The sequence below is a fragment of the Roseivirga sp. genome (assembly GCF_049099775.1).
Classification (GTDB): domain Bacteria; phylum Bacteroidota; class Bacteroidia; order Cytophagales; family Cyclobacteriaceae; genus Roseivirga.
On sequence record NZ_JAGDZM010000004.1, the window covers coordinates 807,399 to 1,038,084 of the forward strand.

Here is a 230,686-nt window from a genome sequence, read left to right on the forward strand (position 1 = left end):
AAAAGCTCAAATCCACGCAGGTGGACGCGGAAAGGGTCAAGTACAAGAAACAGGATCTAATGGTGTTGTTTTGGCCAAGAGTCTGGATGAAGTTGCACCAAAAGCAGATGCCATTCTAGGTGGAACACTTGTAACTCACCAAACTGGTCCAGAAGGTAAAAAAGTAAACAAAATCCTTATTGCTCAGGATGTTTACTATCCCGGTGATTCAGAACCTAAAGAATATTACCTCTCTATCTTACTAGACAGAGCCAAAGGTTGCAATGTTATCATGGCGTCTACTGAAGGTGGAATGGACATTGAAACTGTGGCAGAAGAAACGCCAGAGAAAATCATAAAAGAGTGGATTGATCCAACGGTAGGGTTGCAAGGATTTCAAGCTAGGAAGGTTGCTTTCAAACTCGGTCTTGAAGGGCAAGCCATGAAGGAAATGGTTAAATTCATTTTCTCTCTTTATAAAGCATACGACAACAGTGACGCTTCTCAATTCGAGATCAACCCAGTTCTAAAAACTTCAGATAATCAGATTTTAGCAGTAGATGCGAAAGTAAACCTTGATGACAATGGTCTTTTCAGGCACAAAGATCTTTTAGAATTAAGAGACGTGACAGAAGAAGATCCGTCAGAGGTTGAAGCGGGTGAATTTGGTTTGAGCTATGTAAAGCTAGATGGCAATGTTGGCTGCATGGTAAATGGAGCAGGTTTAGCTATGGCTACAATGGATATTATTAAGCTCTCTGGGGGTGAACCAGCTAACTTTTTAGATGTTGGGGGTACCGCAAACGCCGAGACAGTAGAAGCTGGGTTTAGAATTATCATGAAAGACCCTAACGTTAAAGCAATCTTGATCAACATCTTTGGTGGTATCGTAAGATGTGATAGAGTTGCCAATGGTGTGGTAGAAGCATTCAAGAAGATTGGTAACATAGAAATACCAATTATTGTACGCCTTCAAGGAACAAATGCTGAGGAAGCTGCTAAGATTATAAACGAAAGTGGTCTAGCTGTAGAATCTGCCATAGTACTTAAAGATGCAGCCTTAAAAGTTCAAGCCGCCTTAAACTAATACTTTGCATTCGTAGCTCAACTGGATAGAGCACCAGATTTCGGCTCTGGGGGTTGAGGGTTCGACTCCTTCCGAGTGCGCAAAAACTTCTGAGATTTCTCAGGAGTTTTTTTTTGGTGTAAATAATGTTAAATTTGTTCACCTCTTCTGAGAATTATTTGCTCACAACCTCCTTTTAATTAGATTTGTATTAATTGAGTTTATCTCGATGAGAAAAATTACTTTCATCTTATGCCTGGTTATAGCGTTTGCAGATATTGCAGATGCCCAAAGTTTCTACTCTAGACGCCGTGACCGTCTATGGATGGGTTCGTATGGCGTAGGCTTTTCGACATATCATGGCGATATGCACGATGTCTTTTATGACGGTTTGTCTAGTGCCCTAGGAGGAACTCTTACCGGAGGAATTCGCAGAAAATTTGGCTCCCAACTCTCTTTACGTTTAGACCTTAGTTATTACCAGATTGGCGGAGATGATGCTGAAGGTGGTGCTAATGCTATTATAAATAGACCAGCAGGACGAGCCTCGGGAGAGGATGATACTCGATTTGTAAGGAACCTCAATTTCCGATCTAGGAATTTAGAGCTTTCTTTAATGGCAGTTCTTAATCTAATACCAGTTGATGGAAGTTATACAAGACGCCCAATTGTTAATCCATATTTACTATTTGGAATAGGTCGCTCACAAAATCGACCAAAAACTTACCTCCCTGGAGATGAAGGAAATTACTCTATCAATTTATGGGAAATTCAAACTGAAGCTGCCGCGCCAGTTTCCTCCTACCCTAAATCTGTAACCGTGATTCCTTTTGGCATTGGTTTACGCATTAAAGCCAGTAGACAAATTGACATCTTATTAGAGGGTGCGCGCCGTTTTACCTTTACTGATTACTTAGATGATATAGCGACTGAATATCCGAGCTTACAACAAGTTATAGATTGGAATGGTGGACCAGGGTCTGAATCAGCCAACATTGCGGTTCAAGTTTACGACCGATCTGTGGAAGGTGGATTTGAGGCTAGGCAACTAGGGAATACAAGAGGGAGAGAAAACAACGATGCTTATTACATTTTCTCTATTAAACTGGAATTTTACTTACCAGATAATTTCTTGACAGAATTACTTTCTCCTTCAAGAAGGAAACCAAAATTCAGGTAACCTCTTTAATATTCTTACAAGTTCAACTATCTAAAGTCTCGAATTTTGAAGCCTTGCTTTTATATTCGACTATGAAGGATTTTAATTGAGCCACCAAATTGTAATCGAGATCGTCCTTGGGCTCGTTCAGCAGGTTATTTAGTTTGTCAAAATCAGATTTAACTTCAGAAAAGTCTAATTTTCTAGTATTCGCTATCATAATCTTTGGGTGATGAGTGGCCATATTATTCTCATCGTTCCCAAGAAGCTCTTCATAAAGCTTTTCCCCTGGCCTTAATCCGGTAAAAGAAATTTCAATATCTTTTCCTTCTACCAACCCTGAAAGCTGAATCATCCTTTTCGCTAAATCAACAATCTTAACCGATTTGCCCATATCAAAGACGAAAATTTCTCCACCTTCTCCCATAGAAGCTGCTTCAAGTACAAGGCTGCACGCTTCGGGAATTGTCATGAAAAACCTTGTTATATCAGGATGTGTAACTGTTATAGGTCCTCCTTGACGGATTTGTTTCTTGAAAATAGGAATAACAGACCCATTAGAGCCTAAAACATTACCGAATCTAGTAGTAATAAATCGAACATTTGTTTTACCCATAGTCTGCAGAAGATCGTTCAACGACTGGACATAGATTTCAGCAGCACGCTTAGTAGCTCCCATAACACTCGTAGGGTTTACTGCTTTATCCGTTGAAATCATTACGAACTTTTCAACTTCAAACTCAACTGATACGTCGGCAAGGTTTTTTGTACCCATTATATTACAGGAGATTGCCTCCGAAACATTAATTTCCATCATTGGCACGTGCTTATAGGCAGCAGCATGAAAGACTATATCTGGCTTGTGTATCTTAAAACATTCTTTTACTCTAGATATATTAGTTACATCGGCAACAAAACATATTAGCCTTTCCTCGAGATTAATAATACTTCGTATTTCATTTTCTATTTCAAAAAGGCCTGTTTCTGATTGATCTAACAATACTATACTAGCAGGATTATACCTTACAACCTGTCGAACAATTTCCGCTCCGATGGAGCCCGCAGCACCTGTTACAAGTATTGACTTGCCTTTTACTTCCTTTGAAACATATTGGTTATTCAACACAATCATATTTCGGCCCAGAAGATCTTCAATTCTTACTTCTTTGATTTGAGAAATATCAAATTCTCCACCAATCCATTGGTCGGCAGATGGCACAGTTGAAACTTTGATTCCAAATTCTAAGCATTTATCAACCAATTCGTTTTTTCGATCTAGAGAAATGCTGGAGGCTGCTATAATTAGTTCAGTTGGGCCATATTTCATCACGACCTTTTCAAATTCTTCAATCGCTGAGAATATCTTTACGCCTGCTATAATGTTACCAATCTTGCGTTGATTGTCTTCCAAAAAGCCAACTACCTTAATATTCGAGCTCGTGTCATTGTCAAGAAGCTGCTTAGTTAACATGCCAGATTGACCTGCACCCATAATCAAAATTTTGCGCTGAGCTTTTGGAACAGTTCTATAAAATGCAAAAAGTTCTTTAACTAATAACCGGTAACTAATGGTCGCCACTAATGAAGCTAGGAACGCAATTACAGCAACCGAATTAGGAACAGAATTCTTAGAGATATAGTTAACAGCCAGTACTATTAGAAGGGTAAGTAGGTTTGCATAAAACACCCTAACTGTATCCTGAGTTCCAGTATATCTAATTATGCCCGCGAAACTCCTTGTTAATAACGAACTGATCAAGCCTGCCGCGGTAAAAATCACAATCCCTCTTATGAAATCATATTCATAAAGCTGATCGAGTTGGAAATTTAGCCTAAGAAGATATGCTGTTAACGCTGCGAATGAAAACACCATTAGGTCGATGAAAATTATAATCCATCGAGGTAAAACGTTAAGGGTTTTTATTCTACTTATCATCTATTGTCAAGTGCCGATTCAACACTATGCTTAATTCTAGATACTTCTTTTTCTTCCAAATTAGAACCTGATGGTAGGCAAAGACCATTTTTGAATAACAATTCCGATACCCCAGTTCTATAAAAAGGATATTTTTCAAAAACAGGTTGCTTATGCATTGGTTTCCACAATGGCCTTGATTCTATATTGTCCTTAAGCATGGCTAGCCTTAGCACTTCTCGGTTAATGTGAGCTTTCTCAGGATCGATAGTAATCGCTGATAGCCAGTGATTAGAAAAATAGTCCTTATCAGGTTCTGACAATACTTCTATACCTTCTACACCTTCAAATAATTCTCTATAAAAATGATTTAACCTTCTTCTCTTCTTGACCCATTGATCCAAAACTAACATTTGGCCTCTTCCGATCCCCGCTACAACATTAGACATCCTATAGTTATATCCTATTTCACTATGTTGGTAATGAACTTCATTATCTCTTGCCTGTGTTGCTAAATAGCGAGCTTTTTGAACCCATTCTTTATTATTTGATAAAAGGGCGCCTCCTCCAGAAGTGGTTATTATTTTATTTCCGTTAAATGAAAAAATACCGAAATCACCAAATGAGCCTAGTTTTTTACCTTTATAAGATGAGCCCAATGCCTCGGCAGCATCTTCAATTATTGGTATCTCAAATTCCTTACAAATAGACAGTATCTCATCTAGTTTGGCCGGCATACCATATAGATGTACTAAAATTAAAGCTTTCGGTTTACTACCCTTCGAAACCCTATCTTGTATTGCAATTCTAAGTGATTTCGGATCTATATTCCACGTATCTGGTTCACTATCGATCATAATCGGAATTGCTCCTTGATAGACCACAGGGTTTATAGAACCAGAAAAGGTAAAACTCGAAACAAGGACTTCATCTTTTGGTTTTACTCCTAATATTATGAGTGCTAGATGAATTGCAGCGGTTCCGCTGGTTAAAACTGCTGCATGGTCAACACCAGAATATTCTTGCAAATCAACTTCAAAACCATCTACATTGGGACCTAATGGAGCAATCCAATTTGAGGTAAACGCTGAGTCAATAAAACTCTGCTCTTTCCCACCCATATGTGGTGATGAAAGCCAGATTCTGGGGTTTTCACTCATTATATTTGATTATTCTTCCAGGGTTACCTACTACAACAGCATTATCCGGGATATCTGAAGTCACTATCGTTCCTGCTCCAATCGTAGCCCATTTTCCAATATTCAAATTAGGGAGTATTGTAGCTCCTGCTCCTATGTGACTCCCCTTACCAATAGTAATGGTACCACAAAGTGTTGCATTAGGAGAAATATGAACAAAATCTTCTAATGTACAGTCGTGATCAATGGATGAAGAGGTATTGATAATGCAATGACTACCAATATTAGTTGAACTATTAACTATAGCTCCTGCCATGATTGCTGTACCTTGACCAATTGTAACATCATCTCCTAATACCGAATTAGGATGGATTGCCCAGCCAAAAACAACGTTTAATGAATCAGCAACTTTCTTTCTTATTTTATTAGATCCAATCGACACTATTACTTGGTCAGAGTCCTTTGACTCATAATTCGATTCATGAATTACACTATACGATTGCAATGTTTTGATGCTACTGTTTGCATCAACTAAAAATTCAACTTCAACATCCTGCTTCTCAAGAATATCAATAATTACCTTCGCATGACCCGATGCTCCAAATAAAATCATTCTGGTTTTCCTGTAAATTTCTCCATTGTTACCGATGTACTTGAACTAATATCTTTAGGTCTAAATACTTTTAGTATTGTTAAAAATAAGATTTTAAGATCTAAGCCAAAAGACTGGTACTCGACATACCAAACATCCAATTCAAACTTCCTTTTCCAGCTTATGGAATTTCTACCATTTACTTGTGCCCAACCTGTAATTCCAGGACGAACATTGTGCCTTTTAGATTGCTCTGAATTGTATAGTTCAAGGTACTCAACCAATAAAGGGCGGGGACCGACAAGGGACATATCACCTAGAACCACATTCAGTAATTGCGGTATTTCATCAATAGACAACTTTCTTACTAATTTTCCGATCCCGGTAAGCCGTTGCTCATCTGGAAGTAGAACACCATTAGAATCAGTCGTACTAGTCATTGTTTTGAATTTGAATATCTTAAAAACATGACCATTAAGCCCAGGACGAGATTGAAAAAAAAACGGATTCCCTTTATTATTTATTAGCAATAAAATAGCGGTTATTAAAAACACTGGAAAAAGAACTAAAAAAGCAACTAGACTAAAGCAGAAATCAAGTAATCTTTTCCCCCCTGCTTTATACATTATTCAGATTCATAAAGTTAAAAATGCGTTCATTTATCTTATTGACATCGAACTTTTCTTGAGCCATCATCAAGCTTTTGGCGCCCATCTTTGCTATATGACCTGGATTTTGAATGAAATATTCAATTGCCTTTTCCAAAGCTAAGCTGTCTTTTGTTGGAATCAAAAATCCGTTTTTATCATGGTCAACTGTTTCTCTACATCCAGGATGATCAGTCGTTATAATAGGTTTAGACATTGCCATAGCTTCTTGAATAGTCCTAGGTAATCCTTCATTGTAATATGTTGGTAAAACAAAAACATCAGCATTATCCATAAATGGGCGGATATCATCTGTTGTTCCCATGTAATTAATTATACCCGTAGCATGCATAGATTCTATCTCCTGACTTGAGATTCCTCCAGGGTTTGGATCTACCCACCCTAAAAGTTGTACTTCAAAATTTGAATGTTTTTGCTTTAACCTTTTTGCTGCTTCAAACAGCTCCGGAATACCTTTCTCCTTTATTAATCTGGCTATAAATAAGAACTTAACTACGTCAGATTTAGACTCTTTGGAACTAGACCTATAGTACTCTAAATCTACACCTGTACCTTCAATAACGGTCCTTTTAGATGTTTTTTTTCAGAATGCCTTCGTTTAAAAATAGCTCTTGATCAGTGGAGTTCTGAAAAATGGTGCCATTCGCTGTAGATAATGCTCGTGTGTAAAGCTTTTTTACAATACTTCTTATTATTTTTTCTTTAAAACTAGATGAATCAAAGCCTGAACCTCTACCAGTTATCAGAGCGTATCTTTTGTTTTTTTTCGAATCCGAGGCCAATAAACCAAACACTACTGGCTTGATTGTATAGGCTAATGTATAATCAGGGTCGAGTAATCTAATTTGTTTCCTAAGTTTAAAAAATGCCAACAGATCTTTTATTGGGTTGAGCCCAGTTCTCTCGAAGGTATTCGAAATAGATGTAACCCCTAGAGCTTCGACTGATCTCTTTGTTTTCTCATCTATATAGGGTGCGGTAGCATAAACATCAAATTTTTCAGTTAATGCCTTTAAAAGTGGCCCTCTAAAGTTTATTAAAGATGAAGCAAAACCACCTATCAGTAAGAATTTAGGTTTTCTGGAGCGCTGCAATTTTCTTTAGCTTTTGTGCCCTTTGCTTTTTCCTTTTTAAAGAAAGGAAAGCAACTCTTTTATCCGAATAAGCATAAATTATCATAAACATAAACGGGTATAAGATTATCCTTTGCCTTGCAATTAGTCCTAAGTTAACCAATGCTAGACCCGCCCCTAAAGCAAAAAGGGCAACGAAAACAAAGCAAAAAGCAATTAATCTATCTTTTCTGAGCATACGCAAGGATCTAATAACGCTCTTGCGGTTTTTGAATATTAAGAACCAAATGATGTAAATATCTAGAAAACTTATAATCTGTAAAAAGCCACCAACCTCCCAAGGGAATGGTCTTAAAAGGATATTCATTGGTGCCTGTATAAAAGCTAATGGACCACCACCGATTGTTATTTCACTACCTCCATAGGATGATTTCCTTCTTTGATCAACTGCAAAATCAGTAACCTCAGTAACATCTTGAACACCAAGTACCGAGAGGAAATATACAGCACCTATGACGGCCACAGAAAGTATAAATACATTCTTTACTGTTAGCTTTTTTAAAGAAACTAAGAAATAAGAACCTGCCAAAGCAAAAGCAAGCATGGCTGCCAACTGAGGCCTAACTAAAAAGCACCAGAACAAACCTAAGCCCATGATAGGAAGGCTTTGTTTTTGGTTACGATCAACCATACCGGTTAGGAATAGGCCTGCACCGAAAACAATCCATGCATCTTTACTAATATTGGCCGTCCAAAACCAAAGTGATGGATAAAGTAGCAACCAAAGCAAATAAGTCCGATAGTCTGAACCGCCGTAAGCCCTGAAAAACACCTTGGCAAAATACATCAACCCTATCATGCATAAACCAGAATATAACAACCAAGTACCTCTGAAACTTTCTCCAACAATTAAAATAAGTATAGCTGCTGGATAGCCTACGAAATTGGTGCCTTGAAAAGCAGGACCTCTCCATAGTTCACGATCATATAAAGGAGACAAGTCGAAACGGCCAAAATATGATGAAAAGCGCCTTCCCCAAGTAAAATAAGTAACTGGATCTGCCGAACCATTATAAATGGCAAAGGCAACATAGGAATAAGCTAACACTCCTACTATTCTCGCTATTGACCCATAAAAAATTACTTGCTGAAACCGGCTTGGAATATTTCTCTGGCCAACCAAATAGATTACTATCAGAAAAATGACAATAGCAATTAAGAAGCCTGGTATCTCGAAAGGAGCCACAGATTATTTTAGTTAAGTTTTGTCTTTAATATGAAAGTCAGACACATTAATCAAGCTGTTTATAGAATTGGTGAGTCTCATCTACCATACGAGGCAAGTTATAGTAAGACTTTAGCCTTTCTTGAGCATTTTCCACAACCTGACGCTGCTCACATGGATTTTCAAGAACCTTAATTACTTGATCTGCGAATTGATCGATCTGGTACGGAGGTACTAAATAGCCACTTTTTTTGTTTTCTATTAATTCATTGCTAGCAGGCACATCCCAAGCCACTACTGGTGTCATCGCAGAAAATGCCTCTAAAAACACTACACCAAAACCTTCTGAAACAGAAGGAACTACCACAACATCTGAGTTTGCCATGTAGTGACCAACCTCTTTTGTATACCCTAGAAATTCAATGACATTTTCTAGGCCTTGACCCTTAACTATACTTCTTAATTCTTCTTCCAGTCTACCAGACCCTGCAATTAACAGTTTAACATCATCGAATTTGGTTGCTATTGTCTGCATCGCTTCAATAATGAACTTATGTCCTTTAAAAGCGACCAATCTTCCTGCAATAAGAATTTGCTTGTCCGCTTTTCTGTAATCGGGATTGTCTTTTTCTCTAGATAAATCGGGGATATCAAAGCCTAAATGAATCCGCTTTAGCTTGCCCTTCTTGCTCATTTTTATGGCTTCGAAAAAATTTCGAAGTCCATCCGAAACAGTGAAAGATGCATCTGTCCAAAGCTCTACCCACCGACTAATAAGATAGAATGGCTTCAACTCATGCTTACTAGAATCATACCCATGCTTCGCCGTAAAGTCATTGTCATAGCCATGTTTAGTAGAAACGAATTTCGGTATTAGTCCAAAGGTGAGTTTTACTAGGGAAAGATAGAAATCTGCATGGATCAAATGCGTATGAACGATATCATAATCTCCGCTTTTAACTACCCTATGAATCTTCCGTAGAATACCTAAAGTCGGAACCTTACCGATATTCACCTCATAAGTTTTTACACCGATTTGATTGAGCCTCCTAATGAACTCTCCGCCTTGACCACCTTGATGATTGGTGTATAATCGTAAAAATTCAATGTCAATTCCCTTGGCGATGAGCGCTGGAATTATGGCAAGTTGATAGTTCTCTGCTCCGAAAATTCCACCCTCTTTTTGAACAAATAATACTTTCATTTCGAAAGAACGAGATTGTGAACGTCATCAGCCATACTTGGTCCATTGTAATCTGCAAGTGCCTTAGCCATACTTTGATCACCTAATTTTTGCCTTAGCGATTCATCTAACAAAACTTTTCTCATCACTTGACTAATAGCTTCAGCATTATTGTTAAATAAAAGACCATCAGTCATTTCAGTGACACCCTCTTTAATTCCAGCTACGTCTGATGCTATGATTGGCAAACCACAAGATCTTGCCTCCATTATACTATAACAAATCGTTTCACCCTCTGAAGCATGAATGTAAACATCAAGTTCATGATAAAATTCTGGCAAATCAGTATAGGCTACCTGACCGAGAAATTTTACAACATTCTCTAACCTTTTATCCTTGACAATACTTTTTAAGTGCTCTGCATTTGGTCCGTCACCCGCTATTCTGAGTGAAACTCTTTGCTCACCAGCTTTCTTAAGTATTTCCAAAGCATCAAAAACCAAATCAAAGCGTTTTCCATCGACCAATCGACTGCACATGCCGAAGGTTACATTTTCATTCGGCTCCCTAATTACATGTGACTGAAACTTCTTGGGGTTTATTTTTTTCTGGACAAAATGAGTCTTAGTCTTAAAAGCACTAGGTACGCCATGGTTTCTAAAAAAGACGATAATACCATCCGTAATAAACCAATTGATCACTGAATAGAACTTCCCTTGCAAGCCCTTAAATGCAGAACTTGTATGTTCGAAGCAGAAAAGCCTAATCGACTTACGATTTCTGAAGTAGCAAAAGGGACTTAAGCTATAGGTATGCAGAAATACAGTTGAAGCTTTCAGCTCTTTTATTAATGACCATACCTTCTTGTACGAGCGAATATCGACAACACTATTTCTCTTGAAATAATAGAAATCTATACTTTTTGATAAACAATATTCTTCTAGCTCCCAGTTTAAAGGTTCTATACCGTAGAAAACCACAATATGTTCGAACTTATTTTTTGAGTCGCTTTCTACAAAATCTCTTAAAAAGCTACCCAAGCCACCTGCTCCAGAATATGTAAGATGAACTGCCCTCAAAACTTACTTAAAGTGTTAACCAAAGCCGTTAATCAGTTTCTGTGTTTTTACCATGAGTAGCCTTCTATATTTGATGATCATATTCTTAAAATTTCGATCGATGGGTTCATAATCTCGAAAGCTGGTTCTCTTTAGATATTTCCAATAGAGCTTCCTATATGGATGAATATCCAAATAATTCCAAGGATTCATAGACCCTGTGTAGTGTATAATAACTGGGTTTTTAGTGGCTACTTTAACTTCTTCTAAGCTATAGGGTAAATCTTTGATCTTAAATGGGAACAACAGGTAAAAGTGATGCAAATTATATTTAGGAGAGGCAATTTTCCAGTTGTTGTAATAAAGCGGGTTAAGTGTATCTTGTGTCGGAGCGCCTAGTATTTTCTCATTCTTTATAATATGGGCTGTCGTTTTTTCTGAAACGCCCCATTCTCTCCATTTTTTCAAATCAATCAATAGTACACCACAATTGAAGTTTGTTTCTGAATTCCGATGTTCTGGGTGAATGCCAAACTTAGAAAATTCACTTTTTCGCACTTCAGCTACACCAGCAAAAAGCTGATCTTCATTTAATTCTGTATTATAGAACTCCTCGATACTTCCATTAACTATTATATCAACATCAATAGACAAGACTCTATCTAAATCTGGAAGCAGCTCGCCTATGTGCAGGCGAGTATAAATTATTTTATAGTAGTTTTCGTTATAATACCGATTCGTCAATTTAGGCAACGACTCATATTTATAATCAATAAAACTTAGACCAAAATTCTCTCCATGGAACTCCTTTTTTAATAGCCTTTCAATCTCATCTTGATCTTCAGAGTAGATAAAAAGGTCAAAACGCTGTCCTGAATGATTGTCGAACAACGAGCGTAACATCACAACGGCATGTTGTGTATAATTTCTGTCAAAAGTTAGAAAAAGGTTCATAATTGATATTCTGGATTCCTCAAAACATCTACTAAACTCTCTTCATTTACACTTTTAGGTAAAATGAATGTTTCTTTAATCATTTCTTTGTCGGAGGTGCTCTTAAACTCTATATCACTGGTTTCAAATGTTCGAAAGTCAAGTATTTGAATCTCTCCTACTTTAGCTAAAGCCTCTTGTAACCCTGAATAAAAGATACTAAACAAGATTGTCGGCTTCCAATAGACAGCTGGAACCACGAGTGTAGAATAGAAGCCGAAACAACCATTTGCGCTCTGTATGACTGCGTTAAAGTTATCTACTTTCCTCAAGTACGTGATATTATCATCTTCCGGGAGCCAATCAGAAAAATAAGATTCAGGGTGAAGCTTTATGTAGAGCCTAGCATCTTTGCTTTTTACAAACTCATTTAATTTCAAATAAAAACTAATCATCTCCTCACGACTCAATGTCTCTTCACCCATAGAATTTTGAGCCATTGCTTGATCAATATGCAAATAGAAGCTATCGTTAATTAAATCTTCTTCTTTCTTGAGGTAACCAATTAACTCTGAACTTCCAATATACCTGATATGATGATCCGAAATTCTATCTGTCTCTCGATGAATAGTAGAATTGTAAGGACTTAAGCATAGATAATAATCCACCTTTTTAACTCTCAAAGGCAGGTATTTAGCAGCCCAATATTCTCCTTTATTCTTTTGAAAAAATGTAAATACTGCAATCCAAAGCAGTTTGAACTTGTCAAATCCCTTGAGTGAATTACGGGCGAAATTTAAAGTACTGAACCCTTCTCCTTTCTTCTGAACTGCGACTGCAGCAGCTTTTTCTTGCTTATTCCAGAAACGCTCCCGTGTTCTGTAGTCTTTATAGTTCGTATAAATACCATGCTGGAGAATAAAAGTCGGAATATTTCTTAATTGAGTAACATGGTTAAGAATCATAGAAAGGCCAGAGTCGACTGACATAAAAATCACTCCGTCTGGTTCAATTTCATCTAGAATGGAGTCGGCATCTTGGAACTCATGCCAATATTTACAAGGAAAATCTTCTGCATGATTAGACTCGGAGGGAAAAGCAGAGGGTAAAAAAGTGAAATCGAACTCCTTCTTTAAATCATAAAACACAGCGACCCAATCCTTTCTATGTGTGGGCCAAACTAACAGGTAGTGCTTTTTCAAAGATTAGTCAATCAAATCCTCGATATCCATTTCTTGAGCTACGATCCACTCCACGAATTCTCTAAATGCCCCATCTCCACCTGATTTCTTGGTAGTAAAATGCACGTACTTCTTAATATAATCTGGGGCGTTTGCCGGGGCCGCTGAAATGCCAACCGCTTTTAGTAAAGTTAAATCACCGAGATCATCTCCAATATAAGCCACGTCTGAGAGCTCCAAGTTTAAACGACTACACTCATTTTGAGCAACCGTCAGTTTATCAGAAATTCCTTGATGAAGGATATCAATATTCAACTTTTCAGCCCTTCTATTGACTATTTCGGTATTTTCACCTGTAATTATTCCAACAGGTATGCCCAGCTTTCTGGCAAAGATGATACCTGCACTGTCAGATGTATTGAATTTCTTCCACTCGTTGCCAGTTTGGTCATAGAACATACCTCCATCTGTCCAAACGCCATCAATATCAGTAAGTATTAGTTTAGGTAAGGCCATTATTCAACTGCTTCTTTATAGATGACTTCATTAGCAGATAGATCATTAATTAATTTCTTCCCGATAATAGCATCACGGTCAGCCCATTGAAAACCGTCTCCGGGGCTTAAAAGGTGGATATCATCTAAACCAACAACATCTCCTGCCCTCATATTTCGTTTAGTAGCGACGCTTCGTTCTAGTTTCACTTTAGCAGCTAAAACGGCCTCGCTTCTTTCTTTCTTTACTTCACCAAAAGCTAATTCTAGATTTCTAATATCTCTAACCATTCTATGCATACCATCCGGTGCAAGGGAACCTGCTTGATCGGTACCTTTCATCTTTCGATCTAGCGTAATGTGTTTTTCAATAGTAGAGGCACCCATAGCAACCGCCGCTAAGGGGATGGCAATACCAATACTATGATCGGAATAGCCTATTTCGAAATCGCTATATTTTTGCTTCAAATAATGTATGCTGTTCAAATTGATGTTCTTGTATTCGCTTGGGTACTGAGATAAACAGTGCAAAATCGTCACCTGACTGTGATGTTTTGTGATGATATCCAATGCGTCATCTATCTCTTTCTCTCCGCCCATGCCTGTCGAGAAAATAATTGGAATATTTGTCTCAGCCATGGCATTTAACAATGGTAGGTTTGTCAAATCTCGACTAGCCACTTTTAGACGGTCTGGGGTGAATAGTTTAAGCATGCTTAAACAACCAATTGCACAAAGTGTCTCGACAAAATCTAGCCCTTTATCTTTTGCATAGCGATAAAGTTCATAGTGCTGCGCATCATTCAATTCCAGCTTTGCTCTATGTTCCCCATAGGTTTTACCGAAGCTATGAGGAGAATTATAAGGGTTATTCATAGCCGAAGCAGAGAGTTCCTCATTTAAATCCCTTTTGGTAAGCTTTACAGCATCCCATGGCTGAAGTTCGTTATCGAATAAGTTATCCTTGACCGGTTGAGCGGCATTATCAATCAATAGCTTAGCTAGGTCGACTGATCCATTATGATTCTGCCCAATTTCACCGATTAAATATGTTTTTGCCATGTCGTTAACTTAAGAAATTGTATGATTAAACTCTAATGTCTACTTGGATAGAATAGCGTAATTCTTCGGTGAGATTAAGTTTGCTTCATAAAGCTTATCTATACACCAATAGTCGTTTTTGAAGGCCAATTTTAAGTTTTTAACTGCTCTCTCACTCAGTTTCTCTTTTGTTTTATTTTTGTTCTTTTTTAAGTGGGTTTTAACATCGATACCAAAATTCTCCTTCATATCTGAATTCAGGTTCTCAGTAGTCAGAACAGCTTTCACATTTTCCTTATCAAACTCCTTTAAAAAAGTTCCGATATAAAAGTAAATATCTTCCTTGATATGATGAATGTAATATTCTGGTTGTGAAAGATCTATTTGAATTTCTCCAGATTCATCGAAAAGGCTTTCTGCAAAATGATTGAAAGACTCAAATTGCTTCAAAAGCTCATACTCTCCAGGAAATCTAAATTGCTGCTCTTTAGTTTCACAAACCAATTTGTAGCGCCAATTAAATGCTGACATGCACCTAGAAATTGGATTTCTAATGACAATAATGTATTGCTTTGATTTATCATAATCTACTTCACCTATGTGCTTTTCAAAAAATTTGTAATCGTTTGAAAGGAGCTCTTCACGAACGGTAGAACCTCCACACTTACCCACGTGAATAAGTACTAATGGGGTAGTAATTTCTTTGAATTTCCTATATGCATTTTTTAGCATCATATGGATCTTTTATATAGGTTCAGGAATAATAAAAAGCCTCCAATTATATTTGGTTGCTTAGTCTATTTTGTAAAACTATTTATGCCTATTAGCATAGATTCATGTAATTTTTTGTTTGCATCTACTTCTTTAACCAAATCCAATATTGAAATATCGTGAGCCCTACCAAGGCGATTTAATAGATACTGGGCATTTAGAAGGTCTTCTTCCGTGTCAATGGTAAAGCGAAGGTCATCCCTCCTACTAATTACAGATGGAGCTGTTCGTAGTGCAACGTTAAAGACTTCCGGGTGAGCGTAAATGTAGTTTGTCACATGTTCGGAGTAGAACATGGCTTCATCCGTATTAATTAAGATATTTGCCGTTCTTTTCAATGCTTCCAAAGACACTCCTTCAACGAATAACCCCCAGTGTGTTTTAATTGCTGCAGTACCTGCTGCATTGCAATAACTGATATAATCTATGCCATTCGACAGTTCATCGAAGTAACTGACTACTTCATCAAGTTGTAAAAATGGATTATCAGAACAAATTCGTATTAAATGTTTGGCATCATACTCTTCCGCACAGTCAATAAAGCGCTGTAGAACATTGTCTTCAGCTCCTCTGAACACATTAACGTCATTCGCGTCTCCCCAACTCACCAAAGGGTCATCGGCCTCATTTGTAGTAGTGGCTAAGACAAATGGCAAATTGAGTCTCCTAACCTTCTCTATTTGAATATCAAGCAATGTCTTATCACCGTAGACGCGCTTAAGCACCTTACCTGGTAAACGTGTCGAGGACAATCGTGCTTGGATAATAATGAGATTACTCAAGGATTTTTTACTGTTCTAAATTTTGGAATGACTACTGTCCTTTGCTGAATTCAGTTTCTTTACTCCGTTGCTTTTTGATCATTCTCTTCGCTTTAACCCAGCCATGTATCCAGTGTGACATTTCTGAATATTTGCTGGTCCGATAATCGACTGAATGGTCTTGGTAACCTAAAATTTCGAGTAGGTAGCCTGCTCTACTTTGAAAAATCTTAATCTCTTTTGAAGAAAGCTTAGTTTTCCATGAATCTAACCTGTTCACAGAAACACCTTTCCCAACTAGACTGTGTTGTACTTGGGTGTAAGTAGGTAGGAAAGAATTATCACCTTTTATCATGTTGTCATCGAAACTGATGGCTAACCAGTCACAAATCCGTTTCAGTACGTCTTCTGGATTCCTGACCAATTCTTCATAAAAAACAGTATAAACATCTTCTCCCAAAGCCAAGGGAGCCATTCCTAGCGAAACCTTTTTCAGCCACCATTCAGAGGCTCTAATGGCATCTTTTGGTCCCCAAGTTAATGACCTAAAAGAGTTGTAAACTGCTCTCCCGTCTCTTATAATATGTAGGAATTTTGCTTGTGGGTAAAAAATCTTTAGTGAATGATAGTCGTAAAAATTGGTTGGGGTATGGTCAACAAAAAATCGATAGTCTTTATCATGAAACTTATAGTTAAGTAATTCTGGCAAAAACTGATATTTCTTAACTTGATTTAAGTCAATATGACTTAAGAACTCACCATCATTCCATAATCCAAATCGAAAATCAGACTTTAGGTATTCTAAATCTTTTTTTGATAGTAAATCATTACTTAACAGTCTCGACTTAAATTGAGACTCTGGTGCACTAACGCAGTCTCCAGAGCCACATAGCAACGAAGCCAACATGGTTGTACCACTTCTCTCACATCCTCCGATAAATAAAATATTCGACATTATTAGCTAAGCCTGCTTTGATAGATAGCGTTAATTTCATCAGCATACAATGAGACTACATATTCTGCGCTATATTTATTGGCTAATTTAATAGCACCGTCTGAAGTAACACTCAATTTTAAAGAGTCATCCAGCATGGATTTTATTACACTTTTCATTTCTTCAAGAGTCCGACAGACAAAACCGTTTTTACCTGTATCGATCCACTCTTCAGCTCCATAATCATGGTACACTAATGACGGTATGCCTGCCGCCGCACATTCAATAATACCTTTAGGGAAACCCTCTGACCTAGATGGTAAAACATGGAAGTCAATGTTACCCATTAATGACTTAAGTTCATCGTGATTAAGAAGACCGTGATATACAATATTCATTATCTTCTTGATCTCTAACTCTTTGAATAAGTGATCTTCTCCACCCTTGCCTACGATATGAAAGTTTAACTCTGGAAAATCTTTTGCTAATTCCACAAAATCACGCACTCTCTTTCTTTTCATTGCGTTACCTATAAAAAGCAAGTCTTTGAGCTTCTTTTTAACTGTTCTGATTTCAGAGAAACTTGTAGTATCAATTGGTGGTGGTAGAATTTTATCTTCCGTTTTCAGACCTACACTACTCAAGTTATAGGATTTCATAAAACTCGTTATTGAGTAAGACCTACTAGAGAAAGAATAATTCTCCAATACCCGTTTTCGTGTACCTAATACAGATAATGCTGTTGATAAAGATTCCTCATCGATTATATTCTCTACGGTCTTAAATGATTTCCTTTTAAACAAGCGTACTAAAAATCGTTGCAATTCATAATTATTCCCCCTAGGTAAATAGGCTACATCTGCTTTATAAATTCCCCAGAGGTAGCCCAAAGTTTGAAATAGTCTCACAGGCTTCTTGCAATGAAATACTTTTACTCCTGGTATTTTAACTTCACCAAGGTTACCATGATTTAATGAAAGGGTTAGCACATCAAACTGCTTTTTATTCAAGCATTCGGCGAGTACTCTACAATTTAAATTCTGGGCGTTAGTTTGATTGATATATGCTCCCAGAAACACTTTTATTTTATGACTATAGCCAGTTTTGCTCACCATAGTATTTCATGAATCGATAGGGGATAAACTGAAGGAAAGTCAAATGTCGCTTTCTCAAGGTATTTTGTAGTTTCAAGTAAGAGAGAATTAGCTTGGGCCGAGCAACGTAACGGTGAACTCCAGCATTCTTAAAGATTGATAGAAATTTCCTAAAGTTTTTCTGATCCAATTCCACCGCTGAAACCTCTAAAAAAGAATACCAAGGTGCCTTGAGATTCTCAATATAGTCGTGTTTTCCTTTAGCCTTCAGAAGCCGTTCTATTTTTTCAAAAAGCCTTAGAAGGCACTCTATTCTGATAGGACTTCGATTTGAACTAGAAATTCTTGCCGTTGGTGTTCTATCGATAAAAACATCTGGTTCACTTTTAGGATTTTTATCATAGTTCGTGTTGGCTAATAAAATCCTAATATGAAACTCCCAGTCTTGCCAACTACAAGCATTTTCATCCCATTCAAAATCTTTTACAAAATCTCGTTTAAAAAAGGACGAAGAAGTCTGCCAACCTCGAGCTAATAGGAAACTTTTCAGGTCATCTTTTAAGTTAAGATCATTCCAAACTTTTGTGGTTCCATCTTTAAAAACACTAAGAACATTCCAGATTGAATAATCCAGATGACTGTTTTTTTCCATGTATCTCACTCGTCGTTCGAGACAGTAGGGTTCCAAAGTATCATCCGAATCTAGATACATCAGGTAGTCACCTTTTGCCATTCCCATGCCAATATTCCTACATGTAGGTGCACCTTTTGGAAGTCTATCTCTAGACTTTATTATGATCCTATCATCTTTAGATGCATAACCTTTAATAACATTGACTGTATCATCCGTGGAACCGTCATCAACAATAATTAACTCCCACGCATCATAAGATTGATTCAAAACACTTTTAATGGTTTTAGGCAACAAATGCTCTCTATTAAAAGCTGGAACTACTATAGAAACTGTCCTATGTATTGACAAGAGAAGTATTATTTAAAAGCACTCGAGCTTATTTTAAAGCATTTAGGCAGTTCACTATCACAGTATCAAGGGTTGAGATATGCCTTTGCATGCTAAAATTTAAGGTAATATGTCTTTTACCCTCTGCTCCCATCTTTTTTGCCAAATTCAAATCTGACAACATTTTAATCATGGCCTCTGCCATTCCCATTACGTCGTGTTCCTCGACGAGAATGCCCGTTTTATCATTAATTATCACATCAGGAATACCCGCATGGATTGTCGATATCACAGGTAAACCTGCGGAAGAGGCCTCTAGAACGGCGAGAGGAGTACCTTCTTTATCACCATCTAGTGCTGTAATACTGTGCTGTACAAAGGCAGTCGATTTACTTAATAAATCTATGTAATCACTTGGAGTGATAACACCCTTAAATTCAATATTCTCTGAAATACCAAGGTAACCTGCTAAATTAACGCAGGTATTTTTCAAATGTCCATCTCCCGCAAGAATCAACTTAGACTCTGGATTCGCTTTTACTACCTCTTTAAAGGCCAGTAGTAAGTAATAAGGAGCTTTCTTATCGACAAATCTTCCAATCCCAACTAACCAAGGCTCAGAGAATTGAGGATTAACCAACTGAAAAGTATCATTCGGGCCGTAAGTATTAAGGACTATTTTTTCTATTGGGCAACCTAAACCTAACAGTTGACCCTTCATTTCCTCCGATACAACAATAATTTTGGTTGCAAATAAAAAAAGACCTTTATATGAGTTGTATTTTCTAATTACGTCAAATTTAGAAGCGTCATAACCATGAAAATGTACAATCAAAGGTAATCTTAATGACTTACAAACCTCCAATACCTCACATGCTGTTGGGCCATATTCCGCCAATACAGCTTGCACTTTTTCTTTCTTGAATGAGTCGTGCAAGCTGTACTCAATCCCTAATTTGAACTTCTTAGAAAAATATGTTCTAAACTTATTTATAATCCTTTTTTTGGAGCTTACGAGAGAATAACCTTTATCAAGGAACTTTGGAATTAAACCTCCATAGTAATAGAGAACCTCAGCGTTAAGATTGTTTTTGTGCGCCTGAATAAATGTCTCGCTATAAGCGTTTTTGGATGGGCTTAATATTGCAAGTTTTAGCTTCCGTTCCATAATTATCAAACCGTACAATTACCGTATAAACTAGGAACCATAGTAGTTTCCTTGAAAGACTCAGGAGGTGCATCTAATTTTAGAAGAAGTTTGTAAAGAGGTAAACTGACGACTTTTAAAACCCTTCTTATATTTACGGACATGTCAGACCTGATTAACCACAACCCTAGCATTTGTGCCATGGAGGCATGCCAACCTCCAGTTGCTCTAATATCCACCGAGTTAAAGCCAGCTTCATGCATTAACCTTTCAAGGGCAAAAGGTGTATATCGATACTCGTCATAAGGCACTTCATGAAGATTCCAAATGAATGGCACAGTAAAAAACAGTTTGCCACCTGGTTTTAAGACCCTTACTATTTCTTTTAAAACGATCGTAGGGTCGGGACAGTGCTCAAGTACTTCAGTCGCCATGACCGAATCAAAGGAATTATCCTCAAAAGGCATGACTCTGCCGTCCCATGTGAAATCCGGCTTGACTCTTTCATCATAAACTATAGCTCCATCAATATCAAGCCCTGTATAATTTTCGACTTTACTATTATCTAAAATAAAAGTCTTGTAAGGCATTTTACCACATCCAACATCTAAAAATTCACCTGAAAAATCATCAACAGAGGCATTCAACGCCTTAAAAATTGCATTTCTAATGAAAAACTTATCCATTGTATTCATGGAAAGTTTAATGTTTATAAAATCGCTCATTTCAAAAGTTAGCAGTAAACCTTATCTGTTTTTTTACAAACCGTACAAATCGTTTAAAAGAGGAAGGTTGGGGGATAGCATTGACCGAGTATTTATCAAAGAGTGACTCATCCAAACCATTTGCTAGAAGTCGTTCATTATACTTATCAAAATGAGGTCGCAGCATTGAATCATTTCCATTGATGATTCCTCTAATAGTACTTCCAGTAAAGTGAATAAATACAAGTGGATATTCTTTATTAATCAGTAGCTCATTTTCAACAAACGTTCGTTCACACTCTAGCAGGTTCCAATTGGCAACATTACAACCACGATGTTTGATAATATGAACGTCTTCAAAGAAAACAGGTAATAAATTCAAATGTGTTTGGTCATCAAATTGACCTTTACAAGGAGACTTTTCGCAAATGTAATCACAAGCCTTGGCCCACCAAATCATTGCCTCTTTGCCTCCTTTGTTAGCAGCTACAAATCCACCATTGAACAAACCGGCATTAAATTGCAAAAAAAAGTTACTCGAATCTTTTACTGGGTCACTCGACCGAAAATGTGGAGACAACAGAATATTATGTTTGTCTAACAGTTTAAAAAGGAAATCATGGTCATTAAAAAAGTGCACATCACAATCGACATAAATAACCTTTTCGTACTCATCTAATAAATAACCTATTAAAACAGGCTTCATAGACCATCGAAAGGCATCATGATATGATTCATAATATTTATCATGAATACTTTGGCCGACTGCATTTTTAATCAGGTCTTCATAACTTATTAAAGTCATTAGTCTTAGATGAGTCTCTTTCTTCAATAATGTGCTAGGCGAATCTGAAACCAGTACATACAAATTTATATCAGAACAATATTCTGTTAAACACTCCAATAAAGCATTGGCATAAGGCAAGTAATCTGAGGTAATAATAGTTGCAAAGCACTTATTCATTAATGATGTTTTTAAGAAAAAGGGTAATAAATAATTAGGATAAGATATCTATATATCTAGATCTTCAATATCCATCTTACGAAAGACACTCAATCCAGAATCTAAATTTAGGTTCACTATTTCTTTCCCCTCAGCATTAAAGACTTCATTGGCTAAAGAATAAGCTCTTTCCATGATATCTAGCTTTGGAACTCCTATTCTATCTCCTATCTTCCAATAATCCTTATCGAAATGGCATTGCTGAACTAAGTGATAGTTTTCCTTTGTAACCTCTAATCTCCCAGGAGGAAATAACTCACAAAGCTTGCCATAATTATGGTCTAGCCCTAACAAATAGACTTTTTCAAAACCTAAGTGATAAGCCCACTGAATCATTATATAGGTTACCGTAGATCCCAAATGAGCGACAGCTGCAAAATCCCGAGAGAATTGAGGGAATGAGTTAGAATAAAAGTAGTATTCACGATTTCTAGATCTGGGTGAATGAAAGAAAATCCAATCTGATGGTTTCTTTATTGCATAAGAATTATACAATGCTGTCATTTTGATGGTATCCTTTACTTGTTCTAACTCACTAGCTCTTATTTCGAATTGAGATGTATCTTCAATTATTAAGTAATTTGTTCTGAACCCAAGCCTGTCAAAACTCTTATATACGCCATTACAACCAATACTAATTTCATCTTTCAAAAAACTCAGATCGTAATTATTTAGACTTGGTCCATTTGCCACTAAAAAGCATCTTGATTTATCAGAATACTTATTTTTCATTTTAGCCAGTTTCCATTGATCTCCTCCAACCAAGCTCATTTTGGGCTTTATACCCCTGAAAGATAAACTCATTTGTTCAAAAAAATTTAAATGAGCTCGTCTATACCTATAATAGAATAGTAACTGCCTGAATTTATTGAATTTCCTATTATTCGTATTCCAAACTATCATTGCATTTTATTTATCAAAAGCTACTATACAGATTCAGTAAACAATTGCTGATAATTGGATATCAGTAATTCACTTATCGTAAACAAGTACCGTTAAACCTAACTTCTTAATAGAACAGCTCGAACAGGGGCACCTTCAAGCCCAGTCAATCTAAGTGGCAAACATATTAAATCATACCATCCTTTTTCAACACCATCAAGTTTCAAGCATTCAACTATAATAATACCTTTTTCTAACAAAACTTGATGAACTTCAGGACCGTGAGAGTATTTTTGAATGGACAAGTAATCAATGCCAACTAACTTGATGTTATTTTGAATCAACCAATTAGCCGCACTTTGATCTAAGGCACAAAAGTCTTCGTCAAAACTCTTGACTTTATTGTTCCAAAGTGCTTGATTATCTGTTTTTATCAATAGCCTTGTGCAATCATCATGGATGTCAACTGACTCCAAATGACTAGCGCTTATAACATTAGTGTTAAAAATTTCAATAACGTAGGCAGGGCCAATTAACTCATTGATGTCAATATTGGATACATCACTACCATTTTCTATAAAATGTAACGGAGAGTCTAAATGAGTCCCATAGTGACAACCAAGTTTTATGCTTGAAACATTAGCGATATCCTTTGGTATTGTTTTGTGCTTTTTGCTTTCAAAACCAATTCCACCAGGCCACAAAGGAAGGTCTTCAGTCAATTCAAAGGTAATATCAATAAATTTATTTGACATTTTTAGCGGTATTCTAGATATGAATCTTTCGAAATAAAGATATTTGATCCTTTGATTTAATTTCGATTTTAGCTTGTTCAGAGCTAATTTCAAATATCCCTAGCTGGCCTCCAGTTCTTCCAAATTTCCTAAAAGTAGATACGTGCGCTACACATCCTAAACTTGGTAACCCTACATGAATTGGTTCACGTTCACTTTTTGTGAGATGATAATCATCTAGCCTCTTAAAGTGTTCCTCTTCCTTAATCCAGGTAGGTCGTAATTCCGGAAAACCAGCAATGACCGTATCCATGCCAGTATCGAGCAGATATTCTATAAGGTTGTCAAACAGCCTTGTAGGCCTGAAAGGATAGGTGATTTCCACTGGAAGAACCAAATCGGCAAAGTAGCCCTCTCCTTCGAGACAATCGAGTGTGTATTTCACTACTTGGTCTGCTCGTACTCCTTCTTTTGAAAGATTGTCTGGTCTTATCAAGACATCAACCCCTAAGTCAGACAGAATCTGGTGTAACCCTTCACTATCTACTGAGAACATAAACCTATCTATGTACTGAGACTCATTCAAGCTATTTATCGTTTTTACAAGCAGCTCTTTAGTTGCTCCCAAGCTCTGGTAGGTTTCGTTTTTTAGAGGAATAATTGAAACTATCTCCAGCTCATTAGGGTCCAACGCCTTAGCGGTCAGCACATCGGGGTCAAGTTGCAACTCTTCCAGTATCCTTACAACATTGCTGTACCTGCTTTTGATGTTGTTCTGATGAATGCCATGGTAATGGTAAACCGGAGCATCCGGATCATAAATCAACACTTTCCCCTGCGAAATCATCTCTTTACCCCAAACGCGATCTTCAATATTGGTGACTTTCCCATCAAAAGGGGTTTCCTCCCAAATAGACCTTCTGATCATGCTATTGGCATTGTGAAAAAAGGTATCACGGTACTGGATTTTCTTATCTAAACCAAAGGTGATGAGCAAATCCCGCTTGTCTGTAGGGCTTGTGTATTTCATGGGCACTTGCCTACCATAAACACCGGCCACTTTTTCATCTTCAAAGTTCGAAATTAACTGCGATATCCAGTTTTCGCTTAGTGGTAAACAATGCGCTGAGAGAATGGCAATGAAATCTCCTGTCGACGCTTGTATTCCTTTGTTAATGGCGTCTCCAGGTAAATACTTATCGATAGATACCAACTTAAGGTCCGGAATCACATGCAAGGCTTTCTCTACCGTGCGGTCTTCACTTTTATTATCAACAAGGATAACCTCATAGTTCTTATGGATTTGACTCTGAATGATTTTCAGACATTGGCCAATCCATTTCTCCTCGTTTTTGGTTCTTATTATTATTGAAACCTTATCTCCCATCGCTTAAGCAATCTTCTAATTTAATCTCATCGGCAGAATCCATAGGTTCATAACCGAGTTTTTTTTTTGCATTATCTAGCTCAAACCAGCTGTGCTCATTTTGACTCACACCATAAAAACAGAGGTATTTCTCTGGGCCATCGTACTCAATACACTTTTGGGCCAGCTGTAGAAAATCTCTTCTCGATTGCCAAATGGCCTTCAGTCTGTTGTATTGTTTTACATACTCAGGGCTCCATCGCTCCCACTTCTTTTTGCGCACTCCATGCTCAGCATACGCAAAAGGGTGATTTTCTATCTCAGACCTGACTGAACCTACTCTGAGTGAGATGAACTTTGGCCCTCCATTATGTGCCATGTATTTGCCATACATTTCTCCAAACACCTTACTTACTCCGTAGAATGAGTCAGGGAAGAAATCTTTGTCTGTTACTTTATTCTTGCCACCGGCAGTATAAATATCAGGCGCATTCAAGAGCTCTTCCATACCTATAGCATGGTTGGAACTGAGAAAGACGATTTTGCTTAGACCCTTCTCCCAGGCCAGGTCAAACAGCAGTTTGGTAGCCGTGAAGTTGTTATCCATGATTTTAGTATCTATCTCCTCTCCTCTGGTTTGCGAATCGCTGATGCCCGCTGCGTGAATCACTATATCGGCTTCATCTAGCAGTCTACTCAGTGTTGTTTTATCAGAGACACTACCTTGGACAAAAGCCTCTCCGGCCAGAGAATAATGCCTTTCTGTTATATCCAGAAAGACCTTCTCATAAGGCAAATCGACAAGTGTGGTCCCAATGATGCCATTTCCACCTGTGATCAGTACTCTCACTTTTGGGCAATTATCAGTAAATGTGAGCCCACTCCCATTCGCTCTAGGTTGGACCTGAAACCTTTCTCCAAAAATTCATCTAAATGGCTCCCTGATCTGCCCGTAGGCTTTTCATCACGTGCCCAGGCTACCAGATTATTTACATCGTATTTATGTACGGAGGTAGACTTGACTATTGTAAAACCCGCCTCTTCGAGCAGGTTGTTCAAAACTTGCTTTTTAAAAAACCACAGGTGCGAGAGGTGATAGAAAAACTTGTGGTAGCCGTCTACAAAAGACTTAGTATAGTCATCGAAATTGGGAACTCCTATAATAAAGAGTCCGGAATCATTCAGACGTGAATAGATATCTTTAAGAAATGGCTTAGGCTTTTCGATATGCTCCAGAGTATCAAAACTCACCACTAAATCGAAGTAAGTGCTAGGGATTTGATCTAACTGATCATAAAAGCTGTGGCCATTTTCAAGAATGTAGTCTTTGAAATGAGCAGAAAGATCGAAACCATGCGTTTCAGAACTCACCCTGGCAAGAACATTGAGAAAGAGCCCCATGCCGCAACCGTAGTCCAGCACCTTTTTATTCACAAAGGGTTCTATGCCTATAGACTCAAGCCATATGAGTTGTTCAGGGTACCATTTCTTGATCAACTCCTCAAATTCTTCCGCTCCTTTGTGCTTGGTCCAATAGGTAGGTTGGATGTAATGTTGCTCATTCTGCTCAGGGAATGGGTCCATCCAAACTGCTCCGCAGTCCTGACATTCCATTACATTATAACCCATAACGTATTTTGAGCCAACACCAGAACTTCTGAATGGGCCAGAATAAATCACCTTTACATTACTTGATCCACAAAGTTTACATTTCATATTTTCCTCAATTATAACCCATATTGAATATGGTTATTCTCATTATCTCGGATAAGACAAATTTGGACGAAAGCCATCGTCAAGTACCAGTTCAGGAGCAATCATTGAATATCAATTATTTCAATCTTCTGGAATGAATGAGCTTCGCTATTTCCAGGTCATCGAGCCCGTCAATGTCTATGGACTCGAGCTTTGACATTTCTACAGAACCGATTTTACCACCTAACCTACATTTGGTGGACATCAACAAGTCTTTACGGAAAGCATATACAGCTTTATTTTCAGCCCATTGGTTCCAATCTTCTTTTTGCCTGGGGCCTCTGGTTTCAGGGTTGTAATTGGTAGGTTCTACTTCATCGCCCTTTAATCTCCAGAGATAGGTGCTGTCTTCATAAACTGACAGTACGGAGTCATACGCTTCATTCTGCACCATGCTGATGGCCTTATGCAGGGCATCTACATTGCGCAGAGGCGCTGTTGGGTACATTAGTACGATAATGTCATATTCCTCACCATTTTTTTCCAGCTCTCCTACGATCCAGTAGAGCATTCGGTCTACTTCCTGGATCGAATTGTCATGATGAAATTCATTGGGCCTGCTCATCACATCAGCACCATATTGCATTGCTACTTGCCTGATTTCCTTATCCTCTGAATTGACCAGCACCCGATCAATCAAGGCACACTCATGGGCCTGGTTAATGGTATAAGACAACAAGGGAGCACCATTAAAATCAATGATATTCTTTCTTGGAATGCCTTTGGAACCTCCTCGGGCAGGAATGATGGCCAAAACTCTAGACTCTTTATTCATCTCTTAGTAGCTCTACATTTAAACTTGTGGCAAGCTCATTAAATGACTCCAAGACATTGTCTGGTGTGGGGACACCCTCCTCAACTCTCTTTTCTGACATCAACTTCTCAGGGTCGCCAGGTGCATAAATAGGCACGTTCTCATTGGCCCTTGGTTCACTCCTCAGGTCTTTGATCATATTTTGAAGCCTACTTTTAAAAGAATCAACTTTCTCAAATGAGTCAATTCTGATGGCTCCGAAGAAATGCCCCAAGTACCTTTTTTCGCTGAATGGATCTTCGAACATGTTCGAGATGTTCTTTCCATAAGGCATATTGGTAAGCAGACTACAGAAAATATCTACCATCATAGAAAGGCCGAAACCTTTATAATCTCCTATGGGCAAAAGCTGTGTGGTCAAATGAGGATCCTGTGTCATTTCCCCCTCGTCATCGGCGCCTATGTACGGCGGCAGTTGCGTCCCTGATTCTCTGTGCTGCCTCACCTTGTTAAAAGAGAAAGGAGTCGGGGCACTATCATAGCACATGGGTGATTCGTCACTCAAGGGGGCCGCAAAGCATATGGGATTGGTACCAAAGAAAGCCCTTACGCCATTCGCAGATTTCATCTTGGGTGTGGCATGGGTCATGGCAATGCCTATCATGTCTTTTTTGGCAGCCTCAAGCGCAAAGTAAGAGAGTGCCCCACAGTGGCTTGAATTAGTACAGCTTACGAAGCCAATGCCGTTTTCATCAGCCAAATCGATGGCATGGTTCATGGCATTGATACCCGCATCGTGCCCTTGTGCATGGTCAGCATCAAACTGAGCAGCAGCTGGAAAGAGCTGTTTTAATTGGTAGTTGGGGTTCAAATTGAGTCTGCCCCCTTGAAAGCCTTTGATGTAGTGTGGCAACAGTCTCACACCGTGTGAATCTACCCCTCTTAATGAGGCATGAACCAGTCCTGTCGCTATATTCTTGGCATAAGACTCGCCGACACCTACCTTTTGCAAAGATCGATTCAGGAAGTCTAATAGAGCAGTATGTTTTATGTTTTTCATTATTCTATTTTAGACCATTGCGAAGGTATATAGATGAGGCTCTCACCCTTGTGTGGCAATGCACCTGATTTCGAAACCAAATTATCCACTATGGTGAATGAAAAGGCATTGTCAATGGCATCACCGGGGTCTTTTTCATCGTTGAGAAAGACAGAAACAAAGTACTCACCAGGCAATAGAGCCATTGTACTGACCTCACATTTTATATCATAATTATTAAAGTCACTCGTGAATTCATACAAATCAGAGTACTTATTGGATATGGTAGCGATCCGTTGTCCACCGGTATTTTCAATTGTAATCTTCAGGAACTTCTTTTCAAGCACCACGCCACCCAGTAGTTTGATTCTAAACTCAATGCTGTTGCCAATTTTGATCTGGTTCGTTAACTGACCTTGCGAGTGGGTTGAGATGCTATGAAAAAAGACCGGGCGACCGGCCCTTCTGTTCATATGATCTTCCAAGTACACATTGGCATCGTCAAGAGAATTGCGCGAGTCTGATAGGTAAAAATCTACAGCTGAGTTAGAATCAGATTGATAGGCTACCTGGCCATTCTTCAATACCAAACCTCGATTGCAAAGCTGTCTTACAGCAAGCATATTGTGACTTACAAAGAGAACAGTTCTCCCCTCTCCTTTGCTCACCTCTTGCATTTTCCCAATTGCCTTTTTCTGGAATTCAGCATCTCCAACCGCTAATACTTCGTCTACAATCAAAACCTCTGGTTCCAAGAATGCAGCAACGGCAAAAGCGAGTCTAACCTTCATTCCTGATGAATAACGCTTAACGGGAGTATCAACGTAACGTGCACAACCCGAAAACTCAACGATCTCATCAAGTTTTCCAGTTATCTCTTGTTTTTTCATGCCTAAGACAGCACCGTTCAAAAAGATATTTTCTCTCCCTGTCAATTCAGGGTGAAAACCAGTGCCAACTTCCAAAAGTGCCCCTATTCTGCCCTTGGCCATAACACGGCCAGTAGTAGGACCAGTTACTTTCGAAAGAATTTTAAGTAGAGTACTTTTTCCAGCACCATTTTTACCAATAATACCTAAAACCTCTCCCTGTTTTACTTCAAAGTTGATGTCTTTTAAAGACCATACATAATCTGAATTGCCAGCTTGTGACCTATCGTTGGTTTCACCAATTTTTAGAAAAGGATCTTCCTTACCTCTAATATTTGCCCACCATCGATTAAGATCATGACTTATTGTACCAGTACCTACAGTGCCCAAACGGTACTGTTTGGATAGATTTTCTACTCTAATTGATACATCCGACATTACTATTGATTTGTCATTTTGAGCTTATTAAACTGTATCCATGAAGTTCTTCTCTGTACGGTTAAATATAACCAAACCTATGATAAAAATTAGTATCCCAAAAGCCGCCGAATACCCTAACTGCCCATAGTCAATACTTCCCGCGCCGAGAAACATGTATCTAAATGTTTCAATGACAGATGACATAGGATTCGCCATTATAAATATCTTATACTTTTCCGGAATAGACGATAACGGGTAAATTACTGGGGTTCCGTACATCAGTAACTGCACCCCAAAAGTAATTAAGAATTTAAGATCTCTATACTTTGTTGTCAAAGCTGATAGTATAAACCCAAATCCTAAGCCTAATAACATCATAATAAAAACGAGCAATGGAAATAGATAAAGTTCATTCTGAATACTTAACTCAAAACCCTCAGCAAGGATAAAATAGGCATATACAGCAAAAAACAGCAGCAATTGAATACCATAGGTCACAAGGTTGGTTATAGTTACCGAAATTGGCATTATAGCTCTTGGGAAGTAAACCTTTCCAAATATCTGCGCATTTTTAGTGAAGGTTTCCGAAGTCTTTGTTAGTGAATCCGAAAAATATCGCCAAGATGTAACACCTGCCAAATAGAAGAGCATTTTCGGCAATCCATCCGTAGATAAACCGGCGACATTTCCGAAAATCAATACGTACGTAAGCGTTGTCAATATGGGCTGTACAAAATACCATATGGGGCCTAGAATAGTTTGTTTGTATTGAGCCACCAAATCCCTTCTTACAAATAAGAAAAGTAAGTCTTTATATTGCCTCAACTCCTTAATTTTCAAGTCGAAAAGAGCAGATTTCGGCTCAATAATCGTATCCCAGGTTTCCTCCTTCAATGCTTTAAATTTTTCTTACAACACGTTCTTCAAACATATACCTGTTTAGTTTATGTTCCGCTATCATTCGCTATTTCATAGATGAAAATCTGATCATCACTACTTTTTATGATTTCACTTAAAGACAGGGTCGTACTTTTGATTTTTACGGCGCTCAAAATAAAGTCAATACCATGCTTTTTCATGGCCGAGTAATCGTATAAACCATTAAAAGATTTAGTCTTATTCAGCTTAGTAAAGTCTCTACCTATATCGGCATTGTAAAAATAGCATCTACTCCCCCAATTGTTGAAATATGCTTTAAGACTTTGGTCTTTTTCTATTTCCTCACCTATGATAGAAGCCATAGCCTTCTTACTTTCAAGACTATAACTAGCCAAATAACCATCCGCCGAACGAATTTTGTTATAAACGGACACTGCTGGATGAAAACCGAGAGACACTACCCTCGAATAATCATTATCATCAAGATATTCTCTTATTTCACTAAATAAGGAACGACTGTAGAATTCATTAAATGAAATACTTGGTACTTTCATTCCTAACGCCGAACGGATTGACCCGTTCCAATTAGTATCGTTAATTAGGTTAAAGGCTAATATTACACTTACAATTAGCATTCCCACTATTCTTAACTTTTTTAATCTCCCCAAGTATGGTAATAATACCATGAATAGCATGCAGGTTGTAAATGGGATTAATACATAGAAACGGTCTAATTGAAGCGACCCTAGAATAGGAATTTCTGAAATAAAACGGTTTACATAACCATTACTGAAAACAAGCACTAATAATAAAACGGCGATGTGAAGCCTTGAAGTTTTAATGACATCTTTAGAAAAGTAGTCTCTTTTGAATAAGACATATAATAAACCCACTAAACTTAAAATGCTTAATAAAGGAAATATAGTTCCGGCATGCCATTGACCGAAAAAAACAAATCCAATAAATGCATTAATATTTAAACCACTTTGACCTGTTATGAAGTCTGTACGATGTGAAACAAAATTTGAAAATAGTATACTATCGAATAGACGGTAATTCACTATTAGATAAATCACAACCATTGTGAAAAAATTAATCAAATGGTGCTTGGTTTGTCCTTTACTAATTAACGCTTTTCGGTAGACAATCAGGCCAAACAAGTAAAGGAACCCTACAAATAGACCAGCAAATATCAATGATGAAAATAATGTATACAAAGTAGTCAACAGTAAAGCAGGGCCTAACTTGCCTTCATCTATAAATATTACTGACAAGAAAATTAAAGGTATCCCTGCTGAAGATAATCCGGCATGGATCCAAAAAGGTATCAAACCAAACAGCAAGCCACCGATAACAGCATAAATAGACACTTCATTTTTAAGTGAACTGTTTCTCTGAAGAAAATTCTTCAATACTAAGTACATGCCTGAGAACGCAATCAAATGTACTATTGTGAAAACAACAATCCAGCCCCATAAAGGACCTAGAAAATAGCTAATCCAAATCAAAGGATCGAATTCGGAACCATATACATGCCTTGGTTGAATACCTACCATTCCCTCTACTAATGCTTCATTAGACCAAAAATGGGCTCCTTGTTCATTAATCACCTTTGCCCAAACCACATTTGAATCGAGGTTATCAATAGGATTCATATAACTATCACCACCTTTTAGCCAATAAATGCCACAATAGATTAACATGATGGTTACACCTATAATCAATGGCCATTTACTCTTGAAATTATTGGTCATCGATAACCGTATCTATTAAAACTTTTACAACTCTTTCTACTTCCTCAAAAGATAACTCATAATAGAATGGGAGTCTTAAAAGACCATCAGAGTACTTTCTGCAATTCGGTAGCAATCGGCCATCGTGCTTATCCATATAATAGGAGCTTTCGTGTAAGCCTTGATAATGGAACACTGCACTTATGTTATTTTCCTCAAATTTATGTATAGCCCTAGACCGCAATGAGGTATCATCAAAGACTAAATAAAACATATGCGCATTATTTGTAGCATAGCTTGGTGCAATAGGAAACGACAGCGTATGTAATACCTCTGATTGAGATACCAATTGATTATACTTTTTCCAAATAGAGGTTCTTCTTTTCTGAATATCTTCCAAGTTTTCAAGTTGGGCATACAGAAAAGCAGAAACTAATTCGCTAGGTAAAAATGAGCTGCCAATGTCGACCCAGCCATATTTATCAACTTCTCCTCTAAAAAAAGCATTTCTATTAGTGCCCTTTTCCCAAATAATCTCCGATCGTTCGACAAACCGTTCATCGTTAATGACTAGCATTCCACCCTCTCCGGAAATAATATTCTTTGTTTCATGAAAAGAAAAAGTAGAAAGATGCCCTATACCACCTAGAGGCTGATCCTTATAATAACTATCAATGGCCTGTGCAGCATCTTCGACAACAAAAACGTTGTTTTTATTAGCAAGTTCCATCACTATATCCATATCAACTGCCACACCAGCATAGTGGACCACCACAATAGCCTTTGTTCTTGAATTGATGAGTTCTTCAATGGCATGTTCATCTATTCCAGGATGATCTTCTCTAGAATCAATGAATACAAGCTTGGCTCCCCTTAGGGCAAAGGCGTTAGCGGTAGAAACGAAAGTATACGAAGGCAAGATAACTTCATCTCCAGGTTGGATTTCTAAGAGTAATGCACACATCTCAAGCGCATCGGTACAAGAAGTAGTTAACAGACACTTTCTAAAACCATAGTTTTCTTCGAAAAACTGCTGACATCTATTTGTGAATAAACCGTTACCAGAAATCTTTCCTGATGCCACGGCTTCTTCAATATAAGCCGTTTCTTTACCAGAAAGATACGGTTTGTTAAAAGCAATAGGATTCATCCTTCCCATATCGCTAATCCAATACCCGTTTTACCATGTGCATTGCCATTGTATAACATATAGCGTTTGTTGTCATGTTCAAATACGAAAGGGTAACAGATCATCTCTGAGTCCCAGCCTGATTTAGATACAGTTATTCCAGCTTTTTCAAGATCTAATGACCAATTGACACTGTCATGACTATGGGCATAGCCAATCCGATAAAGTGTCCCATCACCGCTGCGATATGAAAACCACATATGGTAACCTTTTTTATCTTTTATGACAGTAGGACGAGAGAATGCCTGTGCTTTACCAATTTCATAAGGAATGGCCAAACCGTGTCGAACCCAATTAACTGCATCTTTTGATGTAGCATAATTGATTACATGAACCATCTCACCATTTGGAGAATCCCACGAGATAGTCGATCCATACCACATTTTATAGAGAGATCCTTCTTTTAAAATCCATGGGTACGAAAGAGAAACATGATCATGTGTATCATCATTTGTTAGAAAAGGAGTAGGTTCTGGTCCACCAGAAACCAAGTCTTTATTTAAGCTAACTTTTGCAATGTCACCTCTCCAATGATCCTCTCCTCTAATTTGCCAAGCCATACAGAGAAGACTTATTTCTTCCTCATTAACCAATAGACAACCATTACTCAAGCCGTGGGAATAATATCCATTGCTATCACCAAATGGAGCAACAAGTGTAGTTTCGTCGTCCTCTTGCTTCATCTTCTTCAAGTCAAAATCAAAAAAGAAAATAGACGACTTATTATTTATATTTCTCCCATTATAGTAAACCCTGAAAACATCCTCTTGCAACCAGAGTGCTGTTGGGTTGGATGCGTGTGAACATAGATACTCACCCTTAGGAACTGGTGAAAAAATCTTACCTAATTTTATCCAAGCCACCTAATTAAATTTTAATATCCCAACTTTTCTTTTCCATTTTAAAAGGCTTGGGAGGAAGCAGGATATCACCTTCACTAGTATTAGAATTCACCGTAACACCAGCCCCTATTAGGGTAAATGGTGCTATCTCGATATCGTCCCTGAAGGTAGAGTTTACTCCTAAGAATGAATGATGTCTAATTTTAGTAAAACCACTTATCACAACATGTGAGGTTATATAGCAGTGATCCTCGATCTGCACATCATGACCTATGTGATTACCAGACCATAGTACATTATTCGAACCGATTTTAACGAAGGGCTGGATTGTATTATCCTCCAAGATTAAGTTATTATCTCCAATCTTTTCGTCAGTCAAAAAACTACATTTCGATGAAATATAATTTGGCAAATGATATCCCATAGCCTTAACCTGATCATAAAGTTTCTCTCGCACTTTGTTCATTTGCGTATAACCAACCGCGACAAATGCATCATATTCTTCAGGAGGAAATCGGCTTTCCAAATCTTCTAAAGGGACCACTTCTAAACCACAGAATTCTGAAGACTGAATATACTCACGCTCCACAGAAAATGCTTCTACTGTATATGCGCTGTCACGAGTAAAAAAGTAATGTACTAAGTTAGCGTTACTTGTGTTTCCAATGATTATGATTCTTTTATCCATCTCTTCTCATGTCTTTTTATGGATTGTTTAACAGACTTAGGTATGCTTGTATTGTCACTTAATGTAGTCGAGATAAACCCCTCTTATTTATTCCGTATTGTTAAACAATCAGTCAATCATTACTGGAAGGCCAGTTCAGAATTGTTCTTTGGCAAGAGTATCAAATTACTAATGTTCAAGCTGTTATGGGTTAGGCTAAATCAATGTGGTCTGATTGGGTCATTAATCTTTTGATCTATAATAAAGATTGGCCTGTTTCTTACTTGCTCAGCTATACTTCCAATGTAAAGAGCGCTAATACCGACACATAACATTATCAGACCACTCATAAATAAAACCACTACAATAGTACTTGCCCAACCTGGAGCAGATGTAAAAAATAGTGCTTGAACGATAACATAAATACCAAAAAGCCCGGATAGAAAAGATATTGTTGCTCCGACCGAAACAGTCAACCTAAGCAAGCGGTTACTTTGATAAACTATTCCAACCAAAGCATGTGTTAATAACTTGTAAAGGTTATATGAACTATTGCCTTTAAATCTCTGATTATGCTGGATAACGATTTCAGAAGATTGAAACCCAAGAAACCTCAATACTAATAGATAGTGTCTTCTGTAGTCTCCCACACCTAAAAACGCGTTGGCTACTTTTCTCGATATTAAGCTATACGACCCAATATTCTCATTATAACTCATATGTTGCTGATCAGAAACCAGCCAATTGAAAACTTTATTGAAAAGGTATGAACCTAAGTTTTTCGACTTGCCGTGGTTACGGTATTCCTTTACTGTATAAACAATATCAAAGCCTTTCTCAGCCTGTTCTACCAAATCTTTTATGTATTTGGGGTCATCCTGTAAATCACAATCCATTACGATAATATATTCACCAGAAGCATTATCAATACCACATGTAATTGCAGCATGCTGACCGAAATTTCTACTTAATTTAATCCCTTTTACTTTTGGATTTTTCTCGCACTCTCGTTGTATTTCATGCCAACTCAAATCTGGACTACAATCTTCAACTAGAAGGATCTCATAATCGTAACCAAGCTCACTACAAACTGAATTTATTCGTTTTACAAGTTCTTCAATGATACCTTCTGCCTTAAATACAGGACTTACAATTGATAGCTTCACTTGATTGACTTCATATAGTTTTTACAATCAGGACCTAGATTAAAAATCATATCTAAGATTGAGACCCCATGCTCAAAATCGCCATGAAGCTGTTTATACTCTGGGTAACCTGAATAATCAAAATAATGAACGTTAATAGATTGCTTTTTAAAAAAATCTTCTTGCATGTAGGCTTTCGCGGCACTTCCAGTATAGTAGTCAGTTCCATTCAGTTCTTGACATATGGCAACTAGCCTTTCAGTTTTGTCGTCAACCAGATTAAAGTCTCTGGAAAACAAAAATTTGGCCTTGACTCCAAGAAACTCACCTATACCCTTTAAGAACACCATATTAACATCAGTGATGGTATCACAATGAAAAGCTTCTCTATACCATTCATTAACTAGAATCTTATAATCTTCAAAGTATGGTGCTTTTGAATAATTATGTACCAGACTTTTCCAATGTTTTTCCACCCAATTTTTATCAGCAATTTTAGTTTCATTTATTTTTTGGAAAAATTTGCCTTTTACATCAACCGGGACTGTTAACCATTGCAAACCATTGATGGTTTTGATTTTATTCCTATTCCTCCAATCTCTGCGAGTATATTGCATTTCATCAAAAACGACAAAGTAATCTGCAATACTAATAGAGTCAAAATATCCTTTCCATGGAATATAATTTGACTGGGTAATGACAACTTTCATTAGAACTTGAAGGTAATAAAGACACCTAGACCTATTAAAAATAGACCTAGCAACTTACCATGGGTATAACTCTCTCCAAAAAGCCAGATACTCAAGAAAAACACTAAGGCCGGCGCTAAACTCATGGCTGGGTATGCCTTCGACAATTCCAGTTTCTGAAGAGCCAGCATCCAACATAATGAAGCGGCAAACGCAGAGACAAAAGCGGACAAAACATAAACATCCGAAAACATCTGTATAAGGTAATCGACCATTCCCCTCAAGCCATTTGTATTGACTTTCGGTAGCTTGTTAATCCTATATTTAATCATTAATTGACCGTATAGGGTCAGAATCAATGTTAAAAGTATGTATAAATATGAACTCACTTTTTAGGTAATAACTTTTTCCACCAAGATTCTTTGTTAGCTCTTTCCACTTCATCTTCGTAATAACCTCCACCATAATTACCATAACCATAGCCGTAGCCGTAGCCATAGCCATAGCCATAACCATAACCATAGCCGTAACCATAGCCATTATTTACCTTAAAGTCGTTCAATAATAGTGTAGAATTTTTTACCAACCCTTTACTAGTAATGTCATTAAGGAATGGAAATACCTGCTTGACGGTATAATTCTGTCGCACAACAAATATATTGATGTCAGCTAGTTGAGTAAGGTTAAACGTATCAGCTACAATACCCACAGGTGGTGTATCTATCACAACATATTCATACTCTTTTTTTAGTTTAACTATTAAATTCTTGAGCTGGTCAGAAATTAATAATTCAGCCGGATTAGGAGGTACAGGACCAGCTGCAATAAGATCGAGGTTCTCATAAGGAGTTGCCTGAATAATTTGGTCGCTTCCAACAAAACCTGCCAAATAATTTGACACTCCATAATCGTTGCTTAAATCGAAATCTCCAAAAAGTTTTGGCTTTCTTAAATCTAAGCCGATTAAGACAGTTTTCTTACCTGAAACCGCCAACATAGACGCTATATTTAGAGAACAAAATGATTTACCTTCTCCAGAGGCGTTCGATGTAACCAATATTGTTTTAATCTCTTTATCTCTTCCAAAAAAAGCTAAATTGGAACGAATGGACCTGAAAGACTCGGACATTACCGATTTTGGATGTTCTAAAACGGCTAAATTACCTTCGTATTTATTATGGCCGATCATACCTATAATTGGTATTTGAGTTAGTTTTTCAATTTGCTTCCTAAATTCTATTTTATCGTTTAGTATTTCACGTAAAAAGAAGAACGCTAGAGGAATCGCTAAACCAAAACCAGCTCCAACGATGTAATTAAACTGTTTCCTTGGAAAAACAGCTTTAACATCAGAAACAGCTATGTCAACAACTTGAGAATTTGCAGAATTACCTGACTTCGCAATACCAACTTCAGCACGTTTCTGCTGAAGAAATTGGAACATAGATACATATACGTTATAAATTCGTTGTATATCACTCAATTTTCGCTGTTTCTCAGGGTAATTTTCAAACTCTTTTTCTGCCCGATCTATATCAGCATTAACAGTAACAAGTTCCTCTTGTAAATTAGTTATTTGTAGCTCAGCCGAGTTTCTAATAAGATCCACCAAACCTTTTATTTCTGCATCTTTCTGCCTAACAAGATTGTTTTTTGATCCTAAGCTCTCCAAAAGCTTCTCTTTCTCAACTAACAAATTTTGAAAGCGATCTATAAATGCCCCTATCGAATTATCGTCATTGATTGTAATAGGAATGAATGCTTTTTGATATTGACTCGTATCATTAAGAAAGTCCAAATTTTGTTGTAATGAACTGATGGAGGCCAGCGCAATTGCTCTTTGCCCCTCTAAACTAGTTAACTTGTTTAAAACACTATTTCCTAATTCATCCAAACGCAAAGTGCGCTCTTCAACCTTTACGTAATCTAATTGACCCTCGTAAATCGCTAAAGTATCGTCAAGAACTCTTAGTTCTCGATCTATATATTTAATTGTCTTATCTGCTAAGTCATTCTTCCTTCTTAACTCCTGTCCGCTATAGACATTCATTATTTGATTGATAAATTTCGCGCCTTTTTTTGGTTCCGAATGATTCAATGATAAAACAGCAATTGTAGTATAGTCTCCTAGCGCTCTTACCCTTAGTTTACTATTCCATTGATCTACCAAATCTTCCTTCCGTCTAAAGCGGAAAGTGTAAGACTTGCCATCAAGATTATTGGAACGATCAAAAAATACAGTGAGAGAATAGTTTCCCTCTTCTACAAGCGTATTAGGTGGGTATAATTCGCTTTCTGCATGATTTTCATCATCGTCAAAAGTTAAACGAAATTGATTATTCTCATAAAAACTGATTAAAAAGAATTTATCATAAACTCGAGTAAACCCATCACTAGGAATTACCTTAAATGGCAAAGTATTATACTCCTCAATAGACTTAATTCTACCCTTTGTAAAATATTCAATATCAAAGTCTAAAGAATCAATAGCCGCTTTTGTGATTGCTTCACTCCTTAAGACCTGGAGTTCATTTAGAAAATTTGGAGAAAAACCATTTCCTATAAAATCATTAAAAAAACTTGTGGCAATCTCAGGGTTCGTTTCTGGGATCATGATCGATCCTCTCAAAGTAAACCTTTCCGTTGTATATCTGTGATAAACGAATACAACCAATAATCCGATTAGTAAAGAAACAATTATGACTGGCCAATTGCGGATTACTTTAATAAGTATCAAAACAGGGTCAATCTGTTGTGATGATCCAGCATTTGATCTCTGATCTACATTATCGTCAAAAATGTCGAATTCGTTAGCCATATTATCTTGTCAATACGCCAATAACAACGGCTGTCCCTGATATCACACTTACGATTGTAGCAAAAGTCTGCAATGCGGTTTGTCCAGTTCCTAACTCTCTGATTTTCAATGGAGGCACATAAATAATATCATCCGGCTGTAAGAAGAACTTATCTGTTTCCAGAAAATCCCTAGAGGTCACGTCAATTTCATGAATTCTTATGCCCTCTGGATACTGACGCAATATCTGAACATGACTCCTATCTGCATTAATGGTAAGGTCACCTGAGGCAGCAATTGCTTCAAAAATATTTGCCTCATACACCCGAAGCAAATTTGGACCTTGAGTCCTAACTTCTCCAAAAATGGTATAAGGTATTCCACTTAACTTAACCCCTACTAATATATCATTAACCTCTTCTTTCTCTCGTATCTGCCTTTCAATCTCGTACTTAAGTTCAGAGGTAGTTAAACCCGCCGCCTGAACCCTTCCCAGTGCATTAATCTCAATATTTCCATCTTTATCTATGTTGTAGCCAGTCAAATATGGATTCATTTGTCCATTTTGATTGTTCTGATTATTACCACCCAAACCACTATTGGGCCTAGCAAAAATTGGATAGAACTTTTCAACAGCTTTTTCAATACCGCTGTAAAAGTTAATCAAGAGAATATCATTTGGCTGCAGCCTATAGTCAACACGCTGAACAGCTATAAGCTTTTCATTTTCAAGTCTTTCTGCTCCACTTTTATTCTGTAAGTAGACAACTTTCTCGTTAGGAATGCAACTAGATGCGAGTCCGCAAATGAACAGGAGTAAAACTACTTTCTTTATCAATATCTTTCTTTCAATCATTTAAATCTATTTTAGCTTGCTGTCCTAGATCAAACGCTTGTTTAGACATTGTCAAGAATTCATTCATTTTGTGTAGTGGGACCATGTTTGGCCCATCACTCAAGGCTTTGGATGGATCTGGATGTGTTTCGATAAAGAAACCATCTACTCCAACTGCACCAGCTGCTCTGGCTAGATAAGGTGCGAACTCTTTTTGTCCACCGGAACTACCACCAGCGCCACCGGGCTGTTGAACGCTATGCGTTACATCAAAAACCACAGGAGCATATTGTCTCATAGTTGGTAATGCGCGCATATCAACGACCAAATTGTGATACCCAAAAGAAACTCCTCTTTCAGTTAAGCAAACTTTATCATTGCCTGTAGACTTCACCTTATTGACAGCATACTGCATGTCTTCTGGTGCCATAAACTGGCCACGTTTAATTTTAACGGTTTTTCCTGTTTCTCCTGCTGCCACTAATAGGTCAGTTTGTCTGCATAAATAAGCCGGAATTTGCAATGCTTGCGCCACGTCACTCACAGGTTTAGCTTGATTAGGCTCGTGAATGTCGGTGACTATTGAAAGGTCAAATTCGCGTTTAATCTTGTCTAATACGCTCAAACCTTCGTCTAACCCTACTCCTCGAAATGAATTTACAGAAGTTCGGTTAGCTTTATCAAAAGATGCTTTAAAAATAAACTGAATATTGAGTCGTTCGCAGGTTTCTTTGAGGGATTCTGCTACTCTAGCACATACCTCATAAGTCTCGACTGCGCAAGGTCCAGAGAACAGCACCATTTCTCCATGTCCAATCACGATATCATCAGCTATATTAAAGCTTTCTTTGAATTTTTCCATCATTGTTTTTTCAAAATTAAATCGTATGCCCCAGTCGATTCTAGGATTAAATCTGCGAGTTCCCGCAGTGCTCCTTTACCGCCAGCTGATTCTAACACTAAATCAACTTCATTTTTAACTTTATAGTGCCCATCAGCGGGAGTTGCACTTAAGCCAACCACCCTCAATACGGGTAGGTCATTAATATCATCGCCTATATAAGCCACTTCTTCGGCAGAAATCCTTCTCTTTGTCATTTCTTTAAAGAAAACATTGAATTTATCGCTGATCCCGTGGTGGTGAAAATCTATCTTAAGCTCTTCACACCTGTTCCGAACCACCTTCGAATCTCTTCCTGTGATTACCCCTGTGAGAATCTTGTTGTTTCTCAAGTGCTTTATTATCTGACCATCCTTAACATTGAAGCTCTTAAACTCCATGCCACGATTATCATAAGTGATTTTACCATCGGTGAGTACGCCATCTACATCGAATACGACGGCTTTTATTTTTATTGCCTTTTTCTTGATTTCAGGCGAGATGTCCTTCATAATTGAGTTTAAACAAATGTATAAGTAAATTGGAGTTTGACCCAATTCCCTCGATTGGGAATCTAATTTATTATATTCACTTCATTAATCTCTATTCTCTTTTATGAAGATATTCAAACTCCTCCTTTCCTTAATTTTTACCATAGGAATTTTCTATGGCCTAAACACAAAGTTTGGCACATTCCCTCCTTTTGGAAAATTTCTCGACCCATCGAATGGCATTTGGCAAAATGAGGGCAGTTCCGCAGAGTCTGAAAGCATACTGAGCATTGAAGGCTTAAAGTCAACGGTAAGCGTTCATTATGATGAACATTTAATACCACATGTTTTTGCTCAAAATGATGAAGATTTATATAGAGCCCAAGGATATATCACTGCTCAGCATAGACTTTGGCAACTTGAATTTCAAACACATGCGTCAGCCGGAAGGCTTTCGGAAATTGTTGGAAATGCTGCCTTGGATTTTGATAGAGGGCAAAGAAGAAAAGGAATGGTTTTCGGTGCAGAAAACGCTCTAAAGGCTATGGGTGAATTTCCAGATCTTATAAAAAACTTAGAGGCATATCGGGATGGAATCAATAGTTATATTGAAGGCTTGAGTCCTTCCGAGTTTCCTGTAGAATACAAGTTGCTAGACTACCAACCTGAACCGTGGACACTTAAGAAAACGGCCCTTCTATTAATGTATATGACTGATATGCTGGCTGGTGGTGATTCGGATTTTGAATACACGAATTTTTTGAAAAAGTATGGTAAAGAAAGATTTGATTTTCTATTTCCTGATTTTTTCGAAGAAAATGATCCTGTGATCCCGACCAACCGAGCATGGACTGATTTTGAGCAAGTTGAGTTACCAGAAGTTCCGGAGGTAAATACTCCGAGTAGTCTTGTAGCTGGCCTTTTACCAAAACCACATCCGGATAACGGAAGTAATAACTGGGCTGTTGGACCTTCAAAGTCATTAACCGGGAATACCGTCTTAGCAAATGACCCTCACTTGGGCTTAAACCTACCTTCCATTTGGTATGCCATGCAACTAGCAACACCAGAAAAAAACACTTTCGGTGTAACACTACCAGGTGCCGCTGGAATCGTCATTGGTTTTAACAATGATATTTCTTGGGGTGTAACTAATGCCACAAGAGATGTAAAAGACTGGTACAAAATCACTTTTAAAGATGAAAAGCGCGATGAATACTGGTATAATAATGCTTGGACAAAAACTGATAAGAAAATTGAGGAGATCATTCTTCGTGGAGAAAAAACTTATTACGATACTGTGGTCTATACGCACCATGGGCCTGTTACTTATGATGCAAGCTTTAAAGGAAAGGAAGGCTTAATCGGTTTTGCCATGAAGTGGGCAGGCCATTTAGGGGGCAATAACCAACTAACCCTACTGGAGCTTAATAAAGCAAAAAACTATGATGACTACGAAAAGGCTCTAAAACATTTTGTTGCCCCTGCCCAAAATTTTGTATTTGCGTCTAGGGATGGAGACATTGCCTTATGGGTACAAGGTAAGCTTCCGAATAAGTGGAAAGGTCAAGGTAAGTTTTTGCTTGATGGCAGCAATATCGACCATGACTGGAAAAGTTTTATCCCTCAAGAACACAATGCTCATGTTAAAAATCCCACTCGTGGCTTTGTGAGTTCTGCCAACCAACATCCGACTGATTCAACTTACCCTTATTATGTTTTTAACGATGGCTATGAAACCTATCGGAACAGAGTCATCAATGATTTCTTTCGATCAAAAGACAAGTTTGGCATTCAAGACTTTAAGAACCTTCATAACAACAACTTCAATCTAAAAGCAAAGGAGCTTCTGCCACATATGATTGTTAACATGGACGTAAGCAACCTTGATCAGCTAGAGAGTGCTATTCTTGAGGAGGTGAAAAATTGGAATTATGTTAATGACATTGACCAGAAAGGAGCTACAATTTGGGAAAGATGGTGGATTCGGGTTAGGAATTTGGTTTGGGACGAGTTAAACGATGCTTCAAAACCTATGCCTTATCCATTTACATATCAGACAATCTATTTACTGAAAAATCATCCAGAAGATCCTTTTATGGACATACAAGAGACGAGTGAGGTAGAAACTGCACCAGATCTATTTTTGAAAGGTTTTAAAGCGGCAGTAAAGGATATTACCAATTGGGAAGAAAATAATGGGAGTTATGATTGGGGTGAATATAAGTCTACCTACGTAGGTCACCTTCTACAAGGACTGCCTGCATTTTCGAGATTCAACCTTCCTATAGGTGGAAATAGTGGTATAGTAAACGCTACAAGTAAAAACCATGGCCCTTCATGGCGAATGATTGTAGAAATGTCAGATCCGCCAACCGCATTAGGAATTTATCCCGGCGGACAATCTGGTAATCCAGGTAGCAGGTATTATGATGATTTAGTTGATACTTGGGCTAACGGAAAATATCTACAGCTCTTATTTATGCAAAACGAAGAGCAAAATCAAGAGATCGTTTTTACTCACACTTTAAATCCAAAGCAATGAAAAAACAAACCTACAATTTCATCACAACCATTGCTTTAGCATTAATCTTGTCACTCTTTCTACCTTGGTGGTCAATAATGGTAGCGGGTTTCTTATCTGGTGCAATCGTTCGCTTACGAAAAGCTTCTACATTCTTTGTTCCATTCCTAGCAATAGCCTTATTTTGGATGGTAAATGCATGGCTTTTAAGCAGTGCCAACGACTTCATTTTGGCTAAAAAAGTATCGGAATTAATCGAACTAGGTGGAAATCCTTACATTCTTATTTTAGTGACTGGTGTAATTGGTGGACTAGCTGCTGGAGTAGCTGCAATTTTTGGAAATCAATGTAGAGCTGCATTTAGTGCAGAAAATAAATGACCTCGACGGAATCAACCAACCAACATTTTGTAATAGATTTTGATAGTACTTTCACTAAAGTTGAAGCCCTTGATATTTTAGGAGAAATTTCTTTGGCCAACCACCCTGAAAAAGAAGAAAGACTAAAGCTTATTCAAGAAGTTACGGACAAGGGCATGGCTGGAGAAATGTCTTTAAGAGAATCGCTTGAAGCTAGAATTAATATTCTGGATGCTCACCAAAAGCACCTTAACGAATTGGTCAATCGTTTATCGCTGTTAGTTTCGAAATCAATCAGTAGAAACATAAATTTCTTAAAAGAAAATGCGGCCAATACTTATATTGTTTCGAACGGATTCAAAGAATTTATCACACCTGTGGTGACACAGTTTGGCATAAAACCAGAACATGTATTTGCCAATGATTTTGTTTTAGATAAAGACGGTAAAATTGTTGACTTTAACCGTAACAATATCCTTTCTGCAAACGGCGGAAAAGTAAAACAAATCAAAGAATTAGCATTAAAAGGCAACGTTAACATGATTGGCGACGGCTATACCGATTATGAAGTGCGGAAAGAAGGAGCTGCCGACAATTTTTATGCCTACACCGAGAATATCGAAAGGGGCAGTGTTTCAATGCACGCCGACCATATTGCCCCTAGTTTTGATGAAATTTTATTCCATAAAAAGATGAGTGGAGCCCTATCCTACCCGAAGAACAGAATCAAGATGTTATTACTTGAAAATGTTCATCCAAAAGCCTTTGAAAAACTAAAAGAAGATGGTTTTGATGTCGAAAATTATCCTGCAGGTCTTGACGAGGATGAGTTATGTGAAAAGATTAAAGGAATTCATGTCCTAGGTATTAGATCTAAAACACAAGTCACAGCAAAGGTTTTAGAACATGCTGATAAGTTAATGGCTATTGGAGCTTTCTGCATCGGAACAAATCAAATCGATTTAGAAGCATCTGTGAAAAAGGGGGTTGCGGTTTTTAATGCACCCTATAGCAATACGCGATCCGTTGTGGAATTGGCCATTGCGGAGATAATCATGCTTATGAGAGGCATTCCTGATAAAAACGCAGATATGCATCGGGGGAAATGGTCAAAGACAGCAACCAATAGCTTCGAAATTCGAGGTAAAAAGCTTGGAATTGTTGGTTATGGAAACATAGGCGCGCAATTATCAGTACTTGCGGAAAATCTCGGCATGCAAGTACTTTATTATGACATGGAAGAGCGATTAGCACTAGGCAATGCAGTAAAATGTCACACGCTAAATGACTTGCTCGCATCATCTGATGTTGTTTCACTGCATGTAGATGGTCGACCAGAAAACAAAAACATCTTTAGGGCGGAGCATTTCGATAAAATGAAAGACGGTGCCATATTTTTAAATTTAGCAAGAGGACCAGTCGTAGATATTAAAGCCCTTAAGGCTGCTATAGAAAGTGGCAAAGTGAGAGGTACTGGCGTTGACGTGTTTCCTGAAGAGCCCAAGAGCAATAATGATCCTTTTGAATCAGAATTAAAGGGGCTACCTAATACAATTCTTACCCCTCATGTAGGCGGTAGCACACAAGAAGCACAAGAAAATATTGGTGACTTTGTACCTAGTAAAATGATGGATTACATTAATACAGGGAATACCACTCTCAGTGTAAACTTTCCTAATCTCACTCTGCCACCGCTTGAAAATGCTCATCGACTTATTCATATTCATGCCAATAAACCTGGTGTATTGGCTAAAATCAATAATGTTCTCGCCGATCATGAGGCCAATATTGTAGGCCAATACTTAAAGACTAATGAGTCTATAGGATACGTTATTACTGATATCAATAAACAATACGATAAAGACTTGGCGAAAGCACTAAAAAAGGTAGAGCATACCATAAAATTCAGAGTACTTTATTAGGTATTAAGCAATTATTTGTCCCCTCTGAATAATACGATACCATTACACATCAATAAGATTGCAGTATTCGCGAAAATGAACTAGTTTCTCGGCAAGAATAGAAACCAGAACTATGAATATTTTAATCAAAAGACTACTCGCTTTAAGTGCAGTAGCAATTTTCATCACCTTCCAAGCTTGTTCACCTAAGCAAGGACCAGATAAAGTTTTTATTAATGGAACTGTTTATACTGTAGATGCCGAAAATTCGACCACTCAAGCAGTGGCGGTTAAAGGTGGAATGATAACAGCCGTCGGTTCAACAGAAGAAATTTCAAAACTTGTAGGTAAAAACACTAAAATTATAGACCTACTTGGCAGAGCCATGACCCCTGGCTTTATAGAGTCTCATGCACACCTTATGGGGATTGGTTATAATAAATTGGAGCTAGACTTAATGTATGTAAAAACATACGACGAACTAGTTGAAAAAGTAGCAGAAGCGGTTGACAAAGCAGCACCTGGCCAATGGATTACTGGTCGCGGATGGCACCAAGACAAATGGATTGAAAAGCCAAAAGTAATGGAAAATGGTTTCCAAACACATGACCAAATGAGTGCTGTAAGCCCAGATAACCCTGTGTATTTGAGACACGCTAGCGGACATGCATCCTTTGCCAATGCTAAAGCGATGGAACTAGCTGGAGTTAACCGGTTAAGTATTGAAAGCCTTTCAGGTGACGTAGAAGGCGGTGAAATCATTAAAGACAAATTGGGCAACCCAACAGGAGTTTTCACAGAAAGAGCTTCTAGTTTAGTTGGGAAATTAGTACCTGCTGAAACTGAAGAAAGAGCAGAACAAGCACTAGAAATGGCTATTCAGGAACTTCTTGAAAAAGGGATTACTAGTTTCCATGATGCTGGATCAGGACAAGCATTTATTGATAGATTACTCAGATTTAAGGAACAGGGTAAGTTAAAAGTAAGACAGTATGTAATGCTTACAGGTAGGCAGCCAGAACTACTAGAAGAATGGTACAAAAAAGGTCCTATGGTCGACCCTGACCACATGGTAACCGTACGTTCTATTAAGCTGAACTGCGATGGCGCTTTAGGACCAAGAGGTGCTTGGTTACTTGAAGAATACACGGATAGACCAGATCATTTTGGTCATGAAACTTTGCCAATTGAAACGGTAAATGAAGTTTCCGAAAAAGCTTTAGCATCAGGATTTCAAGTATGTTCCCATGCTATTGGCGATAGAGCTAACAGAGAAATCCTTGATCGCTATGAAGCATCATTCAAAAAATATCCAAATATAAATTCGAAAGATGTTCGCTTTAGAATTGAGCATGCACAACATCTTAATGGTGATGACATTGCACGTTTCGGTGAAATGGGGATTATTGCGGCAATGCAAGCCGTGCATATGAGTTCTGATCGTCCTTGGGCAATCGATCGGCTTGGTAAAGCTAGAATCGAAGAAGGTGCTTATGTATGGCAAAAGCTTCTTCAATCAGGTGCAAAAATCATAAATGGAACAGATGCTCCAGTTGAACCTGTCGATCCACTTCCTTCTTTCTTTGCATCTGTAGCTAGAAAAACGCTAAAAGGTTTACCCGAAGGCGGGTTTGAACCGGACCAATCGATGTCGAGAGACGAAGCTTTAAGGTCCTTCACCTTAGATGCTGCATTTGGAGAATTCGACGAGGATTTTAAAGGCTCCATTGAAGTAGGTAAAGCAGCTGACTTTACCGTTTTCGACAAAAACATTATGACCGTTCCTGAAATGGAAATACTTGATACCAAAGTAGCCATGACGATTATTGCTGGCGAAATAATGTACGATTCAGGTAAGTAGAAGAATAAGAAAGCCTTAACAAAAAATGCCTCCAGTTTCCGAATTATCGGAGCGGAGGCATTTCTATATTAACCCATAAAAGCTCAGAGGTTGATTGAACCTCATTTAATAGACAAGATTTGGGCTATCCTAATGCTCGCAACAGTCCACTGTTATCCTTTTCCGAAGAATGAGGCACCGATAAATCGGTGTGAGGCCTTGTTTTGGGCGGGATTCACCCGGTATTTAAGTTATAATTGTAAAGTTCAAAAACTGGTCTAAGCTTAAATGGGAAGTCTTTGTCAATACTTGTTATACAAACATAACACCTCTTTGGTTTCAGAAAAACACTTTTATCTAACAAAAGTGTTACAATTTTAATTTTACCTGCGTCTATGTTCAAAACAAGCAAATCGATATTTGAACAAGAATTTCTTAGCTTGCAACCTTGAAAACAGAATAGTCACTCGCTTTGAGCCTTAGTACAAATAAAATTTTCACAAAGGACTTTACACTCCATTTCATATCCTATTTCCTGATGGCCACAGCGTTTTATTTCCTGTTGCCAACTCTTCCTGTTTATGCTGTCAATGCGCTGGGAGCAAACAAAAATCAGGTAGGGTACATCATTGGAGTCTATGCGCTTTCAGCACTAATTATCCGACCATTTTGCGGCTACGCACTCGATGCTGTTGGTCGAAGATCTGTATACTTATGGGCCTTAGCCATTTTCACAGTCCTTATGGGGCTCTATCACCTTTCCTCAACCTTTATCATTCTTCTTATCATAAGAGCTATGCATGGTTTTGCTTGGGGCACTATTACTACCGGGGGAAGTACTATTGCAGCCGACCTAATCCCTGAAAACAGAAGAGGCGAAGGAATTGGGTATTTCGGGCTGGCTATGACTATGGCTATTGCTCTGGCCCCTTATGGCGGGGATCAGATCATGGGACAAAATAACTTCTCGAACCTTTTTACAATTGCATTTATAGTTTCATTGGCCTCTCTTATTCTAGCATTATTCATAAAAGTGCCAAAAATAAAGACTGGTGAAACTAAGATTAGCGTTGGCAAAATGTTTGATAAGCGCGTGAATAGGATCGCAATCGTTATGATGACGGGTGCTTTCCCTTATGCGGCTATTATATCATTTATTAGAATCTACAGTGATGAGCTCGGGCTAAAACAAGGAGCACTCTTTTTTATTTTCATGGCTATTGGGGTAGCTATTGCACGGCTTTCTGTTGGGAAAATAATGGATAAACATGGCCCTTCCCTACTAGTGACGATTGGTCTTTTGGTAACTGTGGGTGGACTTATTTGGCTGGCCTATGTAGATAGTTTTTGGCCATTTATGATGGTAGGCGTTCTCGTTGGCATTGGTAATGGTATTATCATGCCTACCGTTCAGACTATGGCGTTGAATATGGTTCCTTTGGACCGCAGAGGCGCAGCAAACGCAACCTTCTTCTCTGCAGTTGACCTAGGGATAGGCTCAGGTTCTATTGCACTAGGTTATGTTGCAGAATATTATGGCATTTCCATGATGTTTCTAATCTGTGGTTTCATACTTTTATTTCCACTAGCCTTCTACTTCCTTTTTGTTCGAAGGCACTATTTTGAACATGTAGCTATCCTAAAAAAGGATCAAGAGAATGCCTAAAAAGATATTTTTCACCCCAGGACCATCTGCTCTATATTTTACAGTTGAAGAACACTTGAAACAAGCCATGCGCGATCAGGTGATGGAAATAAATCACCGCAGTGCACAAGCAGAAGGCTATTTCGAAACGGCCGTTGGCAACCTAAAGGCTTTAATGAACATTCCGGAAGAGTATTCTATATTCTTCCTAAGTTCTGCAACAGAAGTTTGGGAAAGGCAATTACAAAACTTGGTAAACACCAACTCCTTTCACTATTGTTTTGGCGCATTTTCTAACAGGTTTTATGATTTCGCCAAAGCCAATAAACTTAATGCTGTTCAGCAAACAGCGCCATTCGGTGAATTGCCTGACACTAATCCAGATCTGATTCCTGAGAACATCGAGTTAATAGGAATTACACTTAATGAAACCAGCACAGGAGTTTCATTTCCATTAGAAGATATTTACAAAATTAGAGAAGCCCGTCCGAATGCACTTATTGCTGTAGACGGTGTTTCAGCATTTCCTGTTTCCGAGCTTGATTTTTCTAAAGTTGATAGTGCCTATTTCTCAGTGCAGAAGTGTTTTGGCTTGCCAGCTGGTTTAGGCGTTTGGGTGGTAAGCCCTCGGGCGGTCCAAGCTGCAGAAGCTAAGAAGAATCAGGGGGTTATCGGCACGTATCAAGCACTTCCTAATTTGGTAAAAAATGCAAAAAAGCATCAGACCACGTTTACAGCAAACGTACTTGGCATATACCTGCTTTCGAAAGTGAGTCAAGATATGCTAGAAAAAGGAATTGACGTGATTAGAAGAGAGTCAGGCTATAAAGCGGCTCTACTCAACCATATGGTAGATGCTCACCCCAGCTTAGAACACTTTGTTGCCGAAAGAAGTCTTAGATCTAAAACTGTCACTGTCGCCAATACTAAGGGAGATTCGCAAGCGATTATTGATACACTTGCTAAAAAAGGTTTTGTGTTAGGAAACGGGTATGGAAAATTTAAAGGCAAACAAATTAGAATAGCATCATTCCCTACCCATTCTAAGGAACAAATGGAACTTTTAGTTGATGTACTTAATGCTTCGATCTAACCAATTTGTATGTTATGACTTGTTTTATTAATACAATTCTTATTTTCACAGTAAGGATAAGTGTTAATTTTGCAATGAACTTTTGATTCTATGCCAGCAAGAGAAAGAATAATGGTTTTAATGGATACTTCAGATGCGGACAGGACGCTATTGGAGTTTTTAGAAATTATTGCCACCACCAACGAGACTAAAGAAATTCACTTCTTTAACAGCATCAGCGAAATGAAAATTCCTGATGCCGTATTAAAAGAGTTTCCTGAAATTAAAGAAAAGTCTATTGCTGAACGGAAAAGCAAAATAGAAACATTAGCCAAATCCATACTTAGTTCAGACTTGGTGGATAAAAGTACAGTTCATATACAGGAAGGTGCCCCTTCGAAAGCAATTTTAAAGTTTGTAGAGAAGAAGGACATTGACTTGATTATTATGGGACGCCATAAAAACTTTATCGGTGGCGGTGTACTCTCCAATAGGCTAGCCAGAAGAGCGGCTTGTTCCTTATTTATTATCCCTGAAGGCGTTTCACCAAAAACGAGCTTACTTCATGTACCTTGTGATTTCTCGTCTCACTCAAAAATTGCAATGGAAGAAGCGATTCGAGTGGCTAGAAAATACAAGGATGTAAAAATTATATGTCAGAACGTATTTACCGTACCAGGTGGATACCATTACTCGGGAAAAACTTATGAGGAATTTGCTGAAGTAATGCGGGCAAATGCTAGAAAAGACTATGAGAAATTCATGTCAGAAATTGATCATGAAGGCATAGACCTTGAAGTAGTTTACTCGCTTGATACGAATGATAACCCTGTGACTGACATAATTGAATTTGCTCAGAAAAACGACCCAGGCGCTATCTTTATTGGTGTTAAGGGTAGAACTTCAACTACCGCATTATTTATAGGAAGTAGAGCTGAGCAACTGATTCAATACAATAGCGAAATTCCTATGATGGTAGTAAGACCTAAAGGTAAAAATGCTGGTATTATCGACTTGATCAAGGAAATCTAAACGCTCCTTTTATTCGTCATCGTTTTATTCGTCATCGTTGTTTCGCTGCCTCTTTAGCCGTTAACTTCTTCAGGAAGAACAAGGCTATTAATAAGAGGGCCATTGGTATCAGGGTATAGGTAAACGCCTGATCAGCACCTAACTCTTTAAAGAGAATACCAATTATTCTAGAGCCTAGCGTACCACCAAGCGCAGAGAATATAATAATCAAACCAGCCATTGGGCTATGCAGCTTTTTCTCTAGTGCACTTAATACCACAGAATTTAATAGCGGGTATATGGGCGCAATGAATAAACCTACTAATGGAAATGCATACCCAATAAGTGGTACATCAGCCAGTGTTTCAACAAGACCAATATCTGCATTTACGGCTTTAGGCAGAACGAATATTACTACACCCATGGCTCCTATTATGCAGACTGTAAGCACCCAAATCCAGGAAAATCTTTTTGCCAATTGTCCTGCCAAAATCCTACCTATCCCCAAACTAATAGCCAAAATGCTTGCCATCATTATTGCAACATTCTCAGGTAACTCAAGGACTCTTTCATTAAACGTAGGCAACCAAGTCATGATACCCTGCTCTATCATTACAAACAGAAAAGCTGAGACCACGAAAACAATAACAAGTACCTTTGCAATAAGCTTAAGCATTTGCGCAAAATCCTCAGCGACATCGGCCCCTGGAACTTCATCTCCTTCTTGAAAATCAGCCCTAAGCAGAAACAAAAATGAAAGCAGTGTAAGCCCGGCCAGTAGCCAATAAACATTTAGCCAAGCATTGGGATCACCTTCTGCATTGAAAGCAGGAAAGAGAAAATAGGCCAAAGCAATTCCAAACATGAAAACACCTTCGATATTACTCATTAAGCTGCCATGTTCTTTCGGTGTTTGTGTAACCAAGCCTATTACAGAATAAACGGATACCTTAATAATAGCAAAGCTAATTCCCACAGTAGCAAAGAGGATTTTGGCCGCCCAAAACGAATCACCAAAATACATGGCAATACAAGCAAAAAACACCAAACCCAGTGCCGTAAGCATTCCTTTCTTATACCCTATTCTAGGCAAGAATGATGCAATGATAAAAGAAACTATAGCAATAGGTAAGTCTTTAAAAGCTTCCAGAATACTGGCATCAACTTCGTCAACTCCCCAAACATTCTGAGCTTTGAGGATCACAATACCAACACTATTCAAGAGGATAGCAAAAACAAAGTAGTTGATATAAAGCGAAAGCTTTATGGTATTATTTTTCATAGTCGCGCGTTTCAGCTTGAATTGGAAGTTAATGAAAAGCTACGAAAAAAGATGAGGATGTCTAACAAGGGAGCTTAGTGAAAACAATCACTTCGATCTTAGCGCATCTAAGTTCTCATTGAGTTGGTTGACCTGATCTTCCGACAAATGAGTCAATCTTTTTAGCCAATCTGTCAGCGCCTGATCTACTTGCTCGAGTAATAATAAACCCTTTTCAGTAATTCTTACGTCTTTGGCCCTTCTATCGGTTTTGCACACTGTGCGCTCCACTAAGTTTTTAAGTTCTAACCTATCCACTATCCTTGAGGCATTAGACATGCGGTCAATCATACGTTCAATGATGGTGTTGACAGTACAAACATCAGGGTATTGGCCTCTGAGTATTCTCAAGACGTTATACTGAGGATTTGTCAAACCAAAAGGTCGAAAAACTTTAGTTTGCTCATCAACCACCCAACTATTCGTAAACATTATATTTACAACGAGCCTTTCATAAGGGTTTTCAAAATTCCTACCCTGTTTGATTTCCTCTTCGATGCGCATTTGACGAGACGTTTTGATCTCTATAAAAATAAGGAATAGTTATTATTAGTACGACTAAAACACAATAGTTCTAAATGAATCTATTAAAGCAGTATATTTAATATCGTCCTATGTTAAACCATTGAATGTCACAGTGGTCTAAAGAATCGTAAACCATTGGATCGGTTGGAAGACAAAGAAATTTTACACGCCTTTAAGGTATCTGCGAATAAGGATTTAGCCTTTCGTAAACTGGTGGAAGAATACCAGGAGCGTATCTATTGGCATATTCGTAAAATCGTCATTACACACGACGATGCTGATGATGTGGTGCAAGACACTTTTATTAAGGTGTACAAGAACCTTGACTCTTTTAGAGAGGCTTCTCAACTGTTTACATGGATCTATCGAATTGCTACAAATGAAGCGTTAAACCATCTGAAAAAGATGCAGAGGCGGCCTTCCATCTCAATGGATGATGTTTACCAAGAGTTGGAAAACCATTTAAGTCAAGGAGTAGATATTGACGGAGACGAAATTCAGTTAAAACTTCAAAAAGCACTTTTGAGCTTGCCTGAAAAACAACGTCTTGTTTTTAATATGCGGTATTTTGACGATTTAAAATACGACGATATCGCTGAAATAACAGGAACTAGTGTAGGCGCATTGAAAGCCAGTTATCATTTAGCAGTTAAGAAAATAGAAGACTTCTTGGGTAAAGATTAAACCCTTTAAGCCTTTGATTATCAAAGAGAAAATGAAAAACAAAGAACACGATAACAATCCTTTAAAAAGCAAAAAGCTGAAACAATTACCTTTTAAGGTGAAAGGAGATTATTTTGATGCTTTGACCGAAAACATCATGAACGCTGCGGAAGCAGAGAATAGTGACTTAAAATACAATTTGCACCTTAAAAAGAATCCATTAATAGTACCTAATGGATATTTTTCTGACCTGACTAATCGTATTGCTGATCGGGTAGAAAAAGATACGAAGGTGATACCTATATACCGCCAAGCATGGGCCAAATGGTCGGCTGTGGCAGCCTGTTTAGCACTTCTTGTTACTGTTTATTTTAATACTGAGAAACAGGTGAATACTGACGATTGGAATGACATTTCAAGCCAATCTATAATTTCCTACTTAGAAGAAGAGAATGCCTTAGATGCTGATCTACTGATTAATATTGAAGAAATTGACAGCATTCTAGATGAAATTTATACTACGGAAACTAGTTCTTTTGCGAGTGCGTTAGACGATAACCCAGAACTAGATTACGATTTTGAATACTTTGATTACTAAGCTTATGAGAGTAATATATTTAAGTATAGCCATTTTATTACTGAGCCTTCCCACTTTTGCCCAAGGCGGAAATCGTGGACCTCAAATGGATAGAGAAAAGTTACAGGCCGCACGGATTGCCTACCTTACCAATAGGCTAGAGCTTGATACTGAAACCGCAAAAGTGTTTTGGCCATTGTTTACAGAATATGATAATAAAAAACGCGAACTCGGTAAAAAATATGGCACTCGAAAAAGGGCTTTATTCAAAGATGGTACGCGCAATGTGTCGGATGAAAATGCTGACGAAATGCTTGGCATTTATTTAGAACAAAAGCAGGCGGAGCTAGATCTTGAAAAAGCTTATCTCGGAAGATTTAAAAAAGTACTGTCGCTTCGGCAGGTTTGGAGAGTTATAAGGTTTGATTCTGACTTTAGAAGAGACCTTTTCGAAAGAGCCAGCAGAAACGGAGAAAATAGAAGAGGACCTGATGATAAATCTGGGCGTTAAATTAAACATCGTTCTTTAGAAAAAACCTGCACAATCTGCAGGTTTTTTTGTTTGCAGCCATTTGGCTTTGACGTAATTTGCAATATGTCAAAAATGAGCCTTTTTGAACTCACCAATCTCATCAAGCAGACACTTGATACTAGCTTGGCCCCTAGTTATTGGGTGATCGCAGAAATAAGTGAACTAAGACTTAATCAGAAAGGCCATTGCTACTTAGAACTAGTAGAAAAAGAAGGCAACTACATTCAAGCTAAACTTAGGGCCAATATATGGTCATACACCTACAGAACTATAAGTGAGCAATTCCTGTCATCGACTGGTTCTGAGCTAAAGAGTGGCATAAAAGTTTTGCTCAATGTAAGTGTAAGTTTCCATGAAGTTTACGGTATGAGTGTTACGGTAAACAACGTAGACCCAAACTATACCATCGGTGAAAAATCTCGACTAAGGGAAGAGACCATTCAAAAACTGAAGGAAGCTGACCTTATAAATAAGAATAAGCTTCATACTTTACCTGAAGTCCCTCAAAAGATAGCCGTAATCAGTTCGGAAACGGCAGCAGGTTTTGGAGACTTTATGAATCAGATCAAAGAGAATTCTAAAGGCTATCATTTCGACGCGACACTTTTTCATTCAACCATGCAGGGAAATGAGGCAGTCATTTCAATCAGAAAAGCCTTCAAAGCCATTCACGAATCTGATGTAGCCTTTGATGTTGTTGTTTTGATTAGAGGTGGTGGAGCAAAAACTGACTTAGATAGTTTTGATTCGTTTGAATTAGCCAGAGCCATTGCCCTTTTTCCACTTCCAGTGCTTTCAGGCATCGGTCATGAAAGAGATGTAACAGTGGTAGATTTTGTCGCGCACACATCATTAAAAACACCAACTGCTGTAGCGGAATTCTTAATTTCGGGTATGGATCGGTTCAACGACCAGCTGTTGGAATACGCCTACCGTGTAGAGAAGGTATTTGAGCAAAAACTTAATTCCCAGCAACAAAAGCTTCAAGAGCTAACCCATAGAATTGAGCACGTTTCAATTCAATTATTAAAAAGTCATCAACACTTATTAAAGGAAAAGTCACTGGCTTTAAAATATAAGGCGAATCACTTCTTCGAGAAACAAAACGTAAAAATCGATGCACTTCAAAAGCAACTAGAGCTAATTGATCCTGAGTTAGTATTGAAAAGAGGATACACCCTTACACTTAAAGAGGGTAAGCCTATAGAATCATTGGAGATAAAGGTAGGTGATCAAATTGAAACAAGAACATCGGATAGTAATATAAAAAGTAACGTAACGGCTATAGAGCATGAGTAAAAAGTCCATAAACTATAAAGAAGCTATAGATAGAATCGACGAAATTGTAACTACAATTGAGACTGAAAACATAGATATTGATGAGCTGACGGCCATGGTTAAAGAAGCTACCAAGCTGATAGGCGAATGCAAGGACAAACTTCATAATACGCAAAACGATCTTCAGTCATCTTTAGACAAATTGAATTAACATGACGAGTCAGGAAGCAAAAGAAAGGATTGAATTTCTTTCGAAAAAGGTAGACTATCATAATCAGCTGTATTATCAAGAGAGTAAATCAGAAATCAGTGACTACGATTTCGACCAAATGCTCAACGAACTCATTGCCTTAGAAAAAGAATTTCCCGAGCATAAAAAAACCGACTCCCCTACTCAACGCGTTGGCGGTACCATTACAAAGTCATTCGATAGCATCACGCACAAATATCGAATGCTATCACTTGGGAATACCTATTCAAAAGAAGAGCTTATTGATTGGGATAACCGTGTAGCTAAAGGACTTGATTCTTCGGAATACGAATATTTCTGTGAACTTAAATTTGACGGTGTTGCACTAAGCCTAACTTATGAAAATGGATATTTAACCAGAGGTGTTACACGAGGAGACGGCGTGCAAGGAGATGATATTACAGCGAATGCTAAGACAATCAGAAGTATTCCACTCAAGATTGACAGTAAAAATATTCCCGCTGAGTTTGAAGTACGTGGAGAGGTATATTTCCCTAAAAATGAATTTGAAAGAGTTAACAATGAACGCGAAGACATAGGAGAAGATAAACTTGCCAACCCAAGAAATGCTGCTTCTGGCACGCTCAAAATGCAAGATTCTTCCATTGTATCGAGCAGAAAGCTCGACTGCTATTTGTATTATTTGCTAGGTGAAGACCTGCCATATGGTACTCATTCCGAGTCTATGTTAAAGTTAGAAGAATGGGGTTTCAACGTTTCACCGACTTATCGTTTGTGTAAAAACATTGATGAGGTACTCGAATACCTTGCTGAATGGGAAGAAAAAAGGCATGATCTACCTTCTGAAACTGATGGGGTTGTCATAAAAGTCAATCGACTTGATCAGCAGGAAGAATTAGGCTTTACGGCAAAGAGTCCAAGATGGGCCATTTCTTATAAATATAAAGCAGAAAGTGCTACCACTAAATTGGAAAGCATATCGTACCAAGTAGGCAGAACAGGTTCCGTAACGCCAGTGGCTAACCTTAAACCAGTACTGTTAGCTGGTACAACTGTAAAAAGAGCTTCTCTACATAATGCGAATGAAATTGAACGGCTCGAAGTGAGAATAGGAGATATTGTACATGTAGAAAAAGGAGGTGAAATAATCCCTAAAATCACCAGCGTTGATTTCTCTCAAAGAGACCTTTTCAGTGTCCCCGTAGAATATATCAGCCACTGCCCTGAATGTAATACCCCTTTAGTACGAATCGAAGGGGAGGCCAATCACTATTGTCCTAACGTAGAAAGCTGTCCTCCGCAAATTCAAGGAAGAATTGAACATTTCATTCAACGCAAAGCCATGAATATAGATAGCCTTGGTACAGAGACCATTCGAGGTTTGCTGGACAAGGGATTAATCAAAAACTATGCTGACCTATACGGTCTCTCTTTTGAGGAACTAAATGGCCTAGAATTCAAAACTTTCTCTGAAAAGAAAGGTGAGTATAGTCAGAGAAGCCTTAGAGAAAAATCGGCCAATAACATTATCAAAGCGATCAACGAATCGCGTCAAATTCCTTTTGAGAAAGTACTATTCGCTTTAGGTATAAGGTACGTTGGACAAACAGTAGCTGAAAAACTTGCAACTCATTATAAGACAATAGATGCGCTTTCAAACGCTGATCTTGAATCATTGGTGAACGTACCAGAGATTGGTGAAAGAATAGCGCAAAGCGTGATACAGTTTTTCAGTGAAGAAAAAAACAAAGCATTAATCGGCCAACTTAAAGCAGCTCAGCTTCAGCTTGAAACTATTGAAAAAGAAATTATTTCGGAGAGTAATAGCCTTGCAGATAAATCATTCGTTATAAGTGGTGTATTTAGCCAATTTTCCAGAGATGAATTGAAAGAAAAAATAAAGGCCAATGGTGGAAAAGTCGTTAGTTCGATTAGCGCTAAACTAGATTTCTTGGTAGCTGGGGATAAAATGGGGCCAGCGAAATTAGAAAAAGCGACAAAACTAGAAGTCAAAATTATATCTGAAACCGAATTTTTAAATTTATTAACTGATTGATGTCAATCTTATCTAAAAAGCTTCTTACGCTCTTCAACAAATCAGATAAACGGGGTAAAAAGAACGTTTTACCAGTGATTTCTTTTGAAACAGCTAAATCCGTTGGAGTTCTTTATACTTGGAAGGATAACCAAAAGGAGCTCGAGGTAGAAAAATTCATTGATCTACTAAAAAATGAAGGTAAGTCTGTAGATACACTTTGTTATAACCCTGGAAAAGAGACTATTAACACAATCAATCCAGTTGTTAGTGTTACTGATCTTTCTGCACTTGGTAAACTGAATGCAGACTCCTCAAATGCTTTTAGTAATAAACCGTTTGACTTTCTTTTTCATTTAGATTTTGAATTAGATGAGATCGTTCAGAGTATTTTAAATCAAACAAATGCGCGTTGTAGAGTCGGATATCATTCTCCTGACAATTCGAGTTATTACGAGTTGATGATCGGTATTGATAAAAGTGCTGGCTTATCTAATTTTACAGCTCAAATTGTAAAATATATTAAGGCAATTAAATAATGGATTTATTTAGAGGTACTGGTGTTGCACTTGTTACACCTTTTAAACAGGATGGATCAATTGATTTTCCTGGATTAAAGTCTTTACTAGACTTCACCGCTCAAGGTGTGGACTACTATGTAGTTATGGGCACTACGGGCGAATCGGCTACAATATCAGCTGACGAAAAAGCAGAAATTTTAAGTTTTGTTAAGGCAAACAATAGTAAGCAGCTCCCAATAGTCTATGGCATTGGTGGTAACAACACCTTAGAAGTTGTAAAAACCATTGAGGCTACTGATTTAGAAGGTGTAGATGCGCTTCTATCTGTAAGTCCTTATTATAACAAACCAAGTCAAGCGGGTATAGTAGCTCATTTTGAATACATCGCTGACAGAAGTCCAGTTCCTCTTATACTATATAATGTACCGGGGCGTACAATGTCAAATATGTCGGCAGACACAACAATTCAGTTATCTAAACACAATAATATTATAGGTATTAAAGAAGCTTCGGCTGACCTAAAGCAATGCAAGGCAATTATCAACGGAATGGATAGTAACTTTTTCTTGACTTCTGGTGAAGATTTAATGACCTCGGATTTGGTGAAAGCAGGCGGAATCGGAATAATTTCGGTTCTCGCCAATGGATTCCCAAAAGAATTTAGCAAGATCGCTGAACAGGCGCTTGTTGGTAATTATGAAACATCGGATACAATAACAGCCTCTTTCAAAGCGGTAAACCCGTTGATGTATGAAGAAAGCAACCCTGTAGGTGTAAAGGAAGTACTTCGCCTGAAAGGTGTTTGTGAAGGTTATGTAAGGCTACCGCTTCTAGCGGCAACTACAGATCTAAAAAGCAGAATACAGTCCTTAACAGGGCTATAAAATAAAAAAGGCCACGACATGTCGTGGCCTCATTTATCTAATAATCAGTTTCTTAAGCGTTTTTCTTGCTTTGAACGTCAACTCTGATTTCTTGTGCTAGGTTCTTAAGCTCTTGCATTCCTTTTCTTACTCTAGTTCCAGCAGCTTGGTTGCCTTTGTCATAGAACTTTTCGAAATCTCCTTCTAAAGAATCTACTAAATCTTTCACTTTACTAAATTGACTCATATTTATCGTGTTTTAAGGTTGTTGATAATAATGTCTAACTGGAGGCAATATAAATCAAAATGTTCTATTGTCAACAGTGAAGGCACTTTTTTTTGGATTTACTCTCCAAAAGCTATTGCCACATCTTCTTTTTTATATTCTTCGGTAAGAAGCTTTCCTTTTATAGCTTCGAATGCTGCAATTGTTTCTGCTACATCTTCTAAAGAATGAGACGCCGTAGGAATCAATCTTAAGATAATTGTACCCTTAGGAACTACAGGATAAATTACGACCGAACAGAAGATATTAAAATTCTCCCTTAAGTCTTTACTTAATGCTGCAGCTTCACCTATAGTACCATTCAAAACAACCGGTGTTACTGGAGATTGGGTTGTACCTATACTAAACCCTTTTTCCTTGAGTCCATTCTGAAGTGCATTCACAATAACCCAAAGCTTGTCTTTATGCTCCGGGTTGTCTCTTAGCATTTGAAGTCTCTTTAAAGCGCCTATAACAAATGGCATAGGAAGTGACTTCGCAAAGATTTGCGATCTAATGTTATACTTAAGGAATTTAATTATGTCTTTATTTCCAGCTACAAAGGCTCCGATAGCAGCCATTGACTTGGCAAACGTTGAGAAATAGATATCAATTTCGTCCTGACATCCTAACTCCTCACCTGCCCCTGCGCCAGTTGCTCCAACTGTACCAAAACCGTGTGCATCATCGACAAGGAGTCTAAACTGAAACTTTTTCTTTAACTCAGCAATTTCTTTCAGCTTACCTAAGTTACCCGACATTCCGAATACACCTTCAGTAATCACCAAGATACCTCCGCCCGTTTCTTGCGTAAGCTTAGTAGCTCTCTCTAATTGCTTTTCTAAGTTCTCGATGTCATTATGAGGGAATACAAATCTTTTACCCATGTGCAATCTCACACCATCAATAATACATGCGTGTGACTCTGCATCATAAACAATAACATCTTTACGGTCTACAACCGCATCAATTACAGATAATACACCTTGATATCCGTAGTTTAACAATAGGCCAGCATCCTTACTTACAAACTCTGCTAACTCTTGCTCTAATTGCTCGTGATATTTTGTGTTTCCTGACATCATTCTGGCTCCCATTGGGTAAGCCATCCCCCACTCTGCAGCGGCATCAGCATCGGCTTTTCTTACTTCAGGATGGTTTGCCAACCCTAAGTAGTTATTAAGACTCCAAGTAAGAACCTCATTGCCCATGAAATTCATGCGAGGTGAGATTTCACCTTCTAGCTTAGGAAACATAAAATACCCCTCAGAAATGTCTGAGTGCTTCCCTAGCGGTCCACGGTTAGTCAGTAGTTTTTCAAATAAATCCAACGTATCTGTCTTTAAAATTAGTTGATGTAGACTTTCTAAAACAAGATGCAAAGGTAACACTATAATGACCATTTATCAAAAATCTGATCACATATAAAGCATTGATTGGTTCTGAATATGATTATTATTAATTAGCATTGCCAGCTGAAAATCTATGGATATGTCTAAGAAGAAAATAAATAAGATTCTTGTTGCAAACAGAGGAGAAATCGCCATTCGTGTAATGCGAACTGCTAAAGAAATGGGAATCAAGACGGTTGCCATCTTTAGCGATGCCGATATAAACGCCCCACACGTCGCATATGCTGATGAAGCAGTGAACGTAGGCCCTCCTGCATCTTCTGATTCCTATCTTAACATTAAGCGAATTATAGACGTTTGTAAAGAGCTTAATGTGGATGCAATTCATCCAGGTTATGGCTTTTTATCAGAGAATGCCTCATTTGCAAAAGAAGTTGCCGCTAATGGCATCACTTTTATTGGCCCTTCCGCTCATGCCATTGAGGTAATGGGTGACAAACTTGCTGCAAAAAATGCAGTGGCCAGCTATAATATCCCTATGGTTCCAGGTGTCAATCACGCTGTTACCGAAATTGAGGAAGCCACTACTATTGCCAAACAAATTGGATACCCTGTTTTAATTAAAGCAAGTGCAGGAGGTGGCGGTAAAGGAATGCGAGTTGTTGAAAACAGTGAAGAACTTCCTGAACAAATGCAAAGAGCAATGAGCGAGGCTCAATCCGCTTTTGGAGACTCTTCTGTATTTGTAGAAAAGTATATCGGCTCACCTCGCCACATTGAAATTCAGATTTTAGGTGATCAACACGGGAAAACGCTCTATTTATTCGAACGAGAATGCTCAATTCAAAGAAGGCATCAGAAAGTAATTGAAGAAGCTCCTTCACCAGTAGTAGATGATCAAATGAGAAAAGCTATGGGTGAAGCGGCAGTTGATGTTGCCAAAGCTTGCGGATATTATGGTGCAGGTACTGTAGAATTCATTGTAGATGAGAATTTAGATTTCTTTTTCCTTGAAATGAATACACGGCTACAAGTAGAGCACCCAGTCACTGAAGAAATTACAGGGATAGACTTAGTGAAAGAGCAAATTTATGTGGCTGAAGGCAAGGCCTTACAAATGGATCAAGGTGACCTAAAAATCAATGGCCACTCTATGGAAATTCGTGTTTATGCCGAAAACCCTAGAGAAAACTTCCTGCCAGATACAGGAACGCTTCATACCTACACTACTCCTCAAGGGCCTGGTGTTAGAGTGGACGACGGATATGAACAGGGCTTAGATATTCCAATTTATTATGATCCTATGATCGCCAAATTGACAACTCACGGAGCTAACCGAGAACAAGCAAGACTTAGAATGCTTAGAGCCATCGCTGAATATGAAATTTCGGGCGTGCAAACCACACTAGATTTTTGTGACTTTGCTTTGAAACACGAAGCTTTTATTTCAGGAAATTTCGACACTAAATTCGTTGATAAATTTTTCAAACCAGAGTATTTGAACAGTAATGATCCGCAAGAGGAAGAAATTGCTTTGGCGCTAGCCGCACACCTTTTAAATGAGCAAGCAACTGGTGGTAAGCAGGCCAATAATGGAGGTAAATTGAGTAAATGGAAGCTAAGAGCCAAGCAATAATATGGCAAAAATCATCCCCTTTAGAGCATGGCGCTATAACAACGAGCTATCTAAAAATATAGATGAGCTCACATCTCCCCTGTTTGATGTAATATCTGATTCTCAAAGAGATAAACTTTACGGAAATAAGTACAACAGTATTCATTTGAGCGTGCCACGACATGGAGATATTCCTAAACACACCTCTGTACTACTGGAAGAATGGAAAAATTCTGGTGTGCTTAAACAAGATTCGCTGCCAGGAATCTATGTTTATTACCAGTACTTCTCTTTACCTGGAATCTCTCAAGAATTCATAAGAAAAGGCTTCATTAGCTTTATTGAAGCCTCTGATTGGGATGATCCTGATGGCCAAATATTAAGGCATGAAAATACTATGCCCCATTCTGTCAATGATAGAATTGATGTGCTAAAAGCGACTGAAATGAATGTAAGCCCAACTCATGGACTTTATTTCGATGAAGAATTTGAGCTAGAGCATTATATGGATGAAAGTATGCTTAATCCTATTTATGAAACAGAGGATTACCAAGGCGTGAAAGATGTACTTTCTGTAATTCATGACCATAACATCATTAAGAAGTTCATTAAAAAGCTTTCTAAAAGTAAAGTTATACTTGCCGACGGTCATCATAGGCTTGAAGGTTCGATAGTCTACCGTAAACAACAAAAAGAAACGCGAGACAAAACATCAGGACAGGAAGGCTTCAACTTTCATATGATGTACCTCACTAATGGCGAAGCGAATGATTTAAGGATACTCCCAACACACAGACTTATTAACGGTATAAACGACTTCAAAAAAGAGGAGCTTCTTAAAAAACTATCCCCCTATTTTATAATCAAATATCTAGAAAACCCGAATGACATTTCGGAGATCATACTCGGAAAGAAGTGGGCTTTTGGCTTGCTCTTCGATGATGAGGCGATAAAATTAAGACTTAAGCCAGAGGCTATTGATCTATTAGATTGGAATTTCCCTGAATCTATTAAATACTTAGATCTAACAGTAATGCATTATTTCATTATTGAAAAAGCCCTTGGGATTCCTGGTAAAGAACAACGAGATTCCAAACAAATAAGCTTTGAAAGGAATTTTGCCAACTGCATTACTAAAACGATCAGAGGGGAAGCACAATTTGCTATTATAACGCAAGACATTAGCATGGAAACGGTAAAGGAAGTATGTTATTCCGGGCATACCTTGCCTCAAAAATCAACTTACTTCTATCCAAAGGCCATATGTGGTTATCTTTTCGGTTCAATAAGAGACAATGAATTTGAATTACCGTTTAATCCTGGCTTCTAAATCACCCAGAAGACAAGAACTGTTAAAAAGTCTAGATATAGATTTTGAGGTAGAAGTTAAACCTATTGACGAGTCTTTCCCTTTGAGCACTCCGCCACTTGATGTCGCTGAATTCATAGCAAAGAAAAAGTCCAATGCTTTCGGACGATTGGGAAAAACTGATTTACTACTTACGTCCGACACTGTGGTTATAGTAGATGAACAGATTCTTGGCAAGGCCGCAAATGAAAAAGACGCGTTTGAAATGATCTCGATGCTATCTGATAACACCCATAAGGTGGCAACTGGTGTGTGCTTGAGAACTTCAGAGAAGACAGTCAGTTTTACTGCCGTTACTAGGGTTAGCTTCGATAAACTTGATTCTGAAGCAATCAACTACTACATAGATACCTATAAGCCATATGATAAAGCTGGGAGCTATGGTATTCAAGAATGGATTGGTATGATAGGTATTAATCAAATTGAAGGCGACTACTATAATGTAATGGGTTTGCCTTTAAATATGCTCTATAAGCACCTTAAAGAATTTGCATAAAAAAAGAGAGAAAAGTCTCCGTTCCTCTCTTCTAAAATTACTTTATCTAATACTTTTTAGTTATCTGAACTAGCAGCAACTGCAACTTTTTTACCTCCAGTTTTCTCAACAAGATCACCTGTTTTCAAACGCTTCGACACAACAAAGAATGGTCCTGACACTACTTGATCACCTTCTTTTAGTCCTGAAAGGATTTCTATATTGTCATAATCACTAATACCAGTTTTAACTTCAACCATCTTAGCAGTTCCGCCGTCATTGATAAAAACTACTTCTTTAATATCAGCTTTTTCTTCTGGTCTGGCATTCGCATTAGTTACTTGAAGTCCACCATCATCGTCGTTGCCATCATTACCGAACACTTTTTTATCCAGTTTAGGATTCCTAGTTGTCACCGCGGCTAAAGGCACTGTCAATATGTTTGCTTTAGTCGTTGTAATAATCTCAACACTTGCAGTCATTCCAGGTCGGAATGGAGAAGGGCCTTGGATTTCAGAAAGCAGGTCAGAAAAACTATCGTTTATAATTCTAATCTCGACCTTAAATTCAGTAACCGCATCAGCAGAAGCTTTTGGGTTAGCCGTATTAGCAATTGAAGTAACAACTCCTTGGAATTGTTTATCCATAGAGGTGTAGGAATCAACATCGATAATTGCTGTATCACCAACATTCACGCGAATAATATCGTTCTCGTTCACATCAACTTGAACTTCCATTTGGTTCAGGTCTGCTAGACGCATCATTTCAGTACCTGCCATTTGCTGTGTACCTACTACTCTTTCACCTTTTTCTACATTCAACTTAGATATCGTTCCTGTCGATGGAGCAATTACAGTTGTAAGCCTTACATTTTCCTCTGCTTCTGCTACTGTAGCTTCGCTTGACTTAATGATAAACTCTGCAGCTTTTACACTTTGTTCAGCAGCATCTAAATTATATTTAGCTACTTCAAAATTCGCCTTAGCAGTTTCATAATCGGCATCGGAAATAACATTCTCCTTCTTCAATCTTTCGGCCCTGTTAAATGCTAACTCCGATTGCTTTAACTGTGCCTCGCTACGAAACTTACTCGCTTTTGACGAAGCCAGATTAGCCAGTTGTTGGTTTAGGTTTGCCTTTGATCTATCTAATGCGGACTGAAGGTTATCAGGTCTAATTTTAACCAAAACCATTCCTTCAAGTACATCATCACCTTCTTCAACATTCAATTCAATAATTTCACCAGCGACATCTGGGCTTATTGCAATCTCAATTACAGGCTGTACAACCCCTGAAGCTGTTACTTTTTCTACTATTGTATTTTTACTTGCTTCAGCGAACTCAACTTTAATCGTTCTTTCTCCTCCGATGAATCCTGCTTGCTTACCGATCACTGCAAATAGTACTACTAGTACTACCAAAATCAGTAATATCCATATGATCTTATTTGATCCTTTTTTCTTCTTAGCCATTGTTCTTAATCTAATGTAATTGGGTTGCCTAGATAAAAGTCTAGTATTTTCACTCTAAAAATGTACTCGTATTTCGCACGAACTAAGTCTGTCCTAGCAGCGAATAGATTGTTGCTTGCTACTTGGTAGTCTACCGAGTTCACACTTCCTACGTTGTACTGTTGCTCTGCAGCTCTAAAAGATTCCTCAAGAGCCGCTACTCTTTTAATTGATGCTTGATAAGATTTTAAACCAGCAGTAGCATTGTTGTATGCAGTCTCAATATTTTGACGCAACTGGTTTTTAACGTTCTGAGAAGTAATCTCAGCACGTTGTCTTGTGATTTGTGCTCTTTGAAGGTTCGAAGTGTTTGCCAACCTACTAAAGATTGGAATATTCAAACTCGCTCTAATGGATTGACCAAGGTTATCATCGAACTGATTGATAACGCCATATGAATCGCTAAAAATACGGACGGCCTCTTGTCTTGGGTCAGTAAAAACCCTATCTCCGCTACCTTGGACAAAACCAATGTCCTGTGCGGGGACATCTATGTTCTGTGTTCCTATTAGCTCTCTAGCCTGATCAGAATAGTTGGTTGAAATGCTGCCACTAAAACTTACTGAAGGTAAGAATGCTCCTTTTGCGATTTTCTCACCCATTGTACTACTTTGAATACCAAGTTCAGCACTCTTTACTTCTGGCTGATTTTCAACAGCGATGTCGTAAATTCTAGACGGTGCGTTCGCTGTCATATTTACGTTTTCTACCTCTAGCTCAGGAATAGTAATATTCAATTCTTGATCAGCGGGCATCTGCATAGCTTGCTTTAAATTTAATAATGCAAGACTTAAAGCATTTTCAGCATTAACTACCTGCACTTCGTTAGAAGCTAACTGAGACTCTAAGTCAAGCTGACGTGTTATTGGGTCAGACCCAGCTTCAACAAGTTTCTTAGTTCTTTCCAACTGACTTGACGTTACTTCTCTTTGGAATTTGGCGTTTTCTAATTGCTCACGATTTAAAAGAACATTTAAAAAATTCGTAGCAACACTTAAGCCAACGTCATTCTTAGCTTTCTCCAAATCAAAAGCGCTTGCCTGAAGATTTAATTCGTTTTGCTTAATGGTGTTCTTTAAAATACCACCTTGATAAACATTTACCCCTGCATTTGCTGAAAGACCTCCACTTAAAAATGATTGACTTACGAATGCGTTAGTAACAGGGTCAATTGTTCTACCGAACGATTTACCTAAACTACCGCCGGCATTAAGGTTCGGTAGTCTTGCAAACTTCGATTGCTTAACTGCAATTTCGTTTTGGAGTTGAGTTAATTGACTATTTCTAATCGTCAAGTTGTTTTCTCTAGCATATTTGACACACTCTTCGAGTGTCCAAACTTTGCCATCATTTGCGCTTTGACCAATTGCCAAGTTCACGGATAATCCGAGAAGAAGGCTGTAAAAAAACTTACGTTTCAAATTCATGGGTTTCTATTAAAAATCTATATCCGGAATAAAGATGACCTCTCTTATCCATTCCAAATGTTTTAAATAATCTATTGTAACCTTAGGAGGTTTTGAATCCATTTCAATAACATGACATGCCATATCATGTTTTCCTTTTCTGTTTACTGACATTGAAGCAATATTGCATTCGTCATTTGCCAGCACAGTTGCTATAAAAGCGATAGCGCCTTTTCGATCGTTGGCTAGAAGTATCATGGTAGTGATATTGGCATTAAAACCTACACTGAAACCATTTACTTCTGTAATTCTTATTACACCACCTCCACGGCTTTCGCCTGTCACTAGAATTTCTCGCTCGCCGGAAGACACAACAATTTTTACCGTGTTGGGATGCATTGTTGAAGCATTTCCAACGGACCTAAATTTAATATGAAAGCCAACGTTCTTAGCTTCATCGAATGCAGTCTTAATTCTTAGGTCATCAGTTTTGAAATCCAGCAATCCTGCGACTATGGCTCTATCACTGCCGTGACCCTCATAAGTTCTAGCAAATGAATTATAGAAAGTGATCTCAGCTTTTTCAGGTTGAACACCTAAAATCTTGCGCGCTACTCTACCTATTCTTACTACACCGGCAGTGTGTGAACTAGACGGTCCTATCATTACGGGACCTATCATATCAAAAACACTACTTTGTTCTGCCATTATCTATAAGATTTCAAAATCAATATTAGGGAATTAAGTACTTTCAATTTTTCCATTATGTTTGAAAGGTCAATACCCTACATGAAAGCGATATTTAACTCTCGAATAGTCAATACCAATGATCACCTGATTAAAACTGACGATCGTTCATTTTGTTATGGAGACGGGCTATTCGAAACAATTGTTACAAGCACTGATCGATTTAGTTTGATCGATTTTCATATTGCCAGATTGCAACGTGGCTGTACGATAATGGAAATGGAGTACCCTGAAATTCTAACGCGTAATTATATTGAGCAATCAATCGAAAAACTGGCATCCCAAAACAATTTGAATGGTGGACTGAAAAGCAAGCTAAGACTTTGGAGAAATCAGGGAGGTCTTTATGCCCCAACTGAATCATCCTCTTCATTTTATTTACAGGTATCGACATCCGAACCTAAGGTATTTGATGTGCTTAGAGAAATAGGTTTAACCAAAGACTACAAAACTCAATTCAGCCCAATCTCATTTGCTAAAACAAGTAATGCTTTAACGTATGTTCTTGCCGGAGTTGAAAAAAACAAAAAACATTTCGACGATATCATTCTCTGTGACACACATGGCAACCTAGCAGAGTCTCACATTGCAAATCTGTTTTGGATTAGTGACTCAAAAATCTACACACCAAAACTAAGCACTGGTTGCGTATCAGGTGTAATGAGGTCTTTTATCCTGAAATTTTTAGAGGAGCAAAATGATGCTGTCATCGAAGTTGAAGCGCCTATTGAAACATTAAAAGAAGCCACCAGCATTTTCACTACAAATGCAGCAGGCATTAGATATTATCAACACTACAATGGTGGCACTTACGAGAACCCAGCAGGAAGACTAGAAAAACTTATTAAACGGCTACAGCAGCCTTAATATGCGGATGTGGATCGTAACCTGTTAATTCAAAATCTTCGTATTTGAACCCAAAAATATCTTTAACATCAGGATTTAACTTCATTTGTGGAAGCGGCCGAATATCTCGGCTTAACTGAAGCTCCGTTTGCTCATAATGATTAGAATACAAATGAGCATCTCCGAATGTATGTACAAAATCTCCAGGTTCTAAACCGCATACTTGGGCAACCATCAGAACCAATAGAGAATATGAAGCAATATTGAAAGGCACGCCTAAGAATACGTCTGCACTTCGCTGATATAATTGACAACTCAACTTTCCATCGGCCACATAAAATTGAAAAAAAGTATGACATGGAGGAAGCGCCATATTATCTACATCAGCTACATTCCATGCACTCACTATTAACCTTCTGCTGTCTGGAGAATTTTTGATTTGATTAATCACTTTCGTGATTTGATCAATTGTTCCACCATTGCCATCAGGCCAGTTTCTCCACTGATAACCATAGACCGGACCCAAGTTCCCTTGCTCATCTGCCCATTCATCCCAAATTCGAACGCCGTTATCCTTCAGATACTTTATGTTAGTATCTCCCTGTAAAAACCATAGTAATTCATGGATGATAGATCTCAAGTGAAGTTTCTTTGTAGTTACAACCGGAAAACCTTCCGAAAGATCGAATCGCATTTGATAACCGAAGACACTTTTCGTACCAGTACCTGTTCTATCACTTTTTTCAACACCATTTTCAAGAATATGCTTCATTAAGTCGTGGTACTGCTTCATAATGTCTACGATTTTATAGTTTTGAATTAATGAACAAAGTAAATCAAAATGTGCCTAAAGGGAAGGCTTCCTCTGAAGTTTTTAAGTCTCCTAAGTGGGTTCAACGATTTGCTCCAATTACAAAGCAAAAAGCGATCATCAGGCTTTCCATTTTGCTGATCATAACCGTTTTCTTAGGGCTGCAAATACCTAAAATTAAATTCGACTACGATTTTAATAGCTTCTTTCCTGAAGGGGATGAAGAACTGGCATATTATGAACGTCTTAACGATTCTTTTGGCGAATTCAATGACTTCCTTTTTATAGTCCTAAAGTCAGAAGAACCTACAAGCTCCGCCTTTCTTAAAGAAACTTACGAAACCATAGATAGCCTAAATCGAATTCTTAAGGTCCTAGAAGTACAAAGTCTTTTTGATCTAAGGAGAATTCAAATCACACCATTTGGTATCAATCAAGTTAACCTGGTACACCCAAAGAGTGATATTGAGGCCAACGAAAGCTTAAGTAAAATACTTAGTGGAAAATTTTTAGGGAGAGATGAGAACTCTATGCTCCTTATGCTTCGGCATGAAGCTTTTCAAACCAAAAAGGCTGGTGATCTATTTTACAATGAATTGAATAATTACCTGAAATCAATTTATGGCCATGAGTTTCTCATCTCTGGTAAAATTCAAATGCAGTACGATTTTACCAGAAAGTTTGAAAAAGAACTAGCCAATCTACTAACCATTGCACTAGCTTTTGCTATTCTTATTTTACTATTACTATTTAAGAGCTTTAAAGGGGTAGTTATCCCTATACTGACACTAGTAATCTGTATAGTGTGGACAATGGGATTTATTTCCCTTTCAGGAAAGGCAATCGACGTTATGGTTGTCATAATTCCAGCCATATTATTGATTGTCTCTCTATCTGATGTAATACATCTTATAAATAAATACGATGAATTTAAGAGAGAAGGAAAAAAAGCATCTGAGGCTCTTTATGCTTCAATACTATTCATTGGAAAGGCTAATTTCCTGACTACCATTACCACCTGTTTTGGTTTTTTAAGCCTTTTGGTTATTCCAATACAACCCATTCAAGACTTTGGACTTTACACTGCCTGTGGGGTTTTATTTGCCTTCTTAATCACTTTCATATTAATCCCCTGCCTTCTATTCTTCTTCCCTAAACCCGTAGAACGTACCAATAACAACAACTTTTGGAGTGCATTTCTCACTAATTTATTTGTTAAGGTTGTAAGAAGAAGAAAAGCCGTTATGCGTGTAACAGTAATTATCTCTGGCATTTTAATTTCCGGAAGTACATTCTTACGTATGAATACATCCATTTTAGTAGGTTTTCAAAAGGGCGAGCCGGAATTAGAACAAGTAGCTTACTTTGATGATAGCTTCGATGGTTACAAACCATTTGAACTGGGAATTCAGGTTCTTGGAAACCGAGAAATCATTGATAGAGACGTTCTTCTTGCAATAGAAGAGATCGAAAGTTACTTAACCAATAGTTATGGCGTTTCTCATGTCGAATCACCTTTGAATTTGATCAAAGAAATAAACGCAGGAATTTATGGCGGATCGGAAAACCATCTGGAAATCCCTAAACAGCAAGATATTAAGCGTGTTCGAAGAATTTACTACAGTCCCAAACTGAAAGAATCAAGGCAGCTTTTTGAAATTGAAAACGAGCAAATGATAAGGCTTTTTGGTCGTTCAAAAGATTTAGGGAGTTCTGAGGCCAGAATTTTGAACGAAAAGCTCCTAGACTTTTTATCAACCAGAAAGCACCTTTCTATTTTAGAAGTGAGACTGACAGGAACATCTTATTTAATTGATAAAACGGATAATTATATTGTCAATGCCCTGATCAAGGGCTTAGGTTTTGCCACCCTTACCATTTCAATCTTACTACTCATATTCTTTAAAAACTGGCGTTTAGTATTTGTATCGCTTATACCTAACCTATTACCTGTTATAATACTTTTTGGATTGATGGGACTGTTCAGCATTGACCTTAACATCTCCACGGCCGTTATCTTCACTGTTGCGTTCGGTATAGCAGTAGATGACAGTATTCATATGATTGTAAGATATTATATGGAGAAAAGAAAAGGCACTTCACCTATCTGGGCCATGAAAAGAACTGTTGCAGGAACAGGTAAAAGTATTATCGTAACCAGTTTGGTAATTCTTGGCGGCTTCTCGTTGTTTATGACATCAGGTTTGTCGTCACCGTTTTACCTAGGAATGTTTATTTCAATAACAGCAATGGTAGCACTGATACTAGATTTGACAGTGCTACCATTACTTATTTTGGGAATTTCAAAAAAGGATTAGAGCGCATCCAAATCTGCAACCTTGTCTTTCTTTATCCATTTTTTATAACCGAACATCAAGTTTAGACCGAACCTAAAGTCAGCTTTAGAATACTGCTCAGGTCCACTTGTCACTAAAACATTATCCATCGCCAAGTACATTTGTACTGGGCCAAAATTTGTTCCTAGGTTGGCTCCGAAATTCACTTCGTTATTAGAGCCTCTATAAGTTCCTAAAACACCTACAACAAACTTGTCGAACTTGTGATTGTATGAGAGTGCATAATTCGCTGGAAAGTCACTTAAAGCATTTGTCTGAAAATAGGTCAGTGAAAACCTGTCATCCGGCGTTAAATATGCCGAAGCCGTTAAGTACATTCTAGAAGGCAAGTTGGTCTTGAAGCCTAATTGGGTTTCGTTAGACCTGAAATTGTTCTCTAAGCTATCCTTAAATACCTCACCAGAATCCTCCAAGCCTTCTAACTGAACACCGCTAAATGTGGCAACGGTATCTGCTGTATTATAATTTCTAACTTGCTCTTTCCAATTAATAGACCCCAAATCACTTATAGATGCTTCTACTTCCAACCAATCTAACGCTTTGAACTTGGCTCCAAAATCAAAAGCTATTGTTTGATTGTCGTTAGACATTATATAATCCGTAAGCTCATTCGATTCATAATCATCTGAATTGAAGAGAAAATCTAAACCAGCAGAATTAGCAGTCGCATTTTGAGTGGCAATTTGCCAGCTGAAATCATTAGCGTTTGTAGTTAATGTTGCCGAAGCGCCATCTTCTATAGAACCATGGAATATTCCTGTCACTAATTTAGCTCTAGCACCAACTGTTAATCGATCGCCAAGAAACTTACGAGCATATCCTACACCAATCTCATGGTAAGCCTCAACTCGTAATCTCGTATCAGAAAAGTCAATAGTCTGACCAATTTTATTTCCATTACCGTTGGCAACAAAATCAATAAAGTCTTTACCATAAACAAAGTCCATTGTTGCGCGAGCATTTGCAAAGAAAGAGTACCCTCCTTTTTTAGTTTTAATGCCAACATGAAAAAGATTTGAGGTAACATCTAAGTTTAGGTAATTCCGTTCCTGTGCTACAGAATTCATCAAATCAAAATCAAGCGTCAACTCTGCTTGCCCATCAGGCCTTGAAAGTAGCTCTTGCAATTTAAGGTCTCCTTGAAGCATAACACCAACGTTTGCTGCAGGTAAACTCACGGTAATCGAATTGTTTGGAATAAATGCAGGTTGCAAACCTTGAGTTTGCGGTACGATGTCACGCAATTGATAAAATGACAAGTAACCTTGTGCGCTTACGCTTAATGCGCTCAGAAGGAGTAATGTAATTATAGTTAGCTTTTTCATCTTAGTTACCTCCTGCGTTAATTTCAACATCTGCCTGAGCCGAAAGCTTAAACTTTAACTCATAGTCTTCAAAAAATTTGACGGCCACATTAGAGTTGGCGTCAGTAGTTGTAAGCGTTGCCACTACGTTGATACTTGTTGCATTTTCAAGCGCTCGAATATCTGTCTCTTCTAGTTGAATATCTGTAGTAGAAAGTGCTGCTTCAGTTGTTCTGCCATCTGCACCGACAGGCGCACCAGCGAAAGCCGCACGTTCGTCGATTGTAAAGATTACATTATTCTGAGCATCTAAGAACTGAAGTTCTACTAAACCTCCTAATGGCAATTCATTTTCAGCATTGATTCTAAAAAGTATCCTTTTTGCCTCATCTAAATCTTCTCCGTTATTAAAGTCCAATACTTCCTCGGCAATTAGCTGATTGATATTAATGTCTAAAGGTATTTCAACCTCGACGCTGATATCCAGAATACTGGCATCATTTACAAAATTGTAAACTGGGGCAATCGTGGAAGGATTAGCTCCTGCGTCTACTTCTATAATTACTTTAGCAGGCTGCGATGAAAGCAAAACATCGATATTCGAATTCTCTCTGTTAAGCTCAATTTCACTTCTTATCAGCTGACCTTCTTGTGCTACGGTTGGGCCATTTATTATCTGAAGGTTATCAACAACATCTCCTTCTAAAGGAAGAATCTCTCCTTCAGAACCAATAGCTGAAACTTCTTGAAAATCAATTCCAAGAGGAAACCCAAAACTATTATCAAAAATGAATCTGATCTTTGGATCTGCAAAACCGATATTTCCTGCTTCAAAATTTCTAAAGAAATCGAAGTTCACAACTTGAAAGTTTACGGCTAGTGATTGATTACCAACATTTCCATAAACCCTGTCGAAAGAGGTGTTATTCACACCAATATCAAAATTGATTCTTTGACCAGATGTTACTGTAGTGGCTGGTGTTACAGTTATTGCATATTCAATTCTGACCAAAAACTTGTTCGAGGCAGGATTTCCTTGATCATCTAAATTGAAAAGTCCTTTATAGTCGACCAATGACTCGGTCTGGGTAAAATCGGAGCCCCCAGCTGGTAAAGTACCTGAAACTACCAATGGAGCATCATTCTCGACTAAAGAAATAAAGGTTGCTGTAAAGTCAATATCAGCCCCAAAAGTGGAAGAGACCTCGAATTCAAATTCTCCATTACTGAAAAATATACTATCGTACGTTTCATTTGATGTTTGGGATAAATCGAATTCAAATAATTCGGAAACATTCAGTGTTGTTGTAACAGGTGGGTTTGAAAGGTTTATTCCAGATGCTAAAGAACCACCGAAAGTTTGATTTCGAATATTTAAGAACGTTGAAGCGCTTTGTGATTGAAGAGTTTCAGCGTAATTCAGTTGAATTATATTCTCTTCGTTCGGCGAAATTACCGCCCCAGCATCATTGAGTTCTTCAAAGAGCTCACTCACGGTATAGGTTATTTCACCAACGGGAATGGCTAAGGAGGGATCAAAAATAATATCTCCGATCTCTGCATTCTCAAAATACTTGACATTACAGGATGGAATAGCTGCCAATGCCATACATAAGAGCACTGCGGGTAAAATACGCTTCATGGTGATATAATTTGGTTCAGTTAATCTTTCTTCAACACAGCCCAGAATATAAAATACACTACAAGACCAGGCAGACCGGCACTAAAAATTGAGAGCAAAACATAAATAAACCTAAAAAGGGTAATGTCCCAACCGAGCCATTCAGCCAAGCCTCCACAAACGCCGGCGACAACTCTATCAGAATTAGACCTTTTTAGTTTACTTTTCGTGAAACTCATAAAAACTCTTTTCAGACATACAATTTAGTTACTTAACTCATAAATACCTATTAGGGGAAAATGATCTGAATAATAAATGTCCCCTACTGTTTCAAATGATTTTATTGAAAATTCCTTTGTAAAAAACTGGTTATCAATCCTCAAGTAAGGAATCTTGTTATTGAATGTTGCGCCAATTCCTCTACCCTTTTCTTCGAAAGCATTCGAAAAAAGATCTTTAAACTGAAAGTAATTATAGCTAAAAGGCACGTCATTAAAATCCCCAATCACCATTTTGGGATAATCGCATTTCTTGGCATGATCAAGTAAGATTTCAATTTGTTTAGTTCTGGATGAACTCGAAAAAACAAACCTTGATCTGATGTCATCATACTCATTTTTAATCCCTTCAGAATCTTGAATTTTATCGGGATTAATCCCCATTGATTGGAGGTGGACGCCATAAACTCGAATGGTATCATTCTCGACTATCAAATCAACGAACCTGATATTATTCAGCTTATCTTTTTGGAGCAAGAGTCCATCATTGATAATGGGGTATTTGGAGAAAATCGCGTTGGTTGATTTTCCTTTGTCCATAGAGATATTATAACCTCCATAATCCGATATTCTTTTGGCGATTCCTTTATTTGGATAGAATTCTTGAAATGCAATTATATCGGCTTCTACTTTATTGATCCACTCAACAACATCAGAATAATTGTCTTTTCTGGCATTTGAAAACCACTTTACATTGTAATTCAAAACCCGTATGCCCTCAGTTTTTTGGTCGCTCTTTCGACTAATAGAAATCCCGACTTGTACAAATGGCCAACCTATTAAAACAAGCACTAAGGCAGCAAAACCCAGTTTAGATTTGAATATGATACTGAGAATTAGAATTATAAAATTCAGTGCGAGAATAATAGGTATACCAAAAGAAATAACCCCTGAATACTTAAATATGCTGGGCGACACAAGGACACTACTGTATACAAGCAATGACACAAAAGTCCATATAAGAACGGGTAGCTTAGTGACGATTTTCATCTATTGGTTAAAAAACACTATTCTAACCATTTTGACCCAAATTTCTTATACCATGGCCATAAAAAAAGGCGACTTTATTGAAAGTCGCCTTTTAATTGACTGATTTACTCAGTTCTCAATGATTTTACTGGATTACTCACCGCTGCCTTGAGTGATTGATAACTCATAGTTGCTACTGCAATGAATAATGAGCCTAGTGCAGTCACAGCAAAAATTGTCCACCCAATAGAGGCTCTGTATACAAAACCTTGAAGCCAGTTATATGAGAAATACCATGCTAGTGGGGCACCAATAATAAATGCTATAATTACTAGTTTGCCCATGTCTTTAGAAAGTAGATAAACCAATTGGCCAACATTGGCGCCAAGCACCTTTCTAATACCAACTTCTTTAATCCTATTCTCAGCAGTATAAGCTGCTAAGCCAAATAAGCCTAAACAAGCGATGATAATGGCCAGACTTGCAAAAACCCCAAATATCTTTCCTAATCGTTGCTCGTCTTCATACATTCTTTCAAATCGAGCATCTAGAAAAGAAGTCTCGAATGGTTGGTTAGGAGCAAATTTCGCCCAACTATCTTCCATTTTATTCAATAAACTAGCGTAGTCTGTCGTATTGACCTTCAAGTTTAATAAGCCTGTATTATTTCCCAGCTGTAGAATAAGCGGACCAATTTTATCCTTTAAAGTCTGGAAGTGAAAATCCTTCACTATACCTACAACTTTATATCCTTGTATGTTTCCTTCTAAATCAGCAAAAGTCCCTATAGTTTCTCCTAACGGTTCGTCAAATCCAAACTCTTTAAGAGCGGCTTCATTCATAATAATGCCTAAAGAATCCGTTGGAAATTCACGGGAGAAATTACGCCCCTGAACTATTTCCATACCCATAGTCTCTAAATATTCATAATCAATTGTCCAATTGCTCGATAACACCTGATTATCATCCTTTGGCACAACACCTTTCAAAAACACATTCATATTATTATTAGAAGGTGTAGGTAGGAAACCACTTAAAGAAGCCGATTTCACCTCAGAAAAAGATTCCATTTCGGTTTTCAAAGCTGAAGTATTCGATCCAGCTAAATAAGCATCATTGATTATAATAACCTGATCTCTATCAAAGCCGAGGTTCTTGTTTTGGATAAATTCTAATTGATTGAGTATGACCAAAGTACCAATCACTAAAATTATAGATGCACAGAACTGAATGACTACCAAAACATTTCTTAAAGCACCACTTTTCATTCCTCCACTCAATGCACCTTTAAGTACTTTAACCGGCTGAAAAGACGATAAGAAAAATGCTGGATAAGAACCGGCTAATAAACCAACAATGGTGACACCTGCCAGCATAAGACCAAAGAACATTGGATCTTGGAATGGAATCGTCAATTCCTTATCTGCTAATTGGTTGAAAAACGGCAAAGCCAAATACGCTAAACCGATAGCTAAAACAAAAGAGATAAAACTGATTAGAATTGATTCGGCTAGGAACTGATAGATCAACTGAGCCTTAACAGAACCTAGTACTTTCCTTACACCCACTTCTTTTGCACGGTGCGCAGACCTTGCGGTCGAAAGATTCATAAAGTTGATACACGCGATTAATAAAATAAAGAATCCAATTGCCGAGAAAATGTAAACGTATTTAATATCTCCATTGGCATCTAATTCACCCTGTAAGTCGGATGTGAGGTGAATATCTTTAACTGGTTGCATACCGAAAGCCAGGTTGTTTCCATTGCTTTCCATATCCTCCCAATCCATATTCAAAAAGCGCTTAACCTCAGGGCCAATATACTTTTCTAACATTGCTGGAAATAGAGAAGCCATTTTCTGAACATCTGCTCCTTCAGTCAGTACTATATAGGTTTGGAAATTCATGCTCAACCAAATCGGTTGCTTCGATTCGTCTAAAGTTTCCATAGAACCCATCACATCAAACTCGAAATGAGTGTTAGCAGGAATGTCCTTGTAAACGCCTGTAACTTTGTAATCTTTACTGCCGCGAAATTCAATTTGTTGACCGAGTGGGTCAGCTTTGCCAAAATATTTAGCCGCTGCAGTTTCACTCATAACAAGAGATTTTGGTTGTACCAGCGCAGTCTCTGGGTCGCCTAGCACTAGTTCAATTCCAAAAATATCGAGCGCCGAATGATCAGCCCAAATGAAATTTTCTTCTTTGAATACATTGTCACCAAAACGGATAAATGGAGATCCATTCTGTCTAAATCGAGCAAAATCGATTACTTCAGGGTAATCTTGTAACATTGCTTTTCCAACAGATGGACCAACTACTGCCAAATCGAAAACTGAACCATTTAAACCGCCTGCCATTGTCAGTCGGTAAGTGTTTTCAGAATTGTCATAGTACGTATCGTAACCGAGTTCATCGGAAACGAATAGCATAATCATCAGGCAACAAGCTACGCCAATTGCCAATCCACTAATATTTAAGAGGGAATAGAATTTATTGCGGAACAGGTTTCTGAACGCAATTTTGAGGTAATTTTTAATCATGTTGTTGAGTTTTGACCTTAATTAATACAAAGCTATCTCTTTGAGACATCCTGATGACACCGATATCGGTAAACAATCGCCTGCCATCGGTAAGCCGTCGTAAAAAACTATTAACTATAGAGTAGATTCCAGAAAGGAACCAAATGTTGCAGTCTTACTTGAAAAAAATCTTGGTCTTAGAGAAATAGATTTTCGGAGCACTCAATTATACCAATGAAAGGGCAAAATATTGTTTGAATGCGCTACATATGAGCTATTTTATTACCCTCAAGTGTTAAATAAGAACCCATCAGGTTGGCGGTTAAGCAAGAATGAATTGGCAAGATTCCCACAATATCTCCAATGTTGAGGACGTCCATCAATTCATTGGTTACCTTAAGAATTCCATGCTCTTGAGATATTGAGGTAAGTTTTGCACCTTCAATAATGGAAGACCAACCATCAGGTTGAAGTATCACTAGTTCACCGAAAAACTTTTGCTGCGAATTATCGAATAAATGATCTTTTGAAAAATGGACAGCACCACCATGAATTAAGATTTCATTCCTTTCAGGATATTTAGCTACCAAAGGACATGCTACAGCCACAGCTATTTCATCTTCTTCACAAACGTTCAAATGATTCATTACTAAATCAAAAAAGACAAAATTACCTGGGCCTATTTCATCAACACCTGTCATATCTTTAACAATAGAACATCCGGGAGTATCTCCTATTCGGATCTTGAGGTAATTTGATATGGAATTCAAATCACCTTTTAAAGAAGTCAATTTTGTAATGGCATCTGACCATATTCTTTCAATCTCAACTGTACTTTCAGCGTGATAAGTATCCCCAGGATGGCAATACAATCCATAAAGATTGAGATGCTTTGAATTGCTTACGTTTAAAGCAATTTCGCTTATTAATTCATTCTCTTTCGCAGGCACTCCAGACCTTCCGTATCCAGCATCTATTTCAATAAAAACATCGAGGCTACTGGTCAAATGATCTGACAGAAAAGCTACACTTTCCAAATCTGTAATTAGCAGCTTTAAGCTCACTCCTTGATCAAGGAATTTATTGACAGATTGAATTTCCAATTGATTAAAAGGGAAAGCAACAGTAATATCCTTCCACCCAGCATCTACGAAATATTCTGCCATCGCAATGGAAGAAACAGTGATGGCGTTTATGCCCTTAGACTTAAATAAGTCTCCAATTTCAGTTGACTGATGGGTTTTAAAATGAGGAACAAGCAACGTTTCAGTCTGCTTGGCCTTTGCCAACATATTATCAATGTTGGACTCCATTTTCTTTACGTCGAGTAAAAGGGTTGGTCTGGTAATGCCGTCAATCATATTTGAAATTAAGGATACCATTACAAATTCAATATGAATCTGAAAAAAGACCAAACCTTTTTTGATTTACCTCCGTATAATTGATTACTTATTGATATCAATTTAATATCACATTAAATTTACGACTTATGACGAAACACGAATCGACTTTTACACCAAGATCAGGCTTTGGAATGTTAGCTTTTGTCCTCCTAATTTTTCTTGGAGCCATTGTTGGCTTAGCATTGACACATCGAGGTGAATTTGGCTTTCTCTTTCTACTCTTCTTTATTTTACTACCAGGATTTTTCGTTATCCAACCAAACCGTTCTAGGGTAATGATATTCTTTGGTGAATATCGTGGCTCGGTTAAAGAAAACGGCTTTTATTGGGTCAATCCGTTCTATGTTAAAAAGAAGGTATCATTAAGGGCTCACAATTTTGATAGTGAACGTGTTAAAGTGAATGACAAGCTAGGAAACCCTATTATGATTAGCGTAATCCTTGTTTGGCAAGTAGAAGATACTTTTAAAGCCGTATTTGATGTTAATGATTATGAGCATTTTGTTCGCGTGCAATCCGATGCCGCTGTAAGAAAACTAGCCAATACTTTTGCTTATGACAACTTTGAGGATGACTCCGAAATCACTCTAAGATCAGGGATGGAAGAAGTAAATCATGATTTAGAGGAAGAGTTAACGGAAAGACTTTCTATTGCAGGTATTAAGGTAATTGAGGCTAGAATTGGATATTTGGCCTATGCTGAAGAGATTGCTAGTGCTATGCTTCAAAGACAGCAAGCCACTGCCATAGTGGCTGCTAGATTCAAAATAGTGGAAGGTGCGGTAGGCATGGTTGAAACCGCTTTAGAAGAATTAAATACAAAGAGTATTGTAGATTTGGATGAGGAGAAGAAGGCGGCAATGGTCAGTAACTTAATGGTTGTACTTTGCTCTGATAAATCAGCATCACCGGTGGTAAACGCTGGCACACTAAATCACTAGAACATGGAATACAAACTAATAGCTAAAGGTGGGTTTGAAAGTACAGCAAAATTTGAAAAACGACTTAACGCTTTGTCTGCTCAAGGCTGGCGAGTGATAACAAGTATGACCCAAGGTGCTTTCCTAGTACTTGGCAAAGAGAAACATTAAGACATGCCTAAGAAAAAACCATTTGTATTAAGGCTAGATCCAGAACTTTTATCTGCTGTCGAGAAATGGGCAGCAGATGAATTTCGTAGTACCAATGGCCAAATGGAATGGCTCATTAACAAAGCCTTGAAGGAGTCAGGAAGGCTCAAAAAGAAACAAGACAACACCTAAAACCTATAAATAATGTCAGATTCAGAGTCTATAATGGTCCATAGCATTCTTATAGTTTCTTCATTGCTCGTGGCCTTACTGGCCAAGTTTGTAAGGCCGGATGAACCAAATGGATTAACTGGATATAGAACCAAGCGTTCCATGCGCAGCCAGGAAGCATGGGATTTTGCAAATGATTATGCGGGAAACTTAATTATGTGGACCTCATTGTTCACAGTTTGCATAGAGATTTTTGTTGCATTCGTAATAGGTGGTGAAACTGCCGTTATCATTACAGCTGTGGCCATGACAGTAGGTATGGCCGTAGCCATCGGTTTTACGGAATATCAATTAAGTAAACGTTTCGATAAACAAGGAAAACCTATCAACTCAAATCGCGATCGGTTTTAGTCAATTATAACTTTATACTTTTTACTATTTATTGGAGGTTCAATCTCCCCTACTTGGATTGAAAATCGAATTTCAAAATCACCAGATAATTCAGGGATTTCTAAAACCACATCCATCGACTTTTCTTCACCTTCAGCTATTTTACCATTCAAAATAGTAAGCCTTTCTACCCCTACAGGTGTAAGGCCTTTCAAATAATGTACATTTAAATAAACAGCTCGATTACCGCTATTGGCAAAATCCACTGCTCGGTCATATTTGTTCTCCAAGTTCAGCGTAAGCGGTACTTTATCCCCTGCTTTTAGCTCGTAGTGCTTTTGTGACTGCGCTATGGCAATTGAAACTTTTCTATAGCTTCTAAAATTCTCTACAACCCGATAATGAATACCCTTTCCAATTGCTGTGAAATAGTCATCATATCGCGTGGTATCTCTAAAACGGTTAATCTGGAAAACGGTCTTTCCTTGAAGGTTTTCTTCTAAAGGCAGTAAATCATGATGTGTTTCCCGATAGTCGAATGTGTTGTAACAATGGACAATATCTTTTGTCAAATAAGCATATCGTGAAGATCTTTCATAGTGATTATTAAACATGATCGGCAAGCCTCCGCTCAACTCTTCAATCTCATCAGCCCAAGTATCCCAACCATGCAGTACGTCCCATCCCTCAGTCCATTTTTTAGGAAAGAAATCATGCATTAAATAAATCCTTGCAGGAACTACGATAACAACTGATACAATAGCCAGCTTGATCAATACTTTTCTCCAATTCTGATGCTTACTGATATACTCATGGCCTAACAGCATAAATGGAACAGACAAAACGCTTGTCCAATGTTTATGAAAGTCAACTTTGAATGTGGATACCAAAAAGAAAATTAATACGCCAACAATCGTAAACTTCAATGCTCTATTAAAATCAGACCTTTTCTTGTTAGCATAGCTAGCAGCAAGCAGAGAAAAACCTATTAGCGGACCGAAAACTAAAGGTTGAACGCCTATATAATAAGCTATGTTTTCCCAACTGAATCCCATATCGATTCTGTTGTATAAATGAAACTTGATAGTAGCAAAATCATTCATGTATTGCCAGTAAGTATGTGGCAACATAAATAGCACCGTAAAGCCAACGGTATACCAAAAGGTCTTTTTAGCCAGCAGCTTAACGTTTGAAAGAACAGTGAAAAACACGACTAAAATTCCATGATGCTTACTCATCAATATCAGCACAATAGAAAGTGCAAGAAAGAATACCGTTTTCAGGTTATCGTCTTTCAGGTATTGTTTGTAGAAATAATAAAAGAGGGCAACTCCTAAAATGAGAGGAACATCGGTCTTAACCATATATGCTCCCACATGTACTGATAGCAATGCCAAGAATATCCATATAAGAAGCTTTGTATCATGCTTTTCGGTTGTTTTCCAAATCACATACATGGTACAAATATTCACCAAAAGCATCCCCATTCTTAGCCCTAATCCATTTGGTATAAGCCAGTAGCCTGGCGCAGATACCACGCCTACCATTGGTGGATGATCTAAATAACCCAAATCTAAGAATTGAGAAAACAACCAATAATAGGCCTCTTCTCCATTTACTTCAGTAAAGTAATTTTGGATAAGCCCAATAATGAACCAAATGCCAAGAAATTTATAGAATAACTTATTACTGTCAGTAATAGACAACCGTGATGTCATGGTTCTAAAGTGGATTTACAAACTCAGCACAAAAATAAGGTTTTTAAAGAAATGAAAATTGTTCTGCATATTTGCATTACGCTCAACCGAGGCAAATGAATTAATGCTAGAAATAGGTTTTAAATTTTTCAGATTCTGTATTGTAGGCTTTTCTGGAATGGCCATAGACTACGGCGCCACCTATTTGGGTAAAGAAAAAATCAAGATTAATAAATACTTAGCGAACGGTATTGGGTTTTTACTTGCAGCTACCTCCAATTTCTTTTTTAACAAATTCTGGACTTTTGGCGATAAAAGTCCCGATGAACTCGTTCAGTATTCTAAGTACCTGAGCTTTGCACTAATTGGCTTGGGAATTAATACGCTTATCATTTACCTATTGATCAATAAAAGAAATATGAACTTTTATTGGGCCAAATTAATAGCCATAGGAATAGTCGTGATATGGAATTTTATTGCCAATTATAACTTTACTTTTCTTCAATAAACTTGAAAAACCTTCTCCTTCTTTTTTTAACGTTGATCACATGCTCTGCATTTGCCCAAAATGATAAACCTCAAAGTCGGCTAGACGCCATAGGTTTAGAAACTCAGGTTTACCCAGCTGGTAATATGGTAAACCTAAAGGCCAGTTGGTTATCAGGAGAACGCGGAAGGTTAATTGGTAAACTCGGGTATAATTTTGCAAGGCGAAAGGATTTTGGTAAGCACGACCTTGAAGAAGGTGGCGGACCTGGTTTAGCTGTTGCTTATCGGCAATATTTCAATCACAAATGGTCTAATTTTTTCATTGAAGGAAGGGCGAGCACCTGGTTTTTAGACATAGATTGGCAAGACAATTCACCCTCAAGAATGGGAAATACTGATATTACAGTTTTTCAACCAACTTTAGCAATAGGGTATGATTGGGCTACTAAGAATGATAAGATAAATTTCAACATTCTAATCGGCTTTGGCTACGAGGTAAACGTAATTACGAGTGGAGAAGGTGTTGGTGAGGGAGGAATCTCCTTGCTAGGCCTTTCAGTCGACTTCCGGCTTTAACAAAACCTAAGAAAGGTTAAATCACTTAAAGACCTTTTGCAATAAGTCTGTCGTCCTAGCAGCTGGGTTCTGTCTTATATTAAGTTCCTCTTTAGCAATCATCACAAACAAACCGTCAATAGCCTGCTGGGTCACATAAGCCGTTAAATCAGTCTCTACTTTCTTTACAAAAGGAATTTTATTGTATTTATCCATTACATCAGACCAATATTTAGTGGCGTTAACCTTGGATAAAGATGCCTCTATGATAGGACTGAATTTGGCAGTTAAATCATTGGTAGTTTTAGATTCTAGAATACGAGTACCAGCATCTTTATTTCCCTTTACAATATTAATAGCATCCGTAATCGTAATGGCCTTGATGGCATCTATAAAAATATCTTTAGCCTCCACTGCCGCATCTTCGGCAGCACGATTAAGTGATTCGATAGCTTTATCCACCTCATTCCCTAACCCTAAAGCTCTGAGCTTCTTCTCAACGTTTTTGGCATCTTCTGGAATAGGAATCTTCACTTCTGGATTTCCCAAATATCCATTTGCCTGAGAAAGAACATCTACCCCCTTACCCGTTCCCTGAATAAAAGCTTCTTTAAGCGCATTAGCAGCCTCTTCTTTTGAAAAACCCTTACCACCAAGTAAGCCTTTCGCTTTTTTGAGCAATTGCGCTTCAGCCGAACAACTGAAAACGAATAATAAACTGAATAGAAGTGTAAATCTTTTGACCATCATATCGCTTTTCAGTCTTTAACGCTGAGTTTCAAAAAAAGCTCATATGAGCATATTATTTTTTGTTAAAAAATCATTTGTCGGCTTCCATAACCAACACAACCTTCTGATTTTCCGTAATCGCATCTACCATTCTAGTGTAACTTACACGCTCACCAGTATTTTTCGAAACATAGAAATACTCCATACCGTCTAGTTCAACTGTACATTCACCTAACTCGTACCGAAGCGATTTAACAATGGCACCCTCTACGATTGGATTATTGTTCAAATCGATGAGTTTAGGAAGTGGCTTTTCTTTTGGTTTCTTTTTAAACAGTCCAAACATAACGTGAGATTAAAGGCTAAATATATCATCTCATTTTAAACTATTGGAACGATATAATGAATTCTTTCTCTCAACCTCCTGGGTAGAACATTGTTTTTGTTGAAGCATTAATTAAAGCCACCAACAAACCTTAAAATTTACGCTTACTGATATTTGATCCATTCGCTGGCAGATAATTACTCAAAACGATTTCTAAAGGCACTAAAAACACTATTTTTGCAGACTTGAATTAGACAATCGGAATAGCAAAAATGGCGGATTACAACCATCGAAATATTGAGCCTAAATGGCAACGTTTTTGGAATGACAATGACACCTTCAAAGCTTCTAAAGATACTGCAAAGCCTAAGTTTTACGCTTTAGACATGTTCCCCTATCCATCAGGAGCCGGGTTACACGTAGGGCACCCGCTGGGCTATATCGCTAGCGACATTGTTTCTCGATTCAAAAGAAATAAAGGTTTCAATGTATTGCACCCAATGGGTTTTGATGCATTTGGATTACCTGCCGAACAATACGCTATCCAAACTGGACAACACCCTGCCATAACCACCAAAGAAAATATAGCTCGTTATAAAGAGCAGCTTAAAAATATTGGTTTCGCCTTCGATTGGGATAAAGAAGTACAGACTTGCGATCCTTCCTATTACAAATGGACGCAGTGGATCTTCATGCAGATTTTCAATAGCTGGTACGACTACAACACCCAGAAAGCACAGCACATTGACACGCTGATTGATATCTTCTCGAAGAACGGAAACGCAAATGTAAACGCCGCTTGTGATGAAGATATTCCAGAATTTTCTGCAGAAGAATGGAACGCTTGGACTGAAAAAGAGCAACAGCTGCTCTTATTAAAATATCGCTTAACCTACCTGTCAGAAACTGCCGTGAACTGGTGCCCAGAACTGGGCACGGTATTATCCAATGACGAGGTAAAAGATGGATTCTCAGAAAGAGGCGGATACCCTGTCATCAGAAAGAACATGCGCCAATGGAGCATGAGAATTACAGCTTATGCCCAACGCTTATTAGATGGGCTTGAGGATATTGACTGGACGGAACCTTTAAAAGAAATGCAAAGGAATTGGATTGGGAAATCCATCGGTGCAGAATTAGCTTTTCAAGTAGAAGATTCGGATATCAAAATCGAGGTATTTACCACGCGTATCGATACTATTTTTGGCGTAACCTTCTTGTCTTTGGCACCAGAAAGTGAGTTAACACAGGCATTAACCACACCTGACCAAAAAGAGGCGGTTGAAGCCTATGTGCAGCAAGCTGCTACTCGTTCTGAACGTGATAGAATGAGCGATGTCAAATCAATTTCTGGCGTATTTACAGGTAGTTACGCAATTAACCCTTATAACGGAGAAAAAACCCCTGTTTGGGTTGCTGACTACGTATTGGCAGGTTACGGTACAGGAGCTGTTATGGCAGTTCCTTGTGGTGATCAACGCGATTATGACTTTGCCAAGCACTTCGATTTGCCAATAGTACCCGTTATAGCTGGTGCTGACATTAGCGAGAAAGCAGATGCAACAAAAGAAGGCACCATGATCAATTCTGATTTCTTGAATGGTCTTTCTTGTCAAGATGCTATCGCAAAAGCAATAGAGTTTGCCGAAGAAAACCGTGTCGGAAAAGGGAAAATAAATTACCGATTAAGAGACGCCATATTTGCTAGACAACGCTATTGGGGTGAACCAGTTCCGGTTTATTTCAAAGATGATGTGCCACATTTAGTAGATGAAAACGACTTACCGATCGTTTTACCAGAAATCGACAAATACCTTCCGACTGAAGATGGTGATCCACCATTAGGCAGGGCTGAAAACTTTACGTACAGCCCAAAGGGAGATGATGCCGTTTACCCATTAGAAATGAGCACTATGCCGGGCTGGGCAGGCTCCAGCTGGTACTGGTACCGTTACATGGATGCACATAATGAAGAAGCATTCATAGATAAAGAGGTACAGGCTTACTGGGGTAATGTAGACTTATATATCGGTGGATCAGAGCACGCCACTGGGCACCTCCTCTATTCCCGTTTTTGGAACAAGATTTTGTTTGACTTAGGTCATGTCGATCAACAAGAGCCTTTCAAAAAGTTGATCAACCAAGGCATGATCCAAGGTAGATCGAATTTTGTGTATCGCGTAAAAGGCACCAACAAATTCGTGTCGAAAGGGCTCAAAGCAGACTACGAAACTATCGATATGCACGTAGACGTAAGTCTTTGCTATAATGATGTTTTAGATACTGAAGGCTTCAAAAAGTGGAGACCTGACCTTGCCGATGCCGAGTTCATTTTAGAAGAGGGCAAATATCACTGTGGTTGGGAAGTTGAAAAAATGTCCAAGTCGAAATACAACGTGGTTAACCCTGACGACATTATCGAAAGGTATGGTGCAGATACCCTTCGTTTGTATGAAATGTTCTTAGGTCCATTAGAGCAGTTTAAACCTTGGAACACCAACGGTATTGATGGTGTCAATAAATTCTTGCGAAAGCTATGGAAATTGTTCCACGATGAGCAAGGAAACTTGGCCGTTTCCGATACCGAACCTAGTAAGGCTGAATTGAAAGCATTGCACAAAACGATTAAAAAAGCACAAAAGGACATTGAGCGCTACTCGTTCAACACATCCGTGAGTACTTTCATGATTTGTGTCAATGAGCTTTCGGCATTGAAGTGTAATAACAAAAACGTTCTTCAAGACCTAATAGTAGTTATATCACCTTATGCACCACATATTACTGAAGAACTATGGTCATTACTTGGTCATTCTGAAAGCATTATAAATGCCGCGTACCCTAAGTTTAATGAGGCATTTCTAGCTGAGGACGAACTGACCTACCCTGTAATGGTAAATGGTAAAATGAGAGCCAAATTGCAATTGCCTGCGGATTTCTCGAAAGAGCAAATCGAAGCCGCGGCATTAGCCAACGAGAATGTTCAAAAATGGCTTGAAGGTGCTACACCGAAGAAGGTAATAGTCGTTCCTAAAAAGATTGTGAACTTGGTTGTGTAGTCTATGAGAACACTAAAAATAACCGTATTAACTCTATTGATTATATCTGCAAATGCTATTTCGGTGCTTGGCCAAAGTGATATAGATAATAAGGTTAAAAACCTGTTAAATCTCACTGTGACTGAATCAAATTTCAAGGAAATCATCGAAATCCTCATTGAATCTCAAAAGAAAGCCTCTACTAACTTGATGTCAGATGAATATTGGGAGTTGTTCCAAAGTTTGCTAGTTGATTCTTTTAAATCTGAGGGACTCAATAAATTAGCTGATTTCTACAAAGAAATTTTCACCGAAAAGGAAATTGATGAAATATTTAATTTCTATAGCTCTGAGACAGGTAAAAAAATGATTGATTCTGCACCAAGATTAACAGAATATAGTTTAATGATCGGAGGGAAAATGGGCGAAGATATGGCTGTAATTGCCTTTGACAGTATTCAGTCAACATTCAAGCAACAATTCAATATAAAGCGCTTTGGTTGTGAGAATTCCAAATCAGGAACATTTGCCTATCAACTGAATGGACTTGAGTTTACTGTCGAAAGGACAGCTAAAAAGCAGAAAGAGTTAACAGAAACATATACCAACGACCTTGAAGTCACATGGATAAATGATTGCAAATACAAATTAAAACTTCTTTCAACTACTGACTCAAATACTATTGTAGAAGAGTTTCCTGTCTTAATATTTAACATCATCTCCGATAACAGTTTGGGTTATGAATATGTCGGCAAACCCGAAAATAATGAGTTTTATTTTAAAGGAGCTTTCATAAAAAAGAACTAACGCATAAGGTAAAATACTCTTTAAAAGTATTTCACCTTGAACGAAAACTTCGTCTAAAACCTTGGCTGTGCACCAGTTTGAGAGGTAAATCGCTTCGATCTTTCCCCTAGGATATTTCCTAGGTTTACGTCAAAGTTAATATTGGCTTTAATTTGATTCTTAAGGGTAACTAGTTCAGGAAAGTCATCGAAGAACTTTACTTTCTGGGCAGCGATTGAATTCCCTGTTGGCGCATCACCCATTACATAAGTCGCAAATGATTCGGCAATATCTTCACCAGGATTTGTCGCAGCATATTCAGATACAAAGCGGTTTCTATATTTTTGGTAAAACTGATAATAACCGTCAAAATCATCCTGTCTAATTCTTTGATTCTCATCGAAAATATCGGACCAAAATCGGTTGTAAAACTGATTGATATAAGAGTTAGAAGTACTGCAGCCTTCTCCGGTAAAGAAGTTATTACAACCACCGTTCGTGACATTAACTTGAGTATGATCCAAGGTCAACAAATGCGCTACTTCGTGAACGGAAGTGTATGCCGTTTCTCCAGGCACAAATTGATTGTTTCTATCCCAAACAAAGTCAAGGTTATGCCCCATTTCCCATACGCTTAAATCATTCTGATCTATAGCAGAAACATAAGCTGCGGTGCCATCATCAGCATCTGCGAACAATTCAAGTTCTTTCATGACGGATCTCGCATCCGCGGGTATCAGGTTAGTAAAGAAATTCCAAAATTCATTTTGTCGCGCTTGATTGAAAAAACCAGATGCCGCAGGCCCTGAATTTATCAATGAAAGGTCATTCCCGTTGACGGCATATCTTGCGACTAACCCTGATTTTCTAGTTTGATCAGCCTGATCGAAGGGTGCTTCATCATCCGCTTCTCGTTCACAGCTAAAGACAAATGCAACAAGTAATAAAGTAAAAATGCGTAGTAAAAATTTAGAGGCTTTCATAATTGATAATGTTGTTTAGGTTTAAATCCACCTCTCTTAACATTACCCTACCCCCTTAGGGAAAATTATTGATTATCCTCTCCCTTTGTGCCCTCTTCGTTGTTCTTTTTCGCTTTTCTTTTCCGCTCCTTCTTAGGCTTGTCCGCACGGTTCTTCTTTTTAAATATGCCAAGGAGTCTTCTCTTTTTTGCCGTCGTATCTACCAAAGCGGTATCCGCCATAAAGTCCTGTAGACTAAGCGTATCTATTTCAGGTTCGAAATCACTCTCTTTCGGGAAGTATTCTTTAAAGCGCTTGTTGTACTCTTCTTGTTCTACGTTGAATCCTCGAGATAACAACGGCGCAAACTGATCTCGCATGTATAAGGGTACAATCTCCATTTCTGCCATCAAGGCGTCATATCTTCCAGAATCTAGTTTGTCGATTCTAGCCTTTAAGAGACTATCATATTTGGGGCGATTAAAATGAATGAGCTTCATTTCAAGCTGATCCATTTTATAATAAGGTCTTTTCTTGGTAAGCCGATCGAATAAGTATGGGTTTTCAAGAACAGGCTTTTCTTTACCCCTAAACACCCTGGCGAGTAACGGTTCTTTTTTCCTGTTTTCATAGGTAAAGCCTGCCTTCTCGTAAGAATGAACTCTACCTCCTTGTACTCTAAAGCCACGACCAGGAGTACCTTTCAGGAATTTATCCATTAGTGAATCGCCATCAGCCTCATATTTAAAGCCGTAAGGTCTTTTTGGCACAGTATCACCCTCTACCACTGTAAACAGTGAGTACATTTTTTCCTGTTCGTCCTCATCCAGCACAAAAGCCGTATGATAGGCCGGGCAGATTTTCTGCACAGCACAAGAGCACAACAGGCATATAGCCAGCATACAGGTGATAGTTGTTTTATTCATTCGATTCCCTGATTGGGGCGGCAATTTAACAATTGCCTTATGGAATTATAAATCCCGTTTTAACTTATTTTCAACATTAAATACCAAGAGTAGTTAATCATTCATACGAAAAACGAAAATGAGTCTTAATCATTTGTAAGTTTAACGAGAAATGAGGCAGGTCGATTATATAATAGCAGGTGCAGGTGCGAGTGGTTTGACGCTGGCTTTCTTGCTATCGGCATCTAAAGATACCAAAAAATCTATTCTTATTATCGATCGAGACGATAAGGCGAAGAATGACAGAACTTGGTGCTTCTGGGAAAAGGAAGAAAACTTATTTGAAAACCTCGTCTACAAATCCTGGTCAAAAATTCAATTTAAAGGTACTGGCTTTAATAAGGTCTTCGATATAGCCCCTTATCAGTACAAGCTCATTAGAGGAATTGATTTTTACAATTTCATGAGAGATTACCTCCTTAAAAGGGATAACGTCAAATGGGTTAAAGAGGAAATAAAAAGCATAGAGGCAAACGGAATTGTCCATACGAAATCTGAAACCTATCAAGCTAACCTTGTATTTGATAGCACCTTCAACCCAGCAAGTCTTGATAGAACTAAGTCAACTACTTTGCTCCAACATTTCAAAGGCTATATCATTCAAGCCAAAAGCAAATCATTCGATCCAGGTTGTGCCACTTATATGGACTTCACCCTAGATCAAGAAGGTGATTGTCGTTTTGGATATATACTTCCCTTCAACGCGCATAAAGCCTTGGTAGAATACACTTTATTCAACCAAGAACTTCTGAAAGGTGATGCGTATGATACTCGTCTTAAAAGCTATATCGAAAGCCTTGGTATAAACGAATACGAAATTATTGAGGAAGAATATGGAGTAATACCGATGACTGATCACCACTTTAAAATGAGAGTGAGCGACCATGTCATAAATATTGGTATTCAAGGAGGCTTTGCGAAGCCTTCCACGGGGTATACTTTTTTAAGAGGCCAACATATACTCAAACAAATGGTCCAAAACCTGCAACAGGAAAAAGATCCACTATTCAACCTTCCCTATCAACAAACAAAATTCAAAAAATACGATGCGACATTACTCAATGTACTTGCATCAAAAAAGTTTACCGGCGACGATATTTTTACTGGAATGTTCAAAAGAGTTGGTGCAAAAAGCTTTTTCAAATTCCTTGATGAACAAACCTCCATGAAAGAGGATATTAAGATTATGTCTGCCACGCCTTTGCTAGATTTTGGCGGAGCATTTATAAAATCATTAATGAAGTAGCTTATCTTTAGCTATGATCGCCCTTTGGCAAAGCATTTCTCCCTTTTTACTACTGTTGTATTACATCGGAATCTTCTTTGTAGTAGTTCAGATACTTTTAGAGAATAGGAATCCCTTAAAAACGCACTCTTACTTACTTCTCCTTCTACTTTTACCCTTCGTGGGCTTAATCATTTATCTATTTTTCGGTCAAAATCTTCGAAAACGGAAGACAATGGCCAAAAGGCGGCTCATCAACCAAGCTTTTGGACCTTCCTATATTCAAGACTACTTAAAAAATGAGCAAACCGATCTCCACGCCAAAGGGCGTTACGATAAGTTGATTCGTTTTCTGCACAAAGACTTATCCCCTATCAGTCTCAACAATCGAGTGACCGTTTTGCATAACGGCGAAGAGAAATTTCCGGCGCTTTTTCATGCCATTAATAAGGCCAAACATCATATCCACCTAGAGTACTATATTTTCGACGACCATGATATTGGTTCTCGCCTAGCCGATCTTTTACTAGAAAAAGTTAAGGAAGGTATTAAGGTGAGAATGATTGTTGACGGTGTTGGATCGTTGAGCTTGAAAAAAGCATTCTTTAAACGTATGATCAAAGGTGGCGTTCAGCTAAAAGAATACATGCCGGTACTCTTCCCTTCTTTTACGAGTAAAATCAATTACCGAGATCATAGAAAAATTGTGATTGTAGATGGAAATGTTGGTTTTACAGGCGGCATAAATGTAGATGATCGCTATATCAATGATAGACAAAACAAGCTTTATTGGAGAGACACTCATTTAAAAATTGAGGGGGAAGCCGTAAAGACCCTTCAATTTCTGTTCTTCTTGAATTGGCAATTTGTAAGTCAGGAGCGGATTAAATCTACAAGTGAATACTTCCCAGATATCCCGAGCGTAGGAACACATTGTGTGCAAATAAATGCTAGCGGTCCTGAACTGGACTTAGCCAGCATAATGGACTCATTCTTTATTGCCATTACATCGGCTAAAAAGAAAATTAGAATAAGCACGCCCTATTTTATTCCTACAGAAAGCATTATTGACGCGATTACAACAGCAGCCAAAAGCGACATAGCAGTAGAACTATTAATCCCATTCGATTCTGACTCAAGAATAGTCCAAGCCGCCTCATTATCATTTATTCAGCGACTCCTCGATGCTGGCGTAAAAGTATACCTGTACCGAAAAGGCTTTCTACACGCTAAGATTATCTTAATAGATGACAGTTTTGCCTCAGTCGGCACAGCCAATATGGACTATAGAAGCTTCGACTTGAACCACGAAGTCAACACTTATATTTATGACAATAACATTGTAGATATTTTGCATAAGCAGTTCGATGAAGATTTAAGCCATTCTGAAAAAATAGACCTGAATAAATGGGAAAACAGAGGGATTAAACAGAAATTGAAAGAATCACTTTGTAGACTTTTAGCCCCACTACTTTAATTTCAAAACATGGAAAGCCAATACACTAACCTCGATACGATTAAGTTCTTCCTACACGAGGTACATCAAATTGATAGTTGCCTTGGAAAAGGTCGCTTTGCCGCTTATGATAGCGCCAGCGTTGACATGTTTTTAGATTCTATAAAAACGCTCAGCGACAACGAACTTTTTCCCTACATAAAGGAAATGGACGAAAAACCTTCTTTTTATAAAGATGGTGCCATTACTATTCACCCACAGTTCGAGAAGATCTTTCAACAAGCTAAGGAGCTGGGCTTAGTGGCAACTATTTTCAACGAAGAAGATGGCGGATTACAAATGCCCAACGCGCTTTTTCATGCCGCATACTATATTATGGAAGCAGCCAACAATCACGTGACGGGTTATATCGGGCTTACTGCAGGTTCGGCCAATCTGATTGCTACTTTTGGCAGCCAAACTTTAAAAGACATCTATTTACCTAAGATGTTAGATATGGAATGGACGGGTACGATGTGCCTAACCGAACCACAAGCAGGTAGTTCCTTATCAGATATCACCACTTCGGCTAGCGCGAATTCCAATGGGAGCTATAAAATTAATGGCCAAAAAATATTTATTTCTTCTGGCGACCACCAGTTTGCTTCAAATATTATCCATTTGGTATTAGCGCGCATCGAAGGCGCACCCGAAGGCACCAAAGGAGTTTCCCTTTTTGTAGTGCCAAAACATAAAGTGAACGGCGATCAATTGGCGGAAAAAAGTCAGGTCATTGTAGCTGGTGAATTTGAGAAGTTAGGTCAGCGAGGTTATTGTACTTCGCACCTTGTCTTCGAAGAGGCTGAAGGCTGGTTAGTCGGCGAAGAAAATCATGGTTTGATGTACATGTTTCAAATGATGAACGAAGCACGTGTCGCCACCGGAAGAATGGGGGCTGGAATTGCCTCTGCTGCATATTACGCCTCATTGCAATATGCCAGAGAACGTCCGCAAGGCAGAAAACTCACCTCTACCGGAGATAAAGACTTAGCTCAGGATCAGACATTGATCATCAACCATCCTGATGTGAAACGAATGTTGCTTCATCAAAAATCAATTGTTGAGGGTTCATTAAGCTTGATTTTACAAGCCTCTCAGTATTTAGATGCTGAACATTTGGCTGAAGGAGAAGAAAAAGAACGATATAACCTGCTTTTAGAACTGCTAACCCCGATTGTAAAGACTTATCCATCCGAAAAAGGACTAGAATCCGTTAGTCAAGGCTTGCAAGTATTAGGCGGCTATGGTTTTTGCATGGACTTTATCTTGCAACAATACTACCGAGATATTCGAATCATATCCATTTATGAAGGAACCACAGGAATTCAGTCGCTTGATTTACTGGGTAGAAAAGTTGGCCTAAAGCATGGAAAAGTGCTCGCTTGGTTAGGAGAAGAAATTCAAACCGATATTAAGGCAGCTTATGCCTATGAAGACTTACAACCTTATGGCAAAACATTGGGTGAAAACCTGCACTTAGTTCAACAAGTACTTGGACAACTAATACCAATTGCTAAAACGGGAGATTTTGAGCGATATCTATCTGATGCCACCATTTTTATGGACTTTTTCGGAACAGTTGTTATTGGCTGGCAGTGGCTTAAAATTGCCACGGCATCTCACAAAGCAATCGGGGGAAATAGTAGTCAAAAAGTAATGTTAGAAGGGAAAATTCATACCATGAAGTTTTTCTATAAATATGAAATGAGTCGCACCAAAGGCTTAGCAAAAACGATTACTGATGAATTGAAATTGACTTTAGATTTCGATTTAGAAATGCTCGATTAAACACAAAACCTTAATACACTAGTAATCAAGTCTGCATGATTTAAAAAGTGCTCTTGGCTTAATTTACATGACAAAACAAAGACTGTGAAAAAACACTACATCCTCAATCTATTTATTTTACTATTGAGCTCACTTTCTTGTGCTCAACAGACAGAAAAGGAGGAGAAACCGCCTTATGTAATACTCATTTCCTTCGATGGGTTTCGGCATGACTACGTTGAAAAATATGATACACCAAATTTTAAGGCTTTAATAAAAGACGGTGTTGCCGCACAAGCAATGCTCCCATCCTACCCGAGCAAAACATTTCCAAACCACTATACGATTGTCACAGGAATGTACCCAGACAATCACGGGCTGGTTGATAACAGTTTTTATGATGCTAATCTTGACCTGAGTTATAGCATCCGCGATAGAGAAGTTGTTGAGAACCCAGCTTTTTATGGAGGGCTTCCGCTTTGGCAATTGGTACAGCAAAACAACATGAAATCAGCTTCCTATTTTTGGGTGGGTTCAGAAACTTCTATCGCTGGTAGCTACCCAAATTACTATCACATTTATGATGGTGATATTCCGAATGACGAAAGAGTTAATGCTGTAATAGCATGGTTAAAACTACCAGAAAGTGAAAGACCAAACTTCATATCGCTCTATTTCTCTCTTGTGGATAGTGCCGGACACAGTTTTGGGCCAAACGGAGAAAAAACGAAAGAAGCAGTGCTTGAAGCAGATAGACTTTTAGGATTGCTAATGTCGCTTGTCGATCAGATAGACCTTCCAATCAATATTGTTGTTACGTCAGATCATGGTATGAACGAAATCACTCCAGAAGAGGATAGCTACATTACCGTTCCAGATCTATTGGAGGGTATCGATTCTGAACGCGTTCGATTTGTGAGTAATGGAGCACACGGCCATTTTTACAGCGAAGACATGGACTACCTAAAAGAAGTGGCAAGTGAACTCAGGGCTCGTGAGACGAGTACCAATTACGAAGTTTTCTTTAAATCGGAAATGCCCGAACATTGGCATTATGGTACACATGACAGAATTGGCAACTTATTCATCAAAATGAACCCAGGCCACTACCTCACTTCTCCTCAAAGGAAGTCTGGAGCTATTGAAAACCAATCCTATCGTGGAGAACACGGTTTTGATCCAGATGAAACCATAGATATGGGTGCGATTTTCTATGCCAAGGGACCAAGCTTTAAATCGGGCTTGAAGATTGAAAAGTTCAGAAACATTCATGTTTATCCCATGATCGCGAATGTCCTAGGAATTACCTCTTTACCCAAAATTGATGGCAAATTGGAGGTATTAAAACCTATCCTTAAATAATTGATACTACTTTTACGACTCAATTTTATGCCATGAGTCTCACTAACAAAAACACTGCCTTAATCCTCATAGACCTTCAAAAGGGCTGGGCAAAACAAGATCATTGGGGCGGAAATAGAAATAATCCAAATGCCGAAGAAGTGGCTTTGGAATTACTCAATACTTGGAGAGAGAAAGGATTGCCCATTTTTCATGTAATTCACGGATCTAAAGATCCAAAGTCGGAATTACACCCAGACAAACCGGGTTTTGAGATGTTAGAGGCTTTAAAACCAATGGATGGTGAACCTCTTTTAGTTAAAAATGTAAATTCAGCTTTCATTGGTACCGATCTGCAAGAAAGATTGGAAAACCAGAATATCGACACATTGGTAATTGCAGGCCTTACAACCAATCACTGCGTTTCAACCACAACAAGAATGGCAGGAAACTTCGGTTTCGAAGTTTACCTCATTGCCGATGCCACGGCTACTTTTGATAGAAAAGGATTGGATGGCAGCGTCTTCCCTGCAGAAATAATTCACCAAACTGCACTTGCTAGTTTGAACGAAGAGTTTGCTACTGTTTTAAATAAAGCAGACCTATTAGAAATACTCTGATTTTAATCATATCTCAATAAGCATCTTATTCATTATGTTTGTAGTTGAATGAAAGCAAGCAAATCGAATAACCTTCGCAACATTTGGTATATGGCCTGCCATGGTAGCATGCTTAAAAAAGGAGCTACCATAGAAAAGGAAATTGATAGTGAGAAAATACTCCTTGGTCGAGATGAGCATGGTAAAGTATTTGCTTTAAAAAATCAATGCCCACATAGAGGAATCCCTCTTACTTATGGCAAATTTGATGGTTGTGAGATTGAGTGTTGCTATCATGGATGGCGATTTAAAACTGATGGAACTTGCACTAAAATACCAGCACTACCCCCCAATTCTAAATTAGACGTTACGAAAGTACGTGCGCCTTACTACCCCGTAAGGGAAGTTCATGGCTTGGTAATGATTTACTTGCCGAAGGACATGCGCAAGCCTGAAGATATTGATGAAAGCCTTTTTCCTCAATTTCCACTCCCCGAAGACAAGTCTTTCGATCTGGTAACGGCAAAACCGATGGCTTGTAGTTTAGACCATTCTGTTATCGGCTTAATAGATCCTGCGCACGTACCCTTTGTTCACCAATCTTGGTTTTTTAGGAAGAGCAATAACCTAAAGCTGAAAGAAAAGAACTTTGCCCCTTCCCATTTAGGCTTTAAAATGGTGAGGCATGCGCCTTCTAAAAACTCCGCTGCTTATAAAATTCTAAAAAAAGAGCAGACAACTGAAATAAGCTTTCAGATTCCGGGTATCCGGATTGAACACATCAAAGTGGGTGATAATGATATCCTTATCATGACTACACTTACTCCTATAAACGAGCACCAAACGGAATTAACTCAGTTTATCTATACCGATATCAAATGGTTTAAATGGCTCAGGCCAATATTCTATCGTTTTGCAGATACTTTTATCCAGCAGGATGTTGACGTTTTCCAAAAACTGAAAGAAGGTTTGAACAACAATCCTCCGCTGATGCTAATGGGCGACCCTGATATGCAGGCTAAATGGTACAATGCAATACGTGCCAGATATGAAAAATGTCAAGAGGAAAATACACCATTTGAAAACCCAATTAAACCACAAACCTTATATTGGCAGACTTAAATAATTAATTGCTCATGAACATGAATTCCATTTACAAACTCCCTTTGCTTTGTTTTGCTTTACTTTTAGTCGCTTGTGGTAACGATGATGGTGGTGGAATAACGGATGAACAACGCCAACTCGTAATGGGTGATGCTTCTGGTGAAGGAATTGTTCAATTGGGTTTGAATTCACCTATAACTGTTCAAATAGATGCAGTTCATTCTAATGTAAGAGAATTAGATATCAACTTTGACAATGAAATCGACATCATCATCAGAGCGTATGAAGATTTCGGCGGAAATCCGAAAGGGTTAACCATCACTACAAATAATACCTCTACTAGAATCCTGCTTGATGAATCTGGTAATGTGGCCCCTCTAAATGCAGGCGAAACAACTACTGTACTCTCAACAACTTGGGGTATGGCTAACTCACTTGCCTTAGCAGTCCTAGATGGACAAACTACAACTGGTTTATGGAATGGCCTTCAGAATAAGTACGTGGCGGTAAGAATGGATATTGGAACGAGTCGTTTCCTGGCTTGGATTGAATTAAGCGTTTCTGACTACGACAACTACAGCTTTCATAATTACGCCTTAAAGCAGGTGCCTTAGCGCGTTTTTAGTTCTTCTTTTAGCTTTTTACTCAAGCTACTGGCAACTAATTCATAAGAATGATCGATCAGTTCTCTGATCATGTTGTCAGAAATAGATCCATCAACGAAAACGGAATTCCAGTGGGTTTTATTCATATGCCAACCGGGCCGTATTCCCTCCCACTGCTCTCTTAAATCAGCAGCTTTCTCAGGCTCACATTTTAGATTAATAAACTCGAAATGATCTAAACCTGTAAGGGCGAACATTTTACCCATTACCTTCAGTACCAATGTGTCTGGCCCAAATGGTGTTTCTTCAGTTACACCTGGTTTAGCAATACAGTAATCTCTGAACTCATCTATAAACATTGAGTTCAATTTAATTATCCTCGGTTACATTCGGGAGATAAACCTTCCAATTATCACAGCCATTGCAATCAAAAACATGACAATAGAGATTTTATTGACCGTGTGCATTGCTTTCAAATTGAAGTTACTAGGTCTATCAGCATCTTTCTTCCTAAAGAAATAACCCCAAACAGGACCGAAATCAAAGGCTTCTTTAGCTGTCAATTTCACTTTCTTATTCTCTTCTGTATTATTCTTTTCTTCTGACATACTTCTAAAATTCTACGGCTTGCGGTTCCATCCACTTACCATCTGCCCTAATTATTTCTATTAGCTCGTCTACAGCGTGCTCTGATGGTACGCCTCTTTTCACAACATCTTGTCCTTTGTACAAAGTGATTTTCCCTTTGCCAGACCCTACATAGCCAAAATCTGCGTCTGCCATTTCACCAGGACCGTTAACAATACAGCCCATGATGCCAATTTTAACACCTTTTAGATGATCAGTACGTTTACGAATCTTTGCCGTGGTTTCTTGCAAATCGAATAAGGTTCTGCCACAACTTGGACAGGAAATATATTCTGTTTTTGTCATCCGCGTTCTTCCAGCTTGAAGAATCCCAAATGCCGTTTGATTTTTTAGTTTCAGTCTATCAAGGTCATCCGAACTATGAGCAGAAAGCATAACTCCATCGCCAAAACCATCTACTAATAAGCCACCAATGTCTGTTGAAGCATCTATCAGAAATTGCTCTTCATCCTTTACTTGATAATTATTTGTAATGATGACAGGAACTTTTAATCCTCTTTTTTCAAGCTCAAAGAAGAACCTGCGCAGCGCTGGCATTTTATGAGCATTGTTGGCTTCTAACAAAACGGTAAGGTTATCGGCCTCCAAAATCGCCATTGTTTCATCGTCGAGATCATCGGCGCTCAGCTTCAAGAAGTTCAGTGTGTCATCGCACTGTTCTGCGGCTTGTAATTGTTTCAGGGAATAAACAGGATGCCTATTCTTTTTGTCTTCAAGACTATTCCAAACAGGATAATCGATCAGTGACCTGATACCATTGGGTAGCATAAAAGGAATTACTTGGCTTCCAGAATACACAAAATCGGCACCCTGATCGTTCATTGTCCATTTATCTGGCTCTGGTAAATAAAAATGGCCAATAGACTTTAAGTCCTTAATCCCGACATTTTCTAACTGACTGAAATCTGCTATTACGCGTGGCACGTTAGTCGCCCCTATGTTGACTATTTCTCTTGTCCCTCTTTTATGATAGGCAAATGGATCGATTGGAGATTCACCTATGCTCTTGATTTCATTATGGCTGCTTCTCGTCGCATATCGATCGACTAACTTTCTTGCCACTGGAGCTTCCAGCTCTGGTTCTTCCGTAAGGGACACTCTCACAGTATCTCCTAAACCATCTTCCAGAAGGGTTCCTATTCCTACGGCTGATTTTATTCTTCCATCTTCGGCTTCACCTGCTTCAGTTACTCCCAAATGCAATGGATAAGGCTTCAGCCCTTCTTCTTCCAACTTGTTTACAAGTAGTCGGTAAGCTTCAACCATCACCTGAGCGTTACTCGATTTCATACTGATAACAATCTGATCGTATGAGAGGTCTTCACAGATTCTTAAAAATTCTAAGGCTGATTCTACCATCCCTAAGGCGGTATCACCATAACGACTCATTATTCTATCTGAAAGGGAACCATGGTTGGTGCCAATTCTCATAGCAGTACCATGTGCTTTGCAAAGTTCTACAAGCGGGGTGAATCGCTTGCGGATTCGGTCTAACTCTGCTTCGTAAGTTTCGTCGGTATACTCAATATTCTCAAAACGCTTCTTATCAGCATAATTACCCGGATTGACTCTTACTTTTTCTACGATTTGGGCGGCTAGTTCAGCAGCATTTGGGGTAAAATGAATATCGGCAACCAGTGGTACATTGCAGCCACGTTTCCTTAGTTCATCTCTTATAGCTCTTAAGTTTTCGGCTTCTTTTAAGCTTGGCGCAGTGATTCTAACGATTTCGCAACCAGCTTCTACCATTCTTAGTGTTTGCTCAACGGAACCCATAGTATCCATGGTGTCTATGGTAGTCATAGACTGAACGACAATCGGATTATTTCCACCAATCACCACATCGCCAACCTGTACAGGGATAGTTTTTCTACGGCTATATTGAACCAGACTGTTGCAATATTTCTTAGTGGAAGCTACGCTAGATTTCATGGGCTTTTAATTGCTTCAAAGATAACTTGAAATGCGCTTAAATGTTAGATGAAAATATGAATGCTTGCTATTTATACTTGACTAAGCGTAAAACATCCAAAACAGATCTTAAACTGAATTCAAATATCTCCTAACTGAGGTCTTAGCAATATTTCCTCAACCACAGTTTGTTTGGATAAAGCATTCGTATTGAAAATAGCGTCGGCTATGTCGCTAGCTTTCATAAATCTGTCCTCTGGTAGTTCCACTCCCTCCCAACTCGCGGTATATGTTGCCCCTGCCAGTAAAGAAGTGACACGGACACCATGTGGTTTCATTTCTTCACGAAGTGCTTTGGTGAATCCATGCAGTGCGAATTTTGAGATTGAGTAACTACCACCATTGGCATAAGATTGAATTCCTGCGATTGATCCTGTTGTGAAAATATGGCCATTCCTATTTTCCTTCATCCCATCTATTAAAGCACGCGTTAGGTAGTATGCACTATATAAATTCGTTTCGATCATCTGTTCTAGACTTCCTTCTTCCTCTTCGTGTACGGAACCTGGAATAAATATGCCTGTATTGTTTAGTAGAACATCAACTGGCTGTTTCAAGTCATTAATAAGCTTTGCAAAACGCTCTACTTCCACTTTTTTAGACATATCGGTAGGCAGTATATGGATAGTACCTAGACCACCTTCTTCTAGTTCTTTTTTTAAGGCATCGAGATCGCTTTGGTTTCTAGCACATGTGGCAATGTCGAATCCGGCGTAATAGAATTTCTCAACGGTTGCTCTTCCTATACCCTTTGTTCCACTACTTATTACCGCTAGTTTTCTCATATCTTAACATCAATATTGTTATCTATAATTAATCGGGTTTACTGACCGACACCTTAATTTTCTAAAGATAGTTTCTTCTTGGGAATTCATCTCAAAAGAATAATGTTCGTCAAACTGGTATTAGTTTTTGATCTTTTCAGAAACCTTTGATTCAAGTTTTGTTATTTTACCAGTTGTTGACGCATAAAGAATAATTTTTTATTAGATGCAGAATCTAGGCAAGTACGTTTTATTTCTAAGCGCTCTCTTTAAAAATCGCGAGTCATTTAAGACTTACGCGAAACTTACGATAGATGAGTGTATTCTAGTAGGTATAAACAGCATTGTCTTGGTTTCCATTGTATCTGTATTCATGGGTGCTGTTTCCACTCTACAAACTGCGTATAACCTTGTAAACCCTTTGATTCCTGATAATGTAATAGGTCTTGTTGTTAGGGATTTAACCATTTTAGAGCTTGCACCTACCATTACAGGAATAATTTTTGCCGGCAAAGTCGGTTCAAGTATTGCTGGTAACCTTGGTACGATGCGTATTACAGAACAGGTTGATGCTTTAGAAGTAATGGGCATAAATCCTATTTCTTATTTGGTACTGCCCAAAGTAGTAGCAACGCTCTTAATGTACCCGTTCCTTGTGATCCTAGCCGGTAGCTTAGCTATTGGTGGTGGTTATCTTGCCGCTGAATTTGGCGGTGTTTTAAGTACGGCTGATTATCTAACTGGCTTGAGGCTTGAATTCAATGAATTCAGTGTTTACTTCGCGCTAATAAAATCTGTAGTGTTTGCCTTCTTAGTTTCTACCATTTCAGCATATATGGGCTATTATACTAAAGGTGGTGCCTTAGAAGTAGGACAGTCGAGCACAAGGGCGGTTACGGTAAGTTGTATAGCGATACTTTTTAGTGATTTTGTTTTAGCTCAATTACTTTTAGTCTGATGATAGAAGTTAAAAACCTTGTGAAGTCTTTTGATGACAAAATCATTCTCGACGACGTTAGTGGCGTTTTTGAGCAGGGTAAAACGAACCTTATCATTGGGGCAAGTGGTTCTGGTAAAAGCGTAATGTTAAAGAATATTGTAGGCCTTTTTCAGCCAGATGCTGGACAAGTTTTATACAACGGAAGAAATTTCATCAATGCCGATCGTGATACTAAAACCGAGATCAGGCGTGAAATAGGCATGCTTTTTCAAGGTGGTGCACTTTTCGATTCAAAAAATGTAGAGCAAAACGTTAAGTTTCCGCTTGACGTGCTGACCGATATGCCTGAGGATGAAAAACTTGACCGGGTAAACTTTGTACTCAAACGCGTTAAACTAGAGAATACAAACAACCGAATGCCTTCTGAAATAAGTGGGGGTATGCAAAAACGTGTTGGTATAGCTCGGGCAATAGTAAATAATTCTAAGTACTTATTTTGTGATGAACCAAATTCTGGTCTAGACCCAAGAACATCGATCAAAATCGATCAATTATTGCAGGAGATCACAGATGAGTATCAAATCACGACAATAATTGTTACGCATGACATGAATTCCGTTATGGAAATTGGTGAGTACATTCTCTTTATTTCCGATACCAAAAAACTTTGGGAAGGAAATAATGAAGACATTATGCATTCTGGTGTTGAAGCACTTGACGATTTCGTGTTCGCGAATAAAATGATGAGACGATTCAAAGGGATGAGCTAGACTGAGCTTCAACTCAACTCTCCTTTTTTGAGTTATTATTAAAACTTCTTTCAGCTCTAGTTAGGTTTTAGAACAGAGCACTTACCTGAACTCTTCCTAGGTGAACTGCCCTACTCTCTGCTGATTTCCTGCCATCATAGCGGAGTATTAACTGTAACCCTTTCCCTAATCTTTGCTGCCAATTTATATTCCAGGTTAAGTTTTGCCCTGGTCTTAATGCTTCTAAGAGTTCGTAACCTACGGGGGAATTCTCTACCCCTTGAAAGTCAATATCCACAAACTTGAAAGTGCTGCTGATAGTAGACTTTGTCGCTTTAGAGTAACGCATATTCATCTCTATCTCATTCAGAATAGCCTTTTCATTACTCCCTTCCACAAAAAAGTTCTGCTTGTCTTTTCTAGAAAGTCTTCCAGTAAACCTGAAAGCACTAAATGGCTGCCATGAGAGTGATGGTTGAACCGTAGATTGCTCAATTTGATAATTCCTTTGTACCAATACATTAGAAGTGTTACCTCTACTTCCATCAATATAATTGATGTCCAAATTCACATTCCGATTAACATTCCAACGCATATGAAAACGTAGATCCTTATTGGCCCGTCTTTCAAATCCGTTGAGCAATAACTGCTTGTTTTGCACTTGCGCTACACCGATATCGGCTCCAAATTTTGCGCTAGACCTGTTGAAGAATAGTGTTGAGCGTACGTTTTCATTTAAGGCTAGCGTAGCTTCGTCAGCCACATCAACTGGCCAGAGGCGACTTCCTAAATCATCATCGATGATTTTACTGTTGAGCGACCATGCAGTATTATTGGAAAAGTGAGATAGAAATTTCTTTAAGCCACCTTCCTTACTCCATGATCTAGGCAAGTTAAGATTGAATCGATAAGAAATGATTGTACTAAAGGCTTCTTCAAAAGTATCGGTGGGTACAAAAATCTTAGCGTAGTTTTTCTCATCTGGATTTATGGCAATGTAAAACTCATTTAGGTCTTGTACTCCATCGCCATTGTCATCTCTCCAAGTATGAGTACCCTGCCCCGTAGGCACCAAAATAAATATGAACTCTCGCTTGAGTTCTCTACTATTGGAAAGGTTATAATTAAGTTCTGACTGGATTACTCGGTCGAAAAAAGTTCCACTCCAATCTAACCTTCCCATAATGGTTTCGTCGTTGGCATTAGTCCCTGACTCGTTTAGGTTTTCCAGGTTTCGATAGGTAAAAAGAAGGTATAGCTTATTCGTATTATCAATATCAGTTCTGAAAAAAGCATTCCAAGTTTCTGATCTATTATTATCTAAAAGGGAACCGTTTATTGGCAATCTGTCTTCTCTCAGCTGATAATCTATCCCATATGTGGTTTTTAAAGTATCTAAGTTTTTAAGGTAGAAAGTGTGTTCAGTGAAGTTCATTGCCGTGCTTACAACTGCCTGATCAGATGTTCTTAGTACCTGGTTCCGGTCTTGTCGGTACCTATACCCGGGAACAAACCATTTACTTTTATAAGCCACATCAAGATTCAGTCTATTCCATTCAGAGCTTAAAGTGATTTGGTCATTGTTCATTAAAAACGCGTTGAAATTTGCCTGAATTCTCCCTAACTGTTTAGCAATTTTAAAGTGATGTTGAAATCCGTTTACCCCAAGTGTATCTCCTCTTTTTCTATGGACCATTCTATAGTTAAACCTATTCGCATTATCCTTAGATAGATCAAGGTTGACATTCAAAATATTCTCGGCTGCAGGCTGATTAACTTCTAATGGATTAAAGCTCCAATCACGATCAAATTCGATAAACCTCAAGCGATCAATAAACGAGAAGGATTCATTATCGTGTTCAAAAGCAATTTCTGAATTGAATTTATAATCTGTCGCAAAACTTAAGGGTCTATCGGTGCTGCGATGAATTAACTTTATAGCACTTCCATCATCATCGTCGGCATCTAATTCTGAAAACAGGTTTATATCATTTTTTGAGAATGCTACTTCTCCTTCTAACTGATCAAATTGGTTTAGTTTGACTCCTGCGCCTAGTGTAATCATTGATTTTTGATTGGGCGCATTTATTAAAGAAATCGGCTCGAAATTACCCTGAGGCACTCCATTAACTGGCGGAATCCACTGATGAATTCTCCCATTGGCGGTGGAACTTAGGAGTACGTAATTTCCAAAGCCCTGGCCTACTTCCGTGAACTGCACGCTGAAGAATGCACTGTCTGGATTAGTGGAATATTGAAAGATATCGAAATTAGTACCCGCGGCGTCTTGACCAACGGTTTTACGATATAGAATTATGTCTTGGGTAAACCCTACACTATCAACTCGACTGGTAAATGCTTGATTTAAATTATCTCCTGCATTTGCTAAGACTCTTTTGTCATCACCAGTTAAATCAAAAGCAAGTGGCTGATTTCGGTTATCCTTTTCATTGTAATAGTTGAATGTAAAATTGACGTTCTCGTTGGCTTGGTAGTGGCTTGCTTGAAAAATAGACCTTGTATAATTTTGGTCTGAAAATTCATAGTCAACTCGTATTCGAGTAAATTTTGTGATCAATACTTTATTAGTGAAAGTAATTTCTCCAAGGTTATAGTCAATAATATAGTCGTTGTCGAAACCACGCGTTTGTAGTTCTCCATCGATATAGACCTTTTCTGAACCGGCTAGAATAATAATAAATCGTTCATTTTGAGGCCCTCTAACTCTGTATGGGCCTAAGATACCTTCGATTGGATCGATAGAGATAGACGCAAAACGCCCTTTTGCCACAGAACCCGCTACGGATGTTTCAGCTTTAAAGCCACCGCTCAATTCATACTTAGTTTTAAACTGTGCGCCTTGAACATTTTTATAAAACCTCAAAAAATTCGAATTGCCATTTCTCAAAACAACATCGCCCGCTTTTAGGGAAAAGTTCTCGTTATATAATTCTATGGAAACGTTATCAAAGTCTTGTAGCTGCTGAGTATTACCATCTGGTTGAAATGGCACATTCCTATCGGTAATAACGGCCCTTAGGTTTACATTATCGGTCAGTTGCCCTTCCATTTGGAGATTGAGGGTTGAGTTTACAAACACATCTTGTCGGTTCCCGAAGGATACTCCTCTTGTTATGCTACCGGTTTTGGTGATGTTTTCCGTAGTAATGATTTCTTCTCTTTTCGGTAATGCTAACTGCTGCTGAAACCGAATAGCATCTTTAAAAAGTGCTGTTGAATCATAAATATCAAGGGTTTTATTGGCTTTAGGGCTGTGCAGATCGAATGGTAAGGTTCTATAGCATACTAAAACGGAATCTAAACCTTGCTTGGGAATTAGGATGGTGTTTTTGCTGAGCTCGAATTTAAAATCTACTTGCGAAACGGGAGATTTAATTCTAATGGATTCAGGATAGACTGTAAGGGAGTCTAGGATGATGGGTTCATCAAAGGTTTTAATCCATTTACACAGTTCGCCAGTCTGACCTCTCAAGAGGCCAGTAAAGCAAATAAGCATTAAAAAGGTTAATACACCTCTATGCACAGTTAATCGGTTAGCGGAAACTCTAGATAGAAGGTTGTACCCCTTCCAAGAGTTGAATCAAACCAAATACTCCCACCGGCATGTTCTACCCCACGTTTGGCAATGGCTAATCCTATACCGGAGCCTTCTTCCTTCGTACTAAATTTAGGTATAAATATCTTTTCCTTAATGTCATCAGGGATACCTGCGCCATTATCTTCGAAAGTTATTCGAGCTTTATTGTGCGTTACCAATAGCTCAATAGAGAGTAATGCTGCTGTTTCAGCTGGCACTGCTTGAGCGGCATTGAGTATAAGATTATTGAATATTCTGCCTAGCAATTTTGTATCACCCTTTACCCAAACCGGCTGTTTTGGAATGTTCGTATTGAGGGCTATTTTACCACCTTTAAAAAGTCTTACCGCCTTTCTGAGTTCTTCTACGAGGTCTAGTCTTTCACTTATTGGGATTGGCATTTTAGCAAATGAAGAGAACGAGGTTGCTATATCACTCAAGGTTTCCACTTGGCTAAGTAAGCTTTCTATCGGTTTATTAAAATCTGTACTTACATCTGGCGCCTGGGCTAAAATTCGTTTCAAGTGTTGCAACTTTAACTTCATTGGCGTTAGTGGATTTTTAATCTCATGTGCCACTTGTTGTGCCATTTCTCGCCAAGCACTTTCCTTTTCACTCATGGCCAGGGCCTTCTTACTTTTTTCAAGGTTTAAGAGCATTTTATTATACTCTCCTACCATTAAGCCGATTTCATCATTGGCTTGCCATTCCAAAGGCTCATTCAGGGTTGAAAAAGTTGTGGATTTGATCTTCTGCGTTAAATATTTAAAAGGATAGGTAAGAATTCTCGATGCTAAAAACGAGAGGATAACGAAGATGACAAAGATGAAGGTAAACGCATTCAATATATTAGAGAGAATATCACGTTGTTCGGCTTTTAATTGCTTTTCAGACTCGAAAAACGGCATACTCAAAATCCCTAAAAGTCTATCATCTTCATTGGATCGTATACCGAAGAACGTTGCTTTATATTGTAAATCTCTGACGCGTTCTTCACTTAATTGCTCTTTACTTCCCGACTCTGCAATATTTGCCATGGCATTGGGGTTGGCAAATGATGCGAGTAGATCGTTTTCAAAAATCAATCTTTGATTGGTGGCAATCAATCTTCCATTGATATTGAAAAGGTTGATATCGGCCTGCGCGTATTGGCTAATTTCTGTGATACGACTTTCGAGTGATTCGTTGTTCTCATTCTGCCCTTCTAGGAAAGCCTGTAGTTGATTGGCAAGGTTATTTGCCGCACTCTCTGTAATGGATAAATACTGGGTTTCTATTTTTTCTTCTACGGTTTGATTGACCAAACGGAGCACCACTATACTGACAATAATAAGTGGAAGGAAGAAGGCAAAATTCAATAAGATTTGAATTTTAGCCGAAATGGTAGTGGTTGTTTTTCGAATGTTATAAAAAACTGCACTTACCCCAAATATCATGATAATGGCTGCTACCATTAAGAGAAAGAAAAGGGCGAAATTCGTGATCAGGTATTTGGTTGGATAAACAGCATTGCTGATGACATAAGTCTCATTACCGTCGCCAGCCACCGCCAAATGGTGAAACCCATTAATGATCAATCCTTGATCGAATAACAAAGGGTCTGCTAACCTGTTGATATTAAAGTCGCGCTTATAATTATAATCTCCACTGCTAAAAGAGAGTCCAGTTACATCATAAATAGCATAGTCAAAATTCTCTTCTTGATTGGCCTCAAAGGTTTCATCAAGTAAGAGTCTGGGTAGAATACTGTTGTTTAATTGTTCTTTTCGATTGAGCTTAATGACGATATATCCTACAGTAGCATTATATCTCTTAATCTCATTGAACAGAATGTATTGATTGACAGAAAATGGGTAACTCTGTCGGAAATGGTAGAGTCCTTCGAAATCTGTCGCATTATCGGCAACAGCATATTGTTGTTCTAAGCCTTGATAGCTATCATAAGTATTACTGTTTATGGCTCTACCTCTTCCGTTGAAGAGAAGTATTTCAATTTCATATTTATCGAAATAGTCGCCTAAATATTTCCTTTGTATAACTCGTTTGATAGGCTCTTTGGGCGAAAACGGACTGGCGATTCCGGTTTGAATAGGAATATTCTCTTTTATATTCTCTTTGGCCTGAGACAAAAGAAATTCAGCAATCAAATCGTTTTTTGTCATTAGGCGTGTAGCCTGACTTTGTTTTTCAATAATGTTATCTTCTACAATATGTCTTGTCAGAATTGAGGTACTGACTGATGCCATTAAGAATGCTGCGATAAAGAAATAAAGGAAGGTGGCGTAGTTGACTTTTTCCAGTTGGTCGGATAGTTTAAAGTTGTATATCACCAAGAGATATCCGAATAGCATACTTAAAATAAAGGGCTCTTGTATTTGAAGCAGAAAGCCAACTAACAAACCAACTAGTAGTAAAATAGATAGCATCAGGTTTACGATTCTCCCATTCTCAATCAGCCTAAATGCTTTGCTCAAGTACTGTCCTATGAGGAATGGAGTAATAGCGACAATGAAAAGCGCGAAATAAACCAATACCTTGAAGGGTGAGAAACTAATATCTTTCGCTACATCGAAAGACCATTGCGAGTTGACTAATAGTGACTCTAATTGCGTGACAAAATAGATTAAGGCGCCGACCAATAGCACTAAGGGTAGAATGGTATTGATAAGTTTTACATGGCCCTTGAGAATGAGCTTTTTCACGAATACTTTATAGCCAAAACTGACGATGACAAGTAGCGCAATTTGGTTTAAAATAAAATCTCCGAGTGAGGGTTGCCACCAGCTTGAAGCATAGCTATCAGGCTCGAATAAAGACCATTCTATGATACTTAACGGATATTCGTAACGTAACATACTGAGCCTAGTAACCAGCAAGAAAAGACTGACTAAGGAGATTGCGAGATATGGTTTGTTTTGATCAACTAGTTTCAAGCTGTATTTAAAGCCCGACCAAATAAATGCAATTATAGAAACGAGGTAAAGAATAAAAATAAAGGTCGAAAAGCTCGGATAGTCGATTTTCATCCGCTCTGTGCCACTAAAGGAAAAAAGGAAAGTCCCTTGAGGGGAATAAATATTTTGCGCATTATCGCCTTCTACATTATCGAGTGTGAACGATGACCTTCCGAAAATTTCTCCATTCAATCCGTATTCCTCAAAAGACTTGTTCAAAGGAACAATGGATGAAAGCGGTAACAATCCATAGATTTCAACGATTCTATTTTGTGCGCTATTAATCACTTTCCGGCGAACGATATATTGCCCCCCTTTTAGCTCTATATATCGGTGGAAATACGTCCCATCTAACGTGCCGTACTTGGGTACAAAGCTGTTGGTACTCCAATAAATGACATTCCCGTTTTCGTAAATAAAATAAGGTAGTTCTTCATCTGGAGTGAACCTGTTGAAGAGTCTACTAAGGTCAACAATGGCGTCATTACTGATGGATTCTGTGTGTTCATCGAGACGAGAAAGCTCATTATGAAGGTTTTCGGTGATTTTCTCTTTGGGGTCTACCCTTCTTTTCTGATCGGAGAAGATGGCTTCATCGATAAGCAGAGTGATTGCTAGCAGTACAATGCTAACAATTAAGAACTTGTTAGTTCCAAAAAAACCTTTTTTGATACTCAAAATCTAGTTATTCCTAGGTATAAGGGGAATCTACTAATTATTTTCCTATCGCTCTAATTCACCTCTATACTTCAGTCCGCTGAAGATATATAGATAAAATATTCGGGCGTATCGGAACATCAGGGGATACAGCAAAAATACTTCCGAAATTATCGCTATAAGGTAAATATTTTCAGAAACTGGCTCAAAAAAGGTGTAAATGATAAAAGCACTCACTAAAAATAGACCAACAGAGAATGCATAGCTGATATACATGGCGCCATCAAAAAAACGTGGCTCTTTTTCAAAACGAACATTGCAAACTTGACAATGCGTATACATTTTCATGAAATTCTTCAGATTGTAAGCATTGTGCGTAAAAAGTGACCCTTCTCTACACTGGGGGCATTTACCCTGCAATACTGCTTGTCCTTTGGGTTTTGCTGACATTGTTTCTGCTTTTCTTATACCATAAATAAGCAATCACACATACTAACGTATATGGTGCGAAGAATAAATATAGAATCCCAAGGTTTAAGTTGGAGGCCATAGATGTTTCACCGGCGGCCACAGTAGATTCTACAGAACCACGACACATGGCACACTGGGCCAAAACATCGACTTTGACTAATGTCAATGCCACTATTAAAAAGAAAGTACTCTTTAATCGTTTAAGCATATTGCAAATTTAGGGCTCAAAGTGTTCATATCCCATTTAATGAACATAATATGGACTAATCATTAGATAAACGATTACTCCAGTAACGGATACGTACAGCCAAATTGGAAATGTATACTTTACAATGCGTTTATGACGATCGATCATGCCATTTAAGGCATAATAGAAGGCTAATAGCACCATTGGCACAACACCAATGGATAATAGGATGTGCGTTATCAAAAAGAAGAAGTATACATACTTAGTGGCATCTTCTGCCCCATAAGAAGTAGACTCCGCACTAGCATGATAGGTAACGTAGCATAAAAGAAAAACGGCACCTAGAACAAACGCTGCTGAATTAAACTTTTTGTGAAGGGCAACATTCTTCTTTTTGATAAACACGAATGCCAGTATTAAACATATGGCCGTCAATGTATTTATGATACCTATAGCATGAGGGAGGTTATAAACCCAATCGCCCAAGTTTAACTTTGTTGGCAGACCAAGTAAAACGGCTACTGCTAATGGGATTGCTATAGATAATAGCTTAATCCAAAACATCGATTTCTTCTGCTCTGACATTCTCTTATTTGATTGATTTGAGAATTCTTAACTCTAGTATGAGCCTATCTGTTTCCTCTCTTTCAAGAATATTATAGTATCCACGAATTTTATTCTCCTGATCCACCAATACTACCCGATTGTCTAGATTGCTCATCGCCATAGCACAGTATTTTAAACCAGCCCAATTCGCTGAATCTAATTCATTGACTTTCCAAAACTGATCTAGAAATTGAATTCGTTTGTCATAGTCCGTGATATCTGAACTTCTAATACTGCTGCCGTTCAAGTATGTCGTTAATTGGATGTCTGATTCTTCATAGAAGACGTCTTGTACTCTTTCTAGCGCTTCTAGTCTTGTCTTTAAAACTGGGCCATCCAATCTTTCAAAATGGATTACTTTAAGGCCTCCTGTAGTAGCGACATTTGGATTTTGAACAATGTACTGTACTGTACTTCTATCAAGGCATGGTGTCGATAGTGAATCTGTCAGCCCTTGTTCATAATACACTGGGATGGTAAACTCATTCCTCCCGAATATTTTAAGGAATACAAAGATGACAGCCGGAAGCCCAATCAGCAAAAACAGGAAAATGACTTTCTTTCTCATGGTATAAAAACTAAAAAATCAGGTCATTATCATGACCTGATTTCGTTTCAATGAAATTATAATTCTTTTCGGTTAATGCCCACTTTCAACATGTTCAGTTGATGGTTGGTCGACATCTACAATTCCTCTTGCGTCTTTTACCGCTGCACCTTCAAGGTTTACGAGGGCTACAATAAGCCAAACGATAAATATCATTGGCAATACGATCGAATACATCAGTCCTTTTACTTCGTGTCCTAAGTGCATAAACTCAGATACAATAAAGAATGCCTTCCAAATGGTAAGCCCTATAAAGATGATAGACCTAAGTGTTCCTGCATCCATGTAGAATGCGAAAACATATTCTACCGCTGTGATAAGAAACATAAACAAGGCAATTTTCCATATGCCCATGATTACACTCTTTTGTGCCGGTTGAACGACTACGTTTGTTGTTGATTGTTCCATGATAAAAAGTCTGTCAGATCAAATAGAAGAATGTAAATACAAATACCCAAACTAAGTCTACAAAGTGCCAGTACAAACCAACCTTTTCGACCATTTCGTAGTGTCCTCTTTTTTCATAAACTCCGTTAGCGGCGTTGAAGAAAATAAGGATATTAAATACGACTCCAGAAAATACATGGAAGCCGTGAAATCCAGTAATAAAGAAGAACAGCGCTGCGAATGCTGGCGGGCCATATTGACTGTAATTTAGGTTAGCCCCTACGATCTCGTAGTCTGTAATCCAAATTCCATTTTTCAATACATCGCCAATTGTAGCAACATCGGTTCCAGAGATAAAGTGAGACCATTCCCAAGCTTGACAGCTTAAGAAAGCAAAACCACCAATGATTGTCCAAAGCATCCACTTCACAACATTCTTTTTATCCATTCTATGTCCAGCTTCAACGGCTAATACCATTGTTACAGAACTTAGAATCAAGATGAAAGTCATAAGACCTACGAATACTAATGGTAATTCAACACCGTGAAAACCAGGAAAGGCTTCATATACCTTTTCAGGAATTGGCCAGTATTCGGTTGAAAATGTAAATGCTTCTGGGTCACCTTTATAGGCAGGTGCACTCCATCTTAAAAATGCATATGTAATTAAGAGGCCAGAAAAAGTAAATGCATCTGATAGTAGAAAAAACCACATCATCAGCTTACCATAGCTAGCTTTAAGAGGTTCAATTCCCCCTCCCCATAAGCTCTTTTTACTCACTGTAGCAGTAGTTGCCATAGAACAGTTTAATTAATGATTCAGCAATAAAAAAATGAATAAATAAATCCACAACCCTCCTAAAAAGTGCCAGAATGTAGTTGACATATCCATGTTCAACATATTCTTTGAGTGCACCTTGTATTTGAAGGCAGCGATTAACATATATAATAAATATAATATACCACTTACTAAGTGTAATACATGAAGTCCTGTAAACACATAAATGAAGCTTCCGCCGGGGTTACCCACGAAAAAGACACCTGCATCTACTAATTGACCCCAAGCTTGGAACTGCCCATATATGAAAGCAATTCCTAGTACCATTGTAAGAGACAAAGCCAATTTGACTTGCTCTAGTTTATCTTTTTTAGCGGCCATGTACGCCCACTGCATCGTAACACTACTGGCAAGAATAATCCCTGATGTATACCATAGCATTTGCGGTATATCGTAGATTAACCAATCTCCATCTGCTTGTCTTACAATGTGTGCACTCGTAAAAGCAGCGAAAATCATCACCACCGTTACAATGAACAACCACATCGCAAATTTTTTCGGATGCATGGCTAACGGTTGCTGCAAGGGTGCGTCTACAAGTTTATAATCCTCTGTCATCAGTTTACTATGTCTAATAGGTAAGCAATTTGAACAATAGGCAGATATAAAAATGAGCCGAACATAATCCTTAATGCCGATTTTCTCGACGGATCGCGCATTAACTTGATTGTTGATGCTAAAAATAAAACGCCACATACAGTGGCTACTACACCTGAATTAATACCGGTTAAGCCGAAATACGTTGGCAATAAACCCATTGGTATTAAGAAAAGCGTATAAGTCATTATCTGGAAAGCGGTCTTCATATCTTTTTCCCCTTTAACAGGTAAAAGCTTAAAACCAGCTTTTTTGTAGTCTTCGTCTGATACCCAGGCAATCGCCCAGAAATGAGGAAATTGCCAAATAAACTGAATACCGAATATGATTAGTGCTGCGTGGTTGATATCACCTGTTGCGGCAGTCCAACCTAATAATGGAGGTAATGCACCGGGAATAGCTCCAACAAATACTGCAATTGGCCCTACTCTCTTTAATGGTGTATAAACAAAACTATACAGCACCATTGAAAGTGCAGCAAGCCCAACTGTTAACCAGTTCGTAGAAACCATTAAAACGTATAAACCAATAATGGCTAATATTCCGGCAAACCATAGGGCCTCAGAATCATTGAGTCTTTTTGTAGGAATTGGACGTGACTGGGTACGCTTCATTAACTTGTCGTACTCTTTCTCCCATACTTGATTAACAGTACAAGAAGCACCACTGATAAGGAACCCACCTACAAAGAGCATAGCCAACTGAATCCAATCAACTCTACCACCCATAGCCAGCGTATAGCCAAACGCAGAAGAAAAAGACACTAACAACGAAAGTCGCATCTTAGTCAACTCGATATATGCTTTTGCTTTTTGAGCAAAAACGGTCGATACTTTAATATTTGCTGAATTACCTGATATCATCTCAAGCAAGCTCTTTTTTATGTTTTATTAGCAGTAGCAGATAATACTGCACTCCTATGATTAATGTTCCTAGTAACAAATGTATGGGCTGAATAAACGCCGGGACTCCGAAATATGCCATTATAGCTCCGCTCAGTACTTCAATCAGTACAATGACAATTAGCCATTTTAAGATTGACTTTAACTGATCGTTCTTCAAAATGAGATAGAACAGATAAACATGAAGCGCGACTAACAGAAGTGAATAAGATCTGTGAATTAAGAATGTCAAACCTAAGTTTTCAATCCACTCACTTCGAGCAGCGATATTTGCTATCTCGTCTATACCCTCTCTTACTTGAGTCCCTAAAACGACTTGAACCAATGTTAGGATCAAGCAGATAATAGTTATCCATTTCAGTTTTGGTGCGTTCTCAACGATGATATCCAAATCGTTTCTCTTAGACCTGAAGTAGACATAAATCAATAGACACACTATCAATATGGCCAACAACATGTGAATAGTAATCATCCACTGAAGCAGGTTTGTGCTTACTACGATCGATCCGATCCATCCTTGGAAACCAACCAATACAAATGCAATAAATGAAAGAACTGTGATGGGTCTATCTTTCTTCCAATACTTGATCGATAACACAAACGTACCAAAGATCAGCAGGCCAATAACCGCACCTATCAAGCGGTTTACATATTCTACCCAGGTCTTTACTGCATTGAAATCTTCTTCTTCAAGAATACTTGGATCATTTTCAACCTGATAAGCCAAGTCATCAAATCCCAGTGCAGTTAAATATTCTGCGAATTTTACGTTTTTCTCAACTCGTTGCTGAACGTAATCTTCTTTATAATCTTCCGGTAGCTGATCGACACTGGTTGGTGGCACCCAACTTCCGAAACATTTAGGCCAGTCTGGACATCCCATACCTGAACCTGTACTTCTTACAATTCCACCAACAGCTATTAACAAGTAAACAGCTACAATGGTGACGGCCGTAAACCGTCGGAACAATCTCTCTTTAGTGGCCGCTTGTTGCATCCACTACAATATCATCTTCCGCTTCTTCCTTCTCTAAAGCAATCAGATCATTCTCATGTGGAAGATTTGATTCAAGCGTTTGTGAGAATGGAATGTGCTGAGGAATAAAGTCATCTTCTGCACCTGGCTTAGAATAATCGTAAGGCCATCTGTAAACTTTAGGAATTTCTCCTGGCCAGTTACCATGTCCTGGTTCAATTGGCGTAGTCCACTCTAATGTGTTAGAATTCCATGGATTAGCTGGTGCTTTTCTACCTCTGTACATACTGTAGAAGAAGTTGAAAAGGAAAATAAACTGCCCTACAAACGTTGCAATTGCTGCTACTGAAATGAACATGTTCAGATCAGTGAAACCGCTAAATGCATCGAAGTTGGTGAATGAATAATATCTTCTTGGGAAACCTGCTATACCGATATAGTGCATTGGGAAGAATACAGAGTAAATACCAATGAACGTTAACCAGAAGTGGATATAACCCAACTTAGCATTCATCATACGACCGAACATTTTCGGGAACCAATGATAAACCCCTGCCAGTAACCCAAATGCTGAAGCTGCTCCCATTACCAAGTGGAAGTGAGCCACTACGAAGTAAGTATCGTGCAATTGAATATCAATTGCTGAGTTACCAAGGAATATACCCGTGATACCTCCTGAAATAAATACTGATACCAGACCAATTGAGAACAACATGGCCGGCGTGAATATGATATTACCTCTCCATAGCGTAGTTAGGTAGTTAAATACCTTTACGGCCGATGGCACTGCAATAATCAATGTCAAGAACATGAATATTGACCCTAAGAATGGATTTAGTCCTGACACGAACATATGGTGAGCCCATACGATAAATGACAGGAAGGTAATTCCAAGCATAGAAACAATCATGGCTTTGTAACCAAAGATTGGTTTCCTTGAATTGGTTGCTATAATTTCTGATGTGATTCCTAAGGCTGGAAGTAATACAATATATACTTCTGGGTGACCTAGGAACCAAAATAAATGCTGATATAAGATTGGACTACCACCTACATTAGATAGTGCCTCTCCTTGAATATAAATTTCTGATAAATAGAACGACGTACCGAAACTTCTATCGAACACTAATAAAAGTGCTGCAGCAAATAATACTGGAAATGAAAGTACTCCAATAATTGCTGTTAAGAAAAACGCCCAGATCGTTAATGGCAATCGCGAGAAGGTCATGCCTTGAGTTCTCAAGTTGATTACTGTTGTAATGTAATTGATACCTCCCAGCAGCGAAGACACAATAAAGAACACCATTGCCACTAGCCAGAGCGTCATACCCATACCTGAACCAGGCATGGCGGTTTGAATGGCGGAAAGCGGCGGATAGACTACCCAGCCCCCTGATGCAGGTCCAGTTTCGAGGAATAGCGAAATGAACATTGTAACACCTGATAGGAAAAAGAACCAGTATGATAACATGTTCATAAAGCCTGATGCCATATCTCTAGCACCAATCTGCAATGGAATTAGGAAGTTTGAGAAGGTTCCACTTAAACCAGCTGTCAATACAAAGAATACCATAATGGTACCGTGCATTGTAACAAGTGCTAAGTAAAATTCTTGGTCTAACTGACCTGTTTCAGTAATCCATTTACCAAGCAAAGGTCTTAACCAACCTAAATCTGCTTCTGGAAAACCAAGTTGCAATCTGAATATTGCAGACATAGCTGCACCAATAATGGCCCAGAAAATACCTGTAATAAGAAATTGCTTCGCAATGGTCTTGTGATCCATTGAGAAAATATACTTTGATACGAATGACTGCTCATGGTCGTGATCGTGATGATCTTCTTCATGTGCATGAACATCGATATGTGCTGCTGTAGTTGCCATATTCAATGATTATTTTTCTTTTTATTCGTTTATTCCTGTTGTTACTAATGCCAATTCTTTCAAATCTTCTGGCACTTGACTCATGTATTCTGGATGTTTAGAAAGCCATGACGCTTGGTCTGCTTTCCACTCACGATATTCTTCTGGCTCTAACACCAATACATTCTTCTTCATGGCAAAATGACCTTTACCACAAATCTCCGTACATGCTAATTCGTAGTTGAATTCAGGGTTACCTTCTTCTACTCTCATTTCTGCTGTAGTCTTATTGGCTACAAACCAAAATTGAGTTGGCATTCCAGGCACTGCATCCATTTTAACTCTCATGTGAGGAATAAATACACTGTGCAATACGTCTCTAGCTCTAATCTTCAGTAAAACTGGCTCTCCTTTTGGAATTACTAGCGTTATAGAATTAAAGTCATCGAAATTCGATCTATCGGTTAAATCTTGACCGTGTGCATTTACTGCATCAATCAATCGATAGTCATAATCTCCCACTTGGTTGTCTGTTCCACCATATCTTAAAGACCATTGGAACTGATACCCCATAATTTCAATTTGCTCAGCATCTTCAGGTGCTTCACTCATGATACCATCCCAGGCCATCCATCCAGATATAACTAACCATGTTAAAACAATAGCAGGTACACCTGTCCAAATCACCTCTAATTTGTTGTTATGAGGGTAAAATTCAGCTTTTCTATTCTCAGAGTATCTGTACTTATAAGAGAATACGAAAAGTAAAATATTTGTAATTGCGAAAACGATACCGGTTACCCACATCGTTCTCCAGAATAATTTATCAGTTAACTCACCATGCTCTGATGCTACTGGAGGGTCGTAAGCATCGAAATTAGCATATGAATACCACGCCGAAAGCCCAAAGAACATTACCATGAACACAATCATCATGACTGCATTCGCATTGTTACTTCCGGTTACAACTTTATCTCCTGTTCCCTTTACGATGTCGAACAATCTACTGATCCTGAAGATCACTAGTAGAATAGCGACAACTAAGAAAACCGCAAGTGCTATATAGAAAACGAACATAATGTTATTTAATCTATGTTTTTAAATGTGGTGATGTTTTGCTTCTTCCAACATTGGGTGATTCTTAGGCACAAGTGCATAAGATGCTAGAGCCTTCATTACAACAAAGAGGAATGCTGCTCCAAACATTAGATACATTCCGATTTCAGTTAATCCGAATGAACCAGACTCACCCAGTGTACCTGGAGTAATCATTAAGTAGAAATCTACCCAGTGACCAAGAATGATCACAATACAGGCAATTTTCAAGAATACGTTCAATCTCTTCGCATCTCTTGTAATCAAGCATAAGAATGGGAAGAAGAAATTCATTATTAAGTTCACAAAGAACACAGTTGAATACTTGTCGTTCATCATTCGTTCAACAAAGTATACTGACTCTTCAGGGATGTTTGCGTAGTAAATCAGTAAGAACTGCGAGAACCAGATATAAGTCCAGAAAATACTAAATGCGAATACGAATTTTCCTAAATCATGTAAGTGATTTGAAGTAACCTGTGTCATGTAACCAGCTTCCTTCAAAAGCACGGTAATTAATGTGATTAAAGCTAATCCTGCTACAAACCAACTGGCAAATACATACCAACCAAACATGGTTGAGAACCAGTGAACATCAATTGACATTACCCAATCCCAAGCGGATATTGATGACGATACGGCAAATACTAACAAGAAGGCTACAGAGTATCTTCTCATTTTGTACCAGTAAGAATTGCCTCCTAGCTGATCTTCTAAATTTGATAAATCTTTTAGTTTCTTGAATAAGAAATACCAAGCTCCAAAGAACACTACCATTCTAAGAATAAAGAATACAGGGAAACTTCCTCCTTCTAATGGAAGATAAAAGAAACCACTTTTACCCGCTATTAGCGCATCAAAATGGGTATTGATTGATCCGTCTTCTAAGAACTCAGGATATAAATCGGCGTGAGTCCAATGGAAAATATCATGACTAAATAATAAGAATGTAACTATCATGAGAATGCCTGCTGGAAGAATCCAGTGAGCCATTGATAATGGTATTCTAATGATATAAGCAGACCAACCCGCTTGAGCGGCATATTGTATGGCAAAGAAGAACAATCCAATTAAGGCAAGTCCTGTAAAGTAAATATTGTTAATCCAAAGGTCAATTTTCACTCTATCAAACCAGCCCTTCTCATGTCCACCTTCTTCGTGATCTACTTCATGGCCACCATCGTTGCCATGACTGGCTTCCGTACCATGATCATTTTCACTTTGTTCATGATGAACTTCTTCTTTGGCTTCGTGTCCATTTCCATGATCTTCAGCACTAGCTAGTTCTGTATGATCTCCTTCTGCCTCTTCATGTCCACCGCTTGGTAGTATAGCTCCTACTGTCAACAGAACAGCGCCTACTATAAAAGCAATAACTAGCTTCCTTTTAAGTCCACCGTTAAAATCAAATACTTCTTTCGACATCTTTCTACTATTTAACTGTTACTGTTGCTGTAATTCTTTAACATACCTAGCGATTTTCCATCGCTTCTCTTGGCTAATCTGAGATGCATGAGGTCTCATACGTCCATAACCATGTGTAATTACATAAAAGACATGTCCTTGAGACAAATCTCTTTTTGCCGCTGAGTTGTAAGCCGGTACACCTAAGTATACTTCTCCAACTTTAGCATCGGTTCCTTCAGCATCTGATCCTTGCCCTTTTGATCCATGACAATGATCACAGTATACGCTATATAATCTCTTTCCTTCCGCCACAATCTCAGGCGTTTCAGGTAGTGGATTTATAACTTCTGCTGCTTTAACTAAATCAACTTTTTCAAGTCTATATGGCAACATACCATTAGCAGTTCTTCTAACTGTCCCTTCTACTGGTTGTCTTACATTTTGTCTATAAGGATTGTTCGGATTAGAGTTATAAAATTCTCCTTTTTCATCCTCTCTATTACTTAACCATTCTCCTCTGTCTTCATCAACAATTTGAGTCAATGGCTCGTAAGGTACAGAGTGATACATCTGTGGGGCATATTCCAAACCAGGGTTATCTCCTTTGGCCGTACATGCAGAAATTAAGACTACAAGTACAAGTGGAACTAAAGCTTTTAATTTATGGATCATATCTATCTTAAGCTTATTCTTCAACTTTCTTTTCATTGACTTCAACAGCACCTGATTCTTTCAGTGCGCTTTCAATCTGAACCGCGTCCATAGCTTTGTTCTTTGCAAGATCAATGGCTAAAACGTGTTTGTCATCAGTGATTCTGATATCTAATAATTTAGGGTCTTTCCAAGGCTTCAAATCGCTTGAAACTAGGAAAGTACCTACCATACCGAATGCTGCTAGTAATACTGTTAATTCAAAAGTTACAGGCACAAAATCTGGTAAAGCAACGTGATTCTTTCCACCAATAATCATCGGCCAGTCAATACCTAACATCCAGATCTGCATGGTTAAGGCAAGCGTAGTACCTAACATACCAAACATAAATGCGGCGATTGGTAATCGAGATTTTTTATATCCTAGTTCATCATCTAACCCGTGAACAGGAAAAGGTGAATAAACTTCGTGAATCTTTAATCCAGCTGCACGAATCTTTCTTACCGAATCGAGTAATACATCCTCGTCATCGTAGACGCCAATAATAAAATCTTTAGAGTCACTCATGATTAAGCAGGTTGTTTTTCAGAAGATGATTTAACAATACTTTTAACCTCAGCCATGTTGATTACTGGGAAGAACTTCGCGAATAGGAAGAACAGCGTAAAGAACAAGCCGAAAGTGAATAGGTAAACACCCATGTCGTAAATAGTTGGGTAGAACATAGCCCACGACGATGGTAAGTAATCTCTATGAAGAGATGTAACAATAATTACGAATCGTTCGAACCACATACCAATGTTTACAATAATTGATATGATGAACGTAGCCGCAATACTTGTTCGAATTTTCTTAGACCAGAACAGTTGTGGTGAAATCACATTACAAGTCATCATAGACCAGTATGCCCACCAGTAAGGACCATTCATTCTGTTATAGAATGCATATTGTTCTGCAGGAACACCAGAATACCAAGAGATAAAGAACTCGGTGATATAAGCGATACCTACAATCGAACCAGTCACCATAATTACGATGTTCATCAGTTCTATATGCTCTATTGTAATGTAATCTTGAAGTTTAAACACCGCTCTTGTTACAAGCATAAGTGTTAATACCATTGCGAAACCAGAGAAAATCGCACCTGCAACGAAGTAAGGTGGGAAAATCGTAGTATGCCATCCTGGTATTACGGAAGTAGCAAAGTCAAAAGATACAATGGTGTGTACTGAAAGTACTAGTGGTGTTGCAAGTCCTGCAAGAATCAATGATACTGATTCGTATCTTGACCAAGTCCTAGCAGCCCCATCCCATCCTAATGATAATGCACCGTAAATAGTTTTTCTAAGGCCAACTGCTCTATCTCTAATTGTAGCAAAATCAGGTACTAAACCGAGGTACCAGAATACAAGCGATACAGAGAAATATGTTGAGATGGCAAAAACGTCCCAAAGGAGTGGTGAGTTAAAGTTCACCCAAAGCGAACCGAATGTATTTGGCAATGGCAGTGCCCAATAAGCACCTAACCATGGTCTTCCCATGTGTAGTACAGGGAACATAGCAGCACAAATAACGGCGAAAATTGTCATCGCCTCAGCAGCTCTGTTAATAGCCATTCTCCATTTCTGACGGAAAAGTAGAAGTACCGCTGATATTAGTGTACCAGCGTGACCAATTCCTACCCACCAAACGAAATTGGTGATGTCCCACGCCCATCCTACTGTTTTATTTAGTCCCCACATGCCAATACCTTCCCATAGGGTGGCAGCAACGGCAAGGAAGCCAATAGCAAGGGTAACCACAGAGATACCAAAAGCCATGCCCCATAACTTTGAGGGCTTTGCCTCAACCTGGCGACAGATGTCTTCAGTAACATCATGGACGGTTTTACCGCCTGTGATTAAAGGTTTTCTTACTGACGAAGTAACCTGCATATTCTTCTCGGTTTAAAAATTAAGCTTCAGTTGATTTATCCTTATTTCTAATCTTAGTCATATACCACACATTCGGGCTGACATTGATTTCTTCCAATACGTGATAAGCACGTGCTTCATTCACTTCTCTTTGCGTAGCACCTTCACCATCTTCCTTATCCTTAATCTGAAGTAACTTTGAGATTTGAGAATTAGGATCGTTCAAGTCACCAAAAGTAAGTGCGTCAGATGGACATGCTGATGCACAAGCCATTTGGATCTCGCCATCTTCAGGTCTTCTACCTTCACGTTTTGCGGTCAGTTTACCGGCCTGGATTCTTTGTACACACATTGTACATTTCTCCATAACACCCCTAGCTCTCACTGTAACATCTGGGTTCAATACCATTTTACCCAAATCGTTATTCATCGCTAAGTTTTTGTCAAACTGGCTGTTATCGTGGTATTTGAACCAGTTAAATCTTCTGACTTTGTAAGGACAGTTGTTAGCACAGTATCTTGTACCTATACATCTGTTGTAAGTCATCTGGTTCAAGCCTTCTGAACTGTGAGTAGTCGCTGCAACAGGACATACAGTTTCACAAGGTGCATTATTACAATGCTGACACATCATCGGTTGGAAAGTAACCTCAGGATTTTCAGCTGCTAATTCTAGTTCTTTATTGCTTCCGGTTGGGTTAGCTGCAGAATAGTACCTATCGATTCTAATCCATGCCATTTCCCTTCTGTTCAATACTTCCTCTTTACCAACAACTGGAATGTTATTTTCTGCTTGACAAGCAACTGTACATGCAGAACATCCAGTACAAGAGTTCATATCGATCGTCATCGCCCAGTGGTGATTACTGTACTCGTGACCTGACCAAAGTGTAATTTTAGAAGGCTTTACATATTTGCCTTCTTTATAGATTTTAGGGTGCCATCTACCTGCACCACTATCATTCTTATAGTTTGGAAGAATTGATTCTTGAATCACATTCTCTCTACCCATAAATGTTTGGTGTGTTTGAGTCTGAGCAATTCTATAGCCCTCCCCTGTTGCACTCACACCTACGCCAGCTAATACATCAGTAGTATTTGCCCCATTGAGTTTAGTAATAAAAGGATATGCATTTACGCCTACCTCGTTTCCTACTCTACCAGCTTTTGTTCTTCCATAACCAACTGCAAGGCCTAGGGTACCGTTTGCCTGACCTGGCTGTACTAGGGCAGGAACTTTAACAGTTGTACCATTTACAGTTAGATCAACTAACTGCGTCTCGCCTTCTTTTAAAGTGACACCCATTTCGTTGGCATCAGCAATTGACATGGTCAAGTAATTGTCCCAAGTGGCTTTCGTCACTGGATCAGACATTTCTTGTAACCAAGGGTTGTTAGCCATTGAACCATCACCAATACCCATTTTTTGGTAAAGCGCTAGTTCATAACCTGAACCTGAAGTTTTATAGTTTTGACTAATACTTGTTGCAGCAACAGTAGCTGCATCAGTATTATATGTGTAATCATTGTTATTTCCTCCTGTTTCAAAAACGCCATCAAATAATGACTTATCCCAGAACATTTGGAAATCAGAAGTATCCGACTGCTTAGTAAAGAAGTTTTCTCTCCAGTTATTCTGTAGGTAGGTATAATACTCTACATCTTGACCTGCCCACTTTAAGAAAGTTTCAGGTGCCTGTCTTGTTTTAAAAATTGGCGCAATTGTCGGTTGGATAAGACTGTAATGTCCTGCTCTCAATTCAACATCGTTCCATTGCTCTAAATAATGGTGGTCTGGAGCAATATATTGTACAGCAGATGCCGTCTCATCCATTCTGTCAGAAGTAGAAACAGTCAGACTCACTTTAGAAAGTGAAGCCGCTATAGCACTTGCATCAGCAGAATCGTAAAGTGGATTACAATTGAAGAAAATCACAGCAGAAACAGATCCACCATTCATTTCTTTCACTAGGGCACTCATTTCTTGATCATTACCTTGACGGTAGTGAACTGGTGCATTAGGGTTAATTGTAGTACCATAATTTCCTAGCATGGCGTTTATACCATTTACTAGTACTTGAACCATTGGATCATTAGACCCGCAAACAACAAGTGATTTTCCTTTATTAGCCCAAAGCTCATTAATCGCTTTTGAAGCGTGATCTACAGATGCACCACCGCTAACTTTAGCCTGACCTGCTTTTGCAGCTATTCCATTATACATGGCAGCTACCAATGGTCCTACTTGAGAAGGCTTAATTGGCGTTCTATAATCAGCATTCGAACCAGTTAATGATAAGTTCGATTCGAACTGAAAGTGACGAGACATCTCTTTGTGATGATCGTTGATCTTTCTAGTCTTGCTGTATTGTTTAGTGAATTCGATTGGAGAAATCCATGTACCTAAGAAATCAGCCCCAACACTTACTATGGTATGTGCTTTACTGAAATCATAAGAAGGAATCATGGCTTCACCGAAAGACCTTCTATTTCCTTCAGTTATTCCATATGCAGAAGCAGCATCATATGTTACATGCTTTGCCGTCGGGAATTTTGCAGCAAATTCTCCTACCGCTCTCTTAGTAGTAGGGCTTAATACTGACTGACTGATTATTCTAATTTGACCTCCTTTAGCAGCAATTGAATTTAGCTGAGCAGAAACTTCTTTATCTACTAATTCCCAAGATGCCTCAGCGCCGTCTTTCATCGGGCCAACAAGTCGTTCTTTATCATATAAGGATAATACTGACGCTTCCACTTGAGCATTAGTACCTCCTTGTCCGATTGTACTGTACTTGTTTCCTTCTATTTTAATAGGTCGACCTTCACGCGTCTTTACCACAATACTTACCGCATCGCCACCATTTATATAGGTAGATGCGTAGTAATTAGGTACAGATGGATCAACATCAACTGGCTTATTTAAATAAGGAATAGCTTTTCTTACAGGTGCTTCACAAGAAGCTAAAGAAACGGCAGCTATACCAAAGCCCATTAATTTTAGAAAGTCTCTACGGTTGCTGTTACCACTTTCGTCGCTAACAGGAAGGTATTCTGGAAATTCACCTTCGTTCTTTTTAACAAACTCAGTATCGTTTGTTAATTGTTCTAATCCTTTCCAGTATGTTTTTTGATTTTCTTTCATTGTATATCAATCAGAAATCGTCAATTCAATTAATAGTGGCACTTAGCACATTCCAAACCACCAATATCCGCCACTTTCATAGGCGTATTCGTACTCTTATTGTGGAGTTCTACTAACCTATTATAGTAACCATTGCCTTTGGCATTTACATCTGTATTTCTATGACAGTCGATACACCAGCCCATCGTTAAAGGGGCATGTTGTTTCACAACGGCCATTTCTTGTATTTCACCATGACATGTCTGGCAATCAATTTGTCCAACCTTCACGTGCTGAGAGTGATTGAAATAAGCCAAGTCAGGAAGGTTGTGTACCCTTACCCATTCTATTGGTTGTCCTGTTTCTTGGGCAGTGTAAAGTTTTTGAATCTCAGGTGAATCTTTTTTGATCTCACCATGACAGTTCATACAGATATTAACAGAAGGAATATTGGCTGATTTACCAATTTCAACTCCTGTATGACAATACTGACAATCGATCTCGTATTGTCCTGCATGAAGTTTGTGAGAGAATGCAATAGGTTGCTCTGGAGCATATCCTTGCTGAACTCCTACCGTGTAAAGTCCGTCAATTACGTTTTTAGCGGCTAGAACAATTACCAAGAAGGTAATAATACCAATTACAGCTGGGCTTTTGAAAAATGCAGAAAGACTGAATTTCTCGTTAGCAATAGCTTCATCATCTTCAGAAAGGTTTTCCTTATCCTGAATGTACTTTCTCATCAATTTGACGATGAGTCCTAAAACACCCAAAATAAGCACTAAAACCACAATCAGTACGATAATGATGATTTGTAGATACGCTGAAGGTACCCCGCCAGCATTTTCTGCTGTTCCACCCTCTCCTGGAGTTGCTACAACGGCTGGTACTTCTGGATTTTCTTCGAGATCTCTAACATAGGCAAGAATTGCCATGATTTGATCATCGTTTAAATCGAAAGCCGCCATAGCTGATGGCTTATACTCGTCCCACAAAGCTACTGCTTGTGGATCTCCGTTTTCGATCATTACTTGAGAGTTCTTAATCCAAGAATTAATCCACTCAATTTCACGACGATCATAAATTCCTGCTAGTGCTGGGCCAACCTTTTTCTTGTCTACTGCATGACAAGTGTTACAGGTGTACTCACTAAACAAACTTTTACCAAGTTTGATAGTGGCTTCATCAGTTGGAACAGCGTCTCTTTGGGCATATAAATTTGTCCCAGAAAAAACAAAACAGCATACCAGTAAGCATGCTGTCGCAAATCGGACAATGGTTGTTTTCGCTACCATGTAAAATACATTTTTAATCACAGACCTACTTCAGGTTGAAAATCTTGCCTCAAAGGTAATATCGAAGGGTCGTAATTCAAACTAAATACCAACACCATTTTAAGGAAAATAATGGCTTATTACTCAATTTTAAGGAACTGAAATTCAATATGTTGCAATCGTTTTATAGGCTCATTCACTTATTTAGAATTAATATAAATAACACTTCTTTTATACTTGCTCGCAACCTTTTTGAAAATGACGACGGCATGGAAAAATCCAAACTAATTTTATCAATTTTTAGGGGCTGAGAAAAACAAGCATTCAACAAAAAATGTTTTAAAAAATTCTCAAATTATTTTTCACATGACAGGAACTCGAATCCAGCTGAAACCCCATGCCTTTTAACTTGATCCAATACGTTTCATATCCTTCAAAATCAAAAAAGAAAAAGAGTATTATATTTTACTTCAAACAACGCGATTTCGAGCATAAAAAAAGGAACCCAAATGGGTTCCTTTTCTGAGGCGTCGAGCGGATTCGAACCGCTGTACAAGCTTTTGCAGAGCTCTGCCTAGCCACTCGGCCACAACGCCTTATTTATTTAGTGCAAAGCTATTAATAATCGTAAAACGCACCAATTTTTAAACGATTATGTCAATTAAAAAAGCATCCCGAATAAAATCCGGGATGCCTATTAATTATCTATAACTACTCTTCAGTAGCTGCTTCTTCAGCTGGGGCTTCAGGTTCAGCTTTCGCTGCTTTCTTAGCTTTTGCTTTTGGCTTTTCTACAACTTCCGCTTCTGCTTCTGCTTCTGGTGCTGTTTCTTCAACAGTCACTTTCTTCTTGTCAGCAGCTTTCTTTGCATTTGCTTTCTTGGTGTTATCTTCCATTTCAGCTTTCAATGCAGAAAGTGCATCAAGATCACCTAAAGTAGAACCGCTATCATCATTCTTGATTTGGCTTCCTTTAGACTTACCAGAACCTCCACCAGATTTAGGTCTCCTTGTGCTGCTCGCGCTTGGAGTACCAATCTTTTCAGTAGGTGCAGTATGCGTGTAAGTATGAGACATTACGATTCTCTTATCATCCTTAGAGAATTCAACAACTACAAAATCAAGCGTTTCACCAACTTCTACATTAGAACCGTCAGCTTTCTTCAAGTTCTTGTTAGTTGCTAGTCCTTCAAGACCGTAAGGAAGCTCTAGTGTAGCGCCTTTATCGTTCTTAGAGATAACTGTCGTTTTGTGCGATGAACCAGGCGTAAATACTGTTTCGAAAGTATCCCACGGATTCTCTTCCAACTGCTTATGTCCTAGTGCTAGTCTTTTGTTGTCGATGTCTAATTCTAATACTTGAACTTCAAGCTCATCTCCTACTTTAACGAATTCAGATGGATGCTTGATTTTCTTAGTCCAAGAAAGATCAGAAACGTGTACAAGACCGTCGATACCTTCTTCAAGCTCGATGAATAAACCAAAGTTTGTTAGGTTTCTAACAATTCCAGTGTGGTTTGTACCTACACCGTACTTAGTCAATACATCTTGCTTAGTCCAAGGATCTTCAGCTAATTGCTTAATACCAAGAGACATTTTTCTTTCGTCTCTATCTAGTGTCAATACAACTGCTTCAAGCTTGTCTCCTACAGAAATAAAATCCTGAGGATTTCTTAGGTGCTGAGACCAAGACATTTCAGAAACGTGGATCAATCCTTCTACACCAGGGTGTAACTCAAGGAAAGCACCGTAATCTGCCACATTTACTATAGAACCTTCAACTTTAGATCCTACTTCAATCTTAGCATCAAGTTTATCCCATGGGTGCTCAGTCAATTGCTTCATACCCAATGAAATTCTCTTCTTGTTGTCGTCAAAATCAAGAACAACAACATTAACTTTCTCGTCAAGGTTAAGCACCTCAGCCGGATCGTTAATTCTACCCCAAGAAATATCAGTGATGTGCAATAAGCCATCAACACCTCCAAGATCGATGAATACACCGAAGTTCGTCATGTTCTTGATAACACCCTCAAGTACTTGACCTTTTTCAAGGTTCTTAAGGATAAGTGCTTTTTGCTGTTCTAGATCTTTCTCGATCAATACTTTGTGTGATACAACAACGTTGTCGTTAGTGTAGTTGATTTTCACAACTTTCACTTCCATTTTCTTACCTACAAATACATCAAAGTCTCTGATTGGCTTCACATCAATTTGTGAACCTGGTAAGAATGACTCAACGCCATATACATCAACGATAAGTCCACCTTTAGTTCTTCTTTTAACAAAACCTTCGATAACCTTATCATTTTCGCTAGCATCTTGGATAAGCTCCCAAGCACGAACGATTTTTGCTTTTCTTCTAGAAAGAACTAATTGTCCTTGCGCGTTTTCTTGCTCTTCAATGTATACTTCAATCTGATCACCAACTTTTAAGTCTGGTGTATCTCTGAATTCTGAAGAACTTACTAAACCATCAGACTTATAGCCAATGTTCAATACAATATCTCTAGGAGTAATCGATACAACAGTACCATGAATCACCTTCTTTTCTTCGATGGTATTCAGCGTATCTCCGTAAAGTGCTTCTAAATCTTCTTTCTCTTTGCTAGAGTAGCCTTCTCCAAACCCACCAGTTTCGAAAGCATCCCAATCAAAATCATCCTGAACTGGCTCAGCTTTTTTAGCTTTAGCCTTAGGTGCTTTTTTTGGTTCTACTACTACTACTTCGGGAGTCGCTTCAACTTTCTCTTCAGTGGCGGGTGCCTCTGGAGTTGACTGTGCTGCTACAGTTTCTTCTGCTTGCTCAGTCGCTTTTGTTTCTTCTGACATGATATTCTTGCTCTGTATTTACTTCCACAACTTCCAGAGCTAACGGTTGTGAAAATTTTATTGAAATTTCTTCTCTAAGGATAGAAAAGCCGCCTCACTCGAAACGGACTGCAAAGGTAAGAATTTATTTTTTAAAAGAATACACAGCATTTAGAATTAAACGCTGAATTAATTGAGGCTTAAATACTGCAACCAATCCTCTGAAGTAAAGCCACTGAAATTCCTGACGAACATAATGTAAGAAGGTTTAAATGGTTTTTGAGCTAAAGGCATTTTGGCCTCTTCTGGGGTTTTACTTCCCTTTAGTGAGTTACACTTTTTACATGCTGTCGCTAAATTTGTCCAAGTTGTTGAGCCACCTCTAGATTTCGGTAAAACATGGTCTAAGGTTAGGTCATTTTTATCGCCACAATACAAACAACTGTTACCGTCTCTTTTAAAGAGGTTTTGCCTTGTTAGCATTACACCTTTAAAAGGTATGAAGATATATTTCTGTAAACGTATTACTGATGGCGCAGGGTAAGATCGGCCTACGGTTCTTAATTTACCATCTGGGTCTTCATGAACCAATTCGGCTTTATCTAAGTATATCAGTAAGAAAGCACGCTCTGAGGAACAAACGGATATTGGGCTATAATCTTGGTTTAGCACTAATACCCTTCTCATATCCTGCTTTATTTTATTATCCGTTTCACCTTAAACAAATGATGGGTGTAAACTCCTTCACTTTCATTGAAAATTCCCTTATGATCAAGTCTATCTATTCTGACTTTTCCTGAGGCATGAATAATTTCACCGCCTTCTAAAATCAAACCAACGTGATTCATTTTTCCATTTTTATTAGTGAAGAAGGCTAAATCTCCAGCGCCAGATTCTTCTAAACTTATTTCGTGACCTTTTAAAATTTGTTCAGACGAATCTCTCGCAAGTCGATAACCTGACACGCGAAAAACGACTTGTGTAAACCCTGAGCAATCAATTCCGAAAGGAGATCTCCCTCCCCATAGATAAGGTGTATTTAAATATTTCTTGGCAAGCGCCACTAGCGCGGTCACTTCAATCTTTTGATGGAGACTTTTTGAAGTACCATTGAAGGCTACATTCTCTTCATCTTTGAAAATAGGATTGTTCAAAAGCGGCAAAATTGCACCGCATGTAACGTAACTCAGTTGTTGATTGAACAGTATCTTTTCAATCAAATCCGTACAAATCTTGTACTCGCTGCTATCTATTTGATTGAAATAAGCCTCGGAAATAGCATGGTGCTGTTTTTTGTCTATCCAGCCTTCATAGCTATCAAACGCATTCTTGATTTTTATCCAGTTGCCTTCTTCTGAAACTTCTAACACATGATAGTGTTCTCCGAAAAGCAATTGGGAAGTCATTTCAGCAGCATCAGATGGTTCACCGCGCATTGGCACTAAACTCAACCTTACTACCCCATAACTCCCTGTTTCTATCATATTAAAATCTCATCCTTTCCAACTCGCGCTTCACATCCTTCTCTTTAATAGAATCTCGTTTATCATGAAGTTTCTTACCCTTACCTAAAACAATTTCAAGCTTGGCAAACCCCCTATCGGTGATAAACAAACGTGTCGGAATTATCGATAAACCTTTTTCTTTAGACTTCTCACTTAACTTACTGATCTCTCTCTTATTTAGCAACAGTTTCCGTTCTCTATCACTTTCATGGTTATAATGAGAACCTTGAGCATAAGGCGCTATATGCAATTGTTTTACAAAGAGTTCGTCTTTTCGGAAATAGCAGAAGGCATCTTGCAAATTCACCAAGCTCTCTCTTATAGATTTTATCTCCGAGCCTCTCAATTGCATGCCGGCTGTATATTTATCTATAAACTCGAACTCGTAGCTCGCTTTTCTATTCTTTATGTTCACGGTTTTTGCAAACCGCGGCTTATCCTTTGCCATCTATCAATCTAAACTAGTAAAAATTTGGTTGATCCTTTCTTTACTCATTATTTTCTGACCGGTCTTTCCTGTAGCGATTAACCGATCCCCAACCTTCACCTCAATTGAGCAAATTAATTCGTTTCTCAACAAGCTTTCAACCTTGGCTTGTATCATTACCGCGTCACCCACAAAGGCAGGAGATTTATGGTCAATTTGAAGCATTGTGCCTACCCCTTCCTCGTTTTCTTGACACATTTCTAACACGAATAACCGACTAGACCATTCTATTTCTCTGGCTAAAACAAATGTACTGCACACAGAATGAACTAAGCCTGTTTCAAACAGTGCTAAATGATCCTCACTGACTTGAAAATCGTGACTTTTAACATCCCCTGAAACAAAAACATCTTTCATTTGAGTCTATGATTTGTCTTCGTTCAATTTATAAAGAAGCCTATCTCTATCTGCTTTGCTTTGCTTCAGATCAGCCGTTAACTTTTTATTCCTTTTAGATAAACGCTCAATTTCTTCGTTCGTCCTCAATTCAAGTTTCTCGGTTGGCGATAGCTTTTTCTTTTGCGTTAGTTCAAACTGTAAGGCTTTTATCTTGGCGTTCCTTTCGGCGATATCACCTTTCAAGTGTCCAATCTCGTCTTTCAGTGCGTTAATATATTTTTTAGCTACAATTAGCTTTTCAAAATCAGTACTCATTATATTTTCATTCTTGGAAGTGCACTTACTGATTGATCTACAAATTCTTTTTTCTCGTACTTAAAATGGGCGGCCATGGCGATCATACCAGCATTATCAGTGCAGTATTCGAAAGCTGGAATAAAAACCTCCCAGCCTTCTTTATCGGCCATTTCTGACAAAGCATTTCTAAGGCCGCTATTCGCAGAGACTCCTCCTGCTATGGCTATTTGATTCACTTTAAACTGTCGTGCGGCCTTTCGAAGTTTTTGTAGAAGCATTTCTACCAGCGCATGCTGAATACTAGCACACAAATCGTTCACGTTATCCTTAATAAAGTTTTCGTCTTTTTTTAGCTCATCCCTTAAAAAGTATAGAATTGACGTTTTTATACCGCTAAAAGAATAGCTCAGTCCTGGCATTTCCGTCTTTGAAAATTGAAACTTCGAAGGATCACCTGTTTTAGCCAATTTATCAACCATAGGGCCACCAGGATACCCCAAACCTAGCATTTTGGCAGCCTTGTCAAATGCCTCACCAACAGCATCATCTTGTGTTTCACCTACAACCTCCATGGTCAAGTGATCCTTCACCAAAACAATCTGAGTGTGCCCTCCGCTTACTGTTAAGCATAAAAAAGGGAACGATGGCTTAGGGTCGTCAATAAAATGCGCGAGAATGTGCGCTTGCATATGGTTTACTTCAATAAGTGGAATATCCAAAGCTAAGGCGGTTGCTTTAGCAAAAGAAGCTCCTACCAGTAAAGCGCCCATAAGTCCTGGCCCTCTCGTAAAAGCAACTGCAGAAAGCTCTTCTTTTGGGATTTCAGCCCCTTTCAATGCTTCATCTACTACAGGCACAATGTTCTGCTGGTGCGCCCTACTTGCCAATTCTGGAACCACTCCACCATAATTTTCGTGCACCGATTGCGTTGCGATTATATTATTAAGTACTTTGCCATTCACAGCGATTGCTGCAGATGTTTCGTCGCATGAAGATTCTATGGCCAAGATTTTGATATCAGCAGAAGGCATTGAAGGAGAAAATTAAAAGATCGCAAGTTATTAAAAAACGGATTGTTAAATCAATTCTGTGGCTGGTACTGACTCCTTTTATTTTATTAGGCACAGTTGCACTCCTCATTCATTTACCCCCTGTCCAGAATTATCTTACTGATCGTGTCACAACTTATTTAAGCGAAGGCACCGGTTACGATACTGAAATAGACTACATCAACATCAAATGGTTCAATGCTGTTTCGATTGATGGAACGCAGATTTACGACCTAAATGATGTGAAAATGATCGGTATCGACGAGCTCGTATTAACCTTCAAGCTCGAAGATATAATAGGAAAAAGTAACATAAAGACTAAGGACGCTTGGGTAAAAGGTGCTGATGTTAACCTAAGGGATCAAACGACATTGAGACTCAATATAGATGACTGGGTGATAAAACTCTCTCAACTGCTGGCTGGTGATAATACATCTTCAGCTGCAGCCGGTTCATTTACAATTGACCAAATCACTCTTATCGATTCAAAATTTAGTATCTCTGATAAAACAAGAGATAGTGTAAAAACTGGTTTCGATTATAACCATTTTCAATTATTAGACTTAAACGCTGACTTATTAAACCTGAAAGCAGTTGCTGATACATTTCAAATAGATGTAAAACGACTTTCAGCGAGAGACAGTAGTTCTGGTTTCAAGATTGATCAGCTCAAAACGTTCTTCCGAAATTCTTGGAAAGGCATGGCTTTTTACGAATTAGATTTACAAATGGGCAAGTCCAGAATTACAAACGAAGTGGTATTTAACCACGATCGCCCGGGGTTGATGGGCTATTTCGTAGATAGCGTTTACATAGAAGCAAACCTTGACGGCACTATAATCCATAGTGATGAGCTTAGCTATTTTGCTCCAGAGCTGAAAGGATACGATGAATCGGTTAAAATAGATGGCTTTTTTGAAGGTGAAGTTCGAGATTTCTTCTCAAACGAATTCAAGCTAAACTTTGGCGATGGCACCGAACTAGCAGGTGAAATGCAGATTGAAGGTCTTCCTGACCTGAAAGTCTCAGGCTTCGACATTCTATTGAATAACTCCACACTCGTGGCTAAAGACCTGGAAGAATACATCGGTGATCGGGCTTTCGATATTAGTAACAAACTGGGGCAAGTAAGACTCAACGGCAGTTTTACTGGTTTTTTAAACAATTTCGTGGCCGAAGGAAGGTTCGATACCGACATTGGAAGCTTTACTTCTAACACCCAAATTACTGTTGATGCTGATGCACTTCCTACTTACGAAGGTAAACTTGAAACAGAAGACTTCGACCTAGGGGTTTTTACTGGCGATCCTGTATTCCAAAAAATTAATATGACAGGAAATATTGAGGGTTCAGGTTTTACCCTAGAAGACGCCAATTTCACTTTGGGAGCCGACATCCCAAGTATTGGGATTAATGGATATGACTATCAAAATATCGTAATCGAAGAAGGTAAATTCGAACAATCATTTTTCTCTGGAGATTTAGACGTTTCCGATCCAAACTTAACCCTAATTGCTAAAGGGTCAATTGACCTTAGGGATAATAAAAAGATTTTTAATGTTAGGGGAGAGTTAGACACCGCCCAGTTAAAAACACTCAACTTAACCGAAGAAGACATTACCCTAGCCAGTAACTTTTCGCTTGACCTAACTGGTATTAAACTAGACAGCATCATTGGGAGCATCTACTTAAATGATACTTATCTGAAATATGAGGAGAATGACATCGTTTTTGATTCACTCCTATTCAGCTCTCAAAGAAATGACACCGAAAGGGATGTGAGGTTCATTTCTGACCAATTTAATGCCGCATTTATCGGTGAATTTGAATTTACTACACTCCTATCCGAACTCGAAAATATTAATGATCAGTACAAACTCGTTTTTTCTAGCCGAAGAGATGAGGCAATTGCCGTCGCTGAAAAGAACAAAGCATCAGCGTCTAAGTTCAACATCAGGTATGATATCTCTTTAGATAATATTAGCCCTGTATTGCAGCTTTTCGACACATCCATTTACGTTTCCAAAAACGCCTTGATACAAGGTCGTTTCACTAACGACTTAGTCGAAAACTTCACCCTAAATGCGGAAGCTGACTCTGTAAAATGGGCTAACATACGCTTTTTCACTAATAGCATTAACATAAACTCTAACAACCTCAAGGATCTCAATAATGTACTGACACTTGGCCAAATCCAATCCAAACAGCAACGTTATGCCAATACTGCTGAAACTGAAGCGCTGGATTTGATAGCGATTTGGGATGGTCAAAAGATTAATATCGAGCAAAAAATACAGCAGGAAAGCAGCGGCAATAGCACTAACATAAAAGCAGAAGTTGATTTTTATAAGGATAGCACCATACTTTCATTCCAAGAAGCGCAATTAGTTGCGTTAAATGAGGAGTGGAATATCTCTGAAAACAACAGAATACTTTTTGGGGAACGCCGCATTGACATAAAAAACCTAAGCATAACGAATAAGGACCAATCGATTAGTTTTGACGGTGCTGTTGCTGTTACTAAAGACTCGGCAAAAACACTCGGAATCGAGTTTAATGATGTTTCGGTTGCCAATTTGAACACGTTAACGACTAAGAGTTATACTGGTAGTCTCAATGGAAAGCTTCAAGCACAAAACCTCTACTTTAACCCGCTCCTATTTGGCGACGTAGAAGTTTCAGAATTGAAAATCAATAACTTTTTAGTGGGTGACTTAAAGGGAAGCCTTAACTGGAGTGATATCAATAAAAAGTTTGATGTCAATTTTGACGTGGACAGAAATGAAGAAAGAATCATTCATTTAGTAGGAGATTTCTTCCCATCAAAAAAAACAGATCAACTCAACTTAAACTTATCGCTCAACGATGCCAACCTTAGAATTGCCGAACCTTTTATAGAAGATTATGTCAGTGAAATTGGAGGTTTTATGTCAGGCGACTATGCCATTAGCGGCAACTTCAATGCGCCAGTTATGAAAGGAGAAGGATATTTAGAACAGGGAGAAATGAAAGTCAACTACTTGAATACTGACTACAAGTTTGATGGCTTAGTAGAATTTCAGAAAGACTTGATTTTATTATCTGACATAGCGTTTAAAGACGTCGAAGATCATGAAGCAAACTTTAACGGCTCTATCACACATAATGCGTTCAAGAACTTTGCGCTCGATATGTCTGGCGACCTCACTCAATTTCAAGTCCTTAATACTGAACAAGATTTAAGTGAACCTTATTATGGAACCGCTTATGGTACAGGTACCATAAACCTCAATGGAGAAGCTTCCAATTTGACCATTGAAGCTAATGTGAGGACAGATGAAAATACACGACTTATAATACCAATAAGCGAAGGGAGTGATATCACAGATAATCCTGAATACATCACCTTTATCAACCGAACTGACACTACTAAAACAATAGCCATAGATGAAAGTGCTGATGAAGTAAACAAGATCAAAATAGAAGGACTTAAGTTAGACCTAGATATAAATGTTACGCCAGATGCTTATGTAGAAATTATTATTGACCCTAAATCTGGAGATATTTTGAGAGGTAGAAGTAACGGTCAACTTAGGCTGAATATCGACACCCAAGGAGACTTTCAAATGACGGGAGGTCTGGATATTATTGAAGGAGGTTATAATTTTTCCCTTTACAATATTATCACTAAGGAATTTGACATAGAACGACCAAGTTCAATTACTTGGTTTGGCGATCCATACTCGGCCATTATGGACATACAAGCCTCCTATACTCAAAGCACATCGCTTCAACCTATTTTAGAGCAAACCGGACTTACTTCACCCGAATCTGATGGCATAAGCCGTCGCTTTCCTACCAAAATTCTGTTGGGCTTAGAAGGGCCTATGCTTTCACCAAAATTTAATTTCGATATTGACCTTAGCGCAGTTCAGGGAGTTGAAAATCAGGTAGCCATAAATGCATTCAAAAGCATTATACAAAGTGATGAACAAGAGTTAAATAGGCAGGTACTAAGCTTAATCGTTTTAAACAGGTTTTCAGATCAAGGTGGCCTCACTATTGGTGGAAACACTCCAACTCAAAATGTAAGCCAGTTCCTTTCCAATCAGTTCAGTCAATTAATCGCTCAACTTGACGAAAATTTAGAAGTCGACTTGGACCTTGATTTACAAGAATGGGATGAAGAGGCCTTTAATACGTTCCGTCTACGGCTTTCTTACACTTTTTTAGATGGTAGACTCAGAATTACAAGGGAAGGTGGCTTAGTAGGATTTGCCGACGTAAATAACATCGCAGGCGATTTAACCGCTGAATATCTCTTAACCGAGGATGGCAGATATAAGGTTAAAGTATATTCTAGAAATAACTACAACTTGCTTAACAGTGCTATTTCAAACTCATCAACCACTACCACTACCGGTGCTAGCATTACACAAACCACAAGCTTCAATAGCTTAAAAGAGTTCTTTTCTGGCGTCAATAGAAATCGTAAGAAAAAGAAAAAAGGAAATAAAGAAGAAAACAATCAGCCCGGTCCGAACTAATAGCGAGTAAGCGAGTTATTCTTTTGATCCTTAAAATCATCTCATGGCTAAAATTACGATCTTCTGGTTTAGAAGAGATTTAAGATTTGTTGACAATACGGCACTTCATTATGCCCTTAATGAAAAAGAACCCGTTCTCCCAATCTTTATTTTCGATAAAGAGATTCTTGATAAGCTAGAAGACAAGTCCGACGCAAGAGTAGAATTCATTCGAGACACGATCACTCGAATGAATGAAGAACTAAAAGCAAAAGGTTCTGCCATCAAAACGTTTTACGGTAAACCCCTTGAGGCTTTTGAAGAATTGACCGCTCAATATGATATAGCTTCTGTCTTTACGAATAGAGATTATGAGCCATATGCCAATCAACGAGACAAAACCATTGAATCTTATCTAAAGGGCAAAGGCGTTAGTTTCTACACTTTCAAAGATCATGTGATCTATGAAAAAGAAGAAATAGTATCCGGGTCGGGTACTTTCTATAAGGTATTTACCCCGTATAGCAGAGTTTGGCTTTCTAAATACACCGAGCACCCACCACATATTCATGAAGATTCGCTCAAGTCAAACAACTGGTTCGAAACGGAAACGCTACCAGTGCATCAATTGGTAGAAATGGGATTTGAATCGTCTCCGATAAAAATACCAGAGCAAGATCTGGATCAAGAAATTGTGAGGAAATATACTGAGCACCGAAACTTTCCTTCATTGGATGCCACATCAAAGTTGGGTATTCACTTACGGTTCGGAACTTTGAGTATTCGAAAATTGGCGCATAAAGCATCAAGCCTGAACAAGACTTTCTTGAATGAACTGATTTGGAGAGACTTTTATGCTATGATCTTGGCCAACAATCAGTTTATAATCGATAAGGCCTTCAAACCACAGTATGATCAAATTCCGTGGAGACAAGATGAGGATGGGTTCAAAAAATGGTGCAACGGCATGACGGGCTACCCAATTGTAGATGCAGGTATGAGACAGTTAAACACCACAGGATTCATGCACAATAGAGTGCGCATGATTGTGGCCAGTTTTCTAACCAAACACTTACTGATAGACTGGCGTTGGGGTGAAGCTTACTTTGCTAAAAAACTGTTAGACTTCGATTTAGCTTCCAATAACGGTGGATGGCAATGGGCAGCAGGAACGGGTACGGACGCTCAACCCTATTTCCGTGTTTTTAATCCGACATCACAAACCGAAAAATTCGATAAAGACTTGAAGTACATTAAAAAATGGATTCCAGAATATGGTACATCGAGTTATCCTGAACCAATTGTCGAACATAAATTTGCAAGATTAAGGGCAATTGACACCTACAAAACTGCATTAGGAAAGTAGATTAATTAACTTTCAGCATGCGTAGTGTAGTTCTTGCTTTTGTTCTACTACTTTTTCAATTCAACTCCGTGGTTTCTCAAGAAACGGAAAAAGAGAAAGACAAAAAACTGAATCAATTCCTGCTGTATGGAGGGATTGGCTATGGCACTACTATGACAGCCTTAAGTCAAGCTTGGTACAAGGAACAAGGCTTAGAAAATTTCAAGTTTTTTAATGACAATGCTGAATGGCTACAAGTAGATAAGATTGGCCATAGTTACTCCACCTATAACCTATCCCGAATAAATTACGAAATACTAAAGAACACACAGCTATCTGATAAGAAGGCAATCATTTGGTCTAGTGCTGTTAGTAGCTTGTTGCTTTTACCCATCGAGATTCTAGACGGATTTTCACCTGACTTCGGGTTTTCCTATGGTGATATTATTGCCAATACCGCTGGCTCTGGACTTTTTCTAGGGCAACAACTTCTTTGGAACGAACAAAGGATCAAATTAAAGTGGAGTTTCCACCAGACAAGCCTTGCCCCTCTTAGACCTAGCCTCCTCGGTGATGGTTTGGCAGAAGAGCTTTTGAAAGATTACAATGGTCAAACATATTGGCTTTCTTTCGACATTCATTCCTTTGCTAAAGAAAGTAAGTTTCCTAAATGGCTCAATTTGGCAGTTGGTTATGGAGGTCAAGACATGATCAGAGCGAGAGATAATCAAAACTTAGCGGCGGGTTTCAACAATTTTAGGCAGTACTACTTCGGAATCGATTTCGACCTATCCTATATTAAAACAGAGAAGAAATGGCTCAAAGTTCTCCTCTTTATTGGCGACATGATTCGACTTCCTGCCCCTGCTATTGAATTAAGCAAAGGCAAAGTCAAAGGGCGACTATTATATTATTAAGCCTCAACTATCAAAACAAAGCAAAGGCGCTTCTTATCCATTCAGAGTATTATCTTTACGAACTTATAAGTGGTCTTATCGCCTCGACTTGTCGAGGAGGAAAGTCCGGGCACCACAGGGAAGCATAGCGGCTAACGGCCGTCTCTCGATTTCGGTCGAGACGGACTAGTGCAACAGAAAGTATGTACAGGTTAAGCTGTAGTGAAACCAGGTAAACTCTATGCGGTGAAATGCCACATAAGCCTACACTTGAGGGTTCCCGCCCGATGTAGGTGGGTAGGCAGATTGATTTTGGCAGCAATGCCAAGGCTAGATAAATGATAGGAACGCCTCAATTCGTTGAGGTAAGACAGAACCCGGCTTATAAGCTTATATTTTTTAAAGGTCGTGGCAAACTATTTGTATAGTATGTCACGACCTTTTAATATTGATTAAAATTCAAATCATGGCGAAAATTCTGATCATAGACGACGAACAAAGTATAAGAAGCACCTTAAGGGAGATTCTTGAATATGAAAAATATACAATCGATGAAGCCAAAGATGGTCAGGAAGGACTAGAAAAACTGATAGCCAATAAATACGATATAGCGCTTTGTGATGTTAAAATGCCGAAAATGGATGGTATTGAACTGCTTGAAAGAGTTCAAATGGCCGGGATAGACACGCAGTTTATTATGATTTCGGCCCACGGAACGATCGAAACAGCAGTTGACGCAACAAAAATGGGCGCGTTCGACTTTGTACCTAAGCCTCCAGATTTAAACAGGCTTCTATTGACCGTAAAAAACGCCTTGGATAAAAGTTCTTTAGTTACTGAAACTAAGACACTCAAAAAGAAGCTTTCCAAGCGTTATGAAATGATTGGGGAATCTGACAGTCTTTCGGAAGTAAAGGAAATGATGGATAAAGTTGGCCCAACAGATGCAAGAGTGCTTATTACTGGACCAAATGGTAGTGGTAAAGAATTGGTCGCCAGAGGAATTCACGAAAGAAGTAATCGTTCAAGTGCCCCGTTTATTGAAGTCAATTGTGCTGCTATTCCTGCGGAACTTATAGAAAGCGAGCTTTTTGGACACGAGAAAGGGGCTTTTACATCGGCACATAAGCAAAGAATCGGAAAATTCGAACAAGCGAATGAAGGAACTCTTTTTCTAGATGAGATAGGTGATATGAGCCTTTCGGCACAAGCCAAAGTATTAAGAGCACTTCAAGAGCATAAGATTACAAGAGTAGGCGGCGACAAGGACATCAACGTGAATGTTCGTGTGCTTGCTGCCACGAATAAAGACTTAAGACAAGAAATTGCTGATAGTAACTTCAGGGAAGATTTATATCACCGACTAAGTGTGATTGTCGTACAAGTACCTGCTTTGAAGGAGCGAAAAGAGGACATCTCTCTACTTGTCGATAAGTTTCTAGACGATATTGCTCACGAATACGGAACCAAGAAAAAAGAGGTAACCGATGACGGTATAGATGCATTAAAAGCCTACGATTGGTCTGGTAACATCAGAGAATTACGTAATGTTACAGAGAGATTAGTGATAATGTGTGGTGACAGTATCAACGCTGACGATGTGAAAAAGTATTTGGTCTAGTCTTAAAACTGACCTTCTTTTTTCTTTTTCTTTTCCACTTTATCAACCTTGGCATACGCTGAGCATACTTTTTGGGCGCAAGAAGTTGTCCCTAAAAATCCTAATGCCATTGCTATAACGAGTATTTTCTTCTTATTCATGTGAGTAGTTGTAAGGCAAAGTTAAAAATTAACTATTAACAAGGAAGCTCCATACTTCATATTCTTAACACCCAACGCGCCATTATGCTCTTTATTTTAAAATAACATCAGGTTACAACCACGCATTTCTGAATTGTCAATTCTACCATTTACTTCGAAGGTTCCATCCATATGAACCATCCCAAGGTCTTTGGTTTCAATGAAAGAACATGTATTCACATTCGCTAAATCGATAATATTCAGCCCACCATTTTTCCCATAGTAAGGATAGTCCAAAGGATCATTTAAATCTCTACTCAGAACTTTCATTGTATTGGCTGGCTCAAAGATGCCATTGTTTCGAGCATATGCTTGGGAGAACAATTCGGTCATACCGTACTCAGAGTGAAGTTTATTCGTCTTAAATGCAGTTTTCAATAAACGATGAACATCAGGGCGGATCATTTCCTTTCTCCTACCTTTCATTCCGCCAGTTTCCATTACAATTAATTCAGGAAATTCTAAGGGATGCGATGAAGCAAAATCCAACAAGGCAAAGGTGACCCCCCAAAGAATTGTCTTTTTACCAGTTTCTTTCAAACCGATCAATCTTTCGCGAAGCGCATCGAATTCATTCAAAAAAAATCCAGAATCAGAAGACCCAGTTTTGTTGATAAAATGATTCACCATGGAAACTAAGCCTGAATTGCCTCTTTCAAGATATGAGGGTAATAAGGCAAGGATGGTAAAATCAGATAAATCACCATACTTAACTTCGAACGTAGTGAAGCAATTTTGAAGATAAAACTCCTCGCTGAAAACATGGTGTTCGCTGGTAATTGCATCTGAAGTACCGCTACTCTCAAATATCAATTCACTGTTCCATTCTCCCGATTTTACGTTATGAGATTTGAAAAATTCAATTGGTAAAAATGGAATTTGATCGACTTGATTCACGGCATTAATATCTTTACCCAACAAGTCAGTATAAGTACGGTAGACTTCATTGTGCTGATACTGAAAATGGAAGATATCCAATGCTAATTCGTCAAATGTCGATGAATTGACAGAAAATATCCTTTGGGTTAAACTATTAATATCAGCCATCCGTTATTTAATCGAGCTAAATACTTAAGGCAAATATTGCTATTATTGTACTCTTATAAATGTTTTGCATGATAATTCGGCACAATTCAAAACAACTTCTAGCGCTAATCGCATTGTTAGCATGCATTACGGGCTGTAATCGACCTCCCGATTTATCGGATACTCCTACGATCAGCTTCGAAGATTTAACTTTTGAAACAAGAAATGAAGGCGATCCGCTTTTCGAAGAGACGGTTTTGAGCTTATCATTTAATGTAGAAGACGGCAACGGTGATTTAGGCCTTGATGGAACAGATGGCAGTACTGTTGGGTCTCTTCAATACCAACCATTTACGCTTGTATCTGACGGTGCTGGTGGGTTCATAAAATTTGGTGATCGACCAACCGACCCTGCTTTCACCTGCCTAGATTATGTAATTGAAGACCGTGAGAACCTCGACTTAAATGGTGATGAAGATTTCCTAGATACTTTATTGATCAATTTCAATGAGAACCAATTCAATATTGAGGTGGATTTTCTCGTAAAACGAGATGGCAATTTTGAAGAGCTAGAAATGAGAGCACAACCTCGAGGAAGCTCAAATGAAAATACTTTTTGCGGTATATCCTTCGACGGCCGCTTCCCATGTCTTTCTAGCGAAGACAATCCTTGCAACTTTATCAGAGATAATGACCGACCAATTGAAGGCATTATTACTTATGAAATGAATTCTGGCCTCTTCCTTCCTATTTTCAGAACGGACACTTTAATGCTTGAATTCAAGATCAGAGACAGAGCATTAAATGAAAGTAATATTGCTCAAAGCCCAGAATTTACCCTACAGAGTATTTCCCTTAATGATTAGTAATTTCTACTGCTTAGTATAAAGGAGGATATCCGACAGGATCAGACTCATTCATTAGGTCATATACAGCATCGAATACAGTGTCTGAACTTGGTTTAGAGAAGTAATCTCCATCTGAAGCATACGCAGGTCTATGTTCTTTAGCAGCAATAGTCACTGGTTGAGAATCTAAATGGAAATAAGCATTCTGCTCTTCAACAACTTTTTGCATCATATAAGCGGAAGCACCACCAGGAACATCTTCATCAGCAAATATGACCCGATTCGTTTTCTTGATTGATTCGACTATACTATGGTCAACATCGAAAGGAAGCAGTGTCTGAACATCAATAACTTCAACAGAAATACCTAAGTCTTCCAGTTCTTGAGCGGCTTGCAATACAATTCTACACATAGATCCATAAGTTACCACTGTAACATCCGAACCCTCTTTAAGCACTTCCGGTCGTCCTAGAGGCACTGTGAACTCACCAATATTATCAGGAATTCTTTCCTTCAACCTATAACCATTTAAACACTCTATGATTAATGCAGGGTCATCAGATTTAAGCATTGTATTGTAAAAGCCAGCGGCCTGTGTCATATCTCGAGGGACGAGCACATTCACTCCTCTTAAACTATTCAAGATCATTCCAATTGGTGATCCTGAATGCCATACGCCTTCTAGTCTATGACCTCTTGTACGAATTATTAATGGCGCCTTTTGGCCACCTGCGGTTCTATACTGTAATGTGGCTAAGTCATCTGAAAGTGTTTGAATCGCATAAAGCAAGTAATCCAAATACTGAATTTCCGTAATTGGTCTTAACCCTCTTAGCGCAGCACCAATTCCTTGACCAATAATAGTAGTCTCTCGAATGCCAGTATCAGTAACCCTTAGTTGACCATATTTATCTTGCAGGCCAGCAAATGCTTGGTTGACATCGCCAATTTTACCCACATCTTCACCGATAGCAAAAACTCTTGGGTCTCTACTCATAGCAGCATCAAAACAAGCTTGTAGTACTTCTCTACCATCTACCAATGGAGATGATTCTGAGAATTCAGCTTTAACCTCGTCAATACTCAGTGAAGCACTTGCTGATTGACTCATCACATGAGAATTGAATCGATCATGATTTGTTAGTTCAGATTGTTTGAACCAAGCCAATAAACTAGCTCGAGAAGCAGTTTCTTCAGTTCTAGTAATTCTAAGTACTTTCTTAACAGCTTTGAGCGTATCTAGTCGCATCGCGTTAAGCGTTTTCTTCAATTCTGAAACTATTTGGACGATTGATCCGCCAAACTGGCTTTCTTCACCCAATGCCTCCATTATTTCAACAGCCTTATCTTGGTCTGTCTTAATATCTTGCATAAACGCTTGCCATGCACTTTGTCTTGCTTGCTTGGCAAAAGCTTTTGCTTCAGTTTCTACGGCTGCAATATCTTCTTCGGTAGCCAACTCATTGTCAAGAATCCATTGTCTGAATTTCACAAGGCAGTCATGCTCTTTTTCCCAAGTCAATCGATCCTTCGACTTATATCTTTCGTGTGATCCGGAAGTAGAATGCCCTTGTGGCTGGGTCATTTCCTGAACGTGGATCATGACTGGTATATGCTTTTCGCGTGCTACTTTACTCGCTTTCTCAAAAGTTTCGAGTAGTCCTTCATAGTCCCACCCTCTTACTTTGAAAATCTCATAACCCAATTTTTCTTTTGTGCGTTGCATTCCAGAAAGGAACCCAGAAATGCTACCACCCGTTGTATGATATTCTTTTGGAACAGAAATTCCGTAGTCATCGTCCCAAACAGATAAAACCATGGGTACTTGTAAAACACCCGCGGCATTGATTGACTCAAAAAAGTGACCTTCTGAAGTAGAAGCATTACCGATTGTTCCAAAGGCAACTTCATTTCCCTTGATAGAAAAGTCTGTAAACTCGTGTAAGTCTTTATTCTGTCTGTAAAGTTTAGAAGCGTATGCTAAACCAACAAGCCTAGGCATTTGGCCTGCGGTAGGAGAAATATCAGCACTTGAATTTTTCATTTCAGTCTGTTTCTTCCACTCCCCATTTTCATCAAGTAGCCTATTGGCAAAGTGACCATTCATTGATCTACCGCCAGAAGCAGGTTCAGCCTCGGTAGATGTATGGGCATAAAGTTGGGCGAAATACTGTTGCAATGTCAGACCACCGATAGCCAACATAAAGGTTTGGTCACGATAATATCCAGATCTGAAATCACCATTTTTGAAAACCTTAGCCATAGCAATTTGCGCTAGCTCTTTACCATCACCAAATATTCCAAATTTGGCTTTACCCATAAAAACTTCTTTTCTACCAATGAGACTGGCTTCCCTACTCTCGAATACTAAACGATAATCTTGAAGAATCTCTTCACTTTTGACTTTACGCTTGTTGATTGTCTTCGTCGTTTTCACAGGCTATTAATTTGAATGAACAAATGTTGACTATAGGCAACAAAAGGGATGCAAAAATAAGCAATATTTAAAACAAATCAAATTTGGTATTTGAACCACATATCGACCGTTTATAAAATATTATTCTGTTTGTACCGCATATATTTCAGCCGAAATACGTTTTATTAATTTTATAAGAATATTATTCTCTCACCTATTTATTGAAAAGAACATAATTTTCTGTTTTGCCATTAAAGGCATATTTCCTTTCGAATACTGTCATCTAATCGCTTTTTTAATTCAATGGCAATCGTTTGTAGGTTCCACTTGTTATATTTGCCTCACAAAAATTTAAACGTCTATTTATCATGATCATTGGCGTACCCAAGGAAATAAAAAACAATGAAAACAGAGTAGCCGCTACACCTTCAGGCGTAGCAGAGCTAACCAAAAGAGGTCACACTGTTTATGTTCAATCTACAGCTGGTGTAGGAAGTGGTTTTTCTGACGAAGACTACAAGACTGCAGGTGCTAGTATTCTTCCTACAATTGAAGAAACTTATGCGATTGCTGAGATGATCATGAAGGTAAAAGAGCCTATTGAACCGGAATATAGTCTTATTAAGGAGGATCAACTTCTTTTTACCTACTTCCATTTTGCATCATATGAGCCGCTTACGAAGGCTATGATTAAAAACAAATCGGTATGTCTTGCATATGAAACTGTAGAAAAGGCCGACAGAAGCTTGCCTCTATTAGTGCCTATGTCAGAAGTTGCTGGTAGAATGGCTACTCAAAAAGGAGCTAATTACCTTGAAAAACCACTTGGTGGAATGGGTAAACTTCTTGGTGGTGTTCCAGGTGTTTTACCTGCCAATGTACTTGTATTGGGTGGTGGTATTGTTGGAACTCAAGCTGCTAAAATGGCTGCTGGCCTTGGTGCTAATGTTACTATAATGGACATTAGCCTGAACAGGTTAAGAGAGCTAGATGATATTATGCCTGCCAACGTAAATACGATGATGTCGAATGGCTACAACATTGAAGCGATGATCAAAGATGCTGACCTTATAATTGGGGCAGTGCTTATACCAGGTGCTAAAGCGCCTCACTTGATTACAAGAGCTATGTTGAAGGACATGAAACCAGGTACTGTACTCGTGGATGTAGCTGTTGATCAAGGTGGATGTATTGAGACTTGTAAACCGACAACTCATGCGGAACCAACGTTCGTAATCGACGAAGTTTTACACTACTGCGTGGCTAATATGCCAGGTGCTGTACCTTATACTTCAACGCTTGCACTTACGAATGCCACACTACCTTATGCTATCAACCTAGCGAATAAAGGGTGGAAAAAGGCCTGTCAGGAAAGCAAAGAACTCACTTTGGGACTTAATGTTGTTAAGGGTGACGTTGTTTACGAAGCGGTGGCCGAAGCATTCGACCTACCTTATGTACCTGTAGATAAATACTTAGCTTAATAGGCTTACAATATATTTGACAAAGGAATCTCTGGGAACGGAGATTCCTTTTTTTGTATATTTTTGCGCAACGAAAAAAAGATGAATGAAACGGCATTAGTTACCGGCGCTGCTGGTGGAATTGGATTAGAGTTTTGTCAGCTTCTTGGCAAAAAAGGCTATAACCTTGTTATGGTAGATTTAAATGAAACGGGTCTACTTAAGGCGAAAGAGCTTCTGGGTAAAGATATTGATACTGAGATAAGCACTTTTACACAAGATTTATCTCAAGAGGATGCCGCAGATCGAATAGTCGATTTCCTGAAGGCCGAAAACATTCACATCGACCTTCTTTTTAATAACGCTGGTTTCGGAAACTTTGGGTATTTCACAGAAAGTAGCTGGGCCAAAGATCGTGCTATGCTGCAAGTGCATATGATTACTACTACTCATTTGACCAAGCTCTTATTGCCAGCCATGGTAGAAAAAGGCAGGGGCTACATCCTTAATAATGCTTCAGTAGCTGCATTTGTACCGGGTCCTTTAATGTCTACCTACCATGCTTCAAAATCTTATCTCTTAAACTTTACGCAAGCCTTAGCCAATGAAATGAAAGGCTCTGGCATAAAGGCCACAGTACTTTGCCCGGGCATGACAAAAACTAATTTCGCCAAGGCCAACGGCAACGACGACCCGAATATTAAGTTCAATATCATGGACAGCGACTATGTAGCTGAATATGCTTTTAATGCGCTTATGAAAGGCAAAGTTGTGGCTGTTCCAGGTTTTTGGAATCAATTGAGTGCCTTCTTACCAAGACTACTTAGCAGAAATAGAGTGGCTAATATGGTGGGGAATATTCAACGAAAAAACCACGCCAAAAGAGCTGACCAAAAAGCAGTTAAGTCGTAGAATTAGGCAAAGTCTCATCTACTTTTTTCTTCCAATTAGATAATTTCGGGTTCATCAGTTTAAACCAAAGTGGTGGAATGGTCGCTAGTAAGATCATAGCCGGATAACCTGATGGTAATTGAGGAGATTCCTCATAATGCTTTAATACTTGATATCTTTTAATGGCATTTGCATGGTGATCTGAGTGCCTTTGTAATTGAAATAGGAAGAAATTACTCAGCCTGTGGTTTGAGTTCCATGAATGCATTGGATTAACTCTTTCGTACTTTCCAGGCGCTACCTCCCTCCTAACTATACCGTAATGTTCTATATAGTTTACAATTTCTAACAAGCTAAAAGCCAGAATACTTTGTAGAAAAAAGAAAGCCGGCACTTCCCAGACTATTCTACCAAAATAAAGACTCGTCGTCATTGTTAGGACGAGAGCAAATAAAATTGGAAGAATTGTATACCATATCATTTCATTCTTTATCGACCAAAACCTCAAATTCTTTCGAGACAATCTAGCCTTTTCGAGTTTCCAGGCACTTGAATAACTCCCAAATACAGACCTAAACCAAAACATATAGATTGGTTCATCTTTTCTACTTGTAGCGGGGTCGCGCGGGGTCGCGACGTATACGTGATGTCCACGATTGTGCTCGATATAAAAATGCATGTAACAAACGGTCATCAGAATAATACGACTATATAGTCTTTCTATTTTCGACTTTTTATGACCCAGCTCGTGTGCTACAGTAATCCCAATGCCACCAGTTACCAAGGCAAAGCTTGATATGAAAGCTATTAGATATAATGTAGGCATTGCACTTTCCGCAATCACATATGCTCCCCAGATTAAAAATAGGACTTGAAAAAGAGTCCATATGTAAGTGATTAATCGGTAATAGAATTTCTCGGCAAGTATGGTAGCCTGCGCATCTGTAACATTCTCAGGATCTTCACCAATAAGAGAATCGGAAATCGGGAGAATAATGAAGACAAAGACAATTGCTGAAAAATTCCAATATCCGCCAAAGTAGTACCCCAGAATTGTCAAACTGGGAATAATAAATGCTGTTAAGAATCCTATTCTCTTAATGAAGCTCACAGTTCAATTTACTTAATCAGATTAAAGCTTTCAAGCTATCGAAGTCAGGAATTTGAGTAATTGGCACAAAAGTTTCGGATGATGTTAATGAAAGGGCGGCATTCGTCACCATACCGTTCGTTACAATCAACAACTTGGCTCTAAAAACAGCATTGTAAGTGGCTAATTGCCTTACTGTTGCTTCATTAATTGCTATTGAAGGCGCCTTACATTCTACCAGAACTAATGGCTTCAGATCATTATCCATGATCATTATATCGCTTCTTTTAACTCGTGAATTATACTTAAGACCAGTTTCAACGCTGGTTAAAGGTGCCGGATAGTTAAGGTGATTATTGAGATAGTTAAGGAAGTGTTGTCTTACCCATTCTTCTGGTGTCAAAACAATGAACTTCTTCCGTATCGGATCGAAAATAGCTAACTTGCCATCTCTTTGTTCAATTCTATATTTATAAACCGGAAGATTTAGCTCCAACATATGGCAAAGCTAAAAATTTCAAACAAACCCACGCCCATCTATGAAAACCAAACATGAAATAGTCGAAAACTGGTTACCGAGATATACCGGAGTACCTCTTGACGAATTCGGAGAGTACATTTTATTAACGAACTTCATCGGTTATGTGAAAATGTTTTCAGAAAAGTTTGATGTTGAAATTAAAGGCTCTGATAAGCCTATGCAGAGTGCGACTGCTGAAAATATCACCATTATCAATTTTGGTATGGGCAGCGCAATGGCGGCTACTGTAATGGACTTATTAAGCAGTATTCACCCTAAGGCCGTCCTCTTTCTTGGGAAATGCGGGGGGCTTAAGAAAAAAACGGCACTCGGAGATTTGATTTTACCAATAGCCGCAATCCGCGGCGAGGGTACTAGCAACGACTTTATGCCTGTAGAAATTCCTGCTCTTCCTTCTTTCCGTTTACAAAGGGCGGTTTCTTCCATGATTAAGAAACATCAAAGAGATTATTGGACTGGAACTTGTTACACTACTAACAGAAGGGTTTGGGAGCACGACAAGGCCTTTAAAAAGTATTTAAGAAAGATAAGAGCCATGGCCGTGGATATGGAGACTGCTACCTTATTTACGGTTGGTTTTGTGAACGAAATACCGCGTGGCGCACTCTTACTCGTTTCAGACAATCCGATGATTGCAGAAGGTATAAAAACAGAGAGCAGTGACAAGCAGGTAACTGCTGACTACGTAAATGCTCATCTTGATATTGGCATTGATTCGCTGAGGGAATTGCGAGATTCAGGTGACTCAGTGAAACACATGAGGTTTGAATAAAAAAAGGGGAGTTTAAAAGCTCCCCTTTTTTTATATGATTAGTTAAGCGTTTTAACGAACTAATACTTTTAGGGTATAGCCTTTATGATCTGTTACAATCCTGAGTAAATAGAGACCCGATTTCAGCCCTGAAATATCTATCGGTTCCAGCCTACCATTTGAAAGCTTAGTTTCAAAAACCTTTTCTCCATTCAATCCATGAATGATTACTTGTTTTGGTACACCTGGAATTTCTCCAGAGAAATTGATAATGCCTTGCGTTGGATTTGGATAGTAATTAAAACCCGGAAGTTCATCTTCTAAACTCGTTACTTCCTTTATGATTGGGAAGTCATAGAAAATATCTCCGTTGGCTAGCACAATTCCATTTTCGAAACTACCCGGAGTTCCTTCTCCTTTTCTACTACCATCGGCATTTCTAAAAACGAACGCTAATCTATAGGCGATGTCGGTTTCACTCATTCCATAATAAGCGGTAGGCGTCATCGTAATCTGCCACTGATTGGTATTTGACGAAGACCTTGTCATTTGTCCAACGCCATCATCTTCACCCCAATTACCTATTATAAAATCGTCAAATTCAACGCTCGTTTCTGAAAGTGCAATTCCTGAATGCATATAGACTTTATCGACACCTACTAAACCTCTATTGCCAAATCGTGCATCGAAGGTCAGGGTGATTTGAGTATCTTGATCGAACTCTGCAGGTGTAATGGTTACTAGATTTCCTTCTAGCTCCATGTCTAGGAAAATTGTGCTTCCGCGAAAGCCTTTGCCTCTGTTACTATTATCAGCGTCTCTGAAATAAACTCCAAGCCTAACGGCTTCTCCCGAAGTAATAGAAAAATAATCAGTAGGCGTTATGGTGATTTCCCAGCTATCATCAGTTCCCGATACTTTAGTCATTTGCCCAAGGCCGTCGTCGGTTAGGGTACCAACGATATTCTGGAGTGTTTGAGAATTTACATCATCGAAAACAACGCCTGCATGCATATAAACTTTTTCAGCTCCTTGCAGACCATTTGTTCCGTCGAAACTTCCTTTAGTCGCATCGAAAGTTATTGTTATTTCATCATCTGGGCTGAAAACACTCGGCGATACAGTAACTGGATTTTCAAAGACTTCAACTACTCCAGTAAAGCCTTCGGATACTTGATTTGACGTAAATATTCTAAACTCTCCAGGGGCTAAAGTGATGTCTGTATTCGCATTATCAACTGTAAATGTACCACCTGAGAAGTAATCGTACCAATTTCCTGTTTGGGTATACTGTATGGCCATATCATTCTGATTAAGACCAAAATTTCCTACCACTATTACATCTAAATCATCAGAATCGATAGTTATGGATCTTGTCTCTCCACTAAAATCATAAACATAGTTTACGTTTTCTTCTTCGTTTACCATTTTTCTTAGATTGAAAATGGCTGCAAATGCGTCGTAGGTATATTTTCTCAAAGGATCTTCGTAGTAACCAAGACTTCCTTCTCCCCAAACGAGTGGTTTATTACCAACACGGCTATTGAAATTAATATCTATATCATAACCTAGTTCACCAAATTGCCAGAGCATTTTTGGGCCAGGCAGCGTATAGAGAAATGCTGCATTCATCTTTAATCTTTCAAGGGCTATCGTAGTATCTCTGGTATTGTAACCTTCTACTGCTCCACCTTCTTGAAAAACTTCCCAGAGCTGACGCTGTTCATCATGACTTTCCATATAAGAAACATGAGAACTAGCCGTGGCCCCTTGAAATGTTTCTGTCGCTTCTCCGCCAAGGGCTTTCCAATATGGGAAACCAACGTTTCTCCATAAAAGCATGCCTGCTTCGGCTAGGGCGGTCTCTTCCGCGTTATCCGCAAAGTGCTCTAGAATTACGTAAGCATCCTCGTCCGTTTCCCAAAGTTTATTGCTCATTCTTTCCAGTATATCTATTCTCGATTGATCGAAACTAGACCATGCACCTACATCTGATGGGTTATTCGTTTGGGTGAACCCTTTAGAAAGGTCGAATCTATAACCATCAAAATGGTATTCATTAATCCAATAGGCATTAACGGAATCGACAAAGTCTTGTGTGTAGGTACTTTCGTGGTTAAAGTCATACCCTACATTAAATGGGTGAGTCGCATCTTGATTAAACCATGGGCTATCTGCCGCAGGCTTTCCTGCTTGTTCATCCCAATACATTCTCACCATTGGATTTAATCCAAAGGCATGGTTCAATACCATATCTAAAATGACTGCAATCCCTTTTTCATGACAGGCTTGGATGAAATTCTTTAAATCGTCTTTCTTTCCATAGTATTTATCTGGTGCAAAAAAGTACATAGGATTATATCCCCATGACTCATTGCCTTCAAATTCCATGATGGGCATTAGCTCAATGGCATTCACGCCGAGTTCTGATAAATAGTCTAAAGTATCTACCATGTCTTTATAGTCGTGAGAACCGATAAAATCTCTCACCAGTAATTCATAAATGACTAGATCTTCTTGATCTGGGCGTTGATAGCTATCCTCAGTGGCATCCCACTCGAATGGGGTTTGGCCTGTTTCTAGTGTTGTCGCGATGGCGAAATCTGTTTTATCGTAGTCTGGGATTTCATCGTGTACTGCGGCAGGAATAAAACTATCGTTCCATGGATCTGCTACTTTATCAGCATAGGGGTCTCCAATTTTTATCGAACCTTCTACCCAATACTGAAAGACATATTCTTGGTTTGGCACAAGGTTGGTAATTTCTAACCAGAACAATTCGCCATCTGGTGTTACATTCATTAAGTAATCAGCTTCTATTGCCCAATCATTAAAATCACCAACAATGTATACAAAGTCTTTACCTGGTGCTTCTAAAACGAGCGTGGCTTTGCTTAAATCATCTTGATAATTAATTCCTTTTATCAGTCCAGCTGGTAAATCGAGTACCTCCGTGGCAGATGTGAGATTTACATTTAAGGGTTGAGATATCTCCACATCTTCTTCATTAATCGTGGCAGTTACTTTAAGCGTACCTCTAAAGCTTTGTGTAGGCTCAAAATCATAAGTGATTGTAGTACCTGCAGTTACTGATGCTTTTTCTTCAAAGCCATTTCCTTCATCTATTAAAATGGCCATTGTTGTAACACTACTGGAAGCATTACCCGAGAGTGTGATAGACTCTCCTTCTTCTACAAATATATCCTGACTTGTAGGCGCTGTAATCTGGACAAAATTGGAAACGGTTAGGTTCATGTAGATATCACCGTTGGAAGTTACCTCTCCGCCATTAATGGAACCAGGCGTTCCTGCTCCTTTAGACGAACCATCGGCATTTCGGAACACCATAGACAACCTGAACATATTCGTACCGTCTGAGACGTTATAGTAGTCTCTTGCTGTCGGTGTAAGCGTAATTTCCCATTTATCGCTTTCTCCCGAAACCTTGCTCATTAAACCTATCCCATCATCACTACCCCAATTACCAATTACATTCGTCCAATCTGTACCTGTAGGGCTATCGACAACTACTCCCGAGTGCATATAAACTTTGGAGGCACCCACTAGTCCGGCATCCCCTTCTGTTGCATCAAAAATAATTTTGATTTCTTGTTCACCATTAGCACTAGATGGCTCCAGTGTCACTATTTGCGCAGTTGCTACTGTGGCAAAAGCTATGCAAAATGATAGAGATAAGAGGAATCGGTTCATATTCATAAAGGGTTAAAAAAAGCCCATTATTGGGCTTTTTACAAAATCATTATTCTACCTATTGTGCTGTGAAAGAATACGCTCCCTTAGAAGTATCGAATGTCACAAGGTAGGTTCCTGCTGTTGCATCAGTAAAACCTACTGAAATGGAAACTGCTGCTCCTTGAACAATATTACCAGGATCATCAATAGTGATGACTGGGGCTACGTCCACAATATTAAAATCTGAACTTCCGTTGTCAAAGGAAGATATTGCAAAGGTCAATAGGACCATTGCAACCAATGGGTTGAATAAATTTTTCATGCTCTTTTTAATTCATTGAAAATCGACCTCAGCAAGTGAATATACCCGCCTTGCAGCCGTGTTAATCAATTATAAGCATAAAAGAGTGCGTTTAAACGTCTACAGAACACTAATATCATTGCAAACGTTTGCGGATTTTACAAATCCGAACTAATGATAGAAATCAAATGCCTTTGACTTTCACTTTTCGAACTAGTAAAAGACCAATGATGAAAAACACCGTGAGCCCGAGTGCACTATAACGCATAGATCCGGTAAGCAATTCAATAGAGCCGTAGGCCAATGTGCCCATGACAATAGAAAGATTAAACGTAACATTGTAGAAACTAAAAAAGGAGGCATGATCTTCTGTATTCTTAGGGATAAGTTTAGAATATGTTGATCGTGAAAGGGCTTGAATTCCTCCCATGATAATACCTACCAAAAATGCTAAGCCATAAAATTGCATTTCAGATGTCACATAATAGGCCAATACACAAACTAAAATCCAAATGGCAATCATAGTCACCAGAGAGAATATATTCCCCTTATGTTTAGAGAGTTCAGCAAAAAGATAGGCTCCTCCTATCGCTACTAATTGAATAATTAGTACAATTTGAATTAATGATGCAGTTTCTAGATTCAATTCTTTTGCTCCAAAAAGTGATGCTAAATACATGACGGCTTGCACTCCTGCGTTGAAGAAAAAGTAAGCCAATACATATCTTCTTAAATTAGGAAGTCCTTTGATTTGGCTATAGACGGTTCTTAATTCTTGATAACCCTTTTTCAACCACTCATTCGATTTCCCTCTATTATAAGGGTTGTTGGGGAGCCGTTTGAAAGTAATTTGTGAGAAGCCTATCCACCACACAGCAACGGTTAAAAAAGAAATTCGTGCCGGAAGGGAGCCTTCGACTAAGCCAAATATCTGAGGCTTTTGAATCATTATTAGATTAAATATTAATAGAATTACACTACCTATATAGCCCAATGAATAGCCTTTCGCACTTAGTTTATCATATCTATCTACTGTTGCTATTTCTGGTAAGAAGGCGTCGTAGAAAACCAATCCACCTGAATAACCGATGCTGGCCAAGATCACCATCAGTATACCAAACTCGATATTACTCCCAATAAAAAAATACATACCTGCACAGGCTAGAGCACCTAAATAGGCAAAACTTTTTAGGAAGGTCTTTTTCATCCCAGTACTATCTGCAACACCGCTTAGTAGGGGCTGCATTAGTGCTGTTAATAAAAAGGAGAATGACAGTGCATATGAATATAAAACTGTATTGGGAAGGCTCCAAAAGAGAAATTCTACCATTGTACCACCATCTGGTGACTTAGCGATATTCTCGTAATAAATGGGAAAAACGGCCGTCGTGATAGTCAACGAATAGACGGAATTTGCCCAATCGTACATACACCACCCATTGGTTATTCTTTTATCGTTTAAGATAAGTTTACTCATTCTTTGGTTCTTGACTTATTGCTATATCTAGTATTTAAACTGTTATATGTTCTAGGTAGTAGAAATAAAAAAACCTCAGCTTTCACTGAGGTTTTCAATATAATTATAAGTTATTCTCTCTAATTATCCTTTGCTTTAGTCGGCGCTGCGTACATGATTTTACGTGCATTCGCTTCTCTCAATTCCGTTTGAATATCGACGATAATACCCATTTTGGTTTTTTCGTCAACTTTCAATGAAATGGTGATTTGATCACGTTCAACCTCACTTAGCTTAGACTTTTCCTCATTTACCCATTGCACAATATTATTTGTACTGATAAATGCGTCATTTGCCTGTATTAAAGGCTCAGTACCCATGGATTCATCTTTTGGAGCACCTACATATAAATAGGTTACCAACTTCTTTTTCTCCAGTTTCACCAACTGCTCAGCTCTCGGAATTTCCTGCTTTACTTTTAATTCAGTTTCCCTCAATACGGTAGTTACCATAAAGAAGAATAAAAGCATGAAAATAATATCCGGTAGTGCAGCCGTAGGTATATCCTGACTCGATTCACTTTTCTTCTTGAACTTAGACATATTATCCTCCTACTGATGATGGTTCTGCAATTGAGATAGCCTTAGGTATACCAAGTCTAGCTCTGTCGTATAGTTCTTTCTGGCGAGGATCGTTACGGTTTAACTTTCTGAATTCTTCATCAGTTAGACCAACTCTTTCACCATAAATCCTATTGTAAGCCGCATTAAGTTCATCCAATATGCTTATGAATATTGCATAGCTACTTCCACGGTCAGCTTTCAACGAAATAATTGCACTACCAGGTCCATCCGAAGATTCGTCTGAACCAAGGCTTCTAGCAATATAAGATTTCATTGAACCAGGTAATGTTTCGTAAACATCTCTATCGCTCACCTTGCCTTTACCTTTTTTGGTATCGCTTGGGTTGCCAAAGTTGAGAACGAAATCATAAACCATTGTTCTTATCTGCGTAACATCGTCTAACGGATCGTTTTCTACAAGCAAACGGTCTTCAGAGTTAATCTGTATTTTAAACAGGTTTCTCTCTTGTTGCTTGATTTCAATCGGCTCATCGTCTTCCTGCTTAGGTGGAAGAAGAAGCGTTAGTCCTTTGTTAGTGGCAATCTGGGTTGTTACAAGGAAGAAAATCAATAGCAAGAATGCGATATCGGCCATTGACCCTGCATTTACTTCCTGACTCCCCTTGTCTTTACTTCTTGCCATAATAGTTATCTAATTATTCTTGAAACGGATGAGTATATCAATCCTACTACGGCGATAACAACTAAAATTAATGTAGTTGTCATAGCACCGCCTACAAGTTTATAAACGTTACCAGCACTTTCACCATCTGGGTCTATTGAAGACGCCTCCAAGGCTTTTGCGGTAGAAGCTCCAAATTCTGTTGGCGCCATTGAATAACCGATTAGAAATACTATTGCTAAAAGGCCAATTCCTGCTGCTCCTTTCACGAGCGTTTTTGGATTGCTAATGGCATTTGCAATGTTCATACCGATGGCTGCTACAATAGCTACCCCGATCAAAATCATTGATCCATACAATCCAATATCTATCCATTGTTCCTGACTCATAATTTATCTTTTTAGAGTTAACAATGATTACTTAGTCAGCTTATGCTTAACCAAAAGGTCTACTAAAGAAATAGACGCATCTTCCATTGAGTTTACAATAGAGTCAATTTTAGATACACAGTAGTTGTAGAATAACTGTAGGATAATCGCTACAATAAGACCAGCAACTGTTGTTAATAGTGCAACTTTAATACCTCCAGCTACTAGAGAAGGAGAAATATCACCTGCTGCTTCAATCGCATCAAATGCACCAATCATACCAATTACAGTTCCCATGAAACCAAGCATTGGTGCTAACGAGATGAAAAGAGAAATCCAAACTAGACCTCTTTCTAAACGCCCCATTTCAACAGAACCGTAGGCGATAACTGATTTTTCAACCATTTCGATGCCTTCAGACATTCTCATTAATCCTTGTGTAAAGATTGATGCGACAGGACCTCTTGTGCTTTTTGTTACCTCTTTAGCAGCTTCTACTCCACCTGATTCAAGTGCGTCTTCAACTTTACTTAAAAGCTTTTGAGTATTTGTAGTAGAAAGGTTTAAGCTGATAATTCTTTCAATAGCGATGGCTAATCCAAGAATTAAACAGATAAGTACTGGTGACATAAACTGAGGGTCACCTTCAATAAATTTATCTTTAATGATTTGATCGAAAGATTGCTCTTCTTCTTCAATTTCATATTCTGCTTGCTCTGGATACGGATCAGGTTCTTGAGCAGCTGCTAAAGTATCAGCGGCAGCTTGCTCACCGGCTACTGCTGGTGAATCCTGAGCGGCAGCGTTAAATCCAAAAGCAAAAATGCCTAGGATCATCAGTAAAGAGAATAACTTTTTCATAGTCTAGTTTTGATTAATAAAGGTTAAAACGGGTTCTAAATTATTAATAAATATCGTTAAAAGAAATTTACACTTAAAGTTTTAGTTGATCTGCGGAGAGAGAGGGATTCGAACCCTCGGTACCCTTTAGAGGTACACACGCTTTCCAAGCGTGCTCCTTAAGCCACTCGGACACCTCTCCCTTGGTGTTTCTGCGCTTCTCACAGGCTGACAAATAAATTAATAATAATTTCAGTATGCAAGCTCAATTTTGTTTTTGTCAGCTAGGAAAAATCAGTTCATTTCGCCTCTAATGGGAGTTGTTAAACAGTTTTGTATGTCTTTTATGTTTGAGTACCTCCCTAAAGCGTACATCATTTTAGTTGTGGCGGCCTCTGTCGTTAAATCTTCACCACTAATTACTCCTATTTCATCTAGTTTACTACTTGTTTCATATTTGCCGTGCATAACTTTCCCTCCATTGCATTGACTTATGTTCAATATTATCTTATCGGACTTCACGCCTTCTTCTAAGAGATTTAAAAACCATTTTTGATGTGGAACATTTCCGGCGCCATAGCTTTCAAGAATTACACCTTTTATGTTAGGCGCCTTAATTATATGATCAACGGTAGCAGGTTGAAGGCCTGGAAACAACTTAAGAACAATAACTGACGGGTTCATTTTAGTCGTCAGAACTAAATCTTTATTGGCCGAAGGCATTAAATAAGACCACTGGTAGTCAATTGTAATTCCGGCTTGCGCTAGGATCGGATAGTTTTCAGATTCAAAGGCATCAAATTGCTGGCTTTCTACTTTTTTTGCTCTATTGCCTCTAATTAATCTATTATTGAAGAAGATACATACCTCAGTTATGATTGGCTTACCTTCTTTTTTGTCTGACGCTATTTCCAGTGAGGTCACTAGATTTTCTTTAGCATCTGATCTCGGCGAAGCAATTGGCAATTGGGCTCCAGTAAAAACTACTGGTTTATCTAAGCCTTGTAGCATAAAACTTAGTGCCGACGCTGAATAGGCCATGGTATCAGTGCCATGAAGAATTAGAAACCCGTCATAATCGCTGTAGTTATTATAGATTATTTCGGCCATTTGCTGCCAATGCTTTATTTCAACACTCGATGAATCAATTGGCACTTTAAAAGAGAGTACTGATAAATTTATCTGGAGTTCTTTTATAACAGGCGCTCGTCTCAATACACTATCAAAGCCACAAGGCACGAGCGTACCACCAGCGTCATAGTCCATACCAAGTGTACCACCGGTGTATATAATCAGCAGCCTTGCTTTAGGTGCTTCGAAAAGATCGAAGTGTACTATAGTATCAAATTCATCAAGCATCGAATTGAAATAGTTTATTGGTATTGGTTATAGTCTGAGCAACAACTTCTTCAAGTGGCTTCTGATAATAGTCGGCTACTTTTTGAGCTATTTGAGCCACGTAAGCTGGCTCATTTCTTTTACCTCTATAAGGCACTGGTGCTAGATAAGGACTATCGGTTTCTAGTACTATACGATCAAGGCTAATTTCCGGAATCACTTTGTCCATTCCTGCATTCTTAAAAGTGGAAACCCCACCTAGTCCGATATAAAAACCTAATTCCTGAATCCTTTTCGCCTGATCCACATTTCCATTGAAGCAATGGAAAACTCCTGTCAGGTTTTCTTCCTTTAATGATTCTACCAAATCAATAGTCATATCTATAGACTCTCGACAATGTATAATAATAGGCTTCTTGTACTGTTTAGCCCAGTTGGCTTGAATTTTAAAGGCTTCTACCTGCTGATCTAGAAACGTTTTATCCCAATAGAGATCAGTACCCATTTCTCCTATAGCAGCAAAAGAGCGTTTACTTAACCAATCTTCTACGATGTATAACTCTTTCTCAAAATCGGTTTTCACAGAACACGGATGGAGCCCCATAGTGGCTAAACAATATTCAGGGTATTTTTCTTCAAGTGCCAACATAGCATCTACAGAAGTGTGATCTATGTTAGGCATGTAAATTCTGATTAAACCTGCCTCTTTAGCTCGATCTATCACTTCCTCCACATCTTCCTTAAACTGTTCTACATATATATGAGCGTGACTATCAATCATTAGTATTTTCTTCCTTTCCAACTGACTTTACCTACAAATATCAATCTGAGTAGCGCTAAAGTATCTAAAAGGCTTATAATAATTGGCTCCACTAAAAAAATTAATCCCTTCGAAGCTATTTTCTGTGACATCAGCCAACATTTTAGCCAGCTAAAGAAGATCCCATAGGCAAGTATAAAACATCCTAGCTCTATCTGAACGCTAAAAGCTATCAAGCCTAACACCACCCAGAGTCGAGCAAAAAATGCTGGAATGCCCAATATCAGGTGATGCGTAAATACGCCATTCATCCATCGGCAACGTTGTGTGAGCAATTCTTTAAAGGTCAATTGAGGTTTTGTGTAGGCTACCCCTTTTCCGTCAACTAGTTGAAATGTTTTGAAACAGCGGTTTTGAAATCGTTGCAAAAGTCCTAAATCTTCAACATCAGTTGGTCCTAAACCTCGGAAGCCACCTACTTGATCGTAGGCATTTTTATTAAAGGCCATATTATTTCCTAAAATGGAAATGGGTCTTATCAGGTCGGCCATGGTTTTCATAGAGTGTAAAACCGTCTGCCAGTCAATGTATTGAAGGCGAGAAATCCAGTTTGTTTTTTTGACCTGCGTAAATCCACTTACCATATCATAACCACAATGCAAGGCTGAAACCATAGTCTGGAGCCACTTGGGTGAAACCTCCATATCAGCATCTATGATTATTTGATAATCGTACCTACTTGAATCGATCAATTGACTCAACACATTGCCTTTAGCAATCAATCCGTCTTTTTGATGTTGTATGTCAACAGCTCTTACAGGTTCATATTCCGACTCGAACTGGGTTATTATTTGGGCCGTACCGTCTTCACTATCATCATTACCAACCAAAATCTCAACCAACTGCATTGGATAATCTGATGCTAAAACCGATGTTAAACAACCTCTTAGGTTGTGTTCTTCATTTCTAGCGCAAACCAAAATGCTCACGTTCGGTAACTTATCTTCGATAATGGCTTTTACCGGCTTAAACCGCGCCAGAAAGAATACATTCAGTAAACCTTCAACAATGGAGAGTAAACCATAAACTATGATCAGAAAGAGCATCATAACTTATCGAATTGAAATCCTTGCTGCTTGAAATGCTCTATATATTGAGGCAACACCTGTTTTAGATTTTCTGTAGCCTTTTCATTATCATGAAATACTATAATGGTGCCTGATGAGCTTGCGACAATGCTATTTTCTAAGATTTCACTTGGAGATAAATTGACATCATAATCTTTACTTAAAACATCCCACATAATCACTTTTCGTGCGCTAAGCGCTCTTCTTTGCTGAACTTTTAGCCTACCATAGGGCGGCCGAAAAAGGTTTGTCTCCACTCCTTGTTCTTCTAAAGCTTTATCACAGGCTGAAATATTTTGTAAGTATTCAGAGGTATTGAATTTTCTGCCATTAATATGATTGTGCGTATGATTACCAATGCTATGACCTGCCTTGATGATAGATTGAAAGACTTCAGGGTGTTTTTCGATATTTTCTCCTACACAAAAGAACGTTGCTTTTACTGTTCTCTCCTCAAGTAGATTCAATACCCATGTGGTCAATTCAGGAATCGGACCATCATCAAAAGTTAAGTAGATCTTTTTAGCGTCTTTGGGCATTCGCCAGACAAGACCTGGCCATAAGTACTTAAAAAAGAAGGGTGATTTATAGGGTATCATTTGTAATCCTACAAGATAGGAAAGTCAAATCATCATCAAAGGGGTGACCGTCTCTGTAATCGTCTAAAGCTTTCAAAAGTGCTGTATGAACTTGTTCGAGAGGCTTTCCTTGATGTGACTTTAAAAATTCTTCTAAACGTTCTGTACCAAATTCTTCGTCTTTATCATTAAAAGTCTCAGTTAAGCCATCTGTAAATAGAAAGAGTGAAAAGTCTTCAATGTCCTTCACCGTACCCATATCTATAAAAGGCAATGGGTCGAATGCACCTAGTACTGTAGAGCCTATTGTTAATTGTTGAATTCCTCCTTTTTTATCCAACAAGAGCGGTGGATTGTGACCTGAATTTACATACCTCAACTCTTTGGTACCATAGTCGTAGATGGCCATGAAAAACGTAATGAAGTTTTCACGGTTTGCATTTCTACATAAGTGATAGTTCAATTCTTGAACAACTTCCAAAGGATCGCTGGCCGTTCTCACAACTGTTCTTAGTACAGCTTGGAAGTTAGACATTAATATAGCTGCTGGAATTCCTTTGCCCGAAACATCGGCAATACAAACTACTGACTGATTCTCTTTTTCAAGTTCAATATAGTCGTAGTAATCCCCTCCTACAGTTCTGCAAGGTTGGTAAAATGCTTCAATTTGAATTCGACCTACTTTAGGTAGGTTTTTCGGGAACAAGTAATTCTGAACATTACTGGCAATTTCCATATCGCGCTGGAAAGCTTGCTGTTCCAATTGCTTTCTGGCCAAACGTTTATTTTCTATGGCCACCAACATAATATTACTGAGTGCTTGAATGAAAGTGGTATCGACTAAATCTTCTGACTTACTCTTTACTTTTACAAAAACAAAAGCTAATAACCTATCCTTATGCTTTACCGGAATGATGATATCGAACTCTGAAAAACAAGGTACTTCCAAATCCAATTTCTTGATTTCTGTAGTATCTGATACTTGCAAACAGCTGCTTCCCAATGCTACTTGTGTAAAGTCTTTTTTAGTGCCGAATTGAACTTTACACTCCCAGTCTTCTTCCTTTACATAAAGGGTAAGTTTATCTAGTTTGAGGTTGGCCCTTAGGGTAAATTCAAAAATCTTATACAGATAGTCTTCAGAAAGATTACTATTTACTGCCTGCGTAATTTCCAGAAGGGCATTTACTTCTAGTTCTTTTTGATCGTATTTATTCTGTAAACTTCCTTGCGGCATAGTTATCTTCCGTTATGAGCCAAAAGGCCTTTTTTTGAGGCTAAATAGAAGTAATTCTGATAGTTTTCTTCAAACTTCAAATCTTCATCAAACACTTCATTGTTCATATCTCGCAAACACTTAACCCAACCCTTGTCTAATAACAATTTGAGTACGGGTTTTATTTCCTCGGCAGACATTGAAAGTTCTTCCAATAAAAAAGTAAAGGGCTGAACAAAATAAAGTTCATCTAAAACGTCAAATTCTTCATCTGTCATCCCAACCCATTTATATTATAATTTCTCCCTTTCCATTCGAACTTACCAAAGTTAGCAGCCACTCCAATATAAATTGCATAGAATGGATACAATAGATAACTAAAAATGGCGGGTAAGACATATGTTTTTTGTCCAAGGGATCGTCTTACTGACCAAAGGAATATCAATTCGATCAATAACCTCAGCCCGAGTAGGCCAATTGCTAATTTCATGTAATTGTTATTGAAATAAAGCATACCAATAAGGCCTATTTGTATGAGCTGAATCATCAAAACAAATAAGGCAATCAATATTGTAGCGCCCCTCTTTCCATATTTCCATTTACTAGCCCATCTTAAGCGTTGTTGCTTAAATAGTGGCCACGAAGGTTGTGCAGCAGTTTGAACTAGTGCTTTTTCCAATTTACAGAACTGAATTCCTTTTGGGTAAATAGCCAGTACCTTATTCATTAATAATTCGTCGTCGCCAGATGGTGTCTCACTAATCCCTTCAAAACCATTCACTTTGTGATAGGCTCTTTTACGATAAGCGAGGTTTGCACCATTGGCCATGGTTGGTTTTCCATTAGAAATCATCACGCCACCAATGCCTATCAGCGCTGACGATTCCATAGATTGCATGCGTTGCCAAAAACTATCTCCCTTTAATCCTATTGGCCCTGCCAACATCTGTAAATCACTTTCTTTAAACGGGCATGCCATAGTTCGAAGCCACTCTGCATTCATTTCGCAATCAGCATCTGTGGTTATAATCAGATCATACCGACTACTAGATATCCCTAAATGGATCGCTTCTTTCTTTCCTGTTCCCGATTCTAGTCTTAATATCTTGTACTGAAAACTCACTTCTGAAAGCAACGATTGAAGCACTTCAAAACCATTATCTTCTGAATGATCGTCGATAAAAATGGCTTCAAATTGGCTATGGACTTGGTTGTTTAAGCTTGAAACTAATTGTACTAGATTAAGCTCCTCGTTCCTAAATGGTATGATTACCGAAATTGCGACCTCATTGGTTTCCCCATCTTTTTGCCGCATATATCTCCACCCCAGAGTTGCCAGAAGAAGCAAAATGAGATAAAATGAGTAGACGAGACTTAAAACAACCACATACGAATAAATACGATTAGAATGTAATTATAAAATTACTGACTTATTGTATTCATTATATTGCAAACCGATGGCCGTTGTAACAGAAAAGATAGTGTTAGGAATAGACCCAGGGACAAGTGTAATGGGTTATGGACTATTGAAAATAACTGGTAAAAAACTGTCGCTGCTTCAATATGGTGTAATACACTTGAGTAAATATAAAGGCCATGAACTTAAACTCAAGAAAATTTTCGATCGCGTGAGCGCCATTATAGAAGATTTCGGGCCAGATGAAGTAGCATTAGAAGCTCCCTTCTTCGGGAAAAATGTTCAATCCATGCTAAAATTGGGTAGAGCACAAGGTGTAGCTATGGCCGCAGCTTTGGCTAAGGAGATTCCGATTACAGAGTATGCACCTAAGAAAGTCAAGCAGTCTGTAACGGGAAGTGGTACAGCCTCAAAAGAGCAAGTGGCCGCTATGCTTAAAACACTCTTGAATATTAAAGAAGCTCCAAAAATGCTCGATGCAACAGATGCATTAGCGGTTGCTGTTTGTCATCACTTCCAAAATGGAAGTCTTCAAAGCAAGGCGAAAAGCTGGAAAAACTTCGTGAGCGATAACCCTGGAAGGGTTAAATAATCATTTTCTAAGTCACCAGTTGAGCCATCTATAGGTCAGATCAGTTCATAGCTCCTCTTATTATAATCAATACTTATTTCCTGCAATCGATATCATGCATTCAATTGTATTGTATGATAATCAGTGACCTGACCAGTGTATCTTAGGAAGCCCTAAGCACATTTTTTAGCATTATACATATTCGTAAATCTTCAAACAGGGCTAAAAAAGCAGCGAATTGACGGAGCTATATCTTTTTAAATGGCTCTGACTAAAAAGAACCTTATATGAGAATAGGAATTATTATCGGAAGAATCGGAGGTGTAGATGGTGTTGCTCTTGAAACGGAAAAATGGATTAGTGTTTTAAAAAAGTTAGGTCACAAGGTTTTCATCATGTCCGGAGAATTCGAATCATGGGATATAGATTATGAACATGACTATCTTTTCCCAGCCCTCTCCTTTTTCTCGGTTGAAGCTGAATGGGGACAACGAAAAGCATTCTTTCACCCCGACAACGATCCAGACCCGCTGCTCGATCATGTAGAAAACGCATCTAATATGATTGAAAAGGCAATGAAGGATTGGGTAACTGAGAAAAAGATCGACGTTTTACTATCCGAAAATGCATCGGCCTTACCCTGCCATTTATCAATGGGTGTAGCCATCAAAAAACTCATCCAGAATACTGGCTTGCCGATCGTTACACATGATCATGACTTTCACTGGGAAAGAGGTGAACGATACGTTTCGGTACATCCAGAAATCAATCAATACGTCGATGATAATTTCCCTTTGCTTTTACCTTATGTTAAGCATGCAGTAATCAATACGTTTGGCGTAGAAACCTTTAAAAACAGGTTTGACATTGATGCCACTTTGGTACCGAATGTCATGGATTTTAGTCGGTCTTATGGTATTCCGACAGAGGAGAATAAATTTTTCTTGAAAGACGTCGGTGTAGCCCAAGATGAAATTGCCCTACTTCAGGTGACCAGAATTGTCAGGCGTAAAGGTATAGAAACCGCTATTTCCCTAATAGATAAGCTTCAAGATAAAAAACTCAAGTTAGTCATTACTGGCAACAACAATGACGACGAGAATAAGGAGTACTACAACGAACTGATCGATCAAATACATGACCTCAACTTATCCAGTCAAGTCATTTTTGCAGCCCATAAAGTGCTAGATCACAAAGACCTTTCGGATGTGTATGCTCATGGCAGAGCTTGTACATATTTCAGCACCTATGAAGGATTTGGCAATGCTTTCGTAGAGTGCGTACTGGCCAAAAAACCAATTTTCGTCAATAACTATAAGCCTGTTTATATGCAGGACATTGGGAGCAAAGGTTTTGAAACTGTAATGATTGAAGACAGCAATTTGACCGACAAACATGTTCAGCAAATGTCAGAGATTATTTATAACCCTGATCGGTGCCGAGAAATTGGAGAGAACAATTTCAAACTTGGCCAGCAACACTTCTCTTTCGATGTATTGGAGTCAAAACTCCAGCATCTGTTCACATTTTAAGTCACCAAAAAATTAAGAATGATAAAAAATAAATCGAAGATCAACGGCCTTTTAGAACAACTCCACAATGAAAAAATAGGCACTTGGTTTGATCTGGGTTTATTCATTGACAGATTTAAAGAGCTACAATCAAAAGCATCTTTTAAAGGAGATTCAAACTCTTTTGACACTTACATTCAAACTGGAGGTGTCGCCTTTCTCACATTCTACTTCACCATAGATGGCATAACAGTAGAAACTGAAAAGTACGCTAAAACCTTCAAGAGTATTTATCCTAACATCCCCATTCATTTTATAGCTGGAGATATTAAATCAGAGGCTGATGAACTTATTCCGAGTACTGCATTTAAAAAAGTAATCCCAGAAATGGAGGCCTTCGACGCATGGCCCCTTTACGAGGATTTCTTTAAAATCAAGATGGAACGTGGTAGTACGGCATACAACGACCTAATCGGAAAACTGTGGGCTGAAGTGCTCGTATTAGTCAAAAAACTGGGCACATACATTGAAGAAAATAATATTTCATTGCTCTACTTGATCAATGTTTGCTCTAATCCTGGCAATGTATCGTTAGCCATAGCCACTGTACTGATATCTGAGCACTTAGGGCTACCTGTGATCAATAACAATCATGATTTTTATTGGGAAGGCGGTAATAGAGAAATTGAGCGAAAGAAAAAAGGGCTAAAAAAAGGACCTCGTGATTTCTTCTTCCACAATGCCCATGTCGGTGAGTTCTTTTCGGTGATCGAAATGATTTACCCATGGGAAAGTAGATCTTGGATGAATGTGAACATCAACAAAATTCAACAGAATCACCTCATTGAAAAAAACGGTCACAACCCAGCAAATGTAGCCTTAATTGGCACTGCTGTAGATACCAAGCTACATCAGATGAGCAAACGTGATATTATTAAAGCGTTTATGCAGGTTTCGACCATTTTTGCAAACAAAAAAGATACTATTACTGTACATGCAGCAGTAAAACACACCAATAGCGAACGCTCACTTAAACCAATTCTTCTCGGCCATAAGACAATTCAAGAATTCGATTTTGTCAATAACAACATCGTATTCTTACAGCCTACAAGAGTGATTAGCAGAAAATCCATTGAGCTTAATTTCAAGCTTATCAAACGACTGTTTTCCTATGATGCTTTTACTGAAAAATTTGTCACAAACCCGCAATTAAAGCTCTCGCTAATTGTATCAGGACCAATTCCACACGGGCAACAAGACTACTATAGCGAATTAAAAACCGACTTTGAAAACTTCTTAAATCAACTGCCTAAAGCCTTTAGATCAAGAGTGCTATTAGGTTTTCTGTTTAGTGAATTTGATAAAAACGAATTCAAGAAAAAGTTTAAAAAACCACTTGACATTGAGCAGCTATACGATGTCGCTTCCTTGATATTATTGCCAAGTCAAACTGAAGGTAGAGGACTACCAATTATCGAAGCAGCGGCATGTGGTACACCAATATTTTGCAGGCAGTATGAGCCCAGAGAGGTATATGACGAGGTAATCGGACGTCATTTAGACAAGTCATTGCGACTAAATGTCTTAGAGTTTAAAGGCTCAAAAATCCCTAAGCGTCTTGCCGAAAAAATTTGTGATCATGTGTTCTATCCACAAAACAGAATGGTGGATGTAACGCATAACAGAAACGTGATCATCAAAAGGTATAGCATTGAAGCCTTGCAGAAAAATATGCAGGAGATTCTCACAAAATTGCACCTGCAGCTCAAAGAAACTTCGAATGAAGTAAACCCACAGATGGTTAAGCTTTTGAAGCACTATCAAAGTATAGTCAATTTTGAAAATGACGACCTCAATGCTATTCTAAATAAAAAGACACGTCATTACTTACCTGGGTATGGAAGACTGTCTTTCATGATTTACTTGAAATCTTTAATTGACCCTAGTTTTTTCAGAGTAGAAGAACAACTCATTCGAGGCGAAATAATGAGTTATGCTAGGATGATGGAAAGTGAAATTCCAGATAACGTCAATACTAGTCTGTTATTGACTCACAAGTACTACAACGCTATCGATGATATTTTCAAATATATAGATGGTGAATCAAACATCCGACATGATCATGCCCTTGCTTATAGGCATAGAAATACGAAATCATTTGCCTATCAAGCTTTTACATTTCAAGAAGTGACGGGCTTGGTCAACATGATTTACAGTGAGGTTTTTAAGCCTGAGAACTTAACCGATTTAACTTTGGCGCCTCAGTTTTTTGCAGATTGGGAATTGGCATTGTTTCAACTCACCAATAGTGAGTTCTTAGGAATAGACGACCGGAAAACGCTGACTCAAAAGCTAAAAAACAATGTTCCGAAAGGATATTTCCCTGGCCGATATATTAAACACGAACTTGAGTATTTTGTCTTACAACCTATTCGATCGCAACTTCAATTGACAATTGAAGAGGAGCTTACCGCAGAAGTGCTCGATCGTAAAGGAAATGGATTGGAAAAAGTATACATTTTCATTCACGAACCTAGATTGACAAAATGGTTTTCTAGCGCAAACATTAAAGAGTACTTAGAAAGCGATAAAGAACCCGAACTTGGTCTTTTATACAAGGCAGGAATAGTACAGATTGTTGAAACTAAACAATGGTCTGAAGGAGTTCATTTCCCACAAATGGGTGCTAAAGCCATTAAGATTTTACGTAAGATTAAAGCTTCGAATGGTTTCATCATCACCAACGGAGAATACGCGGCTATGATGACAGACACTATAGAAATCGATCATTTCCATATTGGGAAGGTAATGAATTCAATGACTGCCAAAATCATGGGCATCCCAAAAGGCAGTGGATTCATTCAGTTTGTTCCTTCGGGAGTAAGAACCACCTTAGCCTATCCTACGCCCATTCAAACAGCAAAAGATTTTGAATTGGCCTTAAAGAGTGACCTATATACTGATCTAAAAGCTAAAATAGGGGAAGAGAAGCTTTTGGAGACTATTTCTAAAGATGCCGTTGAAAATGGCACACCAATCATCCAACTCCTTAACGATCTTAATGAAGGCTTGAATGACCAAAAGATTCAGAAGAAAGTAAATTCCTCTTTTGCCGGTGGTGTATACGAGGACGGCTTGCCTTGGAGCGGCGTCATTGCTGAAGTTGACACAAAACAACATTTATGGCGGTTTGCAGCTCATATTGCTAATAACAAACCAAAGAATGTTCCCGCACTCATTAAGGAGTACAAGAAGAAAAGTAATAATCCAAACAAAATTGAACTCGCTTGGAACGGAGGATATATTCTGAACCCTGAACTGGTGGGCAAGCTAGGGCTTTCTGAAACATACATTGGCTCACCTTTGGGGCTACTCATCATGAACAACAAGGTATATTGTCCGCCTTTATTCAATAAACCAGCATTTATCATCTACAAAGATGGCTCTGTCGATATCAGACGCGTGAATTGCCAAGCTGGATTAAGTTTAAAAGGTGCTAAGCAGCGTTTAATTTTTCAAGCAGAGAATTACAATCAACATAGTACAACAAGTCCATGTTTTTACGACCTATCTTATGCCCATGAAACCATAAAGGGAAATGGAAATATAGTCGTTAGGGTCGCCGGAAATACGGTGAAAGAAATTATTAATACTACCGACAACGAGTCAGTTAATGTAATCCCAGTGGGTTTAACCTTATCTATTCCTGAAAAATTATTCTCCAGTACAGACTTTAAAGTTGGCAAATCTTTAAATATCGAATTAGCCGAACCGGAAACGGCCCCTTACAACTGGGAAAATGTTTCTTATGCTATTGAAGCTGGCCCAATGTTGATAGATCAGGGGGAGCAAATTTTAGATATGGAAGCAGAAGGTTGGAAAACGACCAATTCCATTAAAACTCAAGCGGCACGATTGGATTTCACAGATATGCGAGGTCCTAAAATTGCTGTTGGTATTACAAAAACAGGCAAACTGATGGTTTTAATGGTCAACGGTAGAATTCGAGAATCGGTTGGTGCTACACATTTCGACATGGCAGATATTTTGTTGAAATACGGTATGCATAAAGCGATGGGTTTCGATCCGGGTGGGAGTAGTACCCTCGTGGTCGATGACAAAATCATGAATATTTCCCCCTACAACAAAAACTATGAGTCTGACATTTACGCTTTACCACCAGAACCTCGATTTGTAGCCAATGCAATTATGGGCTGGGTTGAACCCTAAAACAGGTAAAAAAGATTTGACTTATCAGACCAAAACCAAGTCAGTGTTTTTTCAGTATAACTAAAAAGTTTAGTTCGTGGTTTGGATGCAAAATCAGGATCCCCAATACCTATACTAGGCATAATTATTGTTTAAAATTCAACCAATTCTTAAACCATAATATTATTTATGAAGAGCTTAAAAACACACCTCGCATTGTTCACTTTATTATCTTTTTTCTTTCTCTCTAGTTGTGGCGAAGACGTTGTTACGGATCGCGAACAAATGCAGACGGAACTCCAAGCAGCTATTAATGAATTTCGAATCGATAACATTACGATCCATTTTGGGGAGAATTCGACCCTATTTAGTCAAGAAGACTTTAGTCTTGAAAATGGGTTTTTAGTAATTAATGGTAATCAAAAATACGATCTAGATAAAGTAAGAAGGTATGATATAAATCGTACTAGCATGACGATTTACTTCCTATGACAAGGCGGATCAGATTTCTAATTTGATTTTTGTTGCTATTGCCTCAAAGTTCTCGGGACTTAGTTTCAGCTTGGGGCGACTAAAATCAATATCGCTCATGCTATGGAGAGGTATCAGGTGAACGTGGGCATGAGGCACTTCTAATCCAACTACCGCTACACCTACCCTAAGGCATGGAATCGCTTTTTCAATAGCTCGTGCGATTTTGTGTGTAAATGATTGAAGTTTTAGATAAGTACCTTCATCCAAATCAAACATTTTATCTACTTCTTGCTTAGGCACAACTAAGGTATGCCCTTCATTGAGTGGATTAATATCTAGAAATGCAATGGCATCATCATTTTCAGCGATAACATAACCAGGGATTTCTTTTTGTATGATTCGGGTGAAGATACTAGGCATCTTACTCTAAAGTGATATCTAGAATCTCGAATTCCATTTTTCCGGCTGGTGCAACAACCTCTGCGATCTCACCAATTTTCTTATTCAGAATTCCCTTTCCTATTGGTGACTCATATGAGATTTTACCACTTTTTAAATCTGCTTCTTTTTCAGAAACTAGCGTGTATTTCACTTCCATTCCGTTTTTAAGGTTCTTAATCTTTACGGTAGAAAGTATTGAAACCTTAGAAAGGTCTACGTCTTCTTGTTTTTTAATTCGTGCATTACCAATCACGGTACCTAGTTCGGCTATTCTCATTTCCATTAAGCCTTGGGCATCTTTCGCGGCATCATATTCAGCATTTTCGCTTAAATCACCCTTATCTCTGGCCTCAGCAATTTGCTTCGACATATCGGCTCTTCCCTTAGTCTTCAATTCGTGCAACTCATCTTTCAGTCGTTGCAATCCCTCTTCAGTGTAATAACTAACACCTGCCATAATTCTATCTTTTGTAATCTATAAACAATGAACGGCCTCGAATGAAACCGTTTCCTTTAAACAAATAAAATCGCCGTGCTAGGCGATTAGACTTCAAATTTAGCTAAAAATAACCAAATCATAAAGTTTAAGCGTTCCAATCAATCCGATAATGAGTGGCAATCTTTCCTACTAGAACTTCATTAATTCGCTTGAATGAAGCGAATGTCCAACCACCGACATGTGGTGATAACACTACATTTTTACGACTAAACAGGTTTTCGAACCTAGTTTTCTCAACTTCAGAAAGTTGATTGAATTTTTCTTTCTCTAATACATCCAACGCAGCTCCTATAACTTTACCACTATCTAGTAAATTGATCAATTCTTGTACAGGGGCAATCTCTCCACGAGCAGTATTTAATAGATAAATATCTTTCTTGAATTGGTTAATAAAATCTTCGCCTATCCAGCCACGTGTTTCTTCATTAAGCGGAATATGTAGACTTAATATATCGGCCTTGGCAAACATTTTTTCCAGACTTACCTCTTCTACGTTCTTTGTACCGAATCCTTTTCTGTATTTGTCATAAACTAACACACGACAGTCGAAAGCTCTTAACCTTTGAACGAAGGCCTGCCCCATGTACCCATAGCCTATAATTCCGATTGTTTTATCACTAAGCTCAACGCCACGATTACCCTCTCTGTCCCAAATCCAGTTTCTCACTTCCTGATCAGCGCGATTAATGTTATTCAAAAGGTTCAGCAATAAACCAATTGCATGCTCAGCCAAAGCATCTCTATTTCCTTCTGGAGCATTTAAAATTTCAATGCCTTTTGACTCTACATAAGCCACGTCTATCTTATCAAGGCCAGCCCCTGCTCTACCGATAAACTCAAGTTTTACAGCCTTATCAACCAACTCTTTGTCGACTGTAGTTTTGCTTCTGATTAAAATCCCGTGATACTCACCTATTTCATCAAGAATTCCGTTCCTATCGAGCTTAGGTTTATAAACAGGTTCAATTCCTATTTCCAATAGCAATTCGCAGATGCTTTTGTGCATCTCATCTACTATGAGGCATTTCTTGAGCATAACTTAAAGAAGTAAAAGGTTGGCTATGGCTAAATAAACGATGATTCCGAGGATATCGTTAGTAGTGGTAATAAATGGTCCTGATGCCAAAGCTGGGTTAATCCCTAATTTGTCTAACACCAATGGTGTGGCAGTACCCATAAATGATGACAGCATTACAACGCATATTAGGGAAATAGCAACTACACTTGGTAGGCCATCTTCTCCACCTTTCCACCAAAATACAATAGCGAAGCTAATAGCAGCCAGCACTATTCCGGTAAGCAGTGCTACAAGCAGCATTTTACCTACTCTTCGGCCAAAGGACTCTTCAAATGCCGACTTATTGGCTAAGCTTTGAACAACTAAAGTTGAAGATTGAATACCAACATTGCCGCCAGTAGCCATAACAAGCGGTATAAAAAAGGCTAACGCAGCATTTTTCTCTAAATCACCTTCAAAAAAACCGATGGCCCAAGCGCCAAATGTTCCTCCGATCAACCCAATTAATAACCATGGAAAACGAGCTTTAGATAGTGCCCAAATGCTATCGTCTTCCTCAACATCGTTAGAAATACCAGACATCAGCTGCATATCTTCTTCAGCTTGTTCGGTGATAACATCCACCACATCATCAATCGTAATTCTACCAACAAGTTTACCCTGTAGGTTGATCACCGGTATAGCAACTAAATCGTATTTCTGCATCATATCGGCTACCTCATCTTCGTGAATATAGGTTTCTACCGACTTGATGTCTTCATCATAAATATCTTTTATTTGGGTAGTAGCATTAGCCAGAATAATCCTTTTTACAGAAACTTTTCCTAGCAATTTTACGCTATCATCCACTACATAAATAGAATATAGCTTCTCTACATTTTCTCCCTGTCTCCTTATTTCTTCAATAGTCTGTTGGATATTCCAATTCACATTGGCCACCACCATTTCCTTGGCCATTAAACCACCGGCACAGTCCTCATCGTAACGCATGAGTTCTTGTATATGCGCAGCGCTTTCCTTATCCTGTATGGAAGCAATTACTTCTTCTCTGGTCCTTACGGGCAGGTCATTTATGGCATCCACGGCATCGTCAGACTCCATCTCTTCGATGTATTCTGCGATTTCAATTGAACTAAGCTCTTTTAAAAACTCTTTTCGAGTATCCTCCTCGAATTCCTCAATAACATCGGCACTGATTTCATTATTAAGAACTTCTAAAACATACTTGGCTTGCTCAGAATCGGCTTCATCGAGCAATTGTGAAATATCGGCGGGATCTACCCCTTCCAATGAGCTAGCGATAAATGCTGCATCTTCACGTTCAACAGCTTGAACGATCAACTCCAAATACTCTTTGGAAAGCTCAAATTCTAAGTGTTCTACTGACACGCCGAAATTAGATTTGTTAGTGCTACGAATTGATTTACTGACAGTGTTTCCGCCCTTAAAGCAAGTGTTGGATGGTCGGATAACTCAGCAGGCAAATTTATAGGTTTTAAAGCATTGCGCAACGTTTTCCTTCTCATTTGAAAGCCTGCCTTTACCACTCTTCTAAACAAAGTTTCATCACAATCCAAGGCCTTAGTAGTGTTTCGTTTTAGCCTAATCACCCCAGAATCGACCTTAGGTGGTGGGTTAAAAACATTAGGCTTTACAGTAAACAGGTATTCAATATCATAATAAGCCTGAAGCAGTACACTTAAAATCCCGTAAGTCTTATTGCCAGGAGGCGAGGCAAGGCGTTCAGCCACTTCCTTCTGAATCATACACACAACTTCTGGTATTTCCTGATGATGATCGAGTACTTTGAAAAAGATTTGAGATGAAATATTATAAGGGAAATTTCCTATGACTGCCAACGGGGTTTTCGTCTCGGAGATAAAATCATGTTTGAGGAAATCAGCTCCAATAATGCGATCATCTAGTGAAGAAAAATGCTTCTCTAAATAGGCAATGGAATCTCTATCTACTTCAATCACCCATGTTTCGAAGTCTTTTTTCAATAGAAACTGGGTCAGAACACCCGTTCCCGGACCTACCTCCAAAACCGTTTTATAATCACCATGCCCAGTCAGGCCATCGGCGATTCTTTCGGCAATACTCAAGTCCTTTAAAAAGTGTTGACCGAGGTGTTTCTTAGGGCGTACTGATGACATGAAGACAACTTAGGTAAAAAACATTAATTTGCGCAAAAATGACCCTTTCCATCGAAAGTAAAAACAAATAGCTTTTTTGTAAGAAGACATGAACGAGGAAAAAAGAGACAAAAAATCTAACCCAATCATCGGTATTACCATCGGTGATATTAATGGTATAGGCCCTGAAGTGATCATTAAGGCTGTAGAAAACAATAAACTATTCCATTATGTAACACTCTTGGTTTACGGACATGGAAAAGCCTTATCGCATTATAAAAAGCTCCTCAACCGAGAGAAATTCAATTTCAATCAAATACAATCTGTTGACGAGGTTCGATATAACAAATTGAACGTCATCAATTGTACGGAAAAAGAATTGACGATAAATACAGGCAAAGAAACAACGCAAGGTGGCGAATTGGCACTTGAAGCATTGCTAAAAGCTAGTGATGACCTAAAAAACGGAAAAATTCATGGCATAGTGACCGCTCCCATAAATAAGAACAATATCCAGGCCGAAGACTTTAAATTTCCTGGGCACACAGAATTCTTTACAGAAACTTTTGGGGCAAAAGATAGTCTAATGTTTTTGTGTAATGAGCACTTAAAAATTGGAGTTGCTACAGGACATATCCCAATTACTCAAGTGGGTGAGCATTTGACAAAAGAGGTGATCTTAAGAAAGAGCAAACTCATGCTCAAATCCCTTAAAAATGATTTTGGAATTAAAAAACCTAAGGTGGCTGTTTTGGGCTTAAACCCTCATGCGGGTGAAGAAGGGCTATTGGGCAGTGAAGAAAAGGATATAATTTCTCCAGTAATCAAGGAACTAAAAGAAGGAGGACATTTAGTATATGGACCCTACCCTGCCGACGGCTTTTTTGGCAATGGAACTTATGCCAAATTCGATGGTATATTAGCCATGTACCACGACCAAGGGTTAATACCTTTTAAAACATTGGCTTTTGAGGATGGCGTTAACTTTACTGCCGGATTGCCAATTGTAAGAACCTCACCAGATCATGGCACAGCCTATAACATTGCTGGTCAGGGAATAGCCCACGATCAGAGCATGCGCTCGGCTATTTATATGGCAATTGATATCATTAGGAATAGAAATTTGAACCTTTAGTTGTATTTTTAGGTCGTTGGTCAATCAAATATTGGCCTTCATCGATTTCATAAACCAATAAAAGGTCCATTCGTTTTACACCTTTAGAAAGCAAAGAATTGATTAAAGTCACGGCGATTGTATTATTACTTTCCTTCTCTAACATCTTGATGTTGGACAGTGGCATATTTTCTATTGCTGAAATTGACAACTTAGAGGTATTCGAAAATGATTCTGAAAAAGAGTCAGAAAAAGACAATGAGCTAGAAGAGAGTGAAAAAAGTCTTTCCGAAAGCCCTAAAAACCAATTTGCTTCAAGTGAAATGGCACAAAAGAACCTTTGGTCTAACGCAGATCATCGTAGGTATGGCCTCCTTAGATTATACAAGGAAATTCCAGTCCCGCCTCCCGAGGCTTAAGAAACCTCAATTCAAATTCATTTTTTCAATTCAATCCCGGGATAAAATAAAGTGCCAAAAGCACGTCCTATTTTTATGAAAACAGATATTTTTAAAAATTTAAAGAACGACGCCCCAGCAGGTTTGGTGGTGTTTTTAGTCGCCGTACCCTTATGTCTTGGTATAGCCTTAGCATCAGGCGCACCCTTGTTTTCTGGCATTATTGCCGGCATGGTCGGTGGTATTGTGGTAACCATGTTCAGTGGCTCTAGCCTTGGTGTTAGTGGCCCCGCCGCAGGACTTGCCGCAATTGTACTTGTAGGCATTCAAGATTTAGGCGCCTTCGACATTTTCTTAATGTCGGTAGTTATAGCCGGCGTTATCCAATTTATACTAGGTGTAGCTAAGGCAGGAATTATAGGCTATTACTTCCCTAGTGCTGTTATTAAAGGTATGCTCGCTGCCATTGGTGTGATCATTATTCTAAAGCAGATTCCACATGCTTTTGGATACGATGCTGATCCAGAAGGCGATTTAGGCTTTATTCAGGCCGATGGCGAGAATACGTTTTCGGAATTACTGAACATGGTCAACTTCATTTCTCCTGGAGCATTGACGATAGCTGGCATTTCTTTAGCGATACTGATTTTATGGGAACAGCAGTTCATGAAAAAGATTAGAATCACCCAAATCATTCAAGGGCCATTAGTCGTTGTGATTTCAGGTATTCTCATGGCGATAGGGTTTAATGGTACTGACCTATCAATCAGTGCCGACCATATGGTGAATATTCCCGTAGCAGATGATATTAATGGTTTCGTAAATCAATTTACGCTACCAGATTTTGGTGCTATTACCATGTCAAAAGTTTGGGTATTGGGAATTACCATAGCGATAGTAGCCAGTTTAGAAACACTCCTTTGTGTAGAAGCCACCGATAAACTCGATCCACAGAAAAGAGTTACCCCAACAAATAGAGAATTAAGAGCCCAAGGAATTGGTAATATGATTGCCGGTTTAATTGGTGGTTTACCAGTGACACAAGTAATTGTTAGAAGCTCAGCAAACATTCAATCCGGAGGTAAAACAAAGGCTTCTGCGCTTATTCATGGTTTGCTTATTCTTATTTCAGCCATGTTGATTCCGAACATTCTGAATATGATTCCATTAGCAAGTTTAGCCGCTATTTTATTGGTAGTTGGCTATAAGTTGGCGAAACCATCGTTATTCAAGCAGATGTTTGCTTCAGGCTATCCACAGTTTATTCCATTTGTAGTCACCGTATTGGCCATTGTTTTAACCGATCTTTTGAAAGGTATAGGAATAGGTATGGCAGTAGCCATATTCTACATCCTGCTAAATAACCTCAAAAATCCGTTTGTGATGAAGGAAACGCACGATTCAGCTAAAAAGCATTACAGAATTATTCTGGCCGAAATGGTTACCTTTTTGAATAAAGCCCAAATTTTAAAAGAGCTCAACAACGTTCCTGATGGTGCTTATCTTTTGATCGATGCTTCCAAAACAACCTATATTCAGCATGATGTTCTAGAGATAATCAACGACTTTAAAGAGAGTGCTCGCTATAAGGACATAAAGCTAAGTATGTGCTGTATGAAACACTTAAACTTAGGCATCTATACATCCTCTTTAAATGAATTGGTAGTTAGTATTGAAGATGCCGATGACTTTATAGTTGCAGACGAAGTATCGACAGCAAAAGCATAGTTGATTTGGGGCTGAAAAAGCCCTTATTCATAATGACTATTTTTTATTGATTCAAACTTTCTGGTTAATCAATAATTATCTACCTTTGCAGACCTGAAAATCAAGCAAGGAAATTGAAAGCTCTAAGAGAATTTGACATTCACATTTTCAAGCTTTCTAACGGAGAGCACAATTACCAGTTTGAAATATCAGATTCGTTCTTTGAACTGTTTGAAAATGAAATATTTAGCAAAGGGAATCTCCTTGCAGATGTTTCACTTCAAAAGTCAAGTAGTATGATTCAAATGAACTTTCATGTAGAAGGTAAACTTGAATTAACTTGTGATAGAAGTCTGGATTTATTTGATCATTCACTGTCTTTCGACAGCAGGATGCACTTTAAATACGGAGATGAAGAAAAAGAATTGTCGGAAGATGTGATGGTAATCACAAAAGATTGCCAAACGATAAACGTTGCAGACCTTCTTTTTGAATTCATTGGATTAGAAACTCCAATGAAAAAACTTCATCCTAGATATGAAGATGAAGAAGACAACGATGAAGAGTTAATTGTTGTTTACACTTCACAAGATGACGATACTGACGAACAGGAAAAGGAAGAAGAAGTGGACCCACGTTGGGCAGCACTAAAAAACTTAAAGAATAACAAGTAGCGAAAGCGAATAAATAAAATTTGAAATGGCGCATCCTAAAAGAAAAATTTCAAGAACGAGACGTGACAAACGTAGAACTCACAAGAAATTGACACCCAAAACACTAGTAGTTTGCCCGACTACTGGAGAACTTCACATGCCTCACAGAGCATTCTGGCATGAAGGAAAACTTTACTACAAAGGTAAAGTTGTAATGGAGAAAGAGGTATTAGCCTAAACTTCAAAAACTTTAATGACTGCTCCTGGATTTCTAATTCAGGAGCAGTACTTATTTAAGGGCTTTTAGGTGTATAATTCAGTTTAGATTTCAATTCTGAATTGTTAACGCTTATATTGGCTTCCTAATTTAGACTTCAGGTCGATCTTAGACCTTAAAAATACTTAATGACAAACATTCGAGCTCAAATCACGGGTGTCCAAGGCTACGTTCCAGATTACGTGTTAACTAACGATGAACTGGCCACCATGGTTGACACCAATGATCAGTGGATTACATCACGAACCGGCATTAAAGAACGTCGCATTCTGAAGGGTGAAAACCAAGGGACTTCAGTAATGGGTATAGAGGCAGTCAAAGGGCTACTTAAAAAAACCAACACCACTCCAGAAGAAATAGACCTTATCATTTGTGCTACTACAACCCCTGATATGGTTTTTCCGGCAACAGCAAATATCATCGGCGATGCCGTAGGTGCTGTCAACGCTTTCAACTACGATTTACAAGCAGCCTGTTCTGGTTTCATCTATGCCCTCACCACAGGTTCTCAGTTTATTGAAACTGGGAAATACAAAAAAGTGATTGTAGTGGGTGCGGATAAAATGTCTTCCATTATTGATTATACTGACCGAACTACCTGTATTATTTTTGGCGATGGTGGTGGAGCAGTTATGCTAGAGCCTTGCGAAGAAGAACTTGGCATAATGGATTCTATTTTAAGGTCTGACGGATCGGGTGCTCAACACCTACATATGAAAGCAGGTGGTAGTCGCAAACCAGCAAGCGCGGAAACGCTCAAGAACGGCGAGCACTATGTATACCAAGAAGGATCTTCTGTATTTAAATTTGCAGTGACAAACATGGCCGATGTTTCTGCTGAAATTATGGAGAAAAACAACCTTGTTGGGGATGATATTTCATTTTTAGTACCACATCAGGCCAATAAGAGAATCATTGATGCTACCGCTAGACGCATGGGTATTGGCGAAGAAAAAGTAATGCTCAACATCCACAGATATGGTAATACTACCAGTGGAACAATACCGCTTTGTTTGTGGGATTACGAGCCGCAACTTCGAAAAGGCGATAACATTATCATTGCAGCATTTGGAGGAGGGTTTACTTGGGGAGCCATTTGGTTAAAATGGGCTTACGACCCAAAATAATTTTTTATAAAATAGAACAAACTTCACATGGCAACTACTGCAGATATTAAGAATGGGCTTTGTATAGTTAAAGACAAAGATCTTTGGATGATCACTGAGTTCCAGCATGTAAAACCTGGAAAGGGGCCTGCATTTGTCAGAACCAAATTGAAAAACGTAAAAAGTGGAAAAGTGGTAGATAATACCTTTTCTGCTGGCCATAAAATAGAAACTGCAAGGGTTGAAAAAAGAACACACCAATTCTTATATAAGGACGATTTTGGTTTTCATTTCATGAATAGCTCCACGTTTGAGCAAGTAATGATTGAAGAGCAAATGATTGGTAAAAGCGCAGGCTTAATAAAAGATGGTCAAGAGGTAGATATTCTTTTTCATGCAGAAACTGAATTGCCTTTGACATGTGAACTACCAGCTTACGTTACATTAGAAATTACATATACAGAACCGGGTATAAAAGGCGATACTGCCACTAACGCTACGAAAGCAGCAACCCTAGAAACAGGGGCAGAAATACAAGTGCCATTATTCATTAACTTAGGGGATAAAATTAAAGTCGACACAAGAACTCACTCATACGGTGAGCGAGTAAAAGATTAACTTCATACGCATGAATCCGAAAGAAATCAAGAACATGATAGACTTCATTGCCAAATCTGGTTTGGCAGAAGTGAACATTGAAACTGAAGAGTTCAAAATTGAGGTAAGGCGAAATGCCGAAGCTACAGTAGTAGCGGCTGCACCAGCAGCTCCTGCCTTGGCTGCTCCAGCTCCTGCGGCTGCACCAGCAGCGGCTCCTGAAGCGCCTGCCGCACAACCTGCAGCAGAAGATACAAGTAAGTATGTAGAAATAAAGTCACCAATGATTGGTACGTTCTACAGAACACCTAAGCCAGAAGATCCTGCATTCGTAAGTGTTGGAGATACTATCAGCAGTGGAGACAAAGTTTGTATTATCGAGGCAATGAAGCTTTTTAACGAGATTGAATCTGAAATTTCAGGTACAATTGTAAAAGTTCTAGTTGAAAACGCTTCACCAGTAGAATACGATCAGCCACTCTTCTTGGTTGATCCATCATAATGGCCTAGAGGGATGTTCTCCCTCTTATGTTTCATCTTTAATTGAATCACTGTGTTCAAGAAAATATTAATTGCCAATAGAGGAGAAATTGCCCTACGAGTTATCAGAACTTGTAAAGAAATGGGTATAAAAACAGTAGCTGTTTACTCCGCGGCAGACAAAGACAGTTTACATGTAAGGTTTGCCGATGAAGCGGTCAATATTGGCCCTGCCCCGTCAAATGAGTCTTACTTAAAAATACCTCATATTATTTCTGCAGCAGAAATTACCAATGCCGATGCGATACATCCTGGCTATGGTTTCCTTTCTGAAAACGCAGAATTTTCTCGTGTATGTGATGAGTACGGAATCAAATTTATTGGCGCCAGCGCCGATATGATTGATAAAATGGGTGATAAGGCTACCGCCAAGGCTACTATGAAAGCTGCAGGCGTTCCTACTATCCCCGGTTCTGAAGGCCTTTTAGACACTGTTGAAAACGGTATTATAATCGCTAATGAAATGAAATACCCCGTGATCTTGAAAGCTACCGCAGGTGGCGGTGGTCGCGGGATGAGAATTGTTAAAGATGACGACGGTTTCCAAAAAGCTTGGGACGATGCCAGAATGGAATCGGCTGCTGCTTTTGGAAATGACGGGCTTTATCTTGAAAAATTTATTGAAGAGCCACGTCATGTGGAAATTCAGGTGGTCGGAGATGCTAATGGTAAAGCATGTCACCTTTCAGAGAGAGATTGCTCAATCCAACGAAGGCACCAGAAATTAGTAGAGGAAACTCCTTCTCCTGCAGTTGATAAAGAACTAAGGGACAAAATGGGTGCTGCGGCAGTTAAAGCTGCAGAAGCTATTGGCTACGAAGGAGCTGGTACTGTAGAGTTCTTATTGGACAAGCATGGTGATTTCTATTTCATGGAAATGAATACAAGAATCCAAGTAGAGCACCCAATTACTGAAGAGGTAACTGATTTTGACCTTATTAAGGAACAAATCAAAGCTGCGGCTGGTATTCCAATTACTGGTTATGCCTACTATCCAAAGTTATACGCTATGGAATGTAGAATTAATGCTGAAGATCCAGCACACGGTTTTAGACCATCTCCAGGTAAAATAACTAACCTTCACCTACCCGGTGGGCATGGTGTAAGAGTGGATAGCCATGTATATGCTGGCTACTCAATTCCACCAAATTACGATTCTATGATTGCCAAGCTTATTGTTAGCGCACAATCACGTGAAGAAGTACTGGTTAGAATGAAAAGGGCGCTTGAAGAGTTTGTAATTGAAGGAATTAAAACGACTATTCCTTTTCACATTAAACTGATGGATGACGAAGGCTTTAAGTCTGGTGATTTCACCACAGCCTTTTTAGATGACTTTGATTTTTCAGATCTATAATTAATAAAAGCCCCGAAAGGGGCTTTTATCTTTTCAGGAACTTCCCTCCCATTATTTTTTCGAGCACAGCACTTCTCAGCTGTGGGGCCATTGGAATTTCATTTCCTCCTACTTTCAACATATTACCCTCTATTTCTTCCACCTTATCTATCGCCACGATAAATGAACGGTGAACCCTAATGAATTTTTCTGGTAACCGTTGTTCCATTTGTTTGAGCGAAACAAGAGTGATTAACTCCGGACTATTGGCTTGGATAATTTTAACATAGTCTTTCATCCCCTCGATGTAGCATAAATTTTCCAGCAACACTCGCTTAATTACTCCATCTACCCTTACAAAAAAATGATCATCTCCGGTACGCTCTTCTTGAACATCGAATAAATCGTATAATTTATTGGCAGCCTTCAAAAAACGGTCGAAAGCTATCGGCTTAACCAAATAATCCACCCCGTCTAAATCATAACTCTCGGTGGCGTATTCTCTGTAGGCAGTAGTAAAAATCACTTTAGGTGGCTGATCTATTGACCTCAGAAATTCTAGACCGCTCATCTTTGGCATATTGATGTCCAAGAACATTAAATCCACTGGATGATCTTCTAGAAACCTTTTTGCTTCCAAAGCACTTTTAAATTCTCCAACAAGGTTCAAGAACTTGACTTTTTGGATATAGTCAATTATTCCTGTTCTAGCCAATGGCTCATCATCAATTACAATGCAATTAATCTTCATTTAAATCGAGCGCTAAGTGTACACTGTAAGTATTATTAGTCGAATCAATTTCAAGCTCATGCTTATGAGGGTAAATTAGATTCAAGCGTCGTTTAATATTCTCGATACCTAAACCACTATTCTCCTTAAGCTCAACTTCAACAAGCGCTGAGTTTTTACAATTAAACATCAATCTTGAGCCTTCTACCTTTATAGTAATCTCTATTTTGACCAGCCCATCGGTTAAAGATTCACCATGCTTAAAGGCGTTTTCTACAAAATTTAGAAAAAGCATTGGCGCAATCGACTTGCTGTTTAAATCACCACTATAGTGCCAATTTACCTCCACATGATCTTGATGTCTGATCTTCTGTAGCTGAATAAAGTTATCTAAGTTCTGCACTTCCTGCGTTAGCGTAATTTCATCCTTATCTACCTCATATAATTGATGACTTAGTAAATCGGAGAATTTCTCTAATGTATTAGACGCTAGCTCAGGATTAGTCCTGATTAATACATGGACGCTATTTAAAGCATTGAAAAGGAAATGCGGATTTATCTGTCCTTTTAATAGACTCAACTCCGCTTTCAAATTTTGGCTTTCTAATGCTCTCAGTTTTCTCTCTTTGATATACCATTCATTTATAAAATAAAGGCTCATGGCTAGTGCATACACCACCATAAACTCTACCGCAGTACTCGCCAGTCCACCAGCAGAATCAAAAAACTCACTCGTACTTGGACTTACATCTTTATAGAGATATACAAACAATTTTGCCCCAAGATATGCCACTAGCAGCAACCAGACGCTCATAACCAAGCCATAAAGCAATCGCTTGCCTTTTAACAGAAGCTTGGGTACAAAAATGTACAAATTTATGTATACGCCTATTCCATAGATAAATCCGCCGATAACATTAGCATCTACCGTATCCCAAAATGTTGGGGCATAGGCCATATCTCGGATACTCCAGATAACTACATAGAGCACCCAAAACAGGAGGTTGGTCGCGATGAGTTTCCAATTAAATTTCATTCATACCTTAGCGCATCTACCGGATTTCCGTATGCTGCCTTTAAAGATTTAAAACTCATTGTCAGAAATGAAATTAAGCCAAGAACTCCGCCTGCCATTAAGAAATACCATACTTGCATTTGAATATGATAGGCAAAGTTTTCTAGCCACTTTTCCATAACAAGATAGGTGATGATTGAAGCTATGACAAATGAGATAGCAATCAACTGGAGATAGCCTTTAGACATTAGTAACACAAGGCTACCAATTGAGGCACCTAGCACCTTTCTAATGCCAATTTCCTTTTTCAATTGGGCAGCTAAAAGGGTTGTCATGGCAAATAGCCCTAAACACGCTAGTATTATACAGATAGATGAAAAAGTTAAAAAGACCTGCCCAAGTTGCTTTTCAGCATCGTACATACGCTCTACTGAATCATCTAAAAAGAAATATTCAAATTGAGAGGCTGTAGAAAACTGGCGCCACTCCTTTTCGATTGCCGCCATAGACTCCTTTAAATTGCCTGGCGCTAATTTTACAGAGATTTTACCCTGCATATACGGTTGTGAATTGGGTATGATACTAATCACTACAGGGTCGACATCACTATGGAGAGAAACAAAATTAAAGTCCTTTACGATGCCTATCACGTTGCCAGTATGCACCGCACGAAATGAACCATCTTGACTTAAGCTACCCATGTTCAACTTCTTATTTAAATCATTCTCCCCCCAGCCAAGTTGTGCTGCGGCAGTTTCATTAATCAAATAGGCTAGCGAATCGGTAGACAATCGATTATCGAAACCTCTACCGGCCACTATTTCGAATTGATACAAACCACTAAAGTCTAAATCGGTTTCGAGCCGCATAAACAGCATATTGTTTTCGGCAGATTCTCCCTCAGGCAAGACATTATAATCGTAGAAACCCTCATGGCCAGGAATTCTTGATGATACGGCCGCACCTTTTACTTGTGGCAACTGATTAAGCCTGTCTTTGAAAGTTTTGATTCTAGTTTGATCTGGTAATGATCGCACTTCTAACACCACAGTTTGTTCTTTATCAAAACCTAAAGCACTATTGCGCATAAACTGCAATTGAAAGTATATGATACAAGTTGAAATTATCAGAGCTGCAGAAATCACGAATTGGAAAGTGATTAGGGCTTTCTTAAAAAGACCAGCGAATGGACTCTGCTTTGCTACTTTACCCTTTAAAATAGCGGCAGGTGAAAATCCTGATAAAAATAAGGCTGGATAAATTCCCGACAAAAAGCCAACGACAAGCGCGATGATAAACAAACCACCTAAGATCAAAGGAATATCCGAAAGTTGAACTGTTAAGGACTTTTCTGTTAAGCCATTAAATGCAGGCATTGCCAACATGAAAAAGCCAAAACCTATGACGGCTGAAATTATAGTGACTAAGATAGACTCGCTTAAATATTGAAATACTATTTGCTCTCTGATTGCCCCAAAAACCTTTCTAACACCTACCTCACCTGAGCGGCTAATGGATCGTGCAAGTGATAAATTCATGAAATTGACACAGGCAATAGCGAGTATTAAAAAGGCGGTAGTTGTGAGAATGTACAAGTAAGTTTTGTTAGTAGTTTTACCAAGTTCATTGGCATAATCCGTAGTCGTATGAATATCTTCCATCGCCTGCATTTTATATCCTCGTTGCTCAGCGGTAAGCTTACCGAGGTACTTTTCAACCATACCAGGGAATTTTGCCTCTACTCCTGCTACATCTACTCCTTCAGGAACTTTAACATAAGTATACATTGGCGGCCAATACCAATTATTGAACATCCACCCTCCTTGCAATTGTCGAAGACTGATAAATGAGGCTAAAAAATCAAACTGTAAATGTGAGTTTTTCGGTAAGTCCTTAAGTATGCCTGTTACTTGAAAATCGTTCTGACCTTCGACTTTTAGCGTTTTTCCCATCGCATCTTTTTCACCAAAATATTTCTTTGCCATAGTCTCGGTAATTACGATTGAGAACGGAGCTGCAAGGGCATTTTCTTCATCTCCAGCTAGTAATTCGAAATCAAGCACTTTCCAAAACGTGGAATCGGCAAAGGCGAAAAGTGGTTCTTGAAATTTCTTTTCAGGACCATTGGCTACTGAAAACTCTTCTATATGGAGCCTGACAAAGGCTTCGAATTCAGGGAAATCGTTCTGCAACGCTGGACCAATAGCGCTGTATGCATTAGCCAAATAGTTCTCACCACCTTCAGTATAGTTTACTTCGGTTACTCTGTAAATGCGTTCATAATCTTGATGAAATTTATCAAAAGAGGATTCATCCTTTACAAAGAATAGTATAAGTAGAAAGCAGGCCATACCCACGCCAAGACCGAAAACGTTGATAACGGTGTGTCCTTTGTGCTTGATCAGATTTCGCCAAGCCATTTTTAGATAGTTCTTAATCATGCTTTTGTTGTTTTGAGTTTACACAACATGAGTTAAGAAAAAGGCAGTATCAATTAAAAAGAAATAGAAGTTCTATAGCATTCGGTAGATAATCAAAGGAATTTAGTAGACTAGCTATTCCCTTCTATATCGTCACATAACTCTTGGTACCATGCCTTACCGTACTTACGGATAAGAGCATCTTTTAGGAATTTATAAATAGGGACACCTAGCTTTTCTCCCAGTGAACACGCAGCTGAGCAGATTGACCACCTATCGTAATTCAAGGCTTCATAATGATCGTACTTTGTGATTCTAATGGGATAAAGATGACAGGAGATTGGTTTTTTGAAACTTGTCTTACCATCAATATAAGCTTGTTCAATCCCACATTTGAGTACATTTTGCTCATCGTAAATAGCAAAAGCACATTCTTTACCTCCAATTGTTGTCGTAGAATAATCTCCCTCGAAATCCTTTATGTAAAGTCCTTCCTTTTCGATGGCCTGAATACCGGCTTTTGAAAGATAGGGTTTAACCACTTCGTATGCATCTTCTAATTCCTTGAGTTCAGAATCTTCCAGCGGAGCTCCAAGATCACCTTCCACGCAGCATGCACCTTTACACTTCTCTAAATCGCAGACGAAAGCATGATCTTTAATGTCATCACTAATCACCGCATTTTCAATAAGTATCATCTGATTAATTAGGGGTGGCTAGTATTTCGAAATGCTTTTTAATCTTCATGTTATCTCGGGTCAGTTTCACCAAGTCAGCACTATCCACAAATCCATCTTCCAGATAATCTGTATCATTCATATATACTGTATAATCATGCTTTGCGATAGCATCATAAAGCGCATATCGCTCATCCATTGAAAGCTTTTTATAGCACTCAGCCATAATATTAGGTCGAAATTCTGCTATAATGTCGCTCATATCATCCAATATGGCACTATCATATCCCTCAGCATCCACTTTGAGTAGTCCCATCTTAGGAAGCCACTCTTGGTAATTTTCTCTTAGGTATTTACTGAAATTCCTGCCTTCTACTTTCAATTCATAACTATGGTTATGTCGTTGATTTTTAATCTGGGAAAGATAACCTCCGTTGCAGAAAGAGGCATCGGAATAGTGAAACACAAAATCTCCATCTTCTTGAGTAGCTGCAAATGGAAGTGGAACAATGTTGGTCAAATCCTGATTGAGCTGGGCATTCTTCTCTAGAATTTTATAGACATATATATTCGGCTCAAGTCCTATTACTAAGCCTTGTTTACCAACTGCTAAGGCCATTGGCACTGTTGTATCACCGGTGTGTGCGCCAATATCTATAATTAAATCACCTTTTTTGGCAAGCTTCTGATAGAAACTAACCTGCTCTTTGGTTACTTCTTTTGGTCCTTCAAATGGGTGCAGCCATTGTGCGTACTCAACCTTACCAAGTCCTTCAACATCGAACTGCTTTACTTCGAAGCCATATTCTTTGAAGGTACGTTTGAGCTCTCTTTTTTCTTTCTTTCGTTTATAATAACTGAACATAAGAAGTGGATTTGGTGTAAAAATAACCAAATTCATTTATCGCATCGGTAGAATAATTCAGAAATGAATAGGGTATATAGATAACCGAGAATATATCCCTTTTCTTTATTTTTGCGTGAGCAAATGAGCAAGCCAGTTAAAATTAGTGGTGTAATTATCACCTTCAACGAAGAGCGAAACATCGAGCGGTGTTTAACGTCCATGAAAGATGTTTGTGATGAAATTGTTGTGGTTGACTCTTATTCAACGGATAAGACGAAAAGCATTTGCGAGCAACACCAAGTCAGGTTTATTGAAAACAAGTTCGAAGGGCATATAGAACAGAAGAATTTCGCTGTAGACCAAGCGTCGAACAATATTGTATTGTCCTTAGATGCTGATGAAGCGCTCTCTCCTGAGCTCAAAAAGAGTATTTTGGAAGTAAAGCATAATTGGGAAGTAGCTGCTTATCGGTTTAACAGGTTTACAAATTATTGTGGCCAATGGATAAAACATAGTGGCTGGTATCCTGATACAAAAACAAGACTTTGGGATAGAAATAAAGGCCAATGGGGTGGTACAAACCCACATGATTCTGTCGCGTTAGACGCTGAAGTTAAGCCTATACACCTGAAAGGAGATCTTTTACACTATTCTTACTATACCATGGAAGAACATGTATTAAGATCGGCAAAGTATGCCAAGATATCGGCAAAAGCTCTTTTTAAACAGGGCCGAAAAGCAAGTCTTATTAAAATGATTAGCAGTGCTAGTTTCAGGTTCGTGCAAGACTATTTTATTCGCGGCGGAATTAGAGATGGCTTTTACGGGTTAGTTATTTGTGGTACAAGCAGCCACACTACTTTTTTGAAATATGCTTATTTAAGAAACCTGAATAATGGTAAGGAAATAGACGAATGAAAACAGTTTCTGATTACCTTCTTTTAAGAGCACCCCATAAATCGCAGGCTTATTTTTTAATGGCCATTATCACGGCAGTTTACTTGTTAAACTTTCATGTAAATGATATTTGGACACCAAATGAGAGCTTTTATGCAGAGGCTGTGAGGGAGATGTTTGAATCGGGAAATTTTCTAGAAATATTCTATAACTATGAACCGCGATACAATAAACCTCCTCTTACTTATTGGTTAATTGCTGGCTCATCGAGCATTTTTGGATTAAATGAGTTTGGCATAAGGTTACCGATCGTTTTACTAGGTCTAGGTAGCATTTGGATTACTTATTTATTGGGAAGACTTTTATACGGCGAGAAAGGTGGCTTATATGCCATGGTAATGATGGCCTTTTCAATACAGGTTTTGGCAGTTAAACAATACGCATCACCTGAAATTCCTTTGACTTTTTTCTTTACGCTTACCATGTACTATTTCATCAAAGGTTTCATGGCTAGGAACAAGAAATATATTTTGCTGAGCTATGTAGCACTCGGTTTAACGGTACTTACAAAAGGCTTCCCGTACATCATTGTTATTGCCGGAATCATCGGCGTATTTATCTTGATTAGTGGGCCAGATAAATGGAAGAGGGTCTGGAAAGAGGTTAAGTTTTTAAACCTCCATATTGGCGTTCCGATTGCTCTTCTCATTGGCCTAAGCTGGGTGATTTTCATGTATTTGAAAGATGGCCAAGCGTTTTGGGAGGTATACTACCGAGAAACTTTCGGCAGAGCGCTTAGTAAAAAGACTAATGGCCCAAAACCCTTCTTTTATCTGGAAGTAATTTCATGGAGTATTATTCCTTATTCACTCGTGTTCTTTTATGCTGTAGTTCGCTGGTTTGGGGATAGAAAGAACATATCTAGGGTTGTGTTTCCTGTAGCATGGTTTGCTGCCATGCTCATTATCTTTTCAATAGCCAAGGGGAAGATACCTACCTATATGATTCAGGCTCACCCTGCCATGTTTTTAATGATAGTTCCTCTACTTCTTGATTACCAACCAGCAGCCAAATTTTGGAGAATTGTATGGAAGACAACATTTGCTTTACCTTCTATTCTTATAATTGCCGCTACTTTTTATACAATCTACTTTTTAGATCTTCCTGTCTTATTATATGGCTTAGGCGTGCTCTCCTTAGCAGGCTTTGTTCTATGGCTTAAAAAAGGTAACAATCCAGATTGGAACGTAATGATTCCTTTCTGGTCGATTACCGCTTTTCTTATATGCTTTGCTATCTATTTGCCGAGAATGGAACGTTTTAGACCTTATGATGAATTAGGCAATGTTATAAATCTTGAACAAGAGATTGACAAGTCTATCCCTATTCAAATTCAAAAAACGCTTATTCACAACATCCCTTTCTATGCCGAAAGGTTTGCCATTAGAGACCAAACGATTGATGATATCAACGATCGTGCAGAAGAGCTTCCTATATTGGCCCTTGTCCGCGATGAAGACTTTGCTGGACTAAAAGGTTTTGAGTCTATATGGAGCGGGATGATCTATGATTTCTCTAGCGAATCTCAATTTCTGAAATTCGTTTTAGCATGTTTGGATGCTGAAAAAGGTGACTTTTCGAAATTTGCTAAATACCACGTGGTAACCAAAGGAATAGACTAGGACCAAGCCCAAATATAGCCTGTCCCATCGTTATTCATCTGATCTATTAAGTGGTAATTCTTTTCTTTAAGAAAGCTTACCAAAGCAGCATGATTCTGATTTCCGGATTGCCCCGGATGGGTCTCAATACTAAAATTGCTCACCAAATTAAATTGCTCATCTGTCATACCATAAAGAATGGCATACTCAGAACCTTCGCAATCTAGTTTCATCAAGTCAACTTTGTCTAGCTTGTGTGTTTCCACAACATCTCCAAAAACGACAGTTTCAACGTTTATCTCTTCACCTTTTCCTTGATCTGTGAAAACGCTCGCCATCGTAGAAAACCCATCTAGGGTACTAGAGAATAGTTTAATCCCATCTCTATTGGATGAAACTGCCTTGTTCTCAATTGTCCAATCTAAATCAGCGTAAGTCTTTTGATAATGGGCCAGCTGCTTAAAATTAAACGGCATAGGTTCGAAGGCAACAACCTTGGCTTTTGGAAACTGAGACAACATAAACAAACTAAAAAAGCCTACATTTCCACCGATATCTATTACCGTTGGTGCCTCAGTTTTTAATTGGCCATCTGGGAAATTCTTTAAGTAAATTCTGTCGAAGAAGCTCTCCTTGAAGGGAGGCATCATTTTACGAGGCACATCAATCTGGAAACCATTCTTAAGCCTAAAAGAAAAAACACCCTTCCCTCCCATTTTGAAGAAAAGAAACTGAGGCCAATTCTTAAAATGACTTATTAATGAACTGTATCGACTGATCTTGTGGCTTAACGACATTTTACTTTCTGAATCAGTGGGCAAAAATAAGATTTTCTACACAAAAAAAGGCCTCGAAAATTCGAGGCCTTTTTAATTCAATGCATTGTGCATTAATATCTATAATGTTCTGGCTTATAAGGGCCTTCCACGGTAACACCAATATATTCGGCTTGTTCCTGTGTTAATTCATCAAGTTCAACACCAATTTTGGCTAAGTGTAATTTGGCTACCTTTTCGTCCAAATGTTTTGGAAGTGTATAAACAGCATTTTCGTAAGCTTCTCTATTTGTCCAAAGCTCTATTTGAGCTAAAGTTTGGTTCGTAAACGAGTTAGACATTACAAATGAAGGGTGGCCGGTGGCACATCCTAAGTTCACGAGTCTTCCTTCTGCTAAAACAAGAATGTCGTTACCATTTATATTGTACAAATCTACCTGAGGTTTGATTTCTACTTTGCTACCACCATGAGTACCATTTAACCAAGCCATATCGATTTCATTATCGAAGTGACCGATGTTACAAACAATAGTTTTGTCAGTCATTGCTTCGAAATGTCTCTGTTGGATAATGTTGTAGTTACCAGTAGCAGTCACAATAATATTAGCTCTTGGGATAGCTTTATCCATTTTCTGAACTTCGAAACCGTCCATTGCCGCTTGAAGCGCACAGATAGGGTCAATTTCAGTAACTATTACACGAACACCAGCACCTGCCAATGAAGCAGCTGAACCTTTTCCAACATCTCCATAACCTGCTACAACTGCAACTTTACCAGCTAGCATTACATCTGTTGCTCTTCTAATAGCATCTACCAAAGATTCTTTACAACCGTACTTGTTATCAAATTTCGACTTAGTAACAGAATCGTTAACGTTGATCGCAGGCATTGGCAAAGTGCCATTTTTCATTCTTTCATACAGTCTATGAACACCTGTAGTAGTCTCTTCAGACAATCCTTTTATTTCAGGTACCAATTCAGGGTATTTATCTAATACCATGTTAGTTAGATCACCACCATCATCCAAAATCATGTTCAGCGGCTTTCCACCTTCAAAGGCGAAAATTGTTTGTTCAATACACCAATCAAATTCTTGGTCATTCATACCTTTCCAAGCAAAAACTGGAACACCTGACTTAGCGATTGCTGAAGCGGCGTGATCTTGCGTAGAGAAAATATTACAAGAAGACCATGAAACTTCGGCACCTAATGCTGTCAAGGTTTCAATCAAAACAGCAGTCTGAATTGTCATGTGAAGACAACCTGCAATTCTTGCTCCTTTTAGAATTTGAGAAGGACCAAACTCTTCTCTTAGCGACATTAAGCCTGGCATTTCTGCTTCAGCCAATTCAATTTCTTTCCTACCCCAATCGGCGAGGTTAATATCTTTTACCTTATACTCTAGAGTCTCTTGCATGTTTTTATACATTAATTGCGGGTGCAAAGGTAACGGATAGCCTACCCAAATTCAAAAATGAATTCAGTATTATAAAAGAAACTCAATCTCTTTAAAATCAAACTTCTCAAGTTTACCATCCACGCTCACCAAAAGTTGCCCACCGTGCGCTATACCTTCTATGATTCCTTCAAATTGATACTCATTCCTAAATTTCAATAACTTCTTGTATCCCAACAAGAATTGTAAATACTCTTCTTTAATCTCGGCAGATTTACCAGCCTTCATTTTTAAATAATACCCCTCTATATGAGTTATCAACTTTTCAAAGGTTTCAGGGAGGGAGAAGCTATCTTTTTTATCGTTGGCAAGCCTCAATGATGTTGCTGATATCCCCTGAAAATTGAGTTGATTTACATTCAAGCCTATTCCAATTATTGAATTCTCAATACTCCCGCTTCTTACAGTGTTTTCAATCAATATACCTGCGACCTTGAACCCATTTAAGAAAATGTCGTTCGGCCATTTGACATTGGTAGTTTGATTGGGTGAATAATCTTCGATAGTAGCCCTTACAGCCAAGGAAATGGCCATACTAAGCACGAAATGATCCGTAGCTTTAAGAAATTTAGGCTTTAATATTAGAGACATCATAATATTGCTTCCTGCTTCAGAAAGCCATGAATTACCCCGCTGCCCACGACCTTGGGTCTGCTCATTTGTTATGATGACAGTACCTTCGACGGTGTCAGTCTTTTCTATGATTTGCAGGCCTATATCGTTGGTCGAATGACAACTTGGCATATAAATCACTTTTTTGCCTAGAAATAAGGTATTAGCAAGAATTTTGTACAATGAATTTTTGTTAATTTTGAACACCAAAATAAGTCAAAAATCACTGAAGCATTTTAATGAATTCTGAAGAACTAAGCAGCATTGTTGTCAAGGGAATGGAAGAGAAGAAAGCTGAGAACATCATTTTGATGGATCTTAGGGAGGTGAAAGGTGCTGTAAGTGATTTCTTTGTCATTTGCTCTGGAACTTCCAACACTCATATTCAGTCTATAGCCGAGTCAATCGAAGTAGAAACTAAAAAGACATCTAAGGAAGCACCTTGGAAAAAAGAGGGGTTTTCTAATCGAGAATGGGTACTTATTGATTATGTAAGTGTGGTAGCTCATGTATTTGACAAAGAAAAACGAAATCATTACGCCTTAGAAGATCTATGGGGTGATGCCGTCATCACAGAAATGGTCAATAATTCTTAATTAACTTTATTGGATCAAGCGCGTTATAAATTAGGTTTATAAAAATTTAAAATATTTAGAATGGCCGATAGCCCACGAAAGAAGAACATACTAGGCAAACCTGGACCAGGTGGTAAAAGACCGAACAACCAGGTATGGATAATTACTTCATTAATTGTTGTTTTCTTAGCCGTATCTCTTCTCACTAATCAAAACTCAGGTATACCGATTACACCATCACGATTTGAAGAGATGGTAAAAAGTAATGACGTTTCTAGAGTTGTTTTTATCAATGGACAAAACATCATTGAAATCACCTTGAAGCAAGAGGCTTTACAGAATGCTAAGTATAAGCAAGAATTAGATGGCAACAATCTGTTCGGTTTTAATAGCGGCCCTCAGTATGTGCTTGAAAAATACTTCAACTCTTCCGATAAATTCGAAGAGTACTATGATGATTTCAAGACTGCCAACAAAATCCCAAAATCACAGGACATACCTGTAGAATTTGATACTCGAACTACCATCATGGACTTCTTAAGTACATGGGGCTTCCTAATTCTAATCATCCTTTTCTTCTGGTTAATGATGAGAAGAATGACTGGGAACGCTGGTCCTGGTGGACAAATATTCAACATTGGCAAGTCTAGAGCCGCATTATTCGATGCAGAGAGCAAGGTCAAAATTACTTTTGACAATGTTGCTGGACTTGACGAAGCAAAAGAAGAGGTTCAAGAAATTGTTGAGTTTTTGAAGAACCCTTCAAAATTCACGAAACTGGGTGGTAAAATACCTAAGGGAGCGCTCCTAGTAGGTGCACCTGGTACTGGTAAAACCTTATTGGCGAAAGCTGTTGCTGGTGAAGCCGCAGTGCCATTTTTCTCTTTGTCAGGTTCCGATTTTGTCGAAATGTTCGTAGGAGTTGGAGCAGCCAGGGTAAGAGATTTATTTAAGCAAGCTAAAGAGAAGGCACCTTGTATAGTCTTTATAGATGAAATTGATGCCATTGGTCGCTCTAGAGGTAAAGGCCAAATGCCAGGTTCAAATGATGAACGTGAAAACACTTTGAATTCCCTTCTCGTGGAGATGGATGGTTTCGCTACTGATTCTGGTGTTATCATTTTAGCCGCTACCAACAGACCTGATGTATTAGATTCTGCCTTACTAAGACCGGGTCGTTTCGATAGACAAATCAGTATTGACAAACCAGACATTGTAGGTAGAGAAGCTATTTTCAAAGTACACTTAGGCCCTATTAAAGTGGCTAAAGATATTGACGCGAAGAAACTATCTGCGCAAACTCCAGGATTTGCCGGTGCAGAAATTGCGAATGTCTGTAATGAAGCTGCACTTATAGCCGCAAGAAGAGATAAGAAGTCCGTTGACATGGACGATTTCAACAATGCAATTGACCGGGTTATAGGAGGTCTTGAGAAAAAGAGTAAGATCATTTCTCCAGAAGAAAAACAAATCGTGGCATACCACGAAGCGGGTCATGCCGTGGCAGGTTGGCATTTAGAGCACGCCGACCCATTGGTTAAGGTTTCTATAGTACCTAGAGGTGTTGCAGCCTTAGGCTATGCACAATATCTTCCTAAAGAACAGTTTCTTTATCAAACGGAACAGCTTATGGATGAAATGTGCATGACTTTAGGCGGTCGTGCTGCTGAGGAAATCATCTTTGGTAAAATTTCAACTGGGGCATTAAGTGATCTTGAAAGAGTTACTAAAGTCGCCTACAGCATAGTTACTGTTTATGGCATGAATGAAAAGATTGGCCATATCTCATTCTATGATTCTAAGCAAAACGATTATGGTGGGTTCTCTAAACCATATTCCGAAGATACTGCTAAGACAATAGATGAAGAGGTTAAGAAAATCATTGACGAAGCTTATAAGCGTACTTTAAACCTTTTAACCGAAAAGAAAGAGCAGCTAGAAATTCTTGCACAAGAGTTACTAGAAAAAGAAATTCTTTTCCAATCAGATTTAGAAGGCTTAATTGGTAAACGTCCTTTTGAAAAGCAAACCACTTACGAAGCTTTTACAAATGGAAAAAGTGATGAGGCAGCTGTCGAAGAAGTGGTTGCCGAAGAAATAAAAGAAGAAAAACCAGCTGAACCTCAAGTTCCTGAAGCAGAAAATAAGGAATCTGAAGATGATGCTAACGAGGAAAAATCAGATGCATAAACATCAATAGTTTTGAAGAATAAAAAAAATCAGGTCTCGGCCTGATTTTTTTATTTACAAGGGTTTTACAATTTTTGTCCTTATCTAATTATGAAGCTAACTCCGAATAAAAATGAAAAAGTCTATTTCGCCTCAGATTTTCATCTCGGAGTACCTGATAAACTAACTAGCAGAGCGCGCGAAGAAAAGATTGTCAGATGGCTCGATGAATGCAAGAAAGACGCACATGCCATATTTCTTGTGGGTGACCTTTTTGATTTTTGGTTCGAATATAGAACGACTGTCCCAAAAGGTTTTACAAGGTTCCAAGGCAAACTGGCTGAAATAGTTGATGCAGGCATTGAGCTAGTCATCTTTACAGGCAATCACGATTTATGGATGTTCGGATACCTTGATGAAGAAATAGGCGCAAAGGTCGTTTATGATCCTATTCAGCTATATCTGAATGAAACCAAGATTTATATCGGACATGGAGATGGTATAGGGCCTGGAGATAAGGGTTATAAAATGCTCAAAAAGATATTTCGTAACAGCTTTTTTCAATGGGCCTTTAGATGGCTTCACCCGAATATTGGCATAGGGATTGCAAATTTCTGGTCAGGTAAAAGCCGAGCACAAGCAAATGACACTGAACAAACCTTTATGGGAGATGATGAGTGGCTTTGGGATTTTTCAAAAGAACTACAAAAAACAGAGCACCACGATTATTACATTTTTGGCCACAGACATTTACCACTAGATTTAGAAGTTGGTGATCATAGTAAGTACATTAACCTTGGCGAGTGGTTGAATTATAATACATACGCAGAATACACCAAAGGAAAAATAGAACTCAAGACTTTTGAAGATTAGTATTTTCATATCACTCTTCTTTATTATCACCCACCTTTCCGGTCAAGAAATAGCAATTGATCAATCCTTTGACATTGGCTATGAACCAATAGCAGCTTCCTTTGACAGACAAGGGCATTTGTACTTTGCAAAAAGTGGTGGTGGGATAGACAAGTTTGATCAGAACGGTAAAATTCTCTACCACTTTTCGCCTCAGAAAAAGGGAGAGCCTACCATCATAGAAGCCTGGCAAGGACTTAGAACATTCGTTCACTACAGAAATTTTCAAGAATACTTGTTCCTAGATCGGTTTCTAAATAGCTCGGAACGATATTCGCTTGATTTTAGTCAAAGTCGGAACTTTTCAGGTTTAGTAACCCTCTCTGGAGATAATAATTTATGGGCAATTAATGACCAAGACCAGAGCCTACAGAAAATTGATATCAATAATCAGGAGATTCTCTTCGAAACAAAATTAAACCTCAGTTTAGAATATGAATACCTCGATATTCAATTCATTAGAGCCTACCAGAACTATCTTTTTATATCGGATGCCTCGCTGGGCATTCTCATGTTCGACAACTTAGGGAATTACGTCGATCGCCTGATAAGCAATGAAGGAATAGCGTTCTTTAGCTTTTATAAGAACGAATTAATCTTTTTACAAGAAAATAAGTTGCGGCAAATAGATCTTTATACAAAAAAAGAAAGGGAGATCAGTATACCCGATCTCCCCTATCAATTTGCTTTTATGGAAAATAATAAGCTCTTATTAATCCGCAATCAAACGGTCGATATCATTAAAATCAATTAGACCCAGCTGGACGAGATTCTCCAGTGAATATATCCAAGATTAACTTTCTTAGCATGATACCATACTTGGCTTGAACCAACTGTAACTCTCCGCCAATCTTATTATTCAAACTTTGTAAATAGGTAACAAAATCAATGGTACCACTTTCGTATCTCGTTTTAGTAAACTCGAAAGACGTATCAAGGTTAACCAAACTCTCTTTTGCAGCTGAATAAGTAGTCTTAGCATTTAACAAACCTAGGTAAGCTTGCTGAACTTGGTTAGTTAAAGTATTCTTAGTTTGTTCAACAGCCAATTGAGAATTCAGCATTTGCATCTTAGACTGCTGAATTCCTGTTTTAGTAGCGAAACGATTAAATATTGGAATCCCTAAACTTAAGTTTGCACCCTTTCGCTCGTTGCGCTCGAATTGCGTGCCCCAATCTGTCACTTCTGTTCTTGTTGGTGCACCCATAGCATCTCTTTCCAATACATTAACAAAGTTAGAAGACCAACCAGTACCCCATGAAGCGCCTGCTGTCAATGTTGGCATCCAACCATTCTTGGCTATCTTCAATGATTTCTCAGCCGCTTCTAAGGCGAAATTCGCAGATTTTAATCCAGGACTAAAGTCGATAGCCTTATCATAGACAGAGTTGAATTCTTCAATCTCTAATTCTAACTCAGCATCATTTATGGTAATACCAGCAAACTCATACTCTTCATTTGAATTCAAAAGCAATAATTGGATTAAGGCCAATTTACTAGTAGCCAATCCATTTGATTGGGTGACAATGGTAAGTTTTTGTTGCGCTATTAAAGATCTAAAATTATAGACCTGTTCCATGCTTCCAGTACCTGCTCTTTCAATACTTACTTGTCTTGCCAACTGGTCATTCAACAATTCGAGTGTTTGATTAGAAATTTTCAACTGTTCCTTGGTTGAAATAATATCAAGAAAGCCGCCGATTACCGCTGCTTCAGTCGCTTGAATACTACTCTTAATTGTCTCCAGTGCCGCTTGATACTGGAGGTTCCGTTGCCCCATTCTTAGGCGGTTACTAAACCCATCAAAAATTGTAACCCCAGCGCTAATAGAACCATTACCTCCCAAGGTTGTAGTGTTCACCAAATCACCAACTGTTTGGTCAAACTGCAATCCTTCACTCCAACTGTGACCCGCGCTTGCGTTTAAAGAAGGCAAAAAATTGAACTTGCTCTGCGCGTAACCTGCCTTCGCGCTAATTGCATTATTTCTAGCAGTTTTAATGTTGATATTATTTTCAAGTGCAATATCAATACACTCTTCCAGCGTCAGGGTTCGTTGAGCGAATAATCCTCCGCTCACCAATAAACCCAACACAGCTGTATATATATACTTTTTCATAATAATGTTTTCTATCCTAAAGGCAATACTATGTCATTAAGCCAATTTCAGGCTTTTAAAAATCGTTCATTTACCGTTTGGCAAATGAACGATTACCCCATACTGGGAAAAATTATACTAGTGAGTTTTCTTTTGAATTGATGTTCTCAGATACTACCTGACCATCGAAAAGGTTGATTACTCTGTGTGCATATTCTGCATCGGTAGCTGAGTGAGTTACCATTATCACAGTAGTACCTTTTGAGTTAAGATCGCTTAATAGCGTCATTACTTCCTGACCATTAGTCGAATCCAAGTTACCAGTAGGCTCATCCGCTAAAATTAAGTTAGGCTTAGCTACTACGGCTCTTGCCACTGCTACTCTTTGCTGCTGACCACCAGAAAGTTGTTGAGGGAAGTGATCTTTTCTGTGCATAATCTGCATAGTCTCTAGTACTTCCTCTACCCTTTTCTTTCTATCTGCTGCAGGGTACTTTAAATAAATAAGAGGCAGCTCAACATTTTCATATACAGTAAGCTCGTCAATTAAGTTAAAGCTCTGGAATACGAAACCAATGTTCTTCTTGCGAAGCTCTGCTCTTTGTCTTTCAGAATATTTCGACACTTCTTCATCGTAGAAGAAGAATTCTCCTTCAGAAGGATTATCCAGTAACCCGATGATGTTCAAAAGTGTAGATTTACCACAACCTGAAGGGCCCATGATCGCTACAAACTCTCCTTCGGAAATCGCAAGATTTACGTTATTAAGTGCAGTAGTTTCGATCTCGTCCGTGTAATAGAACTTTTTTAGACCTTTTGTTGTGATGATGTTTTTACCATTTTCCATAATGTAAAAGTTATCAGTTGTTTGAATTAATTTATTGTTTGATTATTAATTTGTCCTTGTCCTCGTAGCCTTCGTAAGATGAAAATATAACTTTTTCTCCAGGTTGCAAGCCTTCAAGCACTTCGTAATGTCTTGGCGTTTGGTTGCCAATTCTAATTTGTCTCTTTGTAGCGAACTCACCAGACTCGTCCACAACGAATATCCAGTTACCACCAGTTGTTTGGAAAAAGCTACCTCTTGGGATTTGAATAGCATTTTTCTCTTCACTTAATTGTAGCCTAATAGAAATCGTCTGACCTCTTCTTACACCGGCAGGAACTTCACCAACCATTTCAACTACAAATGTTCCACTATTTATTTCTGGGAATTTCTTTCTGATTTCAAGCGCATAAGTCGCACCCGCAAAATCATAAGTACCTCTTAGTCCTTCATAAACTCTTGGTAAGTAATGTTGATCTACATTAGCTTGAATTTTAAATCCATTCAAATCATCAACTTGAGCGATGGTCATACCTTGGCTAATACTCTGTCCAATTTCTGCATTCACTGTAGATAAAAGTCCATCGACAGGAGCAGTTACCCATAGATCATCCAGCTGGCCTGCCACAATTTTCAAACTCTCTTGAGAAGTAACAAGTCGTTGCTTGTTTTGATTAACCTGATTAACAGAGTTCAAAGAATCAAATTCTTTCGTCTTAATTGTGTTAACTCTTGTAGCTACAAGTCGATCATAAGCTCTTTTAGAATTTAAGAATTCTTGCTCAGATATCACCTTGTCTTTCCAAAGCTGTTTGTTACGAGTATAAAGGTCATTTGCTTGGTCAATATCAAAATCGATAGCGATCACTTGGGCATTTGATCTAAATAAAGATTGCGTCAGGTTATTGTTGGTAATCTCTATCTCATTTCTCAAACGGTTTGTAGAAGTTTGCTGAGAAATATAGTTCATCTCAAGTGCACTATTTTCTAATTTAAGGATAGTATCGCCCTTCTGAACTTCTACGCCTCCTTCTAGGAACTTGACTTGAACATTACCGCCTACTTTGGAATCCAACCTATACGTAGCTATTGGCTGCACGTTACCTTCAATAGGAATATATTCTTGGAATGGGCCTTCTACTACTTCCGCCATACTGATTTTCTCAGCATCCACATTAAGTTTGGCCGCGTTATCTGCAAATACAAAGACCTTAAGTATTAGAAATAACATAGCACCACTACCAAGGATAGTAGCGATTCTCTTTGTGGTCCAGATTTTCTTTTTGATTTTTTTGTCCATTGCTGTTTTTATAAATGTTTTCGATCCGGCCACCCATAGACAACAAGGGTGCCACTTTTTCAAATCACTGTAAAACAGTCATTTAGAGTTATTCTGGGGAGATTGTGGAATTAGAAAGTGTACAATTATAACACAACAATTGATCGTAATCGAACACTTTGGAAGAACCCTAAGAGAATATAGAGCATAAAAAAAGGCTCAGTATGGTCAGTACCGAGCCCAAAGGTCAAAAACTCAAAATATCTGAATTAACGTTTAATTAATTCAAAACAACGTATGCAATATATGTACTAAAATGGCTTCTGCAAAATGTTAGTTCCGTAAATGTTAGTTTTTTTTTGTGAACTCAGTAAAAAAACGTGTACATACTCATTTAATTAAAGTTCATCAAGCAATAATTAATTTGAATTGGGTACGTTAAGCATCACTTTGAAGTCATACAGTATTATTCAAGCTGCCATCACCTTATCCTGTCCATAATCGTTCAACTTATGTTACATTATCGGACACACATATCTTTAAATACTTTATATTACACCGTTTTAATGCATTGGCATTATTTAGGCTCTAGGTGGAGCAATCTATAAACTAACGACACTGTGGAAAAAGAACTAGGTAAGATTTTGATCATAGATGATGACGAGGATGTATTAATTGCAGCCAAGTTATTGTTGAAGAAACACGCCAAAGAAGTAATCATAGAAAAGAATCCAAAGAAGATTCCTTTTCTGATGAACAATGGCACTTACGATGTCATTTTGCTCGATATGAATTTTAGCAAAGATATCACCAGTGGTAAGGAAGGTTTTTATTGGCTCGAACAAATCTTAGATGCCGATCCACAGGCCGTAGTAATTCTAATCACAGCTTTTGGCGATGTAGAAATGGCTGTTAAAGCTCTAAAAGAAGGCGCGACGGACTTTGTATTAAAACCTTGGCAGAATGAAAAATTAATTGGAACGCTTACTGCTGCTTTAAAACTAAAAGAGTCGTATAAAGAAGTTAATAAACTCAAAAGTGCTAAAAAGCAGCTAGAAGACGATATTAATAAACCTTTCAAAGACATTCTAGGCGAAAGTCCAGCAATGAAAAATGTCTTTAGCATCATAGATAAGGTAGCCGGAACGGATGCTAATGTTCTAATTCTTGGCGAAAACGGAACGGGTAAAGAACTTGTAGCCCGAGCAATTCATCAAAGATCCTTAAGAAAGGAAAATGTATTTGTAGGGGTAGATATGGGCGCCATAACTGAAACCCTTTTCGAAAGCGAACTCTTTGGACATAAGAAAGGTGCATTTACGGATGCGAAAGAAGATAGGGCTGGCCGTTTTGAAGTAGCCACTGGCGGATCTTTATTCTTAGATGAAATTGGCAACCTCGGAATGCCACTTCAGTCTAAATTACTTTCAGTCTTGCAACAAAGGCAAGTCACCAGAATAGGATCCAATAAATCTCTTGATATTGACATTAGACTAATATGTGCTACCAATATGCCTGTTTATGATATGGTAGCAGAAAATACATTCAGACAGGACCTTTTATATAGAATCAATACGGTTGAACTTCACCTACCTCCTCTTCGTGAGCGACAAGATGATGTCACGCTTTTAGCTGAACATTTCGTGAAAGTTTATTGTGACAAATACAGAAAGCCGCAGAAGAAATTAGCTTCATCTACCTTAAAGAAGATGACTAAGTACCCTTGGCCAGGAAATATCCGTGAACTGCAGCATGCTATTGAACGCGCTATTATTATGAGTGAAGGAAATATTCTAATGCCGGATGATTTCTTCTTCCTAGTTCAGAAAACAGATTCTAACACGGAAGCTATTGACAATTTAAATCTAGACGACGTAGAGAAGAATGTAATCTTGAAGGCTGTAAACAAACATTCTGGTAACATTTCAAAAGCAGCCAAAGAATTGGGACTGACCCGTGCTTCATTATATAGACGATTAGAAAAGCATGGGCTTTAAAAACTTACGCCTCCTTCTTATTGGTAGAATTGTTTTGCTGATCGGTACAATTATGCTTTTAGCATATGTTACTTATCAAGCGCCTAATAATGTAAACCTCACATTTCTGATCATTCTCATCGTGATTCAAACTGTGATGCTCGTTCGTTCAATAGATAAGACAAATAGAGAAATCTCGGGTTTTTTGAGCTCTATCAAGTATGACGATTTCACTACCACCTACCCAACACAAGGACGTGGCAAATCGATGAACGAACTCTACGCTGAGTTCAACAATGTGATCAAAAAGTTTCGTGAAATACGCGCTGATAAAGAAGCCAATTATCATTACTTCCGAACAATAGTTCAGCATGTAGGGATCGGGCTTATCACATTCAATAAGTTAGGCGATGTTCAAATAATTAACAGCTCAGCTAAGAAACTCATTGGTGTCGAGTCATTGAACAACATATTTGAGCTAAGTAAAGTAAGCGCCAAACTAGTAGAATCACTGGTAAAATTGAAAACAGGTGGTAGTGCGCTGATTGAATTAACTAATGAAGGCACGCGCACTCAATTATCAGTTTATGTAATAGAGTTAGTTCTTAGAGGCGAAGAGTTCAAGCTTGTTTCTGTTCAAAACATTCAGAGCGAATTGGAAGAAAAGGAAATGGAGGCTTGGCAAAACTTGATCCGCGTGCTAACACATGAGATCATGAATTCCGTCACCCCACTGTCATCATTAGCCGCCACGGTGGAAACTAATTTAGTCGATAATATTGAAGATGATGTTCCGATTGAAAAAGAGGAATTAGAGGATATTTACCTAGCCGTTCAAACCATAAAAAGAAGAAGTGAAGGATTAATTCGGTTTGTATCAGATTTTAGAAACTTGACACGTATACCTGAACCAAAACTTCACGAAATAGAAGTTAAAAAAGTACTTGATCATGTCAGTTTGTTACTCAAGCTCGAAATGGAGAAGAAAAATGTCGATTATATTGTGAACATTTCTCCAGTTGGTCTAATGTTCAATGCTGACAAAGAATTACTGGATCAAGTATTGATCAATTTACTTCAAAATGCCATTCATGCCCTGGATGAAAACGAAGGAGAAAAAGCGCTTATTGTCAATGCTTTTATCAACGAATATGGTAGACCTACTTTAACTATACGAGACAATGGTGTAGGTATAGATGAAGAAGCTTTGGGGAAGATTTTTATACCTTTTTTTACAACCAAAAAACAAGGCTCAGGTATTGGACTTAGTTTGTCGAAGCAAATTATGCGAAAGCATGGTGGTTCTATTACCGTAAAGTCGGTGATGAACGAGGGCACAGAATTCACTTTAACGTTTTAATATCTTTGAGGAATCTTTTATCTTCCCAAATACATTCATTGAATAACTCATAATGAGCAAAACCTTAGACAGAGTCGTACAAATACTTGTTGAAAAAATAGGAATCGCCTCAACTGAAGCCACTACAGATGCAAATTTTATAAAAGACTTGGGAATAGACTCACTTGACTATGCTGAGATTGTTATGGAGTTTGAACAATCGTTTAATATTCGTATCCCAGATAGTGATGCCGAAAGACTGCAGACCGTCGGGCAGGCAGTGGAATATATTGAAGAGAAAATAGCCTCTTAAAGCACTTTACTTTTTTGCTACTAGGCTGATTTTATTTTAAAATCGGCCCTAGTAATAAATAAGACCCTCCTTGGGTTTCCCTACGGAATTATCACTAGATGTTCCAATTCTTTTAGCAACATACAAGGCCAAGATACCATCTAGGTCATGGGGCGTTTCTATAGTCGTTTCTTTTGAAAGCTTGAGATTACAATCATTCAAAATTGATAGTATTTGGTTATAATCAGCGGTTTTAGTCTTATAACCATATGCCTTAAGTCCAAGCTCTAAAGCAACCTTAGCAGGGTAAACCTCATACATTTTAAGGTATGCGCTTTCTAATGCATTTTTCAACTTCATAGCCCTTGCAGTCAGTCCGCCAAGAAACATTGGTGACATGGCCTTTAATTCTTTATCACATGATCGGTAGAAATAATCATCATATTCAGAATCATTCGAATAAACGCCAGGCAAAGATAACGGGGCATCAAGCCCTACTACCTTCACCTGATGTTCTGTAACGAAATCCCATATCATTTTATCCGCATCTTCCCCCTTCTTAGATTTCATTAAATGAACAGCTTCACCTATCTCATAAGCGATCACTGTGGTGCCCGCTAACTTGCTACCGTAATCAATTCCTACTTTCTCCTTAATCATTAGTTACTCTACTATATTTATAGTAGTTTTCAAAAAAAGATACATGAAACGCGTTTACATTCATTTCTTGCTACTTCCTCTTATCCTACTCGGATGTAACAATAAAGAATCTCAAGAGGTTTTAAAAACCGAAAAAGCTTTACCAGATCAAATCGTTTTAATCTTCAACGAACCAGTTCAAAACGGCTTCTACACATTTTCCAACGGAAGTTCCGCTGGTAGAACTAGAAGTGGTGATGAGGTTCAGTATATCGACGACCAATACATCTACAGAAAACTCAAAATCGATTTTAATAAGAAGTCGGATACGGTTATTCTCAAATCGAAAAGAAAATGGGTTGAGGTGACTTTAATGTATAAAGGAGTGGATGACCTTACTTACATTTTTAAAAACGGCGACACCACTGTTTTTAACTATAATGGACCAAAACCTATAGCTAAACTCATCAACAGAGAGGAACCCTATAGCACCACTAACTTTTCTCTTTACTTAAGAGATTCTATCGCCTCTAATGAGTATCTGAGCAGCGACATTTTAGGTCAGCCTATGTTACTATGGAGTAAATATGATTCTATAGAAGACTTCAAAGCTAGAGACCAAGCGATTCTATCATTGGCCGCCAAAGACTTTGAGCGTGATGTCGATCAGGAGATTGCTTGGCTCGACTCTCTTTTAAAAACCAACAAAATGACACAAACACAGTACGATATGCATCTGCGATCGCTGTATGCTAGAATGGGCACGCTCAAAAGCAGTTTCAGCTTTCTGCCGGAAGACTTCAAGTCCTCACTTGTGAATTCTGCTTTAAAGAAACTTCAAAATAAATCTCCTAAGCTACTTCAAAGAGCCGATTCTCTGTTATACATAAAAGATTATTCTGGCAACCTTTCTAGCAATACTGTTTCCTCCTACAGAAATTCCATTCCAATGATGTCGCAACAAACCAAGGGAGGAGGAGGCAGTACAAGAGACTACAGACTACTTTATGATTCTTTAAGGGTTCGCAATGACTTAAGTGCTTCTGAGAAAAAATTACTTCAGTACAACAACATGAAATCCATCCTATCGCAGCCCACTTTCTTTAACATTGAATCGCGTTTGAAATATCTTACTCGCTTTAGAAATGACTTTCAAGACACCATTCTAGTTAATGATTTAATGAGTCAATTTGATATCGAATTTAAAATTGACGATGAAATTCAAGTGGAATCTATAGATGGCAAGTCAAGCACGCTAAAAGACCTAATCGCTGGCCAAAATGGTAAAACAGTCTATATAGATTTTTGGGCAAGTTGGTGTGCGCCATGCATCAGAGAAATGCCCGCGTCAAAAACCATGACCAATCAATATGAAGATCAACCGCTTGTATTTGTCTATTTATCTACTGATAGAAGAGCTTCCGACTGGAGAAGATCCATCGAAAAAAACAACCTAAAAACCGGACTTCATTATCGGGTGACCAATGCCAACAATTCTAAAGGGTTAGAGGATTTAAACATCCCTTTTATACCTCGCTATATGATTTACGATCAGCAAGGACGCCTTGTGAATAATGATGCTCCTAGGCCTAGTGAGACTGATTTAATCGCTACTGAATTCGCGAAATATCTTAGTGACGAAAAGTAAACTTTTGCGACCTCTTTTGTGTTGAAGAAGTTCAAAGAAAGGATAATTATGCTCACGTGGATTGATGTGATCAAATTTGCCAATAATGGCAGCCCGGCTCCGGATAGAAGAGTCGAAAAAACAGAAGATGAGTGGAGAGCGATTTTAACTCCCGAACAATTTCAAATTGCAAGATTAAAAGGAACTGAAAGAGCAGGTACTGGTGCCTTTTGTGAACGCCACGAACCCGGTTTGTATGGCTGTGTTTGCTGTGGAACTCCCCTTTTTGATTCAAGAGTGAAATTTGAATCGGGAACAGGATGGCCAAGTTTTGGTCAACCAGTGAAGGAAAATGCAATAGGCTATATCAAAGATACAAGCTATGGCATGACTAGAGTAGAAGTGGTTTGCAATACTTGTGATGCGCACCAAGGACATGTATTTCCTGATGGACCGGAACCGAGCGGATTGAGGTACTGTATTAATTCCGCATCGATGCAGCTTTTGGAAGATGTAAAACCAGAAGTGACTGCGGTTATCGGTGGAGGTTGTTTTTGGTGTACAGAAGCAGTATTTCAACGGATTAAAGGGGTAAGCCATGTGGAATCAGGGTATTCAGGAGGAGCCATAAAAAACCCTACCTATAGAGAAATATGTAGTGGAACGTCTGGCCATGCTGAGGTAATTAAGATTACTTATGACCCTGAAGTACTTTCTTATGCTGATTTGCTAAGAATATTCTTCTCAACACATGACCCGACAACCTTGAATCGTCAGGCTTACGATCAGGGTACTCAGTATCGATCTGTTATTTTCTTTCAAGATGAAAAAGAGCAGCAGATTGCACAGGAAGTCATTGAAGAAATGGCAGATTATTTTGATGATAAAATCGTTACAGAAGTAAGTCCATTAGGCGCCTATTATGTGGCAGGTGAAGATCATCAGAATTTCTATAATGAACATAGAAATCAGGGATACTGCACTGCGATTATAGATCCTAAGATTCAGAAATTAAGGGCTATGTTCTCTAGCAGACTTAAAGCAGAATAAGAATTGCGCTTTTAAAATAAAAAAGGCTCCAATCAATTTGAGTTTGGAGCCTTTTTCAATCCAATCTACGCTAATGATGGTAAGAGCAGAGTTGCTTTGAGCATCATTTCACAAGACAGTGGTTCGAAGCACCTACAGTTATTCTTCTGTCTCTTTGGCCAACACTTCAAATTTCCTCTTCAACTCATTCCCTTCAGGATCAACAATTGTAATTACATGTTTTCCAGGAGCTGGTTTCAAGCCCATTTCATGTTTTGTAGATGTGCTACCAATGTATTTATCGTCAAGGTGCCAGTACAATTCAATATCTTGTTTACGATGTGTAGCTTCAAAAACTAGCGCTCCCCTAAGGCCATCTTGTTCTACAGGAATGTACAATGCCGCATTTTCTTGTGGATAAATCATATCCATCAATGCTATAGACAAACTCAAATCTTCACAGCCTGGCATAATTGGCGGAAGCTCCAAATATGTTGGATTCTTCTTTTTAAAATAAGCTGCTTGTTTAGGTGGTAGTACTAGCCAGTTTTTAGTTACAATATCAGTTAGCGGATAGCAACCCGCATTAACTCGATAAGTCTCCGATTTATCTAAATGCACCTTCTGATGATATGGGCTTGAAGCAGTTCTTATTCCAACTTTTGGTATTTCAACAGTATCGATCTGAATAGAATATGATGAGGCTAAAAAGCCTGTTTGGCGATCTACAATAGCAGTGGTGAGTTCTGACTTTGGCGGTTTAAACCAAGTAGTTTCTGGTAGTAAGTCAAACACATCGAACATTAGAGGCGCTGCCGCTTTAATGCCCGTCAAACCTGGCCGTCCTTCACCGTCGGCGTTACCAACCCATACACCTACTACATATTCTGGGGTGACACCGATAGCCCAACCATCTCTGTAACCAAAACTAGTTCCTGTTTTCCAAGCTACTTTTCGCGCGCTACTATACAATTTCCATGAAGCATCCTCTGCAGGGCGATAAACTTCCAACATTGCTTGAAATGCAAACCAAGCAGCCGAAGCACTTATAGACGGGGCACTCACCTCTGATTTCTTTTCACGATTGACACTATAAGCCGCGAATTCATGACCATTGTAACGCTCTTCCTGCATCGATCTATTATGATTATTGAGCGTTCTGGACATACCTGAGTAAATATTCACCATATCCCAAAGGGTACCTTCAGAGCCTCCCAAAATCATAGATAAACCGTAATAGCCAGGCGGTTTATTCAACGTAGTCATACCTAAGTCGCGCAATTTCTGATGGAATTTCGGGTAACCATACATTTTCAGCATGTTCACCGCCGGCACGTTCAAGGACCTTGAAATGGCCATATCAGCATGTACTGCCCCGTCGTACTTTCTTGTAAAATTCTTAGGGGCAAAATCGGTGTAGAAAGTCGGCACATCTGGGATTAATGTTCTTGGTAATATTACTCCCTCATCTAACAGGCTGGCATAGAGTAGTGGTTTTAGCAGACTCCCCGTACTTCTTGGCGATTGAATAACATCCACTGCCGCGGCATGTTCGGCACCACTTTCTGGTACATTTCCAGCATAAGCCAATACATTATTCGATTTCACATCGAGAATCAATACAGAAGCATTATGCACTCCGTCAGTCTTTAAAAGCGCATGGTGTGCATTAAGCACATGGTTGACTCTGTCCTGTAAATGGCCATCTACACTTGAATTAGTGACTCTTCCTTTTGCACCATGTTGACTTACATAATTGAGAAAATGATCCGCTTTTTGTGGCAACCTCTCTGGCCCCTCAGGTAAAGGTTCTGCTTTAGCCAGCGTATAAGATGTCTCATCCATATGGCCAGATTCGAATAAGCGGTGAAGAAGTCTATTCCGTTTGTTCAAAAGCTTTTCATTGCGTTTGCCGGGAAATAAAAGAGAAGGCTGATTGGGTAAAATGGCCAATAAAGCCGCCTCTGCCCATGATAAGTTTTCTGGTGCTCTTTGAAAGTAACGCCACGCGGCTGCGTTAAGCCCTACAGTATTTCCTCCAAAAGGTGCATGAGATGCGTATAGCTTCAGAATGCTTGACTTTGAATAACGAAGCTCAAGCCGTGTAGCCAAAACCATTTCAAGCATTTTCTCTTTCACTGATCTTGATTTGCCCTTTCTTGAAAGTCTTATGACTTGCATTGAAATTGTGCTTCCTCCACTCACAATCTCAGATGCTGTAACATTTTGCCATATAGCTCGCCCTAAGGCCAACGGATTAACACCAGGATGTTGATAGAAGTGCTGATCTTCGAACTTCAGCAAAGCGGCTTCATACTTCTCTGGTATTTCCTCTACTTCTGGGAAACGCCACTGACCGTCAGTTGCAATCCTTGCTGACATCAGTTCACCGCGAAAGTCATTGACAACTGTTGCATACGGATCTTGGAACAAGGCATTCGGCAAGGCATAGTAATACACTACTGCCATGACCAAAGCCAAGCACAAAAACCATTTTTTATATGTTTTCAAAAACTTCATCTAATCTAAAACCGACTAGTTACTCCTCTTTACACTTACCCATTTCCCAGCTGTTCGGCCATTAATTGTATCATCATACATGGCCTCGACTTTTACAGTGGGTAAGTAATATTTTCCGGCATATGTGGCATTCAATGCCACTTTAAACTTCTTTTCCTCACTTGGCCTAAGGTCGAAATAAGTATAAACTCTATCATCTCTAATATCTCGATAGTCATAGTTTGCTTTGCCATTAGCACCGGGTATTTCGTTTAATCGATCATTCAATATTTCCCAACCTGAAGGGAAAATTTGGCTTAAGGCCAAGTCTCTGTAAACACCTTTAGTTCCTGTATTGTAAATGGATACTTCGGCAAAAAAGTCCGTGCCTTGTTCTAGAGAGGCAGGATCAATAACGTTTCCATTTCTATCAGAATAAATAACTTTTAATCGTAAGCCTTTAGCAGCAGCTTGTTCGGCACCAGCCATCGGTTGGCCGCGTCTTATAACGCGTACGAAGAGTATTCCTTGCGACTTATTTTCAACCCTAAAGTTGGTTTTTTCAATGGCTTTTATATCCGCATCAACCAATACGATAGACTTTGCGGTATTGACATCTTTAAGCTCAGCGCCACCTATTTGATAAGTGGCTTTAATGCCATCACTCATTTCATTTCCCCCGATAAATTTGATTATGGAAAGCAAAGCATAGGCTGTGGTTTGTGTACTCATCCACCTGTCCTCACTTAATGCCTCAGCCACTGATCTCATTAAGGTTAATCCTTCATTCTGCATCTTTAGTAAGCCTAGCGTCTCAAGAACCATCGCATCGTCACGAAGTTTGGAGCCATAGTAATAGTAATCATTACGTTTAGCAGTTAGTCGTGGCAAGCCTTCAATCATTTGCTTAGCTACTTGGCTACGTCCCACAAGTGTATAAGCTGCCGCAAGACGCCACTTAGCGGAAACGCTTAAGGATTTATCTTCTCTAAGCCTGTTCATTGCACCAAGTTCAGGTGCTTGGGCTTTAGCAAGCGTATACAAGCGATAAGCTTGTACCAAATCGTCATTATAGCGCCCGTTTTTACTCCAGCTTCGTGCTCGTTTTCGTTGGTATGTAGTCCAATCTTTTAGAAGTTTTGAGGGCACGAAATATCCCTTGTCTCTCGCTTCCAAGAGAAAATGGCCGCCATAATTAGTTCCCCAGTCATTATCATCGCTTTGACCTGGCCAATAGGCAAAGCCTCCCAATGAAGTCTGAAATTTTTGAATTCGACTAATTCCGTCCGTAATATTTGCTAGAACTTTTTGCTGCTCCTCTGTCGATAAGTCTGTTATTTCATTTAAGAAAAGTTGAGGAAAAATGGCAGATGTTGTTTGCTCAATGCAACCATGAGGATAGGCCATTAAATAGTTCAAACGTTTCTTGAGGTTTATCGGAGGGATCACGCTCATTTCTAGTGACATGGCATTTGTTCCGGCAATACCCATTTGATCAAATGACTCGGCCCAATCCTCTCCTGATTGAAGAACCATTTCGGTAACATCAGTGAGTTCTGGATTTGGATTCCTTACTTGAACCTCCAGATCATAAGTAGCTTTTTCACGACCAGATTGAGCCACTATTTGCACCTTCCCTACACCCAACTCCTGAGCAACTTCAAACTCAAAATCGATTATCTGATCTCCTATTTCATTAAATTGAATTGTGCGTTTGGAAGAATCTCCAAATTTCAAAAGGTTGTTCCCTTTTACGGTAACCTCCACTTCATTTATGGATGGTTCTAAGGCAAAAATGCTTACTGGCAAACTGATTTTTTCGCCAGGGCCTACCACGCGAGGCATAGTCCCTAATACCATCAATGGCTTACGAACTGGTGTGGCTTTCTCTGTTTTTCCATAGGCTCCTTGGTCTCCGGCAATCACCATGGTTCTAACCGAACCTATATAATTCGGCATGGTAAATTTATGGTTTGCCTTTTCTGCTTTGCCTAATTCAAAAGGGCCTAAATGAACAACAACAGGTTTAAACCTATTCGCTTTGGCTTTTGCTGGTTTTGCGGCTGAGCCATCTCCTCCAAGTGCCAATAATTTGGATAAGTCACCATCAAATGCTCCAATTACGTCTTCGTATAGATCCCACGTTTTAACTCCTAAGGCTTGTCGGGCAAAAAACGTATTCCAAGGATCTGGAGTTTTAAAACGCGTAATATCCAACAGCCCTTCATCGACAACGGCAATGGTGTAGGTCATTGGTTTTCCATTTGCCTCGCTGACAGTCAAGCTCACCTCCGATTCAGGCTCCAAAACATTTGCCATTTCAATTTTCGGACTCAATTTGGTATCAGGATCAGAAACATTTATCGGTACTATTCCATAGAGTCTAATCGGTAAATCATTTTTGGTTTGTAAGTGCGGTTGCAGTAATGTAGTTGTTACATAACCGTTCGGCACCATATCTTCTGTAGTGGTAAACTCGAAGGTATTCGTACCCTCTTTCGTTTCGACCCAATAAGATGCTACTACTTTACTTCCGTTTTCAATGCTAACAAGTGCTCTACCTTCTGTACTTGCTGGAATATTGACTTTTACTTTTTCACCGATATCATAGTCTTCTGCATCAGTAGAAAAATTCAAAAGTGCAGCTCCTCCGGGTCTCGATTCTTCTGCCCAACCTGGCCAATCAAAATACGTGATAGATCCAGCTGAATGCCCTGACTCTGGATCTCTTACACGAACATAATATCTTCCCCAATCTTTATTAGGAATGGTCAGTTTTACTTTCGCTTTACCATTTACGGTATTGATTTCCTCTCTATGATATGGACTGCTATAATTTCTGCTGACGTAGTAAGCCAAGTTGTCATTTGATCGGTCCCACCACCATCTCCAATTCAGTTTAAATACCTCTAGTACTAGGCCTTTTTTATTGATGGCATTACCTTCTGCGTCGACAGATACTATTTCAAGTTCATGATCCTTATTGGTGAGCAACTGTCCTCTTCTATCACCATCAGGCCTCTTTATTCCTACAAAACTACTGTAAGGATAAAATGGTATACTGAATTGATCAATGCTAAAATCTCCTCCTGGTTCAAACACTTTACCGCTAAATGTGGCCATTAATTTGCCTGGTGCAGAAGTTTGTTTGCTCAGTGTAACATTAACATTAGCTTGGCCAGATTGATCAATTGTACCACTGAAAATCCGTTGAGATTCTGTGCTAAACTCTTTCGCACGATCATCAAAGGTATACTTCGGAAATGCCTCAAAATTGGTTTGAGATGGAGTGAGAATTAAATCAAATTCTGCCTTTAAATTCTTTGCGGGAACACCACTCAACCATTGTACATTTAATTCTCCCTGAAGTGTGTTTTCTGCAATGCTGATTCTATCTTTTTTAAACCTTAAGTCAATCTTTAGCCTATTCGGTTTGACGGTTTCTATTTTAATTCGCTTCGTAAAAGTGGCCCCTCCGACTGTTGTTCTCGCTAACCAATTGCCTGTTTGATCATCAGAATCAGTCTTTAATGGGAAATGGTAAAATCCGTTTGTAGCCTTCGTTTCTACTTTTCTGCTTTTAATATTTCCAGAAGGGTCAATCAACTCCATAACCACCGGATGATCCTCAGGTAAGTTTTTGTCCGGATCGGCTAGTATGAAATCTAAATAAATATCATCTCCCGGCCGCCAAACACCTCTTTCCCCATAAATATATCCCTGTACTCCTCGTTGAACTTTTGCTCCGCCAACATTGAAATTACTTAATGAAAGTGCTCTTCCATCCCACAGTTTTAAGTAGCCTCTTTCGTTTCCTCTACTGGCGACTAGCAAAAACGGTTTCCTTATTAAATCAAGCTCCACTTTCCCTTCCGAATCGCTTGAAAGTGTTTCAATTATTTCCTGCTGATAATCATAGATATCTATATCAACACCGGCCAGTGGTTTGGTGGTTTTGATATCGGTAACATAGGCATTCAGTCTCCTATCATTACCCATCTTAGCTATTAAGCCTAAATCTGAAGCCAATATATTCGTTGAAACCAACCTGTTTCTACCCGAATAATAACTTACATGGCAAGGGTTGTTTCTTTCTTTCCAGTCATAACCCCGGTTATATCCGTAGTTGTAATAACTGTCATAACTTCCGGCTCTTTCTCCCGAAAAATCATCCCATTTATCCGCTTCAATATTACCTTCCAACTCTAGGTTTTCGGAAAGTGGCTCGCCACAATCATATAGCGAGTAAGGTTTCTTAAAATTTAAACGGACTTGATAGATTGCTCCGGGTTCTGTAGCTATCATTTCAGAAACATCTAAGTTGAAGCGATTCCATTTACTTAGGTTCATTACACCTGATGGATCGAGCTTTACCATACCTTCATAAACTGGTCTTCCAACTCGCCTTAGTTGATCATTCCCGTTAAGGTTATTTGTTTGTAAGAACTGTACTACATTCTTTTCATACACCTTGATAATCATCACATCCACCGCCTGAAGGTTAACGGCTTCAAAAGGTAATACAAGACCATCGGTACTTGGAAGAATCGTTCCTTTAGTGACTAGCTTGACTTGGGGTTTTGTTTGGGCAAAGGAGACATTGATGTCTAAGTTGTTCTTCATCCCATAACCCAGCTTATTCTTAATTCCAGAAAATATAGACAATCGTTTAACCCCTGATTTTACTTGTGAGGCATACACCTTCACCTCATTATCCTTGATAGAAAATCTGAGCTCGTTTTCTCCTTCCAAAGTGATCAGTCCTCTTAAATCTTGACGTTCATCAAGTGGATCAGAAAAATTCAATAGCACATGTACGTCTCCTTCCCGCACTACTTTTGTGCTTGCCACTTTAAAGTCGTTTAAACCTGGTATTTCTACTTCGCCTTTCGACCGCCTGGCCACGCCTATCTTGTTACCATCAACTGCATAAGTCATAATAACGCCATCTTCTTTTCTGGTAACTCCGCTAATCTCGAATTGATGATTGGTGCCATTATTCTTATCGAAGATCCAATCAATCTTCAATTCTTCACCTATTTGTTTAGCCGTTAAAATCTTAACCAATTGCAGGGTATCGACATAGTCAGCGGTAAGCAACTCACCTTTAATAATTTGTCTTTTCATTGGCTCGGCCTCATCACTGATTTGTCCCATTATTCTGAGGTCATAATCTTGAGCAACCGTTTCCACATTAAACACGAACTCTTCTACACCTTCCTTGACATTTAAGCCAAGTGCCTTCAAATCTAAACTGGCTACATAAGCACTATTATTTTTGAGCGGCGATGCCGGAACAAACTCAATTACTCGGGAAGTTGCCCATCGTACTTCACCTGAAATATTGGGAGAGAAGCTGAGAACTTTCTGATTCTTTTGATACTTAGGATCTACATCTTGTGCTAGCTGAATAGTAATTAAGGCCCTTGAAGAAATTTTGCCTGACGTATAAGCCGAAATAATTTCGCTAAACCGATCATCTGCCTGTTTATCTAAGTTTTCCGTCGACTCCTTCTTCGAACTACAAGCTGCAAGGGTTATAAGGAAGACAAAACAAAAGAACCGCAGAGAGGCATTAAGAGGCATAATTAAAATATTAAAAGTGTAGAGATCTGAAGACCTATGAAAGATAAAAAATTGAGCTATCAAAAAGGCAGCCTACTACAATAACTAACTTTGTAGTTTTTATTGTGCACTTTTTATAGTTAGGTGTAACCTAATCTTAAAAAAGTGGATCAAAGCCTAAAAAAACATATGAAACAGGTCAACAATTTTTCTAGGGTCACAGCCATGACTTTGATCCTTACATTACTCGGCTTTTCCGCTTTTGGGCAAACCGCTGCTGCTAAAGCAGAGTCGCAAAAAAAGGAGAATGAATTGAAAGCGTATACAGGTACTTACGAATTTGATAATGAAGCCTCTATGGGTTTCGATATTAAGGTTTGGCTCGATGATGAGGGTACTTTGTTTGCCCAGCCTTCGAATGAATCTCAACCACAAGCACAGCTGTCTAACGTTTCTGAAGATAAGTTTGAACTACTCAATACCGGAGGGCTGATAATCTCCTTCAAAAAAGACGAAAAAAAGAAGGTGATTTCTCTAACTATTTCAGAAGGTGGCCAATCTTTCACATGCATTAAAAAAGAAGATAAATAGCAGATGCAACCATCTTGGTACTATTGACATCTGATGAGCATAAGGTCAACCAACAACGTTATGCTCAAATCTTACCTCAAAACAACTTTGCGGACTATCAGACGTAGTCCGCTCGCTTCATTCATCAATATTTTCGGCTTAGCTATGGCACTTGGAGTGGCCATAATGGTTTATGCCTTTGTGGATATGGAATATACCACAGATCAATTTCATGAAAACAAAAATGATATATATATGGCCACTTCGATTCTTAACCGAAGTGGTGAAGATGCCGAATACGGGATCGTACCTGCCCCTTATGCCGAAGTTTTAATTAATGACTTCCCACAAATCAAACGTGTAGTCAGGGTTGATGACAAAAACGGTATTTTGAAAAACGGCCCCAGCGTATTCAATGAGAGTTTCACTTTTGCCGATCCAGGGTTCTTAGATATGTTCACTTTCCCTTTAAAATGGGGCAATAAATCTGCACTCTCTGATCCTAACAAAATTATCCTCAGCGAAAATACATCCATCAAATATTTCGGAGATAAGAACCCACTTGGTGAGCCCATGACCTTCGAATTCGGATCTCGTAAATACACTTTTGAGGTGGCTGGAGTGGCAGAGAAGTTTCCATACCAACGCACTATGGACTTCAGCGTGCTAGTCAATTTTGATCAATTAAAACAGGTGGACACAAATGTCAACTTGACAGATTGGGCCAGATTCTTGGATGCGACATTCATACAGCTTGATGACCCTTCTGCCATCGCCAATATTACACAAAATGTTCAGCAATATGTAGCCCTCCAAAACGAGGTTAGAAAAGATTATCCCGCGACTTCATTTCGCTTTTTCCCATGGACAGACCTATACCAAAAAGGTGATGACATGCGCAACACAATAACTGGCAGTACAGATGGAATCGGCACCCTGGTACTCTCCATCATAGCAGGATTTATACTAGTCCTTGCGATTTTTAACTACATCAATATCGCCATAGTATCTGCCACCAAACGCTTGAAGGAAATTGGTGTCCGAAAAGTAATGGGGAGCACTCGAAAATCTCTAATCATTCAGTTTCTAGCAGAAAACGTGTTTCTAACCCTTGTCGCATTAGTTTTTGGTTTCATTTTAGGTGTGACAGTACTTATTCCAGGCTTCGATCAGATGTTTGATATTGGAATGGACTTCGACATTTCACAGCCTTCACTCTGGGTTTTCCTACTAGTACTAGTAGTATTTACCGGTTTGGCCTCCGGTGCATACCCAGCTTTGTACATCTCCAATTTTAGCGCAGTTCATATTTTCAGAGGACGATTGAAATTTGGGGGTAAAAACAAGATGACTAAGATCTTCTTGACGTTCCAATATATCTTAGCCTGTATTGCGGTTGTTGGAGGAATAATGTTCACGCAGAACACGGCTTTCCAAAAGAATCAGGATTGGGGCTATAATGAAAAAGCAACAATAAGTGCTAACATCTCACCAGCCACCGAAGCCATGCAACTTATGGCCGCAATGGAGTCCAATATAAATATTGTGTCAATTGCCCCTTCAAAACACCACTTGAGCAGGCGATCGACTAGAATGGAAATCCAAATCTTAGAGAAGGACTACGATATTCTAACCCTAGAGATTGGGCCTGAATATGTAGAAACAATGGAGTTGGAGTTATTCGAAGGCAGAACTTTTGAAAAAAACCGAGAAACAGATTTTCAAAACGTATTAATTAACGAGCAGATGGCTAAACTCCTTAATCCTGAAGGTGCACTTGGCGAAAGGTTCAAATCAGACACGCTAAACTTTGCTGTAATCGGTATTTTGAAGGACTTCCATCAATACAACTTCTCGGAACGAATTGAGCCTATGATTTTGAAGCTGAGCCCAGAAGATGAATACGCCTTTGTATCCATGCGTGTAAAGCCCGGCACTATCGTTTCAACGTATGAAGCGATGGAAAAGAAATGGGCCGAGTTATTTCCCGAAAAACCGTTCAATGGATTTTACCAAGAGGCAACTTTAGAAGGTTATTTCAGAGAAATGGACGGACATGGGAAACTTATGCGAATTGTGGCCTCTATGTGTATTATTCTTTCTTGTTTAGGGCTTTATGGCTTAGTTTCATTAAACGTTGCCAGCAGAACCAAAGAATTTAGCATCAGAAAAGCACTTGGAGCAGGACTCGGTAACTTGGCTTTCGTCATCAATAAACAGTTTGTAATTTTTCTTGCTGTAGCCTTGATCTTAGGCCTTCCTGTTAGTTACGTTTTAATGGATACTCTTTTTGAAACGGTATACGAAGTACATAAGCCCATCACTATCTTCCCATTCTTGATAGCATTAGTCATAGTAGTGATTATGGTCTTCAGTACGGTTTCTTCTCAAGTAAAGAAAGTAATGACTACTAGTCCTACGGAAGGCCTTAGGAGTGAGTAAAAGCCATATTATTAGGATGATGATATGCTAACTTCATATTTCGGTAGCTCTTGGCTACATTAGGTAAATGATATTTGGCAAAAGAAAACTTGACCATATTGTCTATGTGGTGAAGGATTTGGCTGAGGCATGTGACCATTTCGAAGCACTGCTTGGCGTAAGGCCCGTTTTCGGTGGATATCACCCATCTCAGGGCACCAAAAATGCATTGATCAGCTTGGGGAATGATCAGTACTTAGAACTAATAGCAATAGATTATGATAACAAAAAAATAGCAGCTCCTCGCTGGATGGGTATCGATTTAATCCAAAAAGCTCAGGTTACTAGATGGGCTATTAAATCAGATAACTTAGTTGCAGATGCGGCAATTCTTCAGAAAGCAAACCCACAATTGGGCCAAATAAAGGAAGGAAAGCGACAAACTAGTAATGGTGATTTACTGGAATGGAAACTATTACTGCCACTTGCGCACCCGGAAGTCGAATTGCTGCCATTCTCCATAGATTGGGGGCAAAATAATACGCATCCTACAAACTCAATGGATGATAATTGTGAACTTGTAGAACTTTTTGGTTACCACCCGAAACCAGAGTCAATCACGCCCACCTTGATCGAGATGGGTATTGATTTAAAAATCTTTAAGGCTGAAACCATTAAACTCAAAGCAAAGATTAATTGTCCAAACGGTATAGTTGAAATCTAGTGGACTAAATCATGCTCCTCATTCATATCTTATCGATTCGATTGGATTTTCTCTAGCTGCTTTAAATGACCTATACAAAATGGCAACCCCTGTAAACACAACACATATAGGTATAGCAAGCACGATTTGCCATAAGGAGAGATTTATCCTTTGCGCGTAATTAGAAAGCCATTCTGTCGATAAGTAGTAACCAATTGGTATGGCAATTACCGTAGCGATGGTAAGTAAAACGGTAAACTGTCTAGAAAGTAAAAGAAGAATCGAATTCACTGTAGCTCCGCATATCTTCCTTAAAGCTATTTCTTTCTTTCGCTGTTCGGTCGTAAAAGATATCAGGCCAATAATACCAATAATGGTGATAAATACTATGATGCCTGCTAAGCATAAAATCAAATCCAGAAAGCGCTCATCCCCCTTATAGAGCCTATTCAATTTGTCTTTTACATATTCAAAAACTAGTGGATGTTCGGAGAATTGCGCCTCCCAAAGCGTTTCTATTTGTTGAACTGCTTCTCTATTTGCTTCGCTATCGATTCTAATGAACAATTTCGTTCTTTGACCATATCTGCTGGCATAATAAATCATCATGGGTACGTTTTCGTTGAACGATTCCCCCAAATAAAAATCCTTCACTACACCGATGGCTTTCCAAGGCACAATCTCATTTCTATTATAATCATTTTGCCATACCACGTCTAAAGCATTTTCATTCCAACCATAAACTTTTAGAGCAGTCTCATTCATTACAAAAGTCCGCTCATTATTCATTTTTGGGTCGAAACCTCTGCCTTGGGTCATAGTAGCTCCAATGGCCTCAAAAAAACCGGCACCAACTTCTATATAACTCATGGTAGCTCTCACTTCTTCACCGTTGGGGCTAATCATTTGCTGTGATCCCGCACCTCTAAATGAATTCAAATCTTGTTGCGAATTTGCCACACCCCTTATAAATGGATAAGCCCGAAGTTCTTCCACAAAAACACCTACACGTTTCAGTACATTAGGATCATTCGGTAAGGAAACTTCGATGACGTTATCTTTATCAAAACCTACTTCTTTGGTCTTTATAAATCGGATTTGGGCAATAATCACCAGAACGCTGATAATCAGTGTTGACGCTGTTACATATTGGATAACAATTAACGATTTCCTCAAAAGGCCACCACTTCTGGTAGACGAGCGTTTGCCTTTTAATACGGCCTTCGGTAAATAGGAAGTCAAGTATATCGCTGGATAAACTCCCGCTAACAGACCCGTTAATACCGAAAAACCCAGTATGGTAATAATCGTTCGCGAACTCAAGAAGTTGTTCAATGATATATCTAAGCCACTGATATAGGAAAAACTCGGTAAAACGGCAACGCAAATAACCAAGGCCAAGAGCCCTGATACCAAAGCGAGTAATACAGATTCTGTCAAAAACTGAAATATTAAAGATAATCGAGATGAACCGAGTGTTTTCCGTATACCTACTTCTAACGCACGATCTACAGATTGAGCAGTGGCAAGATTTACATAATTAATGATCGACATGAAAATCAAGAAACTCATCACAATCGTTAGAATCTGGTTGTTCGATCGGTCTCCTAAAGGATAAGGCTCTCCCAAATACGGCTCGTCTAAATAAATGTCCGTTAAGGGTTGAAAAAGCAAGATTCCTTCACCTCCTATTTTTTCGAAAACCTGATCTAGGTATTTCTCCTTAAAATCAGGCATTTTCCCTCTTAAGCCGTCAATATTTTCAGCATCATTGAGCTCCACGTAGGTGTATGACTTTCTGAGCCAATTCGATAAGTCACTTTCATAAAAATAAGTGCTATAGGAAACTAAAGCTTGATATGGAATATGAGTATGAGGATTCAGATTTGTCATAACCCCGGTAATTTTCATGTCACGCTCGGGCATTACACTTGAATATTGAACTACCTCCCCCAGAACATCCACTCTGCCGAATAAGCGCATGGCAAGGTCTTCCGAAATGACAATCGTATTCGGTTCATTCAATGCGGTAGCGCTATTCCCGGCACTTAATTCTACATTGAAGACATTAAAGAATCGCTCATCGGCAACAAATACATCTTCCGTATCAAATTTTTTCTCACCATTACCCAAATTGGTAACCAGCCCTATTCTTCTAATTCTAGTAACATCTATGACTTCGGGGTAATCAGACATTAAGGCAGGTCCAACAGGTTGACCCACATCGGCCTGCGGAATTTTTTCTCCATTGATTGTCACATCATAAATAACTCGGAATATCTGATCAGCGTTTTCAAAGTGCTGATCATATGACTTTTGATCTTGGACATAAAACCATATCAAAAAGGACATACTAATGCTTACTACAGAGCCAAAAATATTTAAAGCAGCATACCCTTTTCGTTTATATAGATTTCTGAAAGAGGCCTTTATAAAAAGTGGCAGTTTAGACATGATTATTGTCTTTCTTTCCCATGGTGCTTTTTTGTTGCTATTCGATCGTGCTCGATAATATTCACTGGCCAATACCTGTAGATCAGGCATGGCTTTTTTCTTTCCCTCTTCAAACGCCTCAAGTTCTTCGTATCCCTTTTCAACAAAATCTTCGAACCTATCTAAAAGATTGCTTTCTATCTCTTCAGCAAAGCCTGGTTCTATACCAGGGTGCTTTAAAATCTCTTTTCTCCAGGTAGCTAATGCCTTTTCCAAATCAAATACACCCATAACTAACCTAAATCTAGTGTAGGGTTTGCACCCCATAAAAAATCTAATGCTGAGCTTACATTAAGCCATTGCACTTTTGTGGCTTCTCGTTGTTCTTTACCGCTTGGCGTAATCGAGTAATATTTCCTTTTCCGACCGTTTTCCAAAATGATCCATTCTGAACTTATAAGCCCTTCTTTTTCCATCCGATGTAGCACCGGATATAGCATGGCATCAGTCCACTCTAATTCTCCGTTAGAAATTTTCTCTACATTCTTTATGATCTGATAACCATAACTCTTTCCATGAGATAGAATGGAAAGGATTAGCGGTTTGGTAGAAGCCGCTACAAGTGTCTTATAAGCCATTATCGAATTTTTATACCTAACATCATTAGGTAAATATACATAACAACATTAGGTATGAAAATAAATGACCAAAAATTTAAGGGGTAGTAGTAAGTTGTAAGGGAGTAAAATTGTGAAATACCTCATGCCCATTATTTGGATAAATCAACCAGATAATTCAATCTCGATAATTTGATGAGCTCTAAATATCTACTAGACTCTAACTCATTATTCATCGCTAAATAGACCTTATACCTCAGGTATAACAAATTGGGTTCTTCCGGTGCAATCTGCTCACATATGTCTATGTATTTCAATGCCCTTTCATAATCTTCCAATTTGAAGTTTCGCACTATACGAAGCATACTATTCCTATAAGCATCTGCACTATTCACAAACATTTCGTTTTGACTTAGGGCAATTTTCTGTCCTTGCCGTTTTTCTCTTTTAACATAGCTATCGTCTATGTGCATATTAACCGTTACATCTTTGTCGTTTAGCAAGGGCATTTGCCAGCGGCCCGTGGAATTCTGGATAGCTAGCACAACGCTCGCATCTGCTTCCTTGCTAATGTGATGCCAAATTTCAATGTCTTTCACCAACCCATCGGGTTCAATTGAAAAACTTGCGAACATATAATTTGGACCATTATTATATACTTCTTTCGCGGCATTATGAACATATAGGTGGAAGTCAGGGTATTCAATAGTTTGGAATTGAGGGTACAGTTTTTTCGAGGAAAAATAAGTCGTATCCGCTTCGTTTAGAAAAAAATCACCATTCTCTATAGCAAGCCGATCCAGAAACACTTTTTCTTTTAGATAGTATTGTCTGGCCATACGCTCTTTTACCTTTCCCGTTTCCCATTCAATTAAAACCAAAGTGGTATCACTATAAGATTCTACTTCAAATATTCTATTAAAGCCGTAGGTGATCTTTCCCTTTCTAAACATATATGCCGTCTCTATTCCATTTGCGGCATAACTCCCATAAATCTTCAATATCTTATCCTTTTGAAAATGAAGTTTGAGATATACATCTTTATTTATTGAATCAAAAGCGGACTCACTTGCCGAGTTTATACCTTGGCCAACGCGCACCCATGATCCTATGATATGACCTTTCTTTTGAGCGACTGAAGCGAATGAACAGCTCATCATTAGAATAGTCGATAAAAGAAGAGGAAAAGCCTTTTGTAGCATTTATCGCTGTTTTTTTACTTCAAGTTTTCTATAACCTGCGCATCCACCCAAAGAACGTTTCCAAAACCTCTTGCAAAAAAGAGGTACTTACCGTCTGGAGTTAATAACGGTGCGTAATCGCTCTCCGATGAGTTTATGCCTGCACCCATGTTTTTAGGCTTTGACCAAGTGCCCTGAGCATCTTTGAAACTAATGTATAAATCTGCACCTCCAAGACCATCAGGCCGCCCACTAGAAGCAAATATCAAGTAGCTTCCGTCAGGAGCGATATAAGGATCATAATTGTAGTATTCATCATTATTCACTCCTTCAATTAGAATACCCTTTTGGTACTTACCATTCTTACTTTCAGAAAAGTAAATATTGCCTTTACCATTGGTTTCATGAACATAAAAATAGAGTACCCCCTTGTCATCGAATGTTGGAAACCAATCACTACCTTCCGTATTCACCTCTTCACCTAAATGAATTGGCTCGCCCCAACTATCACCATCTCTTTCCAGCATCCACAGGTCTGTATCACGTCGCAACGTATCGCTTTCGGTCACTGGTCGGTTAGAGGCATAATATAGCCTCAGGCCATCCTTTGATATATATGGACCCACTTCTCTATAAGTACCAGGAATAGGAGCCGGCACTGGTTTGGACCATTTATTACCTTCTAATTTTGAAACCATAATTGTTCCGAAGTGATAATCCTTTGTTTCTATGGTATAATAAAATTCTTTCCCGTTAGGATGAAAGACACCGTTATGTTCGAATTTTTCAGTGGAGACAAAATTGAGTGCAAAGGTTTTGGCTGTCAAGCCTGGTTTTAATTGCCCCATATAATCACCCTTCAGTTGAGGTGCTTTTTCATTAAGTTTTTGAGCCTTTGCGGACAAGTCAAAAACCATGGAAACTGCTATTACAAACACCACACTTTGCATTTTGATCTTTACCATAAACTATTCCTTTTTAGATTTTACTGCTTGTTGCGAAACGCTATAAAAGAGCCATATGGAACGCCTCCAGATGCCTGGTCAAAATCATATACCTTTTTAAAATTCTTGCCGTCCTTTCCGATGGAAAAGATGACACCTAGATTCGACTTGCCACCAAACCTTGTCATTCCCCAGAGTATGCCCTCATTTTCCATTAAGTTACCTTCTGGAAATCGTCCATTTTCTTTATCAAAATGATGCACTTCCTGATATATGGTAGCGTCTATGGTAAAAATCACTCCGGCGTTATACTCACCTCTTAGTGCCATCATCCCCCAAAGTTTACCATTACTCAAAATCAAATCACCCAAAGTAGGATAAATGAAATCGTGGATTTTTTCAAACTCCGTACCGTCTAGGTTCATGGAAAAAACAGTGCCTTCATTATGCCTCCCTCCTCTGGCGGTCATTCCGTAAAACTTATTCTTGTATAGTGTCAAACCACTTTCCGGTTCACCACCTCTTCGGCTTTCAAAGTCATAAACTTTTGAGTAACCACTTCCATCATGGTTCAGACTAAATATGACACCCATTCCATTTTTTCCACCTCGCCAGGTAGTACCCCAAAATTTATCTCCATTAATCAA

Annotated in this window: 207 protein-coding genes, 3 tRNA genes and 1 other RNA gene (2 of these 211 only partly in view); 76 read left to right on the forward strand and 135 right to left on the reverse strand. The window is 38.6% G+C overall.

The window, feature by feature from the left end; all coding sequences use genetic code 11:
* From sucC to JXQ92_RS08120, 3 genes are all read left to right on the forward strand, one after another.
* On the forward strand, nucleotides 1-1,066 hold the 3' portion of the coding sequence (gene sucC, locus JXQ92_RS08110; protein WP_421986098.1) for an ADP-forming succinate--CoA ligase subunit beta. Its footprint begins 146 nt before the window's first position; 1,066 of the gene's 1,212 nt are visible here — the last part of the coding sequence; its start codon lies off the left edge, out of view; its stop codon occupies nucleotides 1,064-1,066.
* Between the two features lie 6 nt (nucleotides 1,067-1,072).
* Nucleotides 1,073-1,146 (forward strand) — tRNA-Arg (locus tag JXQ92_RS08115).
* 128 nt (nucleotides 1,147-1,274) lie between these two features.
* The gene (locus JXQ92_RS08120) at nucleotides 1,275-2,225 is read left to right on the forward strand and encodes a hypothetical protein (protein ID WP_421986099.1); all 951 of its coding nucleotides are present in this window, start codon (nucleotides 1,275-1,277) and stop codon (nucleotides 2,223-2,225) included.
* Nucleotides 2,226-2,247: 22 nt separating this feature from the next.
* Here the strand turns inward: JXQ92_RS08120 and JXQ92_RS08125 are convergent, their stop codons facing one another.
* From JXQ92_RS08125 to JXQ92_RS08325, 41 genes are all read right to left on the reverse strand, one after another.
* Entirely contained in the window at nucleotides 2,248-4,140 is a 1,893-nt protein-coding gene (locus tag JXQ92_RS08125) for a polysaccharide biosynthesis protein (protein WP_421986100.1), read from the reverse strand.
* On the reverse strand, nucleotides 4,137-5,279 hold the full coding sequence (locus tag JXQ92_RS08130; protein WP_421986101.1) for a DegT/DnrJ/EryC1/StrS family aminotransferase: 1,143 nt from the start codon (nucleotides 5,277-5,279) through the stop codon (nucleotides 4,137-4,139). Before JXQ92_RS08130 ends, JXQ92_RS08125 begins: the two co-directional genes overlap by 4 nt.
* Nucleotides 5,272-5,871 (reverse strand): acetyltransferase, encoded by a 600-nt coding sequence (locus JXQ92_RS08135; RefSeq protein ID WP_421986102.1) that lies wholly within the window; start codon nucleotides 5,869-5,871, stop codon nucleotides 5,272-5,274. The genes JXQ92_RS08130 and JXQ92_RS08135 overlap by 8 nt, the downstream gene beginning before the upstream one ends.
* Nucleotides 5,868-6,476, reverse strand: a complete 609-nt coding sequence (locus JXQ92_RS08140; protein ID WP_421986103.1) for a sugar transferase — start codon at nucleotides 6,474-6,476, stop codon at nucleotides 5,868-5,870. Before JXQ92_RS08140 ends, JXQ92_RS08135 begins: the two co-directional genes overlap by 4 nt.
* The gene (locus tag JXQ92_RS08145; RefSeq protein ID WP_421986419.1) at nucleotides 6,469-7,077 is read right to left on the reverse strand and encodes a glycosyltransferase; all 609 of its coding nucleotides are present in this window, start codon (nucleotides 7,075-7,077) and stop codon (nucleotides 6,469-6,471) included. The genes JXQ92_RS08140 and JXQ92_RS08145 overlap by 8 nt, the downstream gene beginning before the upstream one ends.
* Before the next feature lie 10 nt (nucleotides 7,078-7,087).
* On the reverse strand, nucleotides 7,088-7,612 hold the full coding sequence (locus tag JXQ92_RS08150) for a glycosyltransferase (protein WP_421986104.1): 525 nt from the start codon (nucleotides 7,610-7,612) through the stop codon (nucleotides 7,088-7,090).
* A complete protein-coding gene (locus JXQ92_RS08155; protein WP_421986105.1) occupies nucleotides 7,590-8,837 on the reverse strand; it encodes a hypothetical protein in 1,248 nt (415 codons plus the stop codon). The genes JXQ92_RS08150 and JXQ92_RS08155 overlap by 23 nt, the downstream gene beginning before the upstream one ends.
* 46 nt (nucleotides 8,838-8,883) lie before the next feature.
* Entirely contained in the window at nucleotides 8,884-10,020 is a 1,137-nt protein-coding gene (locus tag JXQ92_RS08160) for a glycosyltransferase family 4 protein (RefSeq protein ID WP_421986106.1), read from the reverse strand.
* The gene (locus tag JXQ92_RS08165) at nucleotides 10,017-11,078 is read right to left on the reverse strand and encodes a glycosyltransferase family 4 protein (protein ID WP_421986107.1); all 1,062 of its coding nucleotides are present in this window, start codon (nucleotides 11,076-11,078) and stop codon (nucleotides 10,017-10,019) included. The genes JXQ92_RS08160 and JXQ92_RS08165 overlap by 4 nt, the downstream gene beginning before the upstream one ends.
* Nucleotides 11,079-11,093: 15 nt before the next feature.
* Nucleotides 11,094-12,011 carry a glycosyltransferase family 8 protein gene (locus JXQ92_RS08170; RefSeq protein WP_421986108.1) on the reverse strand — a complete coding sequence of 306 codons (918 nt, stop codon included), beginning with the start codon at nucleotides 12,009-12,011 and terminating at the stop codon, nucleotides 11,094-11,096.
* Nucleotides 12,008-13,192, reverse strand: coding sequence for a polysialyltransferase family glycosyltransferase (locus JXQ92_RS08175; protein ID WP_421986109.1), 1,185 nt, complete (start codon nucleotides 13,190-13,192; stop codon nucleotides 12,008-12,010). Before JXQ92_RS08175 ends, JXQ92_RS08170 begins: the two co-directional genes overlap by 4 nt.
* Before the next feature lie 3 nt (nucleotides 13,193-13,195).
* On the reverse strand, nucleotides 13,196-13,687 hold the full coding sequence (locus JXQ92_RS08180) for a KdsC family phosphatase (protein WP_421986110.1): 492 nt from the start codon (nucleotides 13,685-13,687) through the stop codon (nucleotides 13,196-13,198).
* Nucleotides 13,687-14,727, reverse strand: a complete 1,041-nt coding sequence (locus JXQ92_RS08185; protein WP_421986111.1) for an N-acetylneuraminate synthase family protein — start codon at nucleotides 14,725-14,727, stop codon at nucleotides 13,687-13,689. Before JXQ92_RS08185 ends, JXQ92_RS08180 begins: the two co-directional genes overlap by 1 nt.
* 39 nt (nucleotides 14,728-14,766) lie before the next feature.
* Nucleotides 14,767-15,441, reverse strand: coding sequence for a hypothetical protein (locus tag JXQ92_RS08190; protein WP_421986112.1), 675 nt, complete (start codon nucleotides 15,439-15,441; stop codon nucleotides 14,767-14,769).
* Nucleotides 15,442-15,503: 62 nt separating this feature from the next.
* Nucleotides 15,504-16,259, reverse strand: a complete 756-nt coding sequence (locus tag JXQ92_RS08195) for a cytidylyltransferase domain-containing protein (protein ID WP_421986113.1) — start codon at nucleotides 16,257-16,259, stop codon at nucleotides 15,504-15,506.
* 31 nt (nucleotides 16,260-16,290) lie between these two features.
* Nucleotides 16,291-17,193, reverse strand: a complete 903-nt coding sequence (locus JXQ92_RS08200) for a sulfotransferase family protein (RefSeq protein WP_421986114.1) — start codon at nucleotides 17,191-17,193, stop codon at nucleotides 16,291-16,293.
* Between the two features lie 2 nt (nucleotides 17,194-17,195).
* Nucleotides 17,196-18,287, reverse strand: coding sequence for a glycosyltransferase family 4 protein (locus tag JXQ92_RS08205; protein ID WP_421986115.1), 1,092 nt, complete (start codon nucleotides 18,285-18,287; stop codon nucleotides 17,196-17,198).
* Complete coding sequence (locus tag JXQ92_RS08210; RefSeq protein ID WP_421986116.1) at nucleotides 18,265-19,248, reverse strand: glycosyltransferase family 2 protein; 984 nt, start codon at nucleotides 19,246-19,248, stop codon at nucleotides 18,265-18,267. The genes JXQ92_RS08205 and JXQ92_RS08210 overlap by 23 nt, the downstream gene beginning before the upstream one ends.
* 28 nt (nucleotides 19,249-19,276) lie before the next feature.
* On the reverse strand, nucleotides 19,277-20,395 hold the full coding sequence (locus JXQ92_RS08215) for a glycosyltransferase (protein ID WP_421986117.1): 1,119 nt from the start codon (nucleotides 20,393-20,395) through the stop codon (nucleotides 19,277-19,279).
* Nucleotides 20,396-20,400: 5 nt separating this feature from the next.
* Nucleotides 20,401-21,099: a class I SAM-dependent methyltransferase gene (locus tag JXQ92_RS08220; protein ID WP_421986118.1), complete on the reverse strand. Its 699-nt coding sequence runs from the start codon at nucleotides 21,097-21,099 to the stop codon at nucleotides 20,401-20,403.
* Between the two features lies 1 nt (nucleotide 21,100).
* A complete protein-coding gene (locus JXQ92_RS08225) occupies nucleotides 21,101-22,042 on the reverse strand; it encodes a glycosyltransferase (RefSeq protein WP_421986119.1) in 942 nt (313 codons plus the stop codon).
* Nucleotides 22,043-22,090: 48 nt separating this feature from the next.
* Complete coding sequence (locus JXQ92_RS08230; RefSeq protein ID WP_421986120.1) at nucleotides 22,091-22,885, reverse strand: 6-hydroxymethylpterin diphosphokinase MptE-like protein; 795 nt, start codon at nucleotides 22,883-22,885, stop codon at nucleotides 22,091-22,093.
* Between the two features lie 197 nt (nucleotides 22,886-23,082).
* On the reverse strand, nucleotides 23,083-23,718 hold the full coding sequence (locus tag JXQ92_RS08235) for a cyclase family protein (RefSeq protein WP_421986121.1): 636 nt from the start codon (nucleotides 23,716-23,718) through the stop codon (nucleotides 23,083-23,085).
* Nucleotides 23,719-23,731: 13 nt separating this feature from the next.
* Complete coding sequence (locus tag JXQ92_RS08240; RefSeq protein ID WP_421986122.1) at nucleotides 23,732-25,084, reverse strand: glycosyltransferase; 1,353 nt, start codon at nucleotides 25,082-25,084, stop codon at nucleotides 23,732-23,734.
* A complete protein-coding gene (locus JXQ92_RS08245) occupies nucleotides 25,074-25,913 on the reverse strand; it encodes an NAD-dependent epimerase/dehydratase family protein (protein ID WP_421986123.1) in 840 nt (279 codons plus the stop codon). Before JXQ92_RS08245 ends, JXQ92_RS08240 begins: the two co-directional genes overlap by 11 nt.
* Nucleotides 25,910-26,779: a class I SAM-dependent methyltransferase gene (locus JXQ92_RS08250; RefSeq protein ID WP_421986124.1), complete on the reverse strand. Its 870-nt coding sequence runs from the start codon at nucleotides 26,777-26,779 to the stop codon at nucleotides 25,910-25,912. The genes JXQ92_RS08245 and JXQ92_RS08250 overlap by 4 nt, the downstream gene beginning before the upstream one ends.
* A 115-nt stretch (nucleotides 26,780-26,894) precedes the next feature.
* Nucleotides 26,895-27,593: a cytidylyltransferase domain-containing protein gene (locus tag JXQ92_RS08255; protein ID WP_421986125.1), complete on the reverse strand. Its 699-nt coding sequence runs from the start codon at nucleotides 27,591-27,593 to the stop codon at nucleotides 26,895-26,897.
* Nucleotides 27,586-28,632: an Ldh family oxidoreductase gene (locus JXQ92_RS08260; protein WP_421986126.1), complete on the reverse strand. Its 1,047-nt coding sequence runs from the start codon at nucleotides 28,630-28,632 to the stop codon at nucleotides 27,586-27,588. The genes JXQ92_RS08255 and JXQ92_RS08260 overlap by 8 nt, the downstream gene beginning before the upstream one ends.
* Nucleotides 28,632-29,918, reverse strand: a complete 1,287-nt coding sequence (locus JXQ92_RS08265) for a polysaccharide ABC transporter ATP-binding protein (protein WP_421986127.1) — start codon at nucleotides 29,916-29,918, stop codon at nucleotides 28,632-28,634. The genes JXQ92_RS08260 and JXQ92_RS08265 overlap by 1 nt, the downstream gene beginning before the upstream one ends.
* Before the next feature lie 27 nt (nucleotides 29,919-29,945).
* Entirely contained in the window at nucleotides 29,946-30,794 is an 849-nt protein-coding gene (locus JXQ92_RS08270) for an ABC transporter permease (protein ID WP_421986128.1), read from the reverse strand.
* 50 nt (nucleotides 30,795-30,844) lie between these two features.
* Nucleotides 30,845-32,533, reverse strand: a complete 1,689-nt coding sequence (locus tag JXQ92_RS08275; RefSeq protein ID WP_421986129.1) for a DUF6044 family protein — start codon at nucleotides 32,531-32,533, stop codon at nucleotides 30,845-30,847.
* The gene (rffA, locus tag JXQ92_RS08280; protein ID WP_421986130.1) at nucleotides 32,523-33,671 is read right to left on the reverse strand and encodes a dTDP-4-amino-4,6-dideoxygalactose transaminase; all 1,149 of its coding nucleotides are present in this window, start codon (nucleotides 33,669-33,671) and stop codon (nucleotides 32,523-32,525) included. The genes JXQ92_RS08275 and rffA overlap by 11 nt, the downstream gene beginning before the upstream one ends.
* Nucleotides 33,659-34,564, reverse strand: a complete 906-nt coding sequence (locus JXQ92_RS08285; RefSeq protein WP_421986131.1) for a hypothetical protein — start codon at nucleotides 34,562-34,564, stop codon at nucleotides 33,659-33,661. The genes rffA and JXQ92_RS08285 overlap by 13 nt, the downstream gene beginning before the upstream one ends.
* Nucleotides 34,565-34,568: 4 nt before the next feature.
* On the reverse strand, nucleotides 34,569-35,231 hold the full coding sequence (locus JXQ92_RS08290; RefSeq protein WP_421986132.1) for an acetyltransferase: 663 nt from the start codon (nucleotides 35,229-35,231) through the stop codon (nucleotides 34,569-34,571).
* 200 nt (nucleotides 35,232-35,431) lie between these two features.
* Nucleotides 35,432-36,376: a glycosyltransferase family 2 protein gene (locus tag JXQ92_RS08295; RefSeq protein ID WP_421986133.1), complete on the reverse strand. Its 945-nt coding sequence runs from the start codon at nucleotides 36,374-36,376 to the stop codon at nucleotides 35,432-35,434.
* Nucleotides 36,373-37,065 carry a WbqC family protein gene (locus tag JXQ92_RS08300; protein ID WP_421986134.1) on the reverse strand — a complete coding sequence of 231 codons (693 nt, stop codon included), beginning with the start codon at nucleotides 37,063-37,065 and terminating at the stop codon, nucleotides 36,373-36,375. The genes JXQ92_RS08295 and JXQ92_RS08300 overlap by 4 nt, the downstream gene beginning before the upstream one ends.
* A complete protein-coding gene (locus JXQ92_RS08305) occupies nucleotides 37,065-37,376 on the reverse strand; it encodes an EamA family transporter (RefSeq protein WP_421986135.1) in 312 nt (103 codons plus the stop codon). The genes JXQ92_RS08300 and JXQ92_RS08305 overlap by 1 nt, the downstream gene beginning before the upstream one ends.
* Before the next feature lie 53 nt (nucleotides 37,377-37,429).
* Nucleotides 37,430-39,862 carry a GumC family protein gene (locus JXQ92_RS08310; RefSeq protein WP_421986136.1) on the reverse strand — a complete coding sequence of 811 codons (2,433 nt, stop codon included), beginning with the start codon at nucleotides 39,860-39,862 and terminating at the stop codon, nucleotides 37,430-37,432.
* A 1-nt stretch (nucleotide 39,863) separates the two neighbouring features.
* The gene (locus JXQ92_RS08315; protein ID WP_421986137.1) at nucleotides 39,864-40,697 is read right to left on the reverse strand and encodes a polysaccharide biosynthesis/export family protein; all 834 of its coding nucleotides are present in this window, start codon (nucleotides 40,695-40,697) and stop codon (nucleotides 39,864-39,866) included.
* The gene (gene kdsA, locus JXQ92_RS08320; protein ID WP_421986138.1) at nucleotides 40,690-41,538 is read right to left on the reverse strand and encodes a 3-deoxy-8-phosphooctulonate synthase; all 849 of its coding nucleotides are present in this window, start codon (nucleotides 41,536-41,538) and stop codon (nucleotides 40,690-40,692) included. The genes JXQ92_RS08315 and kdsA overlap by 8 nt, the downstream gene beginning before the upstream one ends.
* A complete protein-coding gene (locus JXQ92_RS08325; RefSeq protein WP_421986139.1) occupies nucleotides 41,538-42,068 on the reverse strand; it encodes a KdsC family phosphatase in 531 nt (176 codons plus the stop codon). Before JXQ92_RS08325 ends, kdsA begins: the two co-directional genes overlap by 1 nt.
* 103 nt (nucleotides 42,069-42,171) lie before the next feature.
* On the opposite strand from JXQ92_RS08325, the gene JXQ92_RS08330 reads away from it, so the two are divergent.
* The 7 genes from JXQ92_RS08330 (at nucleotide 42,172) to JXQ92_RS08360 (ending at nucleotide 52,420) form a co-directional block, all read left to right on the forward strand.
* The gene (locus JXQ92_RS08330; RefSeq protein ID WP_421986140.1) at nucleotides 42,172-44,592 is read left to right on the forward strand and encodes a penicillin acylase family protein; all 2,421 of its coding nucleotides are present in this window, start codon (nucleotides 42,172-42,174) and stop codon (nucleotides 44,590-44,592) included.
* Entirely contained in the window at nucleotides 44,589-44,951 is a 363-nt protein-coding gene (locus tag JXQ92_RS08335) for a hypothetical protein (RefSeq protein WP_421986141.1), read from the forward strand. Before JXQ92_RS08330 ends, JXQ92_RS08335 begins: the two co-directional genes overlap by 4 nt.
* A complete protein-coding gene (gene serA, locus JXQ92_RS08340) occupies nucleotides 44,948-46,852 on the forward strand; it encodes a phosphoglycerate dehydrogenase (protein WP_421986142.1) in 1,905 nt (634 codons plus the stop codon). The genes JXQ92_RS08335 and serA overlap by 4 nt, the downstream gene beginning before the upstream one ends.
* 112 nt (nucleotides 46,853-46,964) lie before the next feature.
* Entirely contained in the window at nucleotides 46,965-48,692 is a 1,728-nt protein-coding gene (locus JXQ92_RS08345) for an amidohydrolase (protein ID WP_421986143.1), read from the forward strand.
* 451 nt (nucleotides 48,693-49,143) lie between these two features.
* Nucleotides 49,144-50,337 (forward strand): MFS transporter, encoded by a 1,194-nt coding sequence (locus JXQ92_RS08350; protein ID WP_421986144.1) that lies wholly within the window; start codon nucleotides 49,144-49,146, stop codon nucleotides 50,335-50,337.
* The gene (locus JXQ92_RS08355; protein ID WP_421986145.1) at nucleotides 50,330-51,409 is read left to right on the forward strand and encodes an aminotransferase class V-fold PLP-dependent enzyme; all 1,080 of its coding nucleotides are present in this window, start codon (nucleotides 50,330-50,332) and stop codon (nucleotides 51,407-51,409) included. Before JXQ92_RS08350 ends, JXQ92_RS08355 begins: the two co-directional genes overlap by 8 nt.
* 90 nt (nucleotides 51,410-51,499) lie before the next feature.
* Complete coding sequence (locus JXQ92_RS08360) at nucleotides 51,500-52,420, forward strand: universal stress protein (protein ID WP_421986146.1); 921 nt, start codon at nucleotides 51,500-51,502, stop codon at nucleotides 52,418-52,420.
* A 31-nt stretch (nucleotides 52,421-52,451) separates the two neighbouring features.
* Here the strand turns inward: JXQ92_RS08360 and JXQ92_RS08365 are convergent, their stop codons facing one another.
* Nucleotides 52,452-53,681: an MFS transporter gene (locus tag JXQ92_RS08365; RefSeq protein ID WP_421986147.1), complete on the reverse strand. Its 1,230-nt coding sequence runs from the start codon at nucleotides 53,679-53,681 to the stop codon at nucleotides 52,452-52,454.
* Between the two features lie 87 nt (nucleotides 53,682-53,768).
* Entirely contained in the window at nucleotides 53,769-54,224 is a 456-nt protein-coding gene (locus JXQ92_RS08370) for a MarR family winged helix-turn-helix transcriptional regulator (protein WP_421986148.1), read from the reverse strand.
* A 165-nt stretch (nucleotides 54,225-54,389) separates the two neighbouring features.
* On the opposite strand from JXQ92_RS08370, the gene JXQ92_RS08375 reads away from it, so the two are divergent.
* From JXQ92_RS08375 to dapA, 8 genes are all read left to right on the forward strand, one after another.
* Nucleotides 54,390-54,929 (forward strand): RNA polymerase sigma factor, encoded by a 540-nt coding sequence (locus tag JXQ92_RS08375; protein WP_421986149.1) that lies wholly within the window; start codon nucleotides 54,390-54,392, stop codon nucleotides 54,927-54,929.
* A gap of 31 nt (nucleotides 54,930-54,960) precedes the next feature.
* Nucleotides 54,961-55,506: a hypothetical protein gene (locus JXQ92_RS08380; RefSeq protein WP_421986150.1), complete on the forward strand. Its 546-nt coding sequence runs from the start codon at nucleotides 54,961-54,963 to the stop codon at nucleotides 55,504-55,506.
* A gap of 4 nt (nucleotides 55,507-55,510) precedes the next feature.
* Nucleotides 55,511-55,996 (forward strand): hypothetical protein, encoded by a 486-nt coding sequence (locus JXQ92_RS08385; protein WP_421986151.1) that lies wholly within the window; start codon nucleotides 55,511-55,513, stop codon nucleotides 55,994-55,996.
* Between the two features lie 93 nt (nucleotides 55,997-56,089).
* Nucleotides 56,090-57,316, forward strand: a complete 1,227-nt coding sequence (xseA, locus tag JXQ92_RS08390; RefSeq protein ID WP_421986152.1) for an exodeoxyribonuclease VII large subunit — start codon at nucleotides 56,090-56,092, stop codon at nucleotides 57,314-57,316.
* Nucleotides 57,309-57,506 (forward strand): exodeoxyribonuclease VII small subunit, encoded by a 198-nt coding sequence (gene xseB / locus JXQ92_RS08395; protein ID WP_421986153.1) that lies wholly within the window; start codon nucleotides 57,309-57,311, stop codon nucleotides 57,504-57,506. The genes xseA and xseB overlap by 8 nt, the downstream gene beginning before the upstream one ends.
* A gap of 1 nt (nucleotide 57,507) precedes the next feature.
* Complete coding sequence (ligA, locus tag JXQ92_RS08400; protein WP_421986154.1) at nucleotides 57,508-59,562, forward strand: NAD-dependent DNA ligase LigA; 2,055 nt, start codon at nucleotides 57,508-57,510, stop codon at nucleotides 59,560-59,562.
* Nucleotides 59,562-60,080 carry a DUF6913 domain-containing protein gene (locus tag JXQ92_RS08405; protein ID WP_421986155.1) on the forward strand — a complete coding sequence of 173 codons (519 nt, stop codon included), beginning with the start codon at nucleotides 59,562-59,564 and terminating at the stop codon, nucleotides 60,078-60,080. Before ligA ends, JXQ92_RS08405 begins: the two co-directional genes overlap by 1 nt.
* Nucleotides 60,080-60,946, forward strand: a complete 867-nt coding sequence (dapA, locus tag JXQ92_RS08410; protein WP_421986156.1) for a 4-hydroxy-tetrahydrodipicolinate synthase — start codon at nucleotides 60,080-60,082, stop codon at nucleotides 60,944-60,946. Before JXQ92_RS08405 ends, dapA begins: the two co-directional genes overlap by 1 nt.
* Nucleotides 60,947-60,998: 52 nt before the next feature.
* Here dapA and JXQ92_RS08415 read toward each other — a convergent pair whose 3' ends face one another.
* Both JXQ92_RS08415 and JXQ92_RS08420 read right to left on the reverse strand, forming a co-directional pair.
* On the reverse strand, nucleotides 60,999-61,172 hold the full coding sequence (locus JXQ92_RS08415) for a histone H1 (RefSeq protein WP_421986157.1): 174 nt from the start codon (nucleotides 61,170-61,172) through the stop codon (nucleotides 60,999-61,001).
* A 98-nt stretch (nucleotides 61,173-61,270) separates the two neighbouring features.
* Nucleotides 61,271-62,521, reverse strand: a complete 1,251-nt coding sequence (locus JXQ92_RS08420) for an aminotransferase class I/II-fold pyridoxal phosphate-dependent enzyme (protein ID WP_421986158.1) — start codon at nucleotides 62,519-62,521, stop codon at nucleotides 61,271-61,273.
* 160 nt (nucleotides 62,522-62,681) lie between these two features.
* Between JXQ92_RS08420 and JXQ92_RS08425 the strand changes: the two genes are divergently transcribed.
* From JXQ92_RS08425 to JXQ92_RS08435, 3 genes are read left to right on the forward strand one after another with little or no spacing between them, the layout of a single operon-like run.
* Complete coding sequence (locus JXQ92_RS08425) at nucleotides 62,682-64,178, forward strand: acetyl-CoA carboxylase biotin carboxylase subunit (protein ID WP_421986159.1); 1,497 nt, start codon at nucleotides 62,682-62,684, stop codon at nucleotides 64,176-64,178.
* A gap of 1 nt (nucleotide 64,179) precedes the next feature.
* Nucleotides 64,180-65,487: a DUF1015 domain-containing protein gene (locus JXQ92_RS08430; protein WP_421986160.1), complete on the forward strand. Its 1,308-nt coding sequence runs from the start codon at nucleotides 64,180-64,182 to the stop codon at nucleotides 65,485-65,487.
* Nucleotides 65,453-66,022, forward strand: coding sequence for a Maf family nucleotide pyrophosphatase (locus tag JXQ92_RS08435; protein WP_421986161.1), 570 nt, complete (start codon nucleotides 65,453-65,455; stop codon nucleotides 66,020-66,022). The genes JXQ92_RS08430 and JXQ92_RS08435 overlap by 35 nt, the downstream gene beginning before the upstream one ends.
* 56 nt (nucleotides 66,023-66,078) lie before the next feature.
* On the opposite strand, the gene JXQ92_RS08440 is transcribed toward JXQ92_RS08435, so the two are convergent.
* Genes JXQ92_RS08440 through sdaAB form a run of 3 tightly spaced genes read right to left on the reverse strand, consistent with a single transcriptional unit; the run spans nucleotide 66,079 to nucleotide 69,626 of the window.
* Entirely contained in the window at nucleotides 66,079-67,473 is a 1,395-nt protein-coding gene (locus JXQ92_RS08440; protein WP_421986162.1) for an efflux RND transporter periplasmic adaptor subunit, read from the reverse strand.
* A 5-nt stretch (nucleotides 67,474-67,478) separates the two neighbouring features.
* Nucleotides 67,479-68,933: a TolC family protein gene (locus JXQ92_RS08445; RefSeq protein WP_421986163.1), complete on the reverse strand. Its 1,455-nt coding sequence runs from the start codon at nucleotides 68,931-68,933 to the stop codon at nucleotides 67,479-67,481.
* A gap of 15 nt (nucleotides 68,934-68,948) precedes the next feature.
* On the reverse strand, nucleotides 68,949-69,626 hold the full coding sequence (gene sdaAB / locus JXQ92_RS08450) for an L-serine ammonia-lyase, iron-sulfur-dependent subunit beta (RefSeq protein ID WP_421986164.1): 678 nt from the start codon (nucleotides 69,624-69,626) through the stop codon (nucleotides 68,949-68,951).
* Nucleotides 69,627-69,707: 81 nt separating this feature from the next.
* Between sdaAB and JXQ92_RS08455 the strand changes: the two genes are divergently transcribed.
* Entirely contained in the window at nucleotides 69,708-70,532 is an 825-nt protein-coding gene (locus tag JXQ92_RS08455) for an aminotransferase class IV (protein WP_421986165.1), read from the forward strand.
* Here the strand turns inward: JXQ92_RS08455 and JXQ92_RS08460 are convergent.
* On the reverse strand, nucleotides 70,510-71,304 hold the full coding sequence (locus tag JXQ92_RS08460) for a thymidylate synthase (protein ID WP_421986166.1): 795 nt from the start codon (nucleotides 71,302-71,304) through the stop codon (nucleotides 70,510-70,512). The two genes, JXQ92_RS08455 and JXQ92_RS08460, sit on opposite strands and share 23 nt — an antisense overlap.
* A gap of 29 nt (nucleotides 71,305-71,333) precedes the next feature.
* Between JXQ92_RS08460 and JXQ92_RS08465 the strand changes: the two genes are divergently transcribed.
* Nucleotides 71,334-73,640: an efflux RND transporter permease subunit gene (locus JXQ92_RS08465; protein WP_421986167.1), complete on the forward strand. Its 2,307-nt coding sequence runs from the start codon at nucleotides 71,334-71,336 to the stop codon at nucleotides 73,638-73,640.
* Here the strand turns inward: JXQ92_RS08465 and JXQ92_RS08470 are convergent.
* The 6 genes from JXQ92_RS08470 to JXQ92_RS08495 form a co-directional block, all read right to left on the reverse strand.
* Nucleotides 73,637-75,004: a DUF5723 family protein gene (locus JXQ92_RS08470; protein ID WP_421986168.1), complete on the reverse strand. Its 1,368-nt coding sequence runs from the start codon at nucleotides 75,002-75,004 to the stop codon at nucleotides 73,637-73,639. The two genes, JXQ92_RS08465 and JXQ92_RS08470, sit on opposite strands and share 4 nt — an antisense overlap.
* Before the next feature lies 1 nt (nucleotide 75,005).
* On the reverse strand, nucleotides 75,006-76,625 hold the full coding sequence (locus tag JXQ92_RS08475) for a hypothetical protein (protein WP_421986169.1): 1,620 nt from the start codon (nucleotides 76,623-76,625) through the stop codon (nucleotides 75,006-75,008).
* A 20-nt stretch (nucleotides 76,626-76,645) separates the two neighbouring features.
* Nucleotides 76,646-76,843 (reverse strand): PspC domain-containing protein, encoded by a 198-nt coding sequence (locus tag JXQ92_RS08480; protein WP_421986170.1) that lies wholly within the window; start codon nucleotides 76,841-76,843, stop codon nucleotides 76,646-76,648.
* A gap of 24 nt (nucleotides 76,844-76,867) precedes the next feature.
* Entirely contained in the window at nucleotides 76,868-77,872 is a 1,005-nt protein-coding gene (locus JXQ92_RS08485; RefSeq protein ID WP_421986171.1) for an endonuclease/exonuclease/phosphatase family protein, read from the reverse strand.
* 104 nt (nucleotides 77,873-77,976) lie between these two features.
* Nucleotides 77,977-80,394, reverse strand: a complete 2,418-nt coding sequence (locus JXQ92_RS08490; protein ID WP_421986172.1) for an ABC transporter permease — start codon at nucleotides 80,392-80,394, stop codon at nucleotides 77,977-77,979.
* A 242-nt stretch (nucleotides 80,395-80,636) separates the two neighbouring features.
* Nucleotides 80,637-81,734 carry an alanine racemase gene (locus tag JXQ92_RS08495; protein WP_421986173.1) on the reverse strand — a complete coding sequence of 366 codons (1,098 nt, stop codon included), beginning with the start codon at nucleotides 81,732-81,734 and terminating at the stop codon, nucleotides 80,637-80,639.
* 173 nt (nucleotides 81,735-81,907) lie between these two features.
* Here JXQ92_RS08495 and JXQ92_RS08500 point away from each other — a divergent pair, with 173 nt between their 5' ends.
* The 4 genes from JXQ92_RS08500 to JXQ92_RS08515 are packed head-to-tail and all read left to right on the forward strand — an operon-like array spanning nucleotide 81,908 to nucleotide 83,428.
* Entirely contained in the window at nucleotides 81,908-82,717 is an 810-nt protein-coding gene (locus JXQ92_RS08500; protein WP_421986420.1) for an SPFH domain-containing protein, read from the forward strand.
* Between the two features lie 3 nt (nucleotides 82,718-82,720).
* Nucleotides 82,721-82,867, forward strand: a complete 147-nt coding sequence (locus JXQ92_RS08505; RefSeq protein ID WP_421986174.1) for a hypothetical protein — start codon at nucleotides 82,721-82,723, stop codon at nucleotides 82,865-82,867.
* A 3-nt stretch (nucleotides 82,868-82,870) separates the two neighbouring features.
* Nucleotides 82,871-83,038 (forward strand): Arc family DNA binding domain-containing protein, encoded by a 168-nt coding sequence (locus JXQ92_RS08510; protein ID WP_421986175.1) that lies wholly within the window; start codon nucleotides 82,871-82,873, stop codon nucleotides 83,036-83,038.
* 12 nt (nucleotides 83,039-83,050) lie between these two features.
* On the forward strand, nucleotides 83,051-83,428 hold the full coding sequence (locus JXQ92_RS08515; RefSeq protein WP_421986176.1) for an SdpI family protein: 378 nt from the start codon (nucleotides 83,051-83,053) through the stop codon (nucleotides 83,426-83,428).
* Here the strand turns inward: JXQ92_RS08515 and JXQ92_RS08520 are convergent.
* A complete protein-coding gene (locus JXQ92_RS08520; protein WP_421986177.1) occupies nucleotides 83,425-85,125 on the reverse strand; it encodes an ArnT family glycosyltransferase in 1,701 nt (566 codons plus the stop codon). The two genes, JXQ92_RS08515 and JXQ92_RS08520, sit on opposite strands and share 4 nt — an antisense overlap.
* Nucleotides 85,126-85,228: 103 nt before the next feature.
* Between JXQ92_RS08520 and JXQ92_RS08525 the strand changes: the two genes are divergently transcribed.
* Together JXQ92_RS08525 and JXQ92_RS08530 are read left to right on the forward strand one after the other, a co-directional pair.
* Entirely contained in the window at nucleotides 85,229-85,612 is a 384-nt protein-coding gene (locus JXQ92_RS08525) for a GtrA family protein (RefSeq protein WP_421986178.1), read from the forward strand.
* 2 nt (nucleotides 85,613-85,614) lie between these two features.
* The gene (locus JXQ92_RS08530) at nucleotides 85,615-86,169 is read left to right on the forward strand and encodes a hypothetical protein (protein WP_421986179.1); all 555 of its coding nucleotides are present in this window, start codon (nucleotides 85,615-85,617) and stop codon (nucleotides 86,167-86,169) included.
* Between the two features lie 21 nt (nucleotides 86,170-86,190).
* Here JXQ92_RS08530 and JXQ92_RS08535 read toward each other — a convergent pair whose 3' ends face one another.
* Nucleotides 86,191-86,898: a DUF4197 domain-containing protein gene (locus JXQ92_RS08535; protein WP_421986180.1), complete on the reverse strand. Its 708-nt coding sequence runs from the start codon at nucleotides 86,896-86,898 to the stop codon at nucleotides 86,191-86,193.
* A 70-nt stretch (nucleotides 86,899-86,968) separates the two neighbouring features.
* Nucleotides 86,969-87,223 carry a hypothetical protein gene (locus tag JXQ92_RS08540; RefSeq protein WP_421986181.1) on the reverse strand — a complete coding sequence of 85 codons (255 nt, stop codon included), beginning with the start codon at nucleotides 87,221-87,223 and terminating at the stop codon, nucleotides 86,969-86,971.
* A gap of 251 nt (nucleotides 87,224-87,474) precedes the next feature.
* Here JXQ92_RS08540 and leuS point away from each other — a divergent pair, with 251 nt between their 5' ends.
* Together leuS and JXQ92_RS08550 are read left to right on the forward strand one after the other, a co-directional pair.
* Nucleotides 87,475-90,258, forward strand: coding sequence for a leucine--tRNA ligase (gene leuS / locus JXQ92_RS08545; protein ID WP_421986182.1), 2,784 nt, complete (start codon nucleotides 87,475-87,477; stop codon nucleotides 90,256-90,258).
* A gap of 3 nt (nucleotides 90,259-90,261) precedes the next feature.
* Nucleotides 90,262-91,044, forward strand: coding sequence for a DUF2059 domain-containing protein (locus JXQ92_RS08550; RefSeq protein WP_421986183.1), 783 nt, complete (start codon nucleotides 90,262-90,264; stop codon nucleotides 91,042-91,044).
* A gap of 53 nt (nucleotides 91,045-91,097) precedes the next feature.
* On the opposite strand, the gene JXQ92_RS08555 is transcribed toward JXQ92_RS08550, so the two are convergent.
* Both JXQ92_RS08555 and JXQ92_RS08560 read right to left on the reverse strand, forming a co-directional pair.
* Entirely contained in the window at nucleotides 91,098-92,006 is a 909-nt protein-coding gene (locus tag JXQ92_RS08555) for a hypothetical protein (RefSeq protein ID WP_421986184.1), read from the reverse strand.
* 65 nt (nucleotides 92,007-92,071) lie between these two features.
* Entirely contained in the window at nucleotides 92,072-92,911 is an 840-nt protein-coding gene (locus JXQ92_RS08560) for a hypothetical protein (RefSeq protein ID WP_421986185.1), read from the reverse strand.
* A gap of 151 nt (nucleotides 92,912-93,062) precedes the next feature.
* Between JXQ92_RS08560 and JXQ92_RS08565 the strand changes: the two genes are divergently transcribed.
* The 7 genes from JXQ92_RS08565 to JXQ92_RS08595 all read left to right on the forward strand — a co-directional run bounded on the left by JXQ92_RS08565 (nucleotide 93,063) and on the right by JXQ92_RS08595 (nucleotide 101,095).
* Nucleotides 93,063-94,196 carry a lycopene cyclase family protein gene (locus JXQ92_RS08565; RefSeq protein ID WP_421986186.1) on the forward strand — a complete coding sequence of 378 codons (1,134 nt, stop codon included), beginning with the start codon at nucleotides 93,063-93,065 and terminating at the stop codon, nucleotides 94,194-94,196.
* Between the two features lie 13 nt (nucleotides 94,197-94,209).
* Nucleotides 94,210-95,652 (forward strand): cardiolipin synthase, encoded by a 1,443-nt coding sequence (gene cls, locus JXQ92_RS08570; protein ID WP_421986187.1) that lies wholly within the window; start codon nucleotides 94,210-94,212, stop codon nucleotides 95,650-95,652.
* A 9-nt stretch (nucleotides 95,653-95,661) separates the two neighbouring features.
* Nucleotides 95,662-97,458 (forward strand): acyl-CoA dehydrogenase, encoded by a 1,797-nt coding sequence (locus JXQ92_RS08575; protein WP_421986188.1) that lies wholly within the window; start codon nucleotides 95,662-95,664, stop codon nucleotides 97,456-97,458.
* An 84-nt stretch (nucleotides 97,459-97,542) separates the two neighbouring features.
* Nucleotides 97,543-98,799: an ectonucleotide pyrophosphatase/phosphodiesterase gene (locus tag JXQ92_RS08580; RefSeq protein ID WP_421986189.1), complete on the forward strand. Its 1,257-nt coding sequence runs from the start codon at nucleotides 97,543-97,545 to the stop codon at nucleotides 98,797-98,799.
* A 32-nt stretch (nucleotides 98,800-98,831) separates the two neighbouring features.
* The gene (locus tag JXQ92_RS08585) at nucleotides 98,832-99,398 is read left to right on the forward strand and encodes a cysteine hydrolase family protein (protein ID WP_421986190.1); all 567 of its coding nucleotides are present in this window, start codon (nucleotides 98,832-98,834) and stop codon (nucleotides 99,396-99,398) included.
* A gap of 48 nt (nucleotides 99,399-99,446) precedes the next feature.
* A complete protein-coding gene (locus tag JXQ92_RS08590) occupies nucleotides 99,447-100,499 on the forward strand; it encodes a Rieske 2Fe-2S domain-containing protein (protein ID WP_421986191.1) in 1,053 nt (350 codons plus the stop codon).
* Nucleotides 100,500-100,519: 20 nt separating this feature from the next.
* Nucleotides 100,520-101,095 carry a hypothetical protein gene (locus tag JXQ92_RS08595; protein ID WP_421986192.1) on the forward strand — a complete coding sequence of 192 codons (576 nt, stop codon included), beginning with the start codon at nucleotides 100,520-100,522 and terminating at the stop codon, nucleotides 101,093-101,095.
* On the opposite strand, the gene JXQ92_RS08600 is transcribed toward JXQ92_RS08595, so the two are convergent.
* The 4 genes from JXQ92_RS08600 to JXQ92_RS08615 all read right to left on the reverse strand — a co-directional run bounded on the left by JXQ92_RS08600 (nucleotide 101,092) and on the right by JXQ92_RS08615 (nucleotide 104,490).
* On the reverse strand, nucleotides 101,092-101,445 hold the full coding sequence (locus JXQ92_RS08600) for an MmcQ/YjbR family DNA-binding protein (protein ID WP_421986193.1): 354 nt from the start codon (nucleotides 101,443-101,445) through the stop codon (nucleotides 101,092-101,094). The two genes, JXQ92_RS08595 and JXQ92_RS08600, sit on opposite strands and share 4 nt — an antisense overlap.
* Nucleotides 101,446-101,469: 24 nt before the next feature.
* Nucleotides 101,470-101,694 carry a DUF6728 family protein gene (locus JXQ92_RS08605; RefSeq protein ID WP_421986194.1) on the reverse strand — a complete coding sequence of 75 codons (225 nt, stop codon included), beginning with the start codon at nucleotides 101,692-101,694 and terminating at the stop codon, nucleotides 101,470-101,472.
* A gap of 4 nt (nucleotides 101,695-101,698) precedes the next feature.
* The gene (gene ispG, locus JXQ92_RS08610; RefSeq protein WP_421986195.1) at nucleotides 101,699-103,666 is read right to left on the reverse strand and encodes a (E)-4-hydroxy-3-methylbut-2-enyl-diphosphate synthase; all 1,968 of its coding nucleotides are present in this window, start codon (nucleotides 103,664-103,666) and stop codon (nucleotides 101,699-101,701) included.
* Nucleotides 103,667-103,785: 119 nt separating this feature from the next.
* The gene (locus JXQ92_RS08615; protein ID WP_421986196.1) at nucleotides 103,786-104,490 is read right to left on the reverse strand and encodes an SDR family oxidoreductase; all 705 of its coding nucleotides are present in this window, start codon (nucleotides 104,488-104,490) and stop codon (nucleotides 103,786-103,788) included.
* Nucleotides 104,491-104,695: 205 nt separating this feature from the next.
* Between JXQ92_RS08615 and JXQ92_RS08620 the strand changes: the two genes are divergently transcribed.
* Both JXQ92_RS08620 and JXQ92_RS08625 read left to right on the forward strand, forming a co-directional pair.
* A complete protein-coding gene (locus JXQ92_RS08620) occupies nucleotides 104,696-105,427 on the forward strand; it encodes an MlaE family ABC transporter permease (RefSeq protein WP_421986197.1) in 732 nt (243 codons plus the stop codon).
* Nucleotides 105,427-106,179 (forward strand): ABC transporter ATP-binding protein, encoded by a 753-nt coding sequence (locus JXQ92_RS08625; RefSeq protein WP_421986198.1) that lies wholly within the window; start codon nucleotides 105,427-105,429, stop codon nucleotides 106,177-106,179. The genes JXQ92_RS08620 and JXQ92_RS08625 overlap by 1 nt, the downstream gene beginning before the upstream one ends.
* A gap of 67 nt (nucleotides 106,180-106,246) precedes the next feature.
* Here the strand turns inward: JXQ92_RS08625 and JXQ92_RS08630 are convergent, their stop codons facing one another.
* From JXQ92_RS08630 to tsaD, 27 genes are all read right to left on the reverse strand, one after another.
* Nucleotides 106,247-109,675, reverse strand: coding sequence for a hypothetical protein (locus JXQ92_RS08630; protein WP_421986199.1), 3,429 nt, complete (start codon nucleotides 109,673-109,675; stop codon nucleotides 106,247-106,249).
* 29 nt (nucleotides 109,676-109,704) lie between these two features.
* The gene (locus JXQ92_RS08635; RefSeq protein ID WP_421986200.1) at nucleotides 109,705-113,388 is read right to left on the reverse strand and encodes an ATP-binding protein; all 3,684 of its coding nucleotides are present in this window, start codon (nucleotides 113,386-113,388) and stop codon (nucleotides 109,705-109,707) included.
* A gap of 45 nt (nucleotides 113,389-113,433) precedes the next feature.
* Nucleotides 113,434-113,817: a DUF983 domain-containing protein gene (locus tag JXQ92_RS08640; RefSeq protein ID WP_421986201.1), complete on the reverse strand. Its 384-nt coding sequence runs from the start codon at nucleotides 113,815-113,817 to the stop codon at nucleotides 113,434-113,436.
* Nucleotides 113,777-114,046 carry a hypothetical protein gene (locus JXQ92_RS08645; RefSeq protein WP_421986202.1) on the reverse strand — a complete coding sequence of 90 codons (270 nt, stop codon included), beginning with the start codon at nucleotides 114,044-114,046 and terminating at the stop codon, nucleotides 113,777-113,779. The genes JXQ92_RS08640 and JXQ92_RS08645 overlap by 41 nt, the downstream gene beginning before the upstream one ends.
* Before the next feature lie 36 nt (nucleotides 114,047-114,082).
* Nucleotides 114,083-114,610 (reverse strand): DUF420 domain-containing protein, encoded by a 528-nt coding sequence (locus tag JXQ92_RS08650; protein ID WP_421986203.1) that lies wholly within the window; start codon nucleotides 114,608-114,610, stop codon nucleotides 114,083-114,085.
* A gap of 4 nt (nucleotides 114,611-114,614) precedes the next feature.
* Complete coding sequence (locus JXQ92_RS08655; protein WP_421986204.1) at nucleotides 114,615-115,199, reverse strand: hypothetical protein; 585 nt, start codon at nucleotides 115,197-115,199, stop codon at nucleotides 114,615-114,617.
* Between the two features lie 72 nt (nucleotides 115,200-115,271).
* The gene (locus JXQ92_RS08660) at nucleotides 115,272-115,646 is read right to left on the reverse strand and encodes a cytochrome C oxidase subunit IV family protein (protein WP_421986205.1); all 375 of its coding nucleotides are present in this window, start codon (nucleotides 115,644-115,646) and stop codon (nucleotides 115,272-115,274) included.
* Nucleotides 115,647-115,659: 13 nt separating this feature from the next.
* Nucleotides 115,660-116,424, reverse strand: coding sequence for a cytochrome c oxidase subunit 3 (locus tag JXQ92_RS08665; protein WP_421986206.1), 765 nt, complete (start codon nucleotides 116,422-116,424; stop codon nucleotides 115,660-115,662).
* A gap of 12 nt (nucleotides 116,425-116,436) precedes the next feature.
* Complete coding sequence (locus tag JXQ92_RS08670; RefSeq protein WP_421986207.1) at nucleotides 116,437-117,021, reverse strand: cytochrome c oxidase subunit 3; 585 nt, start codon at nucleotides 117,019-117,021, stop codon at nucleotides 116,437-116,439.
* A complete protein-coding gene (cyoE, locus tag JXQ92_RS08675) occupies nucleotides 117,021-117,923 on the reverse strand; it encodes a heme o synthase (RefSeq protein WP_421986208.1) in 903 nt (300 codons plus the stop codon). Before cyoE ends, JXQ92_RS08670 begins: the two co-directional genes overlap by 1 nt.
* A 1-nt stretch (nucleotide 117,924) precedes the next feature.
* The gene (locus tag JXQ92_RS08680) at nucleotides 117,925-118,959 is read right to left on the reverse strand and encodes a COX15/CtaA family protein (protein ID WP_421986209.1); all 1,035 of its coding nucleotides are present in this window, start codon (nucleotides 118,957-118,959) and stop codon (nucleotides 117,925-117,927) included.
* Nucleotides 118,940-120,823 (reverse strand): cytochrome c oxidase subunit I, encoded by a 1,884-nt coding sequence (locus tag JXQ92_RS08685; RefSeq protein ID WP_421986210.1) that lies wholly within the window; start codon nucleotides 120,821-120,823, stop codon nucleotides 118,940-118,942. The genes JXQ92_RS08680 and JXQ92_RS08685 overlap by 20 nt, the downstream gene beginning before the upstream one ends.
* A 21-nt stretch (nucleotides 120,824-120,844) precedes the next feature.
* Entirely contained in the window at nucleotides 120,845-121,879 is a 1,035-nt protein-coding gene (locus tag JXQ92_RS08690; RefSeq protein WP_421986211.1) for a cytochrome c oxidase subunit II, read from the reverse strand.
* A gap of 21 nt (nucleotides 121,880-121,900) precedes the next feature.
* The gene (locus tag JXQ92_RS08695) at nucleotides 121,901-123,322 is read right to left on the reverse strand and encodes a quinol:cytochrome C oxidoreductase (RefSeq protein ID WP_421986212.1); all 1,422 of its coding nucleotides are present in this window, start codon (nucleotides 123,320-123,322) and stop codon (nucleotides 121,901-121,903) included.
* A gap of 18 nt (nucleotides 123,323-123,340) precedes the next feature.
* Entirely contained in the window at nucleotides 123,341-124,012 is a 672-nt protein-coding gene (locus JXQ92_RS08700; RefSeq protein WP_421986213.1) for a c-type cytochrome, read from the reverse strand.
* Nucleotides 123,990-124,523, reverse strand: coding sequence for a DUF3341 domain-containing protein (locus tag JXQ92_RS08705; RefSeq protein ID WP_421986214.1), 534 nt, complete (start codon nucleotides 124,521-124,523; stop codon nucleotides 123,990-123,992). Before JXQ92_RS08705 ends, JXQ92_RS08700 begins: the two co-directional genes overlap by 23 nt.
* Before the next feature lie 2 nt (nucleotides 124,524-124,525).
* Nucleotides 124,526-125,890, reverse strand: coding sequence for an NrfD/PsrC family molybdoenzyme membrane anchor subunit (nrfD, locus tag JXQ92_RS08710; protein WP_421986215.1), 1,365 nt, complete (start codon nucleotides 125,888-125,890; stop codon nucleotides 124,526-124,528).
* Between the two features lie 19 nt (nucleotides 125,891-125,909).
* Complete coding sequence (locus JXQ92_RS08715) at nucleotides 125,910-129,014, reverse strand: TAT-variant-translocated molybdopterin oxidoreductase (protein ID WP_421986216.1); 3,105 nt, start codon at nucleotides 129,012-129,014, stop codon at nucleotides 125,910-125,912.
* A gap of 29 nt (nucleotides 129,015-129,043) precedes the next feature.
* Complete coding sequence (locus JXQ92_RS08720) at nucleotides 129,044-130,288, reverse strand: cytochrome c3 family protein (RefSeq protein ID WP_421986217.1); 1,245 nt, start codon at nucleotides 130,286-130,288, stop codon at nucleotides 129,044-129,046.
* Between the two features lie 504 nt (nucleotides 130,289-130,792).
* A tRNA-Cys gene (locus JXQ92_RS08725) sits at nucleotides 130,793-130,863 on the reverse strand.
* 115 nt (nucleotides 130,864-130,978) lie between these two features.
* A complete protein-coding gene (gene rpsA, locus JXQ92_RS08730; RefSeq protein WP_421986218.1) occupies nucleotides 130,979-133,099 on the reverse strand; it encodes a 30S ribosomal protein S1 in 2,121 nt (706 codons plus the stop codon).
* A 168-nt stretch (nucleotides 133,100-133,267) separates the two neighbouring features.
* Nucleotides 133,268-133,765 carry an HNH endonuclease gene (locus JXQ92_RS08735; RefSeq protein WP_421986219.1) on the reverse strand — a complete coding sequence of 166 codons (498 nt, stop codon included), beginning with the start codon at nucleotides 133,763-133,765 and terminating at the stop codon, nucleotides 133,268-133,270.
* Nucleotides 133,766-133,773: 8 nt separating this feature from the next.
* Nucleotides 133,774-134,562 carry an NlpC/P60 family protein gene (locus JXQ92_RS08740; protein ID WP_421986220.1) on the reverse strand — a complete coding sequence of 263 codons (789 nt, stop codon included), beginning with the start codon at nucleotides 134,560-134,562 and terminating at the stop codon, nucleotides 133,774-133,776.
* A gap of 1 nt (nucleotide 134,563) precedes the next feature.
* Nucleotides 134,564-135,031 carry an SsrA-binding protein SmpB gene (gene smpB / locus JXQ92_RS08745; protein WP_421986221.1) on the reverse strand — a complete coding sequence of 156 codons (468 nt, stop codon included), beginning with the start codon at nucleotides 135,029-135,031 and terminating at the stop codon, nucleotides 134,564-134,566.
* Between the two features lie 3 nt (nucleotides 135,032-135,034).
* Nucleotides 135,035-135,427, reverse strand: coding sequence for a thioesterase family protein (locus tag JXQ92_RS08750; protein WP_421986222.1), 393 nt, complete (start codon nucleotides 135,425-135,427; stop codon nucleotides 135,035-135,037).
* 6 nt (nucleotides 135,428-135,433) lie between these two features.
* Nucleotides 135,434-135,724, reverse strand: coding sequence for a hypothetical protein (locus JXQ92_RS08755; protein ID WP_421986223.1), 291 nt, complete (start codon nucleotides 135,722-135,724; stop codon nucleotides 135,434-135,436).
* Nucleotides 135,724-136,737 carry a tRNA (adenosine(37)-N6)-threonylcarbamoyltransferase complex transferase subunit TsaD gene (gene tsaD / locus JXQ92_RS08760; protein ID WP_421986224.1) on the reverse strand — a complete coding sequence of 338 codons (1,014 nt, stop codon included), beginning with the start codon at nucleotides 136,735-136,737 and terminating at the stop codon, nucleotides 135,724-135,726. Before tsaD ends, JXQ92_RS08755 begins: the two co-directional genes overlap by 1 nt.
* Between tsaD and JXQ92_RS08765 the strand changes: the two genes are divergently transcribed.
* The 5 genes from JXQ92_RS08765 to JXQ92_RS08785 all read left to right on the forward strand — a co-directional run bounded on the left by JXQ92_RS08765 (nucleotide 136,737) and on the right by JXQ92_RS08785 (nucleotide 145,122).
* Nucleotides 136,737-141,281 carry a translocation/assembly module TamB domain-containing protein gene (locus tag JXQ92_RS08765; RefSeq protein ID WP_421986225.1) on the forward strand — a complete coding sequence of 1,515 codons (4,545 nt, stop codon included), beginning with the start codon at nucleotides 136,737-136,739 and terminating at the stop codon, nucleotides 141,279-141,281. The genes tsaD and JXQ92_RS08765 overlap by 1 nt on opposite strands.
* Before the next feature lie 43 nt (nucleotides 141,282-141,324).
* Nucleotides 141,325-142,626: a cryptochrome/photolyase family protein gene (locus JXQ92_RS08770; RefSeq protein ID WP_421986226.1), complete on the forward strand. Its 1,302-nt coding sequence runs from the start codon at nucleotides 141,325-141,327 to the stop codon at nucleotides 142,624-142,626.
* A 17-nt stretch (nucleotides 142,627-142,643) separates the two neighbouring features.
* Nucleotides 142,644-143,522, forward strand: a complete 879-nt coding sequence (locus JXQ92_RS08775) for a DUF2279 domain-containing protein (RefSeq protein WP_421986227.1) — start codon at nucleotides 142,644-142,646, stop codon at nucleotides 143,520-143,522.
* A gap of 62 nt (nucleotides 143,523-143,584) precedes the next feature.
* Nucleotides 143,585-143,902: RNase P RNA component class A (gene rnpB, locus JXQ92_RS08780), an RNA gene on the forward strand.
* A gap of 65 nt (nucleotides 143,903-143,967) precedes the next feature.
* Nucleotides 143,968-145,122, forward strand: a complete 1,155-nt coding sequence (locus JXQ92_RS08785; RefSeq protein ID WP_421986228.1) for a sigma-54-dependent transcriptional regulator — start codon at nucleotides 143,968-143,970, stop codon at nucleotides 145,120-145,122.
* Nucleotides 145,123-145,124: 2 nt separating this feature from the next.
* On the opposite strand, the gene JXQ92_RS08790 is transcribed toward JXQ92_RS08785, so the two are convergent.
* Together JXQ92_RS08790 and JXQ92_RS08795 are read right to left on the reverse strand one after the other, a co-directional pair.
* Nucleotides 145,125-145,262, reverse strand: a complete 138-nt coding sequence (locus JXQ92_RS08790; protein WP_421986229.1) for a hypothetical protein — start codon at nucleotides 145,260-145,262, stop codon at nucleotides 145,125-145,127.
* A gap of 96 nt (nucleotides 145,263-145,358) precedes the next feature.
* Entirely contained in the window at nucleotides 145,359-146,348 is a 990-nt protein-coding gene (locus JXQ92_RS08795; protein WP_421986230.1) for an acyl transferase, read from the reverse strand.
* A 68-nt stretch (nucleotides 146,349-146,416) separates the two neighbouring features.
* Between JXQ92_RS08795 and JXQ92_RS08800 the strand changes: the two genes are divergently transcribed.
* Nucleotides 146,417-147,193, forward strand: coding sequence for a hypothetical protein (locus JXQ92_RS08800; protein WP_421986231.1), 777 nt, complete (start codon nucleotides 146,417-146,419; stop codon nucleotides 147,191-147,193).
* Nucleotides 147,194-147,206: 13 nt separating this feature from the next.
* Here the strand turns inward: JXQ92_RS08800 and JXQ92_RS08805 are convergent, their stop codons facing one another.
* The gene (locus JXQ92_RS08805; RefSeq protein ID WP_421986232.1) at nucleotides 147,207-149,612 is read right to left on the reverse strand and encodes an alpha-ketoacid dehydrogenase subunit alpha/beta; all 2,406 of its coding nucleotides are present in this window, start codon (nucleotides 149,610-149,612) and stop codon (nucleotides 147,207-147,209) included.
* Between the two features lie 347 nt (nucleotides 149,613-149,959).
* On the opposite strand from JXQ92_RS08805, the gene ald reads away from it, so the two are divergent.
* Both ald and JXQ92_RS08815 read left to right on the forward strand, forming a co-directional pair.
* On the forward strand, nucleotides 149,960-151,075 hold the full coding sequence (ald, locus tag JXQ92_RS08810) for an alanine dehydrogenase (RefSeq protein ID WP_421986233.1): 1,116 nt from the start codon (nucleotides 149,960-149,962) through the stop codon (nucleotides 151,073-151,075).
* Between the two features lie 81 nt (nucleotides 151,076-151,156).
* Complete coding sequence (locus tag JXQ92_RS08815; protein ID WP_421986234.1) at nucleotides 151,157-151,966, forward strand: SDR family NAD(P)-dependent oxidoreductase; 810 nt, start codon at nucleotides 151,157-151,159, stop codon at nucleotides 151,964-151,966.
* Here the strand turns inward: JXQ92_RS08815 and JXQ92_RS08820 are convergent.
* Complete coding sequence (locus JXQ92_RS08820) at nucleotides 151,956-153,056, reverse strand: alkane 1-monooxygenase (RefSeq protein ID WP_421986235.1); 1,101 nt, start codon at nucleotides 153,054-153,056, stop codon at nucleotides 151,956-151,958. The genes JXQ92_RS08815 and JXQ92_RS08820 overlap by 11 nt on opposite strands.
* Before the next feature lie 16 nt (nucleotides 153,057-153,072).
* Complete coding sequence (locus tag JXQ92_RS08825) at nucleotides 153,073-153,534, reverse strand: type I restriction enzyme HsdR N-terminal domain-containing protein (protein ID WP_421986236.1); 462 nt, start codon at nucleotides 153,532-153,534, stop codon at nucleotides 153,073-153,075.
* A 40-nt stretch (nucleotides 153,535-153,574) separates the two neighbouring features.
* Here JXQ92_RS08825 and JXQ92_RS08830 point away from each other — a divergent pair, with 40 nt between their 5' ends.
* Nucleotides 153,575-154,348, forward strand: a complete 774-nt coding sequence (locus tag JXQ92_RS08830; protein WP_421986237.1) for an AMP nucleosidase — start codon at nucleotides 153,575-153,577, stop codon at nucleotides 154,346-154,348.
* A gap of 51 nt (nucleotides 154,349-154,399) precedes the next feature.
* Here JXQ92_RS08830 and JXQ92_RS08835 read toward each other — a convergent pair whose 3' ends face one another.
* The 15 genes from JXQ92_RS08835 to JXQ92_RS08905 all read right to left on the reverse strand — a co-directional run bounded on the left by JXQ92_RS08835 (nucleotide 154,400) and on the right by JXQ92_RS08905 (nucleotide 168,564).
* Nucleotides 154,400-158,038, reverse strand: a complete 3,639-nt coding sequence (locus tag JXQ92_RS08835) for an alpha-amylase family glycosyl hydrolase (protein WP_421986238.1) — start codon at nucleotides 158,036-158,038, stop codon at nucleotides 154,400-154,402.
* A gap of 58 nt (nucleotides 158,039-158,096) precedes the next feature.
* The gene (locus tag JXQ92_RS08840; protein ID WP_421986239.1) at nucleotides 158,097-158,342 is read right to left on the reverse strand and encodes a hypothetical protein; all 246 of its coding nucleotides are present in this window, start codon (nucleotides 158,340-158,342) and stop codon (nucleotides 158,097-158,099) included.
* Between the two features lie 163 nt (nucleotides 158,343-158,505).
* Nucleotides 158,506-159,798, reverse strand: a complete 1,293-nt coding sequence (locus JXQ92_RS08845) for an MFS transporter (RefSeq protein WP_421986240.1) — start codon at nucleotides 159,796-159,798, stop codon at nucleotides 158,506-158,508.
* Between the two features lie 119 nt (nucleotides 159,799-159,917).
* Nucleotides 159,918-160,379, reverse strand: a complete 462-nt coding sequence (locus JXQ92_RS08850; protein ID WP_421986241.1) for an ExbD/TolR family protein — start codon at nucleotides 160,377-160,379, stop codon at nucleotides 159,918-159,920.
* 1 nt (nucleotide 160,380) lies between these two features.
* Entirely contained in the window at nucleotides 160,381-161,043 is a 663-nt protein-coding gene (locus JXQ92_RS08855; protein WP_421986242.1) for an ExbD/TolR family protein, read from the reverse strand.
* A gap of 5 nt (nucleotides 161,044-161,048) precedes the next feature.
* Nucleotides 161,049-161,411 carry a hypothetical protein gene (locus tag JXQ92_RS08860; RefSeq protein WP_421986243.1) on the reverse strand — a complete coding sequence of 121 codons (363 nt, stop codon included), beginning with the start codon at nucleotides 161,409-161,411 and terminating at the stop codon, nucleotides 161,049-161,051.
* A 27-nt stretch (nucleotides 161,412-161,438) separates the two neighbouring features.
* The gene (locus tag JXQ92_RS08865) at nucleotides 161,439-162,251 is read right to left on the reverse strand and encodes a MotA/TolQ/ExbB proton channel family protein (protein ID WP_421986244.1); all 813 of its coding nucleotides are present in this window, start codon (nucleotides 162,249-162,251) and stop codon (nucleotides 161,439-161,441) included.
* Between the two features lie 93 nt (nucleotides 162,252-162,344).
* A tRNA-Ser gene (locus tag JXQ92_RS08870) sits at nucleotides 162,345-162,432 on the reverse strand.
* A 92-nt stretch (nucleotides 162,433-162,524) separates the two neighbouring features.
* On the reverse strand, nucleotides 162,525-163,589 hold the full coding sequence (locus JXQ92_RS08875) for an asparaginase (protein WP_421986245.1): 1,065 nt from the start codon (nucleotides 163,587-163,589) through the stop codon (nucleotides 162,525-162,527).
* Nucleotides 163,582-164,349 carry a TatD family hydrolase gene (locus JXQ92_RS08880; RefSeq protein WP_421986246.1) on the reverse strand — a complete coding sequence of 256 codons (768 nt, stop codon included), beginning with the start codon at nucleotides 164,347-164,349 and terminating at the stop codon, nucleotides 163,582-163,584. The genes JXQ92_RS08875 and JXQ92_RS08880 overlap by 8 nt, the downstream gene beginning before the upstream one ends.
* Nucleotides 164,349-165,437: a glycosyltransferase gene (locus JXQ92_RS08885; RefSeq protein ID WP_421986247.1), complete on the reverse strand. Its 1,089-nt coding sequence runs from the start codon at nucleotides 165,435-165,437 to the stop codon at nucleotides 164,349-164,351. The genes JXQ92_RS08880 and JXQ92_RS08885 overlap by 1 nt, the downstream gene beginning before the upstream one ends.
* Entirely contained in the window at nucleotides 165,434-166,054 is a 621-nt protein-coding gene (locus JXQ92_RS08890; RefSeq protein WP_421986248.1) for a polysaccharide deacetylase family protein, read from the reverse strand. The genes JXQ92_RS08885 and JXQ92_RS08890 overlap by 4 nt, the downstream gene beginning before the upstream one ends.
* A complete protein-coding gene (locus JXQ92_RS08895) occupies nucleotides 166,041-167,270 on the reverse strand; it encodes a SpoIIE family protein phosphatase (protein WP_421986249.1) in 1,230 nt (409 codons plus the stop codon). Before JXQ92_RS08895 ends, JXQ92_RS08890 begins: the two co-directional genes overlap by 14 nt.
* A gap of 2 nt (nucleotides 167,271-167,272) precedes the next feature.
* A complete protein-coding gene (locus JXQ92_RS08900; protein WP_421986250.1) occupies nucleotides 167,273-167,527 on the reverse strand; it encodes a hypothetical protein in 255 nt (84 codons plus the stop codon).
* Entirely contained in the window at nucleotides 167,524-168,564 is a 1,041-nt protein-coding gene (locus JXQ92_RS08905; RefSeq protein WP_421986251.1) for a glycosyltransferase, read from the reverse strand. The genes JXQ92_RS08900 and JXQ92_RS08905 overlap by 4 nt, the downstream gene beginning before the upstream one ends.
* 142 nt (nucleotides 168,565-168,706) lie before the next feature.
* On the opposite strand from JXQ92_RS08905, the gene ruvC reads away from it, so the two are divergent.
* From ruvC to JXQ92_RS08925, 4 genes are all read left to right on the forward strand, one after another.
* Nucleotides 168,707-169,258, forward strand: a complete 552-nt coding sequence (gene ruvC, locus JXQ92_RS08910) for a crossover junction endodeoxyribonuclease RuvC (protein ID WP_421986252.1) — start codon at nucleotides 168,707-168,709, stop codon at nucleotides 169,256-169,258.
* A 266-nt stretch (nucleotides 169,259-169,524) separates the two neighbouring features.
* Nucleotides 169,525-170,769, forward strand: coding sequence for a glycosyltransferase (locus tag JXQ92_RS08915; protein WP_421986253.1), 1,245 nt, complete (start codon nucleotides 169,525-169,527; stop codon nucleotides 170,767-170,769).
* 18 nt (nucleotides 170,770-170,787) lie between these two features.
* Nucleotides 170,788-174,978 carry a phosphodiester glycosidase family protein gene (locus JXQ92_RS08920; RefSeq protein WP_421986254.1) on the forward strand — a complete coding sequence of 1,397 codons (4,191 nt, stop codon included), beginning with the start codon at nucleotides 170,788-170,790 and terminating at the stop codon, nucleotides 174,976-174,978.
* A 168-nt stretch (nucleotides 174,979-175,146) separates the two neighbouring features.
* Nucleotides 175,147-175,449, forward strand: coding sequence for a hypothetical protein (locus JXQ92_RS08925; protein WP_421986255.1), 303 nt, complete (start codon nucleotides 175,147-175,149; stop codon nucleotides 175,447-175,449).
* Between the two features lie 9 nt (nucleotides 175,450-175,458).
* Here JXQ92_RS08925 and JXQ92_RS08930 read toward each other — a convergent pair whose 3' ends face one another.
* The 5 genes from JXQ92_RS08930 to rsmA form a co-directional block, all read right to left on the reverse strand.
* Nucleotides 175,459-175,851, reverse strand: coding sequence for an HIT family protein (locus JXQ92_RS08930; protein WP_421986256.1), 393 nt, complete (start codon nucleotides 175,849-175,851; stop codon nucleotides 175,459-175,461).
* A 1-nt stretch (nucleotide 175,852) separates the two neighbouring features.
* Nucleotides 175,853-176,329: a transcription elongation factor GreA gene (gene greA / locus JXQ92_RS08935; protein ID WP_421986257.1), complete on the reverse strand. Its 477-nt coding sequence runs from the start codon at nucleotides 176,327-176,329 to the stop codon at nucleotides 175,853-175,855.
* Between the two features lie 127 nt (nucleotides 176,330-176,456).
* On the reverse strand, nucleotides 176,457-177,407 hold the full coding sequence (locus JXQ92_RS08940; protein ID WP_421986258.1) for an NAD(P)-dependent oxidoreductase: 951 nt from the start codon (nucleotides 177,405-177,407) through the stop codon (nucleotides 176,457-176,459).
* A gap of 3 nt (nucleotides 177,408-177,410) precedes the next feature.
* The gene (mgtE, locus tag JXQ92_RS08945; RefSeq protein WP_421986259.1) at nucleotides 177,411-178,778 is read right to left on the reverse strand and encodes a magnesium transporter; all 1,368 of its coding nucleotides are present in this window, start codon (nucleotides 178,776-178,778) and stop codon (nucleotides 177,411-177,413) included.
* Nucleotides 178,769-179,545, reverse strand: coding sequence for a 16S rRNA (adenine(1518)-N(6)/adenine(1519)-N(6))-dimethyltransferase RsmA (gene rsmA / locus JXQ92_RS08950; RefSeq protein WP_421986260.1), 777 nt, complete (start codon nucleotides 179,543-179,545; stop codon nucleotides 178,769-178,771). The genes mgtE and rsmA overlap by 10 nt, the downstream gene beginning before the upstream one ends.
* An 88-nt stretch (nucleotides 179,546-179,633) precedes the next feature.
* Between rsmA and pdxA the strand changes: the two genes are divergently transcribed.
* The 9 genes from pdxA to accC all read left to right on the forward strand — a co-directional run bounded on the left by pdxA (nucleotide 179,634) and on the right by accC (nucleotide 187,273).
* The gene (gene pdxA, locus JXQ92_RS08955) at nucleotides 179,634-180,659 is read left to right on the forward strand and encodes a 4-hydroxythreonine-4-phosphate dehydrogenase PdxA (RefSeq protein ID WP_421986261.1); all 1,026 of its coding nucleotides are present in this window, start codon (nucleotides 179,634-179,636) and stop codon (nucleotides 180,657-180,659) included.
* A 98-nt stretch (nucleotides 180,660-180,757) separates the two neighbouring features.
* Nucleotides 180,758-181,057 carry a hypothetical protein gene (locus tag JXQ92_RS08960; RefSeq protein ID WP_421986262.1) on the forward strand — a complete coding sequence of 100 codons (300 nt, stop codon included), beginning with the start codon at nucleotides 180,758-180,760 and terminating at the stop codon, nucleotides 181,055-181,057.
* A 75-nt stretch (nucleotides 181,058-181,132) separates the two neighbouring features.
* A complete protein-coding gene (locus tag JXQ92_RS08965; RefSeq protein ID WP_421986263.1) occupies nucleotides 181,133-182,764 on the forward strand; it encodes a SulP family inorganic anion transporter in 1,632 nt (543 codons plus the stop codon).
* Between the two features lie 113 nt (nucleotides 182,765-182,877).
* Nucleotides 182,878-183,417, forward strand: a complete 540-nt coding sequence (locus JXQ92_RS08970) for a YceD family protein (RefSeq protein ID WP_421986264.1) — start codon at nucleotides 182,878-182,880, stop codon at nucleotides 183,415-183,417.
* Nucleotides 183,418-183,442: 25 nt separating this feature from the next.
* Nucleotides 183,443-183,634 carry a 50S ribosomal protein L32 gene (gene rpmF, locus JXQ92_RS08975; protein ID WP_069836856.1) on the forward strand — a complete coding sequence of 64 codons (192 nt, stop codon included), beginning with the start codon at nucleotides 183,443-183,445 and terminating at the stop codon, nucleotides 183,632-183,634.
* A 167-nt stretch (nucleotides 183,635-183,801) separates the two neighbouring features.
* Nucleotides 183,802-184,800, forward strand: a complete 999-nt coding sequence (locus JXQ92_RS08980) for a beta-ketoacyl-ACP synthase III (RefSeq protein WP_421986265.1) — start codon at nucleotides 183,802-183,804, stop codon at nucleotides 184,798-184,800.
* 27 nt (nucleotides 184,801-184,827) lie between these two features.
* Entirely contained in the window at nucleotides 184,828-185,397 is a 570-nt protein-coding gene (gene efp / locus JXQ92_RS08985) for an elongation factor P (protein WP_421986266.1), read from the forward strand.
* Between the two features lie 10 nt (nucleotides 185,398-185,407).
* Nucleotides 185,408-185,878 (forward strand): acetyl-CoA carboxylase biotin carboxyl carrier protein, encoded by a 471-nt coding sequence (gene accB / locus JXQ92_RS08990; RefSeq protein WP_421986267.1) that lies wholly within the window; start codon nucleotides 185,408-185,410, stop codon nucleotides 185,876-185,878.
* A 51-nt stretch (nucleotides 185,879-185,929) separates the two neighbouring features.
* Entirely contained in the window at nucleotides 185,930-187,273 is a 1,344-nt protein-coding gene (gene accC / locus JXQ92_RS08995) for an acetyl-CoA carboxylase biotin carboxylase subunit (protein WP_421986268.1), read from the forward strand.
* Nucleotides 187,274-187,298: 25 nt separating this feature from the next.
* Here the strand turns inward: accC and JXQ92_RS09000 are convergent, their stop codons facing one another.
* The 5 genes from JXQ92_RS09000 to JXQ92_RS09020 form a co-directional block, all read right to left on the reverse strand.
* Entirely contained in the window at nucleotides 187,299-188,003 is a 705-nt protein-coding gene (locus JXQ92_RS09000) for a LytR/AlgR family response regulator transcription factor (protein WP_421986269.1), read from the reverse strand.
* Nucleotides 187,993-189,018, reverse strand: coding sequence for a sensor histidine kinase (locus JXQ92_RS09005; RefSeq protein WP_421986270.1), 1,026 nt, complete (start codon nucleotides 189,016-189,018; stop codon nucleotides 187,993-187,995). The genes JXQ92_RS09000 and JXQ92_RS09005 overlap by 11 nt, the downstream gene beginning before the upstream one ends.
* On the reverse strand, nucleotides 189,015-191,438 hold the full coding sequence (locus tag JXQ92_RS09010; protein WP_421986271.1) for an ABC transporter permease: 2,424 nt from the start codon (nucleotides 191,436-191,438) through the stop codon (nucleotides 189,015-189,017). The genes JXQ92_RS09005 and JXQ92_RS09010 overlap by 4 nt, the downstream gene beginning before the upstream one ends.
* A gap of 110 nt (nucleotides 191,439-191,548) precedes the next feature.
* A complete protein-coding gene (locus JXQ92_RS09015; RefSeq protein ID WP_421986272.1) occupies nucleotides 191,549-192,115 on the reverse strand; it encodes a DUF3109 family protein in 567 nt (188 codons plus the stop codon).
* Between the two features lie 4 nt (nucleotides 192,116-192,119).
* Nucleotides 192,120-192,959 (reverse strand): FkbM family methyltransferase, encoded by an 840-nt coding sequence (locus JXQ92_RS09020; protein ID WP_421986273.1) that lies wholly within the window; start codon nucleotides 192,957-192,959, stop codon nucleotides 192,120-192,122.
* Between the two features lie 123 nt (nucleotides 192,960-193,082).
* Here JXQ92_RS09020 and JXQ92_RS09025 point away from each other — a divergent pair, with 123 nt between their 5' ends.
* Both JXQ92_RS09025 and JXQ92_RS09030 read left to right on the forward strand, forming a co-directional pair.
* On the forward strand, nucleotides 193,083-193,859 hold the full coding sequence (locus JXQ92_RS09025) for a glycosyltransferase family 2 protein (protein WP_421986274.1): 777 nt from the start codon (nucleotides 193,083-193,085) through the stop codon (nucleotides 193,857-193,859).
* Nucleotides 193,856-195,520, forward strand: a complete 1,665-nt coding sequence (locus tag JXQ92_RS09030) for an ArnT family glycosyltransferase (RefSeq protein WP_421986275.1) — start codon at nucleotides 193,856-193,858, stop codon at nucleotides 195,518-195,520. Before JXQ92_RS09025 ends, JXQ92_RS09030 begins: the two co-directional genes overlap by 4 nt.
* Here JXQ92_RS09030 and JXQ92_RS09035 read toward each other — a convergent pair.
* From JXQ92_RS09035 to JXQ92_RS09045, 3 genes are all read right to left on the reverse strand, one after another.
* Nucleotides 195,517-196,296: an FkbM family methyltransferase gene (locus JXQ92_RS09035; RefSeq protein ID WP_421986276.1), complete on the reverse strand. Its 780-nt coding sequence runs from the start codon at nucleotides 196,294-196,296 to the stop codon at nucleotides 195,517-195,519. The genes JXQ92_RS09030 and JXQ92_RS09035 overlap by 4 nt on opposite strands.
* A gap of 92 nt (nucleotides 196,297-196,388) precedes the next feature.
* Entirely contained in the window at nucleotides 196,389-197,693 is a 1,305-nt protein-coding gene (gene ahcY, locus JXQ92_RS09040; protein ID WP_421986277.1) for an adenosylhomocysteinase, read from the reverse strand.
* 69 nt (nucleotides 197,694-197,762) lie between these two features.
* Nucleotides 197,763-198,476, reverse strand: a complete 714-nt coding sequence (locus JXQ92_RS09045) for a biotin--[acetyl-CoA-carboxylase] ligase (RefSeq protein WP_421986278.1) — start codon at nucleotides 198,474-198,476, stop codon at nucleotides 197,763-197,765.
* A 107-nt stretch (nucleotides 198,477-198,583) separates the two neighbouring features.
* Between JXQ92_RS09045 and rsfS the strand changes: the two genes are divergently transcribed.
* The 4 genes from rsfS (at nucleotide 198,584) to JXQ92_RS09065 (ending at nucleotide 202,754) form a co-directional block, all read left to right on the forward strand.
* Nucleotides 198,584-198,940 carry a ribosome silencing factor gene (rsfS, locus tag JXQ92_RS09050; protein WP_421986279.1) on the forward strand — a complete coding sequence of 119 codons (357 nt, stop codon included), beginning with the start codon at nucleotides 198,584-198,586 and terminating at the stop codon, nucleotides 198,938-198,940.
* A gap of 60 nt (nucleotides 198,941-199,000) precedes the next feature.
* The gene (ftsH, locus tag JXQ92_RS09055) at nucleotides 199,001-201,109 is read left to right on the forward strand and encodes an ATP-dependent zinc metalloprotease FtsH (RefSeq protein WP_421986280.1); all 2,109 of its coding nucleotides are present in this window, start codon (nucleotides 199,001-199,003) and stop codon (nucleotides 201,107-201,109) included.
* A gap of 90 nt (nucleotides 201,110-201,199) precedes the next feature.
* Nucleotides 201,200-201,961, forward strand: a complete 762-nt coding sequence (locus tag JXQ92_RS09060; RefSeq protein ID WP_421986281.1) for a UDP-2,3-diacylglucosamine diphosphatase — start codon at nucleotides 201,200-201,202, stop codon at nucleotides 201,959-201,961.
* Nucleotides 201,951-202,754, forward strand: a complete 804-nt coding sequence (locus JXQ92_RS09065) for a hypothetical protein (protein WP_421986282.1) — start codon at nucleotides 201,951-201,953, stop codon at nucleotides 202,752-202,754. The genes JXQ92_RS09060 and JXQ92_RS09065 overlap by 11 nt, the downstream gene beginning before the upstream one ends.
* On the opposite strand, the gene JXQ92_RS09070 is transcribed toward JXQ92_RS09065, so the two are convergent.
* From JXQ92_RS09070 to JXQ92_RS09080, 3 genes are all read right to left on the reverse strand, one after another.
* A complete protein-coding gene (locus JXQ92_RS09070; RefSeq protein WP_421986283.1) occupies nucleotides 202,747-204,120 on the reverse strand; it encodes a TolC family protein in 1,374 nt (457 codons plus the stop codon). The two genes, JXQ92_RS09065 and JXQ92_RS09070, sit on opposite strands and share 8 nt — an antisense overlap.
* Before the next feature lie 112 nt (nucleotides 204,121-204,232).
* Nucleotides 204,233-204,928, reverse strand: coding sequence for an ABC transporter ATP-binding protein (locus tag JXQ92_RS09075; RefSeq protein WP_394331370.1), 696 nt, complete (start codon nucleotides 204,926-204,928; stop codon nucleotides 204,233-204,235).
* 49 nt (nucleotides 204,929-204,977) lie between these two features.
* On the reverse strand, nucleotides 204,978-206,225 hold the full coding sequence (locus JXQ92_RS09080) for an efflux RND transporter periplasmic adaptor subunit (protein ID WP_421986284.1): 1,248 nt from the start codon (nucleotides 206,223-206,225) through the stop codon (nucleotides 204,978-204,980).
* A gap of 599 nt (nucleotides 206,226-206,824) precedes the next feature.
* Between JXQ92_RS09080 and JXQ92_RS09085 the strand changes: the two genes are divergently transcribed.
* The 3 genes from JXQ92_RS09085 to JXQ92_RS09095 are packed head-to-tail and all read left to right on the forward strand — an operon-like array spanning nucleotide 206,825 to nucleotide 209,832.
* The gene (locus JXQ92_RS09085) at nucleotides 206,825-208,201 is read left to right on the forward strand and encodes a sigma-54-dependent transcriptional regulator (protein ID WP_421986285.1); all 1,377 of its coding nucleotides are present in this window, start codon (nucleotides 206,825-206,827) and stop codon (nucleotides 208,199-208,201) included.
* Nucleotides 208,191-209,540, forward strand: coding sequence for a sensor histidine kinase (locus JXQ92_RS09090; RefSeq protein ID WP_421986286.1), 1,350 nt, complete (start codon nucleotides 208,191-208,193; stop codon nucleotides 209,538-209,540). Before JXQ92_RS09085 ends, JXQ92_RS09090 begins: the two co-directional genes overlap by 11 nt.
* 52 nt (nucleotides 209,541-209,592) lie before the next feature.
* Entirely contained in the window at nucleotides 209,593-209,832 is a 240-nt protein-coding gene (locus JXQ92_RS09095; RefSeq protein WP_421986287.1) for an acyl carrier protein, read from the forward strand.
* Between the two features lie 48 nt (nucleotides 209,833-209,880).
* Here JXQ92_RS09095 and JXQ92_RS09100 read toward each other — a convergent pair whose 3' ends face one another.
* Nucleotides 209,881-210,471 carry a hypothetical protein gene (locus JXQ92_RS09100; protein WP_421986288.1) on the reverse strand — a complete coding sequence of 197 codons (591 nt, stop codon included), beginning with the start codon at nucleotides 210,469-210,471 and terminating at the stop codon, nucleotides 209,881-209,883.
* Between the two features lie 43 nt (nucleotides 210,472-210,514).
* Here JXQ92_RS09100 and JXQ92_RS09105 point away from each other — a divergent pair, with 43 nt between their 5' ends.
* Together JXQ92_RS09105 and JXQ92_RS09110 are read left to right on the forward strand one after the other, a co-directional pair.
* Nucleotides 210,515-212,098 (forward strand): TlpA family protein disulfide reductase, encoded by a 1,584-nt coding sequence (locus tag JXQ92_RS09105; RefSeq protein WP_421986289.1) that lies wholly within the window; start codon nucleotides 210,515-210,517, stop codon nucleotides 212,096-212,098.
* 48 nt (nucleotides 212,099-212,146) lie between these two features.
* Nucleotides 212,147-213,127 carry a bifunctional methionine sulfoxide reductase B/A protein gene (locus JXQ92_RS09110; RefSeq protein ID WP_421986421.1) on the forward strand — a complete coding sequence of 327 codons (981 nt, stop codon included), beginning with the start codon at nucleotides 212,147-212,149 and terminating at the stop codon, nucleotides 213,125-213,127.
* Nucleotides 213,128-213,265: 138 nt separating this feature from the next.
* Here the strand turns inward: JXQ92_RS09110 and pbpC are convergent, their stop codons facing one another.
* A complete protein-coding gene (pbpC, locus tag JXQ92_RS09115; protein WP_421986290.1) occupies nucleotides 213,266-215,575 on the reverse strand; it encodes a penicillin-binding protein 1C in 2,310 nt (769 codons plus the stop codon).
* Between the two features lie 66 nt (nucleotides 215,576-215,641).
* Entirely contained in the window at nucleotides 215,642-221,191 is a 5,550-nt protein-coding gene (locus tag JXQ92_RS09120) for an alpha-2-macroglobulin family protein (RefSeq protein ID WP_421986291.1), read from the reverse strand.
* A gap of 168 nt (nucleotides 221,192-221,359) precedes the next feature.
* Between JXQ92_RS09120 and JXQ92_RS09125 the strand changes: the two genes are divergently transcribed.
* The 3 genes from JXQ92_RS09125 to JXQ92_RS09135 all read left to right on the forward strand — a co-directional run bounded on the left by JXQ92_RS09125 (nucleotide 221,360) and on the right by JXQ92_RS09135 (nucleotide 224,885).
* Nucleotides 221,360-221,761: a DUF3471 domain-containing protein gene (locus JXQ92_RS09125; protein WP_421986292.1), complete on the forward strand. Its 402-nt coding sequence runs from the start codon at nucleotides 221,360-221,362 to the stop codon at nucleotides 221,759-221,761.
* Between the two features lie 60 nt (nucleotides 221,762-221,821).
* The gene (locus tag JXQ92_RS09130) at nucleotides 221,822-224,182 is read left to right on the forward strand and encodes an FtsX-like permease family protein (RefSeq protein WP_421986293.1); all 2,361 of its coding nucleotides are present in this window, start codon (nucleotides 221,822-221,824) and stop codon (nucleotides 224,180-224,182) included.
* Between the two features lie 67 nt (nucleotides 224,183-224,249).
* A complete protein-coding gene (locus JXQ92_RS09135; protein ID WP_421986294.1) occupies nucleotides 224,250-224,885 on the forward strand; it encodes a VOC family protein in 636 nt (211 codons plus the stop codon).
* An 18-nt stretch (nucleotides 224,886-224,903) separates the two neighbouring features.
* On the opposite strand, the gene JXQ92_RS09140 is transcribed toward JXQ92_RS09135, so the two are convergent.
* The 5 genes from JXQ92_RS09140 to JXQ92_RS09160 all read right to left on the reverse strand — a co-directional run.
* Nucleotides 224,904-227,588 (reverse strand): ABC transporter permease, encoded by a 2,685-nt coding sequence (locus JXQ92_RS09140; protein WP_421986295.1) that lies wholly within the window; start codon nucleotides 227,586-227,588, stop codon nucleotides 224,904-224,906.
* Between the two features lie 2 nt (nucleotides 227,589-227,590).
* Entirely contained in the window at nucleotides 227,591-227,935 is a 345-nt protein-coding gene (locus tag JXQ92_RS09145) for a PadR family transcriptional regulator (RefSeq protein WP_421986296.1), read from the reverse strand.
* Between the two features lie 131 nt (nucleotides 227,936-228,066).
* Nucleotides 228,067-229,116 (reverse strand): hypothetical protein, encoded by a 1,050-nt coding sequence (locus JXQ92_RS09150; RefSeq protein ID WP_421986297.1) that lies wholly within the window; start codon nucleotides 229,114-229,116, stop codon nucleotides 228,067-228,069.
* A gap of 14 nt (nucleotides 229,117-229,130) precedes the next feature.
* On the reverse strand, nucleotides 229,131-230,060 hold the full coding sequence (locus JXQ92_RS09155; RefSeq protein ID WP_421986298.1) for a hypothetical protein: 930 nt from the start codon (nucleotides 230,058-230,060) through the stop codon (nucleotides 229,131-229,133).
* Nucleotides 230,061-230,080: 20 nt separating this feature from the next.
* Nucleotides 230,081-230,686 carry the 3' portion of a choice-of-anchor tandem repeat GloVer-containing protein gene (locus tag JXQ92_RS09160; protein ID WP_421986299.1) on the reverse strand. Its footprint extends 525 nt past the window's final position, so 606 of the gene's 1,131 nt are visible here — the last part of the coding sequence; the start codon falls outside the window, past its right edge — the gene reads right to left on this strand; its stop codon occupies nucleotides 230,081-230,083.

Excerpts from the sequence above, each read along its gene's own strand:
- JXQ92_RS08775 (WP_421986227.1), top strand. The coding sequence starts at position 142,644 with ATGCGTAGTGTAGTTCTTGCTTTTGTTCTACTACTTTTTCAATTCAAC.
- JXQ92_RS08865 (WP_421986244.1), bottom strand. The coding sequence starts at position 162,251 with ATGAAAAAGTTATTCTCTTTACTGATGATCCTAGGCATTTTTGCTTTT.
- JXQ92_RS08595 (WP_421986192.1), top strand. The coding sequence starts at position 100,520 with ATGAATTCCATTTACAAACTCCCTTTGCTTTGTTTTGCTTTACTTTTA.
- JXQ92_RS08500 (WP_421986420.1), top strand. The coding sequence starts at position 81,908 with ATGTTAGCTTTTGTCCTCCTAATTTTTCTTGGAGCCATTGTTGGCTTA.
- JXQ92_RS08650 (WP_421986203.1), bottom strand. The coding sequence starts at position 114,610 with ATGTCAGAGCAGAAGAAATCGATGTTTTGGATTAAGCTATTATCTATA.
- JXQ92_RS08770 (WP_421986226.1), top strand. The coding sequence starts at position 141,325 with ATGGCTAAAATTACGATCTTCTGGTTTAGAAGAGATTTAAGATTTGTT.
- JXQ92_RS08895 (WP_421986249.1), bottom strand. The coding sequence starts at position 167,270 with ATGCCGCAAGGAAGTTTACAGAATAAATACGATCAAAAAGAACTAGAA.
- rpmF (WP_069836856.1), top strand. The coding sequence starts at position 183,443 with ATGGCGCATCCTAAAAGAAAAATTTCAAGAACGAGACGTGACAAACGT.
- JXQ92_RS08230 (WP_421986120.1), bottom strand. The coding sequence starts at position 22,885 with ATGAGTTTATCTTTCAGGGGTATAAAGCCCAAAATGAGCTTGGTTGGA.
- JXQ92_RS09020 (WP_421986273.1), bottom strand. The coding sequence starts at position 192,959 with ATGTTCAGTTATTATAAACGAAAGAAAGAAAAAAGAGAGCTCAAACGT.
- JXQ92_RS08860 (WP_421986243.1), bottom strand. The coding sequence starts at position 161,411 with ATGAGTCAGGAACAATGGATAGATATTGGATTGTATGGATCAATGATT.
- JXQ92_RS08620 (WP_421986197.1), top strand. The coding sequence starts at position 104,696 with ATGCAGAATCTAGGCAAGTACGTTTTATTTCTAAGCGCTCTCTTTAAA.
- JXQ92_RS09035 (WP_421986276.1), bottom strand. The coding sequence starts at position 196,296 with ATGTCGTTAAGCCACAAGATCAGTCGATACAGTTCATTAATAAGTCAT.
- JXQ92_RS08435 (WP_421986161.1), top strand. The coding sequence starts at position 65,453 with ATGAATTTGAATTACCGTTTAATCCTGGCTTCTAAATCACCCAGAAGA.
- rpsA (WP_421986218.1), bottom strand. The coding sequence starts at position 133,099 with ATGTCAGAAGAAACAAAAGCGACTGAGCAAGCAGAAGAAACTGTAGCA.
- JXQ92_RS08140 (WP_421986103.1), bottom strand. The coding sequence starts at position 6,476 with ATGTATAAAGCAGGGGGGAAAAGATTACTTGATTTCTGCTTTAGTCTA.
- JXQ92_RS08605 (WP_421986194.1), bottom strand. The coding sequence starts at position 101,694 with ATGTCAGAAGAAAAGAATAATACAGAAGAGAATAAGAAAGTGAAATTG.
- JXQ92_RS08120 (WP_421986099.1), top strand. The coding sequence starts at position 1,275 with ATGAGAAAAATTACTTTCATCTTATGCCTGGTTATAGCGTTTGCAGAT.
- JXQ92_RS08585 (WP_421986190.1), top strand. The coding sequence starts at position 98,832 with ATGAGTCTCACTAACAAAAACACTGCCTTAATCCTCATAGACCTTCAA.
- JXQ92_RS08170 (WP_421986108.1), bottom strand. The coding sequence starts at position 12,011 with ATGAACCTTTTTCTAACTTTTGACAGAAATTATACACAACATGCCGTT.
- JXQ92_RS08360 (WP_421986146.1), top strand. The coding sequence starts at position 51,500 with ATGCCAGCAAGAGAAAGAATAATGGTTTTAATGGATACTTCAGATGCG.
- xseB (WP_421986153.1), top strand. The coding sequence starts at position 57,309 with ATGAGTAAAAAGTCCATAAACTATAAAGAAGCTATAGATAGAATCGAC.
- JXQ92_RS08925 (WP_421986255.1), top strand. The coding sequence starts at position 175,147 with ATGAAGAGCTTAAAAACACACCTCGCATTGTTCACTTTATTATCTTTT.
- JXQ92_RS08685 (WP_421986210.1), bottom strand. The coding sequence starts at position 120,823 with ATGGCAACTACAGCAGCACATATCGATGTTCATGCACATGAAGAAGAT.
- dapA (WP_421986156.1), top strand. The coding sequence starts at position 60,080 with ATGGATTTATTTAGAGGTACTGGTGTTGCACTTGTTACACCTTTTAAA.
- JXQ92_RS08670 (WP_421986207.1), bottom strand. The coding sequence starts at position 117,021 with ATGACAGAGGATTATAAACTTGTAGACGCACCCTTGCAGCAACCGTTA.
- JXQ92_RS08325 (WP_421986139.1), bottom strand. The coding sequence starts at position 42,068 with ATGAAGGACATCTCGCCTGAAATCAAGAAAAAGGCAATAAAAATAAAA.
- smpB (WP_421986221.1), bottom strand. The coding sequence starts at position 135,031 with ATGGCAAAGGATAAGCCGCGGTTTGCAAAAACCGTGAACATAAAGAAT.
- JXQ92_RS08310 (WP_421986136.1), bottom strand. The coding sequence starts at position 39,862 with ATGGCTAACGAATTCGACATTTTTGACGATAATGTAGATCAGAGATCA.
- JXQ92_RS08215 (WP_421986117.1), bottom strand. The coding sequence starts at position 20,395 with ATGGAACGGAAGCTAAAACTTGCAATATTAAGCCCATCCAAAAACGCT.
- JXQ92_RS08600 (WP_421986193.1), bottom strand. The coding sequence starts at position 101,445 with ATGTTTATAGATGAGTTCAGAGATTACTGTATTGCTAAACCAGGTGTA.
- JXQ92_RS09120 (WP_421986291.1), bottom strand. The coding sequence starts at position 221,191 with ATGCCTCTTAATGCCTCTCTGCGGTTCTTTTGTTTTGTCTTCCTTATA.
- JXQ92_RS08555 (WP_421986184.1), bottom strand. The coding sequence starts at position 92,006 with ATGAAAGCCTCTAAATTTTTACTACGCATTTTTACTTTATTACTTGTT.
- rsfS (WP_421986279.1), top strand. The coding sequence starts at position 198,584 with ATGAATTCTGAAGAACTAAGCAGCATTGTTGTCAAGGGAATGGAAGAG.
- cyoE (WP_421986208.1), bottom strand. The coding sequence starts at position 117,923 with ATGATATCAGGTAATTCAGCAAATATTAAAGTATCGACCGTTTTTGCT.
- JXQ92_RS08365 (WP_421986147.1), bottom strand. The coding sequence starts at position 53,681 with ATGAAAAATAATACCATAAAGCTTTCGCTTTATATCAACTACTTTGTT.
- accB (WP_421986267.1), top strand. The coding sequence starts at position 185,408 with ATGAATCCGAAAGAAATCAAGAACATGATAGACTTCATTGCCAAATCT.
- JXQ92_RS09150 (WP_421986297.1), bottom strand. The coding sequence starts at position 229,116 with ATGCTACAAAAGGCTTTTCCTCTTCTTTTATCGACTATTCTAATGATG.
- JXQ92_RS08505 (WP_421986174.1), top strand. The coding sequence starts at position 82,721 with ATGGAATACAAACTAATAGCTAAAGGTGGGTTTGAAAGTACAGCAAAA.
- JXQ92_RS09090 (WP_421986286.1), top strand. The coding sequence starts at position 208,191 with ATGGGCTTTAAAAACTTACGCCTCCTTCTTATTGGTAGAATTGTTTTG.
- JXQ92_RS08510 (WP_421986175.1), top strand. The coding sequence starts at position 82,871 with ATGCCTAAGAAAAAACCATTTGTATTAAGGCTAGATCCAGAACTTTTA.
- JXQ92_RS08335 (WP_421986141.1), top strand. The coding sequence starts at position 44,589 with ATGAAAAAACAAACCTACAATTTCATCACAACCATTGCTTTAGCATTA.
- JXQ92_RS08655 (WP_421986204.1), bottom strand. The coding sequence starts at position 115,199 with ATGAGAAAGAAAGTCATTTTCCTGTTTTTGCTGATTGGGCTTCCGGCT.
- ligA (WP_421986154.1), top strand. The coding sequence starts at position 57,508 with ATGACGAGTCAGGAAGCAAAAGAAAGGATTGAATTTCTTTCGAAAAAG.
- JXQ92_RS08800 (WP_421986231.1), top strand. The coding sequence starts at position 146,417 with ATGATAATTCGGCACAATTCAAAACAACTTCTAGCGCTAATCGCATTG.
- JXQ92_RS08535 (WP_421986180.1), bottom strand. The coding sequence starts at position 86,898 with ATGATGGTCAAAAGATTTACACTTCTATTCAGTTTATTATTCGTTTTC.
- JXQ92_RS08875 (WP_421986245.1), bottom strand. The coding sequence starts at position 163,589 with ATGCTTGATGAATTTGATACTATAGTACACTTCGATCTTTTCGAAGCA.
- JXQ92_RS08125 (WP_421986100.1), bottom strand. The coding sequence starts at position 4,140 with ATGATAAGTAGAATAAAAACCCTTAACGTTTTACCTCGATGGATTATA.
- tsaD (WP_421986224.1), bottom strand. The coding sequence starts at position 136,737 with ATGCCTTCTGCTGATATCAAAATCTTGGCCATAGAATCTTCATGCGAC.
- nrfD (WP_421986215.1), bottom strand. The coding sequence starts at position 125,890 with ATGCAGGTTACTTCGTCAGTAAGAAAACCTTTAATCACAGGCGGTAAA.
- JXQ92_RS08425 (WP_421986159.1), top strand. The coding sequence starts at position 62,682 with ATGTCTAAGAAGAAAATAAATAAGATTCTTGTTGCAAACAGAGGAGAA.
- JXQ92_RS08275 (WP_421986129.1), bottom strand. The coding sequence starts at position 32,533 with ATGACCAATAATTTCAAGAGTAAATGGCCATTGATTATAGGTGTAACC.
- JXQ92_RS09155 (WP_421986298.1), bottom strand. The coding sequence starts at position 230,060 with ATGGTAAAGATCAAAATGCAAAGTGTGGTGTTTGTAATAGCAGTTTCC.
- JXQ92_RS08455 (WP_421986165.1), top strand. The coding sequence starts at position 69,708 with ATGAAAGCGATATTTAACTCTCGAATAGTCAATACCAATGATCACCTG.
- JXQ92_RS08465 (WP_421986167.1), top strand. The coding sequence starts at position 71,334 with ATGAACAAAGTAAATCAAAATGTGCCTAAAGGGAAGGCTTCCTCTGAA.
- JXQ92_RS08885 (WP_421986247.1), bottom strand. The coding sequence starts at position 165,437 with ATGATGCTCTTTCTGATCATAGTTTATGGTTTACTCTCCATTGTTGAA.
- JXQ92_RS09125 (WP_421986292.1), top strand. The coding sequence starts at position 221,360 with ATGAAACAGGTCAACAATTTTTCTAGGGTCACAGCCATGACTTTGATC.
- JXQ92_RS08905 (WP_421986251.1), bottom strand. The coding sequence starts at position 168,564 with ATGCGGCAAAAAGATGGGGAAACCAATGAGGTCGCAATTTCGGTAATC.
- JXQ92_RS08250 (WP_421986124.1), bottom strand. The coding sequence starts at position 26,779 with ATGAAATGTAAACTTTGTGGATCAAGTAATGTAAAGGTGATTTATTCT.
- JXQ92_RS08345 (WP_421986143.1), top strand. The coding sequence starts at position 46,965 with ATGAATATTTTAATCAAAAGACTACTCGCTTTAAGTGCAGTAGCAATT.
- JXQ92_RS08160 (WP_421986106.1), bottom strand. The coding sequence starts at position 10,020 with ATGAAAGTATTATTTGTTCAAAAAGAGGGTGGAATTTTCGGAGCAGAG.
- serA (WP_421986142.1), top strand. The coding sequence starts at position 44,948 with ATGACCTCGACGGAATCAACCAACCAACATTTTGTAATAGATTTTGAT.
- rsmA (WP_421986260.1), bottom strand. The coding sequence starts at position 179,545 with ATGTCATCAGTACGCCCTAAGAAACACCTCGGTCAACACTTTTTAAAG.
- JXQ92_RS08355 (WP_421986145.1), top strand. The coding sequence starts at position 50,330 with ATGCCTAAAAAGATATTTTTCACCCCAGGACCATCTGCTCTATATTTT.
- JXQ92_RS08385 (WP_421986151.1), top strand. The coding sequence starts at position 55,511 with ATGAGAGTAATATATTTAAGTATAGCCATTTTATTACTGAGCCTTCCC.
- JXQ92_RS08565 (WP_421986186.1), top strand. The coding sequence starts at position 93,063 with ATGAGGCAGGTCGATTATATAATAGCAGGTGCAGGTGCGAGTGGTTTG.
- JXQ92_RS08185 (WP_421986111.1), bottom strand. The coding sequence starts at position 14,727 with ATGGCAAAAACATATTTAATCGGTGAAATTGGGCAGAATCATAATGGA.
- JXQ92_RS08575 (WP_421986188.1), top strand. The coding sequence starts at position 95,662 with ATGGAAAGCCAATACACTAACCTCGATACGATTAAGTTCTTCCTACAC.
- JXQ92_RS08265 (WP_421986127.1), bottom strand. The coding sequence starts at position 29,918 with ATGTCGGATGTATCAATTAGAGTAGAAAATCTATCCAAACAGTACCGT.
- JXQ92_RS08680 (WP_421986209.1), bottom strand. The coding sequence starts at position 118,959 with ATGCAACAAGCGGCCACTAAAGAGAGATTGTTCCGACGGTTTACGGCC.
- JXQ92_RS08640 (WP_421986201.1), bottom strand. The coding sequence starts at position 113,817 with ATGTCAGCAAAACCCAAAGGACAAGCAGTATTGCAGGGTAAATGCCCC.
- JXQ92_RS08220 (WP_421986118.1), bottom strand. The coding sequence starts at position 21,099 with ATGAGCGATTTTATAAACATTAAACTTTCCATGAATACAATGGATAAG.
- JXQ92_RS08485 (WP_421986171.1), bottom strand. The coding sequence starts at position 77,872 with ATGAAAATCGTCACTAAGCTACCCGTTCTTATATGGACTTTTGTGTCA.
- JXQ92_RS08525 (WP_421986178.1), top strand. The coding sequence starts at position 85,229 with ATGCTAGAAATAGGTTTTAAATTTTTCAGATTCTGTATTGTAGGCTTT.
- JXQ92_RS08845 (WP_421986240.1), bottom strand. The coding sequence starts at position 159,798 with ATGAGTAAACTTATCTTAAACGATAAAAGAATAACCAATGGGTGGTGT.
- JXQ92_RS08550 (WP_421986183.1), top strand. The coding sequence starts at position 90,262 with ATGAGAACACTAAAAATAACCGTATTAACTCTATTGATTATATCTGCA.
- greA (WP_421986257.1), bottom strand. The coding sequence starts at position 176,329 with ATGGCAGGTGTTAGTTATTACACTGAAGAGGGATTGCAACGACTGAAA.
- JXQ92_RS09095 (WP_421986287.1), top strand. The coding sequence starts at position 209,593 with ATGAGCAAAACCTTAGACAGAGTCGTACAAATACTTGTTGAAAAAATA.
- JXQ92_RS08705 (WP_421986214.1), bottom strand. The coding sequence starts at position 124,523 with ATGAGTGACTCTAAAGATTTTATTATTGGCGTCTACGATGACGAGGAT.
- JXQ92_RS08930 (WP_421986256.1), bottom strand. The coding sequence starts at position 175,851 with ATGCCTAGTATCTTCACCCGAATCATACAAAAAGAAATCCCTGGTTAT.
- ald (WP_421986233.1), top strand. The coding sequence starts at position 149,960 with ATGATCATTGGCGTACCCAAGGAAATAAAAAACAATGAAAACAGAGTA.
- JXQ92_RS08690 (WP_421986211.1), bottom strand. The coding sequence starts at position 121,879 with ATGTTCGTTTTCTATATAGCACTTGCGGTTTTCTTAGTTGTCGCTATT.
- JXQ92_RS08380 (WP_421986150.1), top strand. The coding sequence starts at position 54,961 with ATGAAAAACAAAGAACACGATAACAATCCTTTAAAAAGCAAAAAGCTG.
- kdsA (WP_421986138.1), bottom strand. The coding sequence starts at position 41,538 with ATGGAAAAATTCAAAGAAAGCTTTAATATAGCTGATGATATCGTGATT.
- JXQ92_RS08795 (WP_421986230.1), bottom strand. The coding sequence starts at position 146,348 with ATGGCTGATATTAATAGTTTAACCCAAAGGATATTTTCTGTCAATTCA.
- JXQ92_RS08660 (WP_421986205.1), bottom strand. The coding sequence starts at position 115,646 with ATGGAACAATCAACAACAAACGTAGTCGTTCAACCGGCACAAAAGAGT.
- JXQ92_RS08415 (WP_421986157.1), bottom strand. The coding sequence starts at position 61,172 with ATGAGTCAATTTAGTAAAGTGAAAGATTTAGTAGATTCTTTAGAAGGA.
- JXQ92_RS09030 (WP_421986275.1), top strand. The coding sequence starts at position 193,856 with ATGAAAACAGTTTCTGATTACCTTCTTTTAAGAGCACCCCATAAATCG.
- JXQ92_RS08880 (WP_421986246.1), bottom strand. The coding sequence starts at position 164,349 with ATGATTGATAGTCACGCTCATATATATGTAGAACAGTTTAAGGAAGAT.
- JXQ92_RS08755 (WP_421986223.1), bottom strand. The coding sequence starts at position 135,724 with ATGAGTACTGATTTTGAAAAGCTAATTGTAGCTAAAAAATATATTAAC.
- sdaAB (WP_421986164.1), bottom strand. The coding sequence starts at position 69,626 with ATGGCAGAACAAAGTAGTGTTTTTGATATGATAGGTCCCGTAATGATA.
- leuS (WP_421986182.1), top strand. The coding sequence starts at position 87,475 with ATGGCGGATTACAACCATCGAAATATTGAGCCTAAATGGCAACGTTTT.
- JXQ92_RS09025 (WP_421986274.1), top strand. The coding sequence starts at position 193,083 with ATGAGCAAGCCAGTTAAAATTAGTGGTGTAATTATCACCTTCAACGAA.
- JXQ92_RS09130 (WP_421986293.1), top strand. The coding sequence starts at position 221,822 with ATGCTCAAATCTTACCTCAAAACAACTTTGCGGACTATCAGACGTAGT.
- JXQ92_RS08490 (WP_421986172.1), bottom strand. The coding sequence starts at position 80,394 with ATGATTAAAAATTACCTCAAAATTGCGTTCAGAAACCTGTTCCGCAAT.
- JXQ92_RS08130 (WP_421986101.1), bottom strand. The coding sequence starts at position 5,279 with ATGAGTGAAAACCCCAGAATCTGGCTTTCATCACCACATATGGGTGGG.
- JXQ92_RS08720 (WP_421986217.1), bottom strand. The coding sequence starts at position 130,288 with ATGGTAGCGAAAACAACCATTGTCCGATTTGCGACAGCATGCTTACTG.
- JXQ92_RS08180 (WP_421986110.1), bottom strand. The coding sequence starts at position 13,687 with ATGGCCTTACCTAAACTAATACTTACTGATATTGATGGCGTTTGGACA.
- JXQ92_RS08790 (WP_421986229.1), bottom strand. The coding sequence starts at position 145,262 with ATGAATAAGAAGAAAATACTCGTTATAGCAATGGCATTAGGATTTTTA.
- JXQ92_RS09015 (WP_421986272.1), bottom strand. The coding sequence starts at position 192,115 with ATGATACTTATTGAAAATGCGGTGATTAGTGATGACATTAAAGATCAT.
- JXQ92_RS08920 (WP_421986254.1), top strand. The coding sequence starts at position 170,788 with ATGATAAAAAATAAATCGAAGATCAACGGCCTTTTAGAACAACTCCAC.
- JXQ92_RS08540 (WP_421986181.1), bottom strand. The coding sequence starts at position 87,223 with ATGTTTGGACTGTTTAAAAAGAAACCAAAAGAAAAGCCACTTCCTAAA.
- JXQ92_RS08480 (WP_421986170.1), bottom strand. The coding sequence starts at position 76,843 with ATGAGTTTCACGAAAAGTAAACTAAAAAGGTCTAATTCTGATAGAGTT.
- JXQ92_RS08460 (WP_421986166.1), bottom strand. The coding sequence starts at position 71,304 with ATGAAGCAGTACCACGACTTAATGAAGCATATTCTTGAAAATGGTGTT.
- JXQ92_RS08695 (WP_421986212.1), bottom strand. The coding sequence starts at position 123,322 with ATGTCGAAAGAAGTATTTGATTTTAACGGTGGACTTAAAAGGAAGCTA.
- JXQ92_RS09135 (WP_421986294.1), top strand. The coding sequence starts at position 224,250 with ATGATATTTGGCAAAAGAAAACTTGACCATATTGTCTATGTGGTGAAG.
- JXQ92_RS09070 (WP_421986283.1), bottom strand. The coding sequence starts at position 204,120 with ATGAAAAAGTATATATATACAGCTGTGTTGGGTTTATTGGTGAGCGGA.
- JXQ92_RS08470 (WP_421986168.1), bottom strand. The coding sequence starts at position 75,004 with ATGAAAAAGCTAACTATAATTACATTACTCCTTCTGAGCGCATTAAGC.
- xseA (WP_421986152.1), top strand. The coding sequence starts at position 56,090 with ATGAGCCTTTTTGAACTCACCAATCTCATCAAGCAGACACTTGATACT.
- JXQ92_RS08750 (WP_421986222.1), bottom strand. The coding sequence starts at position 135,427 with ATGAAAGATGTTTTTGTTTCAGGGGATGTTAAAAGTCACGATTTTCAA.
- JXQ92_RS09005 (WP_421986270.1), bottom strand. The coding sequence starts at position 189,018 with ATGAAATTTAATTGGAAACTCATCGCGACCAACCTCCTGTTTTGGGTG.
- JXQ92_RS09110 (WP_421986421.1), top strand. The coding sequence starts at position 212,147 with ATGCTCACGTGGATTGATGTGATCAAATTTGCCAATAATGGCAGCCCG.
- JXQ92_RS08305 (WP_421986135.1), bottom strand. The coding sequence starts at position 37,376 with ATGATTAAATATAGGATTAACAAGCTACCGAAAGTCAATACAAATGGC.
- JXQ92_RS08855 (WP_421986242.1), bottom strand. The coding sequence starts at position 161,043 with ATGGCAAGAAGTAAAGACAAGGGGAGTCAGGAAGTAAATGCAGGGTCA.
- JXQ92_RS08735 (WP_421986219.1), bottom strand. The coding sequence starts at position 133,765 with ATGAGAAGGGTATTAGTGCTAAACCAAGATTATAGCCCAATATCCGTT.
- JXQ92_RS08200 (WP_421986114.1), bottom strand. The coding sequence starts at position 17,193 with ATGTCGAATATTTTATTTATCGGAGGATGTGAGAGAAGTGGTACAACC.
- JXQ92_RS08260 (WP_421986126.1), bottom strand. The coding sequence starts at position 28,632 with ATGAAAAACATAAAACATACTGCTCTATTAGACTTCCTGAATCGATCT.
- JXQ92_RS09045 (WP_421986278.1), bottom strand. The coding sequence starts at position 198,476 with ATGCCAAGTTGTCATTCGACCAACGATATAGGCCTGCAAATCATAGAA.
- JXQ92_RS08840 (WP_421986239.1), bottom strand. The coding sequence starts at position 158,342 with ATGAAAAATTTATTCAACCCATTGGTTGCAATGGTCCTATTGACCTTT.
- ftsH (WP_421986280.1), top strand. The coding sequence starts at position 199,001 with ATGGCCGATAGCCCACGAAAGAAGAACATACTAGGCAAACCTGGACCA.
- JXQ92_RS08475 (WP_421986169.1), bottom strand. The coding sequence starts at position 76,625 with ATGAAGCGTATTTTACCCGCAGTGCTCTTATGTATGGCATTGGCAGCT.
- JXQ92_RS08815 (WP_421986234.1), top strand. The coding sequence starts at position 151,157 with ATGAATGAAACGGCATTAGTTACCGGCGCTGCTGGTGGAATTGGATTA.
- JXQ92_RS09145 (WP_421986296.1), bottom strand. The coding sequence starts at position 227,935 with ATGGCTTATAAGACACTTGTAGCGGCTTCTACCAAACCGCTAATCCTT.
- JXQ92_RS08890 (WP_421986248.1), bottom strand. The coding sequence starts at position 166,054 with ATGATACCCTATAAATCACCCTTCTTTTTTAAGTACTTATGGCCAGGT.
- JXQ92_RS08965 (WP_421986263.1), top strand. The coding sequence starts at position 181,133 with ATGAAAACAGATATTTTTAAAAATTTAAAGAACGACGCCCCAGCAGGT.
- JXQ92_RS08225 (WP_421986119.1), bottom strand. The coding sequence starts at position 22,042 with ATGAATAAGTGCTTTGCAACTATTATTACCTCAGATTACTTGCCTTAT.
- JXQ92_RS08440 (WP_421986162.1), bottom strand. The coding sequence starts at position 67,473 with ATGGCTAAGAAGAAAAAAGGATCAAATAAGATCATATGGATATTACTG.
- JXQ92_RS09000 (WP_421986269.1), bottom strand. The coding sequence starts at position 188,003 with ATGAAGATTAATTGCATTGTAATTGATGATGAGCCATTGGCTAGAACA.
- JXQ92_RS08515 (WP_421986176.1), top strand. The coding sequence starts at position 83,051 with ATGTCAGATTCAGAGTCTATAATGGTCCATAGCATTCTTATAGTTTCT.
- JXQ92_RS08405 (WP_421986155.1), top strand. The coding sequence starts at position 59,562 with ATGTCAATCTTATCTAAAAAGCTTCTTACGCTCTTCAACAAATCAGAT.
- ahcY (WP_421986277.1), bottom strand. The coding sequence starts at position 197,693 with ATGCAAGAGACTCTAGAGTATAAGGTAAAAGATATTAACCTCGCCGAT.
- JXQ92_RS08825 (WP_421986236.1), bottom strand. The coding sequence starts at position 153,534 with ATGTTGGAGCTAAATCTTCCGGTTTATAAATATAGAATTGAACAAAGA.
- JXQ92_RS08900 (WP_421986250.1), bottom strand. The coding sequence starts at position 167,527 with ATGACAGATGAAGAATTTGACGTTTTAGATGAACTTTATTTTGTTCAG.
- JXQ92_RS08590 (WP_421986191.1), top strand. The coding sequence starts at position 99,447 with ATGAAAGCAAGCAAATCGAATAACCTTCGCAACATTTGGTATATGGCC.
- JXQ92_RS08850 (WP_421986241.1), bottom strand. The coding sequence starts at position 160,379 with ATGTCTAAGTTCAAGAAGAAAAGTGAATCGAGTCAGGATATACCTACG.
- efp (WP_421986266.1), top strand. The coding sequence starts at position 184,828 with ATGGCAACTACTGCAGATATTAAGAATGGGCTTTGTATAGTTAAAGAC.
- JXQ92_RS08915 (WP_421986253.1), top strand. The coding sequence starts at position 169,525 with ATGAGAATAGGAATTATTATCGGAAGAATCGGAGGTGTAGATGGTGTT.
- JXQ92_RS08300 (WP_421986134.1), bottom strand. The coding sequence starts at position 37,065 with ATGAAAGTTGTCATTACCCAGTCAAATTATATTCCATGGAAAGGATAT.
- JXQ92_RS09060 (WP_421986281.1), top strand. The coding sequence starts at position 201,200 with ATGAAGCTAACTCCGAATAAAAATGAAAAAGTCTATTTCGCCTCAGAT.
- cls (WP_421986187.1), top strand. The coding sequence starts at position 94,210 with ATGATCGCCCTTTGGCAAAGCATTTCTCCCTTTTTACTACTGTTGTAT.
- JXQ92_RS08190 (WP_421986112.1), bottom strand. The coding sequence starts at position 15,441 with ATGATGCTAAAAAATGCATATAGGAAATTCAAAGAAATTACTACCCCA.
- JXQ92_RS08980 (WP_421986265.1), top strand. The coding sequence starts at position 183,802 with ATGACAAACATTCGAGCTCAAATCACGGGTGTCCAAGGCTACGTTCCA.
- JXQ92_RS08740 (WP_421986220.1), bottom strand. The coding sequence starts at position 134,562 with ATGATAGAAACAGGGAGTTATGGGGTAGTAAGGTTGAGTTTAGTGCCA.
- JXQ92_RS08315 (WP_421986137.1), bottom strand. The coding sequence starts at position 40,697 with ATGATTGAAAGAAAGATATTGATAAAGAAAGTAGTTTTACTCCTGTTC.
- pdxA (WP_421986261.1), top strand. The coding sequence starts at position 179,634 with ATGAACGAGGAAAAAAGAGACAAAAAATCTAACCCAATCATCGGTATT.
- JXQ92_RS09140 (WP_421986295.1), bottom strand. The coding sequence starts at position 227,588 with ATGGGTGTATTTGATTTGGAAAAGGCATTAGCTACCTGGAGAAAAGAG.
- pbpC (WP_421986290.1), bottom strand. The coding sequence starts at position 215,575 with ATGGCAGTAGTGTATTACTATGCCTTGCCGAATGCCTTGTTCCAAGAT.
- JXQ92_RS08830 (WP_421986237.1), top strand. The coding sequence starts at position 153,575 with ATGAAAACCAAACATGAAATAGTCGAAAACTGGTTACCGAGATATACC.
- JXQ92_RS08430 (WP_421986160.1), top strand. The coding sequence starts at position 64,180 with ATGGCAAAAATCATCCCCTTTAGAGCATGGCGCTATAACAACGAGCTA.
- JXQ92_RS08370 (WP_421986148.1), bottom strand. The coding sequence starts at position 54,224 with ATGCGCATCGAAGAGGAAATCAAACAGGGTAGGAATTTTGAAAACCCT.
- JXQ92_RS08135 (WP_421986102.1), bottom strand. The coding sequence starts at position 5,871 with ATGATTTTATTTGGAGCATCGGGTCATGCGAAGGTAATTATTGATATT.
- JXQ92_RS08835 (WP_421986238.1), bottom strand. The coding sequence starts at position 158,038 with ATGAACCGATTCCTCTTATCTCTATCATTTTGCATAGCTTTTGCCACA.
- JXQ92_RS08495 (WP_421986173.1), bottom strand. The coding sequence starts at position 81,734 with ATGATTGACGGCATTACCAGACCAACCCTTTTACTCGACGTAAAGAAA.
- JXQ92_RS08235 (WP_421986121.1), bottom strand. The coding sequence starts at position 23,718 with ATGTCAAATAAATTTATTGATATTACCTTTGAATTGACTGAAGACCTT.
- JXQ92_RS08520 (WP_421986177.1), bottom strand. The coding sequence starts at position 85,125 with ATGACATCACGGTTGTCTATTACTGACAGTAATAAGTTATTCTATAAA.
- JXQ92_RS08330 (WP_421986140.1), top strand. The coding sequence starts at position 42,172 with ATGAAGATATTCAAACTCCTCCTTTCCTTAATTTTTACCATAGGAATT.
- JXQ92_RS08645 (WP_421986202.1), bottom strand. The coding sequence starts at position 114,046 with ATGCTTAAACGATTAAAGAGTACTTTCTTTTTAATAGTGGCATTGACA.
- JXQ92_RS08290 (WP_421986132.1), bottom strand. The coding sequence starts at position 35,231 with ATGGATAAAAGAATCATAATCATTGGAAACACAAGTAACGCTAACTTA.
- JXQ92_RS09080 (WP_421986284.1), bottom strand. The coding sequence starts at position 206,225 with ATGGACAAAAAAATCAAAAAGAAAATCTGGACCACAAAGAGAATCGCT.
- JXQ92_RS08625 (WP_421986198.1), top strand. The coding sequence starts at position 105,427 with ATGATAGAAGTTAAAAACCTTGTGAAGTCTTTTGATGACAAAATCATT.
- JXQ92_RS08630 (WP_421986199.1), bottom strand. The coding sequence starts at position 109,675 with ATGCTTATTTGCTTTACTGGCCTCTTGAGAGGTCAGACTGGCGAACTG.
- ispG (WP_421986195.1), bottom strand. The coding sequence starts at position 103,666 with ATGAAATCTAGCGTAGCTTCCACTAAGAAATATTGCAACAGTCTGGTT.
- JXQ92_RS08205 (WP_421986115.1), bottom strand. The coding sequence starts at position 18,287 with ATGGTGAGCAAAACTGGCTATAGTCATAAAATAAAAGTGTTTCTGGGA.
- JXQ92_RS08665 (WP_421986206.1), bottom strand. The coding sequence starts at position 116,424 with ATGGCAACTACTGCTACAGTGAGTAAAAAGAGCTTATGGGGAGGGGGA.
- JXQ92_RS08255 (WP_421986125.1), bottom strand. The coding sequence starts at position 27,593 with ATGAATAAAGAGTCTAGAGTTTTGGCCATCATTCCTGCCCGAGGAGGT.
- JXQ92_RS08940 (WP_421986258.1), bottom strand. The coding sequence starts at position 177,407 with ATGCTCAAGAAATGCCTCATAGTAGATGAGATGCACAAAAGCATCTGC.
- ruvC (WP_421986252.1), top strand. The coding sequence starts at position 168,707 with ATGGCCGTTGTAACAGAAAAGATAGTGTTAGGAATAGACCCAGGGACA.
- JXQ92_RS09100 (WP_421986288.1), bottom strand. The coding sequence starts at position 210,471 with ATGATTAAGGAGAAAGTAGGAATTGATTACGGTAGCAAGTTAGCGGGC.
- JXQ92_RS08785 (WP_421986228.1), top strand. The coding sequence starts at position 143,968 with ATGGCGAAAATTCTGATCATAGACGACGAACAAAGTATAAGAAGCACC.
- rffA (WP_421986130.1), bottom strand. The coding sequence starts at position 33,671 with ATGGGAAGGATGAATCCTATTGCTTTTAACAAACCGTATCTTTCTGGT.
- JXQ92_RS08615 (WP_421986196.1), bottom strand. The coding sequence starts at position 104,490 with ATGAGAAAACTAGCGGTAATAAGTAGTGGAACAAAGGGTATAGGAAGA.
- JXQ92_RS09010 (WP_421986271.1), bottom strand. The coding sequence starts at position 191,438 with ATGATTAAGAACTATCTAAAAATGGCTTGGCGAAATCTGATCAAGCAC.
- JXQ92_RS08700 (WP_421986213.1), bottom strand. The coding sequence starts at position 124,012 with ATGAAAAGAAAGTTGAAGAATAAGCTTAAGATAGATATGATCCATAAA.
- JXQ92_RS08240 (WP_421986122.1), bottom strand. The coding sequence starts at position 25,084 with ATGGGAGATAAGGTTTCAATAATAATAAGAACCAAAAACGAGGAGAAA.
- JXQ92_RS08560 (WP_421986185.1), bottom strand. The coding sequence starts at position 92,911 with ATGAATAAAACAACTATCACCTGTATGCTGGCTATATGCCTGTTGTGC.
- JXQ92_RS09105 (WP_421986289.1), top strand. The coding sequence starts at position 210,515 with ATGAAACGCGTTTACATTCATTTCTTGCTACTTCCTCTTATCCTACTC.
- JXQ92_RS08715 (WP_421986216.1), bottom strand. The coding sequence starts at position 129,014 with ATGAAAGAAAATCAAAAAACATACTGGAAAGGATTAGAACAATTAACA.